Source organism: Oerskovia sp. NPDC060338, assembly GCF_042726295.1.
In the GTDB taxonomy this organism is placed as follows: Bacteria; Actinomycetota; Actinomycetes; order Actinomycetales; family Cellulomonadaceae; genus Oerskovia; species Oerskovia merdavium.
This window is the reverse complement of record NZ_JBHXCQ010000005.1, coordinates 1-229,885: the sequence shown is the minus strand read 5'-3', so window position 1 is coordinate 229,885 and position 229,885 is coordinate 1. Positions and strand designations below refer to the sequence as shown.

Genomic DNA, 229,885 nt, shown 5'->3' with positions numbered 1-229,885 from the left:
GAGCGAGTCGGCGGCCGCGATGGCCTCGTCGATCGTGTGGATGATCTCCGAGCGGGCGCTCTCGCCGCCGCACTTCTCGACGACCTCCTTGAACTGCTGGCGGTCCTCGCCCTTCTCGATCGCGGCGATGTTCGCCCCGATGAGCTCGACGTCGTACTGCGCGAGGACGCCGGCCTCGTCGAGCGCGATCGCGGCGTTGAGGGCCGTCTGGCCGCCGAGGGTCGCGAGGAGCGCGTCGGGGCGCTCCTTGGCGATGATGGTCGTCAGGACCTCGGTCGTGATGGGCTCGACGTAGGTCGCGTCGGCGAACTCGGGGTCCGTCATGATCGTGGCGGGGTTCGAGTTGACGAGGATGACCCGCAGGCCCTCCTCCTTCAGGACGCGGCAGGCCTGCGTGCCCGAGTAGTCGAACTCGCACGCCTGGCCGATGACGATCGGCCCGGAGCCGATCACCAGGACGCTGGAGATGTCAGTTCTGCGAGGCACGGCTCAGATCTCACTTTCGGAGGACGGGGTGACCGGGGCGGCGTTCGTCGCGGAGCCGGAGGCCCCTGCGGAGTCGCGCATCAGGTCGAGGAAGCGGTCGAAGAGGTAGGCGGCGTCGTGCGGGCCCGCGGCGGCCTCGGGGTGGTACTGCACCGAGAAGGCCGGGCGGTCGAGGCATGCGAGCCCCTCGACGACCTGGTCGTTGAGACCGATGTGCGAGACGACGACGCGGCCGTAGCGGCCGCCGTCGTGCGGGGCGACCGACTCCCCGTCGCGCGGGGCGTCGACGGCGAAGCCGTGGTTGTGCGCCGTGACCTCGACCTTGCCCGTGGTGCGGTCGAGCACGGGCTGGTTGATGCCGCGGTGGCCGTAGCCCAGCTTGTAGGTGCCGTAGCCGAGCGCGCGGCCCAGGATCTGGTTGCCGAAGCAGATGCCGAAGTACGGGATGCCGCGGTCGAGGACCGCGCGCAGCAGCTCGACCTCGGTCGTCGCCGCGCCCGGGTCGCCCGGGCCGTTCGAGAAGAACACGCCGTCGGGCGCGAGCGCGACGATCTGGTCGATCGTGGTCGTGCTCGGCACGACGTGCACCCGCACGCCGCGCTCGGCGAGGCGCTGGGGAGTCATGGCCTTGATGCCCAGGTCGACCGCGACGACCGTCGCGACCGGCTCCTGACCGGCGTGCTCGCCCGAGGGCTCGACGACGTACGCCTCGGGCGTGCTGACCTCGCGGGCCAGGTCTGCGCCCGTCATGGCCGGGGCCGAGCGGACGAGCTCGACGAGCTCCTCCGTGGGACGCGGGTAGCCGCCGCGACGCAGGTCCTCGCCCGAGAAGATGCCCGCACGCATGGTGCCGAGCTCGCGCAGGTGGCGCGTGAGCGCACGCGTGTCGATCGAGCTGATGCCCACGACGCCCTGCGCCGCGAGGTCCTCGTCGAGCGAGCGCGTCGCGCGCCAGTTCGAGGCACGGCGCGCGGGGTCGCGCACCACGTAGCCGCTGACCCAGATGCGGGTCGACTCGGCGTCCTCGTCGTTGACTCCCGTGTTCCCGATGTGGGGGGCCGTCATGACGACGATCTGGCGGTGGTAGGACGGGTCGGTCAGCGTCTCCTGGTAGCCGGTCATGCCGGTGTTGAAGACGATCTCGCCGAACGTCGTGCCGCGGGCCCCGTAGGCCAGGCCCGTCAGGGTCGTGCCGTCCTCGAGGACCAGGACCGCGGTCCGGTCGTCGGCCTGGGCGTCCGTGCTGGGGGTCGAGATGCTCACTGCTGCGGCTCCTTCGAGTCGTCGTTCGGTGCGCTGTCGGCGGCGGGAAGAAGCTCGCGGACTGCGTTCAGGAGGGTGGCACGGTCGGCGGTCTGCTGGGTCCGCAGTCCAGTATCCAAGCGGGTGGCGGGCGCGCCGCCGGCGGCCGGGACGGTCCAGGTCAGCACGACCAGGCCGTCCTTGCCGACGTACTTGCCCGCCATCCCGGGGGCCAGCGAGACGGCCTCGAGGGCGCTCGCGGCCAGGAAGAGGTCGGGGGCGCCCTGGCGTGCGACCAGGACCCCGGTGCGGTGCACCGTCACGGTCGCGTTCGACCGGAAGCCGAGGCGGTGCGCCCCGACGCGGGCGAGCCAGTCCCCCGCGAGCGTGCTGGACACGTAGACCGCGGTCACGGGGCCGGCCAGGACCTCGCCCAGGTCGCCCTCGGGGACGGCCGGCGGGGCGGGGACGGTCTGGGCCGTGCGGGTCGTCAGTCGCTTGAGGCCCACGAAGACGACCGTGAGCAGCACGAGGCCGATGACGACCCAGATGCCGACCGCGACGGGAAGGGGGAGGTTCATGCGCGCACCTCCGCGACCTGCTCGACGGGAGCGCCGGCCAGGACCGTCGCACGCCCGCGCAGGAAGGTCGCGACGACCCGTCCCGGCAGCTCGTATCCCTGGAAGGGCGTGTTGGTGCTCGCGGTGGCCTGCGCCGAGCCGTCGACCACGCGCCGGGCGGCCGGGTCGACCAGGACCACGTTGGCGGGCTCGCCGACCTCGAGAGGGCGACCCTGCGCCGTCGGGCCCTCGTCGATGCGGCCGATGCGCGCGGGCGCGGACGACAGGACGCGCGCCACGTCAGCCCAGGACATGCGGCCCGAGTCGACCATGGTCTCCTGCACGACGCTCAGGGCCGTCTCGAGGCCCGTCATGCCGAACGCCGCCGCGGCCCACTCGCAGTCCTTGTCCTCACGCGTGTGCGGGGCGTGGTCGGTCGCGACGATGTCGATCGTCCCGTCGGCCAGGCCCTGGCGCACCGCCTCGACGTCCGCGGCGGTCCGCAGCGGCGGGTTGACCTTGAACGTCGGGTCGTAGTCGCGCGCGAGCTCGTCCGTGAGGATGAGGTGGTGCGGGGTGACCTCGGCCGTCACGTCGATGCCGCGGCCCTTGGCCCAGCGGATGATCTCGACCGAGCCCGCCGTGGACAGGTGGCACACGTGCAGGCGCGAGCCCACGTGCTCGGCCAGCAGCACGTCGCGGGCGATGATCGCCTCCTCGGCGACCGCGGGCCAGCCCGCGAGACCGAGCTCGGCCGACACGACGCCCTCGTTCATCTGGGCGCCCTCCGTGAGGCGCGGCTCCTGCGCGTGCTGGGCCACGACGCCGTCGAACGCCTTGACGTACTCGAGGGCGCGGCGCATGAGGATGGGATCCCAGACGCACTTGCCGTCGTCCGAGAAGACCCGCACGCGGGCGGCCGAGTCGGCCATGGCGCCGATCTCGGCGAGGTGGTGGCCCTCGAGGCCCACGCTGACCGCGCCGACCGGGTGGACGTCGACCCAGCCCGCGTCGCGCCCGATGCGCCACACCTGCTCGACGACGCCCGCGGTGTCCGCGACCGGGGTCGTGTTGGCCATGGCGTGCACGGCCGTGAAGCCGCCCACGGCCGCAGCGCGCGTGCCCGAGACGATGGTCTCGGCGTCCTCGCGGCCCGGCTCGCGCAGGTGCGTGTGCAGGTCGACGAGGCCGGGCAGGGCGACGAGGCCGGTCGCGTCGACGACGGTCTCGTCGTCCGTGACGGGGCTGTTCGCCGCGCGGACCTCGGTGATGACGCCGCCGGCCAGGACCAGGTCGACCGGGTCGGCGCCCAGGGGCGCCACGCCCTGCAGGACGTAGGTGGGGTTCGTGGTCTGCTCGCTCATTCGAGTCCAGCCCTTTCCGTGGAAGCGTCGCCCGCGAGGAGCAGGTAGAGGACGGCCATGCGCACCGCGACCCCGTTGGCGACCTGCTCGACGATCACCGCGCGCGGTGAGTCGGCAGCCTCGGCCGAGATCTCCAGGCCACGGTTCATGGGGCCGGGGTGCATGACGATGGTGTGGTCGGGCAGGAGCGCCAGGCGGCGCCCGTCGAGCCCGAAGTTGCGCGTGTACTCGAGCGGGTTCGGGAAGAACGCTCCCCCGCCTGCTCCCGAGCCGCTCATGCGCTCGCGCTGGACGCGGAGCATCATCACGGCATCAGGGGCGGCCTCCGCGAGGACCTCGTCGAGGTGGTAGGAGACGTCGCACGGCCAGGTCTCGACGCCCACGGGCACGAGCGTGGGCGGAGCCACCAGGGTGACCTTCGCGCCGAGCGTGTGCAGCAGGTGGACGTTGGAGCGGGCCACGCGCGAGTGCAGCACATCGCCGACGATCGCGACACGCAGGCCCGCGAGGTCCTGGCCGGAGGGGTCACCGGTGATCGAGGCGCCCGCGGCGCCTCGCCCGACCAGGTGGCGGCGCATGGTGAAAGCGTCGAGCAGCGCCTGCGTGGGGTGCTGGTGCATCCCGTCGCCCGCGTTGACGACCGCCGAGTCGACCCAGCCCGCGTGCGCGAGCGTGTGCGGGGCGCCCGAGGCCTGGTGGCGGATCACGACCGCGTCAGCACCCATGGCCTGCAGGGTCAGGGCCGTGTCCTTGAGCGACTCGCCCTTGGAGACGCTCGACCCCTTGGCCGAGAAGTTGATGACGTCGGCCGACAGGCGCTTGGCCGCGGTCTCGAACGAGATCCGGGTGCGCGTGGAGTCCTCGAAGAACAGGTTGACGACCGTGCGGCCGCGCAGCGTCGGGAGCTTCTTGATCTCGCGCGACTGCGTCGCGGCCATCTGGGCGGCCGTGTCGAGGATGCGGATCGCGTCGGCGCGCGAGAGGTCCGCGGTGGACAGCAGGTGCTTCATCGGGTGCCCTCGCTGGACGTGGTGGGCCGCTGGCTGATGAGGACCGCGTCGGTCATGGGCGCGCTCGTGGCGGCGTCCTCACCGACGGGCCCGTCGGTCTCGACGAGGCGCACGCTCACCCGCTCGGAGAGCGACGTGGGCAGGTTCTTGCCCACGTAGTCGGGGCGGATCGGCAGCTCGCGGTGCCCGCGGTCGACCAGCGCCGCGAGCTGGACGGCGCGGGGCCGGCCGATGTCGCTGATCGCGTCGAGCGCCGCACGGATGGTGCGACCGGAGAACAGCACGTCGTCGACGAGCACGACGACCTTGCCGTCGATCCCCGAAGCGGGCAGGTGGGTGGCGCCGATGGTGCGCACCGGGTGCTTGTGGAGGTCGTCGCGGTACATGGTCACGTCGAGCTCGCCCACGATGCTCGCGGTGTCGAGGCCCGGCTCGATCGTCGCGAGGCGCTCGGCGAGACGCACGGCCAGGGGGACGCCCCGGGTGGGGATGCCCAGGAGGACCACGTCGTGCGCGCCCTTGTTGCGCTCGACGATCTCGTGGGCGATGCGGGTCAGCGCCCGCGCGATCTCGGTCTCACCGAGAACGGTGGTCACACCGGCCGAGGGAGCCTCGGGGGTGACGGGTGGAACGGAAGATGGTACGGCAGGCCCAGAACTCATTCTGGTGACCCCCTTCCCCGCCTCACTGGACGGGCCTTAAAGGAAATCTGACCCTTTCACCCTACCGCCCGACCGGGGCGTGCCCCGGCGCTTCTCACGGGGTGGGCAGGCGTCGTTCGTCACAGTGCGACCGCATCGTCGGCGCGGCCCGGACGCGCAGACGCCGGCCCCGCCACGAGGGCGGGACCGGCGTCCTGGGGCACGTCGTGCCACCGAGGTGGCGTGAGGCGCAGCCGCTCGACCTGGCTCAGGCCAGGATCGTCGGCTTCATCTCCTCGATGCGGGCCAGCAGGCCGTTGACGAAGCTCGGCGAGTCGTCCGTCGAGAGCTCACGGGCGAGGTCGACGGCCTCGTCGATCGCGACGGCGTCGGGGACGTCGTCGTTGTAGAGGATCTCCCAGCTGCCGATGCGCAGGAGCGCGCGGTCGACCGCGGGCATGCGCTCGAGGGTCCAACCGTGCGAGTAGGTCTCGAGCAGCTCGTCGATCCGCTCGCGGTGCGCCAGGACTCCCTCGACGAGGTCCACGGTGTACTGCGGCAGGGGCGTCTGGCTGCCCGAGTCTACGATCCGGTCGGCGAGGAGGGTCTGCGGGTCCAGCTGGCGCTGCTCGGCCTCGAAGAGGACGTCGAGCGCGCGCTTGCGTGCCTTGGTTCGTGCACCCACGTCAGTCGTTCACGCGCCCCAGGTAGGAGCCGTCGCGGGTGTCGACCTTGACCTTGGTGCCCTGCTCGAGGAACAGCGGGACCTGGATCTGCGCGCCGGTCTCGAGCGTCGCGGGCTTGGTGCCGCCCGTGGAGCGGTCGCCCTGCAGGCCCGGCTCGGTGTAGGTGATCTCGAGGACGACCGACGGGGGCAGCTCGACGTAGAGCGGCACGCCCTCGTTGGTCGCGACGAGCGCGCTCTGGCTCTCGAGCATGTAGTCCGCGGCGTCGCCGACGGTCGCGGCGGGGACCGTGATCTGGTCGTACGTGGACGTGTCCATGAAGACGAAGTCCTCGCCGTCCTTGTACAGGTACTGCATGTCGCGCTTGTCGACGTTCGCGGTCTCGATCTTGAGGCCGGCGTTGAAGGTCTTGTCGACGGTCTTGCCGGACAGGACGTTCTTCATCTTGGTGCGAACGAAGGCGCCACCCTTGCCGGGCTTGACGTGCTGGAACTCGATGATCGTCCACAGCTGGCCGTCGAGCTTGAGCACGGTGCCGTTCTTGATGTCGTTGGTCGTCGCCACGTTCGGTCTTCCTGTCGCGTTGTCATGGGGCTGCCGTCGGGGTGTCTCGCGGTGGGAGCCACGTGCGATCCACTGATGCGCACACGTTCGGGTGCGCGCCCTGGCGGTAGCGGGCCTCTCCTGGCGGGCTCCCCGCGCCGACAGCAGCGTTCGAGCGCTGCGGCGTTCCCGGGGGCCGCGAAAGGCCCGGTCCAGTCTACCGGAGGAGACCAAGGATCGCTGCGCCGAGGATTCCGGTCGCTCCGGCCCAGATCATCGAGGCCAGGGTGCCGATCATGAAGCGCTCGGCTGCGACGGGGTGGTCGCGCAGCTCGGGGTAGCGTCCCAGGCCCTTGATCGCGACCACGAACGCGACCCCCGCGGGGTACCCGGCGAGCAGGCAGCCCGTGATCGCGAGGCGCTCGAGGATCCCGATCCAGGTGCCGCCGCGCAGGGTCTGGACGGCTTCCTCGCCGAGGGGCCCACCAGGGTCCGACGGCGCCGCTGCGGCTGCCGGGTCCGGCGCGGCGGGCGCAGGGGGCGGCGCCGCAGGGGTCCCTGCGGCCGGAGCGACGTGGCCGGGCGGCGGGGGCACCGGCCCTGGGTCCCGGGCGGGAGGTGTCTCCCCCTCGATCTCGGAGCGGCGCGCCGCGGCCCGCAGCACCCACGGCGTGACGAGCATGCCGCCCAGCACGCTGAGCACGAGGGTCGCGACCACGACCCCCGCCACGGCCATCCCTGATGCGAAGCTCACGCGTCTGCCTCCTGCAGGAGTCTCGTGACGACCGGCCGGACGGCCGCTTCCTCGGACCACAGGCTCGCACGCAGGCGTTGGCTCACGGCCTGCTCGCTGATCCCGAGGTCCCGGGCCGCATCCTTCTGGGTGCCACCCACACGCGCGAGCGCGTCGACAGCCTCCCACCCCGCAGGGGTGCGGCGCGCGCCGACCGCGAGCAGGAGGCGCAGGAGCGCCTCGACCTCCCCGGCCGCCGCGGGATCTGGCCCTTCGACCGCCAACGGGACGGGGTTGCCGCGGGTCTTGGCCCGCTCGACCGCGGCGCGGGCGTGCACGAACGCCGACCCGGAGGCCTCCCGGGAGGCCCGGGGCAGACGCCCGTCCGGCCCTGGCGGCACCTGACCGATGCCGAGGCCCGTGCTCCAGCCCCCCCACCTGCCCAGGGCGAGCACGACCTCCACGACGAGCGCGGCGTCGTCGAGCACGGCCTGGACCTCGTCGCCGACCGTCCGGTCGAACGCGATGACGACCCCCGCGCGCTCCTCGTAGGGCGCGAGGCGGTCGAGCAGCTCCGGCACGAGGTCTCCCCGGCGGGTGCTGGCTCTCTGGTCCACGGTCAGGACGAACATCCCTCCACGGTAGACCCTTGATCCACTCATATCAAGGCCTGGCGCTTGATTCCGTCAGATCAAGCCCCGTTGCTTGAGCGGGAGAGATCTAGGCCGCGAGGCGCGACACGATCGCCAGGACCGCCAGCCGGTACGAGTCGAACCCGAACCCGGCCACGGTGCCCGTCGCCACCCCGCCGATGACCGAGTTGTGCCGGAACTCCTCGCGCGCCGCCGGGTTGCTCAGGTGCACCTCGACGAGCAGCAGGCCCGCCTTGGTCACCTGCGCCGCCGCGTCCCGCAGCGCGTACGAGTAGTGCGTGAACGCCGCGGGGTTGAGCACCACGTGCGCACCGTCGTCGACCGCGCCGTGCAGCCAGCCGACCAGCTCGGACTCGTCGTCCGTCTGACGCACCTGGACCTCGAGGTCGTTCTCCGCGCCCCAGCGCTCCCCCGCCGCGACCAGGTCGGCATAGGACGCCGCCCCGTAGACGTCGGGCTCGCGGACGCCCAGGCGACCGAGGTTGGGACCGTTGAGGATGAGGACACGAGTCATGCGCAGAGCCTAGCGGGGCGGGCGGCTTCCCCGGGGTGGCCGTCCAGGCGGTCGAGAGACCGGTCCACCAGAAGGAGCCTCACGACCGTCCACGCGAGCCACGATCCGCCGGTTGCGAGCCGCGGTGGATCCATTTATCGTCGACGCGACACCGATGTCGACTTATGGGGGATTTATGCGACTCGCACGAAGAGCAACGTCTATCGCACTGGCGACAAGTCTGCTGATGGCGGCTGGAGCCGCATTCGCCTCGTCCGCTTCCGCCGCGTACCCGACATGCAACACGGTCGGCATTCGCAACGGCATCGCGATCCCCTACGCCTCCGCGGCTGGAACGTACACCTGCAACCTCTGGCAGGGGCATTCAGGAGGTGCGGTGAGCGTGCTGCAAGAGACGCTCAACGAGTGCAACGGGGCTTCCTTGGCGGTCGACGGAGCTTTCGGACCCGCCACCCGTTCGGCGCTGGTGAAGTTCCAGCAGGGTCGAGGCCTGGTGGCTGACGGCATCTACGGCCCCGCGACACGCAACGCACTGAAGTGGGTCTTCTGGAGCAACGGGATTCCTCGCCCTTCCTGCCATTCGTACTAGTGCGCACGAGGGGGCGTGTCCCGTTCGAGCAGTGAAGCGCGCGGGAGCGTGACGAGCGGCCAGCCACCAGGAGCACGAATCGGGCTCCTGGTGGCTGAGCGGAATGCCGATGCCGGTTGAAGAGATCGGCGGATCGCCCCGTCGTTGCGCTGCCCGCCGTGACGACGACGCCCAGCGGCCGCACGTGCCCGTCGACCGCGGCATGGATCCTGGTCGTCAGACTGCCGTGCGAACGTCCGGGGCCATGCCCGGCAGGCTCATGGTCGCCGCCGGGCGCGCAGTGGATGAACCCTCGGGTGTCGGTGTGTGATTCGATGCCGCCCACCGTTCACCATCGCGCCCGCCGGACGGTCTACGATGCGCGCGTGCCAGATCACCAGAACGTGACCCCCACCACACCCGGCCACGGGCCCGGCAGCGGCCTCGCCCCCGCCCCGGACGCTGCCTCCCGCGCCGTCGGCAGACGCCAGGTCCTCGCCTGGTCGCTGTGGGACTGGGGCTCGGCCGCGTTCAACGCCGTCGTCACGACGTTCGTCTTCACGCGCTGGATCACGAGCGACGCGTTCGTCGAGGCGGGCGCCGCCGACCCCGACGCCGTCATGGCCGACCACACGGCCTGGCTCGGATGGGGCCTGACGATCGCCGGCGCGCTCATCGCGCTGCTCGCCCCCGCGCTCGGTGCGCTCGCGGACGCCTCGGGCCGGCGCAAGGTCTGGCTCGGCGTCAACACCGCCGCGACCGTCGCGGCCATGGTCGCCATGTTCTTCGTGCAGCCGACCCCCGGTTCGTTGTCCGACGCCGTGATCCTGGGCATCGTGCTGCTCTCGGCGGGCAACGTCTTCTTCGAGCTGGCCTCGGTCGCGTACAACGCCCTGCTGCTCGACATCTCCACACCGCGCACGATCGGGCGCATCAGCGGCATCGGCTGGGGCGCCGGGTACGTCGGCGGAATCGTGCTGCTGCTCGTGCTCTTCGTGGGCTTCATCAACCCCGAGGTCGGCTGGTTCGGCATCACGAGCGAGGGCGGCATGGACATCCGCGTGAGCGTCCTGCTCTCAGCCGTGTGGTTCGCGGCGTTCGCGATCCCCGTGCTCCTGGCCGTCCCGGAGACGCCGCGCCCGGGCGGTGCCGCACCCATCGGTGTCGTGGGCGCGTACCGCAAGCTCGGGCGCGACCTGGTCCACCTGTGGCGCACGCGTCGTTCGACCCTCGGGTACCTCGTCGCGAGCGCGGTCTACCGCGACGGCCTCGCGGGCGTCTTCACGTTCGGCGCCGTGATCGCCTCGGGCACGTTCGGGTTCAGCGCGAGCGAGGTCATCGTGTTCGCGATCGCCGCGAACGTCGTCGCGGGACTCTCGACGATCGCGGCCGGCTGGCTCGACGACAAGATCGGCCCACGTCGCGTGATCCTGGGCTCGCTCGTGGGTCTCGTGATCTCCGGCACGGCCGTCTTCGTCCAGCACGACGGCGGCGCGAACGTCTTCTGGGTCTGGGGCCTGCTGCTGTGCGCGTTCGTCGGCCCGGCCCAGTCCGCGAGCCGCGCCCTGCTGGGCCGCATCAGCGACGAGGGCCGGGAGGCCGAGGCGTTCGGCCTGTACGCGACCACGGGCCGCGCCGCGAGCTTCCTCGCCCCGATGGCGTTCGCGACCATGGTCGCCGTGTCCGGCCAGCAGTTCTGGGGCATCCTGGGGATCGTGGCCGTGATCCTCGTCGGGCTCGTGCTCATGCTGTTCGTGCGCTTCCCGGCCGGCGACGGCGTTGACGGCGGCAAGGACCTCGTGACGGCGTCCGCGGGCGCCCCAGGGTCGTCGAGCACCGAGGACCGGCGATGACCACGAGCCACCGATGACGAAGGGCCAGCGATGACCGAGGACGAGCCATGACAGAGCCCCTCGCGACGACGGACGAGCAGGACCGTCGCGGGAATGCCGGGGCGGTCGTCCGGCTCGCCTGGCGACCCGACCACCTGCTGGCCGGGTTCGAGGCCGCGACCCTCGCCACGGGCGGCCCGCCGCCCGGCGCGCGCGCAGGGCTGCTGTCGCTCGTCCCGACGCTCTCCGCCCGGGCCGCGAGCGCCCTGGGGGGCGCCGAACGTTCGACGGTGCGCGACGCCGACGCCGACGCGGACCCGGATCCGTTGGTCGCTGCCGAGCCCGGCCCCCCGCCGGTCGCGACGCTCGTGCGCCGCGTGCCCGTCGGGGCGGGGGCCGCCGGTGGCCTGCGGGGTGTCTTCCTGCACGTGCACGGCTACAACGACTACTTCTTCCAGGACCACCTGGCCCGCGCGGTCGAGGACGCGGGCTACGCGTTCTTCGCCGTGGACCTGAGGGCCGCGGGGCGTTCGCTGCGGCCTGGGCAGGTGCCGCACTTCGTCGAGGACCTGCGGGAGCCCGCCACGGACCTGTCGGTCGCGGTCGCCGCGGTCCGCGGGCTGCACCCCGGTCTGCCCGTGGCGGTCCACGCGCACTCGACGGGTGGGCTGGTGGCGCCCCTGTGGGCGCACGCGCACCGTCGGCAGCGTCTGGTCGACGCGCTCGTGCTGGACTCGCCGTTCCTCGACCTCAACTCGAGCTGGCTGAACCGGACGATCGCGACCAGGGTGCTCGACGCCGTCGGGCCGTGGTCTCCCCTCGCGGTGCTCAGCGCCGCCCCCTCGGCGTACGCGACGCACCTGCTCGCGGCGAACGGGGGCCGGTGGGAGTTCGACCCGACGCTCAAGCGGCCCGACGGCGTGCCCGTGCGTGCCGGTTGGCTGCGGGCCGTGCGCCAGGGGCAGGCGAGGTTCGCCCGCGGGCTCGACGTCGCGTGCCCCGTGCTCGTGGCCCGCTCGGCGACCTCGGGACCTGACGACCTGGCGAACCCCCTGCTCGACGAGCAGGACACGGTCCTGGACGTCGAGCAGATCGCGCGCCTGGCCCCGCGAGCGGGTCCCGACGTGACGATCCGTTCGATCGAGGGCGGGGTGCACGACCTGACGCTGTCCGCGGACGGCCCGCGCGAGGCCTACCTGTCGTCGATGCTGACCTGGCTCGACGACCGGCTGGGTCACCTGGGTCGCAGCGGGCGCCGTCCGGGCCCGTCCCGATGAGCCGCACCGACCGGCGCGGCGGTCGCCCCGGTGCCTGGCGTCACCCCTACCTCGACTCGCCCACGGGGTTCGTCGCTCTCGCGCACCGTGGGTTCTCGCTCGACGGGCTCGAGAACTCGCTCGCGGCGTTCGCCGCGGCCCGCGATCTGGGGTTCGGGTACGTCGAGACCGACGCGCACGCGACGTCCGACGGCGTCGCGGTCGCGCTGCACGACGCGGCCCTGGACCGCACGACCGACGGCACGGGGACGGTCGCGGACCTGCCCTGGACCCGGGTGCGCGGCGCGCGGATCGGGGGCGTCGAGCCGGTCCCCCTGCTGGAGGACGTCCTGGGGACGTGGCCGGACCTGCGGGTCAACATCGACGTCAAGGCGGACTCCGCCGTCGGGCCGGTGGCGGCGGCGATCGAACGCACGCGGGCGCACGAGCGCGTGTGCGTCGCCTCGTTCTCCCCGGCCCGCAGGCGACGGACGGTCGAGCGCCTGACCCGGCCCGTGGCGACCTCGACGGGCACGAGCGAGGTCGCGACGTTCCTGCTCGCGGCCCGGGCCGGGGCCCCGCGGGCACCGTTCGGGTCGCTCGCGTCCTGGGCGCTGCGCGGCGCCGACTGCCTGCAGGTGCCCGAGCGCCAGGGACCGCTGACGGTCGTGGACGCCCGGACGGTCGCGGCCGCGCACGCCGCGGGCCGTCAGGTGCACGTGTGGACGATCAACGACCCTCTCGAGATGGGGCGGCTGGTCGACCTGGGGGTCGACGGGATCGTGACGGACCGCGCGGACCTGCTGCGCGAGGTCCTCCTCGCGGGGGGGCGGTGGGCCTGAGGCCCGCCCTGAGCGAGCCGCGTCCGGGACGGCGCACGGCCCGTCCCCACCGGTGGGGACGGGCCGTGGGCGCGTCGCGGCGGCCCTCACGGGGCCCGACGGCGTCGCGTCAGAGGGCGATCGGCCCACCGCGGGGCGCGTCGATCGCGATCTCGGCGTACGCGGCCGCGAGGAGCGCCGGGTCGGGACCCTCGAGGCGCGAGGGCTTGCCGATCCCGTCGAGGACCACGAAGCGCAGCAGGTCGCCGCGGGACTTCTTGTCGCGGCGCATGGCCGACAGGAGCTGCTCCCAGCGGTCGCCGCGGTACGTCAGGGGCAGGCCCAGGTTGCCGAGGATCTCGCGGTGGCGGTCCACGGTCGCGTCGTCGAGGCGCCCTGCCAGGCGCGAGAGCTCGGCCGCGAAGACCATGCCGACCGACACGGCAGCCCCGTGGCGCCAGGCGTAGCGCTCGGTGAGCTCGACCGCGTGGCCCAGGGTGTGGCCGTAGTTGAGGATCTCGCGCAGGCCTGCCTCCTTGAGGTCCTCCCCCACGACGCGCGCCTTGACCGCGACCGAGCGTTCGATGAGCTCGACGACGACGGCCCACGTCGAGGCGGGCACCGTGGCGCCGCCCCAGCTCTTGAGCTCGTCGATGTTCTCCTCGACGAGCTCGAGGATCCGCGGGTCGGCGATGAAGCCGGTCTTGACGATCTCGGCGAGCCCTGCGACGAAGTCGAACTTGGGCAGCGACTCGAGCGAGGCGACGTCGCACAGCACGCCCGCGGGCGGGTGGAACGCGCCCACGAGGTTCTTGCCCTCGGCCGTGTTGATGCCCGTCTTGCCGCCCACGGCCGCATCCACCATGGCCAGCAGCGTCGTGGGGACGTGCACGACCTTGATCCCGCGCAGCCAGGTCGCCGCGACGAAGCCCGCGAGGTCCGTCGTGGCTCCACCGCCGACCGAGACGATCGCGTCGCTGCGCGTGAAGTCCGCCTGTCCCAGGACCTGCCACAGGAACGCGGCGACCTGAGCGGTCTTTGCCTCCTCGGCGTCGGGGACCTCGGCGATGTACGCCTCGTAGCCGACCGCGAGCAGGTCCTCGCGGACCGTGTCCGCCGAGGTCGCGAGCGCGGCCGGGTGGATCACGAGCACGCGGCGGACGTCCGGGCCGAGCATCGAGGGCAGCTCGCCCAGCAGGTGCCGGCCGATGAGGACGTCGTAGGGCTGGTCGCCCTGGACCCGGACGCGGGCGGGCGTGGCCGGCCGGCCCTGCTCGTCCTCCGGTGCTGCGCTCACGGTCTCCTGCTGGTCGGTCACTGCTCGCTCCTCGTGGTGTCGGCAGGTGCCGCGGAGGGCGCCTCGCCGAGTGCTGTCTCGATCTCGTGGGCCACCTGGCCCGGGGTGCGTGCGTCGGTGAGGACCCGCAGCGTGGCGAGCCGTTCGTAGACGGGGCGGCGCCCGTCCATGAGCGCCTGCCACTTGGCGCGCGGGTTGCCGAGCAGCAGCGGACGCGCCTGGTTGAACCCGACGCGCGGCCCGGCGTGCGCCAGGGAGACGTCGAGGAACACCACGACCCCTCCGGCCGCCGCGTACGCCTCGAGCGCCGCCTGGGTGTACTCGTCGAGGACCGCGCCGCCACCGAGGGCGAGCACGCCGTCGTGGACCGCGAGGGCCTGTGTCACGGCCTCGCGCTCGAGCGCACGGAAGCGCGGTTCGCCGTCCGTGAGGAAGACGTCCGCGACGGACTTGCCCGCGACGACCTCCACGTCGGTGTCGGTGTCGCGCGCCGCGAGGCCCAGGCGCTCGGCCAGCACCCCCGCGACGGTCGACTTGCCGCAGCCGGGAGGGCCGATCAGGACGACCCGGGGGCCGGTGCTCGACGTCATCTCAGCGCAACAGCTCGGGCACGGAGGACAGGTAGCCCTCGACGTTGCGGCGGACCTCGACGACCGAGTCGCCGCCGAACTTCTCCAGGACGGCCTCCGCGAGGACGAGCGCGACCATGGCCTCGGCCACGACGGCCGCGGGCGGCACCGCGCACACGTCCGAGCGCTGGTGCTGGGCCTTGGCGGGCTCGCCCGTCGCGACGTCGACCGTCGCCAGGGCGCGGGGGACGGTCGAGATGGGCTTCATGGCCGCGCGCACGCGCAGGACCTCGCCGTTGGACATGCCCCCCTCGACGCCGCCCGCACGGTTGCTCAGGCGGTGCAGGTGGCCGTCCTCGCCGCGCACGATCTCGTCGTGGGCCTGCGACCCGCGGCGGCGCGCGGTGCGGAACCCGTCGCCGACCTCGACGCCCTTGATGGCCTGGATGCCCATGAGCACGGCCGCGAGGCGTGCGTCGAGCCGACGGTCCGACTGCACGTAGGTGCCGAGCCCCGACGGGACGCCGCAGGCCAGGACCTCGACCACACCGCCCAGGGTGTCGCCGTCCTTGTGGCACTCGTCGATCTCCGCGACCATCGCCGCCGAGCTCGCGGGGTCGAAGCAGCGCACCGGGTCGGCGTCGAGCCGTTCGACGTCGTCGGGCAGCGGGAGGGCCGCGTCCTCGGGGACGTCGACCGTGCCGATGCCCACGACGTGCGAGACCAGGCGGATCCCCACGGCCTGCTCGAGGAACTTGGCCGCGGCCACGCCGAGCGCGACGCGGGTCGCGGTCTCGCGGGCCGAGGCCCGCTCCAGGACCGGTCGGGCGTCGTCGAACGCGTACTTGCGCATGCCGACCAGGTCGGCGTGCCCGGGGCGCGGGCGCGTGAGCGGGCGGTTGCGCGCGATCTCGCGGACGTCGCCCGTCCCGGCGTCGACCTGCAGCGCCTCCGCGGGCACGGGGTCCGCGCTCATGACGTCGACCCACTTGGGCCACTCGGTGTTGCCGATCTCGATCGCGAGCGGACCACCCTGCGTGAGGCCCAGGCGCAGCCCGGCGAGGATGCGGACCTCGTCCTGCTCGAACTTCATGCGCGCGCCGCGCCCGTAGCCCAGACGGCGGCGCGCGAGCGCGTCCTGCACGTCCTTCGTCACGAGCTCGACCCCTGCGGGCAGCCCTTCCAGGATGCCGACCAGCGCCGGACCGTGCGACTCACCCGATGTCAACCAACGAAGCATGAGCAGAATCCTCCCACGCCGCGCACGCCCGCCCCGAACCCGCCCGCAGTGCGGACCGGTCGGCCGACCGGTCCGCACTGCGGGCACTGCCTGTGGACGACGCCGGTGAGGGCCCTCGGCGCTGCGCTAGGTTCGCCGGGTGACGAACGCAGGGGGCGGGAGTCCGGCCGTCGCGCCGGGACAGGACAGGGCGAGCACAGCGCCGCACGGCGGACGGGGGGCAGCGGGACGTCGGGTCCCGTGGTGGCGCCGCGCACGCGACGAGGTCGGCGCGCACCGCGCCGCGATCTGGACCGTGGGCATTCCCGCGACGATCCTGACGCTCGCGGGGGCCGTGCACGTCGGCCACCCGCCGGCGTCGCTGCCCGCGACCGGCTTCCTCACGGCCGTGGGCTCGGCGCTCGCGGTGGTCGACGTGCGCACGCACCGCCTGCCGAACGCCCTGGTCCTGCCCTCCTACCCGGTGCTGGCGCTCCTGCTGGGAGGGGCGAGCCTCCTCGGGCCCGACGACGGCGCACCAGTCCGCGCCCTGGCAGGCGGTCTGGTCCTCTACGGCGCCTACTTCCTCCTGGCCCTCGCCCCGTCGGGGCTCGGGTTCGGGGACGTCAAGCTCGCGGGGCTGCTCGGCGCCTACCTCGGGTGGTTCGGCTGGTCCGAGCTCGTGGTCGGCGCGAGCGCGGCCTTCCTCCTGGGCGGTCTGGCGGCCGTCGTCCTGCTCGCCACGCGGCGTGCAGGACGACGGACCCTGATCCCGTTCGGCCCGTTCATGCTGACGGGCTCCGTGCTCGGGGCGCTCTGGGGAGCGGGAGTCGTGGGCCCGGCGTTGCTGACGGGCTGAGTCAGGCCCCGGCGACGCTCGGGGCGAGCGCCTCCTCGAGGGCTGCTGCCATCGCGGCCAGCGGCGCGACCTGCCCCGTCATCAGGCGTACCTGCTCGGCAGCCTGGTGCAGGAGCATGCGCTCGCCGCCCACGACCACGCCCTCCCGGTCCGGTGCCCCGGCCGCCCAGGCCCGGGAGAGGGCCGTCGGGCGGGGGTCGTAGACCACGTCGAGCAGGACGCCGCGCGGGGCGGCGCCCCCCGCCGCGGCGTGCGCCGTGAGCGCCTCCGCGACCGGGTCCGCCGCCCGCGAGGGCAGGGTCGACACGACCACGTCGACGTCGCGCACGCGCGCGCTCGCCGGGTCCAGCAGCTCGAAGCGCGGGGTCACCCCCATCCTGTGCGCGGCCCGCTGGAGGCCGCCCGTGCGCCCGAGCGAACGCACCAGCACGGTCGGCGACGTGCAGCCCAGCTCGGCGAGCGCCGCCAGGGTCGAGGCGGCCGTGGCCCCTGCCCCCAGCACGACGGCGGACGCGACGGGCCGCTCCCCCGCGCCGCTGCCCAGTCCCTCGCGCAGCGCGGCGACCAGGCCGTGGACGTCCGTGTTGGCCCCGACCAGGGTCCGCCCGGAGCCCGTGGGCTGGAACAGGACCGTGTTGACGGCCCCCACGACCTCGGCGAGCGGCTCGACGTGGTCGAGCAGCTCGAACACGACCTGCTTGAGCGGCATGGTCAGGCTCAGGCCCGCCCACGCGTCGTCGAGGCCCTCCACGAAGCCGCGCAGCCGCTCCTCGGTCACGTCGATCGCGGTGTACTCCCACCCGTCCAGACCCAGCGCGCGGTAAGCGGCCGAGTGCAGGACGGGCGAGAGCGAGTGGGCCACCGGGTGGCCCAGGACGGCGGCGCGGTGCGTCGCCTCTGTCACGGGTTCTCCGCCTCCCACGCACGCAGCTCGGCCTTGTACTTCTCGTGCTCGGCGTTCGTGGACGAGAACTTGGTCTCGCCCGTGTCGAGGTTCACGGCGACCCAGAAGATCCAGTCCCCGGGCTCCGGGTTGAGCACGGCCTCGATCGAGGCCTTCCCCGGCGAGGCGATGGGCCCCGGCGGCAGCCCCTTGTGCTTGTAGGTGTTGTACGGGTTGGACGCGTCGGCCAGGTCCGGCTTGGAGAGCGAGGTGCCGGAGCGACCGAGCCCGTAGGCCACGGCGGCGTCGATCTGAAGGAGCATGTCTCGTTCGAGCCTGTTCTCGATCGCCCGGGCCATCTTGGGGCGGTCGGCTTCGAACTTGGCCTCGCGCTCGACCAGCGACGCCTTGGTGATCACCGTCTCGCGATCGGCGGGCGCGACACCCAGCGCGTCGAGGTTGCTCACGGTCGCCGCGACCATGTTGGCCACGATGGTCGCGGGCGTGTCGTCGGGCTCGAGCAGGTAGGTCGCCGGGAAGAACCAGCCCTCGAAGTTGCCGCCGGCCTCGGCCGGGAGGCCCACCGCGGCAGGATCTGCCATGGCGGCCTCGAACTCCTCGACCGGCTTCCCGGTCACCGACACGGCGCGGTCGATGACCTGCGCCTTGGTGAACCCCTCGGGGATGGTCAGCTTCGTCTCGTTCTTGCTCTCCTTGGAGAGCAGCAGCGCCACGGCGGCCGAGCCCTTCATCTCGGTGAGCATGGTGAAGTTGCCCGGCTGGATCTTGCTCGCCTCGGGGTTGGCCTTGTAGGCGTCGGTGAACGCCTTGACCGACTTCACGACCCCGGCGTCGACGAGCGTCTGCCCGATGACCGCGCCGGTCGAGCCCGGTTCGATCGTGACGTCGACCGGGTCAACCCCCTGGCCCTCGTAGTCCGAGGCGGCGAACGGGTTCTCGAAGCCCAGCAGGCTCGACGCGTTCGAGACCAGGTAGTACCCGGCCCCGCCGACGAGCAGCAGCGCCACCACCACGATGAGGGTGCGGCGACGCCGACGCTGGGCGCGCTTCTTCGCGGCCCTGCGGTCCCTGCCACCCGAGCGGGACGCCCGGGTCGGTTGCTCGTGCTGTACCGGCGGGCGTTCGAATAGGTCGGTCACGGGAGGTTGCCTCCTGACGAGTGCGTGCGCGGCGGTCCTTGCCACGTCACGACGATCAACGTTCTACGTACTCTCCAGCGCGCGCCCCCGCGCTCCGCTCACGGTCCAGAGCGGTCTGGAGGATGATAACCGCCGCCGCCTGGTCCACGACAGAGCGCTGCTTGCGCCCAGCGCGGCCCGAGGCCCGCAACGCCTGGTGGGCGCTGACGGTCGTCATCCGTTCGTCGACGAGGTGCACCGGGACGGGTGCGATGGCACGGGCCACCAGTCCAGCGTACGCACGTGCCCCCTGGGTGGCGGCACCTTCTGCCCCGGAAAGGTGTCGAGGGAGCCCGATGTACACCACACGTGCACCTCGTTCCTCCACTTCCGCCGCGATCCGGGCGACATCGCTCGGCAAGGGGGACGCGGCGTCGTCGGGCGCCGGAGCTGCGGTCTTGAGGTCGCGCGCCAGCGTCTCGACGGGGGTCGCGATCAGACCGTCGGGGTCGCTCGTGGCGAGCCCGACCCGCACGCTGCCCACGTCGACGCCCAGGCGGGCGCCCCTCGGGAGAGGGACGCCCGCCTGGTGCTCGTCGAACGTCATCCGGTCGCCGCTCAGAGCGCCGAGGCGACGTCGTCGCGGATGCCCGCGAGGGCCGCCGGGAGCGCGGACACGTCGGTGCCGCCCCCCTGGGCCATGTCGTCCTTGCCGCCGCCCCCGCCGCCGAGCACGCCCGACGCCTTCTTCGCGAGGGCGCCGGCCCGCAGGCCCGCTTCGCGCGCCGGCGCGTTGGTGACGATCACGACCTGGGGGCGCTCCTTGCTCACGCCGCCGACCGCGACGACGCTCGGTGCGGAGTCCGCGAGGCGTCCACGCACGTCGAGCGCGAGCGCGCGCAGGTCGTCGGCCGAGGCGACCTCACCCGCGTCGTGCACCACGACGCGCGTGGTGCCCACGGTCTCCGCACCCGCCGCGAGGTTCGAGGCCGCGGCCAGGAGCTGGGCCTGTCGCAGCGCACCGAGCTCCTTCTCCGCGTCGCGCAGGCGCGACACGAGCGAGCTCACCCGGTCGGGCAGCTCCTCGGTGCGCACGTTGAGCAGGCCCGTGAGCTGCCCCACCAGGGCGTGCTCCTTGGCCTGGAAGCCGTAGGCCCCGTCGCCGACCAGGGCGTCGACGCGGCGCACTCCCGAACCGATCGAGGACTCGCCGAGCAGCGTGACCAGGCCGAGCTGGCCGGACTGCTTGACGTGCGTGCCCGCGCACAGCTCGCGCGACCAGTCGCCGCCGATCGACACGACGCGCACCTGGTCGCCGTACTTCTCGCCGAACAGCGCCATGGCGCCCAGGGCCCTGGCCTCGGCGATGGGCATGACCTTGTCCGTGACCTCGAGGTTCTCGGCGAGCTGGGTGTTGACGCGCTCCTCGACCTCAGACAGGACCCCTGCGGGCACGGCGCTCGAGGCGCGGAAGTCGAAGCGGATGCGGCTCGGGGCGTTCTCCGAGCCGGCCTGCGTCGCGTCCTTGCCCAGGGCCTCCTGGATGGACTTGTGGATCATGTGCGTCGCGGTGTGGGCGCGGCTGATCGCCTTGCGGCGCGCCGTGTCGATCTGTGCGGTGCCGGGGTCCCCCAGCGCCACCACGCCCTCGACGAGGCGTCCACGGTGGACCGAGAAGCCCTTGATGGGGCGCTGCACGTCGTCGACCTCGATGGTCGCGCCGCCGTCGAGCACGATCGTCCCGTGGTCGGCGAGTTGGCCACCGGCCTCGGCGTAGAACGGCGTGCGGTCGAGCACGACCTCGACGTCGGCCGGGGCCGTCGCGGCCGGGGAGGGCACGCCGTCGACCAGGAGGCCCACGACGTTGACCGACGCCGTGGCGTCGGTGTAGCCGAGGAACTCCACGGGGCGCGCGAGCTCGCTCTGCAGCGCCTCGTAGGCAGCGGTGTCGACCCCGCCCGTGCGCTTGGCGAGCGCGTCGGCACGAGCACGCGTGCGCTGCTCCTGCATGAGGGCGCGGAACGCCTTCTCGTCCACCTGGACGCCCTGCTCGGCGGCCATCTCGAGGGTCAGGTCGATCGGGAAGCCGTACGTGTCGTGCAGGGCGAACGCCTGGTCGCCGGGCAGGACGGGCGTGCCGGACGACCCGGCCGTGGTCTTGGCGGCCGCGACCGCGGTGTCCAGGATCGTGGTGCCCGAGGTCAGGGTGCGGCGGAACGCCTCCTCCTCGGCGTAGGCGATCTGGGAGATGCGCTCGAAGTCGGTGCCGACCTCCGGGTAGGAGGCCTGCATGGCGTCGCGCGAGACGGGGAACAACTGGGGCAGCGAGGGGTCCTCGACGCCCAGCAGGCGCATGGCGCGCACCGAGCGGCGCAGCAGCCGGCGCAGGACGTAGCCCCGGCCCTCGTTCGAGGGGCGCACGCCGTCGCTGATGATCATGAGGGCCGAGCGGACGTGGTCGGCGACCACGCGCATGCGCACGTCGTCGTCGGTGTCGGCGCCGTAGCGCTTGCCCGAGAGCTCCTGGGCCGCGGCGATGACGGGGAAGACCTCGTCGATCTCGTACATGTTGTCGACGCCCTGCAGGACGAACGCGACGCGCTCGAGGCCCATGCCGGTGTCGATGTTCTTCTTCGTGAGCTCGCCCAGGATGGGGAAGGACTCCTTGGTCCCACCGTCCCCGCGCTCGTACTGCATGAAGACGAGGTTCCAGATCTCCAGGAACCGGTCGCCCGCGAGGTCGATCGCGGGGCCGCCGTCCGGGCCGTAGGCCGGGCCACGGTCGTAGAAGATCTCCGAGCACGGGCCGGCCGGTCCTCGGGCACCCGTGGACCAGTAGTTGGGTCCCATGCCGAGGCCCTGGATGCGCTCGTCCGGCAGGCCTGCGATCTTCTTCCAGAGCTGGCGCGCCTCGTCGTCCTCGTGGAAGACGGTCACCCAGATCTTGTCCTCGGGGATGCCGTAGCCACCCTCGTCCTGCGACCGCGTGATGAGGTCCCAGGCGTAGGTGATGGCACCTTCCTTGAAGTAGTCCCCGAACGAGAAGTTCCCGTTCATCTGGAAGAACGTGCCGTGACGCGTGGTCTTGCCCACGTCCTCGATGTCGAGCGTGCGCACGCACTTCTGGACGCTCGTCGCACGCTCCCAGGGCGCGGTCTGCTCACCCGTCATGTACGGGATGAACGGCACCATGCCCGCGATGGTGAACAAGGTCGACGGGTCCGGCGAGATCAGCGACGCCGAGGGCACGACGGTGTGGTCCTGGGCGGCGAAGTAGTCGAGCCAACGCTTGCGGATCTCGGCGGTACGCATGATGTCCTTCGGAGGTCGGTGATGGAACGGGCCGGGGCGCGCCGCTGGGCGGCCGGCACCGGCTAGAACAAGTATGTTCCCGCGCTGCTTCCCTCCCGGACCGTGCGCGCTGCGCGACGGGCGGAGGTCGGCCGGCGGGGGTCCGGCAGATGGATCAGTAGAACGAGTACCCCAGGAGGTCCTCGTCGTCGTCGAGGTCGGGGCTGCCCGTGCGCTCGCGCCGGGCGGCGCGGGCCGCGCGCACGTCGTCGGGGTGCGGCTGACCCTCGGCGAGCAGGGCCGCGAGGAGCTCGGCCTCGCGCGCGTCGCGCGCGGTGCGGAACTCTTCACGGAAGACCGCGACGAAGCCCGTGGCCTTCTCGCCGAGCGCGTTGACCTGGTCGGTCGCCTGGTCGACGAGCGAGGCGGGCGCGTAGCGCGCGATCACCTGCCGCCCCTTGACCACCACGACGACCGTGACGGCGACGCCGACACTGACCCAGAAGACCCGTCGCATCAGCGACCGGCCCGCGGGCCCGAGCGCCCCGAGGCGCGAGCGAAGGCCTGGCGCACGCCGTAGGTGAACGCCGCGACCTTGACGAGCGGCGCCCCGAAGGTCGCCGCGTACAGCCCGGTCAGCGCCGAGACGTTCTCGCTGACCTGGGCCGCGGACGTCGTGATCGTGTCGACCTTGACGAGCTGGCTGTTCGTGGTCGCGACCGTGGTCGCGGCCTCGTCGAGGATCGGCACCGAGTGGTCCGTGACCTCCTTGATGCTCACGCGGGCCTCGTCGAGGACCCGGCCGAGCTTGACCAGAGGAACCGCGAGGACCCCGACCAGCAGCACGAATGCGATGGCGGCGATCAGCCCGGCCACATCTCCTACGGACATCTCCTGCTCCTCCTTCGATGGCGCGACGCGACGAGCGGCACGCCTCGCGAAACCTTACCCGGATGCACGAACGCCCCGCTCCCCGTCGAAGCGGTGAGCGAGGCGTTCGTGCACGGCGCGCGGCAGCAGCCGCGCAGGAGGATCAGCGAGCGTAGTACTCGACGACGAGCTGGACCTCGCAGGTCACGGGGACCTCGACGCGCTTGGGGCGACGCACCAGGACGGCGCTCAGCTTCTCGAGCTGGACGTCGAGGTAGGCCGGGACGGCCGGCAGGACGTCGCGGTGCGCACCGGCAGCGGCGACCTGGAACGGCGTGGTGGCCTGGCTCTTCGGCTTGACCTGGATCGTCTGACCCGGCTTGACCTTGAACGAGGGGCGGTCGACGATCTTGCCGTCGACGAGGATGTGGCGGTGGCCGACGGCCTGGCGCGCCTGCAGGATGGTGCGGGCGAAGCCGGAGCGCAGCACGAGCGCGTCGAGACGCATCTCGAGGTTCTCGACCAGGGCCTCACCGGTCAGACCGGCGTCCTTGCGAGCGTCCTCGTAGGCGCGAGCCATCTGCTTCTCGCGAAGCGCGTACTGGGCGCGCAGACGCTGCTTCTCGCGCAGACGGACCGCGTAGTCCGACTCGGTGCGGCGACGGGCGCGGCCGTGCTCACCGGGCGGGTAGGGACGCTTCTCGAAGTGCTTGACTGCCTTGGGCGTGAGCGCGAGGCCCAGCGCGCGGCTCAGGCGAACCTGGCGGCGCGAACGAGTCACTGAAGACACAGTGTGTTCCTGTCCTGTCGTGTTCTTGACGTCACACCCGTGCGGATTGCCGGGTGCGGGACCAGCCGATGAGCCACCACCGTGATCCGTGAGGATGCGACTCCCCTCGACCTGGGTCGAGGGTGTCCTGCGGGGCTGCGGGGCCGAGGTCCCAGGTGGCCGTCCCTGCCCTGACGGGCGGAGACAACCTGAGAAGTCTACCGCACGGGGCACGGGGGGCGGGCCGCGCCCTGGTCACGGGCCGCCGGTGACGTGCCGACGAGCACCCCAGCTCCGTCCGCCGGCCCTCAGTCGCCCAGGATCTGCCGGATCCGCTCGAGCCGCTCGGTCACCGAGCGCTCGAACCCGCGGTCGGTGGGGGTGTAGTAGCGCGTGCCCTGCAGGACGTCCGGGAGGTACTGCTGGCGCGCGACCGCGTGCGGGGCGTCGTGCGCGTACTTGTACCCCTTGCCGTGCCCCAGCTCCTTGGCCCCCGCGTAGTGGGCGTCGCGCAGGTGCGCGGGCACCGTGCCGACCTTGCCCGCGCGCACGTCCGCGAGGGCCGCGTCGATCCCGAGGTAGGCCGCGTTGGACTTGGGGGCCGTCGCGAGGTGCACGACAGCCTCGGCCAGGATGATCCGGGCCTCGGGCATACCGATGAGCGCGACGGCCTGGGCCGCGGCGACCGCGGTCTGCAGGGCGCTGGGGTCGGCCATGCCGACGTCCTCCGCGGCCGAGATGACGATGCGCCGGGCGATGAACCGGGGGTCCTCACCCGCGGCGATCATGCGCGCGAGGTAGTGCAGGGATGCGTCGACGTCCGAGCCGCGCACGGACTTGATGAAGGCGCTCGTGACGTCGTAGTGCTGGTCGCCGTCGCGGTCGTAGCGGACCGCGGCGACGTCGATCGCGCGCTCCATGGTCTCGAGGTCGACGACCACGGCGCCGTGCGCCGTCCCCGGCGCGGGGCTCTCCCCGGTCGCGCGGTCCTCGTCCTCGCCCTCGTCGGGAGCCTCCGCCCCCTCCCCCGGGTCGTCCGCGCCCGCACGCCCGACGGCGTCGCCCGGGTCCGGCGCGTCGTCGTCGGAACCCGTGGTGCGCACCGGGGCGTCCGGCACCTCCGAGAGCGCGGCGCCCGCGGCGGCCTCGAGGATCGTCAGGGCCTTGCGGGCGTCGCCGCCCGCGAGGCGGACCAGGTGCTCCTCGGCCTCCTCCGCGAGGGTCACGGCCCCGCCCAGCCCGCGCTCGTCGACCAGCGCGCGGTGCACCAGGGCGCGCACGTCGCCCGACGTGAGGGGCTTGAGGGTCAGTAGGAGCGAGCGCGAGAGCAGGGGCGAGTTGACCGAGAAGCTCGGGTTCTCCGTGGTGGCCGCCACGAGCGTGACCCAGCGGTTCTCCACGCTGGGCAGCAGCGCGTCCTGCTGGGACTTGGAGAAGCGGTGGACCTCGTCGATGAACAGGACGGTCTCCTCGCCGCCCGTGGCCAGACGGCGCCGGGCGTCGTCGATGACCTGGCGCACGTCCTTGACGCCCGCGGTGACGGCCGAGAGCTCGACGAAGCGCCGGCCCGAGGTCGAGGCGATGAGGTAGGCGAGCGTCGTCTTGCCCGTGCCTGGCGGGCCCCACAGGATGACCGAGCCCGGGGCCGCGCGCGAGGCGCCCGGCCCGTCCACGTCGATCAGGCGACGCAGGGGCGAGCCGGCGACCAGCAGGTGCTCCTGCCCGGCCACCTCCTCGAGGGCCGCCGGGCGCATGCGCACCGCGAGGGGCGAGCCCGGCCCCGGGCGGGGTGTCCCCTGGGTGCCGGAGGTCGCGGCGTCGAACAGGTCCATCCCGGGAAGCATGCACCGAGCCTACGCACCGCCACCCACACCCACCGACTCCGGTCCGCCCACATCCTGCACGACCCGGCACCGCCCCGGCCGAGGTGCCATGCTGGCCGGGTGTTCGAGAGCCTGGGGCGCGCCGTCGCCCACCGTCCCCGCCTGACCGTCGCCGTCTGGGTCGTGCTGACCGTCCTCGGCTTCGCCCTCGCCGTCGTGGGTGTCCACGGCGAGAGCCTGTTCGACCGCCTGACCACGGGCGAGCCCGCGGTCCCGGGCTCGCAGAGCGAGCGCGGCACGCAGATCTTGACCGAGCAGGACACCACGGGCGAGGAGATCTCGCTGCTCGTGAGCGGCGCCGACCCGGCCGACCCTGCGGTCGCCGCGGCCATGGACCCCGTGCACCGGCAGCTCGACGCGATCACCGGGGTCGCGACGGTCGTCGACCCGTTCGTGATCCCCGGCGGCCTCGAGACCGAGGCCGCCCAGTCGCTCGTCGCGGCCGACGGCGACGGGTTCCTGGTGTCGGTCACGCTCGAGGCCGGCCTCGACGAGGAGACCACGGCTGCTGCGGCGAGCGACGTCGTCGAACGCCTCGAGGCCGTCCCCGAGGACCTGGCCGAGGCCTCGCCGGGCGCGACCGGGCTCGTCTCGAGCAACGACCTGATCGTCGAGGCCATCACGTCGCAGGTCGAGAAGGACCTCACGACGGGCGAGATGATCGCCCTGCCCATCGCCCTGCTCGTCATGGTCCTCGTCTTCGGCGGGTTCCTCGCGGCCGCGATGCCCATGGCGGGGGCCATCGCCTCGATCGGCGCAGGCCTAGGGGTTCTGCTCGCGCTGTCCTACCCGCTCACGATCGACGCGTCGGTCGTCAACGTCGTGACCCTGCTGGGCCTGGGCCTGTCGATCGACTACGGGCTGCTGATCGTCTCGCGCTTCCGTGAGGAGCTGCACCGGCTCGTCGACGAGCGTGCCCCCGGCGGGACCGCGACGTCCGGCCCGTCGTCACAGGCCGAGGTCACGGCCGCGGTCGTGCGCACCATGGCCACCGCGGGACGCACCGTCGCCTTCTCCGCGCTGACCGTCGCCATCTCCATCGCCGGGCTCATGGTCTTCGAGCCCGACATCCTGCGCGCGATCGGCGCGGCGGGGCTCGCGATCATCCTGATCGCCGTGGCCACGGCCATGACGCTCGTGCCCGCCCTGCTCGCCCTCGCCGGGCACCGCCTGGTGGCTCCCAGCGTCCTCAGCCGCGTCCCCGGGCTGCGGGCCGTCCTGGCGCGCACGGCCGACGTCCAGTCCGACGAGGGCGTGTTCTCGCGCCTCACCGGCCGCGTCCAGCGCCACCCGGTGTGGGTCATGCTCGGCACCGTGGCGGTCCTGGTCGTCCTGGCCCTGCCCGTCCTGGGTCTGCAGATGCGCAACTCGGGCATCGAGCTCCTGCCCCAGAGCTCGCCCCAGCGCGAGTTCGTCAACGAGGTCACCGCGCAGTTCCCCGCGTCCGAGAGCCCCGACCTGCGCGTCGTGACCGACTCCACGCCCGAGCGGGCCCAGGCCTGGGCCGAGGAGATCGCGGGACTCGAGCACGTCGAGCGGGTCGACCCGGCGGTCGCCGTCGGCACCGACCACGCGGTCGTCGGGGTCCACGTCGACGCCGACGACGCGGGCGGCCCCGAGGCGGTGGCCGTCGTGGACGAGGTGCGGGCCCTGGACCCCGGCTTCGACGTCTACGTCACGGGCCAGGCGGCCGGGCAGGTCGACTTCCGGGCGGCGCTCGCGGACCGGGTGTGGTGGGCCGTGGGGATCGTGGTCGTGGCGACGTTCGTGCTGCTGTTCCTCATGACGGGGTCGGTGCTCATCCCGGTCAAGGCCCTGCTGACCAACGTGCTGTCGCTGGCCGCGTCGCTGGGCGTGCTCGTGTGGGTGTTCCAGGAGGGGCACCTGGAGGGCGTGCTGGACTTCTCGTCGGCGGGCGGCATCGAGACCTACGTCGTGGCGCTCGTGATCGCGTTCGCGTTCGGCCTGGCCATGGACTACGAGGTCTTCCTGCTCTCGCGCATCAAGGAGCTGCACGACGCGGGCCTGTCCAACGACGAAGCCGTCCGGCTAGGCCTGCAGAGGTCGGGGCGCATCATCACCTCGGCCGCGGCCATCATCATCGTGGTGTTCGCGGGCTTCGTGTTCGGCGAGCTGCTCGTGATCAAGGAGGTCGGGTTCGCTCTGGCCGTGGCGGTCTTCATCGACGCGACGATCGTGCGGATCCTGCTGGTGCCGGCCACCATGACGCTCCTGGGCCGGGCCAACTGGTGGGCCCCCAAGCACCTGAGGTGGTTGTACTCGAGGTTCTCGATCACGCACTGACCGCCGCTGCCCGTGCCTGCATCGCCGGGTGCGGAGCTCTGGTGCAGAACGCCGGGTGCGTCGCACCAGAGCACCGTCCCCTACGGCGAACGGCTCAGTGGCGGCTCTCGAACTCCTGCACGACGGCGTAGCCCAGCCGGGAGTAGACGCGGCGGGCCGCGTCGTTGTCGGCGTACATGCCCAGGGTCACCCAGTCCGCCTCGGCCAGACCGGCCCGGGTCACGACGGCCGTGGTGGCCGCGGCGATGCCGTGCCCGCGCCAGGCGGGGTCGGTCGCGATGCTGCCCAGCGCCCAGGGCGTGCCGGGCTCGACCTGCCGGGCACCGACGACCCCGCGCAGCACACCGTCCGGGCCGCGCCATCCCCACCAGCGGGCCCACGGGTCCTCGGGGCTCATCTCCGCGAGCGGGTTCGCGACGTCCAGGCACGCGCGCACCTCGGCCGCGGCCGACGGCCCGGTCAGGGCCTCGACCCGCTCCTCGCCCGGCTGAGCGGGCGGGGCCTCGCGCGTGGCGAAGAAGTCCCAGCTCGACACCGACCGACCGTCGCCGTCGCGCAGGACGGCCGGCAGGTCAGCGTCCGCGACCCGGTCGCCCAGGAAGCCGAGCGTCCCGCGCGGCAGCCCCGCGCTGACCACGCGGTCGCCGATCACGCCCGAGCCCACGACCCGGGCCAGCACGTCCGCCGTCGCCTCGGCCGACCCCACGCCCCACAGGCCGACGGCCTGCGGAGGGCGAGCGGCGCCGTCGGGCTCCTCGACCCCGGCCGCCGGGGCCGCGAGCGCCACGCTCAGCACGCACGCGTGCTCGTCCTGCCACACCCCGCGCACGTCCCACTCCGCGAGGTCGGTCAGGACAAAGGGGTGGGAGGCCCACCGGTCCGTCAGACCGGTCGAGCCTCCCAGCGTCCTTGCCTGCGTGCGGGTGTCCGGGGCGGTCACGCCTTCCCGGTGGCGGCAGGAGCGGCGTCGGTGTCCGCAGCGGCGTCCGGTGCGGGCGCGGCCTTGGGCTTCGCGTCGACGCCCGCCTCCTTGCGCTGCTGCGCCGTGATGGGCGCTGGCGCCTGCGTCAGCGGGTCGTACCCGCCGCCCGACTTGGGGAACGCGATGACGTCGCGGATCGACTCCGACTTCGTCAGCAGCGCCACGATGCGGTCCCAGCCGAACGCGATGCCGCCGTGCGGCGGGGCGCCGAACGCGAAGGCGTCGAGCAGGAAGCCGAACTTCTCCTGTGCTTCCTCCTCGCCGATGCCCATGACCGCGAACACGCGCTCCTGGACGTCGCGGCGGTGGATACGGATCGAGCCGCCGCCGATCTCGTTGCCGTTGCACACGATGTCGTACGCGTAGGCGAGCGCCTCGCCCGGGTTCTGCTCGAACGTGTCGATCCACTCGGGCGTGGGCGAGGTGAACGCGTGGTGCACCGCGGTCCAGGCCGAGTTGCCCAGTGCGACGTCGCCCTCGTCGGCGGCCTCCCCCGTGGGCTTGAACAGGGGCGCGTCGACGATCCAGACGAACGCCCAGGCGTCCTCGTCGATCTGGCCCGTGCGCTTGGCGATCTCCTGACGGGCCGCGCCCAGCAGGGCGCGCGACTCGTTGGTCTTGCCCGCGGCGAAGAACACCGCGTCGCCCGGCTGCGCGCCGGTCGCGTCGCGCAGGCCCTCGCGCTCGGCCTCCGAGAGGTTCTTGGCGACCGGGCCCGCGAGGGTGCCGTCCTCCTGGAACGTCACGTACGCCAGGCCCTTGGCCCCGCGCTGCTTGGCCCACTCCTGCCAGGCGTCGAACTGGCGGCGCGGCTGCGAGGCCCCGCCTGCCATGACGACGGCGCCCACGTACTCGGCCTGGAAGACGCGGAACGGGGTGTCCTTGAAGTAGTCCGTGAGCTCGACGAGCGGGTTGCCGAAGCGCAGGTCCGGCTTGTCCGAGCCGTACAGGCGCATCGCGTCGTGGAACGTCATGCGCGGGATGGGCGTGGGGATCTTGTACCCGATGAGGTCCCACAGCGCGACGAGGATCTTCTCGCCGAGCGCGATCACGTCGTCCTGCTCGACGAAGCTCATCTCGACGTCGAGCTGCGTGAACTCGGGCTGTCGGTCCGCGCGGAAGTCCTCGTCGCGGTAGCAGCGGGCGATCTGGTAGTAGCGCTCCATGCCCGAGACCATGAGCAGCTGCTTGAACAGCTGCGGGGACTGCGGCAGGGCGTACCAGGAGCCCGGCGCCAGGCGCGCGGGCACCAGGAAGTCGCGGGCGCCCTCCGGGGTCGAGCGCGTCAGGGTCGGGGTCTCGATCTCGACGAAGTCCTGCGCGTCGAGCACGCGGCGTGCGGCCTGGTTGGCCTTGGCGCGCAGGCGCAGGGCGTGGGCCGGGGTGGGGCGGCGCAGGTCCAGGTAGCGGTGCTTGAGGCGTGCCTCCTCGCCGATGACCTCGTTGCCCTCGAGGGCAGTGGAGACCTGGAAGGGCAGGGGCGCGGACTCGTTGAGCACGACGACGTCGCTCGCCACGACCTCGATCTCACCCGTGGGGAGGTTCTTGTTCTCGTTGCCCTCGGGACGCCGGGAGACCTCACCGGTGACCTGGAGCACGAACTCGGCGCGCAGCGGGTGCGCGACCGACTCGTCACGGATGACGACCTGGGCGATGCCCGAGGCGTCACGCAGGTCGATGAAGGCCACCCCACCGTGATCGCGGCGACGGTCGACCCAGCCGGTGAGGGTGACGGTCTGACCGATCTGCTCGGCCCGCAGGGAGCCGGCTGTATGGGTGCGAAGCACGGAGAGAGTCCTTCCGGAACATGCCGGGGCGCGCAGTGGCGTCCCGGGATGGGAGTGGGGAGTGCGCAGACGACGCACGCGGACGAGTCTAGTCTGTGGGCGGACCACGTTCATGAGAATTCTCCCCGGGAGGCACGCATGGCCAGGCGGATCGCGACCACGGACCGGATCGGACGCGCGGAGCTCGTCGCGTTCCTGCGCGCCAACCGGCGGGCCGTGCTGCTCACCCGGCGCGCGAGCGGCGCCCCGCAGATGAGCCCCGTCACGTACGGGGTCGACGTCGAAGGGCGCGTCGTCGTCTCGACCTACCCGGACCGCGCCAAGGCCGTGAACCTGCGGCGCGACCCCTCCGCGTCGCTGTGCGTCCTGGGCGAGGACTTCGACGACGCCTGGGTCCAGGTCGACGGCACGGCTGAGGTGATCGACCTGCCCGACTCGGTCGAGCCCCTCGTCGAGTACTACCGCTCGATCGCCGGGGAGCACCCCGACTGGGACGAGTACCGCCGGGCCATGGTCGCGCAGGGCAAGTCGCTGCTGCGCGTGACGGTCACGGGCTGGGGCCCCGTGGCCACGGGCGGGTTCCCGGCACGGCTCGCGCAGGACTGAGGGCCGGCGCCCGCCGGGCGTGTCCTGCCGGCGCCGTCCTAGAAGAGCAGCTGCTCGGCGCTCGCGGACGCACTCGTGCCCGTGCGTGCCGGCGGTCTGCCGCTGTCCCGGTGCTGCGCCACCAGACTCCCGGCCGGGTAGTCACCCTCGTCGGGCCGCGCTCTCTCGCCAGGAGACTCGGGGTGCCAGGCGGTCCGGGCGTGGCCCGACGTGCGCGCCTGGGCGCGGTGCCCGGCGCTCGCGAAGCCGCGCTCGACGAGCAGCGGGCGCACCCGGTCCCACAGCCAGTCCCGGTACGCGCGGCTCGCGTACGACCCGCCCGCGTAGACGCGCTCGTAGCCCGCGACCCGCTCGGGGTGGTCGCGACGCAACCAGGCCATGAACCACTCGCGCGTGCCGGGCTTGAGGAACAGCGGGAGGACCGTGGCGCCCGTGGCGCCGGCCTCGTGGACCGCGTCGAGCAGGCGCGTGAGGTGGTCGGTCGAGTCGGTGAGCCACGGCAGGACCGGGGCGATCATGACCCCGCACGGCAGCCCGGCCGCCCTCGCGGCGCGGACGAGGTCGAGGCGGGCGCGCGGCGTGGGCGTCCCGGGCTCGACGGCCTGCTGGAGATCCTCGTCGACGAACGCCAAGGAGACCCCGATGCCCACGTCCACGCTCTGCGCCGCCTGGCTCAGGCGCGGGAGGTCGCGGCGCAGGAGCGTGCCCTTGGTAAGGATCGAGAACGGCGTGCGCGAGGCCTCGAGGGCGTCGATGATCCCGGGCATGAGCCGGTAGCGTCCCTCGGCGCGCTGGTAGGGGTCGGTGTTGGTTCCGAGCGCGACCGCGTCGCCCGCCCAGGACGGCTTGGCGAGCTCGGCACGCAGCACCTCGGCGACGTTCATCTTCACGACGATCTGGCTGTCGAAGTCCTCGCCGGGGTTCATGTCGAGGTAGCGGTGCGAGGGGCGGGCGAAGCAGTTGTGGCTGATGACGCCGTTCGCGATGAAGTCCCCAGTCCCGGTCGTGAGGTCGAGAAGGTCGCGCACCTCCCCGGTGTCCTCGACCGACCGGACCGTGAGCGGCGCGTCCGACTTCACGGCGCGCCCGGTCACCGCGAGCTTCCTGCTGATCGCAGGATCGACGATCCTGAAGAACCGCGTCCGCGCCGCCAGCCCACCGACGACCCTGATGGTGGAGACCCCGTTCTCCCTGCGTGGCTCGCGCACGAACGGAACCTCGATCACCGTGAGCGCTCGGGTGATGCGCGTGAGGATCTCCTCGTCCTTGTTCGAGATGCGCAGCGCCCCCTGCGAGCAGCTGCCCTCCGCGTCGAAGATCCCCGCAAGAAAGCCGATGGCCCATTCGCGCTCCACCACTGGTGGCCAGCTGATGAGCGCCTGGATCGCGTCGAAGTGCGCGGACCTGGACGTGAAGATCGCCATGATCGATCGTCTCGTGGTGGACCCGGGGCTGAACGGTCGCATCGTGGTGGTGATGCCCGCCTGCTCGAGATAGTCGCGCGATCTGTCGAGGGCTTCCCGGTCCGCCAGTGCGAGCCGAAACATGCTGACGTTGTTGGGGTTCCCGCTGCGGCGCCGATAGGTCCTCCTGAAGAGCATCCCGTCGCCACGGATCATGCCCGTGAGGTAGCCGTGCCGGTAGGCCGCGCCGTCCCGGGAGGCGGAGTGCTTCTCCAGATCGCCCGTCCCGAATCCCATCAGCTTGTTGTTCGTCGTCAGATATGGCCGCTGGCCCGCCCCGCACTCACGGGGGGCGACATGCTTCCAGCCGCGGTCCGTGAGAAACCTGTGATCGCCGCTTGCCGTGAGACGCGTCCCGTCCTCGAGCGTGATGGCGAAGGCTCGCTTGCGTGTTGCCCAGACGTCTTCGACAGTCGTGAGGACATAGCGCCTGTACCGGCCGCTGACCTCGGTACCGACGACCTGGTCACCCGCCCGGATGTCACGCAACGGCACCTGACGCCCGTCACCACGGAGGATGAGCGTGTCGGGGCTGAGGCAGTAGGAGCACGCGTGGGAGCATCCGCGGTACGGGTTGATCGTCCAGGTGAACGGCATGCGGGACTCCCCCGGCACCTTGGACAGCGCGCTCTTGGCGAGCACCTCGTGGAACGTGACGCCGGCGAACTCCGGCGTGCGCACGGTCCGCACCAGCCCAGCCATGCGTCCGAGCCCGGGCAGCGCGCCGTCGTCCGCCGTGATCGCCTGCCCGTCCCACCTCATGGCGCTATTCGAACACATGTTCGATCACGTTGTCGACGCCGCCGGCGGCTGCGCCCCCCGGACTGCTCAGCCGATCCCCGCCGCCCGCACCCAGCGGTCGATCTCCGGCCCGGCGTCGGCGACACGCTCCCCGCGCACCGCGAGCCCCTCGCCCACGACCGCGTCGGGAGCGAAGGTCGCGTAGACCTCGGGCGCCCGGCCGAGTCCGCTCATGGCGTGCGTCGTGACGGGCAGGATCGTCGTACCCGCGAGCGAGACGCCGTCGAGGAACGTCGACATGATCATGGGCGGGCGCACGTTCCAGATCGGGCTCGCGAGGATCACGGTGCCGTACCCGGCGAGGTCCGGCAGCGGCTCGGCGATCTGCGGGCGGGCGTCCTCGTCCTGCTCGCGCACGTTGCGCGCCACGGTCTCGTCGTAGGCGTGCGGGTACGGGTCGGCGGCGGTGACGCGATAGAGGCCGCAGCCCGTGCGCTCGGCGATCATGGTCGCCAGCACCTCCGTGCTGCCGACCTCGAGGTCGCGCCGGCCGCCGTCCCAGTAGTTCTCGCCGGCGCGGGAGAAGAAGACGATCAGCGCGCCGCTGCCTGCCGTCCCGCCCGAGGTGGGCCGCGTCGCCGTCGTCGGACCGGCCGCGACGGGCTCGCGAGGCTGCGCCCGACCTCCCGTCCCCGTGCACGAGGCCACGGCGAGGACCCCGGCACCGGCGACCGCAACGCGCAGCAGGTCCCGACGCGAGACCGCGGCGGCCCTCACGCGCCCGCCGCCCGGTCGGCGCCCGCCCCGTCGGGCGCGCCCGCCGCACCGACCGCCTCGGCGACCGCCTCGGCGACCGCGTCGGCGTCGCGGGTCGCCGCGAGCGACGTCAGCAGCGCGAGGGCGTCGGCCGCGGGGCTCCCCGGGGCCGCGCTGTACGCGACCAGGCCCAACCCCGGCTCCTGGGCGAGCTCCATGACGTCGTAGTCGAGCGCAAGGACCCCGACGTCGGGGTGGTGCATGCGCTTGAGACCCGCCCGGTGCACGCGGACGTCACGCGTGGCCCACAGCTCCCGGAACCGCTCGGAGCGCGTCGAGAGCTCGCCGACCAGGTCGCTGAGCGCCCGGTCGTACGGGTTGCGTCCCGCCGCGCCGTGCAGCGCGGCCACCACGGCGCGGGACACCTCGTCCCAGTCCACGTAGTAGCGCCGAGCCGCAGGATCGAGGAACGCGAACCGCGCGGTGTTGGGCGCGGTACCCGTCTCTCGCGCGAAGTCGTGGACGGGGGCGTGCAGCTCACGAGCCAGCGCGTTGGTCGCCACGATGTCGCGACGGCTGTCCGTCACGTACGCCGGGGTCGCCGTCATCGAGTCCAGGACGCGCTGCACCGACACCGGGACCGTCGCGGCACGCACCGGCTCGCGCCGCTTGCGGGCCGGCTGGTTGGCGGAGTGCGCGAGATGACGCAGGTGCAGCGTCTCGGCCTCGTCCAGCCGCAGGGCCGACGCGAGCGCATCGAGCACCGCGTCCGACGCCCCGGCCAGGTTGCCGCGCTCGAGCCGCGCGTAGTACTCCGAGGAGACGCCCGCGAGGACCGCGACCTCGTCCCGGCGCAGGTCCGGGACCCTGCGCCGCCCGGTGCTCGGCGGCAGCCCGACCTCGGTCGGGCTCAACCGGGCTCTGCGGCTCGACAGGAAGTCTCGCACCTCGTCTCGTGGGTCCATGCCCACGACCCTACGGACCGTGCCCCGCCCGAGCCATGCACTGTCAGTACCCCTCTCGACAGGGCGTTCCTCCCTCACCCGGGCGATGGTGGAGTGGATGCAGTGCCGCCGACCGACCGGTGGCCACCCGGACGAAGGGACCGAATCCATGCGAGCGACGTACCTGTACGGCACGAGAGACATCCGGGTCGACGAGGTCCCCGGCCCCGAGATCCAGGAGCCCACCGATGCCCTCGTGCGGGTCGTGCGGGCGTGCGTGTGCGGCTCGGACCTGCACCGCTACCACGACTACGCGGGCGAGCCGCGCCCCATGGGGCACGAGCTGCTCGGCGTCGTCGAGGACGTCGGGGCCGACGTCACCACGGTCCGCCGCGGCGACTTCGTGATCTGCCCGTTCGGCATCCAGGACAACACGTGCGTGTACTGCCGCGAGGGCATGCAGACCTCGTGCCTGCACGGGCACTTCTTCGGCACGGGCGGGATGGGCGGCGCCCAGGCCGAGGCCGTGCGCATCCCCCTCGCCGACGGCACGCTCGTCCGGACCGGCACGGCGCTCGCGGACACCGACGAGGCCCTGCTCAACTCGTTGCTCTCGCTCTCCGACGTGTTCCTGACCGGCACCACGCCGCCCACATGGGCAAGGTCGGTCCCGGACGGACCGTGATCGGGGACGGGGCCGTGGGGCTGAGCGCGGTCCTGGCCTCCCGGCGCCTCGGCGCCGAGCGCCGTGGTGCCCGAGCGCGGCGAGGAGGGCGTCGCCCGGGTCCGTGACCTCACGGACGGGCAGGGGACGCACGTCGTGATCGAGGCCGTCGGGCACATGCCCGCCTACCAGCAGGCGTACGGGGTCGTGCGCGTGGGCGGCGTCATCTCACGGGTCGGGGTCCCGCAGTACGAGGACGCACCCGTCGGGTGGGGCTCGCTGTTCGGACGCAACATCACGCTCACGGGCGGCCCCGCCCCCGTGCGGGCCTACATCGAGGACGTCCTGCCGGACGTGCTCGCCGGACGCATCGATCCCGGTCGCGTGTTCGACCGCGTCCTCCCGCTCGACCAGGTCGCCGAGGCCTACCGCGCCATGGACGCGCGCGAGGCCCTCAAGGTCGTGGTCCTGCCCTGACCGTCACCGACCCTCCTGGACGGCCCCCGCCCGACGTGCCCGACGACGCCACCTCCCCCCTCCCAGCCGTCCTGCCCCCACGACCAGCACCACCCAAGGAGCACCACATGACCGTCCTCACCCTGAACAACGGCGTCACCCTGCCGGCCCTCGGCTTCGGCGTCTTCCAGACCGCGCCCGAGGAGACCGTCTCCTCGGTCCGCACCGCGCTCGAGACCGGGTACCGGCTGGTGGACACCGCCGCGGCCTACGGCAACGAGCGCGAGGTCGGCCGGGCGATCGCCGAGTCGGGCCTCGACCGGGCCGAGGTGTTCATCGAGACCAAGGTGTGGATCAGCGACTACGGCTACGACAAGACGCTGCACGCGTTCGACAAGTCCGCGGGCAAGCTCGGCGTCGAGCAGATCGACCTGCTGCTCCTGCACCAGGCTCTGCCGAGCCGGTTCGACCTCACGCTCGAGGCCTACCGCGCCCTGGAGACGCTCCTGGCCGACGGCAAGGTCCGCGCGATCGGCGTGAGCAACTTCATGCCCGAGCACCTCGAGCGCCTCCTGGAGACGGCGAGCGTCGTCCCTGCCGTCAACCAGATCGAGGTCCACCCGTACTTCCAGCAGCGCGACCTCCAGGCCGTGGACGCGGCGCACGGCATCCTGACCCAGGCCTGGTCCCCCATCGGCGGCATCACCTCCTACCGCGAGGGCGGTGCCCGCACGTTCGACGACCCCGAGATCCTCGCGATCGCCGAGGCGCACGGGAAGTCCGCCGCGCAGGTCATGCTCCGCTGGCACCTCCAGGAGGGCCGCTCCGCGATCCCCAAGTCGACCAGGCCCGCACGCATCGCCGAGAACTTCGACGTGGCCGACCTCACCCTCACGGACGCGGAGCTCGCCGCGATCGACGCGCTCGACCAGGGCGTGCGCCGCGGCCCCGACCCGGCCGACATCACCCTGGAGACCTTCGGCCGGGACATCCCGGAGGCCTGAGCGGCTCTCACCGAGGCGCCGTCGCCGCGCCCGGCGCACGGCAGCACGGCAGCGCGGCGCACCGACCCGCAGCACGCGTGAGGCCCGACAGGGGATTCCCCTGCCGGGCCTCACGCACGTCCTCCCGGGTCAGCGCCCGGGCAGCGGGCTCACTCCCCCGCGGGCACGACCCGCGGCCACAGGTCCTCCTCGGACGGCGCCCACGTCGCCGGGTCCGCGGTGACCTGCTCGCCCGAGCGGATGTCCTTGACCTGGTGCGCGACGACCTCGCCGTCCGCACCGACCCCCGCGGGGAACCACACGAACGGGATGCCGCGACGGTCCGCGAACTTGATCTGCTTGCCGAACTTCGCCGCGCTCGGCGCGACCTCGACCGGGATGCCCCGCGAACGCAGCGCGACCGCGACCGCGTCCGACGCGGCACGCGTCTCCTCGCTCGTGACCGCGACCACGACCGCGCTCGGCACCGACCGCGTCGAGCGGACCAGGCCCGCGCTCAGCAGCCGCGAGACCAGCCGCGAGACGCCGATCGACAGCCCCACCCCCGGGTAGGTGTTCGCGCCGTCCGAGGCCAGGGTGTCGTAACGCCCGCCCGAGCAGATCGACCCGAGCTGCTCGTGCCCCACCAGGACCGTCTCGTAGACCGAGCCCGTGTAGTAGTCCAGGCCGCGCGCGATCTTGAGGTCCGCGACCACGACGCCCGGCGCCCGCACGGCTGCCGCGTCGATCAGCGCCGACAGCTCCACGAGGCCCTCCTCGAGCAGCTCCGAGGTCACGCCGTGCTCGCCCGCGAGCGCCCGCACCCGCTCGGCGACGCCGGCGTCCGAGCCGGAGATCGCCGCGAGCGCGAGGCACGCGTCCGCCTGCTCGGGCGTCGCGCCCGTCTCGGCGACCAGCAGCGCCCCGACCTTGTCCGGGCCGATCTTGTCGAGCTTGTCGATGCTGCGCAGCACGCCCTCGACGTCGTCCAGCCCCAGCCCGCGGTAGAAGCCCTCCGCGACCTTGCGGTTGTTCACCAGGATGCGGACCTCGGGCACGCCGATCGAGCGCAGCTCGCCCAGCGCCTCGGCCATGACCAGCGGCAGCTCGACCTCGAAGTGGTAGGGCAGCTCGCCCGCACCCACGACGTCGATGTCCGCCTGCACGAACTCACGGAAGCGCCCGTCCTGGGGACGCTCACCGCGCCACACCTTCTGGATCTGGTGACGCTTGAACGGGAACGCCAGGTGACCGGCGTTCTCCAGCACGTAGCGCGCGAACGGCACCGTCAGGTCGAAGTGCAGGCCGAGCTGCTTGTCGGCCTTGCCCGACCGCTCGTCCGCAGCCCCCTCCGCCGTCTCCTCCTGGAGGCGGCGCAGCACGTACACCTCCTTGGAGGTCTCGCCCTTGCGCAGCAGCTGGTCGAGGGGCTCGACGGCTCGCGTCTCGATCCCCGCGAAACCATGGAGCTCGAACGTGCGACGCAGCGTGTCGAGCACGTGCTGCTCCACGACGCGTCCAGCAGGGAGCCATTCGGGGAAACCGGAGAGAGGTGTAGGTCGGGCCATGGGACCCGATCTTTCCAGACTCCAGGACCGGACGAGCAATCCGCTCACAGACCCCGCAGGTACGGGTTGGTCCGGCGCTCGCGGCCGATCGTGGTCAGGGGCCCGTGGCCGGGCACCACCTGGAGGGAGTCGTCGAGGCGCCCGACGACGTCGCGCAGGGTTCGCTGCATCGTCTCGCCGTCCCCGCCGGGCAGGTCGGTGCGCCCCACCGACCCGGCGAACAGCACGTCCCCCGCGAGCACGACCCCGGCCTCGGCGCCGCTCGCGCTCACGCTCGCCGTGCCACCGTCGCCCCTCGAGTCAGGTCGGACCGCGACGGGCAGGTAGAGCGTCGAGCCCTGGGTGTGCCCAGGGGCGTGCAGGGCGTCGACCAGGACGCCGTCGAGGTCGAGCCGCTCGCGGGCCCCGGCTCCCGGCTCGCCGGCCGTACCGAAGGTCCGGACGTCGTCCGGGGCCCGGTAGTCCTCGAGCCGGGCGCCGCCCGCGGCGAGCGCCGCGGCCAGCGGGCCGGGCACGACCCGTCCGTCGCGTCCCGCGGGCGGGGCGCTCTCGATCGTGCCGAGGGGATCGGCGAGCCGGTAGGCGTCGTCGGCGTGGATCCAGAACGGGACACCGTAGAGCGAGCACAGCTCGGCCGCGTCCCAGGTGTGGTCGGCGTGCCCGTGCGTGGCCAGGACCGCACGGGGCGCGAGCCCTTGCTCGCGCACGAGCTCCACCACGCCCGGGACGACCCCGGCCCCTGCGTCGACGATCGCGCAGGGGCGCGCGGCGCCGTCGGGCAGCGTTCCCTCGGGGCCCGGCACGACGAGCGTGCAGTTGGTGCCGAACACGGGGGCCACCACGAGGAAGAGGTCCATGGGACGACAGTAACGACCCACGCAAAGAGGGCACCTGATACCGGACCGTGACCTGAAAGGCGACAAGACACGGCGCCAGAACGCTCCCGATGCCTAGACTGTCCTCTGAAACCGTGGATCACCCGTGCACAGAACGCGCCCTCGCGCCCGCACGCGGAGCGGCCCGTGACGTGAGACGAAGGAGTTGGGGTGACGACGAGCAAGCGCGAACGTGAGCGTGCCCGCCGCCGCGAGGAGAAGTGGACCGAGCGTCAGGCGCAGGCCCGCGCCCGCAAGCAGCGGACGTGGACCATCGTCGGCGCGGTCGCCGCGCTCGCCGTCGTGGGTGGTGTCGTCGTGCTGGCTCTCTCCGCGAACTCGGACGCCGACGCAGCCACGGCCGCCAAGACGTTCACCCTCCCGCCGCCCTCCGCCGCCGAGGACCGCGAGTGGACGGGCGAGCTGCGCACGAGCGCGGGCGACATCGAGTTCACGCTCGACGGGCAGGCCGCCCCTCAGACCGTCGCGAGCTTCGTCTCGCTCGCCGAGGGCGGGTTCTTCGACGGCACCGACTGCCACCGCCTGACGACCTCCGGGCTCTACGTCCTGCAGTGCGGCGACCCGACGGGCACGGGAACCGGGGGCCCGGGCTACACGTTCGGACCCGTCGAGAACGCGCCCGAGGACGGGTTCTTCCCCGCCGGCACCATCGGCATGGCACGTGCCCAGGCCACGGACTCCCACGGCAGCCAGTTCTTCCTCGTCTACGAGGACACCACCTTGCCGACCGACACCGGTGGGTACACAGTTTTCGGCAAGATCACATCCGGCTTGGACGTCGTCCGAGCAGTCGCTGACGCGGGGACAGCGGACGGGGCCCCTGACGGCTCCCCCGCGACCCCGGTCACCATCGAAGGAGTTGAGACCCAGTGAGCGAGAGCACCGAGAACCACGCGAACTCTCCGGCGCAGGCATCCGAGGAGGCCACCGCTACGGAGCAGGTCGAGGTGCCGGCGGTCGCTGAACCGGCCGAGGGCGCCGAGGCACCCGCTGCCACGGAAGCCGTCGAGACCGACGCCCCCGCGGCAGCAGCCGACGAGGCCACCTCCGTCGAGGAAGCCGCGCCCGCCGCGGACGAGGCTCCTGCCGAAGCCCCGGCCGAGGTCACCGAGACCGCCCCCGCGACGGACGCTGCTGAGGCGGCTCCTGAGGCCGCACCGGCCCCCGCGGCGGACGCACCGGAGGCACCTGCGGCCCCGGCTCCCAAGCCCAGCCCCGCGCCCAAGCCGAGCGCCGTCCCGGTGCCCCGGCCCCCGCGCCCGGGTGCACCGGCTGCAGCGGCCCCGGCCGCCGCGTCGATCGCCCCGGCGGCTGCCGCGGCGGTCATCCCCGACGACAGCGCCGCCGCGAAGGCCGCGGCCGGGTTCGGCCGGGTCGACGAGGAGGGCACGGTCTACGTGACCGAGGCCGCGGGCGAGCGCAGCGTCGGGCAGTTCCCCGGGGTCTCCCCCGAGGAGGCGCTCGCGCTCTACGTGCGCCGCTTCCTGGACCTTCAGGCCAAGGTCGCGCTCTTCGAGGCCCGCCTGACCGGTACGGACCTGTCCGTCAAGGAGATCGACTCGACCCTCGCCAAGCTCGGCGAGGAGACCGCCGAGCCCTCGGCCGTCGGCGACCTGGACGGCCTGCGCGCGCACGTCGAGTCGCTGCGCACCGTCGCGGCAGCCCGCCGCGCCGAGCTCGAGGCCGAGCGCAACGCCGCCAAGGAAGCGGCGCTCGCCGCCCGTACCGAGATCATCGAGGCAGCGGAGAAGATCGCCTCGACGGACCCGGCACGCATCCAGTGGCGTCCCGCGGGCGAGGAGCTGCGCAAGCTGCTCGACCAGTGGAAGGACGCCCAGCGCAACGGGCCGAGGATCGACCGTGCGAGCGAGGAGGCGCTCTGGAAGCGCTTCAGCCACGCCCGCACGGCCTTCGACCGCGAGCGTCGGCACTACTTCGCCGAGCTCGAGCAGCGCAACTCCTCCGCGAAGGAGGTCAAGGAGAAGCTCGTGCAGCGGGCCGAGGCCCTGCAGAACAGCACGGACTGGGGCGCCACGGCCGGCGCCTTCCGCGACCTCATGACCGAGTGGAAGGCCGCCGGGCGCGCCAACCGCCGCGACGACGACGCCCTGTGGGCCCGCTTCCGTGCGGCGCAGGACGCGTTCTTCGAGGCCCGTGACGCGCTCAACGCCGCCACGGACGCCGAGTACGCCGAGAACCTGGTCGTCAAGGAGGCCCTGCTGGAGCAGGCTGAGAAGCTCGTCCCCGTGACGGACCTCGCGCAGGCCAAGACGGCCCTGCGGGACATCCAGGAGAAGTGGGAGGACGCCGGCAAGGTTCCTCGCGCCGACATCCAGCGCGTCGAGGCCCGCCTGCGCGCCGTCGAGACCGCGGTCCGTGACGCCGAGCAGTCCCAGTGGTCGCGCTCCAACCCCGAGACGCGTGCGCGCGCCGAGGGTGCGGCGGCCCAGCTCGAGTCCGCGATCGCGGGCCTCGAGGAGGACCTGGCGGCTGCGACCGCCAAGGGCGACAAGCGCAAGATCGCCGAGATCGAGTCGTCGATCGCGGCACGCCGCGCCTGGCTCGAGCAGGTCGTGAAGGCCGCCGAGGACTCTCGCGGCTGACCCTGCACCACCTGAGGGGCCGGGTGGGCCTGTGGACGACGAGAGTTTCCACAGGCCCACCCGGGCCCCTCGCGCATGTCCGGACGGGCCGCCAGGCTGAACCCATGGCCGCCGCCACCGCTCCCCCCGCGCCCTCCCCACCGGAGGCCGTCCTCGCGGACGCCCCTTCCACGGGCCTGTGCCTCCCTGCGGACCTCGCGATGGCCGCCCGTGTCGCGCCCGCCCCCGAGCTCGTGCGGCCCGCGCACGTCGGCGGGGCCGTCGCGTTCGCGGACCTGGTCCGCTCGGGAGCACTGGTCCGGGTCCGGGGAGACGTCGCCGTACGCCCGACGACGCCGCTCACCCCCGCGGTCCGTGCCGCCTCCCTGGGGCACCTCGTCCCCGAGCGGACCGTGATCGGCGGCCTGAGCGCCGCGTGGGTGCACTGCGGGACACCGGTCCCGCCGACCGTCGAGGTGATCCACCCGCTCGGCGTCCACCGCCCGCCGCCGCTGTCCGGGCGCGCGCCACGCCAGAGCGCTCTCCTGCACAGCGAGACCGCGCTGCTCGGGGGCGTGCTGGTGACGACCGTCGAACGCACGGCACTGGACCTCGCGTGCCTGCACGACCAACGGTCCAGCACCCCGGTCCTGCACGCGCTCGCCACGCGGTGCGGGCTCGACGTCGACGCGGTGCTGCACGCGCTCGACCTGCGGTCGCGGCGCACCGGCAGGCCCAGGGCCCAGCGGGTCCTGGGCCTGCTCGCCGAACGGCTGCGGGAGGCGTCGGCAGGCGACGGGCCCGGCCCCCGTCTACCGTGAGCAGATGCCTCGTTCCACGACCCCGGCGGTCGAGCTCGACGTCGACGGACGCACCGTGCGCGTCACGAGCCCTGACCGTGTCGTCTTCCCCGGCCGCGGGCTGACCAAGCTCGACGTCGTCACGTACTTCCGGTCGGTCGGCCCCGGGATCCTCGCGGCCCTGCGAGAGCGCCCCACGACCCTCGAACGCTGGCCCAAGGGTGTGTTCGAGGGCGCCCGGCTCAGCACCCGCACCGACAGCAGCGGCGACGCGTTCTTCCAGAAGCGCTTGCCGCAGGGCGCGCCGGACTACGTCGAGACGGCCCGGATCGCGTTCCCCAGCGGCCGCACGGCCGACGAGGTGCGCCCCACCGAGCTCGCGGTGGTTCTCTGGGCCGCGAACCTCGGCACCCTCACGTTCCACCCGTGGCCCGTCACGGGCGCCGACGTCGAGGCTCCCGACCAGCTCCGCATCGACCTCGACCCCCAACCCGGCACCGACTACTCGGACGCAGCGCGGGTGGCCCCGCACCTGCGTGAGGTGCTCGCCGAGCTGGGGCTCGAGGGGTTCCCCAAGACGTCGGGCGGGCGCGGCCTGCACGTGTTCGTCCCCATCACGCCGGACTGGGGCTTCGTCGAGGCGCGCCGGGCGACGATCGCGATCGGTCGCGAGCTCGAGCGCCGCCTGCCGGACCAGGTCACCACGAGGTGGTGGAAGGAGGAGCGGGGCGAGAAGATCTTCGTCGACTACAACCAGATGGCCCGCGACCGCACCATCGCCTCGGCCTACTCGATCCGGGCCAACGCCCGCGCCACGGTCTCGGCGCCCCTGCACTGGGAGGAGGTGCCCGACGTCGGGCCCGACGACTTCGACGTCCTGACCATGCCGGCGCGCTTCGCCGAGGTCGGCGACCTGCACGCGCGCCTCGACGCGACGAGCCCCGGTGAGCGGTACTCGCTCGAGGCCGCGCTCGAGTTCGCGGCACGCGACGAGCGCGACCACGGTCTGGGCGACCTGCCCTATCCCCCCGAGCACCCCAAGATGGCGGGCGAACCCAAGCGGGTCCAGCCCAGCAAGGACGCCTCACGGCACCACGAGGACGGCGCGGGCACCTAGCCCGCCCGGTCGGCGCGCACGTGCGGTCTCCGCGGCCCCCGCGGGGCCCGCGGCTCCCTGCCGCTCGGGAGGTGTCCTGGACCGCCCTCAGGCCACCCCGGGCGCCCCCGGCAGCAGCTCGTCGAGCCGGTAGCTCACGGGCTCCTCGAGCTGCTCGTACGTGCACGACCCGGGCTCCCGGTCGGTGCGCCAGCGACGGAACTGGACCGTGTGCCGGAACCGTGACCCCTCCATGTGGTCGTAGGCCACCTCGAGGACCTTCTCGACGCGCAGGGGCACGAACGACAGGTCCTTGGTGCCGCTCCACCGCGATTGCGCGCCGGGCATGCGTCCGGACCCGGGGCTCTCCCAGCCCGCCCAGGGATGCTCGGCGGCCTCGGGGCTCCCGGGGTCCAGCACGAGCGGTGCGAGCTCGGCGACGAGCTCGGCCCGGCGGGCCGTGGGGAACGACGCCGCCACACCGACGAACTGCAGGTCCCCCGCGTCGTCGTGCAGGCCCAGCAACAAGGAGCCCACGAGCGGGTTCTCAGGCGTCGAGGTCTTGTGCAGCCGGTACCCCGCGAGCACCACGTCGGCCGTGCGCTCGTGCTTGACCTTGAGCATGACCCGCTTGTTGGGCTGGTACGGCGCTGCGAGCGGCTTGGCGACGACCCCGTCGAGGCCGGCGCCCTCGAACACCGCGAACCAGTCCTGGGCCACGGCGCGGTCCGTCGTGCGAGGGGTCAGGTGCACGTCCGGTCCGTCGAGGCCCAGGCCCGCGAGGAGCTCCTGGCGGCGGCTCAGCGGTTCGTGCGTGACGTCGTCGTCCCCCAGCGCCAGCAGGTCGAACACCACGAGGCTCGCCGGCGTCTCGGCAGCCAGCCGGGCGACCCGCGAGGCCGCGGGGTGGATGCGCTGCTGGAGGGCCTCGAAGTCGAGCCGGCCCCCCTGGGCGAGCACGATCTCGCCGTCGACCACGCACCGCTCGGGCAACGCGTCGAGGACGGCGGCCACGACGTCCGGGAAGTAGCGCTCCATGGGCTTGGCGCTGCGGCTGTCGAGGCGCACCTCGTCGCCGTCGCGGTAGACGATCGCGCGGAAGCCGTCCCACTTGGGCTCGAACACGAGCCCACCCTCGACCGCGCCCGGGTCGGGGACTCCCGAGACCGACTTCGCGAGCATGGGCAGCGTGGGCGGGAGCACGGGCAGGTCCATCCCCCGATGCTGCCACCGGGGGCGCCGCACCACCCGTCGAGCGGGCCGCCCGTCCGGACGACGAAACGCCCCACGTGCGCGACGGCGTCGGGCGCGTGGGGCGTTCGGACGAACCCCGAGGGTCAGGCCGGGAGCTGAGGCTGCTCGGCCGCCTTGGAGCCCGTGATGCGGTAGACGTCGAACACGCCGTCGATCTTGCGGACCGCGGACAGGACCGTGGCCAGGTGCCCGGGCTCTGCCATCTCGAACACGAACCGGGACATCGCGACCCGGTCGTTCGACGTCGAGACCGTCGCGGACAGGATGTTGACGTGGTGGTCCGACAGGACGCGGGTCACGTCCGAGAGCAGCCGCGAGCGGTCCAGGGCCTCGACCTGGATCTGGACCAGGAACAGGGCGTTGCTGCCCGTGGTCCAGTCGACCTCGACGATGCGCTCGGGCTGGTTGCGCAGCCCCACGACGTTCGCGCAGTCCGCGCGGTGGACGCTGACGCCCTGGCCGCGCGTGATGAAGCCGATGATCTCGTCACCGGGCACCGGGGTGCAGCACTTGGCGAGCTTGACCCAGATGTCGTCCACGCCCTTGACGACCACGCCCGGGTCGCCCGTACGGGGGCGACGCGACGTGTGCCCCGGACGCGCGGCCTCGGCGAGGTCCTCGGACGCGCCGTCCTCCCCGCCCATCGCGTGCACGAGCTTCTGCACGACGCTCGCGGCCGACACCTGTCCCTCGCCGATCGCGGCGTAGAGGGCCGAGACGTCGGGGTAGCGCATCTCGTTGGCGAGCGCGACGAGCGACTCGTGGCTGAGCAGGCGCTGGATGGGCAGGTTCTGCTTGCGCATCGCCTTGGCGATCGCGGTCTTGCCGTGCTCGACGGCCTCCTCGCGACGCTCCTTGGAGAACCACTGGCGGATCTTGTTGCGCGCCCGCGGGCTGTTGACGAACGCGAGCCAGTCGCGGCTGGGCCCGGCGGTCTCCGACTTGGACGTCAGGACGTCGACGACGTCCCCGTTCTCGAGCTTCGAGTCGAGCGGCACCAGGCGCCCGTTGACGCGGGCCCCCATGGTGCGGTGGCCGACCTCGGTGTGCACGGCGTAGGAGAAGTCGACCGGGGTCGAGCCTGCGGGCAGCGCGATGACGTCGCCCTTGGGCGTGAAGACGTAGACCTCCGCGCCGCCGATCTCGAAGCGCAGCGAGTCCAGGAACTCCGAGGGATCCGCGGTCTCGCGCTGCCAGTCCACGAGCTGGCGCAGCCAGGCCATGTCGTTCTGCACGGGCTCGGGCGCCCCGCTGGCCTTGGCGATCTCCTTGTACTTCCAGTGCGCCGCGACGCCGTACTCCGCGCGCCGGTGCATGTCGTGCGTGCGGATCTGGATCTCGACGGGCTTGCCGCCCGGTCCGATCACCGTGGTGTGCAGCGACTGGTACATGTTGAACTTGGGCATCGCGATGTAGTCCTTGAACCGGCCCGGCACAGGGTTCCATCGCGCGTGCAGCGCACCGAGCGCCGCGTAGCAGTCGCGCACGGTGTCCACCAGGACACGTGCGCCGACCAGGTCGTAGATCTCCGCGAAGTCGTGACCGCGCACGATCATCTTCTGGTAGATCGAGTAGTAGTGCTTGGGGCGACCGGTCACGGTCGCCTTGATCTTGGCGGTGCGCAGGTCGGCCGTGACCTGCTCGCGGACCACCGCGAGGTACTCCTCGCGGGCCGGCGCGCGCTCGGCGACCAGGTGGACGATCTCCTCGTACACCTTGGGGTAGAGGGTCGCGAACGACAGGTCCTCGAGCTCCCACTTGATGGTGTTCATGCCCAGGCGGTGGGCCAGGGGTGCATAGATCTCGAGGGTCTCGCGCGCCTTGCGCTCGGCCGAGGAGGACGGCACGAACTTCCAGGTGCGGGCGTTGTGCAGGCGGTCGGCGAGCTTGATGACCAGGACGCGGATGTCCCGGGCCATGGCCACGACCATCTTGCGCACGGTCTCGGCCTGGGCCGCGTCCCCGTAGGTCACCTTGTCGAGCTTGGTGACGCCGTCGACGAGCATCGCGATCTCTTCGCCGTACTCCTCGGTGAGACGCTCGAGCGAGTACTCGGTGTCCTCGACCGTGTCGTGGAGCAGCGCGGCGGCCAGCGTCGCGCCGTCGAAGCCGAGGTCCGCGAGGATCGTGGCGACAGCGACCGGGTGGGTGATGTACGGGTCGCCGCTCTTGCGCATCTGGCCACGGTGGGCCTTCTCCGCCGTCACGTAGGCCCGCTCGATCACCGAGAGGTCGGACTTGGGGTGGTTGGTTCGTACCGCCTGCAGGACCGGTTCGAGGGCGGGCGTGCCGCCCTGGCTCCCCCGGACACCGAACCGCACGAGGCGCGAGCGTACGCGCGCCGCCGAGGACGGCCCGCTCTCACCGGACGATCGACCTGTCCGTGTCTCTTCGCTCATGCGTGCCTCCTCTCCCTGGTCGCCGGAGAATCTCGACGTCCGTCGGAGTGGCAATCCTACGACTCCACGCGCAGGAGCGTGTCGACCTGGTGGCCCGCGAGCCGTGAGCGCCCGCCGAGACCGTCGAGCTCCAGGAGGAACGCGACCCCCACGACGACGCCCCCGCAGCGTTCGACGAGCTCGACCCCCGCGGCGGCGGTGCCGCCCGTGGCCAGGACGTCGTCGACGATCAGGACGCGTGCGCCCTGCGGGAGAGTACCCGTGCGCAGCTCGATCGAGGCCGTGCCGTACTCGAGGTCGTAGGTCACGGTCTCGGTGGGCGGCGGGAGCTTGCCGGCCTTGCGCAGCGGCAGGAAGCCGACGCCGAGGCGTGTGGCGAGCGGTGCGCCGATCAGGAAGCCGCGGGCCTCGAGACCGGCGACGAGGTCGACGCCCCCCGCGGCGAATGCCGCGAGGGAGTCGACCACGTCGCCCAGCGCCCTGCCGTCGGCGAGCAGACCGGTGATGTCACGGAACGTGACGCCGGGTTGGGGGTAGTCCGGGACGTCGCGGATGAGTCCGAGGACCTCGGCCGCGCGCTCGGACCCCAGGCCCGTCAGTCCGACGGGCAGGATGCTGCTGGTGCTCATGAGAGGTCAGTGCCCCCGCTTGCGTCGCGGCTGCGCCTTGACGCCCTGGTGCGATCCCGGCTGGAGCTGGCCCGTGGCCTGGACCCCTGCCGCGGCGAGCTGGGCGTCGCGCGAGGCGCCGCCCGTGCCCTCGGCAGCCTCGGCGACGAGTGCTGCGCGCTTGTCCAGGACCTTCTGGGTGTGCTCCTTGATGGCGGTCTCGCGCTCGCGCAGCGTGACCTCCAGGGGCGTGGCCAGGAAGATCGAGGAGTAGGCGCCCACGGCCATGCCGACGAACAGCGCGAGCGCGATGTCGCGCAGCGTGCCGGCCCCGAGCAGGAACGCGCCGATGAACAGGATGGCGCTGACGGGCAGCAGCGCGACGACCGAGGTGTTGATCGACCGGACGAGCGTCTGGTTGACCGCGAGGTTGGCGCGCTCGGCGTAGGTGCTGCGGGTCTGGTCGAGGATGCCGCTCGTGTTCTCGCGGACCTTGTCGAAGACCACCACGGTGTCGTAGATCGAGTACCCGAGGATGGTCAGGAAGCCGATCACGGTCGCCGGGGTGACCTCCCAGCCGATCGCCGCGTAGATCCCGACCGTGATGATGAGGTCGTGGAAGAGCGCGATGAGCGCGGCCGCGGCCATGCGCCAGTTGCGGAAGTAGATCGTCATGACGACGCCCACGAGCCCGAGGAAGACGATCAGGCCCGTGATGGCCTTCTGCGAGACGTCCTTGCCCCAGCTGGGGCCGATGAACGCGGTCGTGACGTCGTTCTCGGTCACGTCGTAGGCGCCCGCGAGCGCGTCGCGGACCTCGGTGACCTCGTCGGCCGTCAGACGGTCGGTCTGGACGCGGATGGCGCTGCCGCCGACGGTCGTGACGCGCGGCACCTCGTCAGGGGCGACCTCGGCCACGGCGTCGATCGCGGGCTGCTGGCTCGTGTCGCTGACGTTCGAGACGACGAACTCCGAGCCGCCGCGGAAGTCGATGCCGAGGTTGAAGCCCTTGGTGAGCAGGACCCCGAACGACAGGAGCACCATGACGATCGCGACGATGTAGAAGCGGCGGCGGTTGCCGACGATCTGGTAGGACTTGCGCCCCGTGTAGAGGTCGTTGCCCCACTGGGCGAATCCCTGCGCCATCAGAGGTTCTCCTCGTTCTTGTCGCCCTCGGTCGAGGAGTCGGTGGTGGTGGCGTCGGACTCTGCCGCACGTCGTGCGGCGGCGCGGCGCTCGGCGATCGTCTGCCGGGTGCCCTCGCCCGCGGCGGCTGTGCCGACGCTCGCGCCGACCTTCTCGCGCGTGGGGCTGCCGAAGGGTTCGTCGCTCGAGGCGTCGGCCGCGACCGGCGCGTCCTGGGTGTCCGCAGCACCCGCTCGGGCGACCCGTCCACGCCCGGCGTAGCGGGGGTTCGCGCCGAGACGGCGCGGGTCGAGGCCCGAGGCAGGGTGCCCGTTCGCGAAGAACTTCGTCCGTGCGAGCAGCTGCATGACCGGGTGCGTGAACATGAAGACGACGATCAGGTCGATCAGCGTCGTCAGACCCAGCGTGAACGCGAAGCCGCGCACGCCGCCCACGGCGAGGAAGTACAGCACGACGGCGGCGAGGAAGTTGACCGCGTCCGAGGCCAGGATGGTGCGCCGTGCGCGGTCCCAGCCCTTCTCGACGGCCGAGTTCAGGGTGCGCCCGTCGCGCAGCTCGTCGCGGATGCGTTCGAAGTACACGATGAACGAGTCCGCGGTGATACCGATCGCGACGATGATGCCCGCGACACCGGGCAGCGACAGGCGGTACCCGATGGTCCAGGAAAGCAGCAGGATCACCCCGAAGGTGAGCACGGCCGCGATGCCGAGCGAGGCCACCGTGACCAGGCCGAGGGCCCGGTACTGGAAGAGCGAGTAGATGACGACCAGCAGCAGGCCGATCGCGCCCGCGATGAGGCCCTTCTCGAGCTGCTCGCTGCCGAGCGTCGCGGAGATCTGCTGCTCGCTCTGGACCTCGAAGGTCAGCGGGAGCGAACCGAAGTTGAGCTGGTTGGCCAGCAGCGCGGCGCTCTCACGGGTGAAGTTGCCGGAGATCTCGGCCTTGCCGTCCTGGATCGCGACGTTGGCCGTCGGGGCGGAGATGACGAGCCCGTCCAGGACCATGGCGAACGCGTTCTGCGGGGCGGGCAGCGCGACCAGGCGCGTGGTCGTGTCACGGAAGGCCTTGGTGCCCTCGGCGTTGAACTCGATGTTGACGACCCACTGGCCGGTGCTGACGCCCTGGGCCGTGGTGCCGAGGCCCGAGCTCGCGTTGGCGATCTCGGTGCCCTCGATCTCGACCGGGCCCAGAATGTACTTGACCGTGCCGTCGTCGGCGCACGTGACGAGCGGTGCGTCGGCGTCGTCGGTGTTGCCACCGGTCAGGTTCTTGGGGTCGGTGCAGTCGAGCGCGTCGAACTGGGCCTGGATCTCCGGGGTGATCTGCGCCAGGTCGCTGGGGCTCGTGGGGGTCACGGGCGCCGTGGGCTCGGTGGGCTCCTCGGCAGGCGTCTCGGAGGCCACCGGGGTGGGTGCTCCGTACGTCAGGACCGGGCGGAACCGCATCTGCGCGGACTTGCGCACGAGGTCGAGCGTCTCGTCGCTCGGGGTGCCGGGCAGCCCGACGACGATGTTCTTGCCCTGGCTGGTGATCTCGGCCTCGGTGACTCCCGAGGAGTCGACACGCTGGCGGATCACGTTGATCGCCTGCTGAATCGTCTCGTCGGTGACCTGGCCCTCGGAGGCGATCGGCGTCAGGATGATCTGCGTGCCGCCCTCCAGGTCGAGGGCGAGTCCGGGCGTGGTGCTCGCGTCCGACCACTTGGTGCCGGCGAAGATCGACGCGAACAACGCGACGATCAGTAGCGCGAGGATCACCAGGGTGCGTACGGGCCTGGCGCGTCGTGTGTTGGAGGTGGCCAACTATCCGTCTCTTCTCGTGCGCGCGACATCGAGCGTGCGATGACGCGGATCGACGTCGCGCCCCGGGATCGGGGCGCGACGTGTGTCACTTGCTGTCGGTGCCGTCGTCCCGCTTGTCCCCCGGCTTGTCCGTCAGTCCGGACAGGTCGTCCGGGACCTCGAGCACGTCGTCCACCGACGAGGTCCGGTCGGAGTCCCCCACGACCAGGCCGTTCTCGTCGGATTCGTCGTCCTCGTCGTCGCCGTCCTCTTCCTCGACGGGCGGCTCGACGAGCTTGGCGATCGCTGCCCGCAGCCAGCGGGACTGGTTACCGGGGGTGGACTCGATCGTGATGATGTCCTTCTCCTCGTCGACCGCGACGATGGTGCCGAACAGGCCCGAACCGGTCATGACCTCCTGGCCGGGGGCCAGGTTGGTCCGGAAGGCTGCTGCTTCCTTCTGGGCCTTGCGCGACCGGCTGGTCATGAGGAACATCGCGCCTGCTGCGAGGGCGAGGATGAGGATGAGACTGAAGTCCATGACGGGGTAACCGATTCCTGTTCTGTGCTGGGATCTGCGCGGCAGTCTAGGCGCACGCGTACGGATCACCAACGAACCGTACGACCGTGGAGTTCCGCCGTTCAGACTCCCCCAGTCTAGGCCCCGGTGTCGAACAGGGTTCGCCCCGTCCGTCCGGAGCCGTTCCGTCCCCCCGTCGGGCTGCCCGGTCCGCGGGGCGCGAGGGGGTCGGGGGGCGTGAGACCGAGGTGTGCCCAGGCGGCCGCGGTCGCGACCCGTCCGCGCGGGGTGCGCCCGATCAGCCCTTCGCGCACGAGGAAGGGCTCGACCACGGTCTCCACGGTCTCCGCCTCCTCGCCCACGGTCACGGCCAGGGTGCTCAGGCCCACGGGCCCCCCGTTGAAGCGTGTGCACAGCGCGCCGAGCACGGCCCGGTCGAGGCGGTCCATGCCGAGCTCGTCGACCTCGTAGACCTCGAGCGCCGAGCGTGCGGCCCGCAGGTCCAGCGAGCCGTCGCCGCGGACCTGGGCCCAGTCGCGCACACGGCGCAGCAGGCGGTTGGCGATGCGGGGCGTGCCGCGCGAGCGGCCGGCGATCTCGTGGGCCGCGTCGGCGTCGAGCCGGACGCCGAGCAGGCCCGCCGAGCGGACCAGGACGCGCTGGAGCTCGTCGGGCGAGTAGAAGTCGAGGTGCCCGGTGAACCCGAACCGGTCGCGCAGCGGCGCGGGCAGCAGCCCGGCGCGCGTGGTGGCCCCCACGACCGTGAACGGCGGCAGGGACAGCGGGATCGCGCTGGCACCGGCGCCCTTGCCCACGACCACGTCGACCCGGAAGTCCTCCATGGCGACGTAGAGCAGCTCCTCGGCGGGGCGCGCGAGCCGGTGGATCTCGTCGATGAACAGCACCTCGCCCTCCTCGAGGGAGGACAGGACCGCGGCGAGGTCGCCCGCGTGCTGGATCGCCGGGCCCGACGTCACGCGCAACGACGCGCCGAGCTCGGCCGCGATGATCATGGCGAGGGTCGTCTTGCCGAGCCCGGGAGGCCCCGAGAGCAGGACGTGGTCGGGCGTCGCGCCGCGGGCGAGCGCGGCCTGCAGGACCAGGGAGAGCTGGTCGCGCACGACGAGCTGACCGACGAACTCCTCGAGCCGCCGGGGGCGCAGCGCGGCCTCGGCCGCACGCTCGAGCTCGTCCGCGGCCGGCGTCACGATCCGCTCGGACGTGAACGGTTCCTCGCCCTCGGCGTACCCGACGCGGTCGAAGTCACCCACGGGGACCGCCCAGCACGCGCAGCGAGGCGCGCAGGGCGCCCGCGATCTCGTCGGGGGCGACCACGTCGACGCCGGCCTGGGCGAGGACCGTGGCGAGCGCGTCCTCGGCGGCCTTGGGGTTCCAGCCGAGCCCCACGAGCGCCTGGACGACCTGGTCGCGCTGGTCGTCGACCACGCCTGCGCCCGTGCCCGCCGCGTCGTCGCCGCTACCGTCCGCGGCGCCCGTGGGTGCCCCGAGCCGGTCGCCGAGCTCGAGCGCGATGCGCTGGGCGCCCTTGCGCCCGATACCGGGCACGCGCATGAGCGCGGCGATGTCCTCGGAAGCCACGGCGCGGCGCAGCGCGTCGGGCGTGTGGACCGCGAGCATCGCCAGGGCCAGTCGCGGCCCGACGCCGCTGACGGTCTGCACGGCCTCGAAGACCGTGCGCTCGTCGTCGTCGGCGAACCCGAACAGGGTGAACGAGTCCTCGCGCACGACCATGCTCGTGGACAGGCGGGCGGGTTCGCCCACGCGCAGCGTGGACAGCGTCGCGGGGGTCGCGTGCACGAGGTACCCCACGGCTCCCCCGGCGCCGCCCACCTCGATGACAGCGCGGTCCAGGCGGACGTTCGCCACCGTTCCCGACAGCGAAGCGATCACTGTGCCTCCATGCATCCTCGCGGGTCCCGGCCGCGTGCGACCGACCCCGAACACCTGTACGAAACTGCGGCCACTCTAGCAACGGGCGAGGGTGCGCCCGGGTGAGCCTCGCCGTCGGGCACCTCGCGGCCGCGCTCCCCCGCGGCCGTGGTCCGGACCCGACCCCGGGCCCCGGACCACGGCCTCTAGCGGCGCGGGCCGCGCGAGGCCTGCTCGGCCGCTGCCCACGCGCGCTGTGCGGGCGTGAGCTGGTGCCGGTCCCCGCCCTGCAGCGCGCCCGCGGGGCGCCACATGTGGCAGATGGCGAGCGCGAGGGCGTCGGCCGCGTCGGCGGGCTTGGGCAGCTCGGCCAGGCCCAGGATCCGCGCGACCATGCGTTGGACCTGGATCTTGTCCGCGCGGCCCGTGCCGGTCACGGCGGCCTTGACCTCGCTGGGGGTGTGCATCGCGACGGGCACCCCGCGGCGGGCCGCGGCGACCATCGCGAGCCCCGCGACCTGCGCGGTGCCCATGACGGTGCTCACGTTGTGCTGGGCGAAGACCCGCTCGACGGCCACGACGTCCGGGACGTGCTCGTCCATCCAGGCGTCCAGGCGCTGGGAGATCGTGAGCAGGCGCAGGTCCACCGACATGTCCGGCGGGCTCTGCAGGACCCCGACCGCGACCATCTGCGCGCGCCGCCCGGGCAACGAGTCGACGACGCCCACGCCGCAGCGGGTCAGGCCTGGGTCCACTCCGAGCACGCGCACGCGCTCACCTTCTCACGCGCCACCCACGACGAAGGGCTCCCACGCGAACGGTCGCGCGGGAGCCCTTCGTCACACCAGGGACGGTGGGTCAGTCGTCGTTCTCGAGCTCGGCCATGACCTCGTCGCTCGCGGTGAAGTTCGCGTAGACGTTCTGCACGTCGTCGCTGTCCTCGAGCGCGTCGATCAGGCGCAGGATCTTGCGGGCGCCCTCGGCGTCGACCTCGACCTCCATGGACGGGTGGAAGACCACGTCCGCGGAGTCGTACTCGATGCCGGCGTCCTGCAGCGCGGTGCGGACCGCGACCAGGTCCGTGGCCTCGGTGAGGACCTCGAACGTGTCGCCCTCGTCGGTGACCTCCTCGCCGCCCGCCTCCAGGACGGCCTCCATCACGTCGTCCTCGGTGGTGCCCTCCTTGGGGACCACGATGACGCCCTTGCGGGAGAACAGGTAGGACACCGAGCCCGGGTCGGCGAGCTGGCCGCCGTTGCGCGTGAACGCGATGCGGACCTCCGCGGCGGCACGGTTCTTGTTGTCCGTGAGGCACTCGACCAGGACGGCGATGCCGCCCGTGCCGTAGCCCTCGTACATGATCGTCTGGTAGTCGGCGCCGCCGGCTTCCTGGCCCGAGCCGCGCTTGAGGGCGCGGTCGATGTTGTCGTTGGGGACCGAGGACTTCTTGGCCTTCTGGACGGCGTCGAAGAGCGTGGGGTTACCGGCGAGGTCCCCGCCGCCCGTGCGGGCCGCGACCTCGATGTTCTTGATGAGCTTGGCGAACAGCTTGCCGCGCTTGGCGTCGATCACGGCCTTCTTGTGCTTGGTCGTAGCCCACTTGGAGTGTCCTGACATACCCCTGTTACTCCTTCACGATTGCGACGAAGAGCTCGTGCACCCGCGCATCGCCCGTGATCTCGGGGTGGAAGGAGGTGGCGAGCAACGTTCCCTGACGTACTGCGACGATTCTACCTGCGTCTTCGCCCGCGCCCGCGGCGGGCCCGGCGCCCGGGCCCGGCACAGCGGGCACCGAGGCGCCCCGGTGGCGCGTGCGGGCCAGGACCTGGACCCCCGGGCCGGCCTCCTCGACCCACGGGGCCCGGATGAACGCCGCGGGCACGGGCCCGCCCGGCACCCCGGCCATCTCCACCGACGACTCGAACGAGTCGACCTGACGCCCGAACGCGTTGCGACGCACCGTGACGTCCAGGCCCCCCAGGGTCTGCTGGTCGTGCGTGGCGCCCAGCACCCGGTCGGCGAGCAGGATCATGCCCGCGCACGACCCGTACACCGGCAGCCCCGCGGCGATCGCGGCCCGCAGCGGGTCGAACAGCTCGAAGATCCGCAGCAGCTTGTCGATCGTCGTCGACTCCCCGCCGGGGAGCACGAGGCCGTCGATCGCCGCGAGCTCGGTGGGGCGCCGCACGGTGACGGCGCGCGCACCGGCCACCTCGAGGGCGGCCACGTGCTCACGGACGTCGCCCTGCAGGGCGAGGACTCCAATGACCGGTTTCACGATCGCCCATGGTACGCGCCGCACGTCGCGCCCCGCGGGGGTGCCCGACGACGGCGCTCGCGGCCTGCTACTCGGTGGCCTCGCCGAGGTGGCGGGTCTGCCCGTCCCACCCGTCGAGGAGGGGTTCGAGGAGGTCCGGCAGGGACGCGGGGAAGACCTCGATGGTGACCTGTCGGAGCTCGGGCAGGGTCCACCAGCGCATCTCGTCGACGACGTCGTGCTCGATCTCGGTCCAGCCCTCGCGCGTGAGGGGCACGGCGGCCTGGGGGCCGGTGATGCGCGCGAGGTAGAAGACCTCGTCCTGGCGGCAGCGTTCGCGGTAGAAGTCGAAGATCGCCGAGCGGGTCCACACGGGGCCCTGCAGGTCGGCGGGGTCCAGGCGCAGGCCCGTCTCCTCGAGGACCTCGCGCACCGCGGCGTCGCGGTCGCTCTCGCCGGGCTCGATCCCGCCGCCGACCGTGAACCACCAGGACCGCGCGGGCTGGTCGGTGTCGTGGCCGCGGGCGAGCAGGAGGCGCCCCTCGTCGTCGAGCAGCAGGACGCGCGCACCGCGCCGGTGGCGCATGCCGTCGGGGCCCAGGACCCAGTCGGGTCCGAGCGAGCTGGGTGGGTCCTGGGCGGCTGGGGGCGCCGCCGGGGCGGGCGCGACGGGTGCGCCCGCCCCGGTCGGGACGCGACCGGCGGGCCGGTCGGCCGTGCTCGTCATCGCGGTGTCACCGGGCCGGCAGCGGGGCGGGAGTCACCAGCCGCGCTCGGCCAGGCGGTGCGGGACCGGGATGTCGTCGACGTTGATGCCGACCATGGCCTCGCCCAGGCCGCGCGAGACGTCCGCGAGGACGGCCGGGTCGTCGTAGAACGTGGTGGCCTTGACGATCGCGGCCGCACGCTGGGCGGGGTTGCCGGACTTGAAGATGCCCGAGCCGACGAACACGCCCTCCGCACCGAGCTGCATCATCATGGCCGCGTCGGCCGGGGTCGCGATGCCGCCCGCGGTGAACATGACCACGGGCAGCTTGCCCGTGGCGGCGATCTCCTTGACGAGCTCGTACGGCGCCTGGAGCTCCTTGGCCGCGACGAAGAGCTCGTCCTCGGGCAGGGACGTCAGGCGACGGATCTCGCCGCGGATGGTGCGCATGTGCGTGGTCGCGTTGGACACGTCGCCCGTGCCGGCCTCGCCCTTGGAGCGGATCATGGCCGCACCCTCGGTGATGCGGCGCAGCGCCTCGCCCAGGTTGGTCGCCCCGCACACGAACGGTGCCTCGAAGGCCCACTTGTCGATGTGGTTGGCGTAGTCGGCCGGGGTCAGGACCTCGGACTCGTCGATGTAGTCGACGCCGAGAGCCTGCAGCACCTGGGCCTCGACGAAGTGACCGATGCGCGCCTTGGCCATGACCGGGATCGAGACCGCGGCGATGATGCCGTCGATCATGTCGGGGTCGCTCATGCGCGAGACCCCGCCCTGGGCGCGGATGTCGGCCGGGACGCGCTCGAGGGCCATGACGGCCACCGCGCCGGCGTCCTCGGCGATCTTCGCCTGCTCGGGCGTGACGACGTCCATGATGACGCCGCCCTTGAGCATCTCGGCCATGCCGCGCTTGACCTTGGCCGAGCCGACGACGTCGCCGGTCACCTGGGGGCTGTTCTCGCCGGAATTCTCCACGGACACCGCGAAACCTCACATCTTCACGTTGGGACGCGTGAGCAGGGGTCACGCTCACGCCGCCGACATGCTCGCACGTCACCACCCAGTCTACGGAGGTGCGCCCACCCCTCGGGCAGCCCCGGAACCCGACCGGTCGGTCAGGGGTTGCGGTCGAGGGCGGGCGGCCAGGCGTCGTCCAGCTCGACCGTGACCGGCATGGGCGCGTGCCCCGCCAACGAGAACACCCGGGCGTACCACGTGCGGCGCAGGCGCTGCGTCTGGGCCACGGCCTCGTTGTGGAAGCGGCGCGCGAGCTGCGCCCGGTACCAGGCCCCGGCCAGCGCCGCGAGCAGCTCGGCCCCCAGGAGCGAGGACCGGATCTCCCGCACCTCCTCCGGGTCCTCCAGGGCCGCGCGCAACGTCGCCGACAGGTCGCTCTCCGCGCGCGCCCGCTCAGAACCCACCCCCGCCAGGAGGCGAGGCGCCCCGACCGTCGCGACGCCGTCGGGCCCGTGAGCCGACCCCGGCGAGACCACGAGCTCCGCCAGCCCCGGCACCACCGACGCGACCTCACGCGTGCGCAGGTCGTCGTCCAGGACCTCGTACGCCGCCTCGGCGACCAGGACCGAGCTCGCCGGGTCCAGCTCCCCCGACCCCGCCAGGTCGAGCGCCGCCGACGCCCGCCGCTCCAGCTGGGCGTCCAGCGCCAGGCGCGAGGCCATGACCTTGCGGTGCAACCGGTCCAGGCGCGAGGCAGCGACCCACAGGGCCCACCCCGCGACCAGGACCACGGCCACCACGATGATGGCGATCTCCGACCACGTCACGACGGGTTCCTCTCCTGCTCCGGACGAGGCCACAGCCCCAGACGACGACCACCACGCAACGACGCAGGATCCTCGTGCACCGGGATCACCGCGTCCGAGGCCGCCAACGCCATCTCGTACACCGCGAGCACCTCGGCCGTCACCGTCGACCAGTCGAACCGGCGCACGAACGAGATCGCCCGCTCGCAGTACCGCTCCCGGCCCGCCGGATCCGCCAGGACCCGCAGCACCGTGTCCGCCAGCGCACGAGAGTCACCCACCGGGAACAACGCCCCCGCCTGCCCCTCGTCCAGCACCCGCCGGAACGCACCAAGGTCCGAGGCCACCACGCACGCCCCCGCGCTCATCGCCTCCACCAGCACGATCCCGAAGCTCTCCCCACCCGTCTGCGGCGCGATGTACACGTCCACCGACGACAACAACGACGCCTTCTCCTCGTCCGAGATCGACCCCAGGAACTCCACGGCGCTCGCGGCCACACCGAGCGCCTCGAGCGCGTCCGCGCGCCCCTGGTCCCCACGGCCCGCGATCAGGAACCGGGCCCCCGGGACGGCCTCGAGGATGCGCGGGATCGCAGCCGTCAGGACCGGCAGGCCCTTGCGCGGCTCGTCCAGGCGCCCCAGGAACGCGATGGTCGGCGCCTCCGGGGTCCCCTGCCACTTCGCCGAAGGGGCAGCGTCCGCGAACGTGTCGACGTAGACCCCGTTGGGGATCACGACCGCATCACCCCCCATGTGCTCCACGAGCGTGCGCCGGGCGTCCTCCGAGACCGCGATGCGCGCCGAGATCTTCTCCAGGCTCTGGCGCACCAACGGGTAGACCACCTGCAGCGCGCGCGAGCGGATCAACGCCGTGTGGAACGTCGCCACGATCGGCCCCTGAGCGATCCACAGCGCCAGCATGCTCAACGACGGCGTGACCGGCTCGTGCAGGTGCAGCACGTCGAACTGACCCGCGTCCAGCCACCGGCGCACCCGCGCCGCCGTGACCGGACCGAACGTCATCCGCGCCACCGACCCGTTGTACTTGACCGGCACCGCACGCCCCGCGGACGTGATGTAGTCCGGGATGGGGGTGTCCTCGTCCGCCGGGGCCAGCACGGACACCTCGTGCCCCTGCGCCATCAGCGCCTCCGCCAGGTCCCGGATGTGGAACTGCACCCCACCCGGCACGTCGAACGAGTACGGGCACACGATCCCGACCTTCAGGCTCATGCCGAGCCCACCGCCCCTCCACCAGTCGCGCCCTGCGCGTCCTTCGCCCGGGTCCGGGCGTACCGGTCCGGGTCCAGGTCCGCCACGAAAACCTTCTGCAGCATGTGCCAGTCCTCCGGGTCCGCGGCGATCCCCTCCGCCAGCTGGTCGACCCACGCCTGCGTCACCGCCGCGACCCGCTCGCTGCGCGGCACACCCTCGGGGACCGCGACCGGCGGGAAGAACCGGATGACGATCCCCCACGGGGTCCCCGCAGCCCGGCGCCGAACCCCCGTCAGACGCTCGTACCGGATCGACGCCGTCAGCAACGGCGCCCCCGTCGAGACCGCCAGCGCCGCCGGCCCCGCCGCGACCCGGGCCCGCTCGCCGAACAGGTCCACCTCCACACCCCGCGCCGTCAGGTCACGGTCCGCGAGCAACGGGATGAGCTTGCCCGGGCCACGCGCCCCACGCATCAGCTCCCGGAACACGTCCCCGTCGCCCAACGCCAGGATCTCGATCCCCAACGAGTTGCGGAACGCCAAGAACTCCTGGAACAGCTCCTCGGGCTTCAGCCGCTCCGCGACCGTCAGCACCGGAGCGATGTGCGGCGTCGCATACGCCCCCGCCAGGTCCCAGTTGCCCATGTGACCCAGCGCCAGGACCGGCGTCACCCCCTGCGAGGTGAACCGCAGGCAGTTCTCGTACCCCTCCAGGCGCACGCGCGCCTCGATCTGCGCAGGGGACGCCGCCGGCAACGTGAACGCCTCGCGGTAGTAGCGCATGTACGAACGCATGCCCGCCCGGCTCAACCGGCGCAGCCCCCGGGCGTCCGACCCAGGACGCACCCGCGCCAAGTTCCTCTCCAGCTGCGCCACACCACCGCGGCGCGTCGCCCACGCCACGTCCGCGATCACCGTGAACAACCCCCGCAGCACCGGCTCCGGCACCTTGTGAGCGTTGCGCCACGCGAACGTGAACGCCTTGTCCGCGCTCACCCCCACCTCAGGCACCACCCTCGGACGCCCCGGCAGCGACCGCCTGACGACGCACCGTCGCCATGCGCTGCACCACCGTCACGGCGCTCGCGGCCGCGAGCAGCCCCAGGACCACGACCAGGACCGTCACCGGGAGCCCCAGGCCCACCAGGCCCGCCGCGACGAGCGTCACGACCAGACGGTCGGCACGCTCGGCGATCCCGACGGCGGCCGTCATGCCCAGGCCCTCGGCCCGTGCCCGCGCGTACGGGACCACCGACCCCAGGACCAGGCACGCGAGCCCCACCGTGATGCCCCACGTGTTCTCGGTGCGGACGAACCACACGATCAGCCCCGTGAAGATCGCGGCGTCGGCCAGACGGTCCAGCGTCGAGTCCAGGAACGCCCCCCACGGCCCCGAGCGCCCCGACAGGCGGGCCATCACCCCGTCCAGCGCGTCCGAGAACGCGAAGACCATGATCGCCATGGTGCCCGCGAACAGGTGCCCCGTCGGGAACAGCCACAGCGCGGAGGCCACCACGCCCACCGTGCCCACGATCGTCACCGCGTCCGGGGAGACCCCGATCCGCAGCAGGAAGGCCGCGACCGGCGTGAACAAGCGCGTCACGACGGCGCGAAGTCGCCCGAACATCTAGCTCTCCTTGGGTGCGGGCGCCGCAGGAGACGCCGGGTCGTCGTTCGTCGGACGTGCCTCGTGGACCGCGCCGGCCTCCCAGGCCGCCGTGAGCCGTGCACGGGTGTCCCCCAACAGCTCCGGCACGGCCTTGGTGTGCGCCACGATCGGCAGGAAGTTCGCGTCCCCCGACCAGCGCGGCACCACGTGCTGGTGCAGGTGCGCCGCGATGCCGGCCCCTGCGACCGCACCCTGGTTCATGCCCAGGTTGAAGCCGTCAGGACCTGACACCGCACGCGTCACCCGCATCGCCTGCTGCGACAGCCGCGCCAGCTCGTCGGTCTCCTCCGAGGTGAGCTCGGTGTAGTCCGACACGTGCCGGTACGGGCACACCATCAGGTGGCCCGGGTTGTACGGGTACAGGTTGAGCACCACGAAGCACCACGTGCCGCGCGCCACGATCAACCCGTCCTCGTCGGACAGCGCAGGGATCCGGCAGAAGGGGCACGACGACGACCGGTCGTCGACCGGCTTGTCCTGACCGCCGATGTAGACCATCCGGTGCGGCGTCCACAATCGGTCCATCCCGTCGTCGAACCGTGGGTGCCCCTGCGGACCCTCCACGGAGTACCCCGTCCCTGCGCCGTCCGACGTCACGCGTCAGACCTGGCTGCGCTCGCGGACCGCAGACACGATCCGCTCGATGGCCTCGGCCACGGGCACGCCGTTGTCCTGGCGCCCGTCGCGGTAGCGGAACGAGACCGCACCGGCCTCGACGTCCTCGCCACCGGCGATGAGCACGAAGGGCACCTTCTCCTTGGACGCGTTGCGGATCTTCTTGGCGAACCGGTCGTCGGAAAGGTCGAGCTCGGCGCGGATGCCGCGGGCCTTGAGCTCGGCGACGACGTCCTTGAGGTAGTCGTCGAACGCCTCGGCCACCGGGACGGCGAGCACCTGGACGGGCGCCAGCCAGGCCGGGAAGAGCCCCGCATAGTGCTCGATGAGCACACCCATGAACCGCTCGATCGAGCCGAACTTGGCCGAGTGGATCATCACCGGCTGCTGCTTGGTACCGTCTGCCGCCGTGTACTCCAGGCCGAAGCCCTTCGGCTGGTTGAAGTCGTACTGCACCGTGCCCATCTGCCACGTGCGGCCGATGGCGTCCTTGGCCTGGACCGAGATCTTGGGGCCGTAGAAGGCAGCGCCGCCCGGGTCCGCCACGAGCTCGAGACCCGACTCGACAGCGACCTTCTCCAGCACAGCGGTGGCCTTGGCCCAGTCCTCGTCGGTGCCGACGAACTTGTCGGGCTTGGAGTCGTCCCGCGTCGACAACTCCAGGTAGAAGTCGTCGAGGCCGAAGTCGGTGAGCACCGACAGCATGAAGTTCAGCAGGTGCTTGACCTCGTCCGGGGCCTGCTCTGGCGTGACGTAGGAGTGCGAGTCGTCCTGGGTCAGGCCGCGCACACGCGTCAGGCCCTGGACCACGCCGGACTTCTCGTACCGGTACACGGTGCCGAACTCGAACAACCGGATCGGCAGCTCGCGGTACGAGCGCCCGCGGCTCGAGAAGATCAGGTTGTGCATGGGGCAGTTCATCGCCTTGAGGCGATAGCGCCCGTGGTCACCGACCTCCTCGAGGTCGAGCGCCGGGAACATCGTGTCCGCGTAGTACGGCAGGTGGCCGGAGGTGAAGAAGAGCTCTTCCTTGGTGATGTGCGGGGTGCCGACGTAGGAGAACCCCTCCTCGATGTGGCGCTGGCGGACGTAGTCCTCCATGACCCGCTTGATCACGCCGCCCTTCGGGTGGAACAGCGGCAGGGCCGAGCCGACCTGGTCGTTGAACGAGAACAGGTCCATCTCGGCACCGATGCGGCGGTGGTCACGACGCTCGGCCTCGGCGAGGCGCTCCGTGTAGGCGCGCAGCTCGTCCTTGGTGGGCCAGGCCGTGCCGTACACGCGCTGGAGCTGCGGGTTCTTCTCGCTGCCGCGCCAGTAGGCGGCCGCGCTGCGCATGAGCTGGAAGCCGTTGCCGATCAGACGCGTGCTGGGCAGGTGCGGGCCGCGGCACAGGTCCTTCCAGGCCACCGTGCCGTCGCGACGGACGTTGTCGTAGATGGTGAGCTCGCCGGCACCGACCTCGACCGACACGCCCTCCCCTGCTGCGTCGTCGGCGGAGCCGGAGCCCTTGAGGCCGATCAGCTCGAGCTTGTACGGCTCGTTCGCGAGCTCGGCGCGGGCCTCGTCGTCGGTCACGACGCGGCGCTTGAACGTCTGCCCGTCCTTGATGATGCGTGCCATGACCTTGTCGAGAGCCTTGAGGTCCTCGGGCGTGAACGGGGTCTCGACGTCGAAGTCGTAGTAGAAGCCGTCACGGACGGGCGGGCCGATGCCGAGCTTGGCGTCGGGGTTGACCTGCTGCACGGCCTGGGCCAGGACGTGCGCGGCCGAGTGGCGCAGCACGTCGAGACCGTCGGGCGAGTCGATGGTCACGCCCTCGACCTCGTCGCCCTCGGCGACCGGGGTGTCGAGGTCCTTGAGCTCACCGTTCACGCGGAGGACGACGACCTCACGGCGGCCCGAGAACAGGTCCGCACCGGTCGCCCCCGTCTCCACCGTGGTCCGTTCTCCGTCGAGAGTGATGGACAAAGGTGACGATACGACGTCTGACACAGTGCGCGCTCCTAGCAGCTCAACAGGGCATTCGAAAGGGCGCCGCCAGACGGCGGCGCCCCTCGATGTTACCGACCTCGGCCGGTGGAGTGCGTATCTCGACCGGTCAGTCGTTGGCCTTCTTGGCCTTCTCGGCCAGGGCGTCGACGTGGCCGTCGACCGAGTCGGGCGCGATTCCCTTGATCTTCTCCGCGACGTCGTCGATCTTGTCGTCGGTCAGGAACTCCTTGGCCTTGTCGAGCAGACCCCCCAGACCCTCCTTGGCCTCGCCGGCAGCGGCCGCAGCCTTGTCCTTCGCCTCGTCGATACCCATGTTCGGCTCCTCGCGTCACGTCGTGCGGTGAGGCTCGTGCCTCACCACTCGGCAAACTACCGCCGCCCTGCGGATCCTTCCTGGCGAAGACACGCCGGACGAGCTCAGGATCACCCCGTGCCCCCCTCCCCTCCGGGCTGGTCGGTGAGTCGCACGGGTGAGGTCGGGTCGAACGAGGTAGGCGCTTGGCACACTATTTTGAACAAGGAGACGGCGATGTCCGCAAAGTGTGAGATGTCCGACCCCGAGTGCTCCGCTCCCTGGCGTCGCCCCGCCCGCCTCGGCCCGCCGAGCGGGCATCATGTCGCCCGTGCCCTACACCCCCGTCCACGCCCTCGTCGCCCTCCCCCTCGCCGGCAGGCGGGCGCGTCGCGCGCTCTCCCCCGCCCTCCTCCTCTGGGCGCTGCCGGCGTTCACGATCGGCGCGATGGTCCCGGACGCTCCCCTGTTCCTCGACGTGCTATGGCCCGGTACCGACGAGCTGGCCCACCCCACGCACCGTCTGCTGGGCGTCGTGACCGTCGACCTCGCCCTCACCGTGGCCTTCACGGCCCTGTGGGTCCTCGTGGTCCGCGGGCCCTACCTCGCCGCGCTGCCTCGCCGGACACCCCTCTCCCCCGACGTGTCGACCCGGACCGCTCGCCCCCTCGCGATCGCGGCCGCCGTCGCCGGGTTCGCCGTGGCGGGGACGCTCACCCACGTCCTCTGGGACGACTTCACGCACCTGCGCGGGACCGCTGTCCAGACCTGGGACGTCCTGCGGACCCCGGTCGCCGGGGTCGCGGCGTACAAGTACCTCCAGCACGGGAGCTCGTTCCTCGGGTTCGTCGCCCTCGCGGCCCTCGTCGTGCGCTGGTGGCGGACCGCTCGGCCCGTCGCAGCGCGGCAGCACCTGCGCTCCGCGGTCCTGGCCGTGGCGGCCGGCGCCGTGGTGGGGGCGCTCGGAGCGGTCGTGCGCCTGCTCGCGACCGACCAGGCGGTGACCGTCTTCTCGCTCGCCCGTCTCGCCGCGACCTACCCGGTGCTCGGAGCGGGCCTGGGGCTGGTCGTGTGGGCAACCGTGCGGACCGCTACCTCCCGTCGGGAGGCCGGGCGGCCCGAGTCCGCGGGCGCTCCCGTCCCACCCCAGGACCGAGGGAGCCCGACGGCGTCACGTGCGTGACGTCGTCGGCTCCACCGGGCGCTCCGGTCAGGTGGGACGCACGTCCGCGCGGCGCTGAGCCTCCTCCGCGACCCCGCGCAACCGCTCGACGTACGCAGACCATTCCTGGTCCGACAGCGGTGGGAGGTTGTCGCCGTCCGCCCTGAGCCCCGCGCTCCCGTCGGTGAGCTCGCGCAGGATGTCGGCGTGTCCCGCGTGACGGGTCAGGTCGCTCGTGACGTGCACCATGACCTGGAACAACGTGACGTCGGCGATCTCGGCAGGCCACCACGGGACGCGGCCGAGCGCGTCGAGGTCGAGAGCCGCGATCGTCTCGTCCGCGAACGTCCAGACCCTCCGGTAGAGGTCCACGACCGAGTCGGTGGAATCCTCGGCGGTCGCCCACATGTCGGCGTTGTCCTCGGCGTCCTCGGCGGCCCACGCGACCTCCTCCGGCGTGGGCCACGCCCGCCCGAACGTGCGACCGAAGTAGTCGATCTCCACCCCGGCGGCGTGCCTGACGAGGCCGAGCAGGTTCGTCCCCGTCGGGGTCGACGGCCATCGGGCCGCCCGTTCGTCGAGGCCGTCGAGCTTCCAGAGGAGCGCGTCGCGCGCTGCCTGGAGGTACCGCTGCAGGGTCGCCTTGTGGTCGGGCGCGTTCACGGCGTCGGACGGCTCGGACGCCGCCGCGGTCTGGGTGCTCTCCATCGGTCGAGTCTGCTGCCGCGGTCGAGGGGTGGCAAGGCCGGGGCCCGTCCGTCTCCGGGACGACCGGGTTCTCCACCGGAGACGGTCGAGCATGGAGCCCCGGTCCGCGCGGTGCGTGCACGGCCGGACGGGTCGGCGCACGACCCTGTGCCGCTCGGGTACCGGTACCGGCACGACCTCCCACGCGAGCCGGTCCGGCCGTATGTTCGAGACGTGCGGACCGTCCGGGCTCCGGCCCAGGCCTCGATGCGAGCCGACACCGACCGACGCGAGGAGCGACCACCATGACAGGACCGACGACGGCCTGGACCACCGACGAGCTGGACAGGATCGGCCGGGCCGAGGAGCTGCAGGTCTCCTCGAGGCGGCCCGACGGGACGCTGCGGCCGTACGTGACGATCTGGGTCGTGCGTGTGGGCGACGAGATCTACGTGCGCTCGGCCTACGGCCGTGAGAACGGGTGGTTCCGCCGTGCCCTCGCCGACCCGCGAGGCCGCGTCCGCGCCGGAGGGGTCGAGAAGGACGTGGCGTTCGTCGAACCTCCGGGCACCGTGCACCCGGCCGTCGACGCGGCCTACCACGCCAAGTACGACCGGCACGGTCCGGAGATCGTCGGCACCGTGACCGGGACCGCAGGGGCCGCCGCGACCTTCCGTCTCGAGCCGCTCTCGTCCTAGCGCCGCGTCCGGGCAGGTCCGCCGTGGGCCGCCGCCCGGTCGGGACGACGCGCCCTCGCGCTCACGCCCGCGTCCGGGCGGGCCCCTCACCCCGCAGGTGCGACGTCGTCGACCGCTCTGAGCCCGTTGAGCGCGCGCGGGTAGCCGATGTACGGCACGAGCTGGGTGACCACGTCCACGAGGACCTCCCGTCCGTTGCCGACGTTGCCGTTCGCGGCCACGTGCCCGCGCACCTGCGGGTCGCAGCCACCGAGCGCGACGAGCATCGCGAACGTGAGGAGCTCGCGCGTGGGCAGGTCGAGCCCCGTGCGCGTGTAGTGGTCGCCGAAGCAGTTCGCGGACAGCAGGCGCTGGACGTGCACCTGGTCCGCGGGCGCGTTCACGTACAGCGACTCGACGACGTCGGCACCCACGATCTCCCGCTGGACGGCCAGCCCCTTGGTGGCCCGGTCGTGCGGGGTCGTCGTCGACTGGCCCGGCAGCGGGAGCTCGACGCCGTGCTCGACCAGGACCTCGTTCGTGACGTGCAGGGCGTCGAGGACCTTGGCCATGCCCACGTACGGCACGCACTGGTAGACGATCTCCTTGACCTCGACGGGCGTGACGCCGACCGCGAGCGCCGCGCCGAGCATGGCCCGGTACTCCGCGGCCCCCTGGCACGCGACCAGGGCCGCGAGCTGGACCATGAGCCGGGTCCTCGGTGCGAGGCGGCTGTCGCGCAGGACCTCGTCGAACGCGAGGTCCTCGAAGTGCTCGACGAGCTCGGGGTCGGTGAACGCGAGCGTCGAGACCCGTCCTGGGAAGAGCTCGTCGCGCTGGGCACGGGCGGCGTCGCTGGGAGCCATGGGTGTTCTCCTCGTCGTGCGTGCGGGTCCGGGACGCTGCCCGGCGCGGCGCCCCGGCGGGCGTCGCCTCCAGTCCACGATGCTCCGGGCCGGGCCGCACCCGGGAGGCCCGGGTGGTCCGGGTACCGGTAGGGCTCCTCCCGGGGTCTGGGCCGGGAAGGGCCCGCTCGCCCGACGGCGTCGCGCCCCAGGTCGCCTGTCGTGGGTTCGCGGCGGTGCGGTCTGGGTAGGGTGTGCGCGTGACGAAGATCTCCCTCCCCCCGCTGCACTGGTTGTCCCACGAAGGCGCAGGTCAGGTCGACGGTGACGCCGTGACCCTGACGGCCCCGGCCGGCACCGACTGGACCGACGACGCCCTGGGTGCGCCGCCCCAGCACGCGGCCCCGGCCCTGGTGTTCGACGCTCCCGCCGAGCTGGCGCTGTCCGCGCGGGTCCGGGTGCCGTCGGAGCGCACGACGTTCGACGCGGGCGCCCTGGTCCTGTGGGCCGACGAGGCGCACTGGGCCAAGCTCTGCTTCGAGCAGTCGCCCCAGGGGCGGGCCATGGTCGTCTCGACCGTCACGAACGAGTACACCGACGACTGCAACTCGTGGGACGTCGACGACGAGTCGGTCCACCTGCGGATCGTCCGCACCGGGCCCGGGTGGGCCTTCCACGCCTCGCGCGACGGCGAGGCCTGGGAGTTCGTCCGCCTCTTCCGCCTCTACACCGACCTGCCTGTCAGCATCGGGTTCCTCGCGCAGGCGCCCATGGGCGAGGCGTGCACCGCGGTCTTCGACCGGATCGTCCTGGACGACGCCGCGCCGAGCGACCTGCGCGACGGGAGCTGACCGCGCAGGGAGCACCCACCGACGACGCGCGGGCCCGGAGAGCCTGTCGCGGACCTGCCCGCCGGACAGGGGGCTACGTCGTGGAGGCGGGCTCCCGCAGAGGTGGCTGGGACTCGAGCAGGACACGCGCGACGGCGCGTGCCCTCTCGAACGGGTGGGTGAAGGTCTCCATCCCGACCGTGACGATCGCACCCTCGTAGAGCAGCATCATCGCCCTCGCCAGCGACGAGGCGTCCTGCATCCCGGCCTGCCGGCACAGCTCGTCGAACAGCCCGAGCAGCCATGCCTTCTGGCGCGACACCTCGCCGAACACCGGGTTCCCGTCGTGCCCGTCCCCGACCTCGGCCCGCGCGTTGATGGCGCTGCAGCCCTTGGGGCTGTTCGCGTCGGACCAGGAGATGGCCGCGTCGAAGACCGTCAGCACGCGCTCGACGCCCGGTGCGGGCACCCGTGCCAGGTGGGCCTCGACGTGGTCCCGCCACCTGGCGTCCCTGTGCTGGAGGTACGCGACGACGAGCGCTTCCTTGGAACCGAACCGGTCGTACAGCGTCTTCTTGGTCACCCCTGCGGACTTGGCGATCGTGTCGACCCCGACCGAGTGGATGCCGCGTTCGTAGAACAGGCGCGACGCGGCGTCGAGAACACGGCGGGCGCCTGGTGTCAGGGGGGTGAGCTCGGGGACCGGCATGACGTCGACTATACCAATCTGTATAGTCGCCGCATGAGTAAACAGATCGGTCTACTACATCGCGGGGTGACACTCCTGGCAGCGGTCGCCTTCGTGGCGACCTGGAGCTCGGGGTTCCTCGTCCCGGCCTTCGCCGTCGTCGAGGTCTCACCGTTCACGTTGCTCGTCTGGCGGTTCGTCCCCCTGGCGGCCGTGCTGCTCGCCCTGGCCCTCGCCCGCGGCCTCACCCGCAGCGCCGGCGCGGCAGTGCTCCGACGCCAGGCCGTCATCGGCCTGTTCGCCCAGTTCGGCTACTGCGTCTTCGTCTACGCCGCCATAGGGGCCGGCATCGCCACGGGCACCGTCGCGCTGATCGACGCCGTGCAGCCGCTCGTGGTCGCGGTGCTCGTGGGCCCGCTGCTGGGTCTCCAGGTGCGTGGAGCACAGTGGGCCGGGCTGGCCGTCGGCGCCCTGGGGGTGCTGCTGGTCGTGCGTTCGCAGCTCGAGGGTGCCTCGGCACACCCGTCGGCCTACCTCCTGTCCCTTCTCGCCATGTCGTGCCTGATCGTCGCCACCTTCCTCCAGCGTCGGTCGGACGCGCAGGCCGGAGTGCTCACGACGCTGACCGTGCACGTCGTCGTGACGGCCGCAGCGCTCGTCGTGGTCGCTGCGGCGACGGGGACGCTCGTGCCGCCCCCGTCGGCGACGTTCTGGCTCGCGGCCGGCTTCGCGGCCGCGGTCCCCACGCTGGCCGCCTACGGTCTCTACTGGTGGCTGCTGCGCCGGGTGGGCGTCACGGCGCTCAACGCGCTCCTCTTCCTGATCGCACCGGCGACGGCCACCGGGGGTGCGGTGCTCCTCGGCGAGCAGCTCACGGTCGTCACCCTCGTCGGGTTCGCGCTCTGCGGAGCCGGCGTGGCCGTCGTGATGGCCTACGAGACCTCCGCGTCGGGCACCGCGCCGCAGGCGCGGGCAACACGCGCGGAAGAACCAGGCGGCTGCGAGGCGAAGGCGCCGGGGCGACCCGGCGCGCTCATCGCGGTGGGTACAGCTCGGGCGCCCCGGGGGGATCCTCCCCGACCAGGCCGTCGATCGACTCGCGGATCAGGTCGGCGTGCCCGACGTGCCGGGCGTACTCCTCGATGAGGTCGACCAGGACACGACGCAGGCTCGACCTCTCGCCGTCGTTCCCTGGCTGCCAGACGAGCCGACGGTCCAGCCCGCCGTCGGCCAGCGCCTCGTCGACCGCCGCGCGCGCCTGGACGACCGCCGTGCGCCACAGCTCGTAGAGATACTGCGGGCTGTCGTGCGCCGCAGAGGTCCAGGGCCACTCCGGGGACAGGTCCCAGTCGACCGTGTCCCAGGGCTCGCCCGGCGCCCTGCCGTGGAGCATGGTCGAGAACCAGAGCTCCTCGGCGAACGCGAGATGCTTGAGAAGACCGCCGAGCGTGATGGCCGAGGACGCGACCCTGACCCCGAGGTCCTCGGCGTCGAGCCCGCCGACCTTCCAGGCGAACGTCGCCCGCTGACGCTCGAGCGAGCCGAGGAGCGTCGCGACCTCGTCCCCCGCGACGGGCGGCTCGATCAGCTCCCGGTCGTGCGTCGCCTCGTCCATGAGCTCCTCCAGGTGGGTGCGATCCGACCGTTCCCACTGTAGGCAGCACAGGCTCTGGCCGGGCGACGAGCACCCACGCGCTCGAGGCCGCTCAGCTGCGGCGCGCAAGACGCGGGTAGTCGATCACGAGGCCGTCGGCGTCGACCGTGAGGTCGGCCGTGAAGTCTCGTGTGGCGCTCGTGTAGGTGACGACCCCGCGCCCGACCGCCGGGTCGTACGGGGCGCCGGCCGCGTACACCTGCTCGCTGCGCACGACGCGGAGCGAGGGGACGTCGACCCAGGCCATGGTCAACGCGGTGGCCGCGCGAGCCTGCGCACCCAGGAGCCCCAGACGCAGGATCGGCATGGAGTTCGTCACGGGGCACAGCGCGAGGTCGCAGTCGAGCGCGCCCGCGAGCGCCGCAGGGTCCTCGAGGCCGGGGGTCGCGAGGTCGACCGGGGCCGCACCGGAGTGCGAGACCTCCGCGCCCCACTCCCCTGACCCCGCCCGCTCGAGCTGGAGGTCCCGGGACCAGCCCTGCCCCCGCACCGTCACCTCGAGCCGGCGCGTGACCCAGTGCGGCCCGGTGGTCAGGGACCAGGCCGTCACGTAGGTCGGGCCGCGTGACGTGCCGAGGCACTCGAACCGGTCCGCGCCGAGCGAGAGGACCGCGGTGTCCACGCGGTCCGGGTCGTCCTCCCCCACCCACGAGACGTGTCGACGCGTCATGTCCACGCTCCTTCGTCACGAGCGGTGCGCGGGCCCTGCCCGTGCCGTTCCTGCCGGTCTACCAGGCTTCCGACGGGCTCGACACCCGGACGACGCGCGACTCCCGCGCGACGCCTGGGGACCCCTGCGCCACCGCCGCCCGGCGCACCCGACAGGCGGGCCCTTGGTCCGACGACGCGGGTGACCAACGTCCCGACCTCAGGGAGGAAGGTCCCGGCTCGCCCGGGATTGGCCACTACATGTGGGCTTACATGGGTGTAATTGCTACTACATCTAGTTCCAACTGCGTCTCGGCGCGCCGGTGAGATCGTGCCGGCCCGAGGCGTCCGTCGAGAGGTTGTGGTCGCACATGAGCCCGGTCGAGGTCGCGCAGGACGAGGACGTCGCGTCACAGGAGGCGACGTCCCTGACGGTGCTCAAGAGGGACGGACGTCGGCTCCCCTTCGACGACGCCCGCATCCGGGCAGCGCTCCGCAAGGCCTACGAGGACGTCCACGGCGACCTCTCGCCCCTCGTCGAGCAGACCCTCGACGGCGTGCTCGAGCGGGTGGTCGCGGAGATCTCGGTGCGCTTCGCCGACGTCGTCCAGATCTACGAGATCCAGGCCGTGGTCGAGCACGAGCTCCTCGAGTCGCGCGAGTACGACGTGGCCCGCGCCTACATCGACTACCGGGTCCAGCGGGACTTCGCGCGCAGCAGGTCGACCGACCTCAACCACTCGATCGTCGGCCTCATCAGCAAGGACTCGGCGGTCGTCTACGAGAACGCGAACAAGGACTCGGACGTCTTCAACACCCAGCGCGACCTGACGGCCGGGGCCGTGGGCAAGGCGGTCGGCCTGCGCATGCTGCCGCCGCACGTGGCCAACGCGCACCAGAAGGGCGACATCCACTACCACGACCTCGACTACCACCCCTACGCGCCCATGACGAACTGCTGCCTGATCGACTTCCGGACCATGCTGTCCGAGGGTTTCCGCATCGGCAACGCGCAGGTCGAGCCGCCCCGCTCGATCCAGACCGCGGCCGCGCAGATCACGCAGATCATCGCGAACGTCGCCTCGAGCCAGTACGGCGGGTGCTCGGTCAACCGGATCGACGAGCTCCTGGCCCCCTACGCCGCGCTGAACCACGCCAAGCACCTCGTCGAGGCCGAGCGCTGGATCCCGGACGCCTCGGCGCACGACGCGTACGCCCGGGCCAAGACGTCCAAGGACATCTACGACGCGATGCAGAGCCTCGAGTACGAGATCAACACGCTCTTCACGTCCAACGGGCAGACGCCGTTCACCTCGGTCGGGTTCGGGCTCGGCACGGGCTGGCTCGAGCGCGAGATCCAGCGCGCGATCCTGCAGATCCGGCTCAAGGGGCTGGGTGCCGAGGGGCGCACCGCGATCTTCCCCAAGCTCATCTACACGTTGCGGCGCGGCCTCAACCTGGAACCGGGGGACGAGAACTACGACATCAAGGAGCTCGCGGTCGAGTGCGCGACCAAGCGCATGTACCCCGACGTGCTGAGCTACGACAAGATCGTCGAGCTCACGGGCAGCTTCAAGATGCCCATGGGCTGCCGCTCGTTCCTGCAGGGCTGGCAGGACGAGGACGGGAACGACGTCGTCGAGGGCCGCATGAACCTCGGCGTCGTGACGCTCAACCTGCCGCGCATCGCCCTCGAGGCCCAGGGCAGCCAGGAGGCGTTCTGGGCGCTGCTCGAGGAGCGGCTCGTCACGGTGCGCGACGCGCTGGTGTACCGGATCGAGCGCTGCAAGCAGGCCGTGCCGGGCAACGCCCCGATCCTGTACGTGCACGGAGCGTTCGGCGAACGTCTCGCGCCCGAGGACGACGTCGACCAGCTCTTCCGCGCGGGGCGCGCGACGGTCTCGCTCGGGTACATCGGGTTGTACGAGGTCGCCGCGGCCTTCTACGGGGGCGCCTGGGAGCAGGACCCCGAGGCCAAGGAGCTCACGCTGCGGGTGCTGCGCGAGCTGCACGCGCACACCCGGGCCTGGACGGCCGAGCACGGCTACCACTTCAGCGTGTACTCGACGCCGAGCGAGAGCCTGACGGACCGGTTCGCCCGCATGGACCGCGAGAAGTTCGGCGAGGTCGCGGACATCACCGACAAGGAGTACTACACCAACAGCTTCCACTACGACGTGCGCAAGGACCCGACGCCGTTCGAGAAGCTCGACTTCGAGATGGACTACCCGCAGTACGCGTCGGGTGGGTTCATCCACTACTGCGAGTACCCCGTGCTCCAGCAGAACCCCAAGGCGCTCGAGGCCGTGTGGGACTACGCCTACGACCGCGTGGGGTACCTGGGCACGAACACCCCGATCGACCGCTGCTACGCGTGCGGCTACGCGGGCGACTTCACGCCGACCGCGCGCGGCTTCGCGTGCCCGGGCTGTGGGAACTCCGACCCGCGGACGTGCGACGTCGTCAAGCGCACGTGCGGGTACCTGGGCAACCCGCAGCAGCGGCCCATGGTGCACGGCCGGCACGTCGAGATCTCCTCGCGCGTCAAGCACATGGCCGGACCCGTGAGCCTCGGCGAGGTCGGCGTCGCCGGGGTGGTTCGCGGCGCGACGCACGCGGCCCCCACGGGCCCTGCGGAAGCCTGAGGCCGTCGTGCCGCGGGAGCCGCAGCCGGGCTGGCGCTCGGAGCGCTTCAGCCAGGGCTACGTCGCGGACTACAAGCCGTTCGTGTTCGTCGACGGCGAGGGCGTGCGCTGCAGCCTCTACGTGAGCGGGTGCCTGTTCGCGTGCGAGGGCTGCTTCAACGAGGCGACCTGGAGCTTTCGCTACGGCTCCGCGTACACCGACGAGCTCGAGGACCGCATCCTGGCGGACCTCGCGCACGAGTCGGTGCAGGGCCTGTCGCTGCTCGGCGGCGAGCCGTTCCTCAACACGGGCGTGTGCCTGCGGCTCGTGCGTCGCGTGCGTGAGCGGTTCGGCCGGTCCAAGGACGTGTGGTGCTGGAGCGGGTTCACGCTCGAGGAGCTGCGCGGAGGCTCGCAGGACAAGCGGGACCTCCTCGCAGGTCTCGACGTCCTGGTCGACGGCCGGTTCGAGATCGCGCGCCGCGACCTCACGCTCCCGTTCCGCGGGAGCACCAACCAGCGCGTCCTGTCGGTCCCGGCCTCGCTCGCTGCGGGCAGGGCCGTCCCGTGGTCGCCGGCGCGCGAGACCCGGCGGAGCGCCTGACCTCCCCTGCCCGACGGCGTCGCGCCCCTTCCGCGCGAAGGTCCGCGACGTCGTCGGGCAGGCCGGGACGACGCGGCGCTGGTCTCCTCGGCGTGGGACCGACCCTCCGACGGGGTCGAGACGGGGTAGAACTGGGTGATGCGCACGAACCCCCACGAACTCACCCATCAGGTGCTGGCCGCCCGCGGCGTCGGCGGCCACCGCCAGTACCGCATCCCCGCCCTCGCCGTCACCACGCGAGGAACCGTCCTCGCGGCCTACGACGGGCGCCCCAACCTCGACGACCTGCCGAACACGATCGACCTCCTGGTCCGCCGTAGCCTCGACCACGGACGCACCTGGGAGCCCCAGCAGGACGTGCGCGTCGGCACGGGGCTCCAGGGGTTCGGCGACCCGAGCCTGCTCGTCGACAAGGTCACCGGACGGGTCTTCTGCTTCCACGCCGCAGGGACCCACGCGGGGTTCTTCGAGGCTGCCCCGGGCCTCGAGCCCGAGGACGACGTCCAGCACGTCGACCTGTCCTTCTCCGACGACGACGGCCTGACGTGGAGCCACCGCCGCGTGACGGCCTCGCTCAAGCCGCAGGGCGTCACGGGACTGTTCGCGGCGGCCGGCGCGGGCATCCAGCTCGAGACGGGACCGTACGCGGGCCGGCTGGTCCAGCAGATGGTCCTGCTCCTGCACGGCGAGATCCGCGCCGCGTCGGCCTACTCGGACGACCACGGCGACTCCTGGACCCTGGGCGACCCCACGGGCCCCGGCGCCAACGAGAACAAGGTCGTCGAGCTGAGCGACGGCCGCATCCTGCTGAGCTCGCGCGCGAAGGGCTGCCGGTTGCAGGCCGTCTCGACCGACGGCGGCCACACCTACGGGCCGCTGACACCGGTGCCGGACCTGCCCGACCCGAGCGACAACGGGAGCGTCCTGCGGCTCGGTGCCCCGACCGACCCGGCCGCTCCCCTGCTCGCGACGACCAACCGCGACGCCGACCTGCGCCGCAACACCGTGCTCAGCGTGTCGCACGACGAGGGCGCGACCTGGCGGCCCGCCCTGACGATCTGCGCGGGCTCGAGCGCCTACTCGACGGGAGCCGTGCTCGCCGACGGGGCCCTCGGGGTGCTCTACGAGCGTGACGGGTACCGCGAGATCGTCTTCGCGCGGGTCGAGCCCGAGGCGCTCTCTCCCGCAGCCCTCGGGGAGGCCGTCGAGACGTTCGTGGACGACGACGGCGGCGAGTTCACCATGGTGCTGCGCTCGATCACCCCGGGGCGCCCCGCGCAGTGGGTCAGCGTGGGCGCGTCGCACGTCATCTCGGCCGAGGGCGGCGACTGGGGCGTGCACACCTGGAAGGAGATCGGGCAGGGGTACGACGGCGACCAGGTGCTCGGCACGCGCGAGGCCCAGGACGCCAACTACGGGCCGGCTGCGCCGGGCCTGCGGGCCGGCGACATCCTCGCGTTCACCGGGCGCTACCGGCACCAGGGCGAGGTGCCCGTCAGCGCTGGGCTGAGCGGGAGCTTCGACGGCGACGTCCCCGCCGACTTCCCCGCCGTCCGGCTCTCTCCCGGTGAGGCCGTCCTGTACTTCACGCCGACCTACACCGTGACCGCGGACGACGTGGCACGCGGCGAGGCTCGCGTCGAGTGCGCGGTCCAGGCCGGCGACGCCCGCTTCGAGCAGGCGTTCCGCGCGGACACCGTGACCGGGGAGGTCGTGCCGGTCGAGCGTTGACGGCCCTCCCCCGACCCGGGGGCGCGGGTCAGGGCGGTGCGTCGGGGAGGGCGCGGGCCTCGGCGTCGGCGTCGGCGTCGGGCACGGTCTCCGGCACGGTCTCCGGCACGGTCTCCGGCCCGCGGCGGGGTCCGGCGGTGACGCCGGCCGCGTCCTCGCCGCGGGCCGCGTCGTCGGACGGGAGGTCGGACGTGAGGTCGGTGCGGGTGTGGGCTCGTTCGCCCTGCGGGCCGAACAGGCTGAGCACCTCGGCGCCCTCCCGGCCCGTGCTGCCGAACCAGTGGGGCGTGCGGGTGTCGAACTCGGCGACCTCCCCGGCGTCGAGCACGAGGTCCCGGTCGCCCACGACGAGCCGCAGCCGGCCGGTCAGCACGTACAGCCACTCGTAGCCGTCGTGCGTCGTGAGCACGGGCTCGGCAGCCTTGCGCGGGACGAGGATCTTCCAGGCGTGCTGGCTCGCAGGTTGCCGGGTCAGGGGCACGACGACCCTGCCGTTGACCCTGCGAGGCGTGAGCCGGATGCGGGGGTCTCCCGTCTCCGGGGCGCGCACGAGCTCGTCGAGCGGTACGCGGTACGCGTGGGCGAGCAGCAGGAGGAGCTCGAGGCTCGGCTTGCGCCCCCCGGTCTCGAGGCGTGACAGCGTGCTCTTCGAGATCCCCGTGGTGTCCGCGAGCGCCGCGAGGGTGATCCCGCGTCGCCGCCGGAGGGCGCCGAGCCGTGGCCCGACCTGGTCGAGCGCGCGTCCGATCGCTGCTGTGGGGTCGTCCATCCCGCCATCCCACCATCGCGTCCCAGTTCCGGCAACATCCATTGCCGAGACCGGGTCGCAGCGGGCAGCCTCGGCGGTATGAACCCCACCCCGCACGCACCACGCTCCCGGTCCGTCCTCGTGGGCGCGCTCGCGCTCGCCACGCTCCTGGCCTCGCTCGGCACGAGCGTCGCGAACGTCGCGCTGCCCACGCTCGCGCACGAGCTCGGAGCGCCCTTCGGACGGGTGCAGTGGGTCGTCCTGTCATACCTGCTGTCGATGACCGTGACCGCGGTCGCCGTGGGGAGGCTCGGGGACTCTCTCGAGCGACAGCGGGTGCTCCTCGCGGGCCTCGGTGTGTTCACGGTCGCGACGCTCGCCTGCGCACTGGCCCCCACGCTCGCGGTGCTCGTCGCGGCCCGTTCGCTGCAGGGTGTCGGCGCCGCGGTCATGATCGCGCTCCCCCTCGCGCTCGTACGGGACGTCGTGCCCGAGGGGCGCACCGGGGCGGCCATGGGTCTGCTGGGGACGACCTCGGCGGCGGGGACGGCGCTGGGGCCCGCCGGTGGCGGGCTGCTGATCGCGGTGTCGGGCTGGCAGGCGGGCTTCGTGGCCATGCTGCCGCTCGCGGGCGTCGCTCTCGTGCTGACCTGGCGCACCCTCGGTGACGCACCCGCCCCGGCACGATCCGGTGCGAGGTTCGACGTCGCCGGTGCCCTCGTGCTCGCCGGGGCTCTCGTGGCCGGCGCTCTCGCGATGACCCCTGCCGCCGTCCCGCAGGTCGGCGCCGCACCCCTGCTCGGGGTCGCGGCGGTCCTCGTCGCGCTGCTCGTCGTGATCGAGCGCAGGGCGGCTGCCCCCCTCGTGCCGTGGGGGCTCCTGCGCACCCGTGCACTGAGCGGCGGCCTGCTCATGAACGTGCTCGTCGCGACCGTCATGATGAGCACCCTGGTCGTGGGGCCCTTCTACCTCGCGGGAGGTCTGGGGCTGAGCGAGGCCGCGATCGGCCTCACGCTCGCGGTCGGGCCGGTCGTCTCGGCCCTGACCGGCGTCGTCGCCGGCAGGGTCGTCGACCGTGCGGGCGCGGGCGCCATGACGACCCTCGCGCTGCTGACCATGGCGACGGGGACCGTGCTGCTCGTGGGGCTTCCTCCCGCCTGGGGGCTGCCCGGCTACGTGCTCGCGCTCGTGGTCCTGACTCCCGGGTACCAGCTCTTCCTGGCCGCGAACAACACCGCCGTCATGACGACGGCCGACGCTCGGCGACGGGGCACGGTCTCGGGCGTCCTGAGCCTCTCGCGCAACCTCGGCCTCATCGCGGGCGCCTCGGTCATGGGGGCGGTGTTCGCGGCCGCGACGGGATCGGTCGAGGTCCAGGACGCCACGGCGGCCGCGGTCGCGACCGGGATGCGGACGACCTTCCTCGTCGCGACCGCCCTCCTGGCCCTTGCAGCAGTGGTCTCGCTCGCGGTCCGCAAGCGTGCAGACCGCCCCGTCAGCCCTGCCCGGGTGTCGTGAGCCCGGTCTCGTAGGCGAACACGACGAGCTGGGCCCGGTCGCGCGAGCCGGTCTTCATCATGGCGCGGTTGATGTGCGTCTTGGCCGTGGCCGGGCTGATGAAGAGCTGTGCGGCGATCTCGAGGTTCGACATGCCTCGACCGACGAGCGCCGTGATCTCCTCCTCGCGGGCGGTGAGCTGGGTCTCCTGGCGCGTCGTGGCGGGGGCCGGCTCGGGGACGTGCGCGAGGAACCGGCCGATGAGCGCCGTGGTCGCGGCGGGCGACAGGAGGGACTCGCCCGACGCGACGGTGCGGACGGCGTCGAGCAGCTCGGACGGGTCGATGCCCTTGCCGATGAAGCCGCTGGCTCCGGCGCGCAGCGCGGCGACCACGAGCTCGTCGGTCTCGAAGGTCGTCAGGACCAGGATCTTCACGCCGGCGAGCGACTCGTCGGCCGTGATGCGGCGTGTGGCGTCGATCCCGTCCATCCCGGGCATCCGGATGTCCATCAGGACGACGTCGGCGCGCTCGGAGCGTGCGAGGGCGACGGCCTCCGCGCCGTCGGCGGCCTCCCCGGCGACGGTCATGTCGGGTGCGGACTCGAGCAGCAGGCGAAAGGTCCCGCGCAGCAGGGCCTGGTCGTCGGCCAGGAGGACACGGATCGTCATGGGGTTCCTCGGGTGGTCGGGCCGGGCGTGGAGACGTCCCCGCCCTCGTCGGTGGTGGGCAGGTTCGCGACGACGTGGAAGCCCCCGGCCGGGGTGCGGCCGGTGCGCAGGCTCCCCCCGGCCGCGGTGGCGCGCTCGTTCATCCCGATCAGCCCGTGCCCGCTGCCCGGGACGGTCCCGGTACGGGCGTCGGCCGCGGGGGCGCCGTTCACGACGTCGACCACGAGCCGGTCCTCGGTCCAGGTGAGCTCGACGTGGACCTGTGAGCCGGGGGCGTGCTTGGCAGCGTTGGTCAACGCCTCCTGGAGGATCCGGTAGGCCGCGAGGTCTCCTCGGGAGGACAGCGCGCGAGGTGTGCCCGTCGTCGTGCTGACGATGTCCGCGCCGGCGGCCCGGAGGCCTCGCACCAGCTCGTCCACGTCGCCGACCCCGGGGACGGGACGCAGGGCGTCGGCCGCAGGCTCGTCAGGCCCCTCGGCCCGGTCCCCCTCCTGGCGAAGCAGCCCGACGGTCGCCCGCAGCTCGTCGAGAGCCCTGCGCGTGTGCTCGGTGATGCCCCGCAGCGCCTCCTCGGCCGCGCGCGGGTCGGTGTGCAGGAGGTAACCCGCGACACCTGCCTGCGCGTTGACCAGCGTGAGGTTGTGCGCCAGGACGTCGTGCAGCTCGCGGACCCACCGCCAGCGGCGGACCGCCTACCAGCTCGCCCAGCCGAGAGTGGTGATCGCCGACGTCACCGGACTGCGCGCGGCACGTGGACGCCCGTCGGTGCGCGCGCGGATCGCCGTGGGCCCGTTGTCCGCGATCGGCCGCGCGGCGCTCCAGGTGACCCACCGCCTGGCAGACCTCCCCGACGCGCCCCGGTGCGCGGCGCTCCCCGCCCCTGCTGCCCAGTCCGCAGACGCCGCGATCGTGTTCACGCCCGACACCGACGGCCAGACGCGTGGGATCTTCTACACCCACGGCGAGATGCTCCGCCTCCGGGACACGGTCGCGGACCAGCTGGTCGCAGCGGACGCAGCAGGGCCCGACGCCGGCTACGTCCCGGGAGCGCTGGTGCTCCGCACGACGCGCCGCGGGACCGCGCTCACGGCGGCAGCGCTGCTCGCCCCGGGCCTGCCCGACGGCGACCAGCCCGCGACCGCCCTCGAACGACGCCTGCTCCAGGCGTGGGCCCGCGAGGTCGCGAGCGGTGGCCGGGCCGTGGACGGGTGAACCGGTGAGCTCGACCGCACCGAGGGGTCGACGACGCCCGTCGGGCCCCGACCGGCGCCGCTACCGGGCCTGACGCCGGACGATCTCCGCGATCCAGGTCGGAGCGAAGGGCGACGTGCAGCCCGGGGGCGTCGGGTAGTCCTTGAGGACCTCGAGCCGCTCACCGATGCCGACCGCACGGGCACGGAGCTCGGGGTGGTGGATGCCGATGGTGGCCAGGCACTCGTTCATGGCCCACTGCAGACGCTCGGGGGCGTCCTTCATGTCCGCCTCGATGCGGTCGAGGAGCCCCGGCAGGTCGAGCCCCTCGGGCGACCTCGCCACACGGTCGGTCGTCAGCGCCCACCCGGCGCTCGCGACGACCGGGTCGGGATCGGTGAACCACGCGACGCGCAGCTCCTCGACGTGCGGGCTCTTCTTGACGACGTAGCTCACGAGCCACCCGTGCACCTTGGGCACGCGAGCGTCGCGCAGCATGGCGTCGAGCTCGGCGGCCGACCAGGCCTTGGGCCGGCAGACCAGGATCGCGACGAGACGGGCCGCGGTGTCCCCCGTCTCCCAGAGCTGTCCTGCGAGCTCGTGCTGGGTCTTGAGGCTCTTGGCGACCGCGCGGAGCCTGGTGAGGTTCACGCCGTGGTCGTCCCCGTGGCGCTCGTTCACCGCGCGGATCTTGGGGTCCTCCAGGGCCTCGAGCTGGGCCAGCACGTCGCTGACGGTCGCCTGGGCCACGGCAGTGGAAGCCATGTCGATCTCCTCGCTCGCTCGATCGGTCGTCGCTCACACCCTACGTCTCTGCCTCCCCCCCACGGCGAGCACTCGTGAAGACCGCTCGCGGGGCACGGGCGGCGTCGCGGAAACTCGTGCGAGATCCTGGGAACGCTCAGGCCTCCTTCCGCGTTGACCTGACGGAATCCACCCGCGATCTGAGAGAGACATGGACGCAGACAGTACGAACCCCCTTGTGCCGGCCACCGATGCTGCGACGAGGGGGTGCAGGTTCCGATGTGGGTGCTGACACTCCTGCTCGGCGTCGTCGTGATCGTGGCGATCACTGCCGTGACGGGCTACTTCGTCGCCCAGGAGTTCGCGTACATGGCGGTGGACCGGTCACGGTTGAGCGCCCGCGCGGGCTCGGGCGACCCGGGGGCCAAGCGCGCCCTGGCCGTCACCAAGCGCACGTCGTTCATGCTCTCGGGCGCACAGCTGGGCATCACCGTGACCGGGCTGCTGGTCGGCTACGTCGCCGAGCCCCTCGTCGGTGAGTCGCTGGGCGAGGCCCTGGGCGGCGTCGGCGTCCCGACCGGCGTGGGCATCGCGGTGGGCACCGTCCTGGCCCTGGTGTTCTCGACGTTCGTCCAGATGATCTTCGGCGAGCTCTTCCCCAAGAACCTCGCGATCGCCCGGCCGGAGCCGGTCGCCCTGTGGCTCGCCCGCTCGACGACCATCTACCTGGCCGTGTTCGGGTGGCTCATCAAGATCTTCGACCAGGCGTCGAACCTCCTGCTCAAGGCGCTGCGGATCGAGCCGGTCCACGACGTCGAGCACTCGGCGACGGCCCGCGACCTCGAGCACATCGTCGCGGACTCGCGGCAGAGCGGCGACCTGCCCGGCGAGCTCTCGGTGCTCCTGGACCGCATCCTCGACTTCCCCGAGCGCGACGTCGAGCACGCCATGATCCCCCGCGCTCGCGTGGACGTCGTGCACGCGGACGACACCCTCGCACAGGTGCGCGCACGGATGGCTGCGGGCCACTCGCGCTACCCGGTGCTCGCCGACGACGACCAGGTCGTGGGCGTCGTCCACCTCGTCGACGTCCTGACCACCACGCACGGCGACGATGTCCGGGCCCAGGACTTCATGCGGCCCGTGGTCGTGGTCCCGACCGCGATGAGCCTGCCCGACGCCCTGCGCGAGCTCACCGAGACCCGCAACCAGCTCGCGTGCGTGATCGACGAGTACGGCGGGTTCGCCGGCGTCCTGACGGCCGAGGACCTGGCCGAGGAGCTCGTCGGGGAGATCACGGACGAGCACGACCCCGCGACGCCCACCATCGCCCCGCGCGACGACGACGGGATCTGGGTCATGCCCGGCGACACCCACATCGACGAGGTCGAGCGCGCGATCGGGCGCGACCTGCCGCGAGGCGACTACGAGACGATCGCCGGTCTCGTGATCGACCAGCACGGCTCGCTGCTCGAACCCGGTGAGGGGATCGTGGTCGAGCTCCCGCTCGACCCCGCCGACCTGGCCCTCGCGGCCGAGCCGGAACCCGCCTGGATGCGTGTGGACGTGGTCGAGGTCGAGCGCCACGTCCCGTCGCTGGTCCGGGTGACGTTCCCGACCGACGACCGACCGCTGCCAGCACCCGACGCCGCGCCTGACGTGGCGCCCGAGACCGAGGAGGGCGACCGATGAGCAACCCCTGGGTCGTCGTGGCCATCACCGTCGTCATCATCGCGCTCAGCGCGTTCTTCGTCGCCGTCGAGTTCGCGCTGCTGGCCGCCAAGCGGCACCGCCTCGAGGACGCCGCCCCGAACAGCCGCTCGGCGCGCGCCGCGCTGCGCAGCTCGACCGAGCTGACCGTGCTGCTCGCCGGCTCCCAGCTCGGCATCACGGCCTGCACCCTGGCGCTCGGTGCCATCACCAAGCCCGCCGTCCACCACTGGCTCACGCCCGCGTTCGAGGCGTGGGGGGCCCCGCTGTGGGTCGCGGACGCCGCCGGGTTCGTCCTCGCGCTGATCATCGTGACGTTCCTGCACCTGGTCGTCGGCGAGATGGCCCCCAAGTCGTGGGCCATCGCTCACCCGGAGACATCGGCCACGCTGCTGGCCATCCCCATGCGCGGCTTCATGTGGCTGACCCGTCCCCTGCTCACGGGGCTCAACAACATGGCCAACTGGTGCCTGGTCAAGGTCGGCGTCGAACCCACGGGGCAGGTCGCCTCGGGCCAGAGCGCCGACGACCTGCGCCACCTCGTCGAGCACTCGGCCAACGTCGGCGCGCTCGACCCGGCGTACTTCGCGCAGCTCTCGGGTGCGCTGGACCTGCAGACCCTCACCGTGGGCGACCTGCTCACGGGTCGGGGCACGCCCACCATGGTCCCGCTCGACGCCACCGTGCACGACGTGCAGGAGGCCACGCGCGCGTCCGGCCACCTGCGGATCCTGCTCGGGGACGACAGCAGCATCTCGGGTGTCGTGCACGTGCGCGACACCCTGGACGTGGGCGTCGACCGTCCGGCGGCCGACCTCATGCGGCCGCCCTTCACGCTCGAGCGGTCCGTGCCCGTCTACGCGGCGCTCGCCCAGATGCGCGAGACCCGCAACCACCTCGCCGTGGTGACCGACGGCGCCTCGGTCGCCGGCGTCATCGCGCTCTCGGACGTCATGGCCCGCCTCTTCCCGCGGGAGGTCGCCGCGGCCTGACGCCTGGCGGCGCGCTCTGCGCGAGCCGCCACGACCCGAGGACGGCGCCCCACCCGGTCGGAGGACCGGGTGGGGCGCCGTCGTCGCGCGCAGCCCGGGTGCCGGGTGACCGCCAGCGGCCCAGGACGTCGCCACGGGGACGAGAACCGTCTCAGAGCTCCCGGTGCATGACGTGGAGTCCCACGAGGCCGTGCACGGGGTGCGCGAACGCGTCGGGCACGGTCGTGAGGATCTCGAACCCGAAGGACTCCCAGAGGCGCACCGCTCGTTCGTTGGTCTCGACGACCGCGTTGAACTGCATCGCGAGGAAACCGTCAGCACGCGCGCCGTCGAGCACCGCGCCTGCGAGCGCCCGCCCGACGCCCCGTCCGGTCCCTGCGGGCCCGACGACGAAGCTCGCGTTGGCGACGTGAGAGCCGGCGCCAGGGTGGTTCGGCAGGTACTTGGCGGTCCCGAGGATCGCCCCCTCACCGTGGGCGGGGTCCACCGCGACGAGGACGCGCACGCCCGGCAGCGCGGTCCATGCCGTCCTGGCCTCGGCCTCGCTGATGTCCCGCGGGTAGGTGTACGTCTCACCGGCCCGGAAGGCGGGCTCGAGCGTCCGCCAGATCCCGGGCCAGTCCTCCGTGCGCGCCTCGCGCACCACGATCTCGTCGCTCACCCGCCGAGCGTAGTTCGCGGACCTGTCACCGTGCCGCCGACGGTCGTGACCGTCGGTCACGCGCCTGGCCGAGCCGGGCCGGAACACCTGGGACCGGTGCGCTGGGGCCCGGTGCCGTGCGCGTCGAGCGGTGCCCGCGTAGCGTCGTGGCCAGGGGGACGTCACACCGCTACGGGAGGAGTGCTCATGGCACACAAGAAGACGTGGAACGAGTTCAGCGCCGGCAAGAAGGTGCTGATGCTGGCGGTCTCGGTCGTACAGATCTCGCTCACGGTCGCGGGCTACCGAGACCTGGCCAAGCGCTCCGCCGACGAGGTCGAGGGCTCGAAGCTCGCGTGGGGCGTGGCGATGCTCGCCAACTGGGTGGGTCCGATCGCCTACTTCGCGAAAGGCCGCAAGGGGCTGGGTCTCAACAGCTGAGCCTGCTGCCTCCGACCCGGGCGAGCGAGCGCGTCATACGGCGTAGCCGTTGGCTGCGGCGCGCCCGCCGGGCACAGGCACCTCGAACCTTGTCGGCGCCGCGCGCCCAGGGCTAGCGTGGTCAGTGGCGTCGCGTGGCGGACACGCCACCCGCCGTCGACGAGAGGGGCTCGTCATGAAGGACGTGCGATGCATGGTGGGCTGGCACAAGTGGCAGCGTCGCCAGATCGAGGACTCCCGCTACCTCGCCTGCACCCGTTGCGGACGCGAACGGAACACCGTGCCTACGGGTCCGCTGGGCGGGGGGATGGGAGGGCTGGCCGGTTGAACCGGCCACCCGCCGCCGGGTACCCGGCTGGCCGTCGCGTCACGGCGCGTGCCAAGGAACGAGGTCGCCCGGCTGTGGCTACCGCTGCGCCCTGACGCCGGACGGGCTCCGCGGTCGGCGTCGGCTCGAACGAAGACCGGACCACGGCAGCCGTGGTCGCGCTGCGGGGATCTGCAGGGGCCCGAGCCAGACGACAAGGCTCGGGCGAAGCGGCTGCAGTCCCCACCACCCGACGCCGACGTCACGAACGGCGCCACGCCCGGGCGACGACGCTCCCACCCACGACGACACAGGCAAGCCCAGCGAGCGCGAGCAAGCCCGCCACCGCGAGCCCCGCTCCTCGCACCGGCGCGGGGACGACGGGGGCCGCCTGTCCTCAGTTGATGCAGGCCCAGCCCCGACTGCACGCGCGGTGCACGAGATGCGACGCAGAAGGCCCCCAGCCAGCGTTTCCGCTGGCTGGGGGCCTTCTCCTTCGGTGGGCGATACTGGGTTCGAACCAGTGACCTCTTCGGTGTGAACGAAGCGCGCTACCACTGCGCCAATCGCCCGCTTCGACTGAACCTTTCGGTCCGGCCGTGCGTCCTGGAAGATATTAGCCGTATTTCGACCCAGATCGCGAACTGGCCTCCGGACCCGGCCCTCCGCCCGCCGTCACGGGACTCCCCCAGCGTAGCGCCGCTGGTCCCGCAACGGCCTGTTTCCGCGCCTCGGCCGCTTCTCACGGTTCGCAGACGAGCCAGGAGCGGGCGGGGCAGTCGACCTCCGGCAGGCCGCCCGCCGGCCTCCGCACACCGTGCACCCCACCCCCCTGCACCGGACTCACGCCTCGTCACGGGTCCATGCGCTCCCGCCGCCGGCGGTCGAACAGCTCGCGCGCCGCGAGCGACAGCTCCCCGGCACGTACGGCGACACCGTCGAGCGAGACGACGGGCTGGATGTTGCGCACGCTCCCCGCGAGGGCGAGGCCCACGCCGGGGGCGGCTCCGCCGTCGGGCCCTGGAGCCACGACACGGTCGAGGACCTCGAACGGGAGCGCGGCCTCGCGGACGGGCAGCCCGTCCTCCGCCGCCCACTCCAGGAGGAGCTCGCGCGTGATGCCCGCGAGGCAGCCCGACGACAGCGGGGGCGTCAGGAGCTCTCCGCCGACCTCGACGAGCACGTTGGCTCCCGTGCCCTCGCACAGCTCGCCCACGGTGTTGGCGAGGATCGCCTCGTCTCCCCCGCGCGCGACGGCGTCGGCGAGCGCGACGACGTTCTCGGCGTACGAGGTCGTCTTGAGCCCGGCCACCGCCGAGCGCTCGTTGCGCACCCAGGGCGAGCGCACGGTCCGCGAGGTCGGGCCGGGCGACGCGGGACCCGCGGCGATCACGATCGTCTCCTCGCCGTCCTCACGCCCCGACCCCATGGGACCGAACCCGCCCGTGACCGTGATGCGCAGGCGCCCCGCGCTCTCCCCCGCGGCGGCCAGGACCTGCGCGACCCCGTCGCGGATGCGCGCCTCGTCGGGCGCCGGCAACCCCATGCCGGCCGCGGACCGGCCCAGGCGCCGCAGGTGACGGGTCAGCGCGAACGCCTGCCCGCCGTACACGGCGCACGTCTCGAAGATCCCGTCCCCCACGGTCACGCCGTGGTCGAGCGCGCTCAGCGCCCGTTCCCGCGGTTCGACGAAGGACCCATCCACCCACACGACGATCGACATGACCTCAGTCTGCCGCAGCCTCGCCCGAGGCGAGCGCGACGAGCCGCGCGGCCTTGAGCTCGGTCTCCTCCCACTCCTCGACAGGGTCGCTGCCCCACGTGATGCCTGCCCCGGTCCCGAACCTCAGCTCGGCGTCGGACCACCAGAAGGTCCGGATGCCGACGGCGAGCTCGGCCTCGCCCGTGTCGCCGTCGACCCAGCCGACGGCCCCGCAGTAGGGACCGCGCGGGCCGCGCTCGAGCTCGGAGATGATCCGCAGCGCCGAGGACTTGGGTGCACCGGAGACCGACGCGGGCGGGAACGTCGCAGCGAGCACCTGTCCCCAGAGACCACCGGGGGCGTCCTGGGCGACCTGCACGCGCCCCTGCACGCGCGAGACCAGGTGCACGAGGCCTGGGTGCGCCTCGACCGCGAGCAGGTCGGTGACCTCGACCGAGCCGGGTTCGCTCACGCGTTGCAGGTCGTTGCGGACGAGATCCGTGATCATGACGTTCTCCGTGCGGTCCTTCTCGCGCAACCCGTCCGCAGTGGCCGCGGTGCCCTTGATGGGGCCCGACGAGAGCACACCGCTCTCGAGCCGCAGGAAGAGCTCGGGCGAGGCCGTCACGACCCACATGGGCTCGATCCCGCTCTCCGCGGGCACGTGGATCGCGCCCGCGTAGGGCGCGGGGTTGCCCGCGGCGAGGATCCGGGCGAGCGCACGGGCGTCGGGCTCGCGGTCGTCCGCGGGCAGCGGCGCGGTGAGGACGCGGCAGATGTTGGCCTGGTAGACGTCCCCCTCGTGCACGGCGTGACGCACGGCCGCCACGGCGGCCTGGTACTCGTCGCGGGACAGCGAGCTGCGCCAGGTGTCGGGGTGCGGCCCGCGCCACGAGCCCTCCCTGCCCGACGGCGTCACGCGCGCGGTCAGGTCGTCGCCGGGTGCGTCGTGGTCGGCGAAGCGCCAGGCACGCGCCCGCCCCCCGTGCGCGGGATCCTCGAAGTCGGCGACGACGAACCAGAGCCCTTCGGCCAGACGCTCGGGTTCGACCGCGAGGTCGATGCACTCGACGGCACGGGCCGCCTGGCGGCCGGCGAACGACGCGAACCCCGCCCCGTCGCGCACCGTGCTCGGCCCGTGGCCGGCGGCACCCGCCTCGCGGGGTCGACCCCCCGCCGCCTCTGGACCCTCCCGGTGCAGGTCAGAGCCCTGCACGTCGAAGCCCTCCGCAACCCTCCGCGCGGTCTGGGAGCGTGACCCGCGCCTCATTCCACCGCCTCGACCCGAGCGGACGGAGCGTCAGGAAACCGCGGAACGGCGCGGGTCCTGGGGAAACTGGTTCGTAGCGCTGGCACCCCACAACGCTACCGAGCCTCGCGCGGGGCCCGAACCCGGTTGGACGCCCAGCGCTCTCGTCTACTAAAGTCTGTGACGCGCCGAAAAACGCCGGAGAGATCCGGACGAGGTTCGGCAGTGCGGACGTGGCTCAGTGGTAGAGCATCACCTTGCCAAGGTGAGGGTCGCGGGTTCGAATCCCGTCGTCCGCTCGGATAAGTCTTCGGACTTGTCGGGTTCGAGTCCCTGGTGGAGTGGCCGAGAGGCGAGGCAGCGGCCTGCAAAGCCGTGCACGTGGGTTCGAATCCCATCTCCACCTCTCAGCAAGGCAGTACCCCTTGTGCTGTTCTCTCGTAGAACAGCCCTGGGCGATTGGCGCAGCGGTAGCGCGCTTCCCTGACACGGAAGAGGTCACTGGTTCGATCCCAGTATCGCCCACCACAACGAAGGCCGTCCCCACCGGGACGGCCTTTTGTCATACCCGCTCAAGGACCCCTGAGCCCGTACGCCACCCCGCACGCCTCCAGGCCGCTCCGGGCAACCCGGGCGTCCGTGTCCGACTGCGCCCAGCTCGGGTGCACCACGATCTGCCTCCTGTTCCGCGACGGACGCGGTCCGTACACCTTTGCCCCCTCGCGGCGGTCCGCGGCCCGGGCAGGCACGAAGGAGCGCCGGCACGAGGGAGCGGCCCGCGACGGCCACCCGCGACCCGTACCCGATCGCTGCGCGGTGAACCGCACGCCGAGCCGTCGACGACGCCGCTCGATGCCGCGCGAGGTCGACGGAACAGAGCACTGACCTGGGGCGATTTGGACTCTTGCCCCATCTTTCGGCTAGAGTCTGTGACGCGCCGAAAAACGCCGGAGAGATCCGGACGAGGTTCGGCAGTGCGGACGTGGCTCAGTGGTAGAGCATCACCTTGCCAAGGTGAGGGTCGCGGGTTCGAATCCCGTCGTCCGCTCGGATAAGTCTTCGGACTTGTCGGGTTCGAGTCCCTGGTGGAGTGGCCGAGAGGCGAGGCAGCGGCCTGCAAAGCCGTGCACGTGGGTTCGAATCCCATCTCCACCTCTCAGCAAGGCAGTACCCCTTGTGCTGTTCTCTCGTAGAACAGCCCTGGGCGATTGGCGCAGCGGTAGCGCGCTTCCCTGACACGGAAGAGGTCACTGGTTCGATCCCAGTATCGCCCACCACAACGAAGGCCGTCCCCACCGGGACGGCCTTTTGTCATACCCCCTCAAGGCGTGGAAATCGTCGGGCCCGACGCCATGGCGCGATCCGTCCCTTGTCGCGACGACGGGTCGCACGTAGCGTCGAGAGCATGTGTCGCAACATCACGGCCCTGCGAGGGCTCGAACCACCCGCCACCGACGAGGAGATCCAGGCGGCCGCACTGCAGTTCGTCCGCAAGGTCGCCGGGGTCCAGAGCGTCAGCGCGGCGACCCGTGGCCCCGTCGACGCGGCCGTCGCCGAGATCGCCGCGACCGTCACGCGGCTGCTCGCCGACCTTCCCGAGCGCCGTCAGCCCCCGAGCACGGTCCCCCCGCTGCGCCGGGCCGAGGTGCGGGCAAGGATCGCGGCGCGCGAGGCGGCAGAGGCCGCGCACGACCGCGCACACCAGCTGGGCCTCGTCCACGAGCACTGACCACCACCGGGTCGGGCACGCCTGGCCTGTCGCGTGCGTGGCCCCGGTTCCCCTCGTGCACCGTCCGAGCGTCTAGGCTCGTCGGGTGGACTCCCCCGCCAACGAACCCGTCAGCGCCTCGATGCGCCGCGCCAAGGCCGAGGCCCGCACCTCGCACGTCACCATCGGCCACGTCCGACGGGTCGACGACGGCCGGGTGACGATCGACTGCTCGTGCGGCATGCAGCTCACCAACGGACCGGACTGGTCGCTCGACGAGCACATCCGGCTGCACCGGGCCGAGGCGCGCTACGTCGCGCTGAGCAAGGTGGCCCCTGCCGGCATGCCCCGCCTCGTCGCCGTGGACCAGGACCGGCTGCCGACGCTCGACTGAGTGCCGGGGCGGTTGGTCCGCCGCACCGCTCCGGCACGCCGGCCGTCAGCTCCTCAGAGCTCGTCCGGGTCGTCCCACGACCGTCCGCTCGACATCCCGTCCGTGGGTCGCCGTTCCTCGTCGGCCAAGGACTGCGGCGCCTTCGAGGCGTCCCCTCCCTCGCGGACGTCGACCTCTGCCTCCTGCTCCAGGGTCAGCCGCGAACGTGGGGAGATGCGTGCGGACGAGACGTCGCTCTCGTTCAGGTCGACCGCGTCAGGGGCGCGGTGCTCACTCGTGCTGCTCATACCCCTGGTCTAGCAGGTCCGACGGTCCGACGCACGGCTCCGCGCCGACCGGGCAAGCGCCCCCAGGGACAGATCACCCCTCTCCTGGCAGGCGGTGAGGCGCAGGAATGGGGCGGTCGGGATGCGCTCCGCGCTTGGCACACTATTTCGACCCCTGTGAGGATTCACGCTCAGGCTCTCGCTGCCCTCGTCTCGCGACCCTCCGAGACCGCGCGGACCGAGGCCGCTGCGTCGTCGTCGGGCCACGAGGCGCGCCGACGCTCCCCGCGGGCGATACTCGGGCCATGGCTGCCCCGGATCCTCCCCGGGCCCCGCAGGGCCTCTTCCCCACCCTGCAGGGGTACCGTCTCGCCTCGTTGCGCACCGACGTGCTCGCCGGGCTCACGGCCGGCGCCGTGGTCGTGCCCAGGCCATGGCGTACGCGACGATCGCCGACCTGCCCGTCCAGTACGGGCTCTACACGTGCATGCTCCCGATGGTCGTCTACGCGGCCCTCGGCGGATCGCGCGCGCTGAGCATGTCGACCACCTCGACCATCGCGACGCTCGTCGCGACGTCCCTCGTCGGCCTCTCGACGATCAGCGGGGGCGGCGACTCCGAGGCGCGGATCCGGGCGCTCGCGACGCTCACGGTCCTCGTCGGGGTCATCCTGCTCGTCGCACGCGCTCTCCGGCTGGGCTCCCTCGTGCAGAACATCAGCCATGCGACGCTCACGGGCATCAAGGCGAGCGTGGGGCTGACGGTCGCGGTCGGGCAGGTCCCCAAGCTCCTCGGAGCACGGGAGACTCTTCACGGCCACGGGTTCGTCCCCGAGGTCCGAGCCGCGGTCCGTGCGTTCTCGGACGTCGACGGGACGACCGTGCTCCTCTCGGTCGTCTCTCTCGCGGCGCTCGTCGGCATCGGCCGCCTCTGGCCCAGGCTGCCTGCCCCGCTGCTCGTCGTCGCGGGCGGGATCCTCGCCTCGGCGTTCGGCGGCATCACCGAGCGCGGTGTGAGCCTGGTCTCCCCCATCCCCGCGGGCCTCCCCGCGATCGTCCTGCCGCGGCTCGGCGACGTGCCCCACCTCCTGCCCGCCGCAGCAGCGATCGCGATCATGGCCTTCCTCGAGTCCGTCGCGGTCGCCCGCGAGGTGCGCAACCGCAAGGACCCGCGCATCGACCCCGACCAGGAGCTGCTCGCGGTCGGGGCCGCGAGCCTCGTGGGCGGGTTCACGGCCGTCATCCCCGCCGCGGGCGGCTTCTCGCAGTCCGCGGTCGCCCAGCGGGCCGGGGCACGGAGCCAGCTCGTGAGCGTCGTGACCGCGCTGCTCGCGGTCCTCGTGGCCCTCTTCCTCGCCCCGGTCCTCGACCACATGCCCGAGGCGACCCTCGGCGCGGTCGTGCTCGTGGCCACGCTCGGGCTCGTCGACGTGCGAGAGTTCCGGGCGCTGACCCGCTTCGACATGTCCGAGCTGTGGATCGCGGTCGCGACCACGCTCGTCGGGCTCCTCTCCGGGCTGCTCGCGGGTGTCGCCGCGGGCGTGCTCATGACGCTCTTCATCGTGCTGCGCGACCTCGACCGCCCCCAGGTCGAGGTCCTGCGACACGGCCCGGACGGGTGGGAGGCCGCGCCCGACCAGCCGCTGCCGGCCGGAGCGCCGACCGCGGGCGTCGCGCAGAGTACCCCGGGCGCCCTGCCCGGCCCCGGCTCCACGGACACCAGCACGGGCGCGGGCCTCCTCGTGCTCCGGCTGCGGGGCATGCTCTACACGGCCAACGTGCGCCCCACGGTCGAGCGCACGGCACAGCTCGCCAGGGCTGCGAGCGCCCGGACGCTCGTGCTCGAGGTGAGCGCCATGGACTGGGTGTCCTCGACGGTCGTCGACGAGCTCGAGGACCTCGACGACGAGCTGGCCGAGAACGGGTGCCGCCTGTACCTCACCGGGGTCGAGCCGGCCCTCGAGCAGCGGCTGCGAGCCTCCGACTGGTTCGACGAGCTCGAGGACCAGGGCAGGGCCGTGAGCACGATCGACTCCGTGGACGTCGCAGGGTCCTCGTCGCGCCCACCGGGGCCGACTCCCCCCGGGCGCGCGACGCCGTCGGGCTCCGACGTACCTCCCGAGGCGCCCGGCGCGCACTCGTCTCCTGCCCCGTCCTGAACCCCGGGGCGTGCCGTGGGCGACAACCTGCGCCCGGGATGAAAGGCTCGACCCATGCAGACCTGGCCGGGCCGACCGTATCCGTTGGGCGCGACGTTCGACGGGACGGGGACGAACTTCGCCCTCTTCTCGGAGGTCGCCGAGAAGGTCGAGCTGTGCCTGATCGCCGACGACCTCGACGAGGACGGGCGTCCCCGCGAGACGCGCGTCCTGCTCGAGGACGTCGACGCGCACGTCTGGCACGTCTACCTGCCCGGGCTGGGTCCGGGAGCGCGCTACGGCTACCGGGTGCACGGCCCGTACGACCCGGCGGCAGGCAACCGGTGCAACCCCGCGAAGCTCCTGGTCGACCCGTACGCCAAGGCGATCGACGGGCAGGTCGACGGCGACGAGTCGCTCTTCTCCTACCGGTTCGGCGAGACGCCGGCCGTGCAGGCCGCGACCGGCGGGGCCCTCCCGACGCCCGCGGACGAGGACCACGGCGCGCCGCGCGAGGACGCCGACGACGAGCCGGTCGCAGAAGAGCAGGCGCCACCGGCCCCCACCAACACCGAGGACTCGCTGGGGCACACCATGCTCTCGGTCGTCGTCAACCCCTTCTTCGACTGGGGCCACGACCGCCCGCCCCAGCACGACTACCACGACTCGGTCATCTACGAGGCGCACGTCAAGGGCATGACCATGCTGCACCCCGACGTGCCCGACGAGCTGCGCGGGACGTACGCGGGCATGGCCCACCCGGCGGTGGTCGAGCACCTGCGCGCCCTGGGCGTCACGGCCGTCGAGCTCATGCCCGTGCATCAGTTCGTGAACGACCCGAGCCTGGTCGCCAAGGGGCTCTCGAACTACTGGGGCTACAACACCATCGGTTTCTTCGCGCCCCACAACGGCTACACCGCGTACGGCACGCGCGGGCAGCAGGTCATGGAGTTCAAGGCCATGGTCAAGGCGCTCCACGAGGCCGACATCGAGGTGATCCTCGACGTCGTCTACAACCACACGGCAGAGGGCAACCACCTGGGCCCCACGCTGTCGTTCCGCGGGATCGACAACGCCGCCTACTACCGGCTCGTCGACGGCGACGAGGCCCACTACTTCGACACGACGGGCACGGGCAACTCGCTGCTCATGCGCTCGCCCCACGTGCTCCAGCTCATCATGGACTCGCTGCGGTACTGGGTCACCGAGATGCACGTCGACGGGTTCCGCTTCGACCTCGCGGCGACCCTCGCCCGTCAGTTCCACGAGGTGGACCGGCTCTCGGCGTTCTTCGACATCGTCCAGCAGGACCCGGTCGTGTCCCAGGTCAAGCTCATCGCCGAGCCCTGGGACCTGGGCGACGGCGGCTACCAGGTCGGTGGGTTCCCTCCCCTGTGGACCGAGTGGAACGGCCGCTACCGCGACACGGTGCGCGACTTCTGGCGCGGCGAACCGGCCATGCTGCCCGAGTTCGCGAGCCGCCTGACGGGGTCCTCGGACCTGTACGAGCACTCCGGTCGCAAGCCCATCGCGTCGATCAACTTCGTCACGGCCCACGACGGGTTCACGCTCACCGACCTGGTCTCCTACGACGAGAAGCACAACGACGCCAACGGCGAGGGCGGGGCCGACGGCGAGAACCACAACCGGTCGTGGAACTGCGGGGTCGAGGGGCCCACCGACGACCCCGAGGTCCGTGCGCTGCGGGCACGTCAGCGCCGCAACTTCCTCGCGACGCTCCTGCTCTCCCAGGGCGTCCCCATGCTCTCCCACGGCGACGAGATCGGCCGCACGCAGCACGGCAACAACAACGGGTACTGCCAGGACAACGAGATCACGTGGATGGACTGGGGTGGCGAGGAGGGGCTCGACGAGGAGCGCAGCAGCCTCCTGGACTTCGCCCGCCGCGTGGTCGAGATCCGGCGGGCGCACCCGCTCCTGCACAGGCGGCGCTTCTTCCGGGGCCCCGCCGGCACGCCCGACGGCGAGATCCCTGACATGGACTGGTTCGACCTCTCGGGCAGCCGCATGGACACGACCGACTGGAACCAGGGGTACGCGCAGTCCGTCATGGTGTTCCTGGGCGGAGACGACCTTCCCGAGCGCGACCGGCGCGGGGAGCCCATCGTCGACGACTCGTTCCTGCTGCTGCTCAACGCCTCGGACCGTGCGCTGGACTTCACGCTGCCCGCCGCGGCCTACGGCGCGACGTGGCGCACCCTCGTGAGCACCGCGGACGGCGCGGAGCCCGAGCCCCTGACCTTCCGCGCGGGCGAGCTGCTCACGGTCTCGTCGTTCGCCACGGTGCTGCTCGTGCGGGCGCAGAGGGAGGCGAACGCCGGATGACCTCGCGCTACCGCAACATCGCCAAGCCGCCCGACGACGCCCCCATGATCCCCGTCCCCGGCCCGCGGCCGGTCGTCTGGGCGCCCCGGGCCCGCACGATCGAGGTCGTGCTGCCCGGCCCTGCCCGGGGCGGCGAGGGAACCCCGGACGGTGAGGCGGCCGGGACCCGTCCCGAGCCCGAGCGTCGCCCCCTGCGCCTGGTCGGGATGCACGTGCCCAACTGGTGGGGAGCCGACGACGAGCTCGAGCCGGGCACCGACTACGGGTTCTCGATCGACGGGGGCCCACCGCTCCCCGATCCGCGCAGCCCGCGCCAGCCTCACGGGCTGCTCGGCTGGAGCCGCTCGTTCGACCCCGCGTTCGACTGGACGGACGAGGCGTGGCGAGGTCCCGACGCTCGGGGCGCGGTCCTCGACGTCGACGTCCCGACGTTCACCCCCGAGGGCACGCTCGACGCGGCGGCCGAGCAGCTGGACTCCCTGGCCGCGCTCGGGATCGCGGTCGTCGAGCTGCGGACGATCGGCTCGGTCGCGGGCGTGCTGTGTCCCCACCTCTACACGGTGTGCGAGGAGATCGGCGGGCCACGCGCTCTCCAGCGGTTCGTCGACGCGGCCCACGCGCACGGGATCGGCGTCTCGCTCGGGGTCGCCTACCACCGCGCGGCCCCCGGAGCGGCCTTCCTCGAGGCCTACGCCCCGTACCTGGCCCCCCTGCGCAGCCGGCGCCGCCCGGCGGGCGCGCCGCTGCCCGCGCTCCCCTCGCGGGACGAGCGCGCCGCAGAGCCGGCCGTGGACCTGCCCGCGGGGCGCAGGATCAACCTCGACCGCGCCGGCAGCCGCGAGGTCCACGACTGGGTCGTCGACAGCGCCGACCGATGGTTCCGCGACTTCCACGTCGACGCGCTGCGCATCGCCCGCGTCCAGGACCTTGCCGACGCCTCGCCCGTGCACCTCCTGGTCGAGGTCGCCCGCACGGCGGACGCCGCGTCGCTCGTGCTGGGGCGTCCGGTGCGGCTCGTGGGCGAGTGCGAGACGGCGGAACCCCGGATGCTGGTCCCGGCCGAGCAGGGAGGCAGGGGCTTGGGCACGCTGTGGGTCCGCGGTCTCGAGCGGTCCTTCCACACCCTGGTCGCGGGCGCCCGGGAGGGCGACGCGACGTGGTTCAACGCCCTCAGCAGGATCCTGACGGCGCCCGACGCCGCGCAGGTCATGCTCGGCCTCGGATCGACCGAACGGGTCGACGAGGACGGCCAGGCGATCGCGACCGCGCTGCTCCTCGCCTCGGCCTACGTCCCGCGGCTCGAGCCGCCCGCGACCGAACGCCTGCGCGCCTGGACCGGCGCGCTCCTGCGCCTGCGCCGGGCCGTGCGGGACGACGCGGCCCTCATCGTGCGCCGCGGACCGGGAGGCGTGGTGCTCGTCCAGCGCGGGAACGCCGTCACGGTCGTCAACGTGGGGCCACACCCGCGGACCGCACTGCTCCCCTCGTCCCGACGCGCCTGGACCGTGGCCGCGCGGTGGTCGCCTCCGGACGACCCGGCCCAGACCGGCGGGGAGGTCGACGACGTCGCTCGGCCAGGGCCCGACCATGCGAGCGCGCGACGGGACCTCGAGCCCCTCGCGCCAGCTCCCGTCGACGAGTCCTCCGTGCGTGTCGCGGGCCGTTCGGCTGTCGTCCTGACCGCGAGGTGACTAGCCTCACCCGCATGGGAAAGCACTCGTCCGGCTCGGCCGGCCCCGCACCAGCACCTGAGGGCAGCGCCGCCCGTTCCGGCAGCAAGAAGTCCGCCGGCTGGGACGTGCCACCCGTCGAGTCGCTGCGCGCGCCGCGCGGGTTCGACCTCGCGTCGTTCGACCGCGCCTCGACCCCCGGGTGGTCCCAGGGGCGCAAGCAGGCCGAGCGGCTGCTCGACGCGCACGCCGACGAGCTCTCGGACCTCCAGGAGCGCCTGTTCGCCGAGGGACGCAGCGGCGGGAACCGTTCGGTCCTGCTGGTCCTGCAGGGCATGGACACCTCGGGCAAGGGCGGGATCGTGCGGCACGTGATCGGCCTGGTGGACCCGCAGGGTGTCCAGCACACGTCGTTCGGGGTCCCCACCGCGGAGGAGCGTGAGCACGACTACCTGTGGCGCATCCGTCGCGCCCTGCCGGACCCGGGCTACCTCGGGGTCTTCGACCGTTCGCACTACGAGGACGTCCTGGTGGTCCGTGTCGACGAGCTGGTCCCCCCGGAGGTCTGGGAGGCCCGCTACGACGAGATCAACGCGTTCGAGCAGGAGCTCGTCGCGAGCGGCACGACGATCGTCAAGGTCGCCCTCTTCGTGTCGCTGGACGAGCAGAAGGCGCGGCTCCGCGAACGCCTCGAGCGTCCCGAGAAGCACTGGAAGTACAACCCTGGCGACATCGACGCGCGCAAGAAGTGGCCCGCCTACCAAGAGGCGTACCAGGCCGTGATCGACCGCACCAACACCGAGGTCGCGCCGTGGCACGTCGTCCCGGCCGACTCCAAGTGGTTCTCGCGGCTCGCGGTCTCCGAGCTCGTGCTCGTGCTCGACGCGCTGCGCCGCCTGGACCTCGGGTGGCCGCCCGCCGACTTCGACGTCGCGACCGAGCTCAGGCGGCTGGAGTCCGCGTGAGGGCGCGACCGTCCTCGGCGAGCGAGCCCAGCCGGGACAGCGCCCGGAAGTACTTCTTGCGGTAGCCGCCGCGCAACATCTCGTCGGTGAACATCGCGGCCTCGGCACCTGCGGCGCCCGCCCCCTCGGCCTGGCCGCCCGCGAGCAGGACGGGCACGTCGCGGTCGTAGAGGCGGTCGACGAGCACCACGAGCCGCAGCGCGGCCGACTGCTCGGTCACCGGGTGGACCCCGGTGAGCGCGACGAGCGTGACGTCGTCGAGCATCGCGCCGTACTTGCTGGGGTGAACGTGCCGCAGGTGGTCGAGCACCTCGTCGAGCGAGTCGAGCGTCGCGCCCGGGTGGCTCGCCGCGACCTGAGCGACGACGTCGGCGGGCAGGGGCTGCGTCTCGGTCACGACCGCGCGGTGACGGTAGTCCTCGCCGTCGACCCGCATGACCTCGAACCGTGCCGCCATGGCCTGGATCTCGCGCAGGAAGTCCTCGGCCGCGAAGCGTCCCTCGCCCAGCGAGCCGGGCAGCGTGTTCGAGGTCGCGGCGAGTGCGACGCCCCGGTCCGCGAGCTCGCGCAGGAGCCGGGACATGAGGACCGTGTCGCCCGGGTCGTCGAGCTCGAACTCGTCGATGCAGACCAGCCGCTTGGTCGCGAGCGCGTCGACCGTGGCCTGGAAGCCCAGGGCCCCCACGAGGTTGGTGTACTCGACGAACGTCCCGTAGGCCGCGTCGGGTCCCACGGCGTGCGCGAGCGAGGTCAGCAGGTGGGTCTTCCCGACGCCGAACCCGCCGTCCATGTAGATCGCGGGCACGGCCCTGCGCTTGGCGAACAGACCACGCATGCCTCTGCCGGATGCACCGGGAGCGAGCTGGGCACCCACCTCCTCGAGACGGGCGACCGTCGAGGCCTGGCTCGGGTAGGCAGGGTTCGCGCGGTACGTCGCGAAGCGTGCGTCGGCGAAGTGGCGCGGCGGCACCAGGTCCGCAAGAAGTCGCGTGGGCGGCACGACGGGCCGGATGTCCGCGAGCGCCCGCACGCGCGCCGTGCTCTCGGTGCCCGCGTCCGGCAGGCTCGCCGTGCCCGGAGCGGGCGAGGCGGCGGTGCGGGGCGGGTTCGACGAGTCGGACGGGGTCCCGGCGAGATCGGGAGGCGCAGCAGTCACGAGGATCCAGCCTACGCGCACTAGCCTGGCGGGATGAGCGCTGTGTCGGACGTCACCCCATCGAGCCCTGCCCCGTCGCTGCCCGCGCTGGACGTGCTGATCGGCCCGGGCGGCGCGGGGCACCTCGCCGGGACGCGCCTGGAGGTCACGCCCCGCGAGGAGGAGCTCGCAGCGTTCTACGCGTCCCCGCCGGGGCTGCACGTGCGCGCGAACATGGTCTCGAGCGTCGACGGCGGCGCGTGGGGACCCGACCATCGATCGGGCACCATCAACGACGCGGCCGACTGGCGCGTGTTCCGGGTGCTGCGAGCCCTCGCGGACGTCGTGCTCGTGGGGGCGGGTACGGCACGGGCCGAGGGCTACACCGCGCTCGACGTCCCGCGCGGGCTCGAGCACCTGCGTGCGGGACGCGGCCCGCTCGAGCTCGCGGTCGTCACGCGCAGCGGCCACCTGCCCGCGGCGCTGGCCGCGGGCGATCGTCCGCCGTTCGTCATCACGGACGAACACGGGGCGGGGATCGCCCGGGCGAGCGTCCCCGCGGACCGCGTCCTCGTCGTCGGGCCCGACGACGGCGCGCGCGCGGGTGCGCCGCTCCCGTCCCAGGACCTCCCCTCCCCCACGCCCGGGCCCGACCTGCGGGCCGGGCTCGCGGCCCTGACCGACCGGGGCCTGACCCGGGTGCTGTGCGAGGGCGGCCCGCACCTGCTCGCAGACCTGCTCGCGGCCGACCTGCTCGACGAGCTGTGCGTGACCACGACGCCGGTGCTCGTCGGTCCGGGGCCGGGACGGATCGTGGCCGGCATGCCGCCCCTCGTCGCGGGCGCTACGACCGGTCCCGCGAGCGCCGACCCGCGCCGTCCTCGGCTCGAGCACCTGCTGCACGCGGGCGGGACACTGGCTGCCCGATGGGCGCTGCGCTGAGAACGTTGACTAGTCTGGGCCTGTGACCGACACCATCCTCGTCCTGACCGAAGACACCCTCGCCGCCGTGGACGTGGAGCACATCCTGTCCCTGCACCCCGACGAGACCCTCGCCTACCGGGTCCTGGTACCCGCCGACACCGAGCGCAACGTCGTCTCGGCGATCATCGACCACCTCAGCGTGGGAGAGCTCAAGGAGGCGTGGGACGAGGTGCTCGGCAAGGAGCCGTCGCGTGCCCAGGCCACGGCCACCGCGCAGGAGCAGCTCGACGCGAGCGTCGCCGAGCTCCGTGCCGCGGGCCGCGAGGCCGACGGCACGGTGACCGAGGACGACCCGCTGCCCGCGCTGCGCGCTGCGGTCGCCGCCGGGGACGTCCGCGAGATCGCGATCGTGACGTACCCGCACGCGGTCGAGGACACGTTCCACCAGGACTGGGCCTCGCGCGCTCGCGAGGAGCTGCACGTGCCCGTGCTGCACCTGTACTCGGGCACCAGCGAGCTGGGCTGACCCGACCACCCGCACGCCGCGGCCGCACCTCACGACGCGGCGAGCACGACGACGAGCCGCACCCGACGACCGAGCCGCACCCGACGACGAGGGGCCGTCACCACCAGGTGGTGACGGCCCCTCGCTCTGTCCGGTCCGCTCGTCAGGGCGGGGAGAGGGTCGGTGCGCTCGGCACCGACGGTCTCAGTAGCCCGTCGTGGTCGGTTCCGGGTAGTGCTTCTTGTACTTGCGGTAGAAGTTCTGGGTCATCGCCTCGACGACCAGTCGCCTCTTGAGCCCCCCGTCCTTCGAGTACTTCAGGGGGTTCACCGCGTCGCCACGGTCCTTGACCGCCTGCAGCCGGATCCGCAACGAGGGGTCCAGGATGTACTTCTGCAGGAGCCGGAACGGCACCACCGAGTACAGGACCTCCTTCGTGGCCAGCAGAGGCTCGATCGACCTGCCGAGGACCCGGTCCTCGACGAGCGCACGAGCGATGTTGGCCCCGGCCGCGGTCACGTAGTAGTTGTTGCGACCGATGCGCGGGTTCACCTCGAAGTACACGTGCCGGCCCGTGCGGGGGTCCAGCTTGTAGTCGAAGTTGGCGAACCCGGTGTACCCGACGTTGTCGAGGAACCGGCTCGCGGCCTCCATGGCGTCCTCGTACGGCTCGGTGAGGATCGCCGCGGGGATGCCCAGCGTGCCCGGGGTGTGCTCCTCGAGGAGCACACGACCCGTGGCGAGCAGGGTGATCACGCCCCGCGTGTCCCGATAGGCCGTGAGCGAGCGCATCTGCGTCTCGTCGCCCGGGATGAACTCCTGGACGAGGAACGTCCCCGGGTACCCCGCGGTGACGAGGTGCCCGAGCAGCTCGTCGAGCTCGGCACGCGAGTCGACGTGGTGGATCTTGCGCTTGCCCGGGAACGAGACGTAGTGGTAGTCCGCGCTCGAGGACGGCTTGGCGACGACCGGGAACTCGAGGTCGACGCGCAGCGCGGGGATCGCCGCGAGCCCGCCGTCCGCGACGAGCTGCGGCACGCTGACCGCGACCGTGCGCGGCGTGGGGATGCCGAGCCGGTCGCAGACCTCCGCGAAGCCCTCCTTGCTCGAGACCTGCTCGAGGACCTCGAGCGTGCAGTAGGACATGACGTACTTGTCCTCGAGCCGCGCGCGGTTCTCGACGATCGACCGGACGAACCAGTCGGCGTTGGTGAGCAGCACGAGCGTCTTGCCGGGGTGCTGGGCGGCGACGCGCTCGAGCGCGGTGACGAGCACCTCGGGGTCGTCGATGCCGGGCGTCACGACGTTCGTGACGAACGACGAGTCGGCCATGGCGCGCGTGGCGACGCTCGAGATCACGACGGCGTCGGTCCCGTACTGCTCGTGGAACGCGCGGACCATCGCATAGACGCCGATGTCACCACCGACGCCGACAGGCAGGAGATCGGGGAGAGAAGTCCCCGTCATGCGTTGGACTCGCTGCGGTCGCCGGACCACTCGGTGTGGAACACGCCCTCCTTGTCGACGCGGTGGTAGGTGTGGGCGCCGAAGAAGTCGCGCTGGGCCTGGATCAGGGCCGCGGGCAGGCGCTCGGCGCGCACCCCGTCGTAGTACGCGAGCGAGGACGAGAACGCGGGGGTGGGCACGCCGTTGAGCGCGGCCTGGGACACCACGCGACGCCACGAGGAGACGCCTTCACCGACGGTCTGCGTGAAGTACGGGTCGGCCAGGAGCAGCGCGAGGTTCTCGTCACGCTCGTAGGCCTCGGTGATGCGGTTGAGGAAGCGGGCGCGGATGATGCAGCCCCCGCGCCAGATGCGGGCCATGGCGCCACGGTCGATGCCCCAGCCGAACTCCTCGGAGGCTGCGGCGATCTGGTCGAAGCCCTGCGAGTACGCGACGACCTTCGACGAGTACAGCGCGCGGCGCACGTCCTCGATGAACGCGTCTCGGTCCGTGATCTCCCACTGGCCCGCGTCGGCCGGCAGCACGCCGACCGCGGCCGTGCGCTGGGGCACCGAGCCGGACAGCGCGCGCGCGAACGTGGCCTCGGCGATGCCCGTGATCGGGACGCCCAGGTCGAGCGCGTTCTGGACCGTCCAGCGGCCCGTGCCCTTCTGCTCGGCCCGGTCGAGGATGATGTCGACGAACGCCTTGCCCGTCTCGGCGTCGACGTGCTGGAGCACGTCGGCCGTGATCTCGATGAGGAACGACTCGAGATCGCCCTTGTTCCACTCGGCGAAGATCTGGCCGATCTCCTGGGCTGAGGCCCCGAGACCCTGCTTGAGCAGGTCGTACGCCTCGGCGATGAGCTGCATGTCGGCGTACTCGATGCCGTTGTGGACCATCTTCACGAAGTGGCCCGCGCCGTCGGGACCGACGTAGGTGCAGCAGGGCACGCCGTCGACCTTGGCCGAGATGTCCTCGAGGATGGGGCCGAGGGTCTCGTACGACTCCGGGGCGCCACCGGGCATGATGCTGGGGCCGTTGAGCGCGCCCTCCTCGCCGCCGGAGACGCCGGTGCCCACGAAGTGCAGGCCCTTCTCCTTGAGCTCGGCCTCACGGCGGCGCGTGTCGGGGAAGTGCGCGTTGCCGGCGTCGATGATGATGTCGCCCTGCTCGAGGAGCGGGACCAGCTCGGCGATGACGGCGTCCGTCGGGCCGCCGGCCTTGACCATGATGACGACCTTGCGGGGACGCTCGAGCGAGGCGACGAAGTCGGCCATCGACTCGGACGGGACGAAGTCGCCGTCGTCGCCGTGGTCGGCGACGAGCGACTGGGTCTTGGCGAAGGAGCGGTTGTGCACCGCGACCGTGTAGCCGTGACGAGCGAAGTTGCGGGCCAGGTTGCGGCCCATGACCGCGAGTCCGGTGACGCCGATCTGTGCGCGGGCTGTCATCTGCTGTGCTCCTCGGGGGTAGGTGCTGGCTCCGGCGAGCAGGAGTGCCGGGCGCCGGCGGGACATGCCGACGACGGGCGTCGGCGGACACTCCCGACAGCCTAGTCCGGCGATCACGATTCGATCTCCTCCGCGCGCCTAACCTCCACGATGTGGACATCTGCTCGTACTGTGCAGCGTGTGATCAAGTCCGGAGAAGCCGCGGCACCACCCGACTTCCTCCGCGCCCTGGAGTCGGTCGGGCGTCGGAGGCTGCGCCCCGAGGTGCGGCTCCAGGAGGTGCCCGCTCCGGGCAGGATCGCCCCGTTCGCGCTCGCGCTCACGGGTGAGGTGGCCGGGCCGGACGGCTCGGGCGAGGAGCTCGCGACCGGTCGCTTCATCCTGCTGCACGACCCGGCGGGCCAGGAGGCGTGGCACGGCACGTTCCGCGTCGTGACGCTCGTGCGCGCGACGCTCGAGCCGGAGATGGCCACCGACCCGCTCCTGGCCGAGGTCGCCTGGACCTGGCTCGACGACGCGCTCTCGCACTCGGGCGCCGACGCCGTGGCCGAGGGGGGCACGGTGACCCGCGTGCTCTCCGAGAGCTTCGGGGCGCTGGCAGGCCAGGCCAACGACGTCGACCTCGAGATCCGGGCGTCGTGGACCCCCACCTCGACCGACGTCGGAGCTCACCTCGAGGCCTGGTCGACGCTCCTGTGCACGGCCGCGGGGCTGCCCCCGTTGCCGGACGGCGTGACGTCGTTACGCCCGCGACGCAATACCGTGGGTCCATGAGCTCGGCCCACACACCCTCCTTCTCCTCGCGCCGGTCCGCCGGCCGCGGCCCCTCCGGCGACGCCGGCACGGCACGCGACGCGTCGCCCGACGTCCTCGTCGGCGCCTCGGCGCCCCCGGCCGCACCTGACGACGTCGCGGACCCGTCCGCCGCCCCGGCCGTGACCCCGCTCACCGAACCGGCCGACGGCGTCGGTCCGGTGATCGACACGCCCGAGGCCTTCGCGAAGGTCGTCGAGGCCTACGCCGCGGCCTCGGGCCCGGTCGCAGCGGACGCCGAGCGCGCGTCGGGCTACCGGTACGGCCAGCGCACCTACCTGGTCCAGGTGCGCCGCGAGGGTGCGGGCACCGCGCTCATCGACCCCATCGCGATCCCCGACCTCTCGCCGCTGCGCGAGGCCGTGGGCGACGCCGAGTGGATCCTGCACGCCGCGTCCCAGGACCTGCCCGGGTTCGCCGAGCAGAACCTGTATCCCGCCCGGATCTTCGACACCGAGCTCGCGGCACGCCTCCTGGGCATGGAGCGCGTGGGGCTGGCAGCCGTGATCGCCGAGGTCCTGGGCCTGGGGCTCGCCAAGGAGCACTCCGCGGCCGACTGGTCCACGCGCCCCCTGCCCGAGGACTGGCTGCGGTACGCCGCGCTCGACGTCGAGGTCCTCATCCCGCTGCGCAAGATCCTCGGCGAGCGGCTCGAGGAGCAGGGCAAGGCCGAGTGGGCGGCCCAGGAGTTCGAGGCCGTGCGCACCGCTCCCCCGCCCCCGCCGCGCGAGGAGCCGTGGCGGCGCACGTCGGGCGTGCACGCGCTGCGCAACCCGCGCAGCCTCGCGGTCGTCCGCAGCCTCTGGGAGGCGCGCGACGAGAACGCCCGCCGCCGGGACATCGCCCCAGGACGCGTCCTGCCCGACCGTGCGATCGTCGCCGCCGCCCAGGCCATGCCGCGCTCGGTGCCCGAGCTGGTCAAGCTGCCCGCGTTCTCGGGCCGCAACACGGCCCGTCGGGCCGCGGCCTGGCAGCACGCGATCGACCAGGCGCTCGCCCTGCCCCAGGACGCGCTGCCCAGCGCCCGGGGGCCGCGCAGCGACGCCCCGCCGCCCCCGCGCGCGTGGGCCGACCGCGATCCCGACGCGGCCCAGCGGCTCGACGCCGCGCGCGTCGTGGTCCAGGAGCTGTCCGACGAGCTCTCGGTACCGCTCGAGAACCTCTTGCAGCCGGACGCCCTGCGCCGCGTGTGCTGGACGCCTCCTTCCCCGCTCGACGCCGAGCACGTCGCGCAGTTCCTGCGCGGCCGCGGCGCGCGCGAGTGGCAGCTCGACCTCGTGGCCGAGCCGCTCGCCCGTGCCCTGGCCGACCCGGCCTCGGTCCCGCGCCCTGCCCCGACCCCGACCCCGGAGAGCGCCCCGTAGGTCCTTCGCGCGGGGCTCGCCGACACCGTCGCCCACCCTGGCCGAGGTCCTGGACGTCGGCCGGGGTGAACGGCAAGAGACGCCGTCGTCCGGCACTTCCCCTCGCCGGTAAGGTCGGGGGCATGCTGCCCGAGTCCTCCTCCTTGACCGTCACGACGATCACCGACCGCGCCGCCTGGGACGAGCAGGTGCTCGAGATGGGTGGTCACCCGCTCCAGCTCTGGGGGTGGGGCGAGGTCAAGGGGGCCGGGGCCTGGACGCCTCGCCGCCTGCAGGTCACGGGCTCGGACGGCACGGTCCTGGGCCTCGCGCAGGTCCTGGTCCGCTCGCTGCCCGCGCAGTTCAAGGCGCTGAGCTACGTGCCCCGCGGCCCGGTCGTCATGCCCGACGGCACGGGCTACCCCGCGACCCGGTCGGGCGTCACGGAGGCCGTGGTGCGCTGGTGCCGCGAGAACGTCGGCGGCGTGGGCATCACGCTCGAACCGGACTGGGACGCGGGGACCTCCCTCGAGCTCGACGGCGCGGTTCCCGCGGTCAACCCCGTGCTCTACCCGACGACCCTGATCCTGGACCTGCGCAAGACCCCCGACGAGCTCATGGCCGACATGGCCAAGAAGACGCGCCAGTACATCCGCAAGTCGGAGCGCGAGGACCTCGAGTTCCGTGCCGTCACGACTCGCGCCGAGCTCTCCGCGTGCCTGCGCCTGTACCGGCAGACGGCCGAGCGGGCCGGGTTCGGCCTGCACGAGGACTCCTACTACGAGCTCGTGTTCGACCAGCTGGGCGAGCACTCGCCCGTCTTCGCGGCCTTCGCCCGGTCGAGCGAGGGCGGTCCGCACGACCGGCCGGTCTCGTTCGTGTGGTTCGCGGCCTCGGCCCGCACGTCGTTCGAGCTGTACGGCGGCATGGACGAGGAGGGGCAGCGCCTGCGGGCCAACTACGGTCTCAAGTGGTACGCGATCAACGCGATGCGCGAGCGCGGCGTGCTGCGCTACGACGTCAACGGGCTCCTCAACGACGGTATCTCGACGTTCAAGCGAGGCTTCGCGAGCCACGAGGACGAGCTGCTCGGGAGCATCGACGTGCCTTTCTCGATGTGGTACACCGCGTGGAACAAGGGCCTGCCGACCGCCAAGAAGGTCGTGCGCAAGCTGCGCGGAGGCCACTGAGCCTTCTCGGCGCGAGACTGCGTATCGCTCGTCGCACGCCCGATCGAGCCCGCCGGACCGGACCCGACCCCCCTGATTGGGCGGGTCCGGCGGCCGCCGAAGATACTCGGTCTCACACTTTCGTGCATTTTCCCGGTACCGCGGGTAGCCTGTACCAACGCTGAGCGGTGACGCTCAGGGACACCGCCGTCCAGATCAGGAGATGCCATGACTGTGGCCAGCAAGGGTTCGGGCTCGCGCCGGACCGTCCGCGACGTCGTCTTCGTCGAGGGGGTGCGTACGCCGTTCGGCAAGGCCCGTCCCGACGGCATCTACGCCCACACCCGTGCCGACGACCTCGCCGTCAAGGCCGTGCGCGAGCTGCTGCGCCGCCGCCCCGAGCTCCCGACCGAGCGCATCGACGAGGTCGCGCTCGCCGCGACGACCCAGACGGGCGACCAGGGCCTGACCCTCGGCCGCAGCGTGGCCGTGCTGGCCGGCCTGCCGAAGTCCGTGCCGGGCTTCGCGATCGACCGCATGTGCGCGGGCGCCATGACCGCGGTCACCACGACCGCGTCGGCCATCGCGATCGGCGCCCAGGACGTCACGCTCGCGGGCGGGCTCGAGCACATGGGCCACCACCCCATGGGCGAGGGCGCAGACCCCAACCCGCGCTTCGTCGCCGAGAAGCTCGTCGACTCCACGGCCCTGGTCATGGGCGCGACGGCCGAGAACCTGCACGACCGCTTCCCGCACCTGACCAAGGAGCGCGCGGACGCGTACGGCGTCGCGAGCCAGGCCAAGTACGCCAAGGCGCTCGCCAACGGGGACGTGACCCCGGACCTGGTCCCGATCGCGCTGCGCGACCCCCAGCAGGGCTGGGGCCTGGCCACGGCCGACGAGCTGCCCCGCCCGGGCACCACGGTCGAGGACATCGCACACCTCAAGACGCCGTTCCGCCCCGGCGGCAAGGTCACCGCGGGCAACGCGTCCCCGCTGACCGACGGCGCCGCGGTCTCGCTCCTCGCGGCGGGCGACGTCGCGGCAGAGCTCGGCCTGCCGGCCCGCATGCGCCTCGTGTCGTTCGCGTACGTGGGCGTGGACCCCGAGGTCATGGGCATCGGCCCCATCCCCTCGACCGAGAAGGCCCTCGCCCAGGCGGGCCTGAGCATCGAGGACATCGGCCTGTTCGAGATCAACGAGGCCTTCGCGGTCCAGGTCCTGGCGTTCCTCGACCACTTCGGCATGCCCGACGACGACGCTCGCGTCAACCAGTACGGCGGCGCGATCGCGGTGGGTCACCCTCTCGCGGCGTCCGGTGTGCGCCTCATGACGCAGCTCGCGCGCCAGTTCGAGCAGCACCCCGAGGTCCGCTACGGCCTGACCACGATGTGCGTGGGCCTCGGCATGGGCGGCACCGTGGTCTGGGAGAACCCGCACCACGCCGACTACTCCGGCCACACGACCGACGCCTCGACGAACGCGGAGAACTGACCCATGAGCACCCCGACCACCGCGCCCCGCGCCGAGCGCGTGACCCACTCCCTCGTCCGCGACGTCGAGCTGCCGGACGGAGCGGGCACGCTCGCGCTCCTGACCCTCGACAACGGCCTGGACCACACCAAGCCCACGACGCTCGGGCCGAGCGGCATCGCCGAGCTCACGGCCGCGCTGACCGCGCTCCAGGCCCGCGCGGCTCGCGGGGAGATCGCGGCCGTCGCCGTGACGGGCAAGCCCTACTTCCTCGCCGCGGGCGCCGACCTCACGCAGGTCGCCACGGTGCGCACACGCGACGAGGCCCTCGAGCTGGGCCGGGGCGGCCACGCGGCCTACCGCCTGCTCGGCGAGATGGGCGTCCCGACGTTCGCGTACATCAACGGCCTGGCCCTGGGCGGCGGCCTCGAGGTCGCGCTCAACTGCGACTACCGCACGGTCGCGACCGACGCCCCCGCGCTCGCGCTCCCCGAGGTCGGCCTGGGCCTGGTCCCCGGCTGGGGCGGCGCCTACCTCGTGCCGCGCCTCGTGGGCATCGAGAAGGCCATGGACGTCATCCTCACGCGCCCGAGCGCCAACAAGCCGTTCAAGGCCAAGGAGGCCTTCGAGATCGGGCTGGCCGACGCGCTGTTCGAGGCGCCCGACTTCCTCGAGCACTCGATCCGCTGGACCGCCGACGTCGTGCGCGGCACGACGGTCGTCGAGCGCCGCGAGCTCGACCCCGCCCCGGTGTGGGACGCGGTCGTCGCCGGTGCGCGCAAGCAGCTCGACGCGGTCGTGCACGGGTCGCGGCCCGCACCCTACCGGGCGCTGGACCTCCTGGCCGCGGCCCGCACCGCGACCAAGGACGAGGCCTTCGCGGCCGAGGACGAGGCCCTGGCGGACCTCATCATGTCCGACGAGATGCGCGCGAGCGTCTACGCGTTCCAGCTCGTCTCGCACGGCAAGCGCCCCGCGGGCGCCCCGGACCCGAAGCTCGCCCGCCCGGTCACCTCGGTCGGGATCGTGGGCGCGGGCCTCATGGCGGCTCAGCTCGCGCTCCTGTTCGCGCAGCGCCTGGGCGTGCCCGTGACGATGCGCGACCTCGACGCCGAGCGCGTGGAGCACGGGCTCGCCTACGTCCGCACGACGGTCGAGAAGCTCGTCACGACGGGCCGCATGAGCAAGGACACGGGCGCCAAGGTCCTGTCCTCGGTCCACGGCACCACGGACATCACCGAGTTCTCGCGCTGCGACTTCGTGATCGAGGCCGTGACCGAGGTCCTGGGCCTCAAGAAGAAGGTCTTCGCCGAGCTCGAGGGCATCATCGGGCCCGACACGATCCTCGCGACCAACACCTCGGCCCTGTCCGTCACGGAGATGGCCGCGGATCTGGCGCACCCCGAGCGGGTCGTGGGGCTGCACTTCTTCAACCCCGTCGCGCAGATGCCGCTCGTCGAGGTCGTCCGTGCCGAGAAGACCTCGGACGAGGCTCTCGCCACGGCGTTCGCGGTCTCCAAGGCGTTGCGCAAGACCGCGGTGGGCGTTGCCGACCGTCCGGGCTTCGTGGTCAACCGCCTGCTCGTGCTCCTCCTGGGCAAGATCGTGGAGGCCGTCGAGAACGGCACCTCGGTCGAGGTCGCCGACCGTGCGCTGCGGCCGCTGGGCCTGCCCATGGGTCCGTTCGCGCTCTTCGACCTCGTGGGACCCGCCGTGGGCCTGCACGTCCTGACCTCGCTGCGCGAGGACCTGGGCGACCGCTTCCCGTCCTCCCCCGGGCTCGAGAAGCTCGTGGCCGAGGGCACCAAGGTCGTCCTGCCGGCTCCGGCGCGCGGCATCCCCGCGAGCGTCGACCCGGCGATCCAGGCGTACTTCGGCACGGGTGAGGCCGGCGGTCCGGGCGCGCTCGACGAGGCCGGGGTCCTGGACGAGGTGCTCACCGCTCTCACGACGGAGATCGGCCACATGCTCGACGAGGGCGTCGTCCAGGGTCCCGAGCAGATCGACCTCTGCATGATCCTGGGCGCAGGCTGGCCGTTCCACGACGGCGGCATCACGCCGTACCTGGACCGGACGGGTTATTCGGAGAAGGTCCTCGGCCGCCGTCTCCTGCCCGACGGCGTCGCGAACGTCCCGGCGCAGGTCGCCTGACGCGTCGTTCACCCCTCGCACCGGACCCGAGGGTGGTCGGTCAGCTCCTCGGAGCGGGCCGACCACCCTCGGGTCTGCCGTGCCGGGCGACCGCGTGGCCCGTGCTGCGCTGAGCCGTCCGCTCCCCTGGGGCGGACGGCCGCTCTACAGGGCGGTCTCGGCGTCGTCGCCCTCCAGGAGGCTGCGGTACCCGATCAGCTCGATGCCCAGCAGGCGTCCCCTCCGGTCGAGGTCGAGGACCACCTCGCCGCTCAGGCGAGCGTCGTCGACGACGATCTGCCGGACCGCCTGCCCCTCCCCGATGTGCTGGAGCGCGATGTAGGCCGCGTCGACCTCGTCGTCGATCGTGATCACGACCCGGTCCTCAGCCACCGGACCCCACATCCTGTTCACGGTCCTCCCGCTGTCCCGGACGACGGTCTGCCATGCCTCGCACCTCTTTCTCCGACTGCTCAGGTCACGCGCAACCGGCCCGGGCCGCCGGTAGCGGACCCGCTCGCGGACGATGCGACGACCGGAGACTACCGCCTGGCGCTCGCCCCGGGTCAGGTCTCCCCCCTCCCCGAGACCGCGCCCGCCACCCCCGGCGCAACGTCGCGCGGCCGGTGACGCCGGGCCAGGGCCGGGCCAGGCCGCACCCAGCAAGGACCGAGAGCGCCCCGCGCGCGGACACCCGGTGATAGCGTCACGGGGCCGTCGATCCCTGGCATCACGGCCGCCGGTCCTCGCTCAGCGACCGTGCTCCCCCGCCGACGTCCCCAGGAGCTCCGCCCGATGACCGCGCCCGACGCTCCCCGCCCCACGCCCGAGCAGGCCCGCGAGGTCGTCGCGCGGGCCGACGAGGTCGCCGCGCTGCTCTCGGGACTCGCCGGGGCGCCTGCCCGGTTCCGCGAGCACGTGCGCACCGCGTTCGGGTCGAGCCAGCAGGACAAGGTCCTGGGCGAGCTCTCGGCGATCGGGGTCGAACGCCTGCGCGAGGTCAGCGGCGAACGACTGCGCGTGGGCCGCCTGGTCGACGGGGGCGTCACGACCGTGGGCGACGTGCTCCGTGCGGGACCCGCCGGGCTCGAACGTCTCCCCGGGATCGGGCCGCAGACCGCGACGCACTGCCTCGCTGCCGCAGCCCAGATCGCCCAGGCCGTCCAGGAGACCCTGCGGTTCCGGATCGACGACGCCCCGGGCGACCCGTTCACGACCGGCCTCGTCCAGGCGCTCGCGGGGCTCGACGCCGCGCGCACGGCCGCCACGGTCCACCGGCAGGTGGTCGTCACGTTCATCGAGGGGCACTCGGAGCACCGGGTCGCGGCCCAGGAGGCGACCCGAGCGTTCCGGTCCTTCTTCTCGCTGCCCGCGCGGCGCCGTCGGGCAGCGGACGCCGTGCACGGGCTCGCCCGGCTCACCCAGGACGCCGAACGGTCCGGTGCCGTCGCGGCCGCAGGACGCGTCGGGGCCCTCGACACCGCACCCGTCGACGCCTTCGAGGCGTGGACCGACTTCCGGGCGCGCTCGGCGACGTACTACGCGCTGCTCGACGACGTCGTGGACATCGGGCGCGACCTCCAGGCGACCGAGGGCCACCTGCCGCCCGAGCTCCTGGCCCGCGTGGACGACCAGCCGCTCGACCAGTCGCTCCTGACCGCCTCGCTGCGCGGGTACCAGGTGTTCGGGGCGCGCTACGCCCTCGCCCAGCGGCGCACGATCCTGGGCGACGAGATGGGGCTCGGCAAGACCGTGCAGGCCATCGCCGCGATGGCGCACCTCGCCGCGGGCGGGGCGACGCACTTCCTCGTGGTGTGCCCCGCGAGCGTCATGACGAGCTGGGTGCGCGAGGTCGGGCGGCACTCCACGCTGCGCTCGCTCGACGTCCACGGGCCCGAGCGTGCCGAGGAGGCCTCTCAGTGGGCGCGCGAGGGCGGCGTGGCCGTGACGACGTTCGAGCAGGTCGGGCTCCTGCCGCTCGACCTGCCCGCGCCCGCGATGCTCGTGGTCGACGAGGCGCACTACGTCAAGAACCCCGAGGCCAAGAGGTCGCAGGCCGTGGCCGCCTGGGCCAGGCGGACCGAGCGCGTGCTGTTCCTGACCGGCACGGTCATGGAGAACCGCGTCGAGGAGTTCCGACGCCTCGTGTCCTACCTCCAGCCCGACGTCGCCGAGCAGGTCAGCGCCGCGCACGGCGCCGCGGGGGCCGAGAGGTTCCGGCTCGCCGTGGCCCCCGTCTACCTCCGGCGCAACCAGGAGGACGTGCTCGAGGAGCTGCCCGAGCTGCTGCAGGTCGAGGAGTGGGAGACGTTCGGCCCGGCCGACGGCGCCGCCTACCGCGACGCGGTGCGCGAGGGCAGCTTCATGGCCATGCGCCGGGCCGCGTACGCCGTCGACCACCCCGAGGACTCGGCCAAGGTGCGCCGGCTCGTCGAGCTCGTCGAGGAGGCCACGGGGAACGGCCGCAAGGTCGTCGTGTTCACGTACTTCCGCGACGTCGTCGACCTCGTGGTGCGCGCGCTGGGCGACCTCGCCGCCGGACCGCTCACGGGCTCGGTGAGCGCCACGAACCGCCAGACGATCCTCGACGAGTTCACGGCCTCGCCCGTGCCCCGGGCGCTCGTGAGCCAGATCGAGGTGGGCGGGGTCGGGGTCAACCTCCAAGCCGCTTCCGTCGTGATCCTGTGCGAGCCGCAGGTCAAGCCCACGACCGAGGCGCAGGCCGTCGCACGCGCCCACCGCATGGGTCAGGTCCGCACGGTGCAGGTCCACCGGCTGCTCGTCGCCGACACGGTCGACGAGCGCATGGTCGAGATCCTCGGCACCAAGGCCCGGTTGTTCGACGCCTACGCGCGGCGCAGCGTCCTGGCCGACGCGCTACCCGGCGCTGTCGACGTGTCGGAGGCACGGCTCGCGCAGACGATCGTCGCGGCCGAGCAGGCACGCTGGCTGGGCGGGGCCCCGGTCGTGGCGGGGACGGGCCCGACGGTCGCCCAGGGGATCGTCACGGACGACGAGGTGCGGGACTTCGACGTGCAGGACGCGCCGGTCGACGCGCCCTGGGGCGACGGCGGCGCCTGACCGGCACCCGCCGGGGTGCGGGCGGGATCGCCGACCTGCGGCTCGCGGACGACGTGGAGCGTGTCAGGTCCCCGCCACCTCGTCGGTCTTGAGGTCGTCGACGAACGCCCGGAACTCGTCGAGCTCCTCGGGGCAGTAGATCTCGATGATGAGCAGCTGCCCCTGGACCACGCGGCTGTCGGCGACGACGGGCCTGGCCCCGGGGCCGGTGGCCCCGTTGGCGAGCTGCGCGAGCAGCGTCGCGCGGCTGAGCGCCTCGTTGGGGTTCGCGCAGGCCGCGCCGCCGTCCTCGCCGAGGACCCGCACGATCTGGTCCTTGTCGGGGGTCCGTGCCCCGGCGTCCTCGAGCGCGGCGATCAGCTGGTCGGCCTTCTCGTCCGCGCGCGCCGTCTCCCGGACGACGCTGAACGCGAGCACGGCCCAGACGCCCAGGGCGATCAGGATCACGCACGCGCCGATGTAGATCCACCGACGTTCGTGTCGCGGCTGGCTCTCTGCCGGGGTGCTCACGACGCCACCTCCGTCGACTCCGCCTGCTTCCAGGACGGCTTGCGGAACCGGTAGAACAGGAAGGGCACGAACAGGCCCAGGCCCAGGGCCCCGCCGCCCACGATGAGGAAGTAGACCAGCGGGCTGCCCGAGGAGAACTGCGACGGCGGGATGAACCCGACCAGCAGCGCCGCCAAGGAGGCCGCGAAGCCGACCCCGCACATGCTGACGAGCATCGGCGCCCGGAACCCCCGCGGGTGGTCGGGCTGCCTGCGGCGCAGCCTGGTCGCCGCCACGAACATCAGCAGGTACATGATCAGGTACACCTGCGTCGTGATGACCGAGAAGATCCAGTAGGCGCTCGAGACGTCGGGGATCAGCGCGTAGGCGAGGCCGATCACGGTGGTCACGATCCCCTGGACCACCAGGATGTTCTGCTGGACACCGTTCTTGTTGAGCCGCTGCAGGAACGGTGGCAGGTACCCCTCCTGACGGGAGATCAGCAGCAGGCCTTTGGAGGGACCGGCGAGCCAGGTGAGCATGCCGCCGAGCGACGCCGTGACCAGCATGATCCCGACGATCGGGGTCAGCCACTGCCATCCGAAGTTGGCGAACACCGCGTCGAAGGCCTGCATCACCCCGGCCGTGAGCGAGAGCTCCTCGGCGGGCACGATCCAGCTGATCGCCAGCGCGGGGAGGATGAAGATCGCCAGCACCATGCCCATCGCGAGGAACATCGACTTCGGGAACTGCTTCCCGGGGTTCTTCAGCGACGACACGTGGACCGCGTTCATCTCCATCCCGGAGTAGGACAGGAAGTTGTTGACGATGAGGACGAGGCTCGAGAGCCCGGCCCAGGCCGGCAGCAGGTTGTCGGCCGTCATGGGCGCCGCGGACTCGTTCCCCTGACCGAGGAAGACGACGCCGAGCGTCACCAGGACGACCCCCGGGATCAGGGTCCCGATGATGAGCCCTCCGCTCGCGAGACCCGCGACCCCCTTGGTCCCGCGCGAGGAGACCCACACGCCGGACCAGTACACGACGATGATCACGGCGGCCGTCCACACCCCGCTGCTGGCGAGCGCGGGGTTGATGACGTAGGCGAGCGTGCTCGCGACGAACCCCAGCAGGCTCGGGTAGTAGAAGATCGTCATGGCGAACTGGCACCACACCGCGAGGAAGCCCATGGGCTTGGAGATGCCCTCCGAGACCCACTTGTAGATGCCGCCGGTCCACCCCGAGGCGAGCTCGGCCGAGACCAGCGAGGTGGGCAGCAAGAAGACGACCGCGGGCAGCAGGTACAGGAACACGCAGGCCAGGCCGTAGACGGCCATGGTCGGCGCGGCGCGCAGGCTCGCGACCGAGCTGGTCGTCATCATCGCCAGCGCGACCCACGAGATCCACTGGGTGCTCGTCGCGCGGGTGCGGGCGGCCGGGACCGCCGCTGCCCCGTCGACGGGGAGGTCGGCCGGGACGTCGGCGGCGCTCATCGCGCGTCCAGGAGCAGGGCTTGCATGGTCATGAGTGCCTCCGTCGACGTCGTCGGTCAGGCCTTTGTTCGAGTGTGCAGCCCGCGGAACCCGGGGCACCTCATCCAGATCGCGTGAACCGTGCCCGCCGTCGAGGGGCGATATCTGCCGTTCAGCCCCGGTCTGGGCTGGTCTGCCCGGCCGTGGCCGAGGTCGGCAGGGTGAAGGAGACGGCAGCCGCCGCCGCAGCGGCGTCGTCGAGCGTCCCCTTCGTCGCGCGGTGGCGGCCGATCACGAAGGCCATGAGCACGCCGAGGAAGCTGAAGATCGCCATCATCCACGCGGCAGCCGCCAGCCCGGAGGCCAGGGCGTCGCTCTGTGCGGCCCCCGCGGCCGTCCGCGTCGCGATCGCGTTCCCGTAGATGGTGGCGGCCAGCGCCGTCGCGACCGCGGCCCCGACGTACCTGGCCATGTTGGAGATGCCCGAGGCCCCGCCGACCTGGTTCTCGGGCACAGCGGCCGTGGCCGCGGCCGACGCAGGGCCGTTGGACAGGCCCATGCCCACCGCGATCGCGACCAGCGGCAGCAGGAACGCGGTGTACGCCCACGCCGAGTCGACGAAGCCCACGATCACGAACCCTGCCGTCGTCAGGGCGAAGCCGAAGCCGATCGTCTGCCGACCGCCGATCCGCGCCGCGAGCCGCGGCACGAGCGGGGCGATCACCACGAGCCCCACGGTCGCCGGGAGCGTCGCGAGCCCCGCCTGGAGCGGGGTGAAGCCCAGGGTGGCGGGGTCCTGGAAGTACAGGCTCAACAGGTACATGAGCCCGTTGATCGTGCCTGCACCGATCAGGATCGCGATGGTCGAACCCACCAGGACGCGGTTGCGCAGGAGCGCGAGGTCCACGAGCGGGACGGCCACCCGACCCTCGACGACGACGAACCCGACCGCAGCCCCGATCGAGATCGCGAAACAGCCCAGGGTGGCGAGCGAGATCCAACCCCAGTCGCCGCTCTTGGTCACGCCCAGGATGAGGGGCGTGAGGGTCAGGGCGATGAGGACCGTGCCCGCGTAGTCGATCGTCCGCGGCCTGTCGGGGTCCCTCGACTCCGCGACCGTCATCGCCGTGAGGACCATGCAGAGGACCGCGATCCCCGCGTCGATCCAGAACAACCCCTGCCATCCGGTCGCGTCGACGAGCAGCCCGCCCACCAAGGGGCCGGCCGCCGCCCCCACGGCAGCCGCGGCTCCCCACAGGGAGACGGCCCGGAGCTGGGCGTCGCCCGAGTTCGCGACCGAGAGGAGGCTGAGCCCACAGGCGAGGATGGTCGCCCCCGCCGCCCCCTGGATCACGCGACCCGCGATGACCATGCCCCCGGACCCGGCCAGCGCGATCATCACGCAGGACACGACGAACAGGAGCAACCCCAGCTGGAAGACCCTCCGCCGGCCGAACACGTCACCCAGCGAGCCCGCCGTGACGATGACGGCCGCGCCGACCAGCGAGTACCCGGTCACCGCCCACTGCAGCGTGGTGACGGACGTCCCGGTGTCCGCGGAGATCGCCGGGAGCAGGATGCTGACCGCCGACGTGTTCGCGTTCACCACCAGCGTCGAGATGCACGTGGCCGCGAGGACCCCGCCCGTCCGGCTCCTGACCTGCGCAACATCGCTCATCGCACTGCCCTTTCCCGTGACGGGCTCGGAACGGGTACCCCTGAGACACGGTAGGGCAGATGGTCGCAGCGCTCCTGTCGAACCGCGCGCGACGGCCCGGGCAGAGTGAACCCCTAGTCCTCCCAGCCCATCCTCAGCACCTCGAACGCCGTGGCGTGCTCGACGCCCATGCGGGCCCCACCCGCCCGGCTCATGGTCGCGAGGAACTCGGCCGGGTCGAAGTGCTCCCACCCGAGGCCGGCGATGTACGCGGCGTGCGCCCGGAGCGAGGCGACGCCCGCCTCGAACGTCCCGGTCACGTCGACGCCGTGGGCCGCGTCGGGGGATCCGGCGACCCAGACCTGCCGTACGCCTCCCCACGGCTCCAGGCCCGCCTCGACCTGGTCGTGGAAGACCCAGCGGTTGCCCGCGTCGCGCACCGCGTCGACGACCGCGCGGCCCGTGGCGATGTGGTCCGCCTGGTTGAGCATCCCGCCCGGGAAGGCCTCGCGGTAGTTGCCCGTGATGACGACCTCGGGGCGGTGCCGCCGGATCGCCGCCGCGACGGCTGCCCGCAGCGGTAGTCCGTACTCGAGCACGCCGTCGGGCAGGCCCAGGAACTCGACCTCGTCGACGCCGACGATCGCGGCCGACGCGACCTGCTCGGCCTCGCGCACGCCGCGCGCCTCGTCGGGGTCCAGCCCGTCGATCCCGGCCTCGCCGCTCGTGACCATGGCGTAGACCACGGTCTTGCCCTGCCCGGTCCACCGCGCGACCGCGGCGGCCGCGCCGAACTCCATGTCGTCGGGATGGGCGACGACCGCGAGCGCCCGCGTCCAGTCCTCGGTCAGCGGGGTCAGGGGCGTCTGCGGTGGTTGCTCCATGCCTCCCACGGTATGCCCGAGGGACCGAGCCAGCAGGTCAGCGGACCGCAGCGACCGCCTCGATCTCGACGAGCTGGTCGTCGTACCCGAGGGCGGCGACGCCCAGCAGCGTGCTCGGCGGATCGTGCGGGGCGAGCGTGTCGCGCACGACCTCCCACGCGGCCACGAGGTCGTCCTGCGAGGTCGAGGCCACGTACACGGTGGTCTTGACGAGGTCCCCGAAGGTCGCGCCCGCGTCCTCGAGCGAGATCCGCAGGTTCTCCATGGTCCGGGCGGCCTGGGCGCGGACGTCACCGACCCCCACGGTCGCGCCGTCGGCGTCGAGCGGGCACGCGCCCGCGGCGTAGACGAGCCGCGCGCCCGACGGGACGACGGCCGAGTACGCGTACTCGGCGACGTCGGACAGTCGGGGGCTGCGCACGAGTCGCGCGGCGGGGGTCGACGGCTCAGTGGTGGGCGGAGCGGCGGGGACGGCAGGCACGGGTTCTCCTCGGGGTCGACGGGTGTCGTCCGATCCTCGACCATCCACGCTCGGGGATCCAGGCATTTCGGGCTGGCGTCGCCTCGTGCGCGGTAGCGTGGACGTCCACCTCGGCGCTTCGTCGGAAGGACCCAGCCAATGCCCCTCGGACCGAGCGCCCGTACCTCCCGCGAGACCACCGCGACACTCCACGACGGCAGCTCCCTCACTGTCGAGGTCACCGGCACGGGCCCGGCGGTCGTGCTCCCGGTCAACCCCGTCCCTGCCACGGGCCCCGCGGCCGACGAGCTCAGGAAGTGGGGTGTCGACCCTGCGCTCGGCCGGACGCTGATCGACGCGCTCTCCCCCACCTTCCGCGTGGTCGCGGCAGACTACGAGGGTCACCGCATGGCCCGCCCGGCGGCCGGCACGCTGACCCCGGAGAACGTCACGGCCGACCTGCTCGCGATCGCCGACGCCGCGGGGGCCGAGACCTTCGCGTACTACGGCTACTCGTGGCTCGCGCTGAGCGGACTCCAGCTCGCGCTGCGCACGGACCGTCTGACGGCCTTGGCCATGGGCGGCTTCCCGCCCCTCGACGGACCGTACGCGGGCATGCTCGCGGTCACGCGTGCGACGCACGGCATGACGTCCGCCTCCCCCGCGGCGCCCCCTACCGAGCCCCCGGCCGGCCCGACGGCGGAGCGTGAGGCGAGCGACGTCGTCGGGCAGGAGGAGCGAGCGCGGGAGACGGACACCGCACCCCGTGCAGGGGGCGACGCGGCGACGGACCCCGAGGACTTCGACTGGGAGAGCTTCGACATGACGCTCGGCGAGGAGCAGACACGCCAGTTCGTGACGCTCTACGAGGCCCTCGACTCGTTCGACGACCGACGCGTCCTGGACCGCGTGACGTGCCCGCGCCTCGCATTCGCCGGGACGGCCGACGAGATCGAGTACGGCGAGAGGTGGGGCGGGGTGCACGTGAGCATCGGCGGTGCGCTCGCCGCGCACGCCGACGAGCTGCGCGCCGCGGGCTGGGACGTGGAGCTGCTCGACGGGCTCGACCACACCCGGGCCATGCAGCCCGACGCGGTGCTGCCGGTGCTGGGGCCGTGGCTGACCTCGGTGCTCACCGGGGCATGAGAAGCGGCCCCCGGATCACAGGATCCAGGGGCCGCAGGCCACGTCTCGGGGGCGGGACGGTCAGTAGACCGTGAGGCCCTTCGCACGGAACTGGTCGCGCACGCGGTCGACCAGCTCGACGTCGGGAGCGGGGGTGTCGTTGAGCTCGTACTCGCGCCCGAGCGTCTCCCACTTGTCCCGGCCCATCTGGTGGAAGGGCAGGACCTCGACGCGCGTGACCGTGCCGGGCCGGATCTCGTTGAGCGAGGCCGCGTAGTCCGCGACGACGTCGACGTGCTCGGCCTGGTCGGTCAGTCCGGGGACCAGCACGTAGCGGATCCAGACCTCGACCGGGTGCTCGGCCGTGACACCGCCGGGCAGGCCCGACTCGGCGAGCCGTCGCCCGAACTTCAGGGTGGGCTCGAGCGCACGACCCGTGACCTTCTCGTAGGTCGCGGGGTCGCCCGACTTGACGTCGAGGAGCACCAGGTCGGTGTTCGCGAGCATCTCGTCGCTCAGGTTCGCCCCGAGGAAGCCCGAGGTGTCGAGCGTGGTGTGCACGCCCATCTCCTTGGCGCCCGCCAGGATGCGCGCGGCGAACGCGGGCTGCATGAGCACCTCGCCGCCCGAGAGGGTCAGCCCGCCCTTGGTGGCACGGAAGACCGGCAGGTACCGCTTGACGCGGGCCAGCAGCTCGTCGGCCGTGACCGGCTCGCCGTCCTTCATCTGCAGCGTGTCGGGGTTGTGGCAGTACAGGCAGCGCAACGGGCACCCGTTGAGGAAGACCGTCAGGCGCGTGCCCGGACCGTCCACCGCGGTCACGAGCTCCCACGAGTGGACCGAGCCGAGCTCGCCCGAGCGCATCATCGCGAGCTTGTCGTGCCGGTCGAGGTCCTCGGCCGTCGAGAGGCCGGAGACCCCGGCCCCCGTCCGGCGGCGGGGGGCCTCCGGTGCGTCCAGGTCACTGTCGTGGCCCAGGGCGTCACCGGAGGTCCGCCACGGCAGCGGAGCCGAGGCGACCCCGTCGACCCCGTAGCGGGCGGCGGCACGCGCGGGCACCTGGCCGGCTGCGGGCGTCGAGAGAGTCGTCATGATGGTTCCGCCGTTCTGCGCTCAGAGAGCGCCGTGGAAGGTCCGCGAGAGGACGTCGAGCTGCTGCTCGCGGGTCAGCCGGACGAAGTTCACGGCGTACCCGGAGACACGGATCGTGAGCTGAGGGTAGTTCTCGGGGTGCTCCATGGCGTCCTCGAGGGTCTCCTTCACCAGCACGTTGACGTTCATGTGGTAGCCGTCGCCACCGACCGACGCGTCGAGCAGACCCGCGAGGTTCGCGACCTGCTCGTCCCGGGTGCGGCCCAGGCCGCTGGGGACGACCGTGTTGGTCAGCGAGATGCCGTCCTGCGCCTCGTTGTACGGCAGCTTCGCGACCGACAGGGCCGAGGCGAGCATGCCGTGCGTGTCGCGGCCGTTCATCGGGTTGGCCCCCGGGGAGAACGGTTCGCCCGCACGACGACCGTCGGGCGTGTTGCCCGTGGCCTTGCCGTAGACGACGTTCGACGTGATGGTCAGGACGGACTGCGTGGGCAGCGCGTCGCGGTACATCTTGTGCGAGCGGATCTTCGCCATGAACGACTCGACGAGCTCGACCGCGATCGCGTCGACCCGGTCGTCGTCGTTGCCGTAGGCGGGGTACTCGCCCTCGGTCACGTAGTCCACGACGATGCCGCGCTCGTCGAAGACGGGCGTGACCTTCGCGTACTTGATGGCCGACAGCGAGTCCGCCGCGACCGCGAGGCCGGCGATGCCGCAGGCCATGGTCCGCAGCACCTCCTTGTCGTGGAGGGCCATCTCGAGACGCTCGTACGCGTACTTGTCGTGCGACCAGTGGATGCAGTTGAGCGCCTCGACGTAGGTCTCGGCGAGCCAGTCCATGGTCTTGTCGAAGCGGGCACGGACGTCGTCGTAGTCGAGCGGCTGGCCCTCGGGCACGGGGGCCACGACGGGCGAGACCTGCTTGCCCGTGACCTCGTCCTTGCCGCCGTTGATCGCGTACAGGAGCGTCTTGGCCAGGTTCACGCGGGCACCGAAGAACTGCATCTGCTTGCCGACCGCCATGGGCGAGACGCAGCAGGCGATCGCGGCGTCGTCACCCCAGGCCGGGCGGATCTGCTCGTCCGACTCGTACTGGACGGCCGAGGTGTCGATCGAGACCTTGGCGCAGAAGTCCTTGAAGCCCTGGGGCAGGCGCGGGCTCCAGAAGACCGTCATGTTGGGCTCGGGGGCCGGACCCAGGTTGTAGAGCGTCTGCAGGAAGCGGAACGAGTTCTTGGTGACGAGCGGACGACCGTCGTCGCCCATGCCACCGATGGTCTCGGTGACCCACGTCGGGTCGCCCGAGAACAGGGAGTCGTACTCGGGGGTGCGCAGGAAGCGCACGATCCGCAGCTTGATGACGAAGTCGTCGATGATCTCCTGCGCCTGCTCCTCGGTGATGACACCGTTCGCCAGGTCGCGCTCGAGGTACACGTCGAGGAAGGTCGAGGTGCGGCCCAACGACATCGCGGCGCCGTTCTGCTCCTTGACCGCGGCGAGGTAGCCGAAGTAGAGCCACTGGACGGCCTCGCGGGCGTTCGTGGCCGGGCCGGAGATGTCGTAGCCGTACGAGGCGGCCATGGCCTTGAGCTCGCCGAGCGCACGGATCTGCTCCGCGTGCTCCTCGCGCTCGCGCACGATCTTCTCGCTGAACGGCTGCGTGTCGAGGTCGAGCTTGTCGAGCTTCTTGGCGGCGACGAGCTGGTCGACCCCGTAGAGCGCGACGCGGCGGTAGTCGCCGATGATGCGGCCGCGGCCGTAGGCGTCGGGCAGGCCCGTGATGATGTGCGAGCTGCGGGCGGCACGGACGTTGGGCGGGTAGACGTCGAACACGCCCTGGTTGTGGGTCTTGCGGTACTCGCTGAAGACCTTCTTGAGCTCCTGGTCGACCGGGTAGCCGTAGGTCTCCAGTGCGCCCTCGACCATGCGCCATCCGCCGTTCGGCATGATCGCGCGCTTGAGCGGGGCGTCGGTCTGGAGGCCGACGATGACCTCGGCGTCCTTGTCGATGTACCCGGGCGCGTGGGCCGTGATGCCCGCGGGCGTGTGCGGGTCGACGTCGTAGATGCCCTTCTCGCGCTCGACGGGGAACATCTCGGAGAGCTTGGCCCAGATGCCTGTGGTGCGCTCCGTGGGCCCGGCGAGGAAGGAGTCGTCACCCTCGTACGGGGTGTAGTTGCGCTGGATGAAGTCGCGCACGTCGACCGTGTCCTGCCAGGGACCCGCGGTGAAGCCGGCCCAAGCGGGGACGGTCGCGTCGTCCTGGCCGCCAGTGGTGCTGCGAGCCTCGGAAATGCTGGTCATATCACTCTCCTCGACGTCCACGCCGCGCAGCCTGCGCGGCGGGGGTAAAGACCTTGGTCGACGCGGGAAATCCGTGCCGTCCTGCCGTTCTCCTTCGCCCTTTCAGGCTACGACCCCGAGAGGGTCCGGGGGTGGTCAAGTCGCTGTCACCTGGCTCACAGGGTGAACCGTCGGACACCGGGCCACGCCCCGCGAAACGGCGGGATTGCAACCTTTCTGTCTGCTGGAACACCTCCCCAGGGCCCGGCATTCCCGCTTGTGACAGTCTTCACATGACCCTTCCTTGGGCGTTCGACAAGTGACTACTCGGGACCAAAGTCCCTTGCGGAATGCACCTCGAGCACTTTCGTCCGCCACGTCGCCACGAGCACCCACGATACGGAGAGAACACCGACGCGGCATTTCCGCACCGACCATTCTCGGTATCGGCGCCGGGCCCTCCCCCGCGCCCCAGCGTCACCCTCCCGGCCAGGGCGCGCGACGCCGTCGGGCCCCCTGCGTGCGAGGTGACCCCGGCGCGTGTGAGACTGCCTCGATGCGAACCATGGGAGTCGAGGAGGAGTTCCTCCTCATCGGACCGGACGGCGTCCCGACCGCCGTCGCCGCCGAGGTCATCGAGGCCGCGAGCACGAGCGAGCCCACCCAGGCGGGGCTCGGAGCATCGGGCGGCTCGGGGCCGGACCGGCCCGGCGACGCTCCCGGCGGGGAACTCGAGCTCGAGCTCATGGAGGAACAGCTCGAGACCGGCACCCACCCGTGCGCCGACCTGTCGGACCTCGCCCAGGAGATCCGCGACGGGCGCGCGCGGGCCAACAAGGCCGCCGAGCAGCGCGACGCGCGCATCGTCGCGCTCGGCACCTCACCCGTGCCCGTGTCCCCCACGACCGTCGGGAAGCTCCGCTACCTCGAGGCGCGCGCCGCGTTCGGCCTCACGGCACGCGAGCAGCTCACGGGCGGCTGCCACGTCCATGTCGCGGTCGGCTCGGACGCAGAGGGCGTCGCGGTCCTCGACCGGATCGGCCCCTGGCTCGCCCCGCTGCTCGCCCTGAGCGCCAACTCGCCCTACTGGCAGGGCGAGGACAGCGGTTACGCGAGCTTCCGCTCCCAGGTGTGGTCACGGTGGCCGACGGCGGGCCCCGCGCCCTCGTTCGGCACTCCCGAGGCGTACCGCGCCACGGTCGACGCGCTGGTCGGCACCGGGACCATCCTCGACACCGCGATGATCTACTTCGACGCCCGGCTCTCGGCGTCCTACCCGACGGTCGAGATCCGCGTCGCGGACGTGTGCCTCGACGCGGACACCGCGACCCTGCTCGCAGCCCTGGCCCGCGGGCTCGTGGAGACCGCGGCCCGCGAGGCGGACGCGGGCACGGCGGCGCCCATGCTGCACCCCGAGCTCCTGCGCACCGCGTCCTGGCGGGCCGGGCGCTCCGGGATCGCCGGAGACCTCGTCTCGCCGCTCACGTGGAGGCCCGCGACCGCGCACGACGTCGTCGGGCAGCTCGTCGCGCACGTGCGCGAGGCGCTCGTCGACGCGGGCGACCTCGACGCCGTGACCGAGCTCCTCGGGCGGCTGTGGTCGACGGGCGGTGGCGCGGGACGCCAGCGGGCGTGGTTCGCCGCGTCGGGCGACCTGCGCGCCGTGATCGAGCGGGCCGCCGAGGCGACGCTCGTCTGAGGCGCTGCGCGACCCGGCCCAGCCGGGGCCAGCCGGCCCAGCCGGGCCCAAGGCCGAGTCGACCCAGGACGCAGGACGGGGCACGGACCGCGCGGTCCGTGCCCCGTCCTCGTCTCGACCCGCTCGGTCAGAGCAGCGCGAGCGCCGTGAGCGCGTCGCGCGTGACGTCCTGCGCCGTGAGGCGGTGCGTCGTCTTCACCTGGTCGATCGTCATGTGTTCCAGGAAGACCGTGGGCAGACCCAGCGGGACCACGGGGACGGTGATCCCGGCCTCGACCGCGCGCTGTCCCAGGAGCGAGCCCACGCCGCCGTCGGCGATGCCGTCCTCGATCGTGACCACCAGGTCGTGCTCGCCCGCGAGCTTGACGAGCGCCGAGGGCAGCGGCAGGACCCAGGTCGGGGACGCGACCGTGACCTCGACGCCGTGGGCCGCGAGCGCCTTGCCCGCGGCCATGGCGGTGCCCGTCATGGAGCCGACGCCCACGAGCAGGACCTTGCGGGTCGCCGCGGCCGCGGCCTTGGTCTTCTTGGCCGGTGCGGCGTCGTGGCGCGCGACCACGTCGACGCCGTCGAGCGTCTCGATCGCGGGGATGGGCGCGACGACCGCGCCCTTGGGGTAGCGCACGACCGAGGGGGCGTCGTCGATGTCGACCGCGTGGCGCAGGGCCTCGCGCAGCGTGGCCTCGTCGCGCGGGGCAGCCAGGTGCAGGCCCGGCACGATGCGCAGCATGGCCATGTCCCACATGCCGTTGTGGCTCGCGCCGTCCTCGCCCGTGATCCCGGCGCGGTCCAGCACGAACGTCACGCCGGCCTTGTGCAGGGCCACGTCCATGAGGACCTGGTCGAACGCGCGGTTGAGGAACGTCGCGTAGACCGCGACGACCGGGTGCAGGCCCGCGAAGGCCATGCCCGCGGCCGACGTCGCGGCGTGCTGCTCGGCGATGCCCACGTCGAACGTGCGCTCGGGGAACGCCTCGGCGAAGGGCGCGAGGCCCACGGGGTGCAGCATGGCCGCGGTGATCGCGACGACGTCGGTGCGCCGGCGCCCGATCTTGACGATCTCGTCCGCGAACACCGAGGTCCAGCCGAAGCGCGAGGGCGCGACGGGCAGGCCGGTCTCCGGGTGGATCTGCCCCACCGCGTGGAAGCGGTCCGCGACGTCCTGCTCGGCCGGGGTGTAGCCGCGGCCCTTCTCGGTGATGACGTGCACGATCACGGGAGCCCCGTACGAGCGGGCGCGGACGAACGCGTGCTCGAGCGCCTCGATGTCGTGGCCGTCGACCGGGCCCACGTACTTGATGCCCAGGTCCTCGAACATGCCCTGGGGCGCGACGACGTCCTTGAGGCCCTTCTTGAGCCCGTGCAGCCACTCGTACGCGAACCGGCCGGGGGCGCCCGAGCGCGAGAGCGTGCGCTTGCCCCAGTCGAGGAAGTTCTCGTAGCCGCGCGTGGTGCGCAGCGTCGACAGGTGGTGCGCCATGCCGCCGATGGTCGGCGAGTAGGAGCGGCCGTTGTCGTTGACGACGATCACCAGGCGCCGGTCCTGGCTCTCGGCGATGTTGTTGAGCGCCTCCCAGGCCATGCCGCCCGTGAGCGCGCCGTCGCCGATGACCGAGACGACGTGCCGGTCCCGCAGGCCGCGCACGACGTTGGCCTTGGCGATCCCGTCGCCCCAGCTCAGCGCGGTCGACGCGTGCGAGTTCTCGACGATGTCGTGCGGGGACTCGGCGCGGCTCGGGTACCCGGACATGCCGTCGCGCTTGCGCAGCGCGGAGAAGTCCTGGCGGCCCGTGAGGAGCTTGTGCACGTAGGCCTGGTGGCCCGTGTCGAACACGAACGAGTCCTTGGGCGAGTCGAAGACGCGGTGCATCGCGAGCGTGAGCTCGACGACGCCGAGGTTCGGTCCGAGGTGCCCGCCCGTGCGGGACACGGCGGAGACGAGGAACTCGCGGATCTCCGCTGCGAGGGTCTCCACCTGCTGGGGGGTCAGCCGCCGGAGGTCCTCCGGTGACGTGATGCTGCTCAACAGGGTCATAACCGCTCCGTTCCGCCTGCCATTCGACTAGCCCGACAACTCTAGGCCGTCCGGACGGGTGCTCGCGCCCGGAGAGGCCCGATCACGACCTCTGCACGCGCTGGGCACCCGATCCGCCCTCGCCCGGCCGATCGCCTCCGTAGACTGAGGAGGTGCGCTTCCTGCCGGGCCAGCAGCCCACCACAGACCTGACCTACGGCGACGTGTTCCTCGTCCCGTCCCGCTCCGAGATCACCTCGCGCTTCGACGTCGACCTCGCGTCCGACGACGGCACGGGCACCACGATCCCCCTCGTCGTGGCCAACATGACCGCGGTCGCGGGCCGCCGCATGGCCGAGACCGTCGCGCGACGCGGAGGGATCGTCGTGATCCCGCAGGACGTGCCGACCGACGTCGTCGCGGACGTGGTCGCCGACGTCAAGGGCAAGGACCCGGTCATCGAGACCCCGGTCGTGGTCTCCCCCACGGACACCGTGCACACCGCGCTGACGCTGATCGGCAAGCGGTCGCACGGCGCGGCCGTGGTGCTCGACGGCGACCGGCCCGTGGGGGTCGTGACCGAGGCCGACTGCCTGGGCGTCGACCGCTTCACGCAGGTCCAGCAGGTCATGTCCGCGCAGCCCCAGACCGTCGACGCGTCGGTCGTGTCAGGTCCTGGCGGTCTGCAGGCCGCGTTCGACGAACTGCACCGCTCGCGGCGCAAGGTCGCCCCGGTCGTGCGCGACGGGCGCCTCGTGGGCGTCCTGACGCGTCGCGGTGCGCTGCGATCGAGCGTCTACTCCCCCGCCCTGGACGCCCAGGGCCGCCTGCGCATCGCGGCGGCCGTGGGCATCAACGGCGACGTCAAGGCCAAGGCGGCAGAGCTCCTCGCCGCGGGCGTGGACGTGCTCGTGGTCGACACTGCCCACGGCCACCAGGTCAAGATGCTCCAGGCCCTGGAGGCCGTGCGGTCCCTGGACCCGCAGGTCCCGATCGTCGCGGGCAACGTCGTGACGGCCGAGGGCGTGCGCGACCTCGTGGCCGCGGGCGCGGACATCGTCAAGGTCGGCGTCGGTCCGGGCGCCATGTGCACCACGCGCATGATGACGGCCGTGGGCCGTCCCCAGTTCTCCGCGGTCCTCGAGTGCGCGGCCGCGGCACGCGAGCTGGGCAAGCACGTGTGGGCCGACGGCGGGGTGCGGCACCCGCGCGACGTCGCCCTGGCCCTCGCGGCGGGCGCGTCCCAGGTCATGATCGGCTCGTGGTTCGCCGGGACGCACGAGTCCCCGGGCGACCTGCACGACGACGGCACGGGTCGCCTCTACAAGGAGTCGTTCGGCATGGCCTCGGCGCGCGCGGTCGCCGCTCGTGGCGCGGGCGGCTCGCCGTTCGAGCAGGCCCGCAAGGGCCTGTACGAGGAGGGCATCTCGTCCTCGCGCATGTACCTCGACCCGGCCCGCCCGGGCGTCGAGGACCTGATCGACGAGATCACCGCGGGCCTGCGCAGCTCGTGCACGTACGCGGGTGCGGCCTCGCTCACCGAGTTCGCCGAGCGGGCCGTGGTGGGCATCCAGTCCGCGGCCGGCTACGAGGAGGGGCGCCCGCTGCCCGCGGGCTGGTGACCGTCCCCCCCTCGGCGGGCTCGGCGCGCACCGAGCTCGCGGCCCTCGCCCAGGACGGTTCGCCGTGGCCGCGTCCGTGGCGCTACGCGATCGGCACGCTCGACGAGTCTCGCGTGCGGCAGGCCGCGGTCCTGGTCCTGTTCGGCGTGCTCGACGACGTCCTGGCGTCCCGGAGCGTGTCCGGTCGGGACGCGACGGACGACGCGCCGGCCTCCCCCGTGCCTGCCGACCTCGACGTGCTGCTCCTCGCACGCGCCTCGACGCTCAGCCACCACCCGGGCCAGGTCTCGTTCCCCGGGGGACGGCTCGACGACACGGACACGGATCTGGTCGACGCAGCGCTCCGGGAGGCGGTCGAGGAGACGGGCCTGGACCGCGACGGCGTCGAGGTCCTGGGCGCCCTGTTCCCGCTCCCCCTGCCCGTGAGCAACCACCTCGTGACACCGGTGGTCGCGTGGTGGGCGCGGCCCACACCGGTCGCGGTCGTCGACTCGGCCGAGTCGGCGCACGTCTTCCGGGTGCCCGTCGCCGACCTGACGGACCCTGCGAACCGGCGCACCGCCGTCGTGCACCGGGGACGCAGCACGCACAAGAGCCCCGCATTCCTGGTGGCCGCGGACGGGCGCGAGCACCTCGTGTGGGGGTTCACGGGTGCGATCCTCGACGCGCTCCTGGACCGGCTCGGCTGGGCAGAGCCGTGGGACGCGACGCGCACGGTCGAGGTGCCGGTCTAGTGGCGCTGCGGCCTGCCGCGGAGGTCGACGTGACCGTCGACCTCGTGCGTTCGCTGCTCGCGGCCCAGCACCCCGACCTGGCATCCCTGCCCCTGGTCGTCGTCGCGAACGGCTGGGACAACGTCGTGCTGCGCCTGGGTGACGACCTGGCCGTGCGGGTTCCGCGCCGTGAGGCCGCGGCCGGGCTCGTGGCGCACGAGCAGGAGTGGCTGCCAGGCCTCGCGCCGCGCCTCCCCCTGCCCGTCCCGGCACCCGTGCGCGTGGGGACCCCGTGCGCCGATCCCTTCTTCCCCTGGGCCTGGAGCGTCGTCCCGTGGTTCGACGGGCTGAGCGCCCTCGAGATCGATCCCGCGCTGCGCCGCGCGTTCGCCGTCGACCTCGCCGCCTTCCTCGCCGCCCTGCACGTCCCCGCGCCGCCCGAGGCGCCCGTGAACCCCTTCCGGGGCGTCCCGCTGGCCGCGCGCGACGCGTCGGTCCGGGAGCGCCTCGCGTCGGGCCATGTGCCCGACGACGGCTCTCTCCTCGACCTGTGGTCCCGCCTCGTCGAGGTCCCCGCCTGGGACGGGCCCGCGGCGTGGCTGCACGGCGACCTGCACCCGGCGAACCTCGTGCTCGCGCCCCGCGACCACCGGCTCGGCGCGGTGGTCGACTTCGGGGACATGACGAGCGGCGACCCGGCCACCGACCTCGCGACCGCGTGGATCACGTTCGACGCCGTGGGTCGCCGCACGTTCCGCGAGGCCGTGACCGCCCGCTGCGGGACCGACGACGCGACCTGGGCCCGCGCGCGCGCCTGGGCGCTGGTCCTCGGCTCGGCGTTCGCCGCTCACTCCGACGACGACCCGGCGTTCGCCGGCCTGGCCGCGCACACGCTCGCGCAGGTGCTCGGCGACGACTGACCGCGCCGTCGGCAGCTTGTGGGCCGCCGACGGGCAGACACCTACTCCTCGGGCACTCCGAGCGACATGGAACGGGCGCCGCGGACACAGGCCCGCCAGGTCACGCTCCACGCGATCACGCCCGTCACGAACGATGCCAGGACACACGCGAGGACGATCCCGTAGGGCAGGTTCGTCGTCTCTCCCGGGACCGGAGGGATCGAGAGGATCAGCGCAAGGACACCACCTCCGACCACGGCGACAGCGACCGGCGCGACGATCCGCGCCGCGAGAACCCTCTTGACGAACGCGTCGCTCGGGGCCAACATCTGGATCGCGAGCAGCGACCTAACCGCCCGCAACAGCTCGTTCGAGTAGTTGGACCAGAGGGCGACCAACGTCAGGACCAGGCCGATCGAACCGAACCAGGTGAGCCATCGCATCTGGTGCAGGGACGACGCCGTCCCGACGACGAAGCCCTCCCCTGGGAGCTCGGCCTGCCACATCGGGACGCTCAGCGATCCGAGCTGGTCGCGCAGCTCCTCCATGTCGATCGAGGAACCATCTCGACGGGTGACGAGCACCGTGGCCTCCGGGCCGTCCTCGATCTCGTCGACGCGGTGCCCGACCTCCGTCCCCGCGACGTAGGCGAGCCATGCCGGCGGTCGGCCGTCCGGGACGAAGGTCTCGACGTCCTCGCCACGCGGCGCCACGACCGACATCCCCTCCCCGTCCGGCTGGATCGCGGCCACGACGTAGTCACGCCGCAGGGCGTCGAGGGTGAGCTCCCTCGACTCGGCCCCGGCTTGTCGAAAGGTCTGGATCGTCGCCACCGAGCCGCCGAGGTGTCGCTGCACCGCCAGCGCCTGAGCCGCATCCTGCCCCAGCGTCGTGAGCAAGCCGCTGGTCACCGTGACGATGACGACGATGATCGCCGCGGTGGCCCCGAACCGTGCGGCAGGTCGCGGCCGCGAGAGCAGCTGTGCCGCCCCGGTGAGACCGGCCGCGTCTCCCGCACGCCACGCCACGTCGCGGCGGCGACGGGCGTACAGCTCGATCCACACGACGGCGTCCGCCGGCAACGCCGCCAACGTCAGGGTCGTCCCCACGAGGGCGATCATCGGCACGAGGTCCACCCGCCCCTCACCCACCGCGATGTTCTGGCCGATCACCGTGATCGCTGCGAGCACGAGCGACAGACCACCCCGGGCGACGCGGGCGACGGCCAGGGTCCGCGCCAACCACGACGGCCCTGACGACGACCGGCGACGGTCTCTGCGCCGCTCGGCCTTCAGGCCGACACGCGACGAGCAGGCCCAGGCACTCAGGGCGAGGGCGGCGACGAACGCCACGACGACGAGCACACCTCCGGACCTGACGTCCTGCGCATCCACGGCGAGAGACGCCCCTGGCAGGGCCACGTCGACGACCAGAAGCAGCGCTGTGCAGAGGAGCGCGACGAGCGCACCGAGCCCCCACGGGGACCTCGACTCGCCCCACAGCAGCGCTCGCACCTGCCGCGGCCGCATGCCCAGCGTCGTGACGATCCGGACCCTGCGCGCCCGTTGGACGGCCCCGATGCGGATCCCGGTGAACAGGAGCCACGTCGCAGGAACGACCAGGAGCGCGATCTGGACGCCGAGGAAGGTCGCCAACGGTCGTCGGTCGGCGATCGCCCGGGGCTGTTCGAACCGGTCGCTGCCGAAGCCTGTGATCAGCTCCGCGGACTCCGGAGCGAGACGACCCTCGGCGCCGACGTAGACCAGGCCCTCGCCACGTTCCACGAGCCCATCTCGATCGACGAGACCGATCATCGTGCCGTGCCGCGTCTGGTCCCCGACCGACGCCCCGAGCGCCTCCGCGACGGCAGGGGACAGGAAGGCCTCGCCCGCTCTCGGCCATCGCGTGAGCCCCGGAGGAACCGGCGGCTCCTCGACGAGAGGCGCGAGATAGACGACGTCGACCTGCCTGCCGTCCACCAGGTCGAAACCGTGCCGCCACAGCGCTCGGGGTTCCTCGTCGGGAAAGAGCGCGGCCATCCGCCCCGCGCGTTCCTCGGCCCTCGAGTCCCACCCGGCGTACGTCGCCGTCGTGATCGCCAGCGAGACCACGCTGAGCACGAAGGCCGCGACTCCCGCGGCCAGGACCGCGCTGCGCAACGGCTCGAAGCGTGAAGCCCGCCGGAGAGAGGCCCCGACGACGCGCAGTGCGGTCACGCGTGAACCTCGTCGACGGCAAGGGTGCGCTCCAGGTGGACGACGCGGTCCGCACGCGCACTGACCAGCGGATCGTGCGTCACGACGAGGAGCCCGCAGTTCCAGCGCGCGGGCGTGTCGAACAGGATGTCGGCGACGCGGTCCCGGATCGCCGGGTCGAGCGAGCCCGTGGGCTCGTCCGCGAGGACGAGCGTCGGTTCGTTGACGAGCGCACGGGCCAGGGCGGTGCGCTGACGCTCCCCACCGGAGAGGTGGTCGGTGGCCTCGCGGTCGGTGGGCACACCGAAGGCTTCCAGCAGCTCGGTCGCCCGCGCGACAGCCTGTTCGCGCGGACGACCGACGATGAGGGCAGGGAGTGCGACGTTCTCGACCGGGGTCAGCTCCCCCAGCAGCTCGCCGTGCTGGAAGACGACGCCCAGATGCTCCGCGCGGAGCCGGGCCAACCTCGACCGGCTGAGCCTGGTGACGTCGTGGCCCGCGACGAGAGCGCGGCCGGACAGCGGCCGGACCGTGCCGAGGACGCAGTTCAGCAGGGTCGTCTTCCCCGTCCCCGAGGGTCCGACGATCGCTACCGACTCTCCCCGAGCGACCTGCACGTCCACGGTACGCAGGACCGGACGTCCGCCGAGCTCCGCCGAGAGCCCCTGGACGTCGAGCGCGATCACGACGACCCCCTACCCTCAGTTCTCACCCTCTACCAGCCAGTCTTCTTCTCGGCCGAGCAGGTCATCGGCTTGATACCGCCGTTGGATCGACAGGCGCTGATGTGGGTCACCTTTTCACCACCGTTCGTCACGCTTCGAACGATGCTCGTCATGTCTCCGGACTTGTTGACGACGGAACCCTTCGATCCGTAGCTGCTCCGCCACGGGGCACTGACGAACTTCCCGTCCTTGACGGTGTCGTGCGCGTAGACGCTGTGCCACTGGGCTCCCCCGGACGACCCGACGTGCTCCGCTCTTGCTCCAGCAGTCGAGATCGAGACGGCGTGCGCCGAACTCACCCCCATACCTGCGGCAAGGACGACGCCAACGGCGACTGCGACAAGATTCTTCCTGCTCGGCACGCGATTCCTTCTTTCGTGATTCAAGAGGCTCATCCGGCTCGACCCGTCGGGGGCGCCTTCGCCCCGACGGGAAACAACGATCAGTACCCCGTGTCCTTCCACGACGAGCAGGTCATCGGCTTGAGTCCGGTGTTCGAACGGCACGCCTTGATCCGTGAGACCTTCTCTGCGTGGCGGGTCACCGACACCCAGGTGGTCGCCGTGAAGTCGCCGCCCTTGTTCGTCACCGAACCGCTCGATCCCAGATTGCTCTCCCACGGACCGCTCACGAAATGGCCGTCACCGGCGGTGTCGGTAACCTTGAGCTCGTGGCGCCACTCCTTGGGCCCGCTCCAGTACTGCCGACGATCCTCCACCTTCGCTCCTGCTGTGGTCACCGAGGCAGCGCTCGCAGCGCTCACTCCCATGGAGATCACCAGGAACGCACCAATTGCCACTGAGGCCAGCTTCTTCGCGTGCCGCATCTCTCGTCTCCCTGTCGGTCAGTCTCACCGTTGGCCGAGCAACTCTGCTCCGCCGTGCGAAACTAGCATTTAGCCTAATACTAGGCAAACCGGCCCAAACGGACTTGTTGGTCGGTTCTCGCGTCTGAGAGATCGGCGCCGGGCGCCCCTGCTCACGAAACCCAGGCGTCAGCCATCATGGTGCATGACCTCGACCAACAAGACCCGCCCGCACGACGGCGACGTGGACGCCTTCCTCGCGACCGTCACCCACAAGGTCCGGCGCCGCGACGCGGACACGCTCCTGGCCCTCATGCAGCGCGTCACGGGCGAACCGCCCGTGATGTGGGGGCCGTCGATCATCGGGTTCGGCCAGTACCACTACGAGTACGCGAGCGGGCGGCAGGGCGACGCGGGAGCGGCCGGGTTCTCGCCGCGCAAGGCCGCGTCGACGGTCTACCTGCCCGACGGGACGGCCGCTCACCAGGACCTGCTGGAGCGCCTCGGCCCGCACACCACGAGCCTCGTGTGCGTGTACCTCAAGGACCTGTCGACGAATGATCTCGACGTCCTGGAGGAGATCGTGCGCCGCTCCTACGAGGCCGTGACCGCGGGCACGTTCACGCAGCGGGCGCGCGAGTCCTCGTCCTGACCGGAGCACGACGACGGGGCGCCCCACCCGAAGGTGGGACGCCCCGTCGTCGTACGTCCTGGGCGGGGTGCGCGGCGCCGTCGGGCAGCCGGGGAGTACCCGGGCCCGACGACGCCGCCCCCGCGGCGGACGCTCGTCAGTCGTTGACGAGCGAGCGCAGCACGTACTGCAGGATGCCGCCGTTGCGGTAGTAGTCGGCCTCTCCGGGGGTGTCGATGCGGACGACCGCGTCGAACTCGACCGAGGTGCCGTCGGTCTTGGTCGCGGTGACCTTGACCGTCGAGGGCGTCGTGCCCTCGTTGAGCGCCGTGACGCCCGAGATGTCGAACGTCTCGGTGCCGTCCAGGCCCAGCGAGCCCGCGGACTCCCCGGCCGGGAACTGCAGCGGCAGGACGCCCATGCCGATCAGGTTCGAGCGGTGGATGCGCTCGAAGCTCTCGGTGATGACGGCCTTGACGCCCAGGAGCGCGGTGCCCTTGGCGGCCCAGTCGCGCGACGACCCGGAGCCGTACTCCTTGCCACCGAGGATCACGAGCGGCGTGCCGGCCGCGGCGTATTCCTGGGCGGCGTCGTAGATCGTGTCCTGAGCGTTCTTCACGAAGTTGAACGTGAAGCCGCCCTCGACGTTGTCGAGGAGCTGGTTGCGCAGACGGATGTTCGCGAACGTGCCGCGGATCATGACCTCGTGGTTCCCGCGGCGCGAGCCGTAGGAGTTGAAGTCGCGACGCTCGACGCCGTGCTCGGCCAGGTACACACCGGCCGGCGAGTCCGCCTTGATGGACCCGGCAGGGCTGATGTGGTCGGTCGTGACCGAGTCGCCCAGCTTCGCCAGCACGCGGGCACCCGAGATGTCGGTGACCGGCGACGGCTGCGCCGACATGCCCTCGAAGTACGGGGGCTTGCGGACGTAGGTGGACTGCTCGTCCCACTCGAACGTGTTGCCCTCGGGGGTCGACAGGGCACGCCAGCGCTCGTCACCCGTGAAGACGTCCGCGTAGTCCTTGGTGAACATCGCACGGTCGATCGAGGAGTCGATCGTCGCCTGGACCTCTTCCGGCGTGGGCCAGATGTCGCGCAGGAAGATCGGCGAGCCGTCCTCGTTGCGTCCCAGCGGGTCGTGCTCGAAGTCGAACTCCATGGTGCCCGCGAGGGCGTACGCGATGACCAGCGGCGGGGAGGCCAGGTAGTTCATCTTGACGTCGGGGTTGATGCGACCCTCGAAGTTGCGGTTGCCCGAGAGCACCGAGACGACCGACAGGTCGTGCTCGTTGACGGCCTCGGAGACCTTCTCGTCGAGCGGGCCCGAGTTACCGATGCAGGTCGCGCAGCCGTAGCCCACGAGGTGGAAGCCGAGCTTCTCGAGGTAGGGCCACAGGCCCGCCTTCTCGTAGTAGTTCGTGACGACCTGCGAGCCCGGTGCCATGGAGGTCTTGACCCACGGCTTGGCCTCCAGGCCCTTCTCGACGGCCTTCTTCGCGAGCAGCGCCGCGGCGAGCATCACGGACGGGTTCGACGTGTTGGTGCACGACGTGATCGAGGCGATCGCGACCGCGCCGTGGAACAGGTCGAACTGCTTGCCGTTGGTGTCCGTGACCGGGACGGTCCGGCGCCCGTTGGCGTGGATCGCGGGCGAGTCGGAGGCCGGGAAGGACTCCTTCTCGGCCTCGTCGACCACGTCGACGACCTCGGGGGCGTACGTCGGCAGGTCGCGGGCGAAGGCCGACTTGGCGTTCGACAGCTCGATGCGGTCCTGGGGGCGCTTGGGACCGGCGATCGAGGGGACGACCGTCGAGAGGTCGAGCTCGAGGTACTCGGAGAAGACCGGCTCGACGTAGCTCGGGTCGGTCGGGTCGAGCCAGAGGCCCTGCTCCTTGGCGTAGGCCTCGACGAGCGCGAGCTGCTCCTCGGAACGACCCGTCAGGCGCAGGTAGTCGACCGTGACCGAGTCGATCGGGAAGATCGCGGCGGTCGAGCCGAACTCGGGGCTCATATTGCCGATCGTGGCGCGGTTGGCCAGCGGCACGGCCGCGACACCGGCGCCGTAGAACTCGACGAACTTGCCGACGACGCCGTGCTGGCGCAGCATCTGCGTGATCGTGAGGACCACGTCGGTCGCCGTGACGCCCGAGGGGATCTGGCCGCTGAGCTTGAAGCCGACGACGCGCGGGATGAGCATCGAGACGGGCTGGCCGAGCATCGCTGCCTCGGCCTCGATGCCGCCCACGCCCCAGCCGAGCACGCCCAGGCCGTTGACCATGGTCGTGTGCGAGTCGGTGCCGACGCACGTGTCGGGGTACGCACGGAGCACACCGCCGACCTCGCGCGTCATGATGGTGCGCGCCAGGAACTCGATGTTGACCTGGTGGACGATGCCGGTGCCCGGGGGGACGACCTTGAAGTCGTCGAACGCCGTCTGGCCCCAGCGCAGGAACTGGTAGCGCTCGTGGTTGCGCTGGTACTCGAACTCGACGTTGCGCTCGAACGCGTCGCGGCGACCCGCGACGTCGATCTGCACCGAGTGGTCGATGACCATCTCGGCGGGAGCGAGCGGGTTGATGCGCGACGGGTCGCCACCGAGGTCCGCGACGGCCTCGCGCATGGTCGCGAGGTCCACGACGCACGGGACGCCCGTGAAGTCCTGCATGATGACGCGACCCGGCGTGAACTGGATCTCGGTGTCAGGCTGAGCGTCCGGGTCCCAGGCGGCGATCGCGCGCACGTGGTCCGCGGTGATGTTCGCGCCGTCCTCGGTGCGCAGGAGGTTCTCGGCGAGGATCTTCAAGCTGTACGGGAGGCGCTCGGCGCCTTCTACCGCGGAGAGGCGGAAGATCTCGTACGAGTTCTCACCGACCTCCAGTGTTCCCTTCGACCCGAACGTGTCGACGCTGCTCACGGTTGCTCCTTCTACCTGGCGAGGGTGGGTGACGACCACCTCGCCTGGGGCACCGCGCGGGCTCTGTGGCCCACGTCGCACGCCCGACGTGGCAGGTCGTCGGATGACGATCAAGATGGTTCTGGGGGCTTTGCCCAGCGTACGCCGGGCCGGGCGACGCACCGAAATGCCGCCGACACACAGCATACCGCATTTATCTTGACGTCAAGATATTCACGCGCGGTGCCACCGCAGGAGCCACGGGACCAGGAACCGGTACACGGCCTCGATCGCGGCCCAGCCCACGAGCACGGCGACGGTGATGACCACGGCCTCCTGCGCCGTCGGAACCTGCAGCGCGAAGAAGTCCCGGACCCACGGGACCGCCACGGCGAGCGCCGCGCACGCCGCGAGCGCCGCGATCAGGAGAAGCTTCCACCCGTTGAGCGGCCTCGCCTGGATGCCCACGACCCACAGCGAGACGCCGATCAGCACGAGCGTCGAGGCCGAGCGTGCGTCGCCCGTCCCCACGAGCGGCCGCAGGTACCCGTAGACGAGCAGGATGACCGCCCCGATCACGACCCCCGCGGGGATCGCGAAGCTCAGCACCCGGCGCAGGAAGCCCGCGACGTAGCGCCGGTTGTTGGGCGGCAGAGCGAGGAAGAACGCCGGGATGCCGATCGTCAGCGAGCCGGCGATGGTCATGTGGCGCGGCAGGAACGGGTAGGGCCACACGAGCAGCACCACGGCCACCGCGAGGATCGCCGCGTACGTCGTCTTCGCGAGGAACAGGCTCGCGACCCGCTCCATGTTGGCCATGACCCGCCGCCCCTGCCCCAGGACGCCGGGCAGCGTCGCGAACCGCCCGTCGACCAGCACGACCCGGGCGACGGCCTTGGTCGCCGGGGCACCGTTGCCCATCGCGATCCCGAGGTCGGCGTCCTTGAGCGCCAGGGCGTCGTTGACGCCGTCGCCCGTCATGCCGACCACGTGGCCGCGCGACTGGAGCGCGTGCACGATCGCGCGCTTCTGCTCGGGCGTCACGCGCCCGTAGACGTCGTGCGCGTCGACGACCTCGGCGAGCTCGGCAGGGTCCTCGGGGAGCCGGCGCGCGTCGAAGCCCTCGACCCGTTCGCCGTCGCCGTGCAGCGCGACCTTGGTCGCGATGGCCGCGACCGTGTCCGGGTTGTCGCCCGAGATGACCTTGGCCCGGACGCCCTGACGCCGGAAGTACTCGAGGGTCTGGGCCGCGTCGGGGCGGATGCGCTCGCCCAGCACCGCGAGCAGCGCGGGCACCAGGTCGTCCGGGAGCGGCGCCTCGGTCGCCGGGAGCCCGGACGGGGCGTGCGCGAGCAGGACCACGCGCGCGCCGGTGTCGGCAGCCTCGCGGACCTCCGCGAGCGCCGCGGTCGCGGGGGCGTCCGCACGCCCCGCGAGCAGGATCTCGGGGGCGCCCAGCACGAACGCGCCCGCGCCCGTGCGCAGCGCGCTCCACTTGCGGGCCGAGGAGAACGGGACCGAGTCGAGCGCCGCTGCGGCCTCGACGTCCGTGAGCCCCTCGGCGAGAGCCTGCGACGTCGCGTTGCCCTCGGGGTCGGCCGCGACGGCCGCGAGCGCCTCCCGGGCGCCCTCGACGTGCGCGAGCGCGCGCAGCTCGTCCAGTGCCACGTGCCCGTCGGTGATGGTGCCGGTCTTGTCGAGGCACAGCACGTCGACGCGCGCGAGGATCTCGACCGCGGGCAGCTCCTGGACCAGGACCTCCTGGCGCGCGAGGAGCATCGCGGCGATGGCGAAGTTGAGCGAGGTCAGCAGCACGAGCCCCTCGGGGATCATCCCGACGACGCCCGCCACGGCCGCGACCACGCCGTCGCGCCACGTCCCGTCGGCGATCGACTCGCGCACGCCGCCCGTGTAGTAGAGCTGGCTCCAGAACAGCAGGAGCGAGATGGGCACGATCCCGATCGAGACGACCTTGAGGATCTTGTCGACCCCCTCGCGCAGCTCCGAGCGCACGACCGAGAACTTCTTGGCCTCGGCCGTGATGCGCTGCGCGTACCCGGCCTCGCCCACGCGGACCACACGGCACACCGCGTGCCCCGCCACCACGGACGAGCCCGAGAGCACCTCGTCGCCGACCGCCTTGTGCACGGGGCGCGACTCGCCCGTGAGCATGGACTCGTCGACCTCGAGCCCCGTGGCCTCGAGGACCTGGGCGTCGGCCGGCACCTGGTCGCCGATGCTCACGAGCATCACGTCGTCGAGCACCACCTCGTCGAGCGCGACCTCCTGCTCGGTCCCGTCACGCACGACGCGCGCCGAGGGGGCGGTGAGGATCGAGAGCCGGTCGAGGGTCCGCTTGGCGCGGTACTCGGTGACGATCCCGATCCCCGCGTTGATGACCACGACGAACCCGAAGACCGCGTCGGGCCAGCGGCCCGTGAGGAGCACGAGGGTCACGGCGATCGCGAGGATCAGGTTGAAGAGCGTGAAGACGTTGGACCGCAGGATCGCGCTCAGCGAGCGCGAGGTCGCCTGCGAGGTGCGGTTGGTCTGCCCGGCCTCGACGCGCGCGGCCACCTCCTGGGCGCTCAGCCCGCGGTGACCGGCGGTCACGGTGCCCGACGACGGAGCGCCCGGTGGGCGGTCGGGTCCGGTCGCGGGGGCGCCGTCGTCGGCAGAGGTGCTCACCCGTCGATTGTGCCCGTCAGCGCAGGTTCTGCCCTGTCGGAGCGGGGTGCAGCCCGCCGGAGCGGGTCAGAGCCACTTGTGGCGCTTGAAGATCAGGTAGAGCGCGAACCCCATGGCGACCATGGCCGCGACCGCCGCCGGGTAGCCGAGGCCCCAACCGAGCTCGGGCATGCGCTCGAAGTTCATGCCGTAGATCGTGCCGACGAGCGTGGGTGCGAAGAGGATCGCCGCCCAGGACGAGATCTTCTTGACCTCCTCGCCCTGGGCGAGGCTCGTCTCCGACAGTCGGCGCATCTCCTCGTTCTGGTGCTGGGCCACGAGCGTGGCCTGGACCATGAGCGCGTTCTGCAGGAGGACCCGGAACGAGTCGGCCTGCTCGGCGAGGCGCAGCGAGTGGTCGAGCACGTCGCGCAGGTTGCGCTGGAGCTCGATGTCGACGCCGTACTTCTCCGAGCCGCGCTCGAGCGACTGGAGGATGCCCACGACGGGATGGGTGGCCCGCTGGAAGGCGATGACCTCGCGCGAGAGCTCGTAGATGCGCCGAGAGACGGCCGGGTCCCCGCTGAAGAGCTGGTCCTCGATCTCGTCGATGTCGTTCTGCAGCCCCGCGACCACGGGGGCGTACTCGTCGACGACCTGGTCGAGCACCGCGTAGAGGATGGCCTCGGGACCGAGCCGCAGGAGCTCGGGCGTCGACTCGAGCCGACGGCGGACGGCCCCCACGTCCGGCGACTCGGCGTGCCGGACCGTGACGACGAAGTCTGGGCCCACGAAGACGTGCAGCTCACCGAACTCGACCCGCTCCTCGGCATCGAGATAGCGGGCCGGGCGCAGGACCACGAAGAGGTTGTCGTCGTAGCGCTCGAGCTTGGGGCGCTGATGGGCTGCGATCGCGTCGTCGACCGCGAGGTGGTGCAGCGAGAGCTCCTCGGCGACCGCGCGGATCTCGGCCTCGCTCGGCCGGTACAGACCGACCCATGCGAGCCCGTGCCGCTCACGCATGGTCTCGAACGTCTCGTCGAGGCTCGACGGGTTGGCCGTGCGCCGCCCGTCGACGTAGACCGCGTTGTCGACGATGCCCATGCTGGTGGCCCTCCTCAGGTCGCCGCGGCCGGGGGCCGGCCGCGGCGACCATCATGACAGCCGTGCCGGCCCTCGCGGTCCGGGTCCCACGGCGGGCGCGCCCGTGCGCACCGCCTGAGCGGGCGCCTAGTCCTCGTCGGCCGCGGGGGCCGCCTTCTCCCCCGTGAGCGGGACGACGGGCGCGGGCTCGCTCTTGCGGGGCCGGTAGACGACCTGGGCGTGGAAGACGAAGCGCAGCAGGAACGCGACCACCAGGGTCAACGCCTGGGCGAGGACCGGCGGCATGCCCGTCAGGACCACGAGCCAGTGCAGGAACGGCAGACGTACCGCGGCCTCGATGCCGTTGAACGTGAACGACTGCGCGGCACGTTTCCACACGTTGCGCCCCTCGTCGCGCAGGTCGTGGAACACGAAGTGCTCGAGCAGCAGGAAGTTCGTCACGATCGTGACGGCCGCCGAGACCACCGCGGCGGGCATGTAGTGCACCCCGAACTGCTCGAGACCCCACATGATCGCCAGGTTCAGCACGGCCCCGAACGCACCGACGAGCGCGAACGTGGACATCCGCCCGAACCGCAGCGCGGTGAGCTGCTGCAGGTACCGCAGCCCGTTCGCGAACGTCGCCTTGGACTCCCCCGCGAACCGCTCCCCGAACACGAACGGTTCCTCGACGACCTCGACCTTGTTGCGCGCCAGGATCTCCAGCAGGATCTTGAACCCCCGCGGCCGCAGCGCCGCGACGTCGATCGCGGCCGTACGCACCGCGAAGAACCCCGTCATGGGGTCGGTCACGTTGCGCAGCCGCACCGGGAACATCGAGCGAGCGAGCAACGAGGACGCCGACGAGACGAGGTGCCGCCACCTCCCGTCGAGCCCACCTGCGTCGCCGTTGCCCGTGTACCGCGAGGCCACCACGAGGTCCGCGCCCGTGGACGCCGCCGTCTCGAGCAGGACCGGCACCATCTCCGGCGGATGCTGCAGGTCGCCGTCCATGACCACGACCCACTCCCCGCGCGCCTGCCCCAAGCCCTCGACGACCGCCCCGCTCAGACCACCGACCGGCTCGTCGCGACGGAGCAGGCGGACCGGCAGGGTCGAGGCCTCGGCCACGCGGTCGACCACCGCGGGCGTGTCGTCCGTCGAGTCGTCGACGAAAAGCACCTCCGCGTCGATCCCCTCGACCGCGACGGCGAGCCGCCCGACGAGCTCCTCGACGTTCGGCCCCTCGTTGAACGTCGGCACGACCACGGTGACCTGCATGCGCCCTCTTCCGCTCTGCCCATCGCCGGTGGCTCCCGGCGCACATCAGTCCATCGTCGCCCGGATCCGGTCCGGGCGACAGGTGAACCACCGCTGACGACAGTCTTCCGGGCGGACCTGGGGCGCGCCTGTACGGCCCCTGTGCGGTCCGCCCGGGACGGTCAGCGCGTCAGGACCGCGATCGCCTCGACGTGGTGGGTGTGGGGGAACAGGTCGTATCCCCTGACGGACTCAACCGTGTAGCCGTGCTTCGCGAAGTAGGCGATGTCGCGTGCGAGCGCGGCAGGGTCGCACGCGACGTACACGACGCGCGGGGCCTTCAGCGCGGCGACCGCGTCGACGACCTTGCGGCCCGCCCCGGTCCGCGGCGGGTCGAGCACCACGACGTCGGCCGTGGGCGCCGCGTGGTCCTTGGCCGCGAGGACCTTCTCGACCGGGCCGTGGTGCAGCTCGACCTGGGGCTTCTCGAACGCGTTGCGACGCGCGTCCTTGACGGCCCGCTCGTCACCCTCGATCGCGACGACGCGTCCCGTCTCGCCGACGGCGTCGGCGAGCGGGAGCGTGAAGAGTCCAGCCCCCGAGTACAGGTCGACGACGGTCGCCTCCTCGAGCGGTCCCGCGGCAGCCAGCACGGCCTCGGCGAGCAGCGCGGGCGCCTCACGGTGGACCTGCCAGAACCCGTCGGCCGCGACGCGGAAGGTGTGCTCGGTGCCGGCGACCGTGACGGACTCGGTCACTGCGCGGCGCGCGTGGGGGCGGCGGTCGATGTGACCCGAGTGCCAGACGACCCCGTCGACGAGCAGGATCGGGTCGCTGCCCCCGGCCGGGGCGACGAGCTCGAGCCGGGTGCTCGGACGCCAGCGGCGCGTGAAGACCTCTTCGGCCTCGGCGAGCGCCGCGACCTCCGGGGTCGCGAGCGGCATCTCGTCGAGCGGGACGACGGCGTGCGAGCGGAAGACACGCATGCCCGCGCGACCCTCGTCGTCCGCGACCAGGTCGATCCGCGTGCGGTAGCCGAGGCCCCCGCGCTCGTCGTCACCCGGCGCACCCTCAACCTCTACCTGAAGGTCAAGCCCGGCCAGGCGCTTGAGCTGCTCCTGGAGGACCGCGGCCTTCCAGCGACGCTGGGCCGGCAGGGAGACGTGCGAGAGCTCGCCGCCCCCTGCACCCCCGGCACCGGCCGCGGGCCAGGCCGCGGGAACGCGGTCCGGCGAGGGCTCGAGGATCTCGATCGCGTCGGCGCGCCAGAACTTCGCGGAGTCGCCGTCCTCGGTGAGTCGCGCGAGCACCCGCTCCCCCGGCAGCGCGTGCCGGACGAAGACGACGCGCCCGTCGAGCCTCGCGACGCAGTGGCCACCGTGCGCGACCGGCCCGACCTCGAGCTCGACCAGAGGTTGAGACTCAGGGGCGGTGGGAGTGGAGTTCAGGGTTTCAGACACTCCCCTAGTATCCCGGACGCGGACGGACTTCGTCCCCGATCCGGTCCCGGGCGCTGCGTGGGACCGCACACGTCCGGCTCAGTAGCGGCGGTTGATCCGCTTCTGCGCCGCGAAGCTCTCCTTCTCGAGGCCGGTCTGTCCCTTGGTCGAGGACAGCTGCCACGGCACCGAGGCCACGACCACGCCCGGGGTGAACAGGAGCCGCCCCTTGAGGCGCAGCGCGCTCTGGTTGTGCAGCAGGTGCTCCCACCAGTGCCCCACGACGTACTCGGGGATGTAGACCACGACCAGGTCGCGCGGGCTCTCGCGGTGGATCGAGCGCACGTAGGACAGGATCGGTCGGGTGATCTCACGGAACGGCGAGTCCAGGACGCGCAGCGGGACCGGGATGTCGAGCGCCTCCCACTCCGCGGTGAACTCGGCGACCTCGTCCGCGTCGACACCCACCGTCACGGCCTCGAGCACCGAGGGTCGCGAGGCCCGCGCGTAGGCCAGGGCACGCATGGTGGGCTTGTGCAGCTTGGAGACCAGGACGAGCGCGTGGACCCGGCTCGGCAGAGCGCGTGCCGCCGCAGGGTCCTCGCCCAGGGTGAGCTCGTCGCGCACCGAGTCGTAGTGCTTGCGGATCGCCCGCATGAGCACGAACACGACCGCCATCGCGAGGATCGCGATCCAGGCCCCGTGCGTGAACTTGGTGAGCAGGACGATGACCAGGACGGTCCCGGTCATCCCGAAGCCGATCGCGTTGACGACCCGCGAGCGCTTCATCTTGGTGCGGAAGCGCGGGTCCGGGGTGGTGCGCAGCTCGCGGGTCCAGTGCTTGATCATCCCGAGCTGGGACAGCGTGAAGGACACGAACACGCCCACGATGTAGAGCTGGATCAGTCGCGTGACCTGGGCGTCGAACGCCCAGATGAGGGCGATCGCCGCGACCGCGAGCGTCACGATGCCGTTCGAGAACGCGAGACGGTCGCCCCGCGTGTGGAGCTGGCGCGGGAGGTAGCCGTCCTTGGCGAGGATCGAGGCCAGGACCGGGAAGCCGTTGAACGCGGTGTTGGCGGCGAAGACGAGGATGAGCCCGGTGACCGCTGCCACGGCGTAGAACGCGATCGGGAAGCCTTGGAACACGACCTGCGCGAGCTGGCCGATGACCGGGTCCTGCACGAAGTCGTCGGGCACGGGCTGGCCGTTGATCGTGAGCTGCTCGGAGGGGTTCTCGGCGAAGTGGACACCGGTCTTCTGCGCGAGGAAGAGGATCGCCATGATCATGAAGGCGGAGATCGTGCCGAGCAGCGCGAGCGTCGTGGCGGCGTTGCGCGACTTGGGCTTCTTGAACGCCGGCACCCCGTTGCTGATCGCCTCGACGCCCGTGAGCGCTGCGCAGCCGGAGGCGAAGGCGCGCGCCACGAGGAACGCCCCCGCGAGGCCGGTCAGCCCTTGGTCGAAGTGGCTCTCGGCGACGAGCTCGTAGGTCGAGCTCTCGGCCATGGGCAGGGTACCCATGGCCGACCGGACGAAGCCGACCACCGCGGTCATCCCGATCGCGAACATGAACAGGTACACAGGGATCGCGAAGAACGAGCCCGACTCCTTGACCCCACGCAGGTTGATCAGGGTCAGCAGCACGACCAGGGTGATCGCGAACGCAGCCTCGTGGCCGCGCAGGAACGGCAGCGCGGCCGCGGCGTACTGGGTCCCCGAGGAGATCGAGACCGCCACCGTCAGGATGTAGTCGACCATGAGCGCCGACGCGACACCGACGCCCGCGGTCGGTCCCAGGTTGACCGTGGCGACCTCGTAGTCCCCGCCCCCCGAGGGGTAGGCGTGCACGTTCTGGCGGTAGGACGCCACCACGGTCAGCAGGACGACGACGACGGCCAGCCCGACCCACGGGGAGATGGTCGTGGCAGCCAGGCCGGCGATCGAGAGGGTCAGCAGGATCTCGTCCGGGGCGTACGCGACGGACGAGAGCGCGTCCGAGGCGAAGACCGGGAGCGCGATGCGCTTCGGTAGCAGGGTGTGCCCCAGGTCGTCGCTGCGGACGGGACGTCCGAGCAGCAATCGTTTGGCGGCATCAGCGATATCCGACACGTTGGTCCATGCTAGGCCCTCGGAGGGCCCTTGACGCGTCCACGGCCCCACGGATCTTGCCGCTCGCTCCTGTACGTGGACGCGACGCCGTCACGGTAGCGTTTCGCTCGTGCACTTCGTGATCATGGGATGTGGCCGTGTCGGCGCCACCCTCGCCCAGTCTCTCGAGAACCGCGGCCACTCGGTGGCCGTGGTCGACCAGAACCCCGACGCCTTCCGACGGCTGTCCGCGGAGTTCTCCGGCAAGAAGGTCACGGGCCTCGGGTTCGACCGCGACACGCTCGTCCAGGCGGGCATCGAGGACGCCTACGCGTTCGCCGCGGTCTCCGACGGCGACAACTCGAACATCCTCGCCGCGCGCGTGGTGCGCGAGACGTACGGCGTCGACAACGTCGTGGCCCGCATCTACGACCCTCACCGCGCCGAGATCTACCAGCGGCTGGGGATCCCGACGGTCGCGACCGTCCGCTGGACCTCGGACCAGGTCCTGCGTCGAATGCTCCCGCTCGGCGCGACCGACGAGTACCGCGACCCCTCGGGCCAGGTCCGCCTCGCGCAGACCGACTTCCACCCGGGCTGGGTCGGCCACGCGGTCGGGACCATCGAGTCGGCGACCGGCGCCCGTGTCGCGTTCCTCGGCCGGTTCGGCGAGGGGGTCCTGGCGACCCCCAGCACCGTCCTGCAGGAGAACGACGTGCTGCACGTGCTCATGCGAAGCACCGACGCCCCCACGGTCGAGCGCGTCCTCACGCACGCCCCCTCACTCAAGGAGAACTGATGCGCGTCGTCGTCGTCGGAGCAGGTTCGGTCGGGCGCTCGATCGCCCGCGAGCTGCTCAGCCATGACCACGAGGTCACCATCATCGACAAGCAGCCCGCGGCGATGCGGGTCGCGCAGGTGGCCGACGCGGACTGGCTCCTCGCGGACGCGTGCGAGCTCTCGACCCTGTCGGAGGCCAAGGTCGACGAGTGCGACGTGATCGTCGCCGCGACCGGCGACGACAAGGTCAACCTCGTCGTCTCACTGCTCGCCAAGACCGAGTTCGGCGTGCCGCGCACGGTCGCCCGCGTCAACAACCCCAAGAACGAGTGGATGTTCGACGAGTCGTGGGGCGTGGACGTCGCGGTGTCGACCCCGCGCATCATGACGTCGATGGTCGAGGAGGCCGTCGCGGTCGGCGACCTGGTGCGGATCTTCACGTTCCACCAGTCGGGGGCGGACATCCTCGAGCTCACGCTCCCCCCGGACTCCCCGCTCATCGGCACCAGGGTCGGTCAGGTCGCGTGGCCCCAGGACACCGTGCTCGCGGCGATCGTGCGCGGGACCCAGCCCATCACGCCCAGCATCGACGACACCCTCGAGGTGGGCGACGAGCTGCTCATCGTGACGGGTCGCGACGTCGACGAGGCCGCGCTCCTCCGGGTGCTGGTCGACCCGACCGACGACGACGGCGGCACCGGGGTGATCGACGAGACCACCGGCCTGCCCGTCTGACGACGGGTGAACGGCCCGCGCCCGGACCGTTCGGGCGCGGGTCGCGTCATCGCGTCATCGCGTCATCGCGTCATCGCGTCATCGCGTCAAATCCTCGTGCAAGGCGCGCGGATCAGTTCACGGGTCGCAGCAGCGGCTCGGCTCAGGCGGACGCAGGGGCAGCGGGCTCCTCGTCCGCGACCCGCGGGCGCCGGACCAGCAGCCAGGTCACCCAGAGCGTGAGCGCCCACAACGGGATGCCCATGACGAGGCGAGCCGTGCCGAGCCACGCGACCGCGTCCTCGCCGGCCATGAACAGCGGGACCTGCACGGCCAGCCGCAGCGCGAACATGCCGACCCACAGCCACGTCGCGAGCGCGTAGCGCCGCATGAGCGCGGGGTCCCCGCGCCAGCGACGGGCCCACACCGTGAAGGCACCCGGGGCGGGCTCGCCGTCCTCCCCGCGCGGGACGGGTGTCTCGCCCGGGGTGACCGACGCTGCCGAGGCGGCTCCGGCGTCGGGCTCCTCGTTCGCCGCGACCGCGGCCTTGACCTTGTCCCCGTCCGTCCACCCGCTGCGCAGCGCCTCGACGACCAGCCCGACCACGGGCCAGCGCACCAGCACCGAGACCGCCATGGCGACCAGGTACGCCGCGTTCGTCAGCAGGCCCGCGGCGTAGTAGTTCTGCGCCTCGCCCGACTTCCACGCCCACAGCACGCCGATCGCGACCCCCAGGAAGCCTCCGAAGGCCTGCGTGATGGGTGTGCGCTGCACCAGCCGCGCCGCCACTGCCACGAGCGCCACCGCGACCGACGCGATCAGCGCCGGCTGGAGCGTGTTGCCCGTCGCGATGAACACGACCACGAACACGAGCCCCGGGGCCATGGACTCCACGAGCCCACGCACCCCGCCGATCGAGTCGGCGAGCGAGAACGACTCACCCGTCAGTGCGCGCACGCCCCGCGCGGCGCCCTCGTCCGGGGGGACGACGTCGTCGATCGCGTCCGCGACCTCCTCCACCTCCCGGGCGAGCGGCTCGGGGGCGGCAGGGTGCTCGTGCGTCATGTCGTCTCTCTCGCCTGCGGGGTGGGACACGGGCTCACTCGCCGGCGCGAGGGCGCAGCTCGTAGCGGGGGTTGAACATGGTGCGCCGGCCGGCGATCTCGCAGACCAGGCCCTCGACACGGACGCGTCGCCCCGGCTCGATGCCGGCGATGCGCCGACGCCCGAGCCAGACCAGGTCGAGCGAGCCCGAGCCGTCGTACAGCTCGGCCTCGACCGTCGGCACGCCCTCGCGAGGGCGCAGGATCACGGACCGAAGGACCCCCGAGACGTGGGCGCGCTTGCGGTTCGCGAGGTCCGCGACCGCCGAGCACCCCGTCTGCTGAGAAGCCTCGTGACGTTCCTCGTCCGCGGCGATCTCCTCCTGGGAGGCCAGCACGGAGTGCAGCGCCTGACGTAGCGACATCTCGGGTCAGCGCCTCTCGGTGATCTCCGGCCCGCGGGTCAGCGGGTCGAAGGCCGGGAGCGACGGGGCCGCCCCCTCCGGGGTCGCGACCGCAGGACGCGGCGCCTGACCGGGCAGGTGCATGGCCAGCAGGTCGCGCGGCGGACGGGCGTTGCTGTCGCGGACCACGACGATGTTGGCGAAGACCGACTCGAGCAGGCGCGCCGCCTCCGGGTCCACGGCAGCCTTGCCCGTCAGGACCCCGCGCAGGAACCAGCGGGGGCCGTCGACGCCCACGAACCGGGCCGCGCGGAAGCCGCGCTGACCGTCCGGACCCGTGACCGGGAGCTTCGCGAGCAGCTCGCGACCGAACGGGCCGGGGATGTCGTCGACCGTCCCGCCCTGCTGGGTCACCGACTCGGCGATCTCCTCGCGGATCTCGTCCCAGATGCCCATGGTCTTGGGGGCGGCGAACGCCTGGACCTGGAGCGCCGAGCCGTTGACCGCAGCGGCCGCCCCCGTGATCTTCTGGGTCTTCTTGTCGACCTCCATGCGCAGCTCCATGCCCGGGACGCCCGGGAGCCAGATGGCCCCGAGGTCCGCACGGGCACCGAGCTCGCTGACCTGCGAGGAGTCGAACGGGCCACGGGTGCCCGCGGCCGGGGCCACGGGGGCCGAGCTTTCGTCCGCACCCGCCGGAGCCTCCACGGACCCGGAGCCCTCGGCGACGACCGCCTCGTCGCTCGACTGCTGCGACGCACTACGCCGGAACAAACCCACGGAAGCTCTCCTTCAGCTCTTCGCCGCGTCGACCATCGACCGCGACTCGTACGGGACGGCGTGCACCGATCCCCGTCCCCACCACACTAGACCGCCGCGCCGCTCCCGTGACCCTCCTCGGCCACGAGCGAACACGACGCCGCTCCGGGCTCACCGCCCGGCGGCCCACCCGCCGCTCGACCCGAATCCGCCCTCGCCCCGGTGCGAGCCCGGCAGCCTCTCCGCCTGGAGGAAGCGTGCATGCTCGACCTTCTGGATCACGAGCTGCGCGATGCGGTCCCCGCGGTGCAGGACGACCGGCGCGGACGGGTCGGTGTTGTGCAGGATCACCTTGATCTCGCCGCGGTACCCCGCGTCGACCGTCCCGGGCGCGTTGACGATCGTCAGGCCGTGCCGGGCCGCGAGGCCCGACCGCGGGTGCACGAACGCCGCGTACCCGTCCGGGAGCGCGATCGCGAGCCCCGTGGGCACGGTCGCCCGGCCCTGCGGTGCGATCTCCACGTCGACGGTCGTCACGAGGTCCGCCCCCGCGTCACCCGGGTGGGCGTACGACGGGACCGTCGCGACGTCGTCGAGCAGCTGGACGAGCACCTCGACGTCGCCCGGACGGGCGGACGAGGGAACGGGCACGCGCGAGGGCGCTGGTTCTTCGATGGGCACCCGCAGAGCCTAGTGCTCGACGGGCGGGGCGGCGAACATCACCACGGGGCACCTCACGGACCTGGGATGATGGACCCATGCCTCAGCCTGACGCCGCCTACCGCGAACGCCTCCTGCCCGGACCCGGCGGCTGGTCCGCCGCCCTCGCCTTCGCCGTCATCCTGGGCATCGCCCTGTGGCCCGTGGACGAGGTCCTGTCCTACGTCACCGCCGGCATCGCCCTGGTGGTCCTGGTGGTCCTGCTCTGGTGGACCTCACCCGTGGTCTCGGTGGGGCCGGGCACCGACGGCACGCCCCACCTGCGCGCCGGACGGGCCGTCATCCCCACCTCGCTGCTGCGCGACGTCACGGTCCTGGACCGCGAGGCGATGACGCACGAGCTCGGCCCGGGACTCGACGCGCGCGCGTACGTCTGCCTGCGGGCCTGGGCGCGCACCGGGGTCCGGGTCGAGGTCGACGACCCGGCCGACCCGACGCCGTACTGGCTCGTCTCCACGCGCGACGCCCCCGCGCTCGCCGCCGCGATCACGTCCACGGCCAGGTCCGCCTCGGCCTGAGCCGCCGACGCCGGGCCGGACCACCGCCGGGCCGGACCACCCGAGACCGGGCCGCCCAGGACACGCGAACGGCCGCCACCCCGAGGGGTGGCGGCCGTTCGTCGTGTGAGGGTTCGGCGCTCAGGCCGCGCACTCCGAGCAGATCTGCTGCCCGTTCTTCTCGTACGCGAGCTGGCTGCGGTGGTGCACGAGGAAGCAGCTCGAGCAGGTGAACTCGTCAGCCTGTCGAGGAAGCACACGAACCGAGAACTCTTCGCCGGACAGGTCCGCGCCCGGGAGCTCGAACCCTTCGGCCGCTTCGGTCTCGTCCTCGTCCACAACGCCCGAGCTCTTGTCGGAGCGACGAGCCTGCAGCTCTTGGATCGAGTCCTCGCTGAGATCCTCTTCGCTCTTGCGGGGGGCGTCGTAGTCAGTTGCCATCTGTGGGGTCACACTCCGGAACGTCGTGGTCGAACATGGGGGTCGTTCGGTCCGGCGAAGGCCGTCGAACTGGCACTCCGTAGGACGCTTCGCGAGACGTCCTGACTGGTGTACGCGGTGTAATGCTCCGCCACCCGGAATTGTTCCCGGTGGCCCCCGGATTCTGCACCAAATACCGCGCGAGCGCACCCTCAGGGTGGGGTGTTCCTCGTCACCCCCGTGGAGGCCCGGGGATCAGGCCCCCGAATCGGCTCCTGCCGACTCGAGGATCGCGACCAGCGCCTCGACCGCGGCGGGCGGTCCCGCGACCGTCATGTCCGTCCCTGCCGGGCGCCCCCGCAGGCCGGTCACGAGCGCCCCGGCCTCTTGGGCCACGAGCGCCCCTGCTGCGAGGTCCCACGGGTTGAGGCCGCGCTCGTAGTACAGGTCGAGGCTCCCGGTCGCGACCAGGCACAGGTCGATCGCCGCGGACCCCAGCCGGCGGATGTCACGGACCTGCGGCAGGACCGTCGTCAGGACCTCGGCCTGATGACGGCGCCGCTCGGCGTCGTACCCGAACCCGGTGCCGACCAGCGAGGTCGCGAGCGGGCCCGCGGGGTTGACGTGCACGGGCTCGCCGTCGAGCGTCGCGCCCGCGCCGAGCCCCGCGGTCCAGGTACGGCCGTCGACGATCGAGTGCACGGCGCCTGCGAGCACGGTCCACTGCGCGGGGTCCGCGGGGCCCGCGACGACCGCGACCGAGATCGCGTACGAGGCCACCGAGTAGAGGTAGTTGACGGTGCCGTCGATCGGGTCGATGACCCAGGTGAGACCGGACGTCCCCTCGGAGGCCCCCTCCTCCTCTCCGAGGATCGCGTCGTCGGGTCGCTCGCGCGCGATGATCCGGCGCAGCAGGGCCTCCGACTCGGCGTCCATGGCCGTCACGACGTCGACCGCGCTCGACTTGGTCGAGGCCACCTCCACGTGCTCGGGCCGGCCGTCGCGCACGAGCGCTCCCGCCTCCCTGGCCATGCTCTCGGCGAGCGCGCGCAGTGCGGCGATCGTGACGTCGTCGGGCAGGCGGGGGTCATCGATGAAGGAGGTCACGGCTCACATCCTGCCCGACCCCGCACCCCCGCGACGACCGGACCACGGCCCCGGGACGGTCCACCCCAGCCGGAGCGAGACGAGCCGGAAGCCGAACACCAGGGCGATCGTCGCGAGCTGGCTCCACAGCGTGAGCCAGCCCTCGTGCCACAGCACGGCCGTGATCGAGGCACCGACGATCGCGGGGACCGCGTAGAGCTGGCGGTCCTGGAGGATGAGCGGGGCCTCGCTGCTCAGCAGGTCGCGCAGGATCCCGCCCCCGATCCCCGTGAGCGTGCCCACGATGACCGCGGCCATCATGCCGACGCCGTAGTCCAGGCCCTTGGTCGTCCCGATCACGACGAAGAGCGCGAGCGCTCCCGCGTCGAGCACGACGATGCCCCGGCGCATGCGTTCGAGGCGTGGGTGGAAGAAGTAGATGAACACTCCGGCCGCGAGCGCCGCGACCACGAGCTTCCAGCTCGAGATCCCCACGGGGGGCAGAGCGCCGATGAGCACGTCGCGCAGCATCCCGCCGCCGAGCCCGGTCGCCCAGGCCAGCACCAGGACCCCGAAGATGTCGAACGACTTGCGGATGGCGGCCAGCCCGCCGGACAGCGCGGCGCAGAACACCGCGCCCAGCTCGAGGACGTCGTCCAGGGGGAACTCGATCACGGGGAGAATCATCCCAGCAGACCTCACCGGGCGGCACACCGAGCCGCCTGCGCCGTCCCGGCGCGCCGGGATGGCACTCTCGGGAGTGCAGGCCCACCGGCGACGAGCCGGTCTGCGACGTCGTTGGAGGATTCATGAGTGAGCTAGAGCTGGTGAGGGTGCACGAGGACGGGGAGCATCTCGTCCTCGCCGGACCGGACGGTGCGCGGTTCACCCTGCCCATCGACGACGCGCTGCGCGGCGCCATGCGACGCGACCGCGCCCAGCTCGAACAGCTGCGTTCGCAGTCCCCCGACGTCCTGCCCGTGCGTGAGATCCAGGCACAGCTGCGCGCTGGGCTCAGCGCCCGCGAGGTGGCCGAGAAGGCCGGGATCCCGATCGAGCAGGTCCACCGCTTCGAGGGCCCCGTGCTCGCCGAGCAGGAGTACGTCGTGGCTCAGGTGCTCAAGAACCGCGCGGGTCACGACGAGGACTCCCCCACGTTGGGCGAGGTGGTCTCGGAGCGTCTCACGGCACGCGGGGTCGCCGAGGACGACGTCGAGTGGTCCGCGGCGCGCTCGCACGCGGGCCCGTGGACCGTCACCGCGCTCTTCCTCATCGGCGACCGTGCGCGCAGCGCCCGCTGGTCGTACGACCCCCAGAACCGCGCGTTGCACGCGCTCGAGGACGAGGCGCGCTGGTTGTCGGGCACGGACGTCGCCGAGGAGCCCGTCCGCGGCGTCCGCGGCGCGCTGTTCGACCACTCGGCCCGGGGCGGTCAGGCGTCCGCCGCACCGTCTGCGCCCTCCGCACCGTCCGCCTCGACGCCCGCGGACGCGGCAGACCCTGCGGACGCCGGCGACGGGCCCTCCCCGCTGCGCGAAGAGACGGACTCGACCTCGTCGATGCTCGACGACCTCAGCCAGCGCCGCGGCGTCCGTCAGCACCGCGACGAGCCGTCGGCGCCGTTCGAGGGGTTCGGGCCCCCGCAGACGTTCGACCTCGGTGAGCGCTCGGGGCGCCGGGACGAGGTGGACGCGGACCAGGAGCCGGCGGGGGCCAAGGTCTTCTCGCTGAGCAAGGTGAGCCGCAAGGAACAGCGTCCGGAGCCCGACGGCGGATCGCACGACGCGACGTCGTCGCACCGGGACACGGGTCACCCCGCGGGCACGGGCCATCGAGGGTCGCGCGAGACCGACGACGACCACGGCCCGACCGACCCGCACCCTGCGAGGGAGGGGGGCGCCGAGACGAGCACCACCCGACCGGGCGCGGCCTCGCACGGGGGGCGCGACGTCGTCGGGACGGTGCGCGACGAGCGCGACGGGCCCGACGCGACCGGTGAGCACGGCGAACGCCCCGCACCGCGCACGGGCGAGCCGCGACGCCCGCGCAAGACGCGGGCCAGCGTCCCGTCGTGGGACGAGATCGTGTTCGGCGCCAAGCCCGAGCACTGACCGGCTCTCCCCGCGCCACGGGCCCGGGCTCGACGCCGCCCCGGTGCTGCCCCTACCCCGCAGCCTCCGGCAGGTCGAGCGCGAGCCCGTCCCCGGTCGTCGAGCGCAACCGCGCGGAGACCGACGTCATGCGGCGCATGTGGTGCCGGCGGCACAGGACCTCGTACGCGACCTCGCTCGCGCTCTCCCCCGTGTTGCCGACCACGACCTGGGCTCCCTCGACGACCATCCAGCCGTCGATCGTGCGCGCGTTGTGCGTCGCGCGGGCCCCGCACCAGCACAGCGACTGCACCTGGAGCACCTCCACGCGGTCGGCGAGCTCGATGAGCCGCGCCGAGCCGGGGAAGAGCCGCGTGCGGAAGTCGGCCGTGATGCCGAACGCGTAGACGTCGATCTCGACCTCGTCGACCAGGCGGGCCAGCTGCTCGACCTGGGTCGTCGAGTAGAACTGGGCCTCGTCGCAGATCAGGTAGTCGACCGTGGTGCCGCGCATGCGCTCGGCGACCACGAAGGACCAGAAGTCGGTGTCGTCGCGGACCTCGTGCGCGGCGACCTCGAGACCCAGGCGCGACGACAGGCGGTCGGTCCCCGCGCGGTCGTTGCGCGAGAAGATCAGCCCGCAACGACCCCGGGCGGTGTGGTTGTGGTCGAGCTGGAGGGCGAGGGTGGACTTGCCGCAGTCCATCGTCCCGGAGAAGAAGACGAGCTCAGCCACGGTCGTGGACCTTTCGGTGCGGGGGAACGGGTCCCCGGAAGGTGGCGCCCGGGTGCTCGCGACGCCCGGGCGGAGGCGTGGTGCTCAGGTGGTCGTGACGAGCAGCGGGACCTGCATCTCGGTGCGTGTGAGCGAACCGTGGACGCCCACGAGCTGCATCGAGGCCGGCGTCTGGCTCCGTGAGTCCACGACCGTGGCCCTGCCCCGCATCGCGACCACGACGTCGCCGATCGTCGGCAGCACGTGCTCTGCGACGGGACCGAACCAGCCCGCTGCGACCGCGTCCTCGCGCAGCGCGACGAGGGCCGCGTCCCCGAGGACCTCGGACCAGCGACCGGCCACGGCCGACGCCTGGTCCGCGTGCGTGTAGACGTGCACGGCGCGCGGCTCGCCGCCCACGAGCGCGACCCCGCGGTCGAGCGCGGGCGTCCTGGCGACGTCCCAGCGCTGCGAGCGGTCGACGTCGACCATCCCGTGGTCGGCCGTGACGAGCAGCAGCGTGCCGTGGGGCAGCGCCCGGGCCAGGCGGCCGAGCTCGCGGTCGAGGTCCGAGAGCGCGTCGCCCCACTGCCGCGAGCGCCAGCCGTGATGGTGGCCCGCCTTGTCGACGTCTCCCCAGTACAGGTACACCAGCCCGGGGGCCGTGAGCTCCCAGGCGACCGTGTCGACGCGGTCCGCGATGGACTCGGCCGCGACGTAGCGCGCCCCGCGCAGGGCGGCCACGGTCATGCCCGAGCCCGCGAAGCGCGCGGGGCCCACCGACAGGACCTCGCGCCCCGTGGCCGCGACCTGCTCGAGGACGGGCGGCTCCTGCTGGAGCTCCTGGGGCGGGGCGGCGCCCTCCCACGAGACCATGTTCGCCAGGCGCCCCGTGGCGGCGTTGCGCTGGGTGTACCCCAGCATGCCCGTCCGCCCGGGCGAGGTGCCCGTGCCGAAGGTCCCGATCGCCGCGGCGGTCGTGCTGGGGAAGCTCGAGGTGAGCACGCGCGAGGACGGCAGGAGCGAGCGCAGGAACGGGGCGTGCCCCGCGCGCTCGGTGAGGTTGGCGTGGCCGAGCCCGTCGACCAATACGACGCACACCCTGTCCGCGGTGGGCAGCGCGAGGTCGGTGCGAGCCTGGGTCGAGCGGGTCCCCGTGGCGGTCGTCAGGTCGACCCCGAGCGCGCCCGCCGCCGCGGGCAGGACCGAGCTGAGCGCGAGGCCGTCGTAGCGGGGGGCGAGCAGGCCGTCGGGCAGGACCTCGGGCAGGACCGTCACCGGCTCGCCCGGCCTGCGTCGCGGCGGGCCGTGGCCGTCGAGAGCTCGCGCGCGAACGCGAGCGCGTTGCGGACGGCGTCACGCCCCTCGGCCTCGGCGCTCACACGCACCACGATGTCGTCGGGCGTGATCTGGCCCGTCAGGCCGTGGTCGGCCTCGCAGCCCGGGTCGGGGCACTGCGCGGGCTCGAGGTCCACGCGCGAGACCGCCCCCCAGCCGATCGCGAGCGTGACCTCGATGGGGGGCGTGCCGCTGCGGTGCTTCTCCGGGTCGAGGACGACGTGCGTGAGCGAGACCGAGCGCAGCTCGGTGATCGGCACGGACTCGGTGGTCGCCGCTGCAGAGGCCGAGGGGTTCTCGCTGTCCGCGGGGTGGTCGTCGACGTGGGCCGTGATGAGGCGCGTCGGGGTCAGGACCAGGACGGTCAGGTGGCGACGGACCTCGGTGTCGAACGTCGTCTCGACGTACACCAGGTGGGACACGAGTTCCTCGCCGGCGATCGCGACGTCGAGGACGTCCTGGACCAGCTCGGGGTAGTAGCCCGCGCGGCGCAGCTGGGAGGTCAGGTCGGTCCGGGAGGCAGATTCAGCAGATGGCACCCGGGCATTCTCCCACCGCTCGACACGGCGGGGCCAGTCCGCCCCGGGCTGTGGGCGCCCGGGCCCCGCGGCGGCCTGTGGACGCCTCAGCCCGGCAGGGCCCTGCGCAGGGTGTCGGCGCGCTGGGCGCCCGCGACCTGGACCCGGGCACCCAGCACCGCGGCGCCGTGCTCGGCGACCACGACCGGGTAGATCTCGACGCTGCGCAGCTCGGGCAGCTCGTCCGCCATGAGGGACACGCGCGCGATCAGGTCCTCGAGGGCAGCGGTGTCCGCGACGGGCGCGCCCATGTACCCGAACAGGCGGGGCGCGGCGCGGATCGAGCGGACCATGGTCGCGACGTCGACGTCCGTGAGAGGTGGCACGCCGTAGCTCACGTCGCCCAGGAGGTCGACCGCGTCGCCCGCGAGCCCGAACGAGACGACCGGACCGAAGAGCTGGTCCTCGGTCGAGCGCACGACGCACGCCACGCCGGCGTCGCTCATGCGCTGGACCTCGAAGGGCGCGGGGCCGCCCTGCTCCCCGTGCCCGTCCGTGCCGGCTCCCGGGCCGAGCACCCCCGGCAGCACGGCCGCGAGCGTCTCGCGCATCTGCTCGACGTCGTCGCGCAGCTCGTCCTCGTCGCCGATGTCGAGGCGCACGCCCCCCAGGTCCGCACGGTGCCGCAGCGACTCGGCGGTGCTCTTGAGGGCCACGGGCCAACCGATCTCGTGGGCTGCCGCGACGGCCTCGTCGGCCGTGCGGACGCGGCGCGAGGGCCACAGCTCGATCCCGTAGGCCGCGAGCAGGCGCCCGACGTCCTGGGGGTCGAGGTCCACCACGGTGTCCCCGACGAGCGCCCCTTCGACCAGGGCACGCGCCCCGTCGGAGTCGACGCCCGTCGGTCGCTCGACCGTGCCGTGGTCGGCCTCGCGCCAGCGGGCGTACCCGACCACGGCCCCGACCGCGGCGACCGCGTCCTCGGGCGTCGAGTAGGCGGGCACGTGCACGGGTGGTCCGTCGGGGTTCGTCGGGTCGGGGGCCGAGAGCTCCTCGGCGAGCCCGTGCATGCCCAGGACGCTCGCGACCGTGGTGCGCCCGCTCGCCGCGGCCGCGCGCGCGACGGCCCGCGAGAACGCCTCCCCGCGCGGGCGCACCGTGGGCACGTGCACCGCGACCACGACGTCGCACGCGTCGGGAGCGAAGATCGCTGCGACGGCGGCCTCGACCTCGTCGTCGTCGGCGTCCTCGGCCACGAAGCCCGACCGGTCCGAGACCACGAGCCCTGCCGACCCCACGGCCTCCGCGACGAGCGCGGTGAGCGCCGCCGAGGACGTGAGGAGCCCGATGCGCCGGCCGCTCGGCAGCGGCTGGTACGCCAGGAGCTGGGCGATGTCGACCAGGTGGTGGGTGTTCTCGGCGTGGATCACGCCCGACTGGCGCAGCATCTCGTCGAGCGTGCGGCGCGGGGCGCGCGTCGAGCGCACCGCGTGCCCGGGCGGCACGACCTGCCCCGAGCGCCCCGCGGTCACGACCACGACGGGCTTGACCGACGCGAGCCTGCGCGCGATGCGGGAGAACTTGCGGGGGTTGCCGATCGACTCGAGGTACAGGCACACGACCGAGGTCTCGGGGTCGTCCTGCCAGAACTGCATGAGGTCGTTGCCCGAGACGTCGGCCCGGTGCCCGGCCGACACGAACGACGAGACCCCGATCCCGCGGCGCAGGGCGGTCGCCAGGAGCGTGACCGCGGTGGGCGCCGACTGGCAGAAGATCCCGATGCTCCCGGCGGGCGGCAGCACCTCGGCCAGGCTCGCGTTGAGCCGGTGCTCGACGTGGGTCGTGAAGAGCCCGTACGTCGCGGGACCGACCACGCGCATCCCCGCCGCGTGCGCGGTGCGCAGCAGCTCGCGCCGCAGGGCCACGCCCTCGGGCCCGGTCTCGGCGTAGCCCGCCGAGAGCACGACGACGGCGCGCACGCCCAGGCGCTCGAGCTCGGCCGTGGCCGCGATCGCCTCGTGCGGGGGCAGCGCCAGGAGCGCGAGGTCCACGGGCCCGGGGACGTCCGCGAGTCGCGCGAAGAACCGGACGGCCGGACTCCCTGCCGCACCGTCGTCGTCGGTGCTGTCGGTGCTGTCGGTGCTGTCGACGCTGTCGGGCTCGACCCCTCGCTCCGCGGGCTCCGTGGGCTCCGCGGGCTCCGCGGGCTCCGCGGAAGGGTCGTCGAAGCCTGCGGGGGGAGCCACGCCCACGACGTCGAACGTGCCGTCACCCGGGTCCGTCAGCGCGTTGGCGAGCACGCGCTCGGCCATGAGACGGCTCGCGGTGCCGGGCTCCGCCGTCGGGCCCGGTCCGACGAGCAGGACGCGACGGGCCGTGAGCAGACCGTGCATCGAGCGCGCCTCGGCGCGGTGCTCACGGTCCGCCATGACCGCCCGCGAGCGCTCGGTCGGGTCGAGGTCGACGCTGACGGCGACGATCCCGTCGTCGACGTGCTGGCTCGTGGCGTACCCGGCCTCCTGGAAGACGGCGAGCATCTTGCCGTTCTGCGGCAGCACCTCGGCGCTGAACCTCCGCACCCCGCGCTCCCTCGCGGCGACCGCGAGGTGCTCGAGCAGCACCGAGCCCAGCCCGCGCCCCTGCTCGGCGTCGGCGATGTTGAACGCGACCTCGGCCTCGTGCGGCGTGACCTTGTCGAAGCGCGCGACGCCGATGATGTCCTCGCGCGACCCCTCCCCCACGCGCTTGACGGCGACCAGGGCCACGCGCTCGTCGTGGTCGACGACCGTGAAGCGCGCGAGGTCACGGTCCGAGAGCCGCTCGATGTTCGCGAAGAAGCGCAGGTAGGTCGAGCGCTCGGACTGCCCCATGTGGAAGCGCTGGAGGGCCGGGGCGTCGGACGGACGGATGGGGCGCACGTGCGTCGTGCTGCCGTCGCGCAGCACCACGTCTGCCTCCCACTCGACCGGGTACTCCCCCTGGCCGGCGTCGTGGGGCCCCGCGTCGGGCTCCGCCGGGACGTCGTGTCCGCTCACCCGCCCTAGGCTACGTGGGTAGCGGCACCGCTGGTCAGCGGCACGCCCGGTTCGCGGGAGAATGAGGCCCGGGTGTCGGTGCCCCGCAGTATCGTTCGCTGGTACTGCGGGGCACCGGCAACACGTCCCGACCGGGCCGCACCCGTGCCCGCGGTGCCCGCTGTGCCGCACCCGAGCCTTCGCCACGCGACGACCGCTGTCCCCGACCCACCGACCCGCAGGAGCCCGACGACCCATGGCGCGCAGACCGTCCGCCTCGAAAGCCCCGCTCGACCCGAGCGAGGTCCACGAGAAGATCATCGACATCGACGTCACGACGGAGATGGAGGGGTCCTTCCTCGAGTACGCGTACTCGGTCATCTACGCCCGTGCACTGCCGGACGCGCGCGACGGCCTCAAGCCCGTCCAGCGTCGCATCCTGTTCCAGATGTCCGACATGGGCCTGCGTCCGGACCGCGGCCACGTCAAGTCGGCGCGCGTCGTCGGCGAGGTCATGGGCAAGCTCCACCCGCACGGCGACACCGCGATCTACGACGCGCTGGTCCGTCTGGCCCAGCCCTTCTCGCTGCGCCTGCCCCTCGTCGACGGGCACGGGAACTTCGGGTCGCTCGACGACGGCCCCGCGGCCCCCCGGTACACCGAGGCCCGCCTCGCGACCTCGGCCATGGCCATGACCGTCGGGCTCGACGAGGACGTCGTCGACTTCATCCCGAACTACGACAACAAGCTGACCCAGCCCGAGGTCCTGCCCTCGGCCATCCCGAACCTCCTGGTCAACGGAGCCGCGGGCATCGCCGTCGGCATGGCGACCAACATGGCGCCCCACAACCTGGTGGAGGTCGTCGCCGCGGCCCAGCACCTCATCAAGCACCCCACCGCGGACCTCGAGGCGCTCATGCGCTTCATCCCCGGTCCGGACCTGCCCGGGGGCGGCAAGATCGTCGGCCTCGACGGCATCCGCGACGCCTACCGCACGGGCCGCGGCTCGTTCCGCACGCGGGCCACGGCGCGCATCGAGAACATCACGGCCAAGCGCAAGGGCATCGTCTTCACCGAGCTCCCCTACCTCGTGGGGCCGGAGAAGGTCATCGAGAAGATCGCCGAGGGCGTGAAGTCGAAGAAGCTCGTGGGCATCACCAACGCGACCGACCTGACCGACCGCGCGCACGGACTGCGCCTGGTCGTGGAGATCAAGACGGGCTTCAACCCCGAGGCCGTGCTCGAGCAGCTCTACAAGGTCACGCCGCTCGAGGACTCGTTCGGCATCAACAACGTCGCGCTCGTCGAGGGCCAGCCCCGCACGCTGGGCCTGCGCGAGCTGCTCCAGGTCTGGGTCGACCACCGGATCGACGTCGTGCGGCGTCGCAGCGCGTACCGGCTCGCCAAGCGCAAGGAACGGCTGCACCTGGTCGAGGGCCTGCTGCTCGCGATCGTCGACATCGACGAGGTCATCCAGGTCATCCGCACGAGCGACGACGCGGACACGGCCCGGACCCGCCTGCGCGAGGTCTTCGACCTCTCCGAGCCCCAGGCCGAGTACATCCTCGAGCTGCGGCTGCGCCGTCTGACCAAGTTCTCCCGCCTCGAGCTCGAGAAGGAGCAGGAGGCCCTGCGCCTCGAGATCGCCCAGCTCGAGGAGATCCTCGGCGACGACGCCAAGCTGCGCGCGGTCGTCTCGGCGGAGATGAAGGAGGTCGCCAAGACCTACGGCACGCCCCGCCGCACCATCCTGCTCGAGTCGGCGGGTGCCTCGCCCACCTCGGCCCAGGGCGTGCTCGGGACCATCTCGGCCGTGCCGCTCGAGGTCGAGGACACCCCCTGCTGGGCACTCATGTCCGCGACGGGGCTCCTGGCCCGCACGAGCGACGCGACCGAGCCCGGCACGGGCGGGCGCCGCCACTCGCACGACGCGCTGCGCGGCACCGTGCTCGCGAGCGTGCGCAGCGACGTCGGTCTCGTCACGAGCCGCGGACGGATCGTGCGTCTCTCCGTGCTGGACCTGCCGACCCTGCCCCCGACCGACGGTGCCCCGAGCCTGTCCGGCGGCGTCCCGCTGAGCGAGATCGTGAGCCTCGAGCCGGGCGAGGAGCCGTTGACGATCGTCTCGCTCGACCCCGACGCGCCCACCCTGGCGCTCGGTACCGCAGGCGGCGTGGTCAAGCGCGTCATCGCAGGCGACGTGCCGACCAACCGCGACGCATGGGAGGTCATCTCCCTCAAGGAGGGCGACAGCGTGGTCGGAGCGGCACCGGTCACCGACCAGGACGAGCTCGTGTTCGTCAGCTCCGACGCGAACCTGCTGCACTTCGACGCGTCGGCCGTGCGCCCCCAGGGGCGCAGCGCGGCCGGCATGGCGGGCATCAAGCTCGGCCCGGACCAGCGCGTCACGTTCTTCGGGGTCGTCGAGGCCGACAGCCGCGACCTCATGACCGTCGTGACCATCGCCGGGTCGTCCGACGCCCTGCCGGGCACGCAGGCGGGCGCCGGGAAGGTCACGCCGTACGAGCTGTACCCGGGCAAGGGACGCGCGACGGGCGGCGTCCGCGCCCAGCGCTTCCTCAAGGGCGAGGACTCGCTCATCTTCGCGTGGGTCGGCCGCGGCCCCGGCCGGGCCGTCGGGTCCGCCGGGCAGCCGGTCGACCTCCCACCGGTCGACCAGCGACGCGACGGCTCGGGCGCCCCGCTCGACGTCCCGATCACCGCGATCGGCGTCGGCTGAGCACAGCACGACCTCGCCGCGTCGTGCGGCGAACGGCCGAGGGGCCGACCGGTGTCTCCGGTCGGCCCCTCGGCCGTCTCGTGCGGCGTGCACGGCGCACAGGGCACGCCGACTAGGACTCCCCGGCCTCGCCCGCGTCGCGACGCAGGATCCCGACCGTGAGCAGCGCCTGGCCCGCGAGGTAGGTGAGCATGACCCAGAACCCCGACGACAGCGGCCCCGGGACCTCGAAGCCCGGGACGAACGCCCCGAGCGCGATGAGCGCGTCGGAGACCAGGAAGATCGCCCCGCCGATGCCCGCGACCCGGTGCACGCCGGTCGACAGCACCGCCATGAGCGTCAGGCACAGGCCGTAGACCATGACCGGGACCAGCAGCGCGCCCGCGTGCGGGGCGCACAGGACCACGAGCGCCACGAGGGCGAGCGCGTAGGGCACGAGCAGGACCGGGCGGCGCAGCACGCTCGACCCGCGCGACGGCCAGAAGGCCGCGACGTACGCGAGCTGCGCGAGCAGGAAGAACCCGACCATGGTCAGGAACGAGGCGTCGCCGCTCGACAGGTCGGGCGCGGAGTCACCGAGCCAGGAGAACCCGAGCGCGACGAGCGTCCACCGCACGAGCCGGGACCGCCCGCGCGGCACTGCGGCCGGTGCAGCGGCCGCGCCGCGGGGCGATCCCGTCGCGGTCCAGACGACGAGCGCCAGGAGCGGCATGACGAACCACTGGGTCATGTTCGCGACCTGCTCCGCTCCGGCCAGGTGGGCGACCAGGTGCACCACGGAGAGCAGCAGGAAGGCACCGGCCGCGAGCGCCGCCAGGGGGCGGCGCCGCAGCACGGCCATGATCGGGACCGCTCGGTGCGAGGTGGGTGCGTGCGAGACGCGAGGAGTCGAGGAGACCACGTCGTTCCCTTTCCAGGAGGGGCGACCCGGGTCACGGGCGCCCTGGCGCGCGGCACCGTTGCCGCGCTGACCTGGGGACACGGTAGGGCCTCAGAGCTCGATCGAGTACATCCGGGAGCCGTCCTTCTTCTCGTAGCCGAGGCTCGAGTAGAGCCCGTGGGCGCCGGACGGGTTCTCGGTGTCGACGTCGAGCTCGGCGTACTCGACCCCGCCCGCCTGGTACGCGGCCATGCCCGCGCTGAGCAGCGCGAGCGCGATCCTGCGCCCGCGGTACTCCCGACGCACCCCGAGGGTCTCGGTGTAGCCGCTCGAGTACCCCGCGACGGGCCAGTCCTGCTCGTACCGGCCGGACAGGAGGTAGCCGGCCACGACGGGACCGCCGGCCGTGCTGAGGGCGGGAGCCGCGCCGTCGGGCGTCTCGCTCACCGACTCCGAACCGTCGACTGCACCGGGAGCAGGGGCGACGTCGTCGACGACGAGCACGCTCCACTCGGGGGCGAACATGCTGCGCCCGTGCACCCACGACTCGGGCGTCGCGGGCTCGCTGCCCCAGTGGTCGCGGAACGCGTCGTTGTGGGCCAGGCGCGTGGCCTCGTCGAGCTCGGGAGACCATGGCACGACGCGCAGGCCGTCGCCCAGCGCGACCTCCGGGACGGGCAGCGACAGGTCGCGGCGCAGGGTCGAGTAGTAGCGGTTCGCGGTGTATCCCGCGGCCTCGAACAGGCGGCACTCGGACGCGTCGTCGTCCTGGACGTAGCCCGCGATGCGCGCGGGCAGCTCCTTGCCCGACGCCGCGAGGAGCTGCCGCGCCCGCCCCGTCGACCAGGCCAGGACCTGACGACCGACACCGCGTCCCCGCCACCGCGGGTGGACCGCACCCTGGACGAACGCGCGGACGACGCTCGCGTCCCCGGGACGGGTGTCGACCGACGCGTAGGCGCGCGGCTCGCCGTCGGCGTCCAGGCCCACCAGGGTGTCGCGCGCGAGGTCGCGCCACTCCCCCTCGAACATCTCCTCGGTCTCCTCGAGCGAGGTGCGGAACGGGTGCTGGTCGTGCTCCTCGACGGCCGCGGTGAGCCCGAACAGGGCCGGGGCGTCCACGAGCGTCAGCGAGCGCCAGACGAGGCCGTCGACCTCGGGGAGCGGCAGGTGGGCCGGTGCGGCCACGCGCTCGGCGATCGGGGCCAAGGTGGGCGGAGCGGGCGGGGCGGGCGGTTCGGTGCTCATGCGCACCACGCTAGGTCGCGAGGTGCCGCGCAGCATCCTGTTTTCCGGACGCCCGGGTCCCCGCACGCGGCCCGGCGTTACAGTTCGCCTCATGCCCCACGACGTCGCCAACGCCAGATCCGCCGCCTTCGCCGAGGCCCTGCGCACCCGCGTGGTCGTCGCCGACGGCGCCATGGGGACCATGATCCAGGAGCAGGACCCGAGCCTCGAGGACTACCAGCAGCTCGAGGGCTGCAACGAGATCCTCAACGTCTCGCGCCCCGACATCATCGCCGCCGTCCACGACGCCTACCTCGAGGTCGGCGTCGACTGCGTCGAGACCAACACGTTCGGCGCCAACTGGTCCAACCTGTCGGACTACGACATCGAGGACCGCATCCGCGAGCTCGCCGCGGCCGGGGCACGCATCGCGCGCGAGCGCGCGGACGCGTTCTCGACCCCCGAGCATCCGCGCTGGGTGCTGGGCTCGATGGGCCCCGGGACCAAGCTGCCGAGCCTGGGGCACACGACGTACGCGAACCTGCGCGACACGTTCGCCGAGCAGGCCGCGGGCCTGCTCCAGGGCGGGGTCGACGCGATCCTCGTCGAGACGAGCCAGGACCTGCTCCAGGCCAAGGCCGCGGTCAACGGCTCGCGCGCCGCGATGGCTGCGGAGGGGCGGTCGGTGCCGGTCATCGTGCAGGTCACGGTCGAGACCACGGGCACCATGCTCATGGGCTCAGAGATCGGCGCGGCGCTGACCACGCTCCAGTCGCTCGGCGTGGACGCGATCGGCCTGAACTGCGCCACGGGGCCCGCCGAGATGAGCGAGCACCTGCGCCACCTGTCCAAGCACGCCGAGATCCCCGTGACGTGCATGCCCAACGCGGGCCTGCCCGTGCTGGGCAAGAACGGCGCCTCCTACCCGCTCACGCCGAGCGAGCTCGCGGCCGCGCACGCCCAGTTCGTCACCGAGTTCGGCCTGGGCCTCGTGGGCGGGTGCTGCGGCACCACGCCCGAGCACCTGCGCCAGGTCGTCGAGGCCGTCCGCGCCCGACCCGTGACCCCGCGGGACCCTGCCCGCGAGATCGGTGTCGCGAGCCTGTACTCGCACGTCGACTTCGACCAGGACGCCTCGTTCCTCGCGATCGGCGAGCGGACCAACGCCAACGGGTCCAAGGCGTTCCGCGAGGCCATGCTCGCCGAGAACTGGGACGAGTGCGTCGCGATCGCGCGCGCCCAGACGCGCGACGGCGCGCACCTGCTGGACGTGTGCATCGACTACGTGGGGCGCGACGGCGTCGCGGACGCCCGCGCGGTCGTCTCGCGGCTCGCGAGCGCCTCGACGCTGCCGCTCGTGATCGACTCGACCGAGCCGCCCGTGATCCAGGCGGGCCTCGAGCTCATCGGCGGGCGCGCGGTCGTGAACTCGGTGAACTTCGAGGACGGCGACGGCCCGACCTCGCGCTACGCGCGGATCATGCCGCTCGTCAAGGAGCACGGCGCCGCGGTCATCGCACTGACGATCGACGAGGACGGCCAGGCCCGCACGGCCGACGCGAAGGTGGCCATCGCGAGCCGCCTGATCGACGACCTCGTGGGCACCTGGGGCATGCGCATCGAGGACATCGTCGTCGACACCCTGACGTTCCCCATCGCGACCGGGCAGGAGGAGACGCGCCGCGACGCGATCGAGACCATCGAGGCCATCCGCGCGCTCAAGGCCGCCTACCCGGGCGTGCACACCACGCTCGGTGTCTCCAACGTGTCGTTCGGGCTCAACCCCGCCGCGCGCGTCGTCCTCAACTCGGTGTTCCTGCACGAGGCCGTCGAGGCCGGGCTCGACTCCGCGATCGTGCACGCGGCCAAGATCCTGCCGCTCGCGAAGATCCCCGACGAGCAGCGCCAGGCCGCGCTCGACCTCGTGTGGGACCGCCGCGAGTTCGACGCCGAGGGGAACATGACGGTCGACCCCCTGGCCCGGCTGCTCGACCTGTTCGCCGGCGTCGACTCGGCGTCGCTCAAGGACGCCCGCGCGGCCGAGATGGCGGCCCTGCCACTGGGCGAGCGCCTCGAGCGGCGCATCGTCGACGGCGAGCTCAAGGGGCTCGACACCGACCTGCAGGCTGCGCTCGACGAGGGCTGGAAGGCCCTCGACATCGTCAACGACCACCTGCTCGAGGGCATGAAGGTCGTGGGCGAGCTGTTCGGCAAGGGCGAGATGCAGCTCCCGTTCGTGCTGCAGTCGGCCGAGGCCATGAAGACCGCCGTGGCCTACCTCGAGCCGCACATGGAGAAGTCCGAGGACGCGAGCGGGCGATCCAAGGGCACCATCGTGATCGGCACCGTGCGTGGCGACGTGCACGACATCGGCAAGAACCTGGTCGACATCATCCTGACCAACAACGGCTACACCGTGGTCAACATCGGCATCAAGCAGCCCATCGCCGCGATGATCGAGGCCGCCGAGGCCCACGATGCCGACGTGATCGGCATGAGCGGGCTGCTCGTGAAGTCGACCGTCGTCATGAAGGAGAACCTCGAGGAGCTCAACGCCCGCGGGTACGCGCAGCGCTGGCCCGTCCTGCTGGGCGGCGCTGCCCTGACGCGCACGTACGTCGAGGACGACCTGGCCGACGTCTACCAGGGCGAGGTCCGCTACGCGCGCGACGCGTTCGAGGGCCTGCGACTCATGGAACCGCTCGTCCGCGTGGCGCGGGGAGAGGCGCGCGACGCCGTCGGGCTGCCTCCTCTCAAGAAGCGCCGGCACGCGACCGTGACCGTGACGCAGACGCCCGAGGAGGACCTGCCCGCCCGCTCGGACGTCGCGGCCGACAACCTGGTCCCCGACCCGCCCTTCTGGGGCACGCGCATCGTCAAGGGCATCCAGCTCGCCGACTACGCGGCGTTCCTGGACGAGCGCGCGACGTTCATGGGCCAGTGGGGGCTCAAGCCGGGGCGCTCCGACGACGGAGCCTCCTACGAGGAGCTCGTCGAGACCGAGGGGCGCCCGCGCCTCAACGCGTGGCTCGAGCAGGTCCGCACCGACGGGATCGTCGACCCGTCGGTGATCTACGGGTACTTCCCGGTGTGGTCGGAGGGCAACGACGTGGTCGTCGGGCACCACGACGGGCCCGACGGCGGCTCGGGCGGTCCCGTGGGGACCGAGCGGCTGCGCTTCACGTTCCCCCGGCAACGGCGCGACCGTCACCTGTGCCTCGCGGACTTCGTCAAGCCCCGCTCGTGGGTCGAGGAGACCGGACGCTACGACGTCCTGCCCGTCCAGCTCGTGACCATGGGCGACACCGTCGACGTGCACACGGCCAAGCTCTTCGCCGCGAACAAGTACCGCGAGTACATGGAGCTGCACGGCCTGTCCGTGCAGCTCACCGAGGCGCTCGCCGAGATGTGGCACTCGCGCGTGCGCTCCGAGCTCGGGTTCGCGGACGAGGAGCCCTCGGACGTCCAAGGGATGTTCGACCTCAAGTACCGCGGGGCGAGGTTCTCGCTGGGATACCCCGCGTGCCCCGACATGGAGGACCGGCGCAAGGTCGTCGAGCTGCTGCGGCCCGAGCGGGCGGGTGTGGTGCTCTCGGACGAGCTGCAGCTGCACCCGGAGCAGTCGACGGACGCGTTCGTGTTCCACCACGCAGAGGCGAAGTACTTCAGCGTGTGATCCCCACGTGAGTCACGAGCATGGTGCTGGGCGGGGAGCTGTGCCAGACTGAACCGGACAGAGTTGTCCGGTTGGAGGAGGCTAACGGTGCGCAGTTTCGATCACACCTACGACGTCGTCGTCGTCGGCACAGGAGGTGCGGGGCTCACGACCGCGCTGGGCGCCGTCGATGAAGGGCTCAGCGTCCTGCTGCTGGAGAGCACCGACAGGTGGGGCGGCAACACCGCGATGTCGGGCGGCGGCATGTGGCTTCCGAACAACCCGCTCATGCAGCGCGCCAGTGCCGGCGATTCGCGCGAGGAGGCGCTCGAGTACATGGAGGCCACGATCGGCGACGTCGGTCGTGCCACGGCGCGCGAGCGCAAGGAGGCGTACGTCGACGGCGTCGACGACTTCGTCCTCACGGCCGAGAAGCACGGCGTCGTCTTCGCCCGCGCCACCGACTACCCGGACTACTACCCAGAGCTGCCGGGCGGCAAGATCGGCCGGGCGATCGAGCCCAAGCCGTTCGACGTACGGAAGATCGGCGACCTGGCGAAGTCGCTGCGCATCCTCATGCCGTTGCCGATGATGACAGACGACGTGTGGCAGATCGTGCGCGCCTGGTCGACCCTCGACGGCTTCGGGCGTGGCGCTCGAGTCGTCTTCCGGGTGCTCGGGGGCGTCGTCACCGGCAAGAAGCTCACCGGCATCGGCGCGGGCCTCACGGCACGGCTCGGGCATGCCGTGCTCGTCGGGGGCAAGGCGCCCCTGTGGCTGGAGTCACCTCTGGAGGAGCTGATCCTCGAGGGCGACCGCGTCGTCGGCGTCCAGGTCCGCAAGGACGGCAGGGCAGTGACGATCGGCGCGAACCGCGGGGTCATGCTCGCGGCCGGGGGCTTCGACCAGAACAAGGCCAAGCGCCTGGAGCTCCAGGGCATCGAGGGCTCACCGTCGGGCAGCCCAGGTGCCCTCGGCGTTCCGATCGACCTCGCGCAACAGGCCGGTGCCGCCGTCGAGCTGATGGAGGACGCCTGGTGGGGTGCGTCGATCGCAGGCCCGGAGGGATCCGGTCCGTCCTTCCTGGTCGGTGAGCGGTCGCTGCCCTACTCGCTCATCGTCGACGCCCGAGGAGCCCGGTTCGCCAACGAGGCCGAGTCCTACGTAGATCTCGGCCATCACATGCTCGAGCACGACAAGGAGGGCGACTACCGGTTCATCCTCGACGCCCGCCACCGCCACCGCTACCTGCGCTCCTTCGCGCTGGACCCGAGGCTCACCAAGGCGATGAGGTCCGAGGGAATCGAGGTGAAGGCGGACACCCTCGAGGAGCTCGCCGAGAAGCTCGACCTCGACAAGGCGACCTTCCGGGCCACGGTGGAGCGACTCAACGGGTTCGCTCGCACCGGTCGCGACCAGGACTTCGGCAAGGGCGACTCGGCCTACGACCGCTACTACGGTGACCCGACCGTGCGACCGAACCCGTGCCTGGGGACCATCGAGAAGGGCCCCTTCGTCGCCTACAAGATCGTCATCGGCGACCTCGGCACCAAGGGCGGAGTGGTGACCGACGCCGACTCCCGCGCACTGCGTCACGACGGCTCCGTGATCGAGGGCCTGTACTCCGCCGGCAACAACTCCGCCTCCGTGATGGGACACACCTATCCGGGTCCGGGGTCGACGATCGGTCCGGCTGCCGTGTTCGGTCTGCGCGCCGCCCGCCACATGGCCCGCACGAGAGGATGACACAGGTCTAGGCTCCCCAGCATGCCCACTACCGACACGCCGCCCGGCCGAGCCGCGAACCTCGGCCCGGCCGCGGCGGCGCGCAATCGCACCGCACTCCTCACGGCGGCTCGAGCGGTCTTCGCCGAGAGCGGGATCGACGCCCCGCTCGCGGCGATCGCCAAGCGGGCCGGCGTCGGGCAAGGCAGCCTCTACCGGCACTTTCCCGACCGGGTCGCCCTCGCCGTGGCCGTCTTCGAGGACAACGTGGCCGAGCTCGAGCTGCTGGCTGCCGACCCGCGCTCGACGCTCCGGGACCTGCTCACGAAGATCACGCAGCAGATCGTGGACTCGACCGCGTTCGTCGACCTCGTCCGCGCCGCGAACACCGACGACCGCGTCGCCTCGCTCGCAGCCCGCGTCGAGGCCGTCATCGACGCGCGGGTCCGGAACGGCCAGGCGGACGGAACTGTCCCGGGAGATCGCACAGCATCGGACCTGATGCTCTCGGTGACGATGGTCTCCGCAGCCGTCTCGGCCGACGCGCCCGTGGCCACGCTCCGACTCCTCGCACTGCGCGCCTGGCGGCTGCTCGGGGTGGACCTGACCGCGCGTTGACCCCGCCGACGCCCCCGCGACAGCTCGCCAGCCGCGTCGCAGCTCCAGGGTCACGAGGACGGCCACATGTCGAACGGCTCGCCGCGGACGATGAGTTCCACCCCGCTGCCCGGTCTACACCATGCCCCTGCCACCGACCCACCGGAGCACATCATGGGATCGATCGAGATCGAGCTGTTCACGACCCTGGACCTCGTCGGGCAGGCGCCCGGCGGGCCCGACGAGGACCCGATCGGGTTCCCGTTCGGCGGCTGGCAGGCTCCCCTGCTGGACGACGTCGCCGGTGAGCAGGTCGCTGCCGCGTACGAGGGCACCGACGCCCTCCTGCTCGGGCGCCGCACCTACGACATCTTCGCCGCGTTCTGGCCCCACCAGGAGGGTGGCCAGGACGACGACTTCGCCGCGCTGTTCAACCGCATCCCCAAGTACGTCGCTTCGCGCGGCACACCCGACCTCTCCTGGGCCGGGTCCACGCAGCTCGGCCCCGACCTCGCCGCCGCGGTGCGTGAGGTCCGCGACCGGCACGAGCACGTCAAGGTCGTCGGCAGCCTCGGCCTGGTGCAGACGCTGCTGCGCGAGAAGCTGTTCGACCGCCTCGACCTCTGGATCCACCCGATCGTCCTCGGCGTCGGGAAGCAGGTGTTCGACGGCGGCGCCGTCCCCACCAACCTGACTCTGCTCGAGCCGCCCGCGGCGAGCCCTGCAGGCACGGTCATGCTGCGTTACGGTCTTGCCGACGGCACGCCCGCGACGGGCGACATGGCCGCCGCCGACCGCGGCGTCGGCGCCGCCGACCAGAACCACTGAGACGGGACGACGCATGGCGATCCAGCGGCTGGACAACATCGGCATCGTCGTCGCCGACCTCGACGCGGCGGTCGCGTTCTTCGTCGAGCTCGGGATGGAGCTCGAGGGCAGGGCGCCCATCGAGGGTGCCTGGGCGGGGAGCGTCGTCGGGCTCGACGGGATGCGGTCCGAGATCGCGATGCTGCGCGTGCCCGACGGGCCCGGACGGCTCGAGCTGTCCGCCTACCGCTCGCCCGACGCGGTCGACATCGGCCTGGGTGCGGCGCCGTCGAACACCCTGGGCCTGCACCGCGTGATGTTCGCGGTCGACGACATCGACGACACCGTCGCCCGGCTCGGCACGCACGGCGCCACGCTCGTCGGCGAGATCGTCCGGTACGAGGACGCCTACCGGCTCTGCTACCTCCGCGGGCCGGAGGGGATCATCGTCGCCCTGGCCGAGGAGCTGGGCTGACGAGGGCTCGGCCCCGGAGACCGCGAGGTAGAACGTCCTGCGCGAGGTAGTACCCACCGGGTTCTATCTCGCGCAGGACGTTCTACCTCGGCGAAAGACGAAGCGACCTCACGCCGCCTGCGGCACCGCCACGACTCCCCGCGAGCGCTCGAGCCGCTCCACGAGCAGCGTGCCCGCGGCCACGACCGGCAGGAGCACGAGGTTCCCGACCAGCATGGTCCGCAGGAACGGCAGCCCCGCGACGTAGCTCGCCACGAGCCCGTCGAGCCCGGCGGGGTACCAGACCCCGCGCCCCTGGAACCAGACGCCGAAGTTGGTCCAGAAGAAGAACCACAGCGACCCGCCGAGGCCCAGCCCGGCGGCTGCACCCACACGCCCCCATCCCGACGTGCTGCGCGTCAGCAGTGCTGCAAGGCCCACGACGAGCCAGGCGCTCCACGTGAACAGCGCGATCGACGTGTTGCCCAGCACGAGGTCGGAGACCACTGCGATGACGAGCGGTGCCAGGAACGCGAGGCGGTGCCGGACGAGGACCGCGGCGACGAACGCCGCCGAGGTCACGAGCTCGAGGTTCGGCGGGGCGCCGATCTCCTCGCGCACGAGGCGGAACACGATCGCGATGGCGACGAACGCCACCGCGATCGCGGGCCGCCACCAGCGGGTCAGTAGGTCTCGAGCTTCCACGTGATCTCGTCTCCCGTCTCCGTCACGAGCGACCCGGCGCCGACCTGGGCCATCTCACCGTTCACGTACAGGGCCCAGAACTCCTTGGCGGAGTCCTGCGCCTCGCGGCCGTCGATCCCGGTGACGAACGCGTTCTCGCCCTCGCCCTGGACCACGGCGGTGGGGTCGGCCGCGACGAGCAGCTCGAGCGCCGTCTTCCCCGCGACGCCCTCGTAGGTGAGCTCGACGTCGTCCGCCGAGTCGTCAGCGGCGTCGCCGGACGCGTCGTCCGCCGGCTCGGACGAGGCGTCGTCGGCAGCGACCGTCGAGGAGGCCGTGGTGTCGGCCGCGGGCGTGTCCTCGCCCTGGGCGCAGCCGGCCAGGAGGCCGACCGCGAGCAGGAGGGACGTCAGGGCGGTCAGCGAGCGCGCCGGGGTGGCACGAAGAGTCTGGGGGTTCACACCTGGCAGTCTACGAACGCCCGCCCCGCAGCGAGGCGGGCGCCCAGCAGACGGGACGTCAGGCGTCGATGCGCGCCCTGTCCAGCCCTGCGGCCCCCGCGATGATGAAGTCCTTGCGCGGTGCGACGTCCGAGCCCATGAGGAGCTCGAACACGCGCTCTGCGGACTCGGCGTGCTCGGCCGTGACGCGACGCAGCGTGCGGTGGCGCGGGTCCATGGTGGTCTCCGCGAGCTGGTCGGCGTCCATCTCCCCGAGGCCCTTGTAGCGCTGGATGTCGTCCTTGTAGCGCTTGCCGGACCGGTCGAGCTTCTTGAGAACGTCCCGCAACTCGGCCTCGGAGTACGTGTAGATGTACTCGTTCTTGCGCGAGCCCGCGCCGATGACCTCGACGCGGTGCAGCGGCGGCACGGCCGCGTAGACGCGGCCCGCGTCCACGAGGGGCCGCATGTACCGGAAGAAGAGCGTGAGCAGCAGCGTACGGATGTGCGCGCCGTCCACGTCGGCGTCCGTCATGAGCACGACCTTGCCGTAGCGCGCGCCCTCGAGGTCGAACGAGCGCCCTGAGCCCGCGCCGATGACCTGGATGATCGCGGCGCACTCGGCGTTGCGGAGCATGTCCGTGACCGAGGCCTTCTGGACGTTGAGGATCTTCCCGCGGATGGGCAGGAGCGCCTGGAAGTCGGAGCTGCGGGCGAGCTTGGCCGTGCCGAGGGCCGAGTCGCCCTCGACGATGAAGAGCTCGCTGCGCTCGACGTCGTCGCTGCGGCAGTCCGCGAGCTTGGACGGCAGCGACGAGGTCTCGAGCGCGTTCTTGCGGCGCGAGATCTCCTTCTGCTTGCGCGCGGTGATGCGGGCGCGCATCTCGGCGACGACCTTGTCGAGCAGCAGCGAGGCCTGCGTCTTCTCGTCGCGCTTGGTCGAGGTCAGCATGGCGCCGAGCTGCTGCTCGACGACGCGCGCAACGATCGCGCGGACGGGAGCGGTGCCGAGCACCTCCTTGGTCTGCCCCTCGAACTGCGGCTCGGCGAGCCGGACCGTGAGCACGGCCGTGAGGCCAGCGAGGACGTCGTCCTTCTCGATGCGCTCCGAGGCGTCCTTGGTCGACACCTTGAGGCGGCGCGCGTTGGTCTCGACGCCCTTGCGCAGGATCTTGAGCAGCCCGGCCTCGAAGCCCGCGAGGTGCGAGCCGCCCTTGGGCGTCGAGATGATGTTGACGAAGGTCCGCAGCTCGGTGTCGTAGCCCGTGCCCCAGCGCAGCGCCACGTCGACCTCACAGTCGCGCGTGACCTCCTGCGGGGTCAGGTGGCCCCGCTCGTCGAGGACCGGGACGGTCTCCTTGAACGTGCCCGAACCCGTCAGGTGCCACGTCGCGGTGACGGCGGGGTCCGGGGCGAGGAAGTCGACGAAGTCGATCGTGCCGCCCGAGTGCTGGAAGCTCTCCTCGACCGGGCCGTCGGCGCCGGGCGTGCCCGGCAGCCCGCGCTCGTCGCGCAGCGTGATCTTGAGGCCCGGGACGAGGAAGGTCGTCTGACGCGCGCGGGTCACGAGCTCGTCGTAGGAGAAGACCGCGGTCTTGGGGAACACCTGGCGGTCCGCCCAGTAGCGCACGCGCGTCCCGGTCTTCCCGCGGGGCGCCTTGCCCACGACGGCCAGCTCGGAGCGCTCGACGAAGGGCGTGAACGTCGCGTCGGGGTCAGGTCCGGACGCCGGGTCGGCGAACACACCGGGCTCGCCGCGGTGGAACGTCATGCGGTACGTCTTGGAGCCGCGGTCCACCTCGACGTCGAGGCGCGAGGACAGAGCGTTGACGACCGAGGCGCCCACCCCGTGCAGGCCGCCCGAAGCCGTGTACGAGCCGCCGCCGAACTTTCCGCCCGCGTGCAGCTTGGTGAAGACGACCTCGACTCCGCTGAGCCCCGTCTTGGGCTCGATGTCCACGGGGATGCCGCGGCCGTTGTCCTTGACCGTCACCGAGGTGTCGGCGTGCAGCACGACCTCGATCGCGTCGCAGTTGCCCGCGAGAGCCTCGTCGACCGAGTTGTCGATGATCTCCCAGAGGCAGTGCATGAGACCGCGCGAGTCGGTGGACCCGATGTACATGCCGGGTCGCTTGCGGACGGCCTCGAGTCCTTCGAGGACGGAGAGGTGCCGTGCGGTGTAGCTGGACTCAGAGGTGGTCGTCACGAAGGGAAAGCCTAGACGCTGCCACCCACAGGTCCTCGCCGCCGGGCCGTGACGCGTCGCACTCGGTCGCGGCGTCCACCGTATTCCCGAGAAGCCGCGGCTACGCGGGTAGCGAACCCGGGCCATTTCGGTACGAGGAAAGGGTCCGGGGATGATTACATGGTCACGTGACTGCTACGACGACTGAACCGCTGACCGTGGCCGACCGTTGCGACCGTTGCGGCGCCCAGGCGTACGTGCGCGTGACCATGCCGAGTGGGGAGCTGCTCTTCTGCGCCCACCACGCCCGCGCGCACGCTGCCGCCTACGCAGACATCGCGACGCACGTCCAGGACGAGACCGACCGCCTGCTCGCGGAGCACGGCGCTCGCTGAGACCCCTCGCGTGCGCTCGACGCACGCAGGCACCCTGAACCCCGACCGGTGAGCACCACCGGCCGGGGTTCTTTCTGTCCGGACCCGGCGACCGACGTACGAGAGGCCCGCACCCCCCGAAGGGGTGCGGGCCTCTCGGCGCTGCTGGTCGGACCGGTCAGTCCAGGTAGTCGCGCAAGACCTGCGAGCGGCTCGGGTGACGCAGCTTCGACATGGTCTTGGACTCGATCTGACGGATGCGCTCACGCGTCACGCCGTAGACCTTGCCGATCTCGTCGAGCGTCTTGGGCTGCCCGTCGCTCAGGCCGAAGCGCATGGAGACGACGCCCGCCTCGCGCTCGGAGAGGGTGTCGAGAACCTGGTGGAGCTGCTCCTGGAGCAGCGTGAAGCTCACGGCGTCCGCGGGGACCACGGCCTCCGAGTCCTCGATGAGGTCACCGAACTCGCTGTCACCGTCCTCGCCGAGCGGCGTGTGCAGCGAGATGGGCTCGCGGCCGTACTTCTGGACCTCGACGACCTTCTCGGGGGTCATGTCGAGCTCCTTGGCGAGCTCCTCCGGGGTGGGCTCGCGGCCCAGGTCCTGGAGCATCTGGCGCTGCACGCGGGCCAGCTTGTTGATGACCTCGACCATGTGCACCGGGATACGGATGGTGCGGGCCTGGTCGGCCATGGCGCGCGTGATGGCCTGACGGATCCACCACGTCGCGTAGGTCGAGAACTTGTAGCCCTTGGTGTAGTCGAACTTCTCGACCGCACGGATCAGACCGAGGTTGCCCTCCTGGATCAGGTCCAGGAACAGCATGCCGCGGCCCGTGTAGCGCTTGGCGAGCGAGACGACCAGACGCAGGTTGGCCTCGAGCAGGTGGTTCTTGGCGCGACGACCGTCGCCCGAGATCCACTCGAGCTCACGGCGCAGCTTGGGCTCGAACGTGTCGCCCGAGCTCAGGCGCTCCTCGGCGAACAGGCCGGCCTCGATGCGCTTGGCGAGCTCGACCTCCTGCTCGGCGTTCAGCAGCGCGACCTTGCCGATCTGCTTGAGGTAGTCCTTGACCGGGTCCGCCGTGGCACCCGCGGTCACGACCTGCTGGGCCGGTGCGTCGTCGTCGTCCGCGTCGGAGTAGACGAAGCCTCGCGACTCGTCCGCCTCCTCGGCGGGCTTGGCGGCGGTCGCGGGGGTCTCCGCGTCGTCGTCGGTCTCGACGAGGTCCTCGACCACGACCTCGTCGGAGTCCTCGTCGTCCTTGGCGCCGCGCTTGCGGCGCGTGGTGGCGGCTGCCTTGGGGGCAGCTGTCTTGGCCGTCGTGGCACGCTTGCGCGCCGCGGGTGCCTTGGCGGCGGGCGCTGCGGCCTCGTCGGTCGCGGCGTCCGTGGACCCGGCCTCGGCAGCGGCGGTGGCTGCGGCGGTGCGCGTCGTCGTGACGGCACCTGCCCGCGGGGTCGCGGCCTTCTTGGTGGCGGGCTTGACGGCCCGCGACGTGGTGGTGGAGCGCGAGGAGGTGGCGGCGGCGACCTTGGTCGCGACGGGGATCTCGACCTCGACACCGGCACCGGCCAGTGCACGCAGCACGGCCTTCAGACGCTTGGGGTCGCCGATCGTCGCGCTCTCGCAGGCGTTGCGAAAGCTCTCGGCGTCGACCCGGCCGTTCTCACTGCCCTTGCGCAGCAGTTCCTGCAACGCGGGGTGTTCGAACTCGTGCGGGAGAGCGGGGTTCTGGGAAGAGGGCGCCACAAACCGACCTTTCGGCAATCACTGGAGGGGCGTGCCCGGGAGATCGGAGGACTCTCGGATCATGTGCGGACACCTATATTGTACCGGCCGAACCGTCGTCGGGCGCCGGTGAAGCGTGTTCCGACGCGGGTGAGTTGCCGCCTACAGGCCTGCACACGTCCACTCCGCTGCTGTCGTCCCCTGGTCAACGCGCCGGGACCGCGGAAGATTCCCCCGGACGATGGTCCTGGTCACACCCTCCGGCCCGCGCGCGTCGAGCGGCCGCGCGGGCGACACGACGCGGACCCTGCGAGCCCTCGTCAGGGTCGGTGCGGCTTGACCGCGAGCACCGGGCACGGGGCGTCCAGGAGGATGCGCTGGGCGTTGGACCCGAGGATGAGCTTGCCGACCGGGCTCCGTCGACGCAGACCGATCACGATCAGGCCGGCACCGTGGGTCTCCGCGGTCGACACCAGGTCCTCGGCGACCTCGCCCGTGCCGGTCACGACCTGGTGCGGGATCCCTGCCTCGTCGAGGGGCGCCGTGATCCGGGCGATGTCCGCGAGCCGCTCGTCGGCCTGCTCGGGGAGCGAGCGGCCGTCCTTGTCGCTCACGACGACCAGGAGCTCGCTCCGACGGCTGATCGCCTCGTCGACGGCGGTGCCGAGAGCCTCGCGACCCTCGGGGGTGGACAGGTAGCCGACGACGACCGTCATGGGAATCCTCCGTCATGGTCATGCCTGCCGGCATGCCTGCTGGCGCGCGCAGGACGGGGCTTCCCGGGCTGCGGACCGGGACCACCCCGGCAGGTGCGACGGTACCGGAACGCCCGCCGATCCTCACCTCGCGACGTCCGCCTCGGCGCGGGCCCAGCCCGGTGCGAGCCCCGCCTCGAGCGCGCTCCTGACGAGCAGCGCGAGCCGGTACGCGGGGTCTGCGCCGAGCGCCCTCTCGAGACGGTCCGCGGCCAGCCCGCCGTCTCCCTCCCACCAGGCCAGGAGCGCAAGGAGCGTGAGGGCGGGCGCCTGCCTGCCCTGGCGGCCGGCGCCCACGACTTCTTCGAGGACCGTGCGCGCGCTCCGCACGAGGTCCGGGTCGGGCGGCAGCCCGACCGCGGGGTCGACCATCGCCGCGATGACCGAGGCGGTCCCCGCCTCGACCCGCGGTCCCGGGACGGCGGTCGCGGTGAGGCGGGCGACGTCCTCCGTGCCCGCGGTGAACGAGAGCAGGACGGCGTCCCTGACCGGGATGCTCTCGAGCGCCGCCTCGAGGCGTCCCAGGAGAGCGGGCGGCAGCGCTACCTCGCCCCCACGCTCGCGTCGGTCGACGGTCGCGACGGCGGCCTGCCATGCGTCGAGGCCCGCGGCCCGCCAGCGGGCCGTGGCGTCCCCGCCGACCGCGAGCGCCTTCTCGCGTTCGGCGCGCCAGCGCGCGGAGGCCCGGACGGCCCGACGGCGCAGCGCGGGCTCGAGCACCGCGATCGCGAGGGAATCGGCCCGGGAGGGCGCGACGGCGGCCCCCGCGAGGACCATGTGCGCGCCGACCTGGGTGGACTCGAGATCGGTGAGAGGCCTGCCCGCCGCGGGGCAGCACGCCTCGTCGAGGCAGTCGAGCGACGAGTAGCCCTGTGCGCCCACGACCCACACCTCCAGGTCGCCCAGGAAGTCCTCGGCAGCATCCCGGCAGTGCTCGACCGCGGCGCGCTCACGAGCGGCCGAGGCGCCGCCCGTCCGCAGGTCCGCGTCGGTGTACACGACGAGCACCGCGCGCCGTGCGCCGTCGGCGCACAGGTGCGAGACGAGCGTGCGGGCGACCTGCGGGCCGTGCTCGAGGTCGGCGAGGTCTCCCAGGTCCACGCGCGCGACCAGCCCCACCCGGCCGCGCGGGGTGCGCAGGCTGATCAGGACCGCGCTGTCGTCGGGGCGGTACCCGAGCCGGAAGGGGACGTAGGCGAGGAGCTCGCGGGGCCCGCGGGCCCGGATCGTGGTCGTCATGCGGCTCATCCCACCGCGCGACCAGCGCCTCGTGGCGATCCCTGGCGAAGCTGTGGACGGCGTTCCGTGCCCACGGGGGCTGTGGTCGAGCCACGTGCCGCGCAATGACTACGGTGTGGGGGTGCGTCGTCCATCTGACTCGATCGATCGCCCCCGGACCGCGCGGGCGACCGCTGTCGCGGCCTGCCTCGCGCTCGGCCTGCTCGCGGGCTGCTCGGCCCCCGCCGACCCCCCGACCGGACCCGACCGCGGGACGGGAGAGGCGCCGTCGGGCGATGCCTCGTCCCCAGCCCCCGAGGGGCTCTCCCCCGCTGCCGACATGCCCTCGTTCGACGAGAGCTCCGTGGCGGGAGCCCTGGTCGAGGGCTTCCCCGTCGACGTGGTTCCCGTCCCGCCCGAGGCGCAGGTCCTCGCGAGCTCGGCGGCCGACGTCGAGGGCCAGCCGCTGCGCCAGGTGACCCTCAACCTCTCGTCGCCCGCCTCGGTCCAGGAGGTCCTCGACTTCTACTCGCAGGCGATGGTGGCGGCGGGCTTCACAGCGGTCGCGGGCTCCTCGACGGGCGGGCTGAGCGGCCAGGCCGCGTTCAACCGGGCGACGCCCGAAGGCACGACCGAGACCCTGTTCGTGGGCGTCCTGGACACCGAGGACGCCCGCCTCGTGACGGTCAGCGGGCAGGTCGTCGCTCCCGCGTGACCTAGGCTGCGGTCATGCCTGCTGACGCCCCTGCGCCCGCCTCCCTGCCCGTCGACCGCGAGAACCTCCGCCCCGACGTCGACGCGGCCCTCAGCGCCTTCCTCGACTCCCAGCGGGCCCAGCTCGCCGCGATCGGCGAGGACGCCGCACCTCTCGCCCAGGCCACCGCCGACCTGCTCACGGGTGGCAAGCGCCTGCGGGCAGCCTTCTGCTACTGGTCCTGGCGCGCGCACGGTGGCCAGGTCGACGACGGGCGCCGACGTGCGGCCGTCCGGACGGGCGCGGCGCTCGAGCTCTTCCAGGCGGCCGCCCTGTTCCACGACGACGTCATGGACAACTCCGACACCCGGCGCGGCCGCCCCGCGGCGCACCGTGCGTTCGCGGCGCGGCACCGCGACGCGGCCTGGTCGGGCAGCGACGTCCAGTACGGCTCGTCGGCAGCGATCCTGCTCGGCGACCTGTGCCTCATCGGGAGCCAGGCGGAGATCCGTGGGGCTCTCGTCGGGATCCCCGAGGACGTCGCGCTGCGGACCCGGACGCTGTTCGACGACATGCAGACCGAGGTCACGGTCGGGCAGTACCTCGACGTGCTCGCACAGGCCGTGCCGTGGGGCGAGGACCTGGACGCCGACGAGGCCAGGGCACGCGCGGTGATCCGCTCGAAGTCGGCCCGGTACTCGGTCGAGCACCCGCTCGCGCTGGGGGCCGCCCTCGCGGGCGCGTCCCCCGACCGCCTCGCGGCGGTCCCCACCTACGGCCTGCCGATCGGCGAGGCGTTCCAGCTCCGCGACGACCTGCTGGGGGTGTTCGGCGACCCGTCGACGACGGGCAAGCCCGCCGGGGACGACCTGCGCGAGGGCAAGCGGACCGTCCTGGTCTCGCGTGCGCTGCGGACCGCGACGCCCGCCCAGCGCGACCTGCTGCTGGGTGCCCTGGGCGACCCCGGGCTGGACCTGGCCACGGTCGACACGCTGCGAGGCCTGCTGGTCGAGACCGGAGCGGTCGCCGCGGTCGAGGGACTCATCGACGAGCTGAGCGAGCAGGCCTTCGCGGCGCTCGACGCGGCCGACCTCGCGTCGCCGGGCGCAGAGGTGGTCGCCGAGCTCGCGCGCGCCGCGGTGCAGCGCACGGCCTGAGATTCGACACCCCGGCGCCGGACGCAGGACGTCCGGCGCCGGGGTCAGTGCGTCAGAGCAGCGCCTGGGCGACCCGTCGCACCTCGGCCTTGCGGCCGGCGAGCAGCGCCTCCATGGGCGTGGTCCCCAGCGCCTCGTCGGGGCTGAAGAGCCACTCGATGATCTCGGCGTCGGTGAAGCCGAAGTCGGTGAGGACCGCGACCGTGCCCTGCACGGACATGAGCACCACGTGGCGCCCGTCCTCGGGGTTCTCCGGGGCCGGCGCGACGTTGGCCGGGTTGGCACGGTGCGCCGGGACCACGAAGGCCGCGGGGATCTGGAACGAGGTGCGCTCACCGCGCTTGACGCCGACGACGCGACGGTCCTGGACGATGCTGCGGGCCTGCGTCACGGTCGTGCCGAGCACCTCGGCGAGTTGGGGAAGGGTCAGCCACTCGGGAACGAGCTGCTCGAGGTCAGTCACATCAGTCACGGCACCAGCGTACGTGGCTCCGGGACCGGCGCCCGCCCACCCGTCGCTCACGATCCGTCCTCACGACCCCCACCACCACCATGCGGCGCCTCACCGGTTCCACGTCCCGGGACGCCTAGACTTCCGACGTGGCAACTGTGACGACTGATCCGTTCGTCGGCCGCCTGGTCGACGGGCGGTACGAGGTCGTGTCCAAGATCGCCCGTGGCGGCATGGCCACGGTGTACCTGGCGCTGGACCGACGACTCGACCGCGAGGTCGCGCTCAAGGTCATGCACCCCCACCTGGCCGAGGGCTCGGACGGTGCGGAGTTCGTCTCGCGCTTCCGGCGCGAGGCGCGGGCCGCGGCGGGGCTGACCCACGCGGGCGTGGTCGCCGTCTACGACCAGGGGATCGACGGCGAGACCAGCTACCTGACCATGGAGTACGTGCCGGGCACGACGCTCCGCCACGTCCTGCAGGACGAGCACGCGCTGAGCGTGGGCCGCACCCTCGAGCTGCTCGAGGAGATCCTGGACGCCCTGGCCGCGGCCCACCGCAAGGGCCTGGTCCACCGCGACGTCAAGCCGGAGAACGTCCTGATCGACGCGTCGGGCCACGTCAAGGTCGCGGACTTCGGCCTCGCGCGTGCCGTGACCGAGGCCGCCTCGACCGCGACGAGCACCATCCTCGGCACGGTCGCCTACCTCGGCCCCGAGCTCATCACCTCGGGTCGCTGCGACGCACGGACGGACGTCTACGCCGTCGGCGTCATGGCGTACGAGATGCTCACGGGCCGCCTCCCCTACACGGGCGAGACCCCGCTGCAGGTCGCCTTCCAGCACGTCAACTCGGACGTGCCTGCGCCCTCCGACGTCGAACCGTGGCTCCCCGCCGAGCTCGACGTCCTCGTGTGCGCCCTCGCGGCTCGCACCCCCGACGACCGCCCGGTCGACGCCGCGGCCGCGCTGACCCTGGTGCGCCAGACCCGCGCCGCGCTCGACCCTGCGGTGTTCGGACGCCGGTCGGTCCCCGCGAGCAGCGGCCCGACCAGTTCGAACGCCAAGGGACCGGACTCGGGAGCGACCGCGGTGCTCGCCGGGGTCGCCGCGGCGGGTGCCTCGACGGCCGGCGCCTCCCGCACCGCCGGGGACCCGCAGACCGGCCGCCCGGGCTCCCCCTCGGCCGCCCAGCCCGACTCGACCCCCACGACCGTCCTCACGGGCATCGGCCCCGCGTCGACCGCTCACCTGGTCACGACCTCGGCCCAGGGTCAGGGCGTGCAGCACACGCTCGCGATGTCGCGCGGCGACCTGGCGGCCGACGGCCACGACGACGGCGTCCCCTCGCCCCGACGCCGCCGGCGACGCGCCGGCTGGTGGTGGTTCCTGGTCGTCCTGCTCCTCGCCGGAGCCGCGGTCGGCGCCTCGTGGTGGTTCCTCAGCGGCCCGGGCGCCTACACGGCTGTCCCCGGGAACCTCGTGGGCGCGACGCAGGCCGAGGCCGAGACGACGCTCCGGGCCGTCGACCTGCGCAGCACCGTCAAGGAGGCCTACGACGACAGCTTCCCGGCCGGCACCGTGATCTCGACCGATCCTCCTGCGGGCGGCAAGGTCCGCAAGGACGGTGCCGTGAACCTGCTGGTCTCGCTCGGGGTCAAGATGCTCGACGTCCCGACGGGCCTCGTCGGCACCAGCGCCGAGGCCGCGACCGCTGCGCTCGAGGACGCGGGCTTCGAGGTCGGCGACCCCGTCGGCGACTACAGCGACAACATGCCCGCGGGCGACGTGCTCGCCGTCTCCGTGCCCGAGGGCAGCTCGCAGCCCCACAGCACCGTCGTCCAGCTGACCGTCTCCCAGGGACCGGCTCCGGTCACGATCCCGCAGGTCGTGGGGCTCGAGAAAGACGCCGCCCTGACGGCTCTCACCGACCTCGGCCTCGACCCGAGCTCGACCGACGACTACTCCGAGACGGTCGCCGCAGGTCTGGTCATCAGCCAGACGCCCGAGAGCGGCAAAGAGGGGCACCGCGGCGACAAGGTCGCGCTCGTGATCTCGCTCGGCCCGCCGCTCGTCGAGATCCCCAGCACCTACGGGCGCAACGTCACCGAGGCCGAGAAGATGCTCAAGGACGCGGGGTTCGTGGTCGAGGTGCGCCACCCGCAGGGCATCAGCCCGCTCAACATCGTCTACGCCCAGTCGCCCGAGGGCGGGGCCGGGAAGACCGCGCCCAAGGGGTCGACGGTCGTCGTCAACGTCTTCTGACGCGCTCGGTCTTCTGACCTGATCGGCCACCTGGCGGTTCGCGAGACAGGGGGCTCACGTCGAGACAGAGGGCCGCACGCCCCTCTCTCGACGGTCCTCCTCCACCTCGCGGTCACCTCTGTCGCATCGGGCCCCTCGACCTCGCGCACGCCGCTCTCCCCCTGAGTACGACGCAGCCCGACGGCGGCGCACCCGCGGGTGCGCCGCCGTCGGGCTGCGTGGGGTCTTCCCGGGCCACAGGCCCGGCCGTGAGGCCGTGGCCGCAGGCTCAGCGGGCCTGGAGCATCTCCGCGACCTGGAAGGCCATCTCGAGCGACTGCTGGTGGTTCAGGCGCGGGTCCACGAGCGTCTCGTAGCGCAGGGCCAGGCCTGCGTCGTCGATCTCCTCGCTGCCGCCCAGCACCTCGGTGACGTCGTCGCCCGTGAGCTCGACGTGCAGGCCACCAGGCACCGTGCCGAGCGCGCGGTGGACCTCGAAGAAGCCACGGACCTCGTCCAGGACGTCCTCGAGGCGACGGGTCTTGTACCCGCTGTCCGAGGTGATGGTGTTCCCGTGCATGGGGTCCGTGACCCACGTGACGGGGGCGCCGGACTCGCGCACGGCCTCGACGAGCGCTGGCAGCGCGTCGCGGATCCGTCCCGCTCCCATGCGCGTGATGAACGTCAGGCGGCCCGGGATCGCGTCCGGGTTGAGCTTGTCGATCAGGCGCAGCGCGTCGTCGGGGGCCGTGGTCGGGCCGAGCTTGACGCCGATCGGGTTCGCCACGCGCGACAGGAAGTCGACGTGCGCGCCGTCGAGCTGGCGCGTGCGCTCACCGATCCACAGGAAGTGCCCCGAGGTGTCGTAGGCGTTGCCCGAGCGCGAGTCGATGCGCGTGAGCGACCGCTCGTAGTCGAGGATGAGCGCCTCGTGGCTCACGAAGAACTCCACGGTGCGCAGCGCGTCGAAGTCGACCCCGCACGCCTTCATGAAACGGATCGCGCGGTCGATCTCCGCGGCCGTGCTCTCGTAGCGCGCGTACGCGGGGTTGCGCATGAAACCGCGGTTCCACTCGTGCACCTGGCGCAGGTCCGCGAACCCGCCGCCCGTGAAGGCCCGGACCACGTTGAGCGTCGCCGACGAGATCCGGTACGCCTGCATGAGCCGCTCGGGGTCCGGGACGCGGTCCTCGGGCGTGAAGGCGTGCCCGTTGACCATGTCGCCGCGGTACGCGGGCAGCGTGACGCCCTCGCGCGTCTCGTCGTTCGAGCTGCGCGGCTTGGCGTACTGCCCCGCGAGCCGGCCCATCTTCACGATGGGCATGCTCGCGCCGTGCGTCAGGATCACGGCCATCTGCAGGATGGTGCGGACCTTGTTGCGGATGCGCAGGGCGTTCGCGTCCGCGAACGTCTCGGCGCAGTCACCGCCCTGCAGGAGGAAGGCCTCGCCCCGGCCCGCGGCGGCGAGCCGCGAGCGCAGGGTGTCGGCTTCCGAGGGGACCACGAGCGGCGCGGAGGCCGCGAGCCGCGCGGACACGTCCGCGAGGGCCGCGGCGTCGGGCCACGTGGGTTGCTGCTGCGCGACGAGGGAACGGAACGCGTCCAGCCCCTGGGTGATCTCCGCGCCGGTCGTGGTCGCCATCAGCGGATCAGTGCGCCGTCGGGGCGGCGGGGACGAGCGGCTGGCCGATCTCGCCCAGCAGGTCGCCGAACCACGGCTGCGAGACGTCGAACGCCTTGCCGCCCGCGATGCGCGGGAACTCGATCGCGCGCAGGCGGTCGCCGTTCTCCTCGTCGTGACCGATCACGCCCGACTCGCCCTTGAACGCGCAGTCGACGGCGAGGTCCGTCATGGACTTGATGAGGCGCAGGTCCTCGGCGTTCGCGGCCGCGGCGCGCGAGTAGTAGCCCGACTTCTGGACCATGGTCTTCTCGGCGCCGAGCTTCTCCGCGAACTGCTTGGCGAACCAGGCACCCGGGTTGATCGTGTCGAGCTTGACGTGGCCGAAGGGGTCGCGCTCGACCGTCTCGCCCGACGCCTCGAGCTGCGCGACGATCTCGTTCATGCCCGCGCCCTCGGACAGGAAGATGTTGACGTTGCCGACCTCGTCCATGACGGTGCGCAGGCGCGCTGCCTCGGCCTCGATGTCGAGCGCGAGCTCGGGGACGAACACCGCGTGGATGTCCCACCGCTCCTTGGTCAGGCCGATGCCCGGGACCCACTCCTGCGTGTCGAGCCACTTGCGGTACTCGGCGGCCGAGGCGGCGGTCAGCCAGCCGCAGTGACGCCCCATGACCTCGTGCACGATCAGCATGCGCGGGCCCGAGCGGTGCTCGCCGATGATGTTGCGCGCGAAGCCCGCAGCCTCCTCGGCGGCGGTCCATGCGCCGAGCGACTGACGGATCGGGATCACGTCGTTGTCGATCGTCTTGGGCAGGCCCACGACCGTCAGCTCGTAGTCGTTCTCGTGCAGGTAGGCCGCGAGGTCCGCCGCGGTCGTGTTGGTGTCGTCGCCACCGATGGTGTGCAGGACGTCGACGCCGTCGGCCTTGAGCTGCTCCGCGGCGACCTGCAGCGGGTCCTGGCCCTCCTGGACCAGACCGCGCTTGACGCAGTCCTTCGCGTTCGTGAGCTTGACGCGCGAGTTGCCGATCGGCGAGCCGCCGAAGCGGTGCAGGATGCCCGCGTTCTTGCGGGTCTCCTCGTCGACGACGATCTTGTTGCCGGTCAGCAGGCCGTGGTAGCCGTGCTGGTAGGCGATGATCTCGACCTCGGGGGCGAGCTCGGTGTAGCGCTCGATCAGACCGCCCACGGCGGAGGACAGGCACGGGGCGAAACCACCGGCCGTCAGGAGAGCGACGCGACGAACCTGCCGACGATCAGACATAGCAAAGGAGCCTCTCGTTGAAGGATGCCGCCGTGCCTGCGTCGATCGACGCCGGGGATCCCCCGGGGCAGCGGGACGGCCTGCTCCCTCAGTCTACTGACGGCGCGGGGTCCTCCTGCGGCGGTTCCGGAACCTGGACGTCCGGGACCGGCCTTCCGCCCGGGGCCACGGGCGAGGCGGGAGGTGTGGTAGCGGCGGGTCCGGCCGCGAGGCGCGCCTTGGCCGTCGCGGCGTAGATGTCCACGTACTCCTGGCCCGAGAGGCTCATGATCGCGTACATGATCTCGTCCGCGACGGCGCGCAGGATGAAGCGGTCGTTCTCCATGCCCTTGTAGCGGCTGAAGTCGAGCGGCTCGCCGATCACGATCCCGATCCGCATGGGCTTGGGGATGACCTTGCCGATGGGCTGGGCGATGTTGGTGCCGATCATCGCGACGGGGACCACGGGCGCACCGGACTCGAGAGCGAGGCGGGCCACGCCGGTCTTGCCGCGGTAGAGGCGCCCGTCGGGGCTGCGCGTGCCCTCGGGGTAGATGCCGAACAGCTCGCCGTCACCCAGGACCCGCAGTCCCGTGGTGAGCGCGGCCTCGCTGGCCTTGCCGCCCGCACGGTCGACGGGGATGGTGCCCACGCCGCGCATGAACCCGGCCGTCAGGCGCCCTTTGATTCCCTTGCCCGTGAAGTAGTCGGACTTGCCGAGGAACTGGACCTTGCGGTTCAGCACGAGGGGCAGGATGAAGGAGTCGATGACCGCGAGGTGGTTGCTCGCGAGGATCGCTCCGCCCTCGTCGGGGACGTTGTCGACGCCGCGCGTCCACGGACGGTACAGCAGCCGGAGCAGGGGGCCGACCAACACCTGCTTCATGAACCAGTAGAACAACGTTCCTCCTTGGAGCACCCCGCGAACACGGGCTGCGGTTCCGACTCTAGAGTGAACCCCATGGCCGCACCGAATGCAGGACCGCAGGACGAGAACGACGGGAAGGACGACGCGATCGAGCCGACCGACGACCAGCCGACCACGCCGCAGGACGACCTCCCCGACGTCGAGGCCCGCTGGGCCGACATCGTGGCCGACCTCTCGGACGTCTCGGCCGCTGCGGAGTCGGCCGTCGCGGAGGCGGGACCCGGCCCGTCCGCGCCCGACGCCCGCCCCTCGGCGCCCCGCGACCTGCACGAGACCTTCCCGGTCGCGCCCTGGGTGCAGGGGCCAGGCCCCCGGGACTGGCCGACCACGCCCGAGGTCGAGGACCTCGAGGAGGCCGAGAGCCACTTCACTCCCCCGGACCCGGACATCGGCATGGGCCGGGACCCGCTGCTGACCATGGCCTGGGGCCTGGTCGCGGGCATCCCGATCCTGCTGCTCGTCGGGATGGTCGTGCTCCGGCCGTTCCCGACGATCGCGGCCCAGGTCGCAGGCGGCCTGTTCCTGGTCGGGCTCGCGGTGCTCGTGTGGCGCATGCCCCACCGACGCGAGGACGACCACGCGGGGCCGGGCGCCGTCGTCTGACGGTCGCCGTCCGGTGCCCGTCCTGGGGCGTCCGGGCGGCACCGTGGGACGGCTTCCCGTGCCCGACGGCGCCACGCCCCTCGGCGTGCGTCGCGCCCCGGGCGGGACGTCGGACCGCGCAGCAGGACGGCCCGCGACCTCGTGCGGAGGTCGCGGGCCGTCCCGTCGACGCAGGCCGTGCCGGCCACCGCCTCGGTGACCCGTGACGCCGACGACCTCGACTAGCTGCGGGCGAGGTCCGCCGCGCCGACGATGCCGGCCTCGTTGCCCTGCTGGGCGAGGTCGATCTGCGCCTCGGGACGGTGCCCGCGCGCCGAGAGCTGGTCCGCGAACGCCTTGCGGACGGGCTGGAGCAGCAGGTCGCCGGCAGCACCGACACCGCCACCGATCACGATCAGCTCGGGGTCGAGCAGCGCCGTGACCGAGGCAGCCCCCTCACCGATCCACCGGCCGAGCGTCGCGAGCAGCTCGATCGCGAGTTCGTCGCCGTCCTGCGCGGCCTGCGTGATCTGCGGGCCGTTGAGCTTGGAGGCGTCGCCGCCCGCGAGCTCGAGCAGCGCCGTCGCACGGTCCGGCTGCGCGATGAGTGCGGCCTGGCCGTCGCGCACGAGCGCGCTGCCCGACGCGTACTGCTCCCAGCAGCCCTCGTGGCCGCACCCGCAGTAGTGACCGCCGGGCACGACGCGCATGTGCCCGACCTCCGCCGCCACGCCCCAGCGACCGCGCACGAGCTTGCGGTCGACGATGATCGCGCCGCCCAGCCCCGTGCCGACCGTGAGCATGAGCATGTCCGAGGCGTCGCGGCCCGCGCCGAACTGGAACTCGGCCCAGCCTGCCGCGTTGGCGTCGTTCTCGACGACGATCTTGACGTCGTCGTCGCCGATCAGCGCGCGGACCTTGGCGGCCAGCGGGTACTCGCGCCAGGCGATGTTGGGGGCGAAGAGGACCGAGGTGCGGTCGGGGCTCACGAAGCCGGCTGCGGCCAGGCCCATGGCCTCGACCTCGAACTCCTTGGACAGCTCGGCGTACACGTCCGCGACCGCTGCGTCGATGCTCGCGACGTCGTCGGGCTCGGTGTCGCGACGCGTCTGCGCAAGGATCTTGCCGTTCTCGTCGACCACACCTGCGGCGATCTTCGTTCCGCCGATGTCGACTCCGATGGCATGCATGTCAGGTCCTCACTCACGTAGCGGTCTGGAACTCACAGGATGGGAACGCCCGCCGGTAACGGTTGTGCACCGCCTCGGCATCGGTTCTGCGTACGTCCGTCGGCTCCGATCGTCGGTCGCTCCCGGTGTTCGCCCAGGTACGGCCTGAAATCTTGCGCAACAGCGCACAGCACCATGAAGAGTACCGACTCGGAGGCGGTCAACGACACTTCGGTCCTGTGGGTAGTGTTCTCACACCGTCGACTTCTGCCACTGGAGCCAGCATGGACGAGTTCAGCGCACCGCGCATCATCGATGTCGATCCCCTCGACAACCTCAACGACCTCTTCGCCAGCCGTGTCGCGGCCGGGCCCGACCAGCCGATGGTCGAGGTCAAGAGCGGGCCGGGCGCCCCCTGGAAGACACTGACCGCACGCGAGGTCGACGCCGACGTCGTCTCGGTCGCCAAGGGCCTCGTGGCCCTGGGCATCCAGCCCGGCGAGCACGTGGGCATCATGTCCCGCACCCGCTACGAGTGGACCCTGCTCGACTGGGCCACCTGGGCTGCGGGCGCGGTCCCCGTGCCCCTGTACGAGACCTCGAGCGCCGAGCAGGTCCAGTGGATCCTCTCGGACGCCGGGGTCAGGCTGCTCGTGGTCGAGTCCCCCGCGCACGCCGCCACGGTCGAGGAGGTCCGGGCACAGGCGCCCGAGCTCGGCCAGGTGTTCGTGATCGACGACGGTGGGATCGCCGCGCTCAAGGAGGCCGGCAAGGACGTCAGCGACGACGAGATCGCCCGCCGCCGCGGCCTCGCGAACCTCGCGGACGTCGCGACGATCATCTACACCTCGGGCACCACGGGACGTCCCAAGGGCGCCGAGCTCACGCACGAGAACTTCTACTCGCTGACCGTCAACGCCGTGAAGGCGCTGCCCGAGGTCTTCGCCGAGGCGAATGGTCGCACGCTCCTGTTCATGCCCCTGGCGCACGTGTTCGCGCGCTTCATCGGCGTGCTCGTCGTGGCGGGCGGGACGGTCCTGGGGCACACCCCGGACACCAAGACGCTCCTCGAGGACCTGGGTGAGTTCAAGCCGACCTACATCCTCTCGGTCCCCCGCGTCTTCGAGAAGGTCTACAACTCCTCGGAGCAGAAGGCCGCCGCGGGAGGCAAGGTCAAGATCTTCCACTGGGCCGCCGCGACCGCGATCGCCTACTCCCGCGCCCTGGACGACCCCAAGGGCCCGGGCATCGGCCTCAAGCTCCAGCACAAGGTCGCCGACGCGCTCGTCTACAAGAAGCTGCGTGCCGCGCTCGGCGGGCAGACCAAGTGGGCCGTCTCGGGCGGCGCCCCGCTCGGAGAGCGGCTCGGGCACTTCTACCGCGGCATCGGCGTGCGCATCCTCGAGGGCTACGGCCTGACCGAGACGACCGCACCGACGTCGGTCAACCGGCCGACCGCGACCAAGATCGGGACCGTGGGGCCTCAGCTCCCGGGCTGCGGCGCCAGGATCGCCGAGGACGGCGAGATCCTGCTCAAGGGCCACCACGTGTTCCGCGGGTACCACAACAACCCGCAGGCCACGCAGGACGCGTTCGTCGACGGCTGGTTCCGCACGGGCGACCTGGGCTCTCTCGACGAGGACGGGTTCCTGCGCATCACGGGCCGCAAGAAGGAGATCATCGTGACCGCGGGCGGCAAGAACGTCGCCCCTGCCGTGCTCGAGGACCGCATCCGCGCGCACGCCCTGGTCAGCCAGTGCGTCGTGGTCGGGGACGGGCAGCCGTTCATCGGCGCGCTCATGACGATCGACCCCGAGGGCCTGCCCGGCTGGCTCGCGATGCACGGTAAGGAGCCCATGAGCATCGACGCCGCGGCTCTCGACGTCGACGTCCTCGCGGCCCTCGACGCCGCGGTCGACCGCGCCAACAAGGCCGTCTCGCGTGCCGAGTCGATCCGCAAGTTCACGATCCTGACGACGGACTTCACGGTCGAGAACGGCTACCTGACGCCGTCGCTCAAGGTCAAGCGCAACGTCGTCCTCCAGGACTTCTCGATCGAGATCGACGCGATCTACGCGGGTGCTGCCGCCCGCTGATCCTCACGGAGACACCCGCCCCTCACGACGGCCGGTCCCCCGAGCGGGGGCCGGCCGTCGTGCGCTGTCCGCACACCGCGCCCTCAGAGCCTCGCGAGCCGCGCGACGAGCGCCGGTGAGCCGATCGCCACGGCGCCCATGGCCTGGACGTCGTCCGCGACCTCCCGGTCGCTCGTGACGACCGCGACGGGCCGCCCCTCGGGCTCGGCCGCGACGAGCCGGCGGATCAGGTGGTCGGCGATCTCGCCCGACGTGAACAGGACGCGCACCCCGCGGGTGCTCGCGGGCGGCAGGTGGCCCAGGTCCTGCCCGTCGAAGCAGCACGTGACCTCGGCCCCCGTGCGCGACGCGACGCGCACCAGCCCGTCCACGAGGCGGCGCCGCTGCTGCGCGAGGGTCAGTGCGCCGAAGCCCGTCTTGGTCACGTTGTACCCGTCCACGATGAGGTGCATCTGGGGGACGGCCAGGACGTCGTCGAGCAGCGCCGGGTCGTCGCCGGTCCGCCCGCGCGACCCGGGCCGGGTGCGGTCGGGAGCGCCCGGCACACCTCCGCCGTCCACGGGGGCCACGGTGTCGGCCGGTCGCAGCGTCGTCGGCGGGATCCCGAGCTCGCGCCGGAGCCCGACCGCAGCGTCCACGACGGTCTCCAGCAGGAGCCTGGCGCGCGCGTTGGCGAGCTCGGCCCCGGTGTGCGTGAGCGTGCGCGCCTCGTCACGGGCGGCGTGCGCGCGGTCGAGCGCGACCGACGCCTCCCGGCGCTCGTCGGCGGCCCGCGCCGCGAGCGCCTCGGCAGCCTCCGTGCGCGCGGCGGCCTCCGCGAGCGCGGCCCGCGCCTCGGCCCGGGCGCGGTCGGCGTCCGACCGGAGCTTGCGCTCCTGCTTCTTGAGCGTCGCGATCTCGGCCCGGGCCTCGTCGAGCGCAGCGCGGTCGGCAGCCGCGGCCTCGTGGGCAGCGGCGAGCTCGGCGACGGCCCGGTCGTGCTCCCCCGCGGCACGCTCGACCTCCTGAGCACGGTGCTGCGCCTCGGCCTGCGCCTCGAGGGCCGAGGCCGCGCGCGCCAGGTGGTCCTCCCAGCCGTCGGGTCGCAGCAGGAACGCGCCGACGGCCAGGTCCACGAGGCCGCCCGCGGCCCGCTCGGCCTCGGCCTCGCCCTGCCCGACGGCGGAGCCTTCGTCCCGCACCGGGACCTCACCTGCCGACGTGGTCACCTCGTCGAGCGAGTCGTCCGGCGTGTCGGGCGCCCCCGCAGGACCCGTGCCTCCCGCCGCCTCCGGCGCAACCTCGGTGCTCTCGTCGGCACCAGAGGCGACCGACGCCGTGGCGACGTCGCCGTCCGCGGACGTGACGCCGTCGGGCCGGAGGGCGCGCGCCTCCCGGGGGTGAGCCGTGCTCCAGGCGGCCGCCACGGCGTGCCGGAACGACGCGCTGGTCTCGAGGGCCTGCCACAGGGGCACGGCGCCCGACACCGCTCGTCGGCGCGGCGCGAACGTGCGGACCCTGCGCAGGGGCACGGGGACGCTCGAGGGCTCCCAGGCGCCCAGGACGCGCGCGGAGAGCTCGAGCAGCTGGGTGCGGACGACGGACGGGACGACGACCGGATCGGGCGGCGCATCGTCCGATCGATGCGGTGTGTCCTTCTTGTCCCGACTCGTCCCATCCATGGGTCCACACTACGGGCAGCGATCACCGGCCGCGCGGACGGACGTGTCAGTGCCCGAGGCTACTTTCACCCCATGTCGTCCACGACCGTCCCCACCCGGGACGCACCACGCAGAACGCCCGCCCCGGACGGGTCTCGGCCGCTCTCCGTCCGCGCCTTCACCCCCGCACCCGTCGAGGGAAGCACACCCGTCCAGCTCGGTCTCGACGAGCTCGGTACCCCCCTGCAGGACGTGACCTTCGTGGTCGTGGACCTCGAGACGACAGGCGGTTCGCCCGCCTCGGCCGGGATCACGGAGATCGGCGCTGTCAAGGTCCGCGGCGGGGAGGTGCTCGGCGAGTTCCAGACGCTCGTCAACCCGGGCACGCCGGTGCCGGCGTTCATCGCGCGCCTCACGGGGATCACTACGGGGATGGTCGCGACCGCGCCACCCATCGAGGCCGTGCTGCCCAGCTTCCTGGAGTTCTCCCGCTGCGCGGTGCTCGTCGCGCACAACGCGCCGTTCGACATCGGCTTCCTCAAGGCCGCCGCCAAGGACGCGGGCTACGAGTGGCCGGGCAACCAGGTCCTCGACACCGTGCCGCTCGCGCGACGCGTCGTGACCCGCGACGAGGCCCCCAACCACAAGCTCTCGACCCTGGCCGCGCTCTTCCACGCGGCCGTGACCCCCGAGCACCGGGCGCTGGCCGACGCGCGCGCCACCGTCGACGTGCTGCACGCGCTGCTCGAGCGCGTGGCACCGTTCGGGGTCACGCACCTCGAGGACCTCGCGACCGCCACCGACCCGGTCCTGGCCGACGTCCGGCGCAAGCGGACGCTCGCCGACGGCCTCCCCGACGGCCCGGGGGTCTACATGTTCCGCGGTCCCGGCGAGGAGGTGCTCTACGTCGGCACCTCGACGTCGATCCGGCGCCGGGTGCGCAGCTACTTCACGGCTGCGGAGAAGCGTGGCCGCATGACCGAGATGGTCCGCATCGCCCACGCCGTCACCCCGGTCGAGTGCGCCACGGTCCTCGAGGCCCAGGTCCGCGAGCTCCGGCTGATCGCCGAGCACTCACCGCGCTACAACCGTCGCTCCAAGTTCCCCGAGCGCATGAGCTGGGTGCGTCTGACGAACGAGCACCACCCTCGGCTCTCGATCGTCCAGGACGTCCGGCCGGACGCCGCGCACATCGGACCGTACTCGTCGCGCCGGCAGGCTCAGCTCGCGATCGACGCCCTGCACGACGCGCTCGCCCTGCGCCAGTGCAGCCCGCGGCTCCCGCTCCTGCCCGCCCGGGGAGCGAGCGCGTGCGCCCTCGCCGAGATGGGACGCTGCGGCGCGCCCTGCACCACCGAGCAGCGACCGCAGGACTACCCGGCCGTGGTGGGCCGCGCGCGGGCGACCATGCTCGCGGACCCTGGCGACGTCGTCGAGCACCTGAGCGCGCGCATCGCCGAGCTCGCCGCGACCGAGCGCTACGAGCAGGCCGCCGAGGTCACGGCCCGGCTCGAAGCCTTCCTCCTGGGCGCCGGGCGTGCGCAACGGCTCCGACCGCTCGCGGCGTGCGCCCAGCTCGTCGCCGCCCGCCCCGTCGAGGGCGCCCGCTGGGAGATCGTGGTCGTGCGGCACGCACGGCTCGCAGCCACGGGCCTCTCCCCCGCCGGTGCGGACCCCTGGGCGACGATCGACGCGCTCGTCGCGACCGCCGAGGACGTGCCGGCCCCCGTGGCCCCGGCGCCCGCGTGCCACCCCCACGAGGCCGACCTGGTGCTGGGTTGGCTCGAACAACCGGGGGTCCGGCTCGTCGACGTGAGCCACCCGCTCTCGTGGCCCGTCCGCTCGGCGCGAGCCTTCGCGGACGGCACCCGCACCGCGCAGCGCGTCGCACACCACGGCAAGGCTAGATTGGGCAGCGGTTCCCCGACCGGCGAACCGCGTGCCACGGACCCGACGGAGGACCCATGCTGACCGCGATCGTGCTGATCGACACCGAACCGAACCTCATCCCTGAGGTCGCCTCGCACGTCGCCTCGCTCAAGGGGGTCAGCGAGGTCTACTCCGTGACCGGCAAGGCGGACCTCGTCGCGATGGTGCGTGTCGCCGAGCACGACGACCTCGCCGACGTGATCGCCGACAAGATCAGCAAGGTGCAGGGTGTGCTGCGCACCGAGACGTTCATCGCGTTCCGCGCCTACTCCGACGTGGACCTCGAGCAGGCGTTCGCGCTCGGCCTCGACGACTGACGGAGCCCCGTCCCCCGGTGGAGCGACCTTCGCGGGTCGCCCCACCGGACCGCTTCAGCGCGAGGAGGCGGAGACCCAGCGGTCGAGCGCGGCCGCGGCCGCGCCCGAGTCGATGCTCGCCGCACCGTGCTGCATGCCTGCCGCGAGGCGCTCGACGAGCGTTCCTTCCGCGGTCCCCGGCAGGCTCCCGTCCGCGACCAGGGCGGCCGCAGCGTTGAGCAGCACGGTCTCGCGCACGGGCCCGGGGTCGCCCGCGAAGACGCGCCGCGCGACCTCGGCGTTGAAGGCCGCGTCGGCGCCGCGCAGGTCCTCGACCGTGATCCGCTGCAGACCGAGGTCGCGGGCCGCGTCGAGCGAGTGGACGGTCACCTCGCCGTCGCGCACCTCCCAGACGGTCGACGTGCCCGTCGCCGCCAGCTCGTCGAGACCGTCGTCACCACGGAACACGATCGCCGACGCCCCGCGGGAAGCGAAGACCCCCGCCACGAGCGGGGCCATGCGCTCGTCGGCGACCCCGATCGCGGCCGCGCGAGGCTGCGCCGGGTTGGTCAGCGGGCCCAGGAAGTTGAAGGCCGTCGGCACGCCGAGCTCCTTGCGCGCGACCGCCGAGTGCCGGAACGAAGGGTGGAAGACCTGCGCGAAGCAGAACGTGATGCCGACCTCGTCGACGAGCTGAGCCACCCGCTCGGGCGACTGGTCCAGCCGGATGCCCAGGACCTCGAGGACGTCGGCCGACCCGGAGGACGACGACGCGGCGCGGTTGCCGTGCTTGACGACGCGCACCCCGGTCCCCGCGATGACCACGGCAGCCATCGTCGAGACGTTGACCGTGTGCGCACGGTCCCCACCCGTCCCCACGATGTCGACCGAGGGGCCGGCGACCTGGAAGCGCGTGGCGTGCGCGAGCATCGAGTCCGCGAGGCCGCGCAGCTCGCCGACCGTCTCGCCCTTGGACCGCAGCGCGATCAGGAACGCCGCGAGCCGGACGGGGCTGACCTCGCCCGTCATGACCTTGTCCATGGCCCAGGCCGTCTGCGCGGCGCTCAGGTCATGGCCGGCGATGAGCTCCGTGAGGAGCCCGGGCCACGTCGGCTCCGACTGCTCGGACACCAGGACGGTGGCCGTCGGCGCGGGGTCGGAGGAAGCGTGTGCCGGGATGCCCGGGGTCGTGGTCACAGGACCTGCCCTTCATGAGGTCATTCGATCAGCGAGACGATCGCCCGCTGCAGCTCGATCGCGTCGAAGGGCCGAGGAACGGCATCGTCGGCGAGCGACCACGATGCTAGCCAACCGTCCTGGGGCCTGCCCGTGAGGACCAGAACGGGAGGGCACTCGTAGATCTCGTTCTTGAGCTGGCGGGACAGTCCCATGCCCCCGGCCTTGTCGGCCTCGCCGTCGAGCACGAGCAGGTCCCAGCCGCCCGCGTCGGCCGCGGCGACGACCGCGGCAGCGGTCGCGACCTCCTTCCAGACGATGTCCGGAGCACCGGCACGGACCCGACGCCCGACCGCCATCCGTACCTGCTCGCGGACGGTCGCGTCGTCGCTGTAGAGCAGGATGCGGGGGGCGCGCGCCTCACGGGGCGCCGTGGTCGGCTCGACGTCCGTGCCCTGCACCGACAGGGCGCCGCCGGTGGACGTGGTCGTCGTGCCGCTCGTGGTCGACGTCATCGTCGCCTCCATCTCGTTCGGGTCTCACGTGGTCCCGACCGGTCCCGGCCGGGTCTGGTCTGGTGGCGCGCTGCCCGCGGTGCCCGGTCATCGACCGGCACCTGTACGACGAGAGCAGCGCTCCCCGGCATCTTGGCACGTCGGGTCGCGCCACGGCACCCCCCGCACCGGTGACGGCCGTCGCGCGTCCGCCCACCGGACAGGGGCGGCGTCCGCGGTCGGTGGCGCCGAGCGCCCGAGGTGACCGCCGGGATGCTCGCGCGCGGCGCGGGCGCCGACCGTCGTCGTCATTTCATGGCAATTCCCAGCGCACCGTCAGGAAATGTCGAGGCCCGCACTCTTCGCACAACGCCCGGAATGACGCCCTTTCATGGCACTTCAACGCGATCCGTCACGAAGTGCAGGGCTTGGTAGGGAGATCTGGAGAGTTTGTGAGATTCGCCGCGCGCCACCCCCTGGTTCGATGGTCCAAATCGCTCCGACGTCGGCCATAATGGCTGATGTGTCGACCGCAACGGCTGCCCCCCACGCCCACCAGCACGTGAGCGTCAACCGACCGAACCCAGTTTCGGTCGGGACGATCGTGTGGCTGGCCAGCGAGCTCATGTTCTTCGCTGGACTGTTCGCTATGTACTTCACCGCACGTTCGGTGATCCCGGCGGAGGAGTGGGCTTCTCAGACCGAGAAGCTCAACATCCCCTTCGCCGTGGTCAACACGACGGTGCTGGTGCTGTCCTCCGTGACCTGCCAGCTCGGAGTCCTCGCGGCGGAGCGCTTCCAGCCCGTCCGCACCGGATCGATCTTCCAGGTCAACCGGTGGGGGATGAACGAGTGGATCACGCTCACGTACATCATGGGCTCGATCTTCATCGGCGGTCAGATCTACGAGTACGCCGAGCTCGTGCACGAGGGACTCACCATCTCGTCGCACCCCTACGGCTCGGTCTTCTTCATGGCCACGGGCTTCCACGGCATCCACGTCGTCGGCGGTCTGATCGCCTTCCTGTTCCTTCTCGGTCGGTCCTTCTCCGCCAAGAACTTCGGGCACCACGAGGCCACGACCGGCATCGTGACGTCCTACTACTGGCACTTCGTCGACGTCGTGTGGATCGCACTGTTCTTCGTGATCTACATCCTTCGTTGACGCGGTGACGCCCGCGGCACCGATGCCCGGACAACCACACCTGCCCCCTGCACCCCCCACTTGCGAGACGAGGATCATTTCGTGAAGGCACTCGCCGCCCGCAGACACCACCGCTTCGCTCCGGTCGTGCTGCTGCTGCTGGCGCTGCTGGTCACCGGCGGCGTCTACGCCGCCTTTGCCCCGAGTCCAGCCAGCGCTGACACCGCCAGCACTGAGGACATCGAGACAGGCCAGAAGCTTTTCCAGGCGAACTGCGCCACCTGCCACGGCCCGAACGCGGAGGGCTCGGACACCGTTCCGTCCCTCGTCGGCGTCGGCGCGGCCGCTGTCGACTTCCAGGTGTCGACCGGTCGTATGCCCATGCAGATGGAGGGCCCTCAGGCCATCCAGAAGCCGCGCCAGTTCGACGAGGAGCAGACGTCGCAGCTCGCTGCGTACATCGCCTCCCTGGGCGCCGGCCCGGCGATCCCGACGGACGAGCAGATCGACGCCTCGCTCGGCGACCCCGCCAACGGCGCGGCCGTCTTCCGCACCAACTGCGCGATGTGCCACAACGCCGTCGGCGCGGGCGGTGCTCTCTCGGAGGGCAAGTTCGCCCCTGCACTGTGGGACACCTCCGAGCGGAACATCTACCAGGCCATGCTGACCGGTCCGCAGTCCATGCCGGTCTTCAACGACATGAACATCACGCCCGACGAGAAGCGCGACGTCATCGCTTACCTCGTCGAGCAGCGTGAGGGTTCTGCCGGTGGACTTGACCTCGGCTCTCTCGGCCCCGTCAGCGAGGGCCTCTGGGCGTGGATCGTCGGGCTCGGCCTGCTGATCGGCGCCGCTGTGTGGATCGGAGCGAAGTCGTCGTGAGCGACAACCAGAACTCGACGGACCTGACGAAGCAGGACGGGCAGGAGCTCGACCGCTTCCAGGATCCAGGCATCCCGGCTCACAAGAGCCGGATGGCAGACCGTGACCCCCAGGCCGCCAAGCGTGCCGAGATGCAGGTCGTGATCCTCTTCACGATCTCGATCATCGGCACCATCGGCATGCTGGTCGCCTTCTTCGCCCTCCCGGACGACACGTCCGTCGCGGGCATCCGCACCACGAACCTGATCATCGGGCTCGGCCTGGCCTTCGCGCTGCTCGGCATCGGCCTCGCGGCCGTCCACTGGGCCAAGACGCTCATGTCGGACCACGAGCACGTCGACGAGCGGCACGCCCAGCGCAGCTCGGACGCAGTGCGCGCAGAGGCCGTCCAGGCCCTCACCGAGGGTGCAGAGGACTCGGGCATCGCCCGTCGTGGCGTGCTCAAGGGTGCCGTCGTGACGGCTCTCGCGCTGTTCCCCCTCGCGATCGCTGTTCCCCTCGTGGCAGAGGTGGGTGGAGACTGGAACGTCAGCAAGTTCCGTCACACCCTCTGGAAGCCCAAGATGCGCCTCGCGCTCGACCCGTCGGGCCGCCCGATCAAGGCCGAGGACGTCACGATCGGCAGCGCCTTCCACGTGATCCCGGACGTGTCCGAGGAGGTGCGCAACTCCCACGAGTGGATCTCGGAGAAGGCCAAGGCGATCGTCCTGATGGTCCGCCTCGACCCGCGTGACCTCAAGGAGGCCCCGGACCGCAAGGACTGGTCGTACGACGGCATCGTCGCGTACTCCAAGGTCTGCACCCACGTCGGCTGCCCCGTCGCGCTCTACGAGCAGCAGACGCACCACCTGCTGTGCCCGTGCCACCAGTCGACCTTCGACGTCGCCGACGGCGCCAAGGTCGTCTTCGGCCCGGCCAAGAGGCCGCTCCCGCAGCTGCCGATCACCGTTGACGACGAGGGCTACCTGGTTGCGCAGAGCGACTTCCACGAGCCCGTCGGACCGAGCTACTGGGAGCGCCTGAAGTGAGCACCAGCACCGCGGGACCCGCTGAAGCGACCGCAGACTACCTGGACCAGCGCACCGGCATCGCCGGAGCCGTGAAGGAGTTCGCCCGGAAGGTCTTCCCCGACCACTGGTCGTTCCTCCTGGGTGAGATCGCCCTCTACTCGTTCGTCGTCCTGATCATCTCGGGATTCTTCCTGACGATGTTCTTCGTGCCGAGCATGGGCCTGGTCACGTACCACGGTGAGCCGGCGTCGATGAACGGCGTGCTCATGTCCGAGGCCTTCGCCTCGACGCTGCACACCTCGTTCGAGGTGCGTGGCGGCCTGCTCATGCGTCAGATCCACCACTGGTCCGCGCTGCTCTTCATGGCAGCGATCGTGACCCACATGATGCGCGTGTTCTTCACCGGCGCGTTCCGCAAGCCCCGTGAGCTCAACTGGATGGTCGGGTTCCTCCTGATGATCATGGGCCTGCTCGCGGGCTTCACGGGCTACTCGCTGCCGGACGACGTCCTGTCCGGCAACGGCCTGCGCATCACCGACGGCGTCGTCAAGTCGATCCCGGTCATCGGGTCGTACCTGTCGTACTTCATCTTCGGTGGCGAGTTCCCTGGCGAGCACATCATCCCGAGGCTCTTCACGCTCCACATCCTCGTGGTCCCGGGCCTCATCCTGGCGCTCGTCGCGCTCCACCTGTTCTTCGTCGTGCTGCACAAGCACACCCAGTACCCGGGTGGCGGCCGCACCAACGGCAACGTCGTGGGCTTCCCGCTCTTCCCCGTGTACGTCGCCAAGGCCGGTGGCTTCTTCTTCGTGGTGTTCGGCGTCATCGCCGCCATGGGCGCCACGATGGCCATCAACAACGTGTGGAACTACGGGCCGTACGACCCCTCCCCCGTGTCGGCGGGCGCCCAGCCCGACTGGTACATGCTCTTCCTCGAGGGTTCGCTACGACTCATGCCCGGGCAGACCGAGTACGTGATCGCGGGCTACACGCTCTCGCTCAACATCCTGATCCCGGCGGTCGTGATCCCGGGCCTGCTGTTCACGTTCCTCGCGGTCTACCCGTTCCTCGAGGCCGCGGTGACCAAGGACAAGCGCGAGCACCACGTGCTCGACCGCCCGCGCAACGTCCCGGTCCGCACCGGGCTCGGTGTCGCGTTCCTGACGGCGTTCATCATCCTGGCCCTGGCCGGTTCGAACGACCTCATCGCGACGCACTTCCACCTGTCGATCAACGCGATCACGTGGGTGTTCCGAGTACTCCTCTTCGTCGGTCCGGTGATCGCCTTCTGGATCACCAAGCGCATCTGCCTCGGGCTCCAGCGCAAGGACCGCGAGCTCGTCCTGCACGGCCACGAGACCGGCCGCATCGTGCGCTTCGCGCACGGTGAGTACATCGAGGTCCACCGTCCGCTCGACGAGCAGGAGCGCTGGCTCCGTGTGAACTACACGGCGCACGCCCCGCTCGAGATCGACCCGGCGACCGACTCGCGCGGCGTCCGCCGCAAGGGCTACAAGAAGGACCGTCGACTCCAGCGTCTGTCGCAGTTCTTCTACGAGGACCGGGTCGAGCCCGTGACCCCGTCGGAGCTCGCGGCGTCGCACTCGCACGGTGAGCACGACGCCCTGGGCGCCGCGGACACGACGCAGGCCGTCGAGTCCGGGTCGGCCGTGGGTGGCGGCAGCCACATCGTCAGCCCCGACGACACCGGGGCCGGCAGCACCAAGCACTGACCCGCTCCCCTGCGGAGCACCAGAAGACCCGTGAGACTGCTCGGCCTCGGCCGGAACAATCTCACGGGTCTTCTGCGTTCCACCGGTGTCGCGTTCGATCACATTTGCCGTTCTCGAGCGCGTTCGTCAAAGATGTCGCTCTACTCCGGCGCGGCACACGATCCAGGAGGCATTCCGGCATGGCTGTCTACACCCTTCCCGAGCTGTCGTACGACTACGGCGCACTCGAGCCCCACATCTCCGGCCGCATCATGGAGCTGCACCACTCCAAGCACCACCAGGCCTACGTGACCGGCGCCAACACCGCGCTCGACAAGCTCGCCGAGGCCCGCGACTCCGGCGACCTCGCCGCGGTCAACCTCCACGAGAAGAACCTCGCGTTCAACCTCGGCGGCCACGTCAACCACTCCGCGTTCTGGACCAACCTCTCCCCCGAGGGCGGCGGCGAGCCCACCGGCGACATCGCCGCAGCCATCGACGAGGACTTCGGCTCGTTCGAGAAGTTCAAGAAGCACTTCGCCGCCGTCGCCGCAGGCGTCCAGGGCTCGGGCTGGGCCATCCTCGCCTGGGACACCCTCGGCAAGAAGCTCATCATCGTCCAGCTCTACGACCAGCAGGGCAACATCGCCCTGGGCCTGATCCCCATCGTCCTCCTCGACGTCTGGGAGCACGCCTACTACCTCGACTACCAGAACGTGCGCGCCGACTACGTCACCGCCTGGTGGAACCTCGTCAACTGGGCCGACGCCGACGCACGCCTCACCCGCGCCCGCACCCAGGGCGAAGGCCTCATCATCCCCGCCTGACCCTCGACGTCCCCTCACGGGCCGTACAGCCCCCTTCTCGGGGTGCTGTGCGGCCCGTACGTCGTTCGCAAGGAGGCCCCCACGCAGCGTTCGAGGCAGAGCGCGGTCCCGGTGCGCTCGATCGAAGGACCTGGACACCTCGAGGTGTCGCGTCTCGGAGCGCGACGACAAGCACGGCGCCGACGGCAAGGTGCCACGCGGGCGGGCGGGCGGCAGGCACGGGCCCCGTACGACCCTCCTGGGGCGTAGACCGGTCGTCGCACAGGGTCGGCCCACGGGCGCGGCACCCGGTGGCCGCGCCGAGCGGCTCGGGCCCGGTTCTGGGCTCTCTCCCCTACCTCTCGCGCTCCTTCGGAAGCTCTCGTCGCGGCGGGGCCGTATGCCCTCCTGACCTGGATCAGGCCAGGGAACGCTCCGCCGAGCACGGCCGCCCAGATGGGGCCCACAGGCACGCCAGGACACCCCACGGGCGAGTGCATGAGACGGTCCGCGCCTCACGTGCCCGGGAACGCCGACGGGCCCCGCCTCCCAGAGGGAGACGGGGCCCGTCGTGACGTTCGGACGATCAGTGCGCGTGCTGTCCGCGAGAGAACTCGAAGACCCAGCCCACCAGCGCGACCGAACCGAGCACGACGCCGATGCCGAAGATCCACCAGCCCAGGGCGAGCCCCAGGAAGGCGATCGCAGCGGCTGCGGCGATGGCCAGCGGCCACCAGCTCCACGGGGCGTACACGCCCTGGTCGCCGGCACCCTGCTCGATGAGCCCGTCCGGGTCGTCCTCGGGGCGGGCGTCGATGCGCTTGGCGGTCAGCGCCAGGTAGGCACCGATCATGGCCGCGAGCCCGAAGGTCAGGAAGAGCGCTGCAGAACCGACCGGCTCCCAGTGGCTCCAGAACCCGTAGACGAGCGCCATCAGGAGGAAGAACGGTGCGAGGAAGAGGTGGAGCCTCGATTCGACCTTCACTTGCCGTCCTCCTTCTCGCCGGCGCGCGGCTCGTCGATGATCATGGTCGAGGTCGACGAGCTGGAACGCTCCGTGCCCTCGACCCGGTCCACCGCTGCTGCGGTCTCGCCGCGGCGGTCGGCGTCACCGTAGACCTGCTGCAGGACGCTCGGGTTGGGCTCGGCGTGGTCCATGGCCGCGACCTCGGGGTGGTGCAGGTCGAACGCAGGACGCTCCGAACGGATCCGCGGCAGCGAGGTGAAGTTGTGACGCGGCGGCGGGCAGGAGGTCGCCCACTCGAGCGAGGCCCCGTAGCCCCACGGGTCGTCCACGGTGACCTTGGGCGCGTTGCGCCAGGTCGTGTAGACGTTCCAGAGGAACGGCAGGGTCGACGCGGCGAGGATGAAGGCACCGACCGTCGAGACCTGGTTCATCCACGTGAAGCCCTCCTCCGGCATGTAGTCCGCGTAACGACGCGGCATGCCGGCCACACCCAGCCAGTGCTGGACGAGGAAGGTCGCGTGGAAGCCGATGAACAGCAGCCAGAAGTGCAGCTTGCCGAGCTTCTCGTTGAGCATGCGTCCCGTGAACTTGGGCCACCAGAAGTAGAAGCCCGCGAACATCGCGAACACCACGGTGCCGAAGACCACGTAGTGGAAGTGCGCCACGACGAAGTACGAGTCGGAGAGGCTGAAGTCCAGCGCGGGGCTCGAGAGGATGACGCCCGTGAGACCACCGAAGAGGAACGTCACGAGGAAGCCGATCGACCAGAGCATGGGCGTCTCGAACGTGAGCTTGCCCCGCCACATGGTGCCGATCCAGTTGAAGAACTTCACACCGGTGGGCACGGCGATCAACATGGTCATGAAGGCGAAGAACGGCAGCAGGACCGCACCGGTGACGTACATGTGGTGCGCCCACACGGTGACCGAGAGGGCCGCGATCGCGATCGTCGCGTAGACCAGACCCTTGTAGCCGAAGATCGGCTTGCGGCTGAAGACCGGCAGGATCTCGGAGACGATGCCGAAGAACGGCAGCGCGATGATGTAGACCTCGGGGTGGCCGAAGAACCAGAAGAGGTGTTGCCAGAGGATGGCACCGCCGTTCTCCGGGTTGAAGATCTGCGCGCCGAGCCTGCGGTCCGCGCCGAGCGCGAACAGGGCCGCGGCGAGCGGCGGGAAGGCCATCAGGACCAGGAGGCTCGTGACGAGCGTGTTCCAGGTGAAGATCGGCATGCGGAACATGGTCATGCCCGGGGCGCGCATCGTGATGATCGTCGTGATGAAGTTGACGGCACCGAGGATGGTTCCGAACCCGGCCAGCGCCAGACCGAAGACCCAGAGGTCCCCTCCGGCTCCTGGACTGAACGTCGTGTTCGACAGCGGCGCATAGGCGAACCACCCGAACGACGCGGCCCCCTGCGGGGTGAAGAACCCGGCCGAGGCGATGAGCCCACCGAAGAGGTAGAGCCAGTACGCGAACATGTTCAGTCGCGGGAACGCGACGTCGGGCGCACCGATCTGCAGCGGCATGATGACGTTCGCGAAGCCCGCGAACAGCGGGGTCGCGAACAGCAGCAGCATGATCGTGCCGTGCATCGTGAAGAGCTGGTTGTACTGCTCCTTGCTCTGCACGATCTGGATCCCGGGCTCGAAGAGCTCCGCGCGGATCACGAGGGCCATGAGGCCACCGATGCAGAAGAAGATGAACGACGTGATCAGGTACATGTACCCGATCGTCTTGTGGTCGGTCGAGGTGACCCACTTGATGACGGTTCGTCCGAGCGTCTGACGCTTCGGGGCGAGACCAGGAATGACTTCGGCCTGCGCGACCATCAGTTCTCACCTTCCGTGACGACGGGCTGGTTCGGGTCCTGGAGGCGGTTCAGGTCCAGCCCGAGCTCGCCGATCTGGCCCTTGTCCTCGAGCTTCTGCATCTGGGCGTCGTACTCCGCTCGGGAGACCACGGCCACGTTGAAGAGCATGCCCGAGTGGTGCTCACCGCAGAGCTCGGCGCACTTGCCGGCGTAGACACCCTCACGCGTGGGGGTGACCTGGAACTCGTTGGTGCGCTCCGGGATCATGTCCATCTTGTAGAGGAACGCGGGGATCCAGAACGAGTGGATGACGTCACGGGAGTCCAGCTTGAACCGGATCACCTCGTTGACGGGCAGGTACAGCGTCGGCAGCGAGGTCGCGGTGCCCGGGGCACCCTCGATCTCGTCCTCGGAACGGAGGTCTCCGACGTTGGCCTCGTGCTGGCCCGACTCGTAGACGTCGTCCGTGAGGTAGTTGAAGTCCCAGCTCCACTGCTTGCCGATGACCTGGATCTCGACGTCAGGGGTCTCGGAGAGATCCTTGATCGCCGTCATGTCCCGGTCGGTGTAGTAGAAGAGCACGAGAACCATGACGATCGGCACAGCCGTGTACATGATCTCGAGGGGCAGGTGGTAGCGCGTCTGCACGGGCAGGACGTGGTCGTCCTTGCGCTTGCGGTAGGCGGCCACGCACCACAGGATCAGTCCCCACGTGATGACGCCGACGATCAGTGCCGCGATCCAGGACCCGTTCCACAGCGATGTGATGCGGGCGGTCTGGTCGGTCACCTCACCGTCGGAATATCCGGGGAGAAATCCGCGCTGAACGGTCTCACTGGCACAACCGGACGCCACCGCTGCGATCGCGACGGCGGAAGCCGTCGCTCGCAGGATGGTTCGCCGTGTGCGGCTAGGGGATTGCGAGTGCAAGGGGGGCCTTTCACTTCAACGTCCGACAGGGGGGCTCGATCTCTCCACGAGGTCCCCGCAGAACCTTCGTCCTCGACCCACAGAGCCTAGCGCTTGAATGCCCTCCCGCGCGCCGTCAACGCGCCCTGCGAACGTGACGAATCCGCCAACTTTCCCCGAAAACACGGGGTTCGGCACACCTCTGACCGTTCTGTCAGATCGTCGCTTCGCCCGAGCCTCACGCTACCGTGCAGACTGTGAGAAGCCGCCTCGGCGCATTCGGCGCATCTCCAATGAAAGTCCGCCGATCGGCAGGCCCGCGGACCACTCCGCACCGTCTTCCACCCCACCCAGGAGCACATGTGACGGATACCACCACTCCCCCGCGCCGGGTCTACCTCGACAACGGGGGCAGGGCGCTCCTGCACCCCCTCGCCCGCACCGCGTTCGACCAGGCGCTCGACGACGGGTGGGCGGACCCTCGCCGCCTCCACGCCGAGGCGCGGCGCGCGGCCGTGCTCCTCGACGGCGCCCGCGAGGCGATCGCCGCGGGCCTGGGAGCCCGCACCGAGGAGGTCCACCTCTCCCCCTCGCACACCTCGTCGCTGCACGCGGCCGTCGGCGCGGTCGCGCTGGGGCGCCGACGCGTCGGGCCGGGGATCGTCGTCTCGGCGGTCGAGCGCGCGGCCGTCCTGCACGCGGCCGAGCTGGCCACGTCCTCGGCGGGCCGCTCCCCCGAGCGAGCCACCGCACAGGCTCCCGCGGCGACCGCTTCCTCGGCGACCGCCGACGCCCCCGAGACGGCGTCGCCCCCTCTCGTGACCGTCCCGGTCGACCGTTTCGGACGGGTCGACGAGACCGCGATGATCGAGGCCGTCTCGTCGCCCGGGGTCGCCCTCGCCGCGCTCCAGGCCGCCAACGGCGAGGTCGGGACGGTCCAGCCGGTCGGAGCCGTCCACGAGGCGGCCCGCCGCGCGGGGGTCCCGCTCCTCGTGGACGCGGGCGCCGTCGTCGGGCACGCGGAGGTGCCCGGCACCTGGGACCTGCTCGCCGCGGACCCCGGCGACTGGGGCGGCCCCGCGGGCGTCGGCGTGCTCGCGGTCCGCAACCGCGTCCGTTTCCGCCGCACCTGGCCCGAGGACGCCGACCCCTGGTTCCCGGGCGGCGTGAGCGTCCCCGCGGCCTTCGCCGCGGCCGTGGCCCTCCAGTCCGTCCAGGCCGACCGCGCGGCCCAGGACGCGCGGCGGCGCGCGCTCGTCGAGAAGGTGCGGGCCGTCGTCGGGCAGGTCCCCGACGTCGAGGTCGTGGGCGACCCCGACGACCGGCTCCCCCACGTCGTGACGTTCTCGTTCCTGTTCGTGGACGGCGAGGCCCTCGTGAGCGAGCTCGACCGTGCGGGCTTCGCGGTCGGCTCGGGCTCGGCGTGCACGTCGAGCTCGCTCGAGCCCAGCCACGTCCTGGCCGCCATGGGCGTCCTCACGCACGGCAACGTGCGCATCGCGCTCGACCGGAGCACGACCGAGGACGACGTCGACCGCTTCCTCGCGGTCCTGCCGGGCGCTGTGGCCCGCGTGCGCGCCTCGCTCGGGGTGAGCGGGCTGTGAGCCACGAGCCGCTGCAGAGCCCCGAGGTCGTCGACGCACGCGGCCTGCGCTGCCCGCTGCCCGTCATCCGGCTCGCCGCGGTCGCCCGCGACCGGTCACCGGGCGACGTGCTGACCGTCTGGTCGACCGACCCCGCGGCGCGCCACGACGTGCCCGCGTGGGCGCGCATGCGCGGGCACGTCGTGCTGGAGAACACCGTGGTCGAGACCGGCGAGGACGAGAGCCCCCCGCCCGACGGCGGCACGACCTGGGCGGTCACGGTCCGGCTGGGCGGGTGAGCAGGAGGTCCGAAGACGCCGACGGCCCGGCCACCGTGAGGTGACCGGGCCGTCGTGGCTCGACCGCTGCGAGGCCGCAGGGCCGGGCGCTGCGGATCAGCCGAACGAACCGCCGCAGGCGCAGGCGCTGCCCGCGTTGGGGTTGTCGATCGTGAAGCCCTGCTTCTCGATCGTGTCGGCGAAGTCGATGGTCGCGCCGTCCAGGTAGGGGACGCTCATCTTGTCGACGACGACCTCGACACCGTCGTAGTCCTTGAGGACGTCGCCGTCCAGGACACGCTCGTCGAAGTAGAGCTGGTAGATCAGGCCCGAGCAGCCGCCGGGCTGGACGGCGACGCGCAGACGCAGGTCGTCGCGGCCCTCCTGCTCGAGGAGGCTGCGGATCTTGCCGGCCGCGAAGTCCGTCAGCAGGACGCCGTGGGTGGCGGTCTCGGTGGTCTCGCTCATCGTGTTCTCCGCACAGTCTTCGGTGGGCTCTCGCCCCGTGGTGTGCCCTCGGCCTGCGGCTCCCGCTCCCGGGCAGGCCGATCGGTCCTCAGGCTTGTCGCATACCCGTCAACACGACGGGCCGTGGTTCTGTTCCCGAGTCTACGACGGTAGTGCCCGCGGCTCGTCGTGAGGCTCACGACGGTCCACGGGCAGCGGGCCTCAGGCGCTCGGCGCGCGGCCGCTCCACGTGCGGGCCACGCGACCGACGCGGGCCCTCGCCGACGGCTCGTCCCGACCCAGCTCGTAGGCTCCGCTGACCCCCGCTGCCGCCTGTTCGCGTCGCCCGGCGAGGACCTCCCGGGCCAGGACGACGACGGGGAGGCCGAGCGCGGCGGCCCGGCGCGCGACCTCCGGCAGGGCGCCCTCGTGCACGGCCGAGGCGTCGAGCGAGTCGACGACCACGACCGCCAGATCGGCTGCGACGATCCGGGAGTCGAGACCCACCACGTCCGCGACGACCGCGGTGCCGGGCAGCAGCCGTGCCCCGAGGGCCGCGAGGCCGAACCCCAGGCCACCACCGGCCCCTGCCCCGGGCAGCGTCGTGAGGGCCCGGCTCGTCTCGCGGACGGCCTGCGCGGCGCCGGCCGCGGCCCGGGCGGCGGGCGCCGTCGGGCCTGCGAGCAGCGAGCGCGGCGCCGCACCTGCCGACGCCTGCGCGAGCGCTCGGGAGACCTCGTGCGCCCAGTGCCCGTGCGCGCGCTCGAGCTCCTGGGCGAGCACGGCCAGGGCAGGGTCCGCGTCCGCGAGCGCACCGTTCGTCCCGTGCAGGCCCAGGAGGGGCAGGTCGGAGTCCACGGCCCCGACGAGCTCGGTCCCCGCGAGGTGCTCGCGAGCTACGAGCACCTGGGCCGCGTCGGCCGGGCCCACCTCGCCGAGCCCCGCTCCTCCTCGGGTCAGGGGCCCGTCGTCCTGTCCCGCGAGCGCCGCGACCAGGCCGGCGCCCGCGTCGTACGCGCCCAGGCCACCGGTCGCGACCACGACACGTGAAGCGAGCCGCGCGGCCTGCGCGACGACCTGCCCGACGCCGTAGCTCGTCCGCGCACCCAGGTCGCCCCGGTCCGTGCGCGCCGAGGCGGCCGGGTCCTCCGCAGAGGAGCTCGTCACACGGAGCGCCGCGGCCTCGACGTACGCGGTGCGCGCGCCCCCCGGAGCGCTCGGTCCGAGGCGGAAGGTCGCGGGCACGTCCCGACCTCGGGTGTCGCGGGCGACCGTCACGACCTCCTCCGTGGCCAGGTCGGCCAGGGCGCGCAGGAAGCCGTCCGCCCCCGGGTCGAGGACGCACGCGTCGACCCGGGCGCCCGACGACTCCTCCCAGGCCGCGGCGACCAGGTCGCGCACCTCGCTCGCGGAGAGCGTGCCGTCGGTCAGGACGAGCGGTTCCGCGACGGCGAGGAGAAGGCGCATGGCGCGATTGTGCCAGGTCCGCGTGCGGTCGGTGGCACGGGTCGCACCGGCTCGTGCGCGGGGCGACCACCCCGCGAGACGGACCTGCCCACGGGGCGCGCGCGGCGCCGTCGGGCCGCTCGGAGGAGGCGGACGAACCCCCTCGTCCCGGCCTCGCTGTGCGACGATGTTCCCGTGAGCATCCTGCTGGACAACACCTTTGCGGAACCCGCCCCGTCCCCCCTCCTGCTGCTCGGGCAAGGCCGGGACCTGGCCTCCGAGCGAGGCGTCGAGTGCACCGGCGAGCTGCCGGCTGCGAGCGACCCCGACCTCGTCGAACGTGCCCGCGTGGCTCGTGCCGCGCTCGGTGAGCGCGCGTTCGTGCTCGGCCACCACTACCAGCGCGACGAGGTCATCGACTTCGCCGACGTCACGGGCGACTCGTTCAAGCTGGCCCGTGAGGCCGCTGCCCGCCCCGAGGCCGAGTTCATCCTCTTCTGCGGTGTGCACTTCATGGCGGAGAGCGCCGACATCCTCACCTCCGACGCGCAGCAGGTCGTCCTGCCGGACCTCGCGGCGGGCTGCTCGATGGCCGACATGGCCGCGATCAACCAGGTCGAGGACGCGTGGGAGGTCCTGCAGGACGCCGGGATCGCCGACGTCACGCTCCCCGTCACGTACATGAACTCGACCGCCGCCATCAAGGCCTTCACGGGACGGCACGGCGGGACCATCTGCACGTCCTCCAACGCGGAGGTCGCGCTGCGCTGGGCGTTCGACAAGCTGGACGCCGCGGGCGGCTCCCTTCCCAGCAAGGTCTTGTTCATGCCCGACCAGCACCTCGGCCGCAACACCGCGCTGCTCAAGCTCGGGATGTCCCCCGCGGACTGCGTGGTGTTCGACCCGCGCAAGCCCAACGGCGGCCTGACCGACGCCGAGCTGCGCGACGCGCGCATGATCCTGTGGCGCGGGCACTGCTCGGTGCACGGCCGCTTCTCCGAGCGCAACGTCTCCGACATCCGCGCCGCGGTGCCGGGCGTCAACGTCCTGGTCCACCCCGAGTGCAAGAACGAGGTCGTCGAGGCCGCGGACTACGTCGGGTCGACCGAGTACATCATCAAGATGCTCGACGCCGCCGAGCCCGGCTCGTCCTGGGCGATCGGCACCGAGCTCAACCTGGTGCGTCGCGTCGCCCGTGCACACCCGGACAAGCAGGTGCACTACCTCGACTCGACGGTCTGCTTCTGCTCGACCATGAACCGCATCGACCTGCCCCACCTCGTGTGGGCCATGGAGTCGCTCGTCGCGGGCCGCACCGTCAACCGCATCGTGGTCGACGCCGACGACGCCCACTGGGCTCGCGTGGCGCTCGACCAGATGCTCGCCCTGCCCGGACTGTAGGACCCCCGTCGGGTCCGTCGGCGCACGCCGGCGGACCCGACGACCGCACGACCGCACGACCGCAGAAGAACCGAGGGGTGAGTGATGGCCACCGGAAACGGCTTGAGCATCGGCGTCTACGTGTTCGACGGGGCCGAGGAGCTCAACGTCGCCGGTCCCTTCGAGGTGTTCACCGCCTGGCGTGAGCGCTCAGCCCTCAAGCCCCGGGTCGCCACGTTCTCGTGGGACGGTCGCGGGGTCCGGCTGGCGCAGGGCCTGCACATGGTGCCCGACCGCTCGGCCGACGACGTCGGCCCCCTCCAGCTCCTGGTCTATCCCGGCGGGCCCGGCGTGCAGCAGCTCGTGGGCGACCGGATCCATCTCGAGTGGCTCCACGCCATGCGCGTCCAGACCCCGTTGCTCGCGAGCGTGTGCACGGGCTCGCTGGTCCTGGCGGCGGCCGGGCTGCTCGCCGGGCGCCCCGCGACGACCCACTGGGACCACTACGACGAGCTGGCCGGGATCGACCCGAGCATCATGGTCGACACCGAGACCCGCTTCGTGGACGACGGCGACGTCGTCACCTCGGCAGGTGTCTCGGCCGGGATCGACATGGCGCTCCACCTGGTCGAGCGGTTCGAGAACGCGGAGGTCGCGGACCAGGTGCGCCACGACCTGCAGTACGAGGGCACCTGAGCCCGAGGGCGGGCTCGTCGCCGCTGGTCGGGCGGACCGGCGCGTCGGTCAGGCGCTCGTGCGCTCCGCGTAGCGACCCGAGCGGTGCGCCCACCGGTCGAACACGACCGTGAGGAACGGCGGCAGGGTCGCCGCGAGGGCGAAGAAGACCGTCAGGAGCGACCACCTCTGGCGGACCGCGACGAGGATCGCGAGGAGGACGTAGGCGATCACGAGCGCGCCGTGGACCGGGCCGAAGACCTTCACGCCGATCTCGGAGGCCTCGGCGATCCACTTGACGTACATCCCGACGAGCAGGCCCGCCCAGGAGAACGCCTCGGCGATCGCGACCGCGCGGAAGGCCCGGACGGTCCAGTGGCGCGAGGTCGTGGGCCGCACGGCCTGGGCGTCGTGCGTGGCGCTGTCGGGCAGGGGGGCGGCGGTCCGGGAGGTCACGGGGGCCATCCTCACACGTCGCCATCGGCGGGCCGAAACCCTGTGGCGCGTCTCCGCGGTGGGGCTCGGCCTCCGGGACTCCTCCGAGATACCTGATACCGCCCGTTCCGGGTTGTACCCTGCGACGGTGACCCGACAGATCCAGCTCACGATCGCCAGCACCCTGCCGCGCAAGGCCGTCCCGGGCCGCGGGGTCCTCGACCCCTCCGTGACACGCATGCGCGTGCGCCCGGGCGACCTCGACTTCTACCTGCACGTGAACAACGGCGTGTACCTGCAGATGATGGACGTGGCCCGCAGCAACTTCCTCGCGGACCTCGGCGCGTTCGGCCTGCTGCGCGACAAGGGCTGGTACCCCGTCGTGGCCTCCTCGACCATGAAGTACCGCCGCTCGCTCCAGCTCTGGGACCGGTTCGAGATCACGACCCGCGTGATCGGCTGGGACGAGCGCGTGGTCTACCTCGAGCAGGTCTTCACACGCGGCGGCGACCTGTGCGCTCGCGGGCTGATCGCGGGCCGGTTCCTCTCGAAGGCGGGCGACCGCATCCCCGGGCCCGACGTCGTCGGCCTGCTCGGCGCGGACGTCACGAGCCCCGAGCTCCCCGCGGACGTGCGGGACTGGGCCCAGGCCGTGGACGTCGCCGCCCGCTGACCCCCGCTCCCCCTAGGCTCGGGACCATGACCGACGAGGTGCTCGAGCACGCCCTGCTGCACGTGGTTCCCGGCCGCGAACAGGCCTTCGAGGAAGCCTTCGCCACGGCACGCTCGATCATCTCGTCCGTGCCGGGCTTCCGTGCACTGTCGCTCGCCCGCTGCCTCGAGCGCCCCGCGACGTACCTCCTGCTCGTGCGCTGGGAGAGCCTCGAGGCCCACACCGAGGGCTTCCGCGGCTCGCCCGGATACCAGGAGTGGAAGGCGCTGCTCCACCACTTCTACGAGCCGTTCCCGGTCGTCGAGCACTTCCGTGAGGTGCAGCGGGGTACGGACGAGGCGGCACGACCTCACGCGCAGGTCCTGCCCGGCTGAGCCGCTGCCGCACCACGGGCGCCCGCCGAGAGACGGCGGGCGCCCGTGACCGCTAGACCAGCGCGAGCTCCTCGACGGGCTCGACCGCGTCGGGCTCCGGGCTCACCGCATGGGTGCGCAGCGGCTTGACCCTGTCGATCACCATGACCAGGGCGAGCGACACGACTCCCCAGATCCCGAACGTGACCAGGTGCGAACCGACCGTGTCACCACCGAAGTAGAGGATCGAGCGGATCGACTCCACGGCGGCCGGCATGGGCAGGATCTCGTGCAGGACCCGGAAGACCTCGGGCTCCATGTAGATCGACAGTCCGCCCCCGGACGCGGGGACCCCGACGAGCATCAGGATGCCGACCGCGGGGACGACCGCGAGCATCCCGATGAGCCGCTCGAGCACCGCGCTGAACATGGCCACGCAGAAGATCGCGACGATCCCCGTACCGAGCAGCGGCCAGAAGTGCCCGCTGATGCTCCCCGTGATCGGCCCGGCGATCAGCCACAGGACCGCCGACATGAACACGGCCCACCCCGCCACGATGGGCACGAGGCGGCGCAGCGGCCGGGACCTCGGCGCGGCGTTCGCTCCCACGATGATGATCATGAAGCCCGACATGACCCAGCCCATGGCCAGGTACATGCTCACCGAGCCCATGGTGTCGGTCGTCGACAGCGGGGCGACGTCCTCGGTCGTGAGCTCCGTCTGCTGCCCGGCGGCGACCTGGCCGAACACGGCCGTGACGACCTGCTTCGCGCTCGCGCCGGCTGCCTGGTTGGTCACCAGGGCCGCGCTCGGGTGCTCCGCCGAAGGGAGCACGAAGGCCGCGCTGACCGTGCGGTCCTGCACCTGGGTGCGGGCGTCGTCGACCGAGCCCACGGCTCGCAGGTCGAACAGGCCGGGCATGCTCTGGTCCAGCCCGTCGACCGCTTCCTGAGCCTGCTCGACCGTGGACCCGACGACCGCGACGGGCATGTCACGAGGGGTCGGGGACGACATGGCGCCGAGCATGACCGAGATCATCATCGTGACCATGGCGAGCGGGAAGAAGAGCAGCGCGGTGTAGCGCCAGCGGCGCGTCGCGGGCCGGGGCCCGCCGTGCAGCGACGGCACGGTGACGGGCGGCGGGCCCGCGTCCGGGTTGCGGCGCCGCTTGCGGGCGTCGAACGCGAGCGTCAGCACCAGGGCCACGACCGCGCCGACGACCAGGACCAGCAGGTGGGAGCCGACGCCCGACCCGTCGAAGTACAGGACCGAGCGGAGCGCCTCGCCGATCGCCGGCATGGGAAGGAACGCGTGCAGGAAGGTGAAGAACTCCGGCATGGTGTAGACGCTCATGCTCATGTTCGAGGCCGGCATGCCCAGCACCGTCAGGAGGAGCATCGCCGCGATCACCGCCATGGGCCCCAGGAAGCGCGTCAGCAGGAGCTGGACCGCTCCGACCGCGAAGACGCCCAGCCAGGCGATGCCCAGCACCTCCGGGGTGTGACCCTGCACCACGCCGAGCATGGGCCCCGTCACGGTCCAGACGAGCGCCGCGACCAGGGCGGCCCAGCCGGCGAGGAGCGGCACGGCCCGACGGAAGCGCAGGAGCTCGGGCGAGTTGGAGAGCGTCACGCTGAAGGGCAGGTAGCCGGCCATGACCAGTGCCGTGGCCAGGAACATCGCCCCCAGGCCCGCCGGGTCGAACGCGGGCAGCGGCGCGAGGTCCTCGGTCCCCAGCGTCAGCCCCTGGGCCAGGACCTGCGGGGCGAGCATGCCCGTGACGGTCGAGGACTGCGACGACCCGGCCGAGCCTGCCGTGTACACCGTCGCCTCGCCGTCGACGATGTGCACGGCTCCCGACACCTCCCGGTCGAGCACGAGCTCGCGGGCCTCCTCGTCCGAACCGACGATACGGACGTCGACCGCGTCGGGGTCGGCGGCCTCGAGCGCCTCGGCGAAGGCCCGCGCGTCCGGGGCCGTGCCCGTGACGGCGATCGGCATGTCGTGCGGCGTCGGGGCGTGCATCGTCCCGAGGTAGCCGCTGATCATCATCGACACCATGACGAGCGGCATGAAGAACATGGCCACGTAGCGGCCGATGGTCTCGGCCTTGGCCCGCTTGAGGGCGGCCGCCTCGGCCGCAGCCTCGGCGGCGCCCTCTGCACCGTCCGTCGTCGGAACGGGCGGCGATGCGGGGTCCGGTAACCCCGTGCCCGAGGTGCGCGGGGGCGTCTGGTTGCTCAAGTGTGTGCTCCTGTACGGCGTGGTGGGAGGGCGACGTGCGGCCCCGTGCGCCGTTGCAAGGGCGCCGCCTCGATGTGCGGCTGGGATGGTCCAACTCGACGAGATTACGCCACGTGGCGTAAAAATGTCACGTGGTGGACGCGAGGGTCCCGCCCAGCGACGCGACGGGCACCCCCGTCGATCAGGTGGCATGATCACCGCACCCGGACTCGAGGCAGGGAGTCCTCGCAGGTCAAGGCCTCGACGGGCCGCGGTCGAGGCGCGCACGGGGACATGAGAGACCATCACGAGAAGAGGCCCACCGCATGGGACAGCACAGCGACCGGGCGCGCGAGACGCTGCTGAACTCGGCCGAGGAGCTCTTCGCCCGCTACGGCATCGACGCGGTGTCCAACCGCCGGATCACCGAGCACGCGGGCACGGCCAACCACTCGGCCATCGCCTACCACTTCGGCGGCCGCGACGAGCTGCTGCGCGCGCTGCTCGACCGGCACCTCGAGGAGATGAACAGGCGCCGGACGGCGCTCGTCGCGAACCTGAGCGACGACGCCGGAGTACGAGACCTGCTCGCCTGCCTGCTCCTGCCGTGGATCGAGCACCTGGCGTCGTTGCCGGTCCCCAGCTGGCGTGCGCGGTTCGTCTTCCAGGTCCGCACGGTCCCCTCGGTCGCCGAGGCGCTCGCCGGACCGACCACGGCCAACCCCGTCGTCGAGGACCTCGTCCGGCGCCTGCAGGCCGCGCTGAGCGACCTCCCCCCAAGTGTGGTCCGGGGACGGTTCGAGATCCTCGGCCCCATGACCCTGGGCGTCTGCGCCGAGCACGAGGCGCGCGTCCACGAGGGGACCCCGCCGGCCTGGACCGGGGTCGGCTACTTCCTGATCGACGCGAGCGCGGGCATGCTCGCGGCGCCCGTCACGCACCCCGACGACTACCTCACAGGCCCGAGCACGCCGTTCCTCCTGTGACCGGGGGTCTCCGTCCGCCCGCTTCGACGGCCCGGATCACCCCTGCGCGGCCAGCCACTCCCTGACGTCCTCGAGCTGCGTCAGGATCGTGGTCAGGTCCTGCGTGAGGTGCTGGCCTCGCGCGGCCGCGACGCAGCGATCGACCTCGTCGAGCATGCGCCGGGCCGTCCCTGCGTCGTCGAGGCGCACGGCCAGCTCGGCCCGGTAGGCCTGGGCCTCGACCCGGTCGCGAGCCGACGCTCCGGCGTCCCCGAGGGCCTCCTCGCGCCGCAGCGCTCCGTCGAGGATCTTCGCGGCCTGCCCGACGTCGCCGCGCGAGTCCGCCTGGACCACCGCGTTCGAGACGGCTCGCAGCAGGCGGGACTCACCCTCCAAGGCCGCGCCGAGCTCGGCCGCGTCGACGGCCGGCACGTCGGGCACGGAGCCGGTCGCCTCGGCTGCGTCGACCGTGTCGCCCGCCGGACCGTCGACGGCCCGCCGCACGACGCGGATCCAGTTGCCCGAGGGGTCCACCAGGCTGAAGCCGCTCAGCCCGTCGGCGTTCGCCCGGCGACGAGGCCTGGTGATCCGGGGGAACCCGCTCAGGGGGAGCCTCCCGTGGGCAGCGCGCAGGCCCGCTGCCCACGCGTCGTACAACGGCTCGGTGTCGTCGACCACGACGAGGCACGAGCCGTACGAGTCCTCCGGCCGGAAGCCCTCGATCCCGAAGTAGTGCAGGTCGATCCCCTCCCGCCGGAGCGCGAGGTACGGGTACGGCCGGGTCTGCCGGTAGGTGACCTCGAACCCGAGAGCCGCAGCGAAGTCGCCGATCTCGTCGATCGACGCGCACGGCAGCAGGGGGACCATCGACTCGTTCGCCATGTCCCCATCCCACCACCAGGCACAGGAGTCGACCACCGCCCGGCCCCGACCTGCGCGACCGGGGCACGCGGCGAGACGACCGCACGCGGAGGGGACGCCGTCGGGCGGGCCCTGGTCGCGGCACGACGGCCCTCCCTTGCGCGCGCCTCGGTGGGCGCCCCGGCTCGGCCCGCGGGGACTCCCCAGCAGGTCAGGCCGCGACCACTCCTCCAGATCAGGCCGCAACCGCTCCCCCTTCTCAGGCCGCGACCGCCTGGGCCACCCGCACCATGTTTCCCGACGGGTCCCTGAACGCGCAGTCGCGCGGTCCCCAGTCCTGGTCCATGGGCTCCTGGAGGACCTCGGCCCCCGAGGCCCGGACGGTCTCGAAGAGCGCGTCGACGTCGTCGGTCTCGAACACGAGGATCGGCAGGACACCCTTGATCATGAGCTCCTGGAGCGCGTCCCCGTCGGCCTGCGACCGGCCCGCGTGCGGGGCCGAGAGCACGATCCCGAGCCCCGGCTGCACGTCGGAACCGAGGGTCACCCAGCGGAACCCGCCCGCGCCCACGTCGTTGTGCACCTTGAGGCCGAGCGCGTCGCCGTAGAAGGTGATCGACTCGTCGACGTCGTTGACGGTGATGTTGCAGAACTTCAGCGAGATGGTCATGACGGCGACTCTAGGACGAGGCCCGTGCGCTCGCTTCTCCGATCCTGCTCGATGCTCGCGCGGCCGTGCCGGACGTGCCGGACGGGCCCGTCGCGCCCCGGGCCGGGCGCGTGACGACCTGCGCGACGCACGGGGGCATCGCCTTCACGGCGGCGTGCTCGCGGCTCCGGTACACCGACGGGGGCTCGCCCACGATCTCCGCGAACTTCGCGCTGAACGAACCGAGCGACGTACACCCCACGGCCATGCACGCGTCCGTGACGCTCGCTCCGCCACGCAGCAGAGCCATGGCGCGCTCGATCCGGCGCGTCATGAGGTAGCAGTAGGGCGTCTCGCCGTAGGCCGCGCGGAACCGGCGCGAGAAGTGCGCCGGAGACATGAGCGCCTTGCGCGCCATGGTCGGGACGTCGAGCGGGGCCGCGTACTCCCGGTCCATCAGGTCGCGGGCGCGGCGCAGCAGGACGAGCTCCTCGAGCTCCTGCGGGGTCATGCTCCGAACGTAGCACCGGGCCCCCTCGGCCGGCAGGACCGGGGCCGGGTCCAGAGAGCGACCGTCGGTCGACGGCGGCCCGGACCCGGCCCCGGGTCGTCAGGAGCGCGGGGCCTCAGCCCTGCGCGAGCCTCGTGAGCAGCAGTGCCTCGGCCAGGACGACCTTCTCGAGCTCGCCCAGGTGGACGGACTCGTTGGCACCGTGAGCACGCGAGTCAGGGTCCTCGACCCCCGTGACCAGGATCGCCGCGTCCGGGAAGACGTCGAGCAGGTCGGCGATGAACGGGATCGAGCCGCCGATGCCGATGTCGACCGGCGCGGTGCCCCACGACGTCTCGAAGGCCCAGCGCGCGGCCTGCATCGCCGTCGAGTCGGTCGGCGCCTGGAAGGGCTTGCCGAGCTCGCCGTCGCGGACCGTGACCTGTGCGCCGAACGGTGCGTTCGACTCGAGGTGCGTGCGCAGCGCGGCGAGCGCGGCGACGGGGTCCTGGCCTGGCGCGATGCGCAGCGAGAGCTTCGCGGTCGCACGCGGGGTCAGCGTGTTGGACGCGTGCGCGACGCTCGGGGCGTCGATCCCGATGACCGACAGCGCGGGCTTGGTCCACAACCGGCCGGACAGTGCGCCCTCCCCTGCGAGGCGCACCCCGTCGAGGACCGAGGAGTCGGCGCGGAAGTCCGCCTCCTCGTAGTCGACGCTCGGGTCCGGCGCAGACACCAGCCCGTCGACCGCGACGTTGCCCTGGTCGTCGTGCAGGGTCGTGATCAGGCGCGCGAGCAGCGTGAGCGCGTCGAGGACCGGGCCGCCGAACATGCCCGAGTGGACCGCGTGCCCCAGCACGGCGACCTCGACCTCGCAGTCGACGAGCCCGCGCAGGCTCGTCGTGAGCCCTGGGACCCCGACCTTCCAGTTCGAGGAGTCCGCGACGACGATCACGTCGGCCGCGAGCAGGTCCTCGTACTGGTGCAGGAAGGGCAGGAAGCTCGGCGAGCCGACCTCCTCCTCGCCCTCGACGAAGACCGTGACACCGATCGGCAGGTCGTCCCCGAGCGCGGCGAGGGCACGCAGCGCACCGACGTGCGCGACGATCCCGGCCTTGTCGTCGGCCGCACCGCGGCCGAACAGGCGACCGTCGACCTCGGTCGGGACGAACGGGTCGGTGTCCCACGCGGCGGCGTCGCCCGGGGGCTGGACGTCGTGGTGCGCGTAGAGCAGGACCGTGGGTGCGCCCTCGGGGGCCGGGCGGCGCGCGACGACCGCGGGCGCGCCGAGCGGGCCCGCGACCCCGGTCGCCTGCAGGATCTGCACCTCGGGCAGGCCTGCCCCGCGCAGGAGCTCGGCCACGGCCTCGGCGCTCGCCGCGACGTGCGCCTGGTCGAAGGCCGCGTTCGACACGGACGGGATGCGCACGAGCGCCTCGAGGTCCTCGCGCAGGGCGGGGAAGAGGTCGGCGACCCGGGCGCGCAGGTGAGCGACGTCGTCGGGCTCGGAAGGAGTACTGGTTCCTGGTGTGCTGTTCACCCGGCCAACGCTACCCGCCGGTACGTTCCCGGTCCGGCCCGCACCCGTGACGAGGCAGCCCCCGTCCTCGACTACGCTGGACCTGTGTTCTCACGCAACAAGTCCTCCGCGCCCTCGTCGAACGACGCCCCCGATCCCGTCGCCGCTGCGGCCGAGATCGAGAAGGCCGGCGGCAAGGGCAGGCCGACGCCCAAGCGCAAGGTCTCCGAGGCCGCCAACAAGCGCCCGCTCGTGCCCTCGGACCGCAAGTCGGCGGCCAAGACGGCGCGCCAGCAGCAGCGTGACGCACGCGACCGCCAGTTCCAGGCCATGCAGACGGGCGACGAGCGCTACATGCCTGCCCGGGACAAGGGCCCCGTCAAGCGCTACGTGCGCGACTACGTGGACGCCCGCTGGAACCTGGGCGAGTTCTTCCTGCCCGTGGCCCTGGTGTTCATCGTCCTGACGTTCGTGTTCAACCAGAACCTGAACATGGCGACGATCATCATCTTCGTGCTCTACGGGATCGTGCTCATCACGATCATCGACGCGTTCATCATGTGGCGTTCGCTCAAGAAGCGCCTGATCGCGAAGTTCGGGCCGAGCGCCCCCAAGGGCAACGCCATGTACGCCGTGATGCGCGCGTTCCAGCTGCGCCGCGCGCGCCTGCCCAAGCCCATGCACAAGAAGCACGGCTCCTTCCCCGAGTAGTCGCCGGCCGGTCCGCCGGACGGACCGGAGTTGCACCGAGGTGCCCCGGGCAACCTAGTGTTGTCCCCATGCCCAACTACCGCTTCCTCGGCAACTCCGGTCTCAAGATCTCCGAGATCACCTACGGCAACTGGCTCACCCACGGCTCGCAGGTCGAGAACGACGTCGCCACCCAGTGCGTCCACGCCGCGCTCGACGCCGGCATCACCACGTTCGACACCGCGGACGTCTACGCGAACACCAAGGCCGAGCAGGTCCTCGGCGACGCCCTCAAGGGCCAGCGCCGCGAGTCGCTCGAGATCTTCACCAAGGTCTACTGGCCCACGGGCCCCGGCGGGGCCAACGACTCGGGCCTGTCGCGCAAGCACGTCATGGAGTCCATCAACGGCTCGCTCCAGCGCCTCGGCACCGACTACGTCGACCTCTACCAGGCGCACCGCTTCGACCAGTCGACCCCGCTCGAGGAGACGATGCAGGCGTTCGCCGACATCGTCCGCCAGGGCAAGGCCCTCTACATCGGCGTGAGCGAGTGGACCGCGGACCAGATCCGTGCGGGTCACGCCCTGTCGAAGGAGCTCGGCTTCCAGCTCATCTCGTCCCAGCCCCAGTACTCGATGCTGTGGCGCGTCATCGAGGACGAGGTCGTCCCGACCTCGCGCGAGCTGGGCCTGTCCCAGATCGTCTGGTCCCCCGTCGCCCAGGGCGTCCTGTCCGGCAAGTACCTGCCCGGCCAGCCCGCCCCGGCAGGTTCGCGTGCCACGGACGCCAACGGCTCGCGCTTCATCCAGCAGTTCATGACCGAGGACGTGCTCACGCGCGTCCAGCAGCTCAAGGCCGTCGCCGACGAGCTGGGTCTGACGCAGGCACAGCTCGCGGTCGCGTGGGTCCTGCAGAACGACAACGTCGCAGCCGCCCTGATCGGCGCCTCGCGCCCCGAGCAGGTCGCCGAGAACGTCAAGGCCTCGGGCGTGGTCATCCCCGCCGAGCTCATGACGAAGATCGACGAGATCCTCGGCGACGTCGTCGAGCGCGACGCCGGCAAGACCGCCGCCGGAGCCCCCGGACCGCGCTGACCCTTGCTCTCAGGCCCGCGGCCACGCCGCAGGTCTGGTCGTCCGACGGCGGCCCCGGGTGCTCACCGAGCACCGGGGGCCGCCGTCGTCGTGCCGGGACTCCCGCCGTGGCCGGTGCGCGGTACACCCTGGCCCCACAGCACCCCCTCGCCCGACCTACGGTGTCAGGGTGTCCTCACCTTGCTTCCCGGCCCGCGTCGTCACGGCGACGCGCATCACGCCGCACATGGTCCGTGTCCACCTCGAGGCCGTCGGCGACTGGAGGTGGACGACCGACGGGCAGGGCGACGAACGCATCGACCTCGCCTTCCCGTTCCCCGGCGAGACCGTCGCCGAGATCGCCTTCTTCAACCAGGACGACTACGGGGTCGTGCCCGTCGAGGGCACCGAGCCCCCGTGGCGTCACTACACGGCCCGCCGCGTGCACGAAGCGGGCCGGACGATCGTGGTCGACCTCGCGGTGCACGACGGCGGCCTCGCGTCCGACTGGGCCGTGCGCGCCGAGCCGGGCCACGTGCTGGGCGTCTTCGCGGGCGGAGACTCGCGCAGCTACTACGACGCCCCCGCCGATGCCGAGTGGCGTCTGCTCGTCGCCGACCCCACGGGCCTGCCGGGTCTGGGGCGCATCGTCGAGGAGCTCCCGGCCGGGGCCGTCGCGCACGCGGTCGTCGAGGTCCCCACGCTCGAGGACCGCCAGCAGCTCGAGACCCGGGGCGACGTGACCTACACCTGGCTCGTCACGGCCGAGGGCGCCCGCACGGGCGCCGCGCTCGTCGAGGCCGTGCGCGGCCTGTCCGTCCCTGCGACGCCGGGCTACGCATGGGTCGCGTGCGAGAGCGCCGCGAGCCGGGACATCCGCCGCACCCTGCGCACCGCCTGGGGCATGCCGCGCGACCGGCACCAGGTCGTCGGGTACTGGACCGCGGGAGCCGTCAACGTGCGCGCGGACCGCGACGACGAGGACGCGCAGCCGCACGACCACGAGCACGACCACGACCACGCCGAGCACGAGCACGCCGAGCCAGCGCACCAGCACTAGGCCCCGCCGGGGCGCTAAAGCGGCGGCCCGGCCGTCCGACTGCCCGACGACCGGTCGCGGAGCCGCGGCGAACAAGCCTAGGCAGCGTTGGGCTCAGGCTCGCCCGCTACCCCTCCCAGACCGTCCGTGCCGCGCGTACCCTCGACCGGCCCCGGAGCGACGGCCCCGTCCACCGACGCGACGTCCCCCGTGAGGTGCGCGACGCCGTCGGCCACCTCGACCGGGACGACCGCCGGACGCAGGTGCGGCGCGAGCCACCGCGCCGCGACCTGGACGACGGGGCCGACGCCCAGCGCATAGAGGACCGTCGCCCACCCGAGCGTCCCGCCCAGCGCGAACCCGATCGCGACCACGAGGACCTCGATCGCGGTCTTGACGCGCCGCACGGGCCAGCCCGTGCGGGCGACCAGGCCCGTCATGAGGCCGTCCCGCGGACCGGGTCCGAGCCGCGCGCCGAGGTAGGCGGCGGTCGCGACGCCGTTGAGGACCACGCCCGCGACCGCGAGCGCCACCCGGCCGACCGTCGTGGGGTCGGGGTCGATGCGCTCGAGCAGCAGCAGGAACGGGTCGAGGGTCGCGCCGATCACGACGATGTTGGCGATCGTGCCGATCCCGGGGCGCTGGCGCAGCGGGATCCACAGCAGCATGACCACGACGCTCGCGGCCACGACGACCACCCCGAGCGGGAGCCCCGTGCGCAGGGCGACCCCCTGGTGGAAGACGTCCCACGGCATGGCGCCCATGCCCGAGTGGAGGAGCATGGCCATGGTCAGCGAGAAGCCGAAGAGCCCGAGCGCGAGCTGGAGGGTGCTGCGGAGGGGGCTGAAGCCCTGAGTGATCGACACTCCCCCACTGTGCGGCATCAATGGACTGGTAATCCATAGCCAATTCGGCGAGAGTGGCCCCATGTCCACCTCGCTCGCCGCGCCCGCTCCCACGCTCCCTCCGGTGCACCGCCGGCTCTCTGCACCAGCGCTCGGCGCGCTCATCACGGGGTGGCAGACCGAGGGGCCCGCGTACGTCGCGCTCGCCGACGCGGTGCGTGGCGCGGTCCTGTCCGGCACGGTCGCCCCGCACACGCGCCTGCCGAGCGAGCGCGACCTCGCCGGGGCCCTGGGCGTGTCCCGGACCACCACGGCCGCGGCCTACGCGGCGCTGCGCGAGCGCGGGTTCGTCACGAGCCGCACGGGCGTCGGGACGGTCGCGGTCCTGCCGCGCCCCACGCGCCGCTCCCAGCCCCGGTGGTGCGGCGGTGACGCCCCGGTCCCCGTGGGCGTCGAGCCACCCGACGACCTGGTGGACCTGGGCCAGGCCGCCCCCGCCGCCCCGCCCCAGCTCCACGCGGCCTACGGGCGCGCGCTCGAGGCCCTGCCCGACTACCTGTCGGGCCGCGGGTACGAGCCGCTCGGCCTCCAGCCGCTGCGCGAGGCGATCGCGCACCGGCTCACCGAACGCGGCACCCCCACGACCCCCGACCAGGTCCTCGTCACCACGGGCGCCCAGCACGCGATCTCGACGATCGCGCAGTCGGTCCTCGGCCCGCGCGACCGGGTCGTGGTCCAGTCCCCCACGTACGCGCACGGCATCGAGGCCATGGTCGGGCGCGGGGCGCGCGTCGTCGGGTTCCCCGTGGGAGCAGGGCTGCCGGGCGACGGCCCGGGCTTCGACGTCGCGCTCTTCGAGTCGACGGTCCGCGCGGCCACCCCGCGGCTCGCCTACCTGATCCCCGACTTCCACAACCCCACGGGGTACAGCCTCACGCCCGACGAGCGTGCCGAGGTGCGCCGCATCGCGCTGCGCCACCGCGTGACCGTGATCGGCGACGAGACGCTCTCGGACATCGCGCTCGACGGCCCCGCGCCCGAGCCGCTCGCGGGCGACGGGTCGGCGACGAGCCACCTGCTCACGGTGGGGTCGGCGTCCAAGACCTTCTGGGGCGGGCTGCGCGTGGGGTGGGTCAGGGCGCACCCCGACGTCGTCGCGCACCTCGCCCGGACCCGTGCGGCGAGCGACATCGCGACCTCGGTCCTCGAGCAGCTCGCGGTGACCGAGCTGCTCGCCCGACGCGAGGAGGTCCTCGCGGAGCGGCTTCCCCTGCTGCGCTCGCAGCGGGATCTGCTGCGCTCGGCCGTCACGGCCGCGGTGCCGTCGTGGCGCGTGGCGTCGCCCGCGGGCGGGTTGTCGCTGTGGATCGACCTGGGGCGTCCGCTCGCGCACGCCCTGACCGCGGCGGCGGCCGTGCGCGGCGTGGTGATCAACCCGGGGCCGTCCCTCACGCCCGACGGCGGAGCGACCTCGCGCGTCCGGCTCACCTTCGCGCCGGACGCCGAGGCGATCGGGCGGGCCGTGCCCCGGTTGGCGGCCGCGTGGGAGCACGTCGTGGGGTAGGTCGTCGTGGGCTAGGTCGTCGTCGGGTAGGTCGTCGTGGGCGGGGGACGGGTCGGTCTGGTCTCGGTGCCGAGCATGCGGTTGTCGTCGCGAATCGCCTCCTGCCCGACGACAACCGCATGCTCGACCAGCGGCAACCGCATGCTCGGCGCGACAGGGGCAGGTTCGGGCACCGCCTCGTGCGCGGCCGCTAGGGTGACCCGATGCCCGCCGACGTGTCCTTCCGCGCCCCGACCGACCGGGACCGCGGGTCCGCCGACGACCTCGGGCTCCTCGCGTCGGCCAGCGGCCGCACCGGTTCGGCGTTGCAGAGTCTCGCGGTCGACGTGCGGGGCGGCCTGACGACGATCGTCGCGTTCGTCGACGGGCGGCTGGTGGGTCTCGCGTCGTACGAGGCGGGAACCACGGGCACGGTCCTGCGCCACCTCGCGGTCGAGCACTGCCACCGCGGGGCCGGGCTCGGGCGCCGGCTCGTGATGTCGGTCCGTGAGGCCGTGCAGGGGGCGCCGTTGCTCGCCGAGACGGACGACGACGCCGTCGCGTTCTACCGTCGGACCGGCTTCGCCGTCACGGCCTTACCGCGCGACCCCCGCTGGCCCCACGTCCAGCGATACCGCCGCGGACGCCCGCTGACCCGCGGCGACGCCCCGTGCCGGGCCGGCGGGGGCCGGTCGGAGTCCAGCAGCACCTCGGACGACAGGCTCACGCCGTGCGCAGCTCCACGGTGGCCGTCGCCTGGGCGCCGTCGTTCAGCAGGCGGGCCGCTGCCGCTCCCTGTGCCGCGAGGTCACGCCAGCTCTCGCCGAGCCACTGCTCGGCGTCGAACTGGTTGGTGAACGCCGGGCTCACGGGCGTAGTGAGCGCGCGCCCGTCCGCGTCGTCGAGCTCCCACACCCACTGGGGTCGGATCATCGTGCGCCTCCACCTCGAACGCCCCGGGCCGCGTCACGCACCAGGGACCGGTTGATGCTCGCGGCCCAGAACGGGCCGTTGTAGATCATGCCGGTGTAACCCTGCACGAGGTCGGCGCCCGCCGCCAGGTAGGCGCGTGCGTCGTCGGCCGTCGAGATGCCCCCCACGCCGATGATCGTGACGTCCGGGCCGAGCCGACCGCGGAGGCGAGCGACGACGTCGAGCCCGCGCTCGAGCAGCGGAGGGCCCGAGAGCCCGCCCGGACCCAGATCGTGTCCGATCGTCGTGTTGACCGCCACGACGCCGTCGAGCCCCAGCTCGAGCGCGAGGTCGGCGACCGCGTCGACGTCCTCGTCCGCGAGGTCCGGGGCGATCTTGACGAGCAGCGGGATGCGGCGTGCCCCGGCGGCGCGCGTCGAGTCGTCGGCCGCCTCGCGGACCGCCTGGAGGATGGGCCGAAGCGCCTCGGTCGACTGCAGGTCGCGCAGGCCCGGGGTGTTGGGCGAGGACACGTTGACGACCAGGTAGTCGGCGTGGGGCGCGAGGAGCGCGGCGCTCGTCGCGTAGTCGCCCGCAGCGTCCTCTGCCGGGGTGACCTTGGTCTTGCCGATGTTCGCGCCGATCATGACGGCTCGCCCGGACGCCGAGCGCCGCAGGGCCTCGAGACGCTGGGCCGCGGCCGCCGCACCCTCGTTGTTGAAGCCCATGCGGTTGCGGATGCCGCGCAGCGACAGCTCGCGCCACATGCGCGGCTTCTCGTTGCCGGGTTGGGCGTGCGCCGTCACGGTCCCGATCTCGATGAACGCGAAGCCCAGCATGGTCAGGCCGCGGATCGCCTTGGCGTTCTTGTCGAAGCCGCCCGCGAGACCGAACGGCGCCGGGAACGAGCGGCCGAGCGCCTGGACGCTGCCGGGGCCGTTCGCGCCACGGCCCAGGTACGGGGCCGCGGCGCCCTGGATGACCCCGCCCACGACGGGCGTGCGTCCCGCGAGGGAGATGACCGGGAACACCACCTCGTGCGCCTTCTCGGGGTCCATGTGCTTGAAGACGCCGTTGAAGAGGAGGGAGTACAGCCGGCTCATGCGGGATCCTTCGGTTCGGTGATGGAGGTCTGGGGCGGGCGCGTGCGCCACAGCCAGGTGAGGCCCACGACCGGCAGGACCAGCGGCACGAACCCGTACCCGATCCCGAAGTCGGACCAGACCGTGGGCTCGGGGAACGCCGCCGGGTCCAGCAGGGACCACGCACCGACGGCGAGCACGCCCACGAGCTCGACGCTCACCGCGGTCCAGGCGACGGTCCGCGAGGTGCGCGACCCGCGCGCGAGCGCGACCGTCGCGACGATGTAGACCACGGCCGCGAGCGCCGAGAGGACGTAGGCGACGGGGGCCTCGTGCCAGTCGCGCAGGAGCTGGACGGACGCGCGCGCGGTCGCCGCGACGGCGAAGATCCCGTAGACGAGCACCAGGACGCGGCCGAAGCCGCTTCCCGTGGTGCGCGGCGTGTCCGGGGTTCGGGCGGTCTGGGGAGCCCCCTCGCCCGACGACGTCGCCGGGGTCGCGGGGTCGGGTGCGGTCTCAGGGGTCTCGGGGTGGGTCACGCCATCTCTCCTCAGGCGGTCCAGATCTGCCACAGCCGCCACTCGAGGAACGCGACCGTGATCGCGGCGACCGCGAGCACGACCGAGCTCCAGCGCGTGCGTTCGGCGAACGCCCAGACGGCGGCGACGGGCAGGATGAACAGGGCGGTGATCAGGTATCCCCAGAGCTTCACGGTGTCGGACGCCGAGCTCCCGGTCGCCGCGAGCACTCCGGCGACGATCATCTGCACGACGATCACGCCCTCGATGACGGCACCGCCCCACAGCTGCTTGAGGATCACGGCACGGTCGCGGGCGACGAACCACCCTGCCCAACCGGTGAGTGCCGCGCACAGCGCGACGGCGAGGAGGACGAGGGGGAGGACCACGACGCCGAGCCTACCGGCGCGGGGCCCACGGGCAGGAATCGTCCGACCGTCCCGCGCCGTGCGCGGGGGCGTGCCCGTCCCGCCGGTGGCCCGGCGGCCGGCAGCGGCTAGCATCGAGGCGTGGCTGAACTCACTCTCTCCAGCAAGAACCCGACCGGCGTGAAGGTCGACGCGCTCGTCGTCGGGACCCAGACGACGTCAGACGGCGTGGCCGTCGTGGGGGACGACCTCCCCCGCGACGTGGTCGCCGAGCTCGAGGCCCTCGCTCCGGCGCTGGGCATCACGGGCGCGCGCGACGAGGTCCGCACGGTGCCCGCGGGTGCCCACCTCAAGGCGGGCGTGCTCGTCCTGACGGGTCTCGGTGCCCGGGACGCCTCGGGCTCGTTCCCGGCCGAGACGCTGCGCCGCGCAGCCGGCGCGGCGGTCCGCGAGCTGACGGGGGCGTCGTCCGTCGCGGTCGCGCTCCCTGCCGCCGACGAGGCCGAGGTCGCGGCGATCGCCGAGGGTGCGCTCCTCGGGGCGTACTCCTTCACGCGCTACCGCGAGACCGCGGCCGGGGCCAAGGCAGCGGGGCCCGTCGCGACGATCGAGGTCCTCACCTCGCTCGCCCGCGGGGCCAAGGCCAAGGCTGCGGTCGAGCGGGCCGCGACGATCGCCGCGGCGGTCCACGCGACACGCGACCTGGTCAACACGGCCCCGAACGACCTGTTCCCCGCAGCCTTCGCCGACATCGCCAAGGCAGCGGCCAAGGGCACGGGCGTCAAGGTGACCGTGCTCGACGAGAAGGCCCTCGCGGCGGGCGGCTACGGCGGCATCCTCGCCGTCGGGCAGGGCTCCTCGCGCGGCCCCCGACTGGTGAAGGTCTCCTACTCCCCCTCGCGCCCGCACGCCAAGGTCGCGCTCGTGGGTAAGGGCATCACGTTCGACTCGGGCGGCATCTCGATCAAGCCCGCCAAGGGCATGGAGGCCATGAAGTCGGACATGGCCGGCGCGGCCGCCGTCCTGCACACCGTGCTCGCGGCCTCGAGGCTCGGGCTGCCGGTCGCGGTGACCGGGTGGCTCTGCCTCGCGGAGAACATGCCGTCGGGCACGGCCCAGCGCCCCTCGGACGTCATCACGATCCGTGGCGGCAAGACCGTCGAGGTCCTCAACACCGACGCCGAGGGGCGCCTGGTGATGGCCGACGGCCTGGTCGCCGCGATCGAGGAGAACCCGGACGTCGTGCTCGACGTCGCGACGCTCACCGGGGCACAGATGGTCGCGCTGGGCACCCGGGTCTCGGCCGTCATGGGCACCGAGTCCGTCCGCAGCGAGGTCGTCACCGCGGCCGAGGCCGCGGGCGAGCAGTTCTGGCCCATGCCGCTGCCCGAGGAGCTCGCCGCCTCCATGAAGTCGAAGGTCGCGGACATCGCGAATATCGGCGACCGGTTCGGCGGCATGCTCGTGGCAGGCCTCTTCCTCCAGGAGTTCGTCGGTTCCACGCCGTGGGCGCACCTGGACATCGCGGGCCCCTCGTTCAACGAGGGCTCGGCGTTCGGCTACACGCCGGTCGGCGGCACGGGCGTCGCGGTGCGCACCCTGGTCGAGCTGCTCGAGGCCCGCGCGACGAAGTAGGTCCTCCTGACGCAGCACAGGGCGGGCGCGACCTCGAGGTCGCGCC

Annotated in this window: 206 protein-coding genes, 7 tRNA genes and 3 pseudogenes (1 of these 216 cut by a window edge); 87 read left to right on the top strand and 129 right to left on the bottom strand. The window is 72.3% G+C overall.

Translation table 11 applies throughout. From position 1 onward, the window contains the following. The 11 genes from carB to ACFWGN_RS08400 all read right to left on the bottom strand — a co-directional run. On the bottom strand, positions 1–486 hold the beginning of the coding sequence (gene carB / locus ACFWGN_RS08450) for a carbamoyl-phosphate synthase large subunit (RefSeq protein WP_377616488.1). 2,862 nt of this gene lie to the left of the window's left edge; only the first 486 of its 3,348 coding nucleotides appear in the window; it begins with the start codon at positions 484–486; its stop codon lies beyond the left edge, outside the window. A 3-nt stretch (positions 487–489) separates the two neighbouring features. Further along, on the bottom strand, positions 490–1,749 hold the full coding sequence (gene carA / locus ACFWGN_RS08445; protein WP_056651997.1) for a glutamine-hydrolyzing carbamoyl-phosphate synthase small subunit: 1,260 nt from the start codon (positions 1,747–1,749) through the stop codon (positions 490–492). After that, positions 1,746–2,309: a hypothetical protein gene (locus ACFWGN_RS08440; RefSeq protein WP_377616487.1), complete on the bottom strand. Its 564-nt coding sequence runs from the start codon at positions 2,307–2,309 to the stop codon at positions 1,746–1,748. Before ACFWGN_RS08440 ends, carA begins: the two co-directional genes overlap by 4 nt. Further along, the gene (locus tag ACFWGN_RS08435; protein WP_377616486.1) at positions 2,306–3,652 is read right to left on the bottom strand and encodes a dihydroorotase; all 1,347 of its coding nucleotides are present in this window, start codon (positions 3,650–3,652) and stop codon (positions 2,306–2,308) included. The genes ACFWGN_RS08440 and ACFWGN_RS08435 overlap by 4 nt, the downstream gene beginning before the upstream one ends. After that, positions 3,649–4,662 carry an aspartate carbamoyltransferase catalytic subunit gene (locus tag ACFWGN_RS08430; protein ID WP_377616485.1) on the bottom strand — a complete coding sequence of 338 codons (1,014 nt, stop codon included), beginning with the start codon at positions 4,660–4,662 and terminating at the stop codon, positions 3,649–3,651. The genes ACFWGN_RS08435 and ACFWGN_RS08430 overlap by 4 nt, the downstream gene beginning before the upstream one ends. Further along, the gene (gene pyrR / locus ACFWGN_RS08425) at positions 4,659–5,324 is read right to left on the bottom strand and encodes a bifunctional pyr operon transcriptional regulator/uracil phosphoribosyltransferase PyrR (protein WP_377616484.1); all 666 of its coding nucleotides are present in this window, start codon (positions 5,322–5,324) and stop codon (positions 4,659–4,661) included. The genes ACFWGN_RS08430 and pyrR overlap by 4 nt, the downstream gene beginning before the upstream one ends. 247 nt (positions 5,325–5,571) lie before the next feature. Next, complete coding sequence (gene nusB / locus ACFWGN_RS08420; RefSeq protein WP_056652009.1) at positions 5,572–5,988, bottom strand: transcription antitermination factor NusB; 417 nt, start codon at positions 5,986–5,988, stop codon at positions 5,572–5,574. Position 5,989: 1 nt separating this feature from the next. Continuing rightward, positions 5,990–6,553, bottom strand: a complete 564-nt coding sequence (efp, locus tag ACFWGN_RS08415) for an elongation factor P (protein ID WP_056652011.1) — start codon at positions 6,551–6,553, stop codon at positions 5,990–5,992. Positions 6,554–6,749: 196 nt separating this feature from the next. Next, on the bottom strand, positions 6,750–7,286 hold the full coding sequence (locus ACFWGN_RS08410) for a hypothetical protein (protein ID WP_377616483.1): 537 nt from the start codon (positions 7,284–7,286) through the stop codon (positions 6,750–6,752). Then, positions 7,283–7,897: a hypothetical protein gene (locus ACFWGN_RS08405; protein ID WP_377616482.1), complete on the bottom strand. Its 615-nt coding sequence runs from the start codon at positions 7,895–7,897 to the stop codon at positions 7,283–7,285. Before ACFWGN_RS08405 ends, ACFWGN_RS08410 begins: the two co-directional genes overlap by 4 nt. Before the next feature lie 88 nt (positions 7,898–7,985). Then, positions 7,986–8,432 carry a type II 3-dehydroquinate dehydratase gene (locus ACFWGN_RS08400; protein WP_056652020.1) on the bottom strand — a complete coding sequence of 149 codons (447 nt, stop codon included), beginning with the start codon at positions 8,430–8,432 and terminating at the stop codon, positions 7,986–7,988. A gap of 376 nt (positions 8,433–8,808) precedes the next feature. On the opposite strand from ACFWGN_RS08400, the gene ACFWGN_RS08395 reads away from it, so the two are divergent. The 4 genes from ACFWGN_RS08395 to ACFWGN_RS08380 all read left to right on the top strand — a co-directional run bounded on the left by ACFWGN_RS08395 (position 8,809) and on the right by ACFWGN_RS08380 (position 12,930). Continuing rightward, positions 8,809–9,021 carry a peptidoglycan-binding protein gene (locus ACFWGN_RS08395; RefSeq protein ID WP_377616481.1) on the top strand — a complete coding sequence of 71 codons (213 nt, stop codon included), beginning with the start codon at positions 8,809–8,811 and terminating at the stop codon, positions 9,019–9,021. Between the two features lie 365 nt (positions 9,022–9,386). After that, entirely contained in the window at positions 9,387–10,853 is a 1,467-nt protein-coding gene (locus ACFWGN_RS08390) for an MFS transporter (protein ID WP_377616480.1), read from the top strand. Between the two features lie 47 nt (positions 10,854–10,900). Further along, on the top strand, positions 10,901–12,109 hold the full coding sequence (locus ACFWGN_RS08385; protein ID WP_377616479.1) for an alpha/beta hydrolase: 1,209 nt from the start codon (positions 10,901–10,903) through the stop codon (positions 12,107–12,109). Beyond that, on the top strand, positions 12,106–12,930 hold the full coding sequence (locus ACFWGN_RS08380) for a glycerophosphodiester phosphodiesterase family protein (protein WP_377616478.1): 825 nt from the start codon (positions 12,106–12,108) through the stop codon (positions 12,928–12,930). Before ACFWGN_RS08385 ends, ACFWGN_RS08380 begins: the two co-directional genes overlap by 4 nt. Positions 12,931–13,039: 109 nt before the next feature. Here ACFWGN_RS08380 and aroB read toward each other — a convergent pair whose 3' ends face one another. From aroB to aroC, 3 genes are read right to left on the bottom strand one after another with little or no spacing between them, the layout of a single operon-like run. Continuing rightward, on the bottom strand, positions 13,040–14,206 hold the full coding sequence (gene aroB / locus ACFWGN_RS08375) for a 3-dehydroquinate synthase (RefSeq protein WP_377616537.1): 1,167 nt from the start codon (positions 14,204–14,206) through the stop codon (positions 13,040–13,042). 17 nt (positions 14,207–14,223) lie between these two features. Further along, entirely contained in the window at positions 14,224–14,796 is a 573-nt protein-coding gene (locus ACFWGN_RS08370; protein WP_377616477.1) for a shikimate kinase, read from the bottom strand. Between the two features lies 1 nt (position 14,797). Further along, positions 14,798–16,015 carry a chorismate synthase gene (gene aroC / locus ACFWGN_RS08365; RefSeq protein ID WP_377616476.1) on the bottom strand — a complete coding sequence of 406 codons (1,218 nt, stop codon included), beginning with the start codon at positions 16,013–16,015 and terminating at the stop codon, positions 14,798–14,800. 139 nt (positions 16,016–16,154) lie between these two features. Here aroC and ACFWGN_RS08360 point away from each other — a divergent pair, with 139 nt between their 5' ends. Beyond that, the gene (locus ACFWGN_RS08360; protein WP_377616475.1) at positions 16,155–16,853 is read left to right on the top strand and encodes a prepilin peptidase; all 699 of its coding nucleotides are present in this window, start codon (positions 16,155–16,157) and stop codon (positions 16,851–16,853) included. Position 16,854: 1 nt separating this feature from the next. On the opposite strand, the gene ACFWGN_RS08355 is transcribed toward ACFWGN_RS08360, so the two are convergent. From ACFWGN_RS08355 to ACFWGN_RS08320, 8 genes are all read right to left on the bottom strand, one after another. Beyond that, a complete protein-coding gene (locus tag ACFWGN_RS08355) occupies positions 16,855–17,757 on the bottom strand; it encodes a shikimate dehydrogenase (RefSeq protein WP_377616474.1) in 903 nt (300 codons plus the stop codon). Beyond that, positions 17,754–18,896, bottom strand: coding sequence for an endolytic transglycosylase MltG (gene mltG / locus ACFWGN_RS08350; protein ID WP_377616473.1), 1,143 nt, complete (start codon positions 18,894–18,896; stop codon positions 17,754–17,756). The genes ACFWGN_RS08355 and mltG overlap by 4 nt, the downstream gene beginning before the upstream one ends. Before the next feature lie 55 nt (positions 18,897–18,951). Then, complete coding sequence (gene ruvX, locus ACFWGN_RS08345) at positions 18,952–19,482, bottom strand: Holliday junction resolvase RuvX (protein ID WP_354505486.1); 531 nt, start codon at positions 19,480–19,482, stop codon at positions 18,952–18,954. An 11-nt stretch (positions 19,483–19,493) separates the two neighbouring features. Next, a complete protein-coding gene (alaS, locus tag ACFWGN_RS08340) occupies positions 19,494–22,187 on the bottom strand; it encodes an alanine--tRNA ligase (RefSeq protein ID WP_377616472.1) in 2,694 nt (897 codons plus the stop codon). Positions 22,188–22,341: 154 nt separating this feature from the next. Continuing rightward, entirely contained in the window at positions 22,342–22,683 is a 342-nt protein-coding gene (locus tag ACFWGN_RS08335; protein ID WP_377616471.1) for a hypothetical protein, read from the bottom strand. Then, on the bottom strand, positions 22,683–23,057 hold the full coding sequence (locus tag ACFWGN_RS08330) for a DUF948 domain-containing protein (protein ID WP_056652045.1): 375 nt from the start codon (positions 23,055–23,057) through the stop codon (positions 22,683–22,685). Before ACFWGN_RS08330 ends, ACFWGN_RS08335 begins: the two co-directional genes overlap by 1 nt. Positions 23,058–23,199: 142 nt before the next feature. Further along, entirely contained in the window at positions 23,200–23,826 is a 627-nt protein-coding gene (rpsD, locus tag ACFWGN_RS08325; RefSeq protein ID WP_056652049.1) for a 30S ribosomal protein S4, read from the bottom strand. A 287-nt stretch (positions 23,827–24,113) separates the two neighbouring features. Next, positions 24,114–25,637: a replication-associated recombination protein A gene (locus ACFWGN_RS08320; RefSeq protein ID WP_377616536.1), complete on the bottom strand. Its 1,524-nt coding sequence runs from the start codon at positions 25,635–25,637 to the stop codon at positions 24,114–24,116. A 111-nt stretch (positions 25,638–25,748) separates the two neighbouring features. On the opposite strand from ACFWGN_RS08320, the gene ACFWGN_RS08315 reads away from it, so the two are divergent. Continuing rightward, positions 25,749–27,992, top strand: coding sequence for an MMPL family transporter (locus ACFWGN_RS08315; protein WP_377616470.1), 2,244 nt, complete (start codon positions 25,749–25,751; stop codon positions 27,990–27,992). A gap of 94 nt (positions 27,993–28,086) precedes the next feature. On the opposite strand, the gene ACFWGN_RS08310 is transcribed toward ACFWGN_RS08315, so the two are convergent. Both ACFWGN_RS08310 and aspS read right to left on the bottom strand, forming a co-directional pair. Then, positions 28,087–28,932, bottom strand: coding sequence for a GNAT family N-acetyltransferase (locus tag ACFWGN_RS08310; protein ID WP_377616469.1), 846 nt, complete (start codon positions 28,930–28,932; stop codon positions 28,087–28,089). Then, the gene (gene aspS / locus ACFWGN_RS08305; protein WP_377616468.1) at positions 28,929–30,761 is read right to left on the bottom strand and encodes an aspartate--tRNA ligase; all 1,833 of its coding nucleotides are present in this window, start codon (positions 30,759–30,761) and stop codon (positions 28,929–28,931) included. The genes ACFWGN_RS08310 and aspS overlap by 4 nt, the downstream gene beginning before the upstream one ends. Before the next feature lie 138 nt (positions 30,762–30,899). On the opposite strand from aspS, the gene ACFWGN_RS08300 reads away from it, so the two are divergent. Further along, positions 30,900–31,367, top strand: coding sequence for a PPOX class F420-dependent oxidoreductase (locus ACFWGN_RS08300; protein ID WP_377616467.1), 468 nt, complete (start codon positions 30,900–30,902; stop codon positions 31,365–31,367). Positions 31,368–31,405: 38 nt separating this feature from the next. Here the strand turns inward: ACFWGN_RS08300 and ACFWGN_RS08295 are convergent, their stop codons facing one another. From ACFWGN_RS08295 to ACFWGN_RS08285, 3 genes are all read right to left on the bottom strand, one after another. Then, positions 31,406–33,592 (bottom strand): intein-containing Rv2578c family radical SAM protein, encoded by a 2,187-nt coding sequence (locus tag ACFWGN_RS08295; protein WP_377616466.1) that lies wholly within the window; start codon positions 33,590–33,592, stop codon positions 31,406–31,408. 66 nt (positions 33,593–33,658) lie between these two features. Then, the gene (locus ACFWGN_RS08290) at positions 33,659–34,348 is read right to left on the bottom strand and encodes a flavodoxin (RefSeq protein WP_377616465.1); all 690 of its coding nucleotides are present in this window, start codon (positions 34,346–34,348) and stop codon (positions 33,659–33,661) included. Then, positions 34,345–35,292 (bottom strand): helix-turn-helix transcriptional regulator, encoded by a 948-nt coding sequence (locus ACFWGN_RS08285; RefSeq protein ID WP_377616464.1) that lies wholly within the window; start codon positions 35,290–35,292, stop codon positions 34,345–34,347. The genes ACFWGN_RS08290 and ACFWGN_RS08285 overlap by 4 nt, the downstream gene beginning before the upstream one ends. A 148-nt stretch (positions 35,293–35,440) precedes the next feature. On the opposite strand from ACFWGN_RS08285, the pseudogene ACFWGN_RS08280 reads away from it, so the two are divergent. Beyond that, positions 35,441–36,412 (top strand): annotated as a pseudogene (locus ACFWGN_RS08280) (alcohol dehydrogenase catalytic domain-containing protein). Positions 36,413–36,519: 107 nt separating this feature from the next. After that, on the top strand, positions 36,520–37,395 hold the full coding sequence (locus ACFWGN_RS08275) for an aldo/keto reductase (RefSeq protein WP_377616463.1): 876 nt from the start codon (positions 36,520–36,522) through the stop codon (positions 37,393–37,395). A gap of 149 nt (positions 37,396–37,544) precedes the next feature. Here the strand turns inward: ACFWGN_RS08275 and hisS are convergent, their stop codons facing one another. Together hisS and ACFWGN_RS08265 are read right to left on the bottom strand one after the other, a co-directional pair. Beyond that, the gene (gene hisS, locus ACFWGN_RS08270; protein ID WP_377616462.1) at positions 37,545–38,942 is read right to left on the bottom strand and encodes a histidine--tRNA ligase; all 1,398 of its coding nucleotides are present in this window, start codon (positions 38,940–38,942) and stop codon (positions 37,545–37,547) included. Positions 38,943–38,986: 44 nt separating this feature from the next. After that, positions 38,987–39,799: an MBL fold metallo-hydrolase gene (locus ACFWGN_RS08265; protein WP_377616461.1), complete on the bottom strand. Its 813-nt coding sequence runs from the start codon at positions 39,797–39,799 to the stop codon at positions 38,987–38,989. A gap of 189 nt (positions 39,800–39,988) precedes the next feature. On the opposite strand from ACFWGN_RS08265, the gene ACFWGN_RS08260 reads away from it, so the two are divergent. From ACFWGN_RS08260 to ligD, 4 genes are all read left to right on the top strand, one after another. Then, complete coding sequence (locus ACFWGN_RS08260) at positions 39,989–40,711, top strand: peptidylprolyl isomerase (protein WP_377616460.1); 723 nt, start codon at positions 39,989–39,991, stop codon at positions 40,709–40,711. After that, on the top strand, positions 40,708–42,441 hold the full coding sequence (locus ACFWGN_RS08255) for a DUF349 domain-containing protein (RefSeq protein WP_191802563.1): 1,734 nt from the start codon (positions 40,708–40,710) through the stop codon (positions 42,439–42,441). Before ACFWGN_RS08260 ends, ACFWGN_RS08255 begins: the two co-directional genes overlap by 4 nt. A 104-nt stretch (positions 42,442–42,545) precedes the next feature. Next, positions 42,546–43,241, top strand: coding sequence for a hypothetical protein (locus ACFWGN_RS08250; protein ID WP_377616459.1), 696 nt, complete (start codon positions 42,546–42,548; stop codon positions 43,239–43,241). A 4-nt stretch (positions 43,242–43,245) separates the two neighbouring features. Continuing rightward, positions 43,246–44,337 (top strand): non-homologous end-joining DNA ligase, encoded by a 1,092-nt coding sequence (gene ligD, locus ACFWGN_RS08245; RefSeq protein WP_377616458.1) that lies wholly within the window; start codon positions 43,246–43,248, stop codon positions 44,335–44,337. 87 nt (positions 44,338–44,424) lie between these two features. Here ligD and ACFWGN_RS08240 read toward each other — a convergent pair whose 3' ends face one another. The 20 genes from ACFWGN_RS08240 to ACFWGN_RS08145 all read right to left on the bottom strand — a co-directional run bounded on the left by ACFWGN_RS08240 (position 44,425) and on the right by ACFWGN_RS08145 (position 64,448). After that, on the bottom strand, positions 44,425–45,531 hold the full coding sequence (locus ACFWGN_RS08240) for an ATP-dependent DNA ligase (protein ID WP_377616457.1): 1,107 nt from the start codon (positions 45,529–45,531) through the stop codon (positions 44,425–44,427). A gap of 122 nt (positions 45,532–45,653) precedes the next feature. Then, positions 45,654–47,969, bottom strand: a complete 2,316-nt coding sequence (locus tag ACFWGN_RS08235) for a bifunctional (p)ppGpp synthetase/guanosine-3',5'-bis(diphosphate) 3'-pyrophosphohydrolase (protein WP_191802571.1) — start codon at positions 47,967–47,969, stop codon at positions 45,654–45,656. Between the two features lie 56 nt (positions 47,970–48,025). Further along, positions 48,026–48,598, bottom strand: a complete 573-nt coding sequence (locus tag ACFWGN_RS08230) for an adenine phosphoribosyltransferase (protein ID WP_377616456.1) — start codon at positions 48,596–48,598, stop codon at positions 48,026–48,028. A gap of 6 nt (positions 48,599–48,604) precedes the next feature. Further along, positions 48,605–49,723, bottom strand: coding sequence for a protein translocase subunit SecF (gene secF / locus ACFWGN_RS08225; RefSeq protein WP_377616455.1), 1,119 nt, complete (start codon positions 49,721–49,723; stop codon positions 48,605–48,607). Beyond that, positions 49,723–51,525: a protein translocase subunit SecD gene (gene secD, locus ACFWGN_RS08220; protein ID WP_377616454.1), complete on the bottom strand. Its 1,803-nt coding sequence runs from the start codon at positions 51,523–51,525 to the stop codon at positions 49,723–49,725. The genes secF and secD overlap by 1 nt, the downstream gene beginning before the upstream one ends. 85 nt (positions 51,526–51,610) lie before the next feature. Next, positions 51,611–52,045, bottom strand: coding sequence for a preprotein translocase subunit YajC (yajC, locus tag ACFWGN_RS08215; protein WP_377616453.1), 435 nt, complete (start codon positions 52,043–52,045; stop codon positions 51,611–51,613). Positions 52,046–52,161: 116 nt separating this feature from the next. Continuing rightward, positions 52,162–53,235, bottom strand: a complete 1,074-nt coding sequence (gene ruvB, locus ACFWGN_RS08210) for a Holliday junction branch migration DNA helicase RuvB (RefSeq protein WP_377616535.1) — start codon at positions 53,233–53,235, stop codon at positions 52,162–52,164. 52 nt (positions 53,236–53,287) lie between these two features. Beyond that, positions 53,288–53,935, bottom strand: coding sequence for a Holliday junction branch migration protein RuvA (ruvA, locus tag ACFWGN_RS08205; RefSeq protein WP_191802582.1), 648 nt, complete (start codon positions 53,933–53,935; stop codon positions 53,288–53,290). Positions 53,936–54,120: 185 nt separating this feature from the next. After that, on the bottom strand, positions 54,121–54,684 hold the full coding sequence (ruvC, locus tag ACFWGN_RS08200) for a crossover junction endodeoxyribonuclease RuvC (protein WP_068625165.1): 564 nt from the start codon (positions 54,682–54,684) through the stop codon (positions 54,121–54,123). Between the two features lie 88 nt (positions 54,685–54,772). Beyond that, entirely contained in the window at positions 54,773–55,531 is a 759-nt protein-coding gene (locus ACFWGN_RS08195) for a YebC/PmpR family DNA-binding transcriptional regulator (RefSeq protein ID WP_056652119.1), read from the bottom strand. 7 nt (positions 55,532–55,538) lie between these two features. Next, a complete protein-coding gene (gene pdxT, locus ACFWGN_RS08190) occupies positions 55,539–56,192 on the bottom strand; it encodes a pyridoxal 5'-phosphate synthase glutaminase subunit PdxT (protein WP_377616452.1) in 654 nt (217 codons plus the stop codon). Positions 56,193–56,259: 67 nt separating this feature from the next. Then, positions 56,260–56,898 (bottom strand): NUDIX hydrolase, encoded by a 639-nt coding sequence (locus ACFWGN_RS08185; protein WP_377616451.1) that lies wholly within the window; start codon positions 56,896–56,898, stop codon positions 56,260–56,262. Positions 56,899–56,931: 33 nt separating this feature from the next. Continuing rightward, complete coding sequence (pdxS, locus tag ACFWGN_RS08180; protein WP_377616450.1) at positions 56,932–57,858, bottom strand: pyridoxal 5'-phosphate synthase lyase subunit PdxS; 927 nt, start codon at positions 57,856–57,858, stop codon at positions 56,932–56,934. Positions 57,859–57,992: 134 nt separating this feature from the next. Beyond that, positions 57,993–58,661 (bottom strand): hypothetical protein, encoded by a 669-nt coding sequence (locus ACFWGN_RS08175; RefSeq protein ID WP_191804904.1) that lies wholly within the window; start codon positions 58,659–58,661, stop codon positions 57,993–57,995. Then, positions 58,658–59,869 carry a glycosyltransferase family 4 protein gene (locus tag ACFWGN_RS08170; protein ID WP_377616534.1) on the bottom strand — a complete coding sequence of 404 codons (1,212 nt, stop codon included), beginning with the start codon at positions 59,867–59,869 and terminating at the stop codon, positions 58,658–58,660. The genes ACFWGN_RS08175 and ACFWGN_RS08170 overlap by 4 nt, the downstream gene beginning before the upstream one ends. Before the next feature lie 2 nt (positions 59,870–59,871). Continuing rightward, positions 59,872–60,858 (bottom strand): phosphatidylinositol mannoside acyltransferase, encoded by a 987-nt coding sequence (locus ACFWGN_RS08165; RefSeq protein WP_377616533.1) that lies wholly within the window; start codon positions 60,856–60,858, stop codon positions 59,872–59,874. A 1-nt stretch (position 60,859) separates the two neighbouring features. Then, positions 60,860–61,483, bottom strand: coding sequence for a phosphatidylinositol phosphate synthase (gene pgsA / locus ACFWGN_RS08160; RefSeq protein WP_191804908.1), 624 nt, complete (start codon positions 61,481–61,483; stop codon positions 60,860–60,862). After that, the gene (locus ACFWGN_RS08155; protein WP_377616449.1) at positions 61,484–62,050 is read right to left on the bottom strand and encodes an HIT family protein; all 567 of its coding nucleotides are present in this window, start codon (positions 62,048–62,050) and stop codon (positions 61,484–61,486) included. A gap of 75 nt (positions 62,051–62,125) precedes the next feature. Further along, positions 62,126–64,105, bottom strand: a complete 1,980-nt coding sequence (thrS, locus tag ACFWGN_RS08150; protein WP_377616532.1) for a threonine--tRNA ligase — start codon at positions 64,103–64,105, stop codon at positions 62,126–62,128. Positions 64,106–64,241: 136 nt separating this feature from the next. Continuing rightward, positions 64,242–64,448: a hypothetical protein gene (locus tag ACFWGN_RS08145; protein ID WP_191805100.1), complete on the bottom strand. Its 207-nt coding sequence runs from the start codon at positions 64,446–64,448 to the stop codon at positions 64,242–64,244. 310 nt (positions 64,449–64,758) lie between these two features. Here ACFWGN_RS08145 and ACFWGN_RS08140 point away from each other — a divergent pair, with 310 nt between their 5' ends. Then, the gene (locus ACFWGN_RS08140) at positions 64,759–65,610 is read left to right on the top strand and encodes a DUF4184 family protein (RefSeq protein ID WP_377616448.1); all 852 of its coding nucleotides are present in this window, start codon (positions 64,759–64,761) and stop codon (positions 65,608–65,610) included. A gap of 27 nt (positions 65,611–65,637) precedes the next feature. On the opposite strand, the gene ACFWGN_RS08135 is transcribed toward ACFWGN_RS08140, so the two are convergent. Then, positions 65,638–66,297, bottom strand: coding sequence for a DinB family protein (locus ACFWGN_RS08135; RefSeq protein WP_377616447.1), 660 nt, complete (start codon positions 66,295–66,297; stop codon positions 65,638–65,640). A 284-nt stretch (positions 66,298–66,581) separates the two neighbouring features. Between ACFWGN_RS08135 and ACFWGN_RS08130 the strand changes: the two genes are divergently transcribed. Then, on the top strand, positions 66,582–66,974 hold the full coding sequence (locus ACFWGN_RS08130; protein WP_377616446.1) for a DUF2255 family protein: 393 nt from the start codon (positions 66,582–66,584) through the stop codon (positions 66,972–66,974). 86 nt (positions 66,975–67,060) lie between these two features. On the opposite strand, the gene ACFWGN_RS08125 is transcribed toward ACFWGN_RS08130, so the two are convergent. Further along, a complete protein-coding gene (locus tag ACFWGN_RS08125) occupies positions 67,061–67,819 on the bottom strand; it encodes a carboxymuconolactone decarboxylase family protein (RefSeq protein WP_377616445.1) in 759 nt (252 codons plus the stop codon). A 239-nt stretch (positions 67,820–68,058) separates the two neighbouring features. Between ACFWGN_RS08125 and ACFWGN_RS08120 the strand changes: the two genes are divergently transcribed. Further along, positions 68,059–68,649 (top strand): DUF1349 domain-containing protein, encoded by a 591-nt coding sequence (locus ACFWGN_RS08120; RefSeq protein WP_318244603.1) that lies wholly within the window; start codon positions 68,059–68,061, stop codon positions 68,647–68,649. A 73-nt stretch (positions 68,650–68,722) separates the two neighbouring features. Here the strand turns inward: ACFWGN_RS08120 and ACFWGN_RS08115 are convergent, their stop codons facing one another. Beyond that, positions 68,723–69,337 carry a TetR/AcrR family transcriptional regulator gene (locus ACFWGN_RS08115; RefSeq protein WP_377616444.1) on the bottom strand — a complete coding sequence of 205 codons (615 nt, stop codon included), beginning with the start codon at positions 69,335–69,337 and terminating at the stop codon, positions 68,723–68,725. Between the two features lie 33 nt (positions 69,338–69,370). On the opposite strand from ACFWGN_RS08115, the gene ACFWGN_RS08110 reads away from it, so the two are divergent. Next, positions 69,371–70,462, top strand: a complete 1,092-nt coding sequence (locus ACFWGN_RS08110) for a DMT family transporter (protein WP_377616443.1) — start codon at positions 69,371–69,373, stop codon at positions 70,460–70,462. On the opposite strand, the gene ACFWGN_RS08105 is transcribed toward ACFWGN_RS08110, so the two are convergent. Together ACFWGN_RS08105 and ACFWGN_RS08100 are read right to left on the bottom strand one after the other, a co-directional pair. Continuing rightward, positions 70,350–70,931, bottom strand: coding sequence for a DinB family protein (locus ACFWGN_RS08105; protein ID WP_377616442.1), 582 nt, complete (start codon positions 70,929–70,931; stop codon positions 70,350–70,352). The two genes, ACFWGN_RS08110 and ACFWGN_RS08105, sit on opposite strands and share 113 nt — an antisense overlap. A 91-nt stretch (positions 70,932–71,022) precedes the next feature. Further along, the gene (locus ACFWGN_RS08100; RefSeq protein ID WP_377616441.1) at positions 71,023–71,640 is read right to left on the bottom strand and encodes a putative glycolipid-binding domain-containing protein; all 618 of its coding nucleotides are present in this window, start codon (positions 71,638–71,640) and stop codon (positions 71,023–71,025) included. A gap of 349 nt (positions 71,641–71,989) precedes the next feature. On the opposite strand from ACFWGN_RS08100, the gene nrdD reads away from it, so the two are divergent. The 3 genes from nrdD (at position 71,990) to ACFWGN_RS08085 (ending at position 76,577) form a co-directional block, all read left to right on the top strand. Beyond that, entirely contained in the window at positions 71,990–74,263 is a 2,274-nt protein-coding gene (gene nrdD / locus ACFWGN_RS08095; protein WP_377616440.1) for an anaerobic ribonucleoside-triphosphate reductase, read from the top strand. Positions 74,264–74,270: 7 nt separating this feature from the next. Beyond that, positions 74,271–74,846, top strand: a complete 576-nt coding sequence (nrdG, locus tag ACFWGN_RS08090) for an anaerobic ribonucleoside-triphosphate reductase activating protein (RefSeq protein WP_377616439.1) — start codon at positions 74,271–74,273, stop codon at positions 74,844–74,846. A gap of 138 nt (positions 74,847–74,984) precedes the next feature. Further along, a complete protein-coding gene (locus tag ACFWGN_RS08085; RefSeq protein ID WP_377616438.1) occupies positions 74,985–76,577 on the top strand; it encodes an exo-alpha-sialidase in 1,593 nt (530 codons plus the stop codon). A gap of 28 nt (positions 76,578–76,605) precedes the next feature. On the opposite strand, the gene ACFWGN_RS08080 is transcribed toward ACFWGN_RS08085, so the two are convergent. Continuing rightward, a complete protein-coding gene (locus ACFWGN_RS08080) occupies positions 76,606–77,346 on the bottom strand; it encodes a helix-turn-helix domain-containing protein (protein ID WP_377616437.1) in 741 nt (246 codons plus the stop codon). Between the two features lie 78 nt (positions 77,347–77,424). Between ACFWGN_RS08080 and ACFWGN_RS08075 the strand changes: the two genes are divergently transcribed. Then, on the top strand, positions 77,425–78,843 hold the full coding sequence (locus ACFWGN_RS08075; protein WP_377616436.1) for an MFS transporter: 1,419 nt from the start codon (positions 77,425–77,427) through the stop codon (positions 78,841–78,843). On the opposite strand, the gene ACFWGN_RS08070 is transcribed toward ACFWGN_RS08075, so the two are convergent. The 3 genes and pseudogenes from ACFWGN_RS08070 to ACFWGN_RS08060 all read right to left on the bottom strand — a co-directional run. Further along, entirely contained in the window at positions 78,821–79,492 is a 672-nt protein-coding gene (locus ACFWGN_RS08070) for a response regulator (RefSeq protein WP_377616435.1), read from the bottom strand. The two genes, ACFWGN_RS08075 and ACFWGN_RS08070, sit on opposite strands and share 23 nt — an antisense overlap. Continuing rightward, positions 79,489–79,911 carry a sensor histidine kinase gene (locus ACFWGN_RS08065; RefSeq protein ID WP_377616434.1) on the bottom strand — a complete coding sequence of 141 codons (423 nt, stop codon included), beginning with the start codon at positions 79,909–79,911 and terminating at the stop codon, positions 79,489–79,491. The genes ACFWGN_RS08070 and ACFWGN_RS08065 overlap by 4 nt, the downstream gene beginning before the upstream one ends. 81 nt (positions 79,912–79,992) lie before the next feature. After that, positions 79,993–80,154 (bottom strand): annotated as a pseudogene (locus tag ACFWGN_RS08060) (histidine kinase dimerization/phosphoacceptor domain-containing protein); the annotation flags it as partial. A gap of 55 nt (positions 80,155–80,209) precedes the next feature. On the opposite strand from ACFWGN_RS08060, the gene ACFWGN_RS08055 reads away from it, so the two are divergent. Then, positions 80,210–80,704, top strand: a complete 495-nt coding sequence (locus ACFWGN_RS08055; protein WP_377616433.1) for a hypothetical protein — start codon at positions 80,210–80,212, stop codon at positions 80,702–80,704. Positions 80,705–80,764: 60 nt separating this feature from the next. Here ACFWGN_RS08055 and ACFWGN_RS08050 read toward each other — a convergent pair whose 3' ends face one another. Further along, positions 80,765–81,448: a DNA alkylation repair protein gene (locus ACFWGN_RS08050; RefSeq protein WP_377616432.1), complete on the bottom strand. Its 684-nt coding sequence runs from the start codon at positions 81,446–81,448 to the stop codon at positions 80,765–80,767. Positions 81,449–81,706: 258 nt separating this feature from the next. Here ACFWGN_RS08050 and ACFWGN_RS08045 point away from each other — a divergent pair, with 258 nt between their 5' ends. Next, on the top strand, positions 81,707–83,119 hold the full coding sequence (locus ACFWGN_RS08045; protein ID WP_377616431.1) for a hemolysin family protein: 1,413 nt from the start codon (positions 81,707–81,709) through the stop codon (positions 83,117–83,119). Further along, positions 83,116–84,129: a hemolysin family protein gene (locus tag ACFWGN_RS08040; protein WP_377616430.1), complete on the top strand. Its 1,014-nt coding sequence runs from the start codon at positions 83,116–83,118 to the stop codon at positions 84,127–84,129. The genes ACFWGN_RS08045 and ACFWGN_RS08040 overlap by 4 nt, the downstream gene beginning before the upstream one ends. Before the next feature lie 151 nt (positions 84,130–84,280). Here ACFWGN_RS08040 and ACFWGN_RS08035 read toward each other — a convergent pair whose 3' ends face one another. Then, positions 84,281–84,790 carry a GNAT family N-acetyltransferase gene (locus ACFWGN_RS08035; protein WP_377616429.1) on the bottom strand — a complete coding sequence of 170 codons (510 nt, stop codon included), beginning with the start codon at positions 84,788–84,790 and terminating at the stop codon, positions 84,281–84,283. Between the two features lie 186 nt (positions 84,791–84,976). Here ACFWGN_RS08035 and ACFWGN_RS08030 point away from each other — a divergent pair, with 186 nt between their 5' ends. Further along, positions 84,977–85,210: a PLDc N-terminal domain-containing protein gene (locus tag ACFWGN_RS08030; RefSeq protein WP_191804945.1), complete on the top strand. Its 234-nt coding sequence runs from the start codon at positions 84,977–84,979 to the stop codon at positions 85,208–85,210. Between the two features lie 807 nt (positions 85,211–86,017). Here the strand turns inward: ACFWGN_RS08030 and ACFWGN_RS08025 are convergent. From ACFWGN_RS08025 to ACFWGN_RS08015, 3 genes are all read right to left on the bottom strand, one after another. Beyond that, positions 86,018–86,089 (bottom strand) — tRNA-Val (locus ACFWGN_RS08025). Between the two features lie 281 nt (positions 86,090–86,370). Next, entirely contained in the window at positions 86,371–87,240 is an 870-nt protein-coding gene (locus ACFWGN_RS08020) for an aminotransferase class IV (protein ID WP_377616428.1), read from the bottom strand. A gap of 4 nt (positions 87,241–87,244) precedes the next feature. Further along, entirely contained in the window at positions 87,245–88,345 is a 1,101-nt protein-coding gene (locus ACFWGN_RS08015) for a chorismate-binding protein (RefSeq protein WP_377616427.1), read from the bottom strand. Positions 88,346–88,695: 350 nt separating this feature from the next. Between ACFWGN_RS08015 and ACFWGN_RS08010 the strand changes: the two genes are divergently transcribed. The 8 genes from ACFWGN_RS08010 to ACFWGN_RS07975 all read left to right on the top strand — a co-directional run bounded on the left by ACFWGN_RS08010 (position 88,696) and on the right by ACFWGN_RS07975 (position 90,570). Next, positions 88,696–88,767, top strand: a tRNA-Gly gene (locus ACFWGN_RS08010). Positions 88,768–88,803: 36 nt separating this feature from the next. After that, a tRNA-Cys gene (locus ACFWGN_RS08005) sits at positions 88,804–88,874 on the top strand. Positions 88,875–88,921: 47 nt separating this feature from the next. Next, positions 88,922–88,996: transfer RNA gene (locus ACFWGN_RS08000), tRNA-Val, on the top strand. 448 nt (positions 88,997–89,444) lie between these two features. Continuing rightward, positions 89,445–89,516 (top strand) — tRNA-Gly (locus ACFWGN_RS07995). Positions 89,517–89,552: 36 nt separating this feature from the next. Continuing rightward, positions 89,553–89,623: transfer RNA gene (locus tag ACFWGN_RS07990), tRNA-Cys, on the top strand. A gap of 47 nt (positions 89,624–89,670) precedes the next feature. Further along, positions 89,671–89,745 (top strand) — tRNA-Val (locus ACFWGN_RS07985). 128 nt (positions 89,746–89,873) lie between these two features. Then, positions 89,874–90,197, top strand: a complete 324-nt coding sequence (locus ACFWGN_RS07980; RefSeq protein ID WP_191804951.1) for a DUF2277 domain-containing protein — start codon at positions 89,874–89,876, stop codon at positions 90,195–90,197. A gap of 85 nt (positions 90,198–90,282) precedes the next feature. Beyond that, complete coding sequence (locus tag ACFWGN_RS07975) at positions 90,283–90,570, top strand: hypothetical protein (protein WP_318244605.1); 288 nt, start codon at positions 90,283–90,285, stop codon at positions 90,568–90,570. A 53-nt stretch (positions 90,571–90,623) separates the two neighbouring features. On the opposite strand, the gene ACFWGN_RS07970 is transcribed toward ACFWGN_RS07975, so the two are convergent. Then, entirely contained in the window at positions 90,624–90,857 is a 234-nt protein-coding gene (locus tag ACFWGN_RS07970; RefSeq protein WP_191804953.1) for a hypothetical protein, read from the bottom strand. A gap of 412 nt (positions 90,858–91,269) precedes the next feature. Here ACFWGN_RS07970 and ACFWGN_RS07965 point away from each other — a divergent pair, with 412 nt between their 5' ends. From ACFWGN_RS07965 to ACFWGN_RS07950, 4 genes are read left to right on the top strand one after another with little or no spacing between them, the layout of a single operon-like run. Beyond that, on the top strand, positions 91,270–92,994 hold the full coding sequence (locus ACFWGN_RS07965) for a SulP family inorganic anion transporter (RefSeq protein ID WP_377616426.1): 1,725 nt from the start codon (positions 91,270–91,272) through the stop codon (positions 92,992–92,994). Between the two features lie 54 nt (positions 92,995–93,048). Then, positions 93,049–95,319 carry a glycogen debranching protein GlgX gene (glgX, locus tag ACFWGN_RS07960; RefSeq protein ID WP_377616425.1) on the top strand — a complete coding sequence of 757 codons (2,271 nt, stop codon included), beginning with the start codon at positions 93,049–93,051 and terminating at the stop codon, positions 95,317–95,319. After that, positions 95,316–97,010: a hypothetical protein gene (locus ACFWGN_RS07955; RefSeq protein ID WP_377616424.1), complete on the top strand. Its 1,695-nt coding sequence runs from the start codon at positions 95,316–95,318 to the stop codon at positions 97,008–97,010. The genes glgX and ACFWGN_RS07955 overlap by 4 nt, the downstream gene beginning before the upstream one ends. 14 nt (positions 97,011–97,024) lie before the next feature. After that, a complete protein-coding gene (locus tag ACFWGN_RS07950) occupies positions 97,025–97,954 on the top strand; it encodes a polyphosphate kinase 2 family protein (RefSeq protein WP_377616423.1) in 930 nt (309 codons plus the stop codon). Here ACFWGN_RS07950 and zapE read toward each other — a convergent pair. After that, positions 97,932–99,017, bottom strand: a complete 1,086-nt coding sequence (gene zapE / locus ACFWGN_RS07945) for a cell division protein ZapE (RefSeq protein ID WP_377616531.1) — start codon at positions 99,015–99,017, stop codon at positions 97,932–97,934. The genes ACFWGN_RS07950 and zapE overlap by 23 nt on opposite strands. Before the next feature lie 126 nt (positions 99,018–99,143). Between zapE and ACFWGN_RS07940 the strand changes: the two genes are divergently transcribed. Beyond that, complete coding sequence (locus ACFWGN_RS07940; RefSeq protein ID WP_377616422.1) at positions 99,144–100,031, top strand: dihydrofolate reductase family protein; 888 nt, start codon at positions 99,144–99,146, stop codon at positions 100,029–100,031. Positions 100,032–100,053: 22 nt separating this feature from the next. After that, complete coding sequence (locus tag ACFWGN_RS07935) at positions 100,054–100,539, top strand: hypothetical protein (protein ID WP_377616421.1); 486 nt, start codon at positions 100,054–100,056, stop codon at positions 100,537–100,539. Between the two features lie 183 nt (positions 100,540–100,722). Here the strand turns inward: ACFWGN_RS07935 and ACFWGN_RS07930 are convergent, their stop codons facing one another. Continuing rightward, complete coding sequence (locus ACFWGN_RS07930; RefSeq protein WP_377616420.1) at positions 100,723–101,985, bottom strand: carboxylate--amine ligase; 1,263 nt, start codon at positions 101,983–101,985, stop codon at positions 100,723–100,725. Next, positions 101,982–103,418, bottom strand: coding sequence for an NADP-dependent phosphogluconate dehydrogenase (gene gndA / locus ACFWGN_RS07925; protein ID WP_354505253.1), 1,437 nt, complete (start codon positions 103,416–103,418; stop codon positions 101,982–101,984). The genes ACFWGN_RS07930 and gndA overlap by 4 nt, the downstream gene beginning before the upstream one ends. Before the next feature lie 183 nt (positions 103,419–103,601). Between gndA and ACFWGN_RS07920 the strand changes: the two genes are divergently transcribed. The 5 genes from ACFWGN_RS07920 to ACFWGN_RS07900 all read left to right on the top strand — a co-directional run bounded on the left by ACFWGN_RS07920 (position 103,602) and on the right by ACFWGN_RS07900 (position 110,367). After that, positions 103,602–104,192, top strand: coding sequence for a DUF3000 domain-containing protein (locus tag ACFWGN_RS07920; RefSeq protein WP_377616530.1), 591 nt, complete (start codon positions 103,602–103,604; stop codon positions 104,190–104,192). Beyond that, positions 104,189–105,595, top strand: a complete 1,407-nt coding sequence (locus ACFWGN_RS07915) for a ribonuclease D (RefSeq protein WP_377616419.1) — start codon at positions 104,189–104,191, stop codon at positions 105,593–105,595. Before ACFWGN_RS07920 ends, ACFWGN_RS07915 begins: the two co-directional genes overlap by 4 nt. A 122-nt stretch (positions 105,596–105,717) precedes the next feature. Then, a complete protein-coding gene (locus ACFWGN_RS07910; RefSeq protein ID WP_377616418.1) occupies positions 105,718–106,764 on the top strand; it encodes a lipid II:glycine glycyltransferase FemX in 1,047 nt (348 codons plus the stop codon). A gap of 207 nt (positions 106,765–106,971) precedes the next feature. After that, on the top strand, positions 106,972–108,237 hold the full coding sequence (locus tag ACFWGN_RS07905; RefSeq protein WP_377616417.1) for a thiolase family protein: 1,266 nt from the start codon (positions 106,972–106,974) through the stop codon (positions 108,235–108,237). Between the two features lie 3 nt (positions 108,238–108,240). Continuing rightward, a complete protein-coding gene (locus ACFWGN_RS07900; RefSeq protein WP_377616416.1) occupies positions 108,241–110,367 on the top strand; it encodes a 3-hydroxyacyl-CoA dehydrogenase NAD-binding domain-containing protein in 2,127 nt (708 codons plus the stop codon). Positions 110,368–110,511: 144 nt separating this feature from the next. Here the strand turns inward: ACFWGN_RS07900 and ACFWGN_RS07895 are convergent, their stop codons facing one another. Next, positions 110,512–110,739: a DUF2283 domain-containing protein gene (locus tag ACFWGN_RS07895; protein ID WP_377616415.1), complete on the bottom strand. Its 228-nt coding sequence runs from the start codon at positions 110,737–110,739 to the stop codon at positions 110,512–110,514. Between the two features lie 402 nt (positions 110,740–111,141). Between ACFWGN_RS07895 and ACFWGN_RS07890 the strand changes: the two genes are divergently transcribed. Beyond that, positions 111,142–113,427, top strand: a complete 2,286-nt coding sequence (locus tag ACFWGN_RS07890) for a DEAD/DEAH box helicase (protein ID WP_377616414.1) — start codon at positions 111,142–111,144, stop codon at positions 113,425–113,427. 63 nt (positions 113,428–113,490) lie between these two features. Here the strand turns inward: ACFWGN_RS07890 and ACFWGN_RS07885 are convergent, their stop codons facing one another. The 5 genes from ACFWGN_RS07885 to ACFWGN_RS07865 form a co-directional block, all read right to left on the bottom strand. Further along, on the bottom strand, positions 113,491–113,937 hold the full coding sequence (locus tag ACFWGN_RS07885; protein WP_377616413.1) for a hypothetical protein: 447 nt from the start codon (positions 113,935–113,937) through the stop codon (positions 113,491–113,493). Beyond that, the gene (locus tag ACFWGN_RS07880) at positions 113,934–115,406 is read right to left on the bottom strand and encodes an APC family permease (protein WP_354505237.1); all 1,473 of its coding nucleotides are present in this window, start codon (positions 115,404–115,406) and stop codon (positions 113,934–113,936) included. Before ACFWGN_RS07880 ends, ACFWGN_RS07885 begins: the two co-directional genes overlap by 4 nt. Positions 115,407–115,557: 151 nt before the next feature. Then, entirely contained in the window at positions 115,558–117,063 is a 1,506-nt protein-coding gene (locus ACFWGN_RS07875) for an MFS transporter (RefSeq protein WP_377616412.1), read from the bottom strand. 113 nt (positions 117,064–117,176) lie between these two features. Beyond that, the gene (locus ACFWGN_RS07870) at positions 117,177–117,926 is read right to left on the bottom strand and encodes a PIG-L deacetylase family protein (RefSeq protein ID WP_377616411.1); all 750 of its coding nucleotides are present in this window, start codon (positions 117,924–117,926) and stop codon (positions 117,177–117,179) included. Positions 117,927–117,963: 37 nt separating this feature from the next. Continuing rightward, positions 117,964–118,407, bottom strand: coding sequence for a RidA family protein (locus ACFWGN_RS07865; RefSeq protein ID WP_377616410.1), 444 nt, complete (start codon positions 118,405–118,407; stop codon positions 117,964–117,966). 138 nt (positions 118,408–118,545) lie between these two features. Between ACFWGN_RS07865 and ACFWGN_RS07860 the strand changes: the two genes are divergently transcribed. Beyond that, positions 118,546–119,532: an alpha/beta hydrolase gene (locus tag ACFWGN_RS07860; RefSeq protein WP_377616409.1), complete on the top strand. Its 987-nt coding sequence runs from the start codon at positions 118,546–118,548 to the stop codon at positions 119,530–119,532. Positions 119,533–119,592: 60 nt separating this feature from the next. Here the strand turns inward: ACFWGN_RS07860 and pflA are convergent, their stop codons facing one another. Both pflA and pflB read right to left on the bottom strand, forming a co-directional pair. Next, positions 119,593–120,603 carry a pyruvate formate-lyase-activating protein gene (gene pflA / locus ACFWGN_RS07855; RefSeq protein ID WP_191804983.1) on the bottom strand — a complete coding sequence of 337 codons (1,011 nt, stop codon included), beginning with the start codon at positions 120,601–120,603 and terminating at the stop codon, positions 119,593–119,595. 21 nt (positions 120,604–120,624) lie between these two features. Further along, on the bottom strand, positions 120,625–122,907 hold the full coding sequence (pflB, locus tag ACFWGN_RS07850) for a formate C-acetyltransferase (protein WP_377616408.1): 2,283 nt from the start codon (positions 122,905–122,907) through the stop codon (positions 120,625–120,627). A 535-nt stretch (positions 122,908–123,442) separates the two neighbouring features. On the opposite strand from pflB, the gene ACFWGN_RS07845 reads away from it, so the two are divergent. After that, entirely contained in the window at positions 123,443–124,585 is a 1,143-nt protein-coding gene (locus ACFWGN_RS07845) for a glutamate--cysteine ligase (RefSeq protein ID WP_377616407.1), read from the top strand. A 127-nt stretch (positions 124,586–124,712) separates the two neighbouring features. On the opposite strand, the gene dxs is transcribed toward ACFWGN_RS07845, so the two are convergent. Then, positions 124,713–126,620, bottom strand: a complete 1,908-nt coding sequence (gene dxs, locus ACFWGN_RS07840) for a 1-deoxy-D-xylulose-5-phosphate synthase (RefSeq protein WP_377616406.1) — start codon at positions 126,618–126,620, stop codon at positions 124,713–124,715. 152 nt (positions 126,621–126,772) lie between these two features. Between dxs and ACFWGN_RS07835 the strand changes: the two genes are divergently transcribed. From ACFWGN_RS07835 to ACFWGN_RS07825, 3 genes are read left to right on the top strand one after another with little or no spacing between them, the layout of a single operon-like run. Beyond that, positions 126,773–128,221 (top strand): GuaB1 family IMP dehydrogenase-related protein, encoded by a 1,449-nt coding sequence (locus ACFWGN_RS07835; RefSeq protein WP_377616405.1) that lies wholly within the window; start codon positions 126,773–126,775, stop codon positions 128,219–128,221. Then, entirely contained in the window at positions 128,218–128,955 is a 738-nt protein-coding gene (locus ACFWGN_RS07830; RefSeq protein WP_377616403.1) for an NUDIX hydrolase, read from the top strand. Before ACFWGN_RS07835 ends, ACFWGN_RS07830 begins: the two co-directional genes overlap by 4 nt. 29 nt (positions 128,956–128,984) lie before the next feature. Then, positions 128,985–129,854 (top strand): aminoglycoside phosphotransferase family protein, encoded by an 870-nt coding sequence (locus ACFWGN_RS07825; RefSeq protein ID WP_377616401.1) that lies wholly within the window; start codon positions 128,985–128,987, stop codon positions 129,852–129,854. Between the two features lie 41 nt (positions 129,855–129,895). Here the strand turns inward: ACFWGN_RS07825 and ACFWGN_RS07820 are convergent, their stop codons facing one another. The 4 genes from ACFWGN_RS07820 to ACFWGN_RS07805 are packed head-to-tail and all read right to left on the bottom strand — an operon-like array spanning position 129,896 to position 133,579. After that, entirely contained in the window at positions 129,896–132,049 is a 2,154-nt protein-coding gene (locus ACFWGN_RS07820) for a hypothetical protein (RefSeq protein WP_377616399.1), read from the bottom strand. Further along, positions 132,046–132,714, bottom strand: a complete 669-nt coding sequence (locus ACFWGN_RS07815) for an ABC transporter ATP-binding protein (protein ID WP_377616398.1) — start codon at positions 132,712–132,714, stop codon at positions 132,046–132,048. Before ACFWGN_RS07815 ends, ACFWGN_RS07820 begins: the two co-directional genes overlap by 4 nt. 29 nt (positions 132,715–132,743) lie before the next feature. Next, positions 132,744–133,259: a hypothetical protein gene (locus ACFWGN_RS07810; RefSeq protein WP_377616397.1), complete on the bottom strand. Its 516-nt coding sequence runs from the start codon at positions 133,257–133,259 to the stop codon at positions 132,744–132,746. Continuing rightward, positions 133,196–133,579, bottom strand: coding sequence for a hypothetical protein (locus tag ACFWGN_RS07805; protein ID WP_191805002.1), 384 nt, complete (start codon positions 133,577–133,579; stop codon positions 133,196–133,198). Before ACFWGN_RS07805 ends, ACFWGN_RS07810 begins: the two co-directional genes overlap by 64 nt. 184 nt (positions 133,580–133,763) lie before the next feature. On the opposite strand from ACFWGN_RS07805, the gene ACFWGN_RS07800 reads away from it, so the two are divergent. Further along, positions 133,764–134,210 carry a DUF1801 domain-containing protein gene (locus tag ACFWGN_RS07800; protein ID WP_377616396.1) on the top strand — a complete coding sequence of 149 codons (447 nt, stop codon included), beginning with the start codon at positions 133,764–133,766 and terminating at the stop codon, positions 134,208–134,210. Positions 134,211–134,346: 136 nt separating this feature from the next. Here ACFWGN_RS07800 and acnA read toward each other — a convergent pair whose 3' ends face one another. The 6 genes from acnA to ACFWGN_RS07770 form a co-directional block, all read right to left on the bottom strand. Continuing rightward, positions 134,347–137,103 carry an aconitate hydratase AcnA gene (gene acnA / locus ACFWGN_RS07795; protein ID WP_377616395.1) on the bottom strand — a complete coding sequence of 919 codons (2,757 nt, stop codon included), beginning with the start codon at positions 137,101–137,103 and terminating at the stop codon, positions 134,347–134,349. A 213-nt stretch (positions 137,104–137,316) separates the two neighbouring features. Continuing rightward, entirely contained in the window at positions 137,317–139,770 is a 2,454-nt protein-coding gene (locus ACFWGN_RS07790; protein ID WP_377616394.1) for an HAD-IC family P-type ATPase, read from the bottom strand. A 66-nt stretch (positions 139,771–139,836) separates the two neighbouring features. Then, on the bottom strand, positions 139,837–140,853 hold the full coding sequence (locus ACFWGN_RS07785; protein WP_056650144.1) for a magnesium and cobalt transport protein CorA: 1,017 nt from the start codon (positions 140,851–140,853) through the stop codon (positions 139,837–139,839). A gap of 126 nt (positions 140,854–140,979) precedes the next feature. Beyond that, positions 140,980–142,113 (bottom strand): glycosyltransferase, encoded by a 1,134-nt coding sequence (locus ACFWGN_RS07780; RefSeq protein WP_377616393.1) that lies wholly within the window; start codon positions 142,111–142,113, stop codon positions 140,980–140,982. A gap of 161 nt (positions 142,114–142,274) precedes the next feature. Next, entirely contained in the window at positions 142,275–143,552 is a 1,278-nt protein-coding gene (locus ACFWGN_RS07775) for a class I SAM-dependent RNA methyltransferase (protein ID WP_191805012.1), read from the bottom strand. Between the two features lie 78 nt (positions 143,553–143,630). After that, positions 143,631–145,643, bottom strand: coding sequence for an APC family permease (locus ACFWGN_RS07770; protein WP_191805015.1), 2,013 nt, complete (start codon positions 145,641–145,643; stop codon positions 143,631–143,633). Positions 145,644–145,767: 124 nt separating this feature from the next. Here ACFWGN_RS07770 and ACFWGN_RS07765 point away from each other — a divergent pair, with 124 nt between their 5' ends. After that, positions 145,768–146,421: a TrkA family potassium uptake protein gene (locus tag ACFWGN_RS07765; RefSeq protein ID WP_191805089.1), complete on the top strand. Its 654-nt coding sequence runs from the start codon at positions 145,768–145,770 to the stop codon at positions 146,419–146,421. Further along, positions 146,421–147,137: a TrkA family potassium uptake protein gene (locus tag ACFWGN_RS07760; RefSeq protein WP_191805018.1), complete on the top strand. Its 717-nt coding sequence runs from the start codon at positions 146,421–146,423 to the stop codon at positions 147,135–147,137. The genes ACFWGN_RS07765 and ACFWGN_RS07760 overlap by 1 nt, the downstream gene beginning before the upstream one ends. Positions 147,138–147,279: 142 nt before the next feature. Here ACFWGN_RS07760 and ACFWGN_RS07755 read toward each other — a convergent pair whose 3' ends face one another. The 4 genes from ACFWGN_RS07755 to dut all read right to left on the bottom strand — a co-directional run bounded on the left by ACFWGN_RS07755 (position 147,280) and on the right by dut (position 149,998). After that, positions 147,280–148,182: a DUF3159 domain-containing protein gene (locus ACFWGN_RS07755; protein ID WP_377616391.1), complete on the bottom strand. Its 903-nt coding sequence runs from the start codon at positions 148,180–148,182 to the stop codon at positions 147,280–147,282. A gap of 34 nt (positions 148,183–148,216) precedes the next feature. After that, the gene (locus ACFWGN_RS07750) at positions 148,217–148,585 is read right to left on the bottom strand and encodes an OB-fold nucleic acid binding domain-containing protein (protein WP_191805022.1); all 369 of its coding nucleotides are present in this window, start codon (positions 148,583–148,585) and stop codon (positions 148,217–148,219) included. 6 nt (positions 148,586–148,591) lie between these two features. Next, on the bottom strand, positions 148,592–149,344 hold the full coding sequence (locus ACFWGN_RS07745) for a DUF3710 domain-containing protein (RefSeq protein WP_377616390.1): 753 nt from the start codon (positions 149,342–149,344) through the stop codon (positions 148,592–148,594). 150 nt (positions 149,345–149,494) lie between these two features. After that, a complete protein-coding gene (gene dut / locus ACFWGN_RS07740) occupies positions 149,495–149,998 on the bottom strand; it encodes a dUTP diphosphatase (protein WP_377616529.1) in 504 nt (167 codons plus the stop codon). Positions 149,999–150,081: 83 nt separating this feature from the next. On the opposite strand from dut, the gene ACFWGN_RS07735 reads away from it, so the two are divergent. Next, positions 150,082–150,561, top strand: coding sequence for a DUF3093 domain-containing protein (locus ACFWGN_RS07735; RefSeq protein ID WP_377616389.1), 480 nt, complete (start codon positions 150,082–150,084; stop codon positions 150,559–150,561). A gap of 120 nt (positions 150,562–150,681) precedes the next feature. Here the strand turns inward: ACFWGN_RS07735 and ACFWGN_RS07730 are convergent, their stop codons facing one another. The 3 genes from ACFWGN_RS07730 to ACFWGN_RS07720 all read right to left on the bottom strand — a co-directional run bounded on the left by ACFWGN_RS07730 (position 150,682) and on the right by ACFWGN_RS07720 (position 152,721). Continuing rightward, positions 150,682–150,981 (bottom strand): DUF4193 domain-containing protein, encoded by a 300-nt coding sequence (locus ACFWGN_RS07730; RefSeq protein WP_056650168.1) that lies wholly within the window; start codon positions 150,979–150,981, stop codon positions 150,682–150,684. Positions 150,982–151,215: 234 nt separating this feature from the next. Then, positions 151,216–152,067 carry an inositol monophosphatase family protein gene (locus tag ACFWGN_RS07725; protein WP_377616388.1) on the bottom strand — a complete coding sequence of 284 codons (852 nt, stop codon included), beginning with the start codon at positions 152,065–152,067 and terminating at the stop codon, positions 151,216–151,218. A 3-nt stretch (positions 152,068–152,070) separates the two neighbouring features. Next, entirely contained in the window at positions 152,071–152,721 is a 651-nt protein-coding gene (locus tag ACFWGN_RS07720; RefSeq protein WP_377616387.1) for a trimeric intracellular cation channel family protein, read from the bottom strand. Positions 152,722–152,855: 134 nt separating this feature from the next. On the opposite strand from ACFWGN_RS07720, the gene sepH reads away from it, so the two are divergent. After that, complete coding sequence (gene sepH, locus ACFWGN_RS07715; protein WP_377616386.1) at positions 152,856–154,157, top strand: septation protein SepH; 1,302 nt, start codon at positions 152,856–152,858, stop codon at positions 154,155–154,157. A 52-nt stretch (positions 154,158–154,209) separates the two neighbouring features. On the opposite strand, the gene ACFWGN_RS07710 is transcribed toward sepH, so the two are convergent. The 4 genes from ACFWGN_RS07710 to ACFWGN_RS07695 form a co-directional block, all read right to left on the bottom strand. After that, positions 154,210–154,872: a thymidine kinase gene (locus ACFWGN_RS07710; RefSeq protein ID WP_377616384.1), complete on the bottom strand. Its 663-nt coding sequence runs from the start codon at positions 154,870–154,872 to the stop codon at positions 154,210–154,212. Positions 154,873–154,956: 84 nt separating this feature from the next. Beyond that, entirely contained in the window at positions 154,957–156,129 is a 1,173-nt protein-coding gene (locus ACFWGN_RS07705; protein ID WP_377616383.1) for an alkaline phosphatase family protein, read from the bottom strand. After that, complete coding sequence (locus ACFWGN_RS07700; RefSeq protein WP_056650182.1) at positions 156,126–156,728, bottom strand: DUF5998 family protein; 603 nt, start codon at positions 156,726–156,728, stop codon at positions 156,126–156,128. The genes ACFWGN_RS07705 and ACFWGN_RS07700 overlap by 4 nt, the downstream gene beginning before the upstream one ends. A gap of 86 nt (positions 156,729–156,814) precedes the next feature. Continuing rightward, entirely contained in the window at positions 156,815–159,742 is a 2,928-nt protein-coding gene (locus tag ACFWGN_RS07695; RefSeq protein WP_377616381.1) for a GNAT family N-acetyltransferase, read from the bottom strand. Positions 159,743–159,977: 235 nt separating this feature from the next. Between ACFWGN_RS07695 and ACFWGN_RS07690 the strand changes: the two genes are divergently transcribed. Then, positions 159,978–162,461: a DNA topoisomerase (ATP-hydrolyzing) subunit A gene (locus ACFWGN_RS07690; RefSeq protein WP_377616379.1), complete on the top strand. Its 2,484-nt coding sequence runs from the start codon at positions 159,978–159,980 to the stop codon at positions 162,459–162,461. Between the two features lie 112 nt (positions 162,462–162,573). On the opposite strand, the gene ACFWGN_RS07685 is transcribed toward ACFWGN_RS07690, so the two are convergent. Further along, positions 162,574–163,362 carry a lysoplasmalogenase gene (locus tag ACFWGN_RS07685; RefSeq protein WP_377616378.1) on the bottom strand — a complete coding sequence of 263 codons (789 nt, stop codon included), beginning with the start codon at positions 163,360–163,362 and terminating at the stop codon, positions 162,574–162,576. A 90-nt stretch (positions 163,363–163,452) separates the two neighbouring features. Continuing rightward, positions 163,453–164,589: a GNAT family N-acetyltransferase gene (locus ACFWGN_RS07680; protein WP_377616376.1), complete on the bottom strand. Its 1,137-nt coding sequence runs from the start codon at positions 164,587–164,589 to the stop codon at positions 163,453–163,455. Between the two features lie 91 nt (positions 164,590–164,680). Between ACFWGN_RS07680 and metH the strand changes: the two genes are divergently transcribed. The 5 genes from metH (at position 164,681) to ACFWGN_RS07655 (ending at position 171,827) form a co-directional block, all read left to right on the top strand. Beyond that, on the top strand, positions 164,681–168,244 hold the full coding sequence (gene metH / locus ACFWGN_RS07675; RefSeq protein WP_377616375.1) for a methionine synthase: 3,564 nt from the start codon (positions 164,681–164,683) through the stop codon (positions 168,242–168,244). Between the two features lie 87 nt (positions 168,245–168,331). Continuing rightward, positions 168,332–169,969, top strand: a complete 1,638-nt coding sequence (locus tag ACFWGN_RS07670) for an FAD-binding protein (RefSeq protein ID WP_377616374.1) — start codon at positions 168,332–168,334, stop codon at positions 169,967–169,969. A 21-nt stretch (positions 169,970–169,990) separates the two neighbouring features. Next, complete coding sequence (locus ACFWGN_RS07665) at positions 169,991–170,566, top strand: TetR/AcrR family transcriptional regulator (protein ID WP_377616373.1); 576 nt, start codon at positions 169,991–169,993, stop codon at positions 170,564–170,566. A gap of 153 nt (positions 170,567–170,719) precedes the next feature. Then, positions 170,720–171,373 carry a dihydrofolate reductase family protein gene (locus ACFWGN_RS07660; protein WP_377616372.1) on the top strand — a complete coding sequence of 218 codons (654 nt, stop codon included), beginning with the start codon at positions 170,720–170,722 and terminating at the stop codon, positions 171,371–171,373. 13 nt (positions 171,374–171,386) lie between these two features. Then, entirely contained in the window at positions 171,387–171,827 is a 441-nt protein-coding gene (locus ACFWGN_RS07655) for a VOC family protein (RefSeq protein WP_377616371.1), read from the top strand. A gap of 108 nt (positions 171,828–171,935) precedes the next feature. Here the strand turns inward: ACFWGN_RS07655 and ACFWGN_RS07650 are convergent, their stop codons facing one another. Genes ACFWGN_RS07650 through ACFWGN_RS07640 form a run of 3 tightly spaced genes read right to left on the bottom strand, consistent with a single transcriptional unit; the run spans position 171,936 to position 175,136 of the window. Next, positions 171,936–172,511, bottom strand: a complete 576-nt coding sequence (locus ACFWGN_RS07650) for a DUF6580 family putative transport protein (RefSeq protein ID WP_377616369.1) — start codon at positions 172,509–172,511, stop codon at positions 171,936–171,938. Further along, positions 172,490–172,951 carry a DUF4430 domain-containing protein gene (locus ACFWGN_RS07645; protein WP_377616368.1) on the bottom strand — a complete coding sequence of 154 codons (462 nt, stop codon included), beginning with the start codon at positions 172,949–172,951 and terminating at the stop codon, positions 172,490–172,492. Before ACFWGN_RS07645 ends, ACFWGN_RS07650 begins: the two co-directional genes overlap by 22 nt. A gap of 58 nt (positions 172,952–173,009) precedes the next feature. Further along, complete coding sequence (locus tag ACFWGN_RS07640; RefSeq protein ID WP_377616367.1) at positions 173,010–175,136, bottom strand: type IIA DNA topoisomerase subunit B; 2,127 nt, start codon at positions 175,134–175,136, stop codon at positions 173,010–173,012. A gap of 167 nt (positions 175,137–175,303) precedes the next feature. Between ACFWGN_RS07640 and ACFWGN_RS07635 the strand changes: the two genes are divergently transcribed. Further along, the gene (locus ACFWGN_RS07635; protein WP_056650208.1) at positions 175,304–175,510 is read left to right on the top strand and encodes a hypothetical protein; all 207 of its coding nucleotides are present in this window, start codon (positions 175,304–175,306) and stop codon (positions 175,508–175,510) included. Between the two features lie 157 nt (positions 175,511–175,667). Here the strand turns inward: ACFWGN_RS07635 and ACFWGN_RS07630 are convergent, their stop codons facing one another. The 3 genes from ACFWGN_RS07630 to ACFWGN_RS07620 form a co-directional block, all read right to left on the bottom strand. Further along, positions 175,668–177,239 (bottom strand): RNA polymerase sigma factor, encoded by a 1,572-nt coding sequence (locus ACFWGN_RS07630; protein ID WP_377616366.1) that lies wholly within the window; start codon positions 177,237–177,239, stop codon positions 175,668–175,670. Between the two features lie 299 nt (positions 177,240–177,538). Next, on the bottom strand, positions 177,539–177,934 hold the full coding sequence (locus ACFWGN_RS07625) for a universal stress protein (protein ID WP_377616365.1): 396 nt from the start codon (positions 177,932–177,934) through the stop codon (positions 177,539–177,541). Positions 177,935–178,057: 123 nt separating this feature from the next. Further along, entirely contained in the window at positions 178,058–179,212 is a 1,155-nt protein-coding gene (locus ACFWGN_RS07620; RefSeq protein ID WP_377616364.1) for a DUF4192 domain-containing protein, read from the bottom strand. A gap of 121 nt (positions 179,213–179,333) precedes the next feature. Between ACFWGN_RS07620 and ACFWGN_RS07615 the strand changes: the two genes are divergently transcribed. Continuing rightward, positions 179,334–179,906: a hypothetical protein gene (locus tag ACFWGN_RS07615; protein WP_377616363.1), complete on the top strand. Its 573-nt coding sequence runs from the start codon at positions 179,334–179,336 to the stop codon at positions 179,904–179,906. Between the two features lie 14 nt (positions 179,907–179,920). Then, positions 179,921–181,042 (top strand): polyprenyl synthetase family protein, encoded by a 1,122-nt coding sequence (locus ACFWGN_RS07610; protein ID WP_377616361.1) that lies wholly within the window; start codon positions 179,921–179,923, stop codon positions 181,040–181,042. A 52-nt stretch (positions 181,043–181,094) separates the two neighbouring features. Here the strand turns inward: ACFWGN_RS07610 and ACFWGN_RS07605 are convergent, their stop codons facing one another. After that, positions 181,095–181,514: an Rv2175c family DNA-binding protein gene (locus tag ACFWGN_RS07605; protein WP_191803300.1), complete on the bottom strand. Its 420-nt coding sequence runs from the start codon at positions 181,512–181,514 to the stop codon at positions 181,095–181,097. 128 nt (positions 181,515–181,642) lie between these two features. On the opposite strand from ACFWGN_RS07605, the gene pknB reads away from it, so the two are divergent. Continuing rightward, positions 181,643–183,757 (top strand): Stk1 family PASTA domain-containing Ser/Thr kinase, encoded by a 2,115-nt coding sequence (pknB, locus tag ACFWGN_RS07600; RefSeq protein ID WP_377616360.1) that lies wholly within the window; start codon positions 181,643–181,645, stop codon positions 183,755–183,757. Positions 183,758–184,025: 268 nt separating this feature from the next. Here pknB and ACFWGN_RS07595 read toward each other — a convergent pair whose 3' ends face one another. The 3 genes from ACFWGN_RS07595 to ACFWGN_RS07585 form a co-directional block, all read right to left on the bottom strand. Further along, positions 184,026–185,378, bottom strand: coding sequence for a class II 3-deoxy-7-phosphoheptulonate synthase (locus ACFWGN_RS07595; protein ID WP_191803296.1), 1,353 nt, complete (start codon positions 185,376–185,378; stop codon positions 184,026–184,028). A gap of 7 nt (positions 185,379–185,385) precedes the next feature. Continuing rightward, positions 185,386–186,624, bottom strand: coding sequence for a pyrophosphate--fructose-6-phosphate 1-phosphotransferase (locus ACFWGN_RS07590; protein WP_056650236.1), 1,239 nt, complete (start codon positions 186,622–186,624; stop codon positions 185,386–185,388). An 88-nt stretch (positions 186,625–186,712) separates the two neighbouring features. After that, complete coding sequence (locus tag ACFWGN_RS07585; protein WP_377616359.1) at positions 186,713–187,489, bottom strand: lysophospholipid acyltransferase family protein; 777 nt, start codon at positions 187,487–187,489, stop codon at positions 186,713–186,715. Positions 187,490–187,564: 75 nt separating this feature from the next. On the opposite strand from ACFWGN_RS07585, the gene ACFWGN_RS07580 reads away from it, so the two are divergent. Continuing rightward, positions 187,565–188,134, top strand: coding sequence for a hypothetical protein (locus ACFWGN_RS07580; protein WP_377616357.1), 570 nt, complete (start codon positions 187,565–187,567; stop codon positions 188,132–188,134). 221 nt (positions 188,135–188,355) lie between these two features. Here the strand turns inward: ACFWGN_RS07580 and ACFWGN_RS07575 are convergent, their stop codons facing one another. Beyond that, complete coding sequence (locus ACFWGN_RS07575; RefSeq protein WP_191803288.1) at positions 188,356–189,303, bottom strand: ROK family glucokinase; 948 nt, start codon at positions 189,301–189,303, stop codon at positions 188,356–188,358. Between the two features lie 263 nt (positions 189,304–189,566). Here ACFWGN_RS07575 and ACFWGN_RS07570 point away from each other — a divergent pair, with 263 nt between their 5' ends. Next, a complete protein-coding gene (locus ACFWGN_RS07570; protein WP_377616355.1) occupies positions 189,567–191,378 on the top strand; it encodes an AMP-dependent synthetase/ligase in 1,812 nt (603 codons plus the stop codon). 83 nt (positions 191,379–191,461) lie between these two features. Here the strand turns inward: ACFWGN_RS07570 and ACFWGN_RS07565 are convergent, their stop codons facing one another. Continuing rightward, on the bottom strand, positions 191,462–193,039 hold the full coding sequence (locus tag ACFWGN_RS07565; RefSeq protein ID WP_377616354.1) for an NYN domain-containing protein: 1,578 nt from the start codon (positions 193,037–193,039) through the stop codon (positions 191,462–191,464). Positions 193,040–193,111: 72 nt separating this feature from the next. Here ACFWGN_RS07565 and ACFWGN_RS07560 point away from each other — a divergent pair, with 72 nt between their 5' ends. Further along, complete coding sequence (locus tag ACFWGN_RS07560) at positions 193,112–194,989, top strand: DEDD exonuclease domain-containing protein (RefSeq protein ID WP_377616353.1); 1,878 nt, start codon at positions 193,112–193,114, stop codon at positions 194,987–194,989. Then, positions 194,983–195,264: an Lrp/AsnC family transcriptional regulator gene (locus ACFWGN_RS07555; protein ID WP_377616352.1), complete on the top strand. Its 282-nt coding sequence runs from the start codon at positions 194,983–194,985 to the stop codon at positions 195,262–195,264. The genes ACFWGN_RS07560 and ACFWGN_RS07555 overlap by 7 nt, the downstream gene beginning before the upstream one ends. A 54-nt stretch (positions 195,265–195,318) precedes the next feature. On the opposite strand, the gene trpD is transcribed toward ACFWGN_RS07555, so the two are convergent. Both trpD and ACFWGN_RS07545 read right to left on the bottom strand, forming a co-directional pair. After that, a complete protein-coding gene (trpD, locus tag ACFWGN_RS07550; RefSeq protein ID WP_377616528.1) occupies positions 195,319–196,374 on the bottom strand; it encodes an anthranilate phosphoribosyltransferase in 1,056 nt (351 codons plus the stop codon). 86 nt (positions 196,375–196,460) lie between these two features. Beyond that, on the bottom strand, positions 196,461–196,934 hold the full coding sequence (locus tag ACFWGN_RS07545) for a hypothetical protein (protein ID WP_377616350.1): 474 nt from the start codon (positions 196,932–196,934) through the stop codon (positions 196,461–196,463). 493 nt (positions 196,935–197,427) lie between these two features. Here ACFWGN_RS07545 and ACFWGN_RS07540 point away from each other — a divergent pair, with 493 nt between their 5' ends. The 5 genes from ACFWGN_RS07540 to ACFWGN_RS07520 all read left to right on the top strand — a co-directional run bounded on the left by ACFWGN_RS07540 (position 197,428) and on the right by ACFWGN_RS07520 (position 202,488). Next, on the top strand, positions 197,428–198,078 hold the full coding sequence (locus ACFWGN_RS07540) for a heme-copper oxidase subunit III (RefSeq protein WP_191803278.1): 651 nt from the start codon (positions 197,428–197,430) through the stop codon (positions 198,076–198,078). Positions 198,079–198,159: 81 nt separating this feature from the next. Next, positions 198,160–198,939 (top strand): c-type cytochrome, encoded by a 780-nt coding sequence (locus tag ACFWGN_RS07535; protein ID WP_377616349.1) that lies wholly within the window; start codon positions 198,160–198,162, stop codon positions 198,937–198,939. Continuing rightward, the gene (locus ACFWGN_RS07530) at positions 198,936–199,967 is read left to right on the top strand and encodes a Rieske 2Fe-2S domain-containing protein (protein ID WP_377616348.1); all 1,032 of its coding nucleotides are present in this window, start codon (positions 198,936–198,938) and stop codon (positions 199,965–199,967) included. The genes ACFWGN_RS07535 and ACFWGN_RS07530 overlap by 4 nt, the downstream gene beginning before the upstream one ends. Then, positions 199,964–201,682, top strand: coding sequence for a cytochrome bc complex cytochrome b subunit (locus ACFWGN_RS07525; RefSeq protein ID WP_377616346.1), 1,719 nt, complete (start codon positions 199,964–199,966; stop codon positions 201,680–201,682). The genes ACFWGN_RS07530 and ACFWGN_RS07525 overlap by 4 nt, the downstream gene beginning before the upstream one ends. A gap of 179 nt (positions 201,683–201,861) precedes the next feature. Then, entirely contained in the window at positions 201,862–202,488 is a 627-nt protein-coding gene (locus ACFWGN_RS07520; protein WP_377616345.1) for a superoxide dismutase, read from the top strand. A 565-nt stretch (positions 202,489–203,053) separates the two neighbouring features. Here ACFWGN_RS07520 and ACFWGN_RS07515 read toward each other — a convergent pair. Genes ACFWGN_RS07515 through coxB form a run of 3 tightly spaced genes read right to left on the bottom strand, consistent with a single transcriptional unit; the run spans position 203,054 to position 206,177 of the window. After that, positions 203,054–203,452 (bottom strand): cytochrome c oxidase subunit 4, encoded by a 399-nt coding sequence (locus ACFWGN_RS07515; protein ID WP_191805877.1) that lies wholly within the window; start codon positions 203,450–203,452, stop codon positions 203,054–203,056. Further along, complete coding sequence (ctaD, locus tag ACFWGN_RS07510; RefSeq protein ID WP_377616343.1) at positions 203,449–205,266, bottom strand: cytochrome c oxidase subunit I; 1,818 nt, start codon at positions 205,264–205,266, stop codon at positions 203,449–203,451. Before ctaD ends, ACFWGN_RS07515 begins: the two co-directional genes overlap by 4 nt. Then, the gene (gene coxB / locus ACFWGN_RS07505) at positions 205,266–206,177 is read right to left on the bottom strand and encodes a cytochrome c oxidase subunit II (RefSeq protein WP_377616342.1); all 912 of its coding nucleotides are present in this window, start codon (positions 206,175–206,177) and stop codon (positions 205,266–205,268) included. The genes ctaD and coxB overlap by 1 nt, the downstream gene beginning before the upstream one ends. 341 nt (positions 206,178–206,518) lie before the next feature. Between coxB and ACFWGN_RS07500 the strand changes: the two genes are divergently transcribed. Both ACFWGN_RS07500 and ACFWGN_RS07495 read left to right on the top strand, forming a co-directional pair. Then, a complete protein-coding gene (locus ACFWGN_RS07500; RefSeq protein WP_377616341.1) occupies positions 206,519–207,760 on the top strand; it encodes a cysteine desulfurase family protein in 1,242 nt (413 codons plus the stop codon). Further along, the gene (locus ACFWGN_RS07495) at positions 207,757–208,038 is read left to right on the top strand and encodes a sulfurtransferase TusA family protein (RefSeq protein WP_377616340.1); all 282 of its coding nucleotides are present in this window, start codon (positions 207,757–207,759) and stop codon (positions 208,036–208,038) included. Before ACFWGN_RS07500 ends, ACFWGN_RS07495 begins: the two co-directional genes overlap by 4 nt. A gap of 96 nt (positions 208,039–208,134) precedes the next feature. Here ACFWGN_RS07495 and ACFWGN_RS07490 read toward each other — a convergent pair whose 3' ends face one another. Both ACFWGN_RS07490 and ACFWGN_RS07485 read right to left on the bottom strand, forming a co-directional pair. Next, on the bottom strand, positions 208,135–208,485 hold the full coding sequence (locus tag ACFWGN_RS07490; protein WP_056651260.1) for an iron-sulfur cluster assembly accessory protein: 351 nt from the start codon (positions 208,483–208,485) through the stop codon (positions 208,135–208,137). A gap of 201 nt (positions 208,486–208,686) precedes the next feature. Beyond that, the gene (locus tag ACFWGN_RS07485; RefSeq protein ID WP_377616338.1) at positions 208,687–209,931 is read right to left on the bottom strand and encodes a glycerate kinase; all 1,245 of its coding nucleotides are present in this window, start codon (positions 209,929–209,931) and stop codon (positions 208,687–208,689) included. A gap of 183 nt (positions 209,932–210,114) precedes the next feature. Here ACFWGN_RS07485 and nadA point away from each other — a divergent pair, with 183 nt between their 5' ends. Together nadA and ACFWGN_RS07475 are read left to right on the top strand one after the other, a co-directional pair. Continuing rightward, the gene (nadA, locus tag ACFWGN_RS07480; RefSeq protein ID WP_377616526.1) at positions 210,115–211,311 is read left to right on the top strand and encodes a quinolinate synthase NadA; all 1,197 of its coding nucleotides are present in this window, start codon (positions 210,115–210,117) and stop codon (positions 211,309–211,311) included. An 84-nt stretch (positions 211,312–211,395) separates the two neighbouring features. Next, positions 211,396–211,986 carry a DJ-1/PfpI family protein gene (locus ACFWGN_RS07475; protein ID WP_377616337.1) on the top strand — a complete coding sequence of 197 codons (591 nt, stop codon included), beginning with the start codon at positions 211,396–211,398 and terminating at the stop codon, positions 211,984–211,986. A 48-nt stretch (positions 211,987–212,034) separates the two neighbouring features. Here the strand turns inward: ACFWGN_RS07475 and ACFWGN_RS07470 are convergent, their stop codons facing one another. Then, entirely contained in the window at positions 212,035–212,421 is a 387-nt protein-coding gene (locus ACFWGN_RS07470) for a DUF3817 domain-containing protein (RefSeq protein ID WP_318244686.1), read from the bottom strand. Positions 212,422–212,548: 127 nt separating this feature from the next. Between ACFWGN_RS07470 and ACFWGN_RS07465 the strand changes: the two genes are divergently transcribed. Next, positions 212,549–213,073, top strand: a complete 525-nt coding sequence (locus ACFWGN_RS07465; protein WP_377616336.1) for an acyl-CoA thioesterase — start codon at positions 212,549–212,551, stop codon at positions 213,071–213,073. A 26-nt stretch (positions 213,074–213,099) separates the two neighbouring features. Then, positions 213,100–213,447, top strand: coding sequence for an antibiotic biosynthesis monooxygenase family protein (locus ACFWGN_RS07460; RefSeq protein WP_377616335.1), 348 nt, complete (start codon positions 213,100–213,102; stop codon positions 213,445–213,447). Between the two features lie 52 nt (positions 213,448–213,499). Here ACFWGN_RS07460 and ACFWGN_RS07455 read toward each other — a convergent pair whose 3' ends face one another. Then, positions 213,500–215,671: an ABC transporter permease gene (locus ACFWGN_RS07455; RefSeq protein WP_377616334.1), complete on the bottom strand. Its 2,172-nt coding sequence runs from the start codon at positions 215,669–215,671 to the stop codon at positions 213,500–213,502. A 305-nt stretch (positions 215,672–215,976) separates the two neighbouring features. Between ACFWGN_RS07455 and ACFWGN_RS07450 the strand changes: the two genes are divergently transcribed. Continuing rightward, positions 215,977–216,636: a TetR/AcrR family transcriptional regulator gene (locus ACFWGN_RS07450; RefSeq protein WP_377616333.1), complete on the top strand. Its 660-nt coding sequence runs from the start codon at positions 215,977–215,979 to the stop codon at positions 216,634–216,636. 36 nt (positions 216,637–216,672) lie between these two features. On the opposite strand, the gene ACFWGN_RS07445 is transcribed toward ACFWGN_RS07450, so the two are convergent. From ACFWGN_RS07445 to ACFWGN_RS07430, 4 genes are all read right to left on the bottom strand, one after another. Continuing rightward, positions 216,673–217,497, bottom strand: a complete 825-nt coding sequence (locus ACFWGN_RS07445; RefSeq protein ID WP_377616332.1) for a hypothetical protein — start codon at positions 217,495–217,497, stop codon at positions 216,673–216,675. A 238-nt stretch (positions 217,498–217,735) separates the two neighbouring features. Continuing rightward, complete coding sequence (locus ACFWGN_RS07440) at positions 217,736–218,146, bottom strand: VOC family protein (protein WP_056651239.1); 411 nt, start codon at positions 218,144–218,146, stop codon at positions 217,736–217,738. 10 nt (positions 218,147–218,156) lie between these two features. After that, positions 218,157–218,636, bottom strand: a complete 480-nt coding sequence (locus ACFWGN_RS07435; protein WP_191805865.1) for a helix-turn-helix transcriptional regulator — start codon at positions 218,634–218,636, stop codon at positions 218,157–218,159. A 115-nt stretch (positions 218,637–218,751) separates the two neighbouring features. Further along, entirely contained in the window at positions 218,752–220,155 is a 1,404-nt protein-coding gene (locus ACFWGN_RS07430; RefSeq protein ID WP_191805864.1) for a dipeptidase, read from the bottom strand. A gap of 84 nt (positions 220,156–220,239) precedes the next feature. On the opposite strand from ACFWGN_RS07430, the gene ACFWGN_RS07425 reads away from it, so the two are divergent. The 3 genes from ACFWGN_RS07425 to ACFWGN_RS07415 all read left to right on the top strand — a co-directional run bounded on the left by ACFWGN_RS07425 (position 220,240) and on the right by ACFWGN_RS07415 (position 222,957). Continuing rightward, on the top strand, positions 220,240–220,845 hold the full coding sequence (locus tag ACFWGN_RS07425; RefSeq protein WP_354511572.1) for a DUF3043 domain-containing protein: 606 nt from the start codon (positions 220,240–220,242) through the stop codon (positions 220,843–220,845). Positions 220,846–220,913: 68 nt separating this feature from the next. Beyond that, positions 220,914–221,918, top strand: a complete 1,005-nt coding sequence (locus tag ACFWGN_RS07420; RefSeq protein WP_191805862.1) for an aldo/keto reductase family protein — start codon at positions 220,914–220,916, stop codon at positions 221,916–221,918. 169 nt (positions 221,919–222,087) lie between these two features. Continuing rightward, positions 222,088–222,957 carry a siderophore-interacting protein gene (locus ACFWGN_RS07415; RefSeq protein WP_377616331.1) on the top strand — a complete coding sequence of 290 codons (870 nt, stop codon included), beginning with the start codon at positions 222,088–222,090 and terminating at the stop codon, positions 222,955–222,957. A gap of 77 nt (positions 222,958–223,034) precedes the next feature. Here ACFWGN_RS07415 and ACFWGN_RS07410 read toward each other — a convergent pair whose 3' ends face one another. Next, a complete protein-coding gene (locus ACFWGN_RS07410; RefSeq protein WP_377616330.1) occupies positions 223,035–223,802 on the bottom strand; it encodes a YitT family protein in 768 nt (255 codons plus the stop codon). A 61-nt stretch (positions 223,803–223,863) separates the two neighbouring features. Here ACFWGN_RS07410 and ACFWGN_RS07405 point away from each other — a divergent pair, with 61 nt between their 5' ends. Next, positions 223,864–225,345, top strand: coding sequence for a PLP-dependent aminotransferase family protein (locus ACFWGN_RS07405; protein WP_377616329.1), 1,482 nt, complete (start codon positions 223,864–223,866; stop codon positions 225,343–225,345). 203 nt (positions 225,346–225,548) lie between these two features. Beyond that, a pseudogene (locus tag ACFWGN_RS07400) lies at positions 225,549–225,917 on the top strand (GNAT family N-acetyltransferase); the annotation flags it as partial. 130 nt (positions 225,918–226,047) lie between these two features. On the opposite strand, the gene ACFWGN_RS07395 reads toward ACFWGN_RS07400, so the two are convergent. The 4 genes from ACFWGN_RS07395 to ACFWGN_RS07380 are packed head-to-tail and all read right to left on the bottom strand — an operon-like array spanning position 226,048 to position 228,225. Continuing rightward, on the bottom strand, positions 226,048–226,257 hold the full coding sequence (locus ACFWGN_RS07395; protein ID WP_056651218.1) for a hypothetical protein: 210 nt from the start codon (positions 226,255–226,257) through the stop codon (positions 226,048–226,050). After that, the gene (locus ACFWGN_RS07390) at positions 226,254–227,339 is read right to left on the bottom strand and encodes a quinone-dependent dihydroorotate dehydrogenase (protein ID WP_377616328.1); all 1,086 of its coding nucleotides are present in this window, start codon (positions 227,337–227,339) and stop codon (positions 226,254–226,256) included. The genes ACFWGN_RS07395 and ACFWGN_RS07390 overlap by 4 nt, the downstream gene beginning before the upstream one ends. Continuing rightward, positions 227,336–227,857 carry a hypothetical protein gene (locus ACFWGN_RS07385; protein ID WP_377616327.1) on the bottom strand — a complete coding sequence of 174 codons (522 nt, stop codon included), beginning with the start codon at positions 227,855–227,857 and terminating at the stop codon, positions 227,336–227,338. Before ACFWGN_RS07385 ends, ACFWGN_RS07390 begins: the two co-directional genes overlap by 4 nt. 11 nt (positions 227,858–227,868) lie before the next feature. Further along, positions 227,869–228,225: a hypothetical protein gene (locus ACFWGN_RS07380; RefSeq protein ID WP_377616326.1), complete on the bottom strand. Its 357-nt coding sequence runs from the start codon at positions 228,223–228,225 to the stop codon at positions 227,869–227,871. A gap of 120 nt (positions 228,226–228,345) precedes the next feature. Here ACFWGN_RS07380 and ACFWGN_RS07375 point away from each other — a divergent pair, with 120 nt between their 5' ends. Continuing rightward, positions 228,346–229,839: a leucyl aminopeptidase gene (locus tag ACFWGN_RS07375; RefSeq protein WP_377616325.1), complete on the top strand. Its 1,494-nt coding sequence runs from the start codon at positions 228,346–228,348 to the stop codon at positions 229,837–229,839. The last annotated feature ends 46 nt before the right edge of the window (positions 229,840–229,885 follow it).

Coding starts and splice junctions, on each gene's coding strand:
- ACFWGN_RS07540 (WP_191803278.1), top strand. CDS start 197,428: ATGGCTGATGTGTCGACCGCAACGGCTGCCCCCCACGCCCACCAGCAC.
- ACFWGN_RS08440 (WP_377616487.1), bottom strand. CDS start 2,309: ATGAACCTCCCCCTTCCCGTCGCGGTCGGCATCTGGGTCGTCATCGGC.
- metH (WP_377616375.1), top strand. CDS start 164,681: ATGCCCCACGACGTCGCCAACGCCAGATCCGCCGCCTTCGCCGAGGCC.
- ACFWGN_RS07780 (WP_377616393.1), bottom strand. CDS start 142,113: ATGCAGGTCACCGTGGTCGTGCCGACGTTCAACGAGGGGCCGAACGTC.
- pyrR (WP_377616484.1), bottom strand. CDS start 5,324: ATGAGTTCTGGGCCTGCCGTACCATCTTCCGTTCCACCCGTCACCCCC.
- aroC (WP_377616476.1), bottom strand. CDS start 16,015: ATGCTTCGTTGGTTGACATCGGGTGAGTCGCACGGTCCGGCGCTGGTC.
- ACFWGN_RS07545 (WP_377616350.1), bottom strand. CDS start 196,934: ATGACGTCGACCACGAGCGGCACGACGACCACGTCCACCGGCGGCGCC.
- ACFWGN_RS08370 (WP_377616477.1), bottom strand. CDS start 14,796: ATGACGTCGAGCACCGGCCCCCGGGTCGTCCTGATCGGCCCTCCCGGC.
- ACFWGN_RS07860 (WP_377616409.1), top strand. CDS start 118,546: ATGCCCCTCGGACCGAGCGCCCGTACCTCCCGCGAGACCACCGCGACA.
- ACFWGN_RS07690 (WP_377616379.1), top strand. CDS start 159,978: ATGGCGCGCAGACCGTCCGCCTCGAAAGCCCCGCTCGACCCGAGCGAG.
- ACFWGN_RS08300 (WP_377616467.1), top strand. CDS start 30,900: ATGGCCAGGCGGATCGCGACCACGGACCGGATCGGACGCGCGGAGCTC.
- ACFWGN_RS07785 (WP_056650144.1), bottom strand. CDS start 140,853: ATGGGCATCGTCGACAACGCGGTCTACGTCGACGGGCGGCGCACGGCC.
- ACFWGN_RS07625 (WP_377616365.1), bottom strand. CDS start 177,934: ATGACGGTCGTCGTCGGCTACCTGTCCACCCCCGAGGGTCGCGAGGCT.
- ACFWGN_RS07680 (WP_377616376.1), bottom strand. CDS start 164,589: ATGAGCACCGAACCGCCCGCCCCGCCCGCTCCGCCCACCTTGGCCCCG.
- ACFWGN_RS08430 (WP_377616485.1), bottom strand. CDS start 4,662: ATGAAGCACCTGCTGTCCACCGCGGACCTCTCGCGCGCCGACGCGATC.
- ACFWGN_RS07445 (WP_377616332.1), bottom strand. CDS start 217,497: ATGGCGAACGAGTCGATGGTCCCCCTGCTGCCGTGCGCGTCGATCGAC.
- ACFWGN_RS08195 (WP_056652119.1), bottom strand. CDS start 55,531: ATGTCAGGACACTCCAAGTGGGCTACGACCAAGCACAAGAAGGCCGTG.
- ACFWGN_RS08400 (WP_056652020.1), bottom strand. CDS start 8,432: ATGACTCGTGTCCTCATCCTCAACGGTCCCAACCTCGGTCGCCTGGGC.
- pflB (WP_377616408.1), bottom strand. CDS start 122,907: ATGACCAGCATTTCCGAGGCTCGCAGCACCACTGGCGGCCAGGACGAC.
- ACFWGN_RS07845 (WP_377616407.1), top strand. CDS start 123,443: ATGCGAACCATGGGAGTCGAGGAGGAGTTCCTCCTCATCGGACCGGAC.
- ACFWGN_RS07930 (WP_377616420.1), bottom strand. CDS start 101,985: ATGACGGGGACTTCTCTCCCCGATCTCCTGCCTGTCGGCGTCGGTGGT.
- ACFWGN_RS07730 (WP_056650168.1), bottom strand. CDS start 150,981: ATGGCAACTGACTACGACGCCCCCCGCAAGAGCGAAGAGGATCTCAGC.
- nrdD (WP_377616440.1), top strand. CDS start 71,990: ATGAGCCCGGTCGAGGTCGCGCAGGACGAGGACGTCGCGTCACAGGAG.
- ACFWGN_RS07590 (WP_056650236.1), bottom strand. CDS start 186,624: ATGTCTGATCGTCGGCAGGTTCGTCGCGTCGCTCTCCTGACGGCCGGT.
- ACFWGN_RS07760 (WP_191805018.1), top strand. CDS start 146,421: ATGCGCGTCGTCGTCGTCGGAGCAGGTTCGGTCGGGCGCTCGATCGCC.
- pflA (WP_191804983.1), bottom strand. CDS start 120,603: ATGACGACTCTCTCGACGCCCGCAGCCGGCCAGGTGCCCGCGCGTGCC.
- ACFWGN_RS07460 (WP_377616335.1), top strand. CDS start 213,100: ATGACCGACGAGGTGCTCGAGCACGCCCTGCTGCACGTGGTTCCCGGC.
- ACFWGN_RS08235 (WP_191802571.1), bottom strand. CDS start 47,969: ATGAGCGAAGAGACACGGACAGGTCGATCGTCCGGTGAGAGCGGGCCG.
- ACFWGN_RS08185 (WP_377616451.1), bottom strand. CDS start 56,898: ATGACGAGCACGGCCGACCGGCCCGCCGGTCGCGTCCCGACCGGGGCG.
- ACFWGN_RS07580 (WP_377616357.1), top strand. CDS start 187,565: ATGGCCGCACCGAATGCAGGACCGCAGGACGAGAACGACGGGAAGGAC.
- ACFWGN_RS08320 (WP_377616536.1), bottom strand. CDS start 25,637: ATGGACCTGTTCGACGCCGCGACCTCCGGCACCCAGGGGACACCCCGC.
- ACFWGN_RS08265 (WP_377616461.1), bottom strand. CDS start 39,799: ATGGACCTCTTCCTCGTGGTGGCCCCCGTGTTCGGCACCAACTGCACG.
- ACFWGN_RS08240 (WP_377616457.1), bottom strand. CDS start 45,531: ATGGACCTGCCCGTGCTCCCGCCCACGCTGCCCATGCTCGCGAAGTCG.
- ACFWGN_RS07420 (WP_191805862.1), top strand. CDS start 220,914: ATGCCCAACTACCGCTTCCTCGGCAACTCCGGTCTCAAGATCTCCGAG.
- alaS (WP_377616472.1), bottom strand. CDS start 22,187: ATGCGTACCGCCGAGATCCGCAAGCGTTGGCTCGACTACTTCGCCGCC.
- sepH (WP_377616386.1), top strand. CDS start 152,856: ATGAGTGAGCTAGAGCTGGTGAGGGTGCACGAGGACGGGGAGCATCTC.
- ACFWGN_RS08295 (WP_377616466.1), bottom strand. CDS start 33,592: ATGAGGTGGGACGGGCAGGCGATCACGGCGGACGACGGCGCGCTGCCC.
- ACFWGN_RS08085 (WP_377616438.1), top strand. CDS start 74,985: ATGCGCACGAACCCCCACGAACTCACCCATCAGGTGCTGGCCGCCCGC.
- ACFWGN_RS07490 (WP_056651260.1), bottom strand. CDS start 208,485: ATGAGCGAGACCACCGAGACCGCCACCCACGGCGTCCTGCTGACGGAC.
- ligD (WP_377616458.1), top strand. CDS start 43,246: ATGCCTCGTTCCACGACCCCGGCGGTCGAGCTCGACGTCGACGGACGC.
- ACFWGN_RS07665 (WP_377616373.1), top strand. CDS start 169,991: ATGCCCACTACCGACACGCCGCCCGGCCGAGCCGCGAACCTCGGCCCG.
- ACFWGN_RS07750 (WP_191805022.1), bottom strand. CDS start 148,585: ATGTCGCTACGTCAGGCGCTGCACTCCGTGCTGGCCTCCCAGGAGGAG.
- pgsA (WP_191804908.1), bottom strand. CDS start 61,483: ATGTTCGGGCGACTTCGCGCCGTCGTGACGCGCTTGTTCACGCCGGTC.
- ACFWGN_RS08050 (WP_377616432.1), bottom strand. CDS start 81,448: ATGGCTTCCACTGCCGTGGCCCAGGCGACCGTCAGCGACGTGCTGGCC.
- ACFWGN_RS08385 (WP_377616479.1), top strand. CDS start 10,901: ATGACAGAGCCCCTCGCGACGACGGACGAGCAGGACCGTCGCGGGAAT.
- ACFWGN_RS08030 (WP_191804945.1), top strand. CDS start 84,977: ATGGCACACAAGAAGACGTGGAACGAGTTCAGCGCCGGCAAGAAGGTG.
- ACFWGN_RS08285 (WP_377616464.1), bottom strand. CDS start 35,292: ATGGACCCACGAGACGAGGTGCGAGACTTCCTGTCGAGCCGCAGAGCC.
- ACFWGN_RS08080 (WP_377616437.1), bottom strand. CDS start 77,346: ATGGACGACCCCACAGCAGCGATCGGACGCGCGCTCGACCAGGTCGGG.
- ACFWGN_RS07805 (WP_191805002.1), bottom strand. CDS start 133,579: ATGCGGCACGCGAAGAAGCTGGCCTCAGTGGCAATTGGTGCGTTCCTG.
- ACFWGN_RS07880 (WP_354505237.1), bottom strand. CDS start 115,406: ATGAGCGCCGCCGACGTCCCGGCCGACCTCCCCGTCGACGGGGCAGCG.
- ACFWGN_RS08105 (WP_377616442.1), bottom strand. CDS start 70,931: ATGGACGAGGCGACGCACGACCGGGAGCTGATCGAGCCGCCCGTCGCG.
- ACFWGN_RS07560 (WP_377616353.1), top strand. CDS start 193,112: ATGTCGTCCACGACCGTCCCCACCCGGGACGCACCACGCAGAACGCCC.
- ACFWGN_RS07765 (WP_191805089.1), top strand. CDS start 145,768: ATGGGATGTGGCCGTGTCGGCGCCACCCTCGCCCAGTCTCTCGAGAAC.
- ACFWGN_RS07475 (WP_377616337.1), top strand. CDS start 211,396: ATGGCCACCGGAAACGGCTTGAGCATCGGCGTCTACGTGTTCGACGGG.
- ACFWGN_RS08250 (WP_377616459.1), top strand. CDS start 42,546: ATGGCCGCCGCCACCGCTCCCCCCGCGCCCTCCCCACCGGAGGCCGTC.
- ACFWGN_RS07800 (WP_377616396.1), top strand. CDS start 133,764: ATGACCTCGACCAACAAGACCCGCCCGCACGACGGCGACGTGGACGCC.
- ACFWGN_RS08045 (WP_377616431.1), top strand. CDS start 81,707: ATGTGGGTGCTGACACTCCTGCTCGGCGTCGTCGTGATCGTGGCGATC.
- ACFWGN_RS08130 (WP_377616446.1), top strand. CDS start 66,582: ATGACAGGACCGACGACGGCCTGGACCACCGACGAGCTGGACAGGATC.
- ACFWGN_RS08335 (WP_377616471.1), bottom strand. CDS start 22,683: ATGCGACGGGTCTTCTGGGTCAGTGTCGGCGTCGCCGTCACGGTCGTC.
- yajC (WP_377616453.1), bottom strand. CDS start 52,045: ATGGACTTCAGTCTCATCCTCATCCTCGCCCTCGCAGCAGGCGCGATG.
- ACFWGN_RS07870 (WP_377616411.1), bottom strand. CDS start 117,926: ATGGAGCAACCACCGCAGACGCCCCTGACCCCGCTGACCGAGGACTGG.
- ACFWGN_RS07405 (WP_377616329.1), top strand. CDS start 223,864: ATGTCCACCTCGCTCGCCGCGCCCGCTCCCACGCTCCCTCCGGTGCAC.
- ACFWGN_RS07955 (WP_377616424.1), top strand. CDS start 95,316: ATGACCTCGCGCTACCGCAACATCGCCAAGCCGCCCGACGACGCCCCC.
- ACFWGN_RS07910 (WP_377616418.1), top strand. CDS start 105,718: ATGCTGCCCGAGTCCTCCTCCTTGACCGTCACGACGATCACCGACCGC.
- ACFWGN_RS07585 (WP_377616359.1), bottom strand. CDS start 187,489: ATGAAGCAGGTGTTGGTCGGCCCCCTGCTCCGGCTGCTGTACCGTCCG.
- ruvX (WP_354505486.1), bottom strand. CDS start 19,482: ATGACGTTCGACGAGCACCAGGCGGGCGTCCCTCTCCCGAGGGGCGCC.
- ACFWGN_RS07395 (WP_056651218.1), bottom strand. CDS start 226,257: ATGATCCGACCCCAGTGGGTGTGGGAGCTCGACGACGCGGACGGGCGC.
- ACFWGN_RS07660 (WP_377616372.1), top strand. CDS start 170,720: ATGGGATCGATCGAGATCGAGCTGTTCACGACCCTGGACCTCGTCGGG.
- ACFWGN_RS08075 (WP_377616436.1), top strand. CDS start 77,425: ATGAACCCCACCCCGCACGCACCACGCTCCCGGTCCGTCCTCGTGGGC.
- ACFWGN_RS07555 (WP_377616352.1), top strand. CDS start 194,983: ATGCTGACCGCGATCGTGCTGATCGACACCGAACCGAACCTCATCCCT.
- ACFWGN_RS07440 (WP_056651239.1), bottom strand. CDS start 218,146: ATGACCATCTCGCTGAAGTTCTGCAACATCACCGTCAACGACGTCGAC.
- ACFWGN_RS08100 (WP_377616441.1), bottom strand. CDS start 71,640: ATGACGCGTCGACACGTCTCGTGGGTGGGGGAGGACGACCCGGACCGC.
- ctaD (WP_377616343.1), bottom strand. CDS start 205,266: ATGGTCGCGCAGGCCGAAGTCATTCCTGGTCTCGCCCCGAAGCGTCAG.
- gndA (WP_354505253.1), bottom strand. CDS start 103,418: ATGACAGCCCGCGCACAGATCGGCGTCACCGGACTCGCGGTCATGGGC.
- ACFWGN_RS08115 (WP_377616444.1), bottom strand. CDS start 69,337: ATGCCGGTCCCCGAGCTCACCCCCCTGACACCAGGCGCCCGCCGTGTT.
- ACFWGN_RS07980 (WP_191804951.1), top strand. CDS start 89,874: ATGTGTCGCAACATCACGGCCCTGCGAGGGCTCGAACCACCCGCCACC.
- ACFWGN_RS08040 (WP_377616430.1), top strand. CDS start 83,116: ATGAGCAACCCCTGGGTCGTCGTGGCCATCACCGTCGTCATCATCGCG.
- ACFWGN_RS07950 (WP_377616423.1), top strand. CDS start 97,025: ATGGGAAAGCACTCGTCCGGCTCGGCCGGCCCCGCACCAGCACCTGAG.
- hisS (WP_377616462.1), bottom strand. CDS start 38,942: ATGGCCCGACCTACACCTCTCTCCGGTTTCCCCGAATGGCTCCCTGCT.
- ACFWGN_RS08330 (WP_056652045.1), bottom strand. CDS start 23,057: ATGTCCGTAGGAGATGTGGCCGGGCTGATCGCCGCCATCGCATTCGTG.
- ACFWGN_RS07890 (WP_377616414.1), top strand. CDS start 111,142: ATGACCGCGCCCGACGCTCCCCGCCCCACGCCCGAGCAGGCCCGCGAG.
- ACFWGN_RS07965 (WP_377616426.1), top strand. CDS start 91,270: ATGGCGTACGCGACGATCGCCGACCTGCCCGTCCAGTACGGGCTCTAC.
- ACFWGN_RS07620 (WP_377616364.1), bottom strand. CDS start 179,212: ATGACGACCACGATCCGGGCCCGCGGGCCCCGCGAGCTCCTCGCCTAC.
- ACFWGN_RS08135 (WP_377616447.1), bottom strand. CDS start 66,297: ATGGAGAGCACCCAGACCGCGGCGGCGTCCGAGCCGTCCGACGCCGTG.
- ACFWGN_RS07450 (WP_377616333.1), top strand. CDS start 215,977: ATGGGACAGCACAGCGACCGGGCGCGCGAGACGCTGCTGAACTCGGCC.
- ACFWGN_RS07485 (WP_377616338.1), bottom strand. CDS start 209,931: ATGCGCCTTCTCCTCGCCGTCGCGGAACCGCTCGTCCTGACCGACGGC.
- ACFWGN_RS07905 (WP_377616417.1), top strand. CDS start 106,972: ATGACTGTGGCCAGCAAGGGTTCGGGCTCGCGCCGGACCGTCCGCGAC.
- ACFWGN_RS07435 (WP_191805865.1), bottom strand. CDS start 218,636: ATGACCCCGCAGGAGCTCGAGGAGCTCGTCCTGCTGCGCCGCGCCCGC.
- ACFWGN_RS08110 (WP_377616443.1), top strand. CDS start 69,371: ATGAGTAAACAGATCGGTCTACTACATCGCGGGGTGACACTCCTGGCA.
- ACFWGN_RS07575 (WP_191803288.1), bottom strand. CDS start 189,303: ATGCATGCCATCGGAGTCGACATCGGCGGAACGAAGATCGCCGCAGGT.
- ACFWGN_RS08125 (WP_377616445.1), bottom strand. CDS start 67,819: ATGGCTCCCAGCGACGCCGCCCGTGCCCAGCGCGACGAGCTCTTCCCA.
- ACFWGN_RS07735 (WP_377616389.1), top strand. CDS start 150,082: ATGCCTCAGCCTGACGCCGCCTACCGCGAACGCCTCCTGCCCGGACCC.
- ACFWGN_RS08070 (WP_377616435.1), bottom strand. CDS start 79,492: ATGACGATCCGTGTCCTCCTGGCCGACGACCAGGCCCTGCTGCGCGGG.
- ACFWGN_RS07570 (WP_377616355.1), top strand. CDS start 189,567: ATGGACGAGTTCAGCGCACCGCGCATCATCGATGTCGATCCCCTCGAC.
- ACFWGN_RS08405 (WP_377616482.1), bottom strand. CDS start 7,897: ATGTTCGTCCTGACCGTGGACCAGAGAGCCAGCACCCGCCGGGGAGAC.
- ACFWGN_RS07900 (WP_377616416.1), top strand. CDS start 108,241: ATGAGCACCCCGACCACCGCGCCCCGCGCCGAGCGCGTGACCCACTCC.
- ACFWGN_RS07610 (WP_377616361.1), top strand. CDS start 179,921: ATGCCTGCTGACGCCCCTGCGCCCGCCTCCCTGCCCGTCGACCGCGAG.
- ACFWGN_RS08380 (WP_377616478.1), top strand. CDS start 12,106: ATGAGCCGCACCGACCGGCGCGGCGGTCGCCCCGGTGCCTGGCGTCAC.
- ACFWGN_RS07565 (WP_377616354.1), bottom strand. CDS start 193,039: ATGGATGGGACGAGTCGGGACAAGAAGGACACACCGCATCGATCGGAC.
- ACFWGN_RS07755 (WP_377616391.1), bottom strand. CDS start 148,182: ATGACGCACGAGCACCCTGCCGCCCCCGAGCCGCTCGCCCGGGAGGTG.
- ACFWGN_RS07390 (WP_377616328.1), bottom strand. CDS start 227,339: ATGAGCCGGCTGTACTCCCTCCTCTTCAACGGCGTCTTCAAGCACATG.
- ACFWGN_RS07970 (WP_191804953.1), bottom strand. CDS start 90,857: ATGAGCAGCACGAGTGAGCACCGCGCCCCTGACGCGGTCGACCTGAAC.
- ACFWGN_RS08435 (WP_377616486.1), bottom strand. CDS start 3,652: ATGAGCGAGCAGACCACGAACCCCACCTACGTCCTGCAGGGCGTGGCG.
- ACFWGN_RS07520 (WP_377616345.1), top strand. CDS start 201,862: ATGGCTGTCTACACCCTTCCCGAGCTGTCGTACGACTACGGCGCACTC.
- ACFWGN_RS07940 (WP_377616422.1), top strand. CDS start 99,144: ATGAGCGCTGTGTCGGACGTCACCCCATCGAGCCCTGCCCCGTCGCTG.
- glgX (WP_377616425.1), top strand. CDS start 93,049: ATGCAGACCTGGCCGGGCCGACCGTATCCGTTGGGCGCGACGTTCGAC.
- dxs (WP_377616406.1), bottom strand. CDS start 126,620: ATGACCCTGTTGAGCAGCATCACGTCACCGGAGGACCTCCGGCGGCTG.
- ACFWGN_RS07655 (WP_377616371.1), top strand. CDS start 171,387: ATGGCGATCCAGCGGCTGGACAACATCGGCATCGTCGTCGCCGACCTC.
- secF (WP_377616455.1), bottom strand. CDS start 49,723: ATGGCGCAGGGATTCGCCCAGTGGGGCAACGACCTCTACACGGGGCGC.
- ACFWGN_RS08155 (WP_377616449.1), bottom strand. CDS start 62,050: ATGGACCGATTGTGGACGCCGCACCGGATGGTCTACATCGGCGGTCAG.
- ACFWGN_RS08230 (WP_377616456.1), bottom strand. CDS start 48,598: ATGAGCACCAGCAGCATCCTGCCCGTCGGACTGACGGGCCTGGGGTCC.
- ACFWGN_RS07915 (WP_377616419.1), top strand. CDS start 104,189: ATGAGCTCGGCCCACACACCCTCCTTCTCCTCGCGCCGGTCCGCCGGC.
- ACFWGN_RS08145 (WP_191805100.1), bottom strand. CDS start 64,448: ATGGGTATCGACGAGGCGAAGGACAAGGCTGCGGCCGCTGCCGGCGAG.
- ACFWGN_RS07595 (WP_191803296.1), bottom strand. CDS start 185,378: ATGGCGACCACGACCGGCGCGGAGATCACCCAGGGGCTGGACGCGTTC.
- ACFWGN_RS07875 (WP_377616412.1), bottom strand. CDS start 117,063: ATGAGCGATGTTGCGCAGGTCAGGAGCCGGACGGGCGGGGTCCTCGCG.
- ACFWGN_RS08275 (WP_377616463.1), top strand. CDS start 36,520: ATGACCGTCCTCACCCTGAACAACGGCGTCACCCTGCCGGCCCTCGGC.
- ACFWGN_RS08020 (WP_377616428.1), bottom strand. CDS start 87,240: ATGTCGATCGTCGTGTGGGTGGATGGGTCCTTCGTCGAACCGCGGGAA.